The 223,247-nt window shown below is 60.1% G+C and carries 226 protein-coding genes and 1 tRNA gene; 115 read left to right on the top strand and 112 right to left on the bottom strand.

Annotated elements, in window-relative coordinates; genetic code table 11:
* Positions 1–59 precede the first annotated feature (59 nt).
* The 4 genes from JJQ51_RS05035 (at position 60) to JJQ51_RS05020 (ending at position 4,209) form a co-directional block, all read left to right on the top strand.
* Entirely contained in the window at positions 60–374 is a 315-nt protein-coding gene (locus JJQ51_RS05035; protein WP_233788683.1) for a hypothetical protein, read from the top strand.
* Positions 375–485: 111 nt separating this feature from the next.
* A complete protein-coding gene (locus JJQ51_RS05030) occupies positions 486–1,496 on the top strand; it encodes a ligase-associated DNA damage response exonuclease (protein ID WP_269244394.1) in 1,011 nt (336 codons plus the stop codon).
* On the top strand, positions 1,496–3,133 hold the full coding sequence (locus tag JJQ51_RS05025) for a cisplatin damage response ATP-dependent DNA ligase (RefSeq protein WP_113353977.1): 1,638 nt from the start codon (positions 1,496–1,498) through the stop codon (positions 3,131–3,133). The genes JJQ51_RS05030 and JJQ51_RS05025 overlap by 1 nt, the downstream gene beginning before the upstream one ends.
* Before the next feature lie 95 nt (positions 3,134–3,228).
* Entirely contained in the window at positions 3,229–4,209 is a 981-nt protein-coding gene (locus JJQ51_RS05020) for an alpha/beta hydrolase family protein (RefSeq protein ID WP_145632965.1), read from the top strand.
* A gap of 57 nt (positions 4,210–4,266) precedes the next feature.
* Here the strand turns inward: JJQ51_RS05020 and scpA are convergent, their stop codons facing one another.
* Entirely contained in the window at positions 4,267–6,399 is a 2,133-nt protein-coding gene (gene scpA / locus JJQ51_RS05015) for a methylmalonyl-CoA mutase (RefSeq protein ID WP_269244393.1), read from the bottom strand.
* Between the two features lie 253 nt (positions 6,400–6,652).
* Positions 6,653–8,002: a methylmalonyl-CoA mutase family protein gene (locus JJQ51_RS05010; protein ID WP_113353980.1), complete on the bottom strand. Its 1,350-nt coding sequence runs from the start codon at positions 8,000–8,002 to the stop codon at positions 6,653–6,655.
* A gap of 171 nt (positions 8,003–8,173) precedes the next feature.
* Between JJQ51_RS05010 and JJQ51_RS05005 the strand changes: the two genes are divergently transcribed.
* The 5 genes from JJQ51_RS05005 to JJQ51_RS04985 all read left to right on the top strand — a co-directional run bounded on the left by JJQ51_RS05005 (position 8,174) and on the right by JJQ51_RS04985 (position 11,811).
* Positions 8,174–8,977 carry a L,D-transpeptidase gene (locus JJQ51_RS05005; RefSeq protein WP_113353981.1) on the top strand — a complete coding sequence of 268 codons (804 nt, stop codon included), beginning with the start codon at positions 8,174–8,176 and terminating at the stop codon, positions 8,975–8,977.
* A gap of 161 nt (positions 8,978–9,138) precedes the next feature.
* On the top strand, positions 9,139–9,870 hold the full coding sequence (locus tag JJQ51_RS05000) for a L,D-transpeptidase family protein (RefSeq protein ID WP_113331882.1): 732 nt from the start codon (positions 9,139–9,141) through the stop codon (positions 9,868–9,870).
* A gap of 273 nt (positions 9,871–10,143) precedes the next feature.
* Complete coding sequence (locus tag JJQ51_RS04995) at positions 10,144–10,566, top strand: organic hydroperoxide resistance protein (protein ID WP_069613858.1); 423 nt, start codon at positions 10,144–10,146, stop codon at positions 10,564–10,566.
* Positions 10,567–10,697: 131 nt separating this feature from the next.
* Entirely contained in the window at positions 10,698–11,081 is a 384-nt protein-coding gene (locus JJQ51_RS04990; RefSeq protein WP_269244392.1) for an MbcA/ParS/Xre antitoxin family protein, read from the top strand.
* Positions 11,041–11,811: an RES family NAD+ phosphorylase gene (locus JJQ51_RS04985; protein WP_113331880.1), complete on the top strand. Its 771-nt coding sequence runs from the start codon at positions 11,041–11,043 to the stop codon at positions 11,809–11,811. The genes JJQ51_RS04990 and JJQ51_RS04985 overlap by 41 nt, the downstream gene beginning before the upstream one ends.
* On the opposite strand, the gene JJQ51_RS04980 is transcribed toward JJQ51_RS04985, so the two are convergent.
* Positions 11,798–12,244, bottom strand: a complete 447-nt coding sequence (locus JJQ51_RS04980; protein WP_113353983.1) for a MarR family winged helix-turn-helix transcriptional regulator — start codon at positions 12,242–12,244, stop codon at positions 11,798–11,800. The genes JJQ51_RS04985 and JJQ51_RS04980 overlap by 14 nt on opposite strands.
* Positions 12,245–12,315: 71 nt before the next feature.
* On the opposite strand from JJQ51_RS04980, the gene JJQ51_RS04975 reads away from it, so the two are divergent.
* Both JJQ51_RS04975 and JJQ51_RS04970 read left to right on the top strand, forming a co-directional pair.
* Positions 12,316–13,041, top strand: a complete 726-nt coding sequence (locus tag JJQ51_RS04975; RefSeq protein ID WP_113331878.1) for a DUF899 domain-containing protein — start codon at positions 12,316–12,318, stop codon at positions 13,039–13,041.
* Between the two features lie 219 nt (positions 13,042–13,260).
* On the top strand, positions 13,261–14,037 hold the full coding sequence (locus JJQ51_RS04970; RefSeq protein ID WP_113331877.1) for a VOC family protein: 777 nt from the start codon (positions 13,261–13,263) through the stop codon (positions 14,035–14,037).
* A gap of 160 nt (positions 14,038–14,197) precedes the next feature.
* On the opposite strand, the gene JJQ51_RS04965 is transcribed toward JJQ51_RS04970, so the two are convergent.
* Positions 14,198–15,712 carry a helicase HerA-like C-terminal domain-containing protein gene (locus JJQ51_RS04965; RefSeq protein ID WP_113353984.1) on the bottom strand — a complete coding sequence of 505 codons (1,515 nt, stop codon included), beginning with the start codon at positions 15,710–15,712 and terminating at the stop codon, positions 14,198–14,200.
* 430 nt (positions 15,713–16,142) lie between these two features.
* Between JJQ51_RS04965 and JJQ51_RS04960 the strand changes: the two genes are divergently transcribed.
* Positions 16,143–16,538 (top strand): hypothetical protein, encoded by a 396-nt coding sequence (locus JJQ51_RS04960; protein WP_113353985.1) that lies wholly within the window; start codon positions 16,143–16,145, stop codon positions 16,536–16,538.
* Between the two features lie 161 nt (positions 16,539–16,699).
* Positions 16,700–18,055: a metallophosphoesterase family protein gene (locus JJQ51_RS04955; protein WP_113353986.1), complete on the top strand. Its 1,356-nt coding sequence runs from the start codon at positions 16,700–16,702 to the stop codon at positions 18,053–18,055.
* A 31-nt stretch (positions 18,056–18,086) separates the two neighbouring features.
* On the opposite strand, the gene zwf is transcribed toward JJQ51_RS04955, so the two are convergent.
* From zwf to JJQ51_RS04940, 3 genes are all read right to left on the bottom strand, one after another.
* Positions 18,087–19,607 carry a glucose-6-phosphate dehydrogenase gene (gene zwf / locus JJQ51_RS04950; RefSeq protein ID WP_113353987.1) on the bottom strand — a complete coding sequence of 507 codons (1,521 nt, stop codon included), beginning with the start codon at positions 19,605–19,607 and terminating at the stop codon, positions 18,087–18,089.
* Between the two features lie 172 nt (positions 19,608–19,779).
* Entirely contained in the window at positions 19,780–20,550 is a 771-nt protein-coding gene (tam, locus tag JJQ51_RS04945; RefSeq protein WP_113354082.1) for a trans-aconitate 2-methyltransferase, read from the bottom strand.
* A gap of 56 nt (positions 20,551–20,606) precedes the next feature.
* On the bottom strand, positions 20,607–21,647 hold the full coding sequence (locus tag JJQ51_RS04940; protein WP_113353988.1) for a zinc-dependent alcohol dehydrogenase family protein: 1,041 nt from the start codon (positions 21,645–21,647) through the stop codon (positions 20,607–20,609).
* A gap of 309 nt (positions 21,648–21,956) precedes the next feature.
* Between JJQ51_RS04940 and JJQ51_RS04935 the strand changes: the two genes are divergently transcribed.
* Complete coding sequence (locus tag JJQ51_RS04935) at positions 21,957–22,844, top strand: branched-chain amino acid aminotransferase (RefSeq protein ID WP_113330753.1); 888 nt, start codon at positions 21,957–21,959, stop codon at positions 22,842–22,844.
* Between the two features lie 43 nt (positions 22,845–22,887).
* On the opposite strand, the gene JJQ51_RS04930 is transcribed toward JJQ51_RS04935, so the two are convergent.
* Positions 22,888–23,571: a glutathione S-transferase N-terminal domain-containing protein gene (locus tag JJQ51_RS04930; RefSeq protein WP_113353990.1), complete on the bottom strand. Its 684-nt coding sequence runs from the start codon at positions 23,569–23,571 to the stop codon at positions 22,888–22,890.
* A gap of 116 nt (positions 23,572–23,687) precedes the next feature.
* Here JJQ51_RS04930 and JJQ51_RS04925 point away from each other — a divergent pair, with 116 nt between their 5' ends.
* Positions 23,688–24,299 (top strand): TetR/AcrR family transcriptional regulator, encoded by a 612-nt coding sequence (locus tag JJQ51_RS04925; protein WP_113353991.1) that lies wholly within the window; start codon positions 23,688–23,690, stop codon positions 24,297–24,299.
* Between the two features lie 14 nt (positions 24,300–24,313).
* On the opposite strand, the gene JJQ51_RS04920 is transcribed toward JJQ51_RS04925, so the two are convergent.
* From JJQ51_RS04920 to JJQ51_RS04905, 4 genes are all read right to left on the bottom strand, one after another.
* Positions 24,314–24,853 (bottom strand): GNAT family N-acetyltransferase, encoded by a 540-nt coding sequence (locus JJQ51_RS04920; RefSeq protein WP_113353992.1) that lies wholly within the window; start codon positions 24,851–24,853, stop codon positions 24,314–24,316.
* 133 nt (positions 24,854–24,986) lie between these two features.
* A complete protein-coding gene (locus JJQ51_RS04915; protein WP_113353993.1) occupies positions 24,987–26,216 on the bottom strand; it encodes an MFS transporter in 1,230 nt (409 codons plus the stop codon).
* The gene (locus tag JJQ51_RS04910; RefSeq protein ID WP_113330758.1) at positions 26,213–26,899 is read right to left on the bottom strand and encodes a YbhB/YbcL family Raf kinase inhibitor-like protein; all 687 of its coding nucleotides are present in this window, start codon (positions 26,897–26,899) and stop codon (positions 26,213–26,215) included. Before JJQ51_RS04910 ends, JJQ51_RS04915 begins: the two co-directional genes overlap by 4 nt.
* Before the next feature lie 106 nt (positions 26,900–27,005).
* Complete coding sequence (locus JJQ51_RS04905) at positions 27,006–27,821, bottom strand: helix-turn-helix domain-containing protein (RefSeq protein ID WP_113330759.1); 816 nt, start codon at positions 27,819–27,821, stop codon at positions 27,006–27,008.
* Between the two features lie 179 nt (positions 27,822–28,000).
* Between JJQ51_RS04905 and JJQ51_RS04900 the strand changes: the two genes are divergently transcribed.
* Positions 28,001–28,345, top strand: a complete 345-nt coding sequence (locus tag JJQ51_RS04900; RefSeq protein WP_113390341.1) for a nuclear transport factor 2 family protein — start codon at positions 28,001–28,003, stop codon at positions 28,343–28,345.
* 4 nt (positions 28,346–28,349) lie between these two features.
* Here JJQ51_RS04900 and JJQ51_RS04895 read toward each other — a convergent pair whose 3' ends face one another.
* Positions 28,350–29,006: an aspartate/glutamate racemase family protein gene (locus tag JJQ51_RS04895; protein WP_113353994.1), complete on the bottom strand. Its 657-nt coding sequence runs from the start codon at positions 29,004–29,006 to the stop codon at positions 28,350–28,352.
* Positions 29,007–29,271: 265 nt separating this feature from the next.
* Between JJQ51_RS04895 and JJQ51_RS04890 the strand changes: the two genes are divergently transcribed.
* The 3 genes from JJQ51_RS04890 to JJQ51_RS04880 all read left to right on the top strand — a co-directional run bounded on the left by JJQ51_RS04890 (position 29,272) and on the right by JJQ51_RS04880 (position 31,437).
* Positions 29,272–29,874 carry a superoxide dismutase gene (locus tag JJQ51_RS04890; RefSeq protein ID WP_015339177.1) on the top strand — a complete coding sequence of 201 codons (603 nt, stop codon included), beginning with the start codon at positions 29,272–29,274 and terminating at the stop codon, positions 29,872–29,874.
* A gap of 125 nt (positions 29,875–29,999) precedes the next feature.
* Positions 30,000–30,848: a metallophosphoesterase gene (locus JJQ51_RS04885; protein WP_113353995.1), complete on the top strand. Its 849-nt coding sequence runs from the start codon at positions 30,000–30,002 to the stop codon at positions 30,846–30,848.
* A gap of 130 nt (positions 30,849–30,978) precedes the next feature.
* Positions 30,979–31,437 (top strand): anthrone oxygenase family protein, encoded by a 459-nt coding sequence (locus tag JJQ51_RS04880; RefSeq protein ID WP_269244391.1) that lies wholly within the window; start codon positions 30,979–30,981, stop codon positions 31,435–31,437.
* Between the two features lie 30 nt (positions 31,438–31,467).
* Here the strand turns inward: JJQ51_RS04880 and JJQ51_RS04875 are convergent, their stop codons facing one another.
* Positions 31,468–32,364 carry an AraC family transcriptional regulator gene (locus tag JJQ51_RS04875; RefSeq protein ID WP_113353997.1) on the bottom strand — a complete coding sequence of 299 codons (897 nt, stop codon included), beginning with the start codon at positions 32,362–32,364 and terminating at the stop codon, positions 31,468–31,470.
* Between the two features lie 161 nt (positions 32,365–32,525).
* Between JJQ51_RS04875 and JJQ51_RS04870 the strand changes: the two genes are divergently transcribed.
* Positions 32,526–33,308 (top strand): SDR family NAD(P)-dependent oxidoreductase, encoded by a 783-nt coding sequence (locus JJQ51_RS04870; protein ID WP_113353998.1) that lies wholly within the window; start codon positions 32,526–32,528, stop codon positions 33,306–33,308.
* 34 nt (positions 33,309–33,342) lie between these two features.
* On the opposite strand, the gene JJQ51_RS04865 is transcribed toward JJQ51_RS04870, so the two are convergent.
* Entirely contained in the window at positions 33,343–34,044 is a 702-nt protein-coding gene (locus tag JJQ51_RS04865; RefSeq protein WP_113330765.1) for a helix-turn-helix transcriptional regulator, read from the bottom strand.
* A gap of 128 nt (positions 34,045–34,172) precedes the next feature.
* Here JJQ51_RS04865 and JJQ51_RS04860 point away from each other — a divergent pair, with 128 nt between their 5' ends.
* The 3 genes from JJQ51_RS04860 to JJQ51_RS04850 all read left to right on the top strand — a co-directional run bounded on the left by JJQ51_RS04860 (position 34,173) and on the right by JJQ51_RS04850 (position 36,418).
* Positions 34,173–34,808, top strand: a complete 636-nt coding sequence (locus JJQ51_RS04860) for a LysE family translocator (RefSeq protein WP_113353999.1) — start codon at positions 34,173–34,175, stop codon at positions 34,806–34,808.
* Positions 34,809–34,972: 164 nt separating this feature from the next.
* Positions 34,973–35,416 (top strand): c-type cytochrome, encoded by a 444-nt coding sequence (locus JJQ51_RS04855; protein WP_113354000.1) that lies wholly within the window; start codon positions 34,973–34,975, stop codon positions 35,414–35,416.
* 87 nt (positions 35,417–35,503) lie between these two features.
* The gene (locus JJQ51_RS04850; RefSeq protein WP_113354001.1) at positions 35,504–36,418 is read left to right on the top strand and encodes a cytochrome c; all 915 of its coding nucleotides are present in this window, start codon (positions 35,504–35,506) and stop codon (positions 36,416–36,418) included.
* Positions 36,419–36,427: 9 nt separating this feature from the next.
* Here JJQ51_RS04850 and JJQ51_RS04845 read toward each other — a convergent pair whose 3' ends face one another.
* Positions 36,428–37,207, bottom strand: coding sequence for a class I SAM-dependent methyltransferase (locus tag JJQ51_RS04845; RefSeq protein ID WP_113354002.1), 780 nt, complete (start codon positions 37,205–37,207; stop codon positions 36,428–36,430).
* 99 nt (positions 37,208–37,306) lie between these two features.
* Between JJQ51_RS04845 and JJQ51_RS04840 the strand changes: the two genes are divergently transcribed.
* Positions 37,307–37,933, top strand: a complete 627-nt coding sequence (locus JJQ51_RS04840) for a C39 family peptidase (protein WP_267903995.1) — start codon at positions 37,307–37,309, stop codon at positions 37,931–37,933.
* Positions 37,934–38,031: 98 nt separating this feature from the next.
* Here JJQ51_RS04840 and JJQ51_RS04835 read toward each other — a convergent pair whose 3' ends face one another.
* Both JJQ51_RS04835 and JJQ51_RS04830 read right to left on the bottom strand, forming a co-directional pair.
* Positions 38,032–38,520, bottom strand: coding sequence for a GNAT family N-acetyltransferase (locus JJQ51_RS04835; RefSeq protein ID WP_069616046.1), 489 nt, complete (start codon positions 38,518–38,520; stop codon positions 38,032–38,034).
* Positions 38,521–38,718: 198 nt separating this feature from the next.
* Positions 38,719–39,132 (bottom strand): MerR family transcriptional regulator, encoded by a 414-nt coding sequence (locus JJQ51_RS04830; RefSeq protein WP_015339186.1) that lies wholly within the window; start codon positions 39,130–39,132, stop codon positions 38,719–38,721.
* Positions 39,133–39,325: 193 nt separating this feature from the next.
* Between JJQ51_RS04830 and dmeR the strand changes: the two genes are divergently transcribed.
* From dmeR to bla, 3 genes are all read left to right on the top strand, one after another.
* Positions 39,326–39,598: a Ni(II)/Co(II)-sensing transcriptional repressor DmeR gene (gene dmeR, locus JJQ51_RS04825; RefSeq protein WP_113354004.1), complete on the top strand. Its 273-nt coding sequence runs from the start codon at positions 39,326–39,328 to the stop codon at positions 39,596–39,598.
* A 31-nt stretch (positions 39,599–39,629) separates the two neighbouring features.
* Positions 39,630–40,631, top strand: a complete 1,002-nt coding sequence (gene dmeF / locus JJQ51_RS04820; RefSeq protein WP_113354005.1) for a CDF family Co(II)/Ni(II) efflux transporter DmeF — start codon at positions 39,630–39,632, stop codon at positions 40,629–40,631.
* An 85-nt stretch (positions 40,632–40,716) separates the two neighbouring features.
* Entirely contained in the window at positions 40,717–41,718 is a 1,002-nt protein-coding gene (gene bla / locus JJQ51_RS04815; protein ID WP_113354006.1) for a class A beta-lactamase, read from the top strand.
* Positions 41,719–41,799: 81 nt separating this feature from the next.
* Here bla and JJQ51_RS04810 read toward each other — a convergent pair whose 3' ends face one another.
* Together JJQ51_RS04810 and JJQ51_RS04805 are read right to left on the bottom strand one after the other, a co-directional pair.
* Entirely contained in the window at positions 41,800–42,336 is a 537-nt protein-coding gene (locus tag JJQ51_RS04810) for a hypothetical protein (RefSeq protein WP_269244390.1), read from the bottom strand.
* A 67-nt stretch (positions 42,337–42,403) separates the two neighbouring features.
* Positions 42,404–43,909, bottom strand: coding sequence for a protein adenylyltransferase SelO (locus JJQ51_RS04805; RefSeq protein ID WP_113354007.1), 1,506 nt, complete (start codon positions 43,907–43,909; stop codon positions 42,404–42,406).
* A gap of 95 nt (positions 43,910–44,004) precedes the next feature.
* Here JJQ51_RS04805 and JJQ51_RS04800 point away from each other — a divergent pair, with 95 nt between their 5' ends.
* Together JJQ51_RS04800 and JJQ51_RS04795 are read left to right on the top strand one after the other, a co-directional pair.
* Entirely contained in the window at positions 44,005–44,265 is a 261-nt protein-coding gene (locus JJQ51_RS04800) for a ribbon-helix-helix domain-containing protein (protein WP_113354008.1), read from the top strand.
* Between the two features lie 2 nt (positions 44,266–44,267).
* The gene (locus JJQ51_RS04795) at positions 44,268–44,579 is read left to right on the top strand and encodes a type II toxin-antitoxin system RelE/ParE family toxin (protein ID WP_113330778.1); all 312 of its coding nucleotides are present in this window, start codon (positions 44,268–44,270) and stop codon (positions 44,577–44,579) included.
* On the opposite strand, the gene JJQ51_RS04790 is transcribed toward JJQ51_RS04795, so the two are convergent.
* Both JJQ51_RS04790 and JJQ51_RS04785 read right to left on the bottom strand, forming a co-directional pair.
* Complete coding sequence (locus JJQ51_RS04790; RefSeq protein ID WP_113390338.1) at positions 44,576–45,097, bottom strand: DUF1697 domain-containing protein; 522 nt, start codon at positions 45,095–45,097, stop codon at positions 44,576–44,578. The genes JJQ51_RS04795 and JJQ51_RS04790 overlap by 4 nt on opposite strands.
* Positions 45,098–45,118: 21 nt before the next feature.
* Positions 45,119–47,212, bottom strand: coding sequence for a S9 family peptidase (locus JJQ51_RS04785; protein ID WP_113330780.1), 2,094 nt, complete (start codon positions 47,210–47,212; stop codon positions 45,119–45,121).
* 288 nt (positions 47,213–47,500) lie between these two features.
* On the opposite strand from JJQ51_RS04785, the gene JJQ51_RS04780 reads away from it, so the two are divergent.
* Positions 47,501–47,890 (top strand): DUF930 domain-containing protein, encoded by a 390-nt coding sequence (locus JJQ51_RS04780; protein ID WP_069616056.1) that lies wholly within the window; start codon positions 47,501–47,503, stop codon positions 47,888–47,890.
* A gap of 79 nt (positions 47,891–47,969) precedes the next feature.
* Here the strand turns inward: JJQ51_RS04780 and JJQ51_RS04775 are convergent, their stop codons facing one another.
* Positions 47,970–48,302 (bottom strand): chaperone modulator CbpM, encoded by a 333-nt coding sequence (locus JJQ51_RS04775; protein ID WP_113330782.1) that lies wholly within the window; start codon positions 48,300–48,302, stop codon positions 47,970–47,972.
* Between the two features lie 3 nt (positions 48,303–48,305).
* Positions 48,306–49,217: a DnaJ C-terminal domain-containing protein gene (locus JJQ51_RS04770; protein WP_183813292.1), complete on the bottom strand. Its 912-nt coding sequence runs from the start codon at positions 49,215–49,217 to the stop codon at positions 48,306–48,308.
* Between the two features lie 260 nt (positions 49,218–49,477).
* Between JJQ51_RS04770 and JJQ51_RS04765 the strand changes: the two genes are divergently transcribed.
* Positions 49,478–50,269, top strand: a complete 792-nt coding sequence (locus JJQ51_RS04765) for a polysaccharide deacetylase family protein (protein ID WP_269244389.1) — start codon at positions 49,478–49,480, stop codon at positions 50,267–50,269.
* Positions 50,270–50,280: 11 nt separating this feature from the next.
* Here JJQ51_RS04765 and JJQ51_RS04760 read toward each other — a convergent pair whose 3' ends face one another.
* A complete protein-coding gene (locus JJQ51_RS04760) occupies positions 50,281–51,453 on the bottom strand; it encodes an AI-2E family transporter (protein ID WP_269244388.1) in 1,173 nt (390 codons plus the stop codon).
* A gap of 103 nt (positions 51,454–51,556) precedes the next feature.
* Entirely contained in the window at positions 51,557–52,423 is an 867-nt protein-coding gene (locus JJQ51_RS04755) for a VOC family protein (protein WP_145320709.1), read from the bottom strand.
* A 326-nt stretch (positions 52,424–52,749) separates the two neighbouring features.
* On the opposite strand from JJQ51_RS04755, the gene trhA reads away from it, so the two are divergent.
* Positions 52,750–53,418, top strand: a complete 669-nt coding sequence (gene trhA / locus JJQ51_RS04750; RefSeq protein WP_069616062.1) for a PAQR family membrane homeostasis protein TrhA — start codon at positions 52,750–52,752, stop codon at positions 53,416–53,418.
* Here the strand turns inward: trhA and JJQ51_RS04745 are convergent.
* Positions 53,393–53,908 carry a hypothetical protein gene (locus JJQ51_RS04745; protein WP_113330786.1) on the bottom strand — a complete coding sequence of 172 codons (516 nt, stop codon included), beginning with the start codon at positions 53,906–53,908 and terminating at the stop codon, positions 53,393–53,395. The two genes, trhA and JJQ51_RS04745, sit on opposite strands and share 26 nt — an antisense overlap.
* Positions 53,909–54,267: 359 nt before the next feature.
* On the opposite strand from JJQ51_RS04745, the gene JJQ51_RS04740 reads away from it, so the two are divergent.
* The 8 genes from JJQ51_RS04740 (at position 54,268) to JJQ51_RS04705 (ending at position 61,193) form a co-directional block, all read left to right on the top strand.
* A complete protein-coding gene (locus JJQ51_RS04740; RefSeq protein WP_152093538.1) occupies positions 54,268–56,664 on the top strand; it encodes a putative monovalent cation/H+ antiporter subunit A in 2,397 nt (798 codons plus the stop codon).
* Entirely contained in the window at positions 56,661–57,080 is a 420-nt protein-coding gene (locus JJQ51_RS04735; RefSeq protein ID WP_069616065.1) for a Na+/H+ antiporter subunit B, read from the top strand. Before JJQ51_RS04740 ends, JJQ51_RS04735 begins: the two co-directional genes overlap by 4 nt.
* Complete coding sequence (locus JJQ51_RS04730) at positions 57,080–57,457, top strand: Na+/H+ antiporter subunit C (RefSeq protein ID WP_069616066.1); 378 nt, start codon at positions 57,080–57,082, stop codon at positions 57,455–57,457. Before JJQ51_RS04735 ends, JJQ51_RS04730 begins: the two co-directional genes overlap by 1 nt.
* A 4-nt stretch (positions 57,458–57,461) precedes the next feature.
* Positions 57,462–59,024 (top strand): Na+/H+ antiporter subunit D, encoded by a 1,563-nt coding sequence (locus tag JJQ51_RS04725; protein WP_269244387.1) that lies wholly within the window; start codon positions 57,462–57,464, stop codon positions 59,022–59,024.
* The gene (locus JJQ51_RS04720) at positions 59,021–59,494 is read left to right on the top strand and encodes a Na+/H+ antiporter subunit E (protein WP_113354016.1); all 474 of its coding nucleotides are present in this window, start codon (positions 59,021–59,023) and stop codon (positions 59,492–59,494) included. The genes JJQ51_RS04725 and JJQ51_RS04720 overlap by 4 nt, the downstream gene beginning before the upstream one ends.
* Complete coding sequence (locus tag JJQ51_RS04715; RefSeq protein WP_113354017.1) at positions 59,491–59,868, top strand: cation:proton antiporter; 378 nt, start codon at positions 59,491–59,493, stop codon at positions 59,866–59,868. Before JJQ51_RS04720 ends, JJQ51_RS04715 begins: the two co-directional genes overlap by 4 nt.
* Positions 59,868–60,233, top strand: a complete 366-nt coding sequence (gene mnhG / locus JJQ51_RS04710) for a monovalent cation/H(+) antiporter subunit G (RefSeq protein WP_069616070.1) — start codon at positions 59,868–59,870, stop codon at positions 60,231–60,233. The genes JJQ51_RS04715 and mnhG overlap by 1 nt, the downstream gene beginning before the upstream one ends.
* Before the next feature lie 531 nt (positions 60,234–60,764).
* Positions 60,765–61,193 carry a MucR family transcriptional regulator gene (locus JJQ51_RS04705; RefSeq protein ID WP_069616071.1) on the top strand — a complete coding sequence of 143 codons (429 nt, stop codon included), beginning with the start codon at positions 60,765–60,767 and terminating at the stop codon, positions 61,191–61,193.
* A 72-nt stretch (positions 61,194–61,265) separates the two neighbouring features.
* Here the strand turns inward: JJQ51_RS04705 and JJQ51_RS04700 are convergent, their stop codons facing one another.
* Together JJQ51_RS04700 and JJQ51_RS04695 are read right to left on the bottom strand one after the other, a co-directional pair.
* Positions 61,266–61,688 (bottom strand): SufE family protein, encoded by a 423-nt coding sequence (locus JJQ51_RS04700; RefSeq protein WP_092710230.1) that lies wholly within the window; start codon positions 61,686–61,688, stop codon positions 61,266–61,268.
* Positions 61,689–61,817: 129 nt separating this feature from the next.
* Entirely contained in the window at positions 61,818–62,282 is a 465-nt protein-coding gene (locus tag JJQ51_RS04695; protein WP_113330793.1) for a DUF5330 domain-containing protein, read from the bottom strand.
* Between the two features lie 453 nt (positions 62,283–62,735).
* Here JJQ51_RS04695 and JJQ51_RS04690 point away from each other — a divergent pair, with 453 nt between their 5' ends.
* The 3 genes from JJQ51_RS04690 (at position 62,736) to JJQ51_RS04680 (ending at position 65,743) form a co-directional block, all read left to right on the top strand.
* Positions 62,736–64,289: a sensor histidine kinase gene (locus JJQ51_RS04690; protein WP_113354018.1), complete on the top strand. Its 1,554-nt coding sequence runs from the start codon at positions 62,736–62,738 to the stop codon at positions 64,287–64,289.
* Positions 64,261–65,286 carry a peptidoglycan-binding domain-containing protein gene (locus JJQ51_RS04685; protein ID WP_269244386.1) on the top strand — a complete coding sequence of 342 codons (1,026 nt, stop codon included), beginning with the start codon at positions 64,261–64,263 and terminating at the stop codon, positions 65,284–65,286. The genes JJQ51_RS04690 and JJQ51_RS04685 overlap by 29 nt, the downstream gene beginning before the upstream one ends.
* 97 nt (positions 65,287–65,383) lie before the next feature.
* The gene (locus JJQ51_RS04680) at positions 65,384–65,743 is read left to right on the top strand and encodes a DUF1491 family protein (protein WP_113390380.1); all 360 of its coding nucleotides are present in this window, start codon (positions 65,384–65,386) and stop codon (positions 65,741–65,743) included.
* 7 nt (positions 65,744–65,750) lie between these two features.
* On the opposite strand, the gene JJQ51_RS04675 is transcribed toward JJQ51_RS04680, so the two are convergent.
* Positions 65,751–66,767, bottom strand: coding sequence for a DUF2336 domain-containing protein (locus JJQ51_RS04675; protein WP_442967286.1), 1,017 nt, complete (start codon positions 66,765–66,767; stop codon positions 65,751–65,753).
* Positions 66,768–67,197: 430 nt separating this feature from the next.
* Positions 67,198–67,404: a hypothetical protein gene (locus JJQ51_RS04670; protein ID WP_113330796.1), complete on the bottom strand. Its 207-nt coding sequence runs from the start codon at positions 67,402–67,404 to the stop codon at positions 67,198–67,200.
* Between the two features lie 524 nt (positions 67,405–67,928).
* Between JJQ51_RS04670 and JJQ51_RS04665 the strand changes: the two genes are divergently transcribed.
* On the top strand, positions 67,929–68,096 hold the full coding sequence (locus tag JJQ51_RS04665) for a hypothetical protein (protein ID WP_167459816.1): 168 nt from the start codon (positions 67,929–67,931) through the stop codon (positions 68,094–68,096).
* Between the two features lie 180 nt (positions 68,097–68,276).
* On the opposite strand, the gene JJQ51_RS04660 is transcribed toward JJQ51_RS04665, so the two are convergent.
* The 3 genes from JJQ51_RS04660 to JJQ51_RS04650 all read right to left on the bottom strand — a co-directional run bounded on the left by JJQ51_RS04660 (position 68,277) and on the right by JJQ51_RS04650 (position 71,840).
* Positions 68,277–68,825, bottom strand: a complete 549-nt coding sequence (locus JJQ51_RS04660; RefSeq protein WP_113330797.1) for a DUF1254 domain-containing protein — start codon at positions 68,823–68,825, stop codon at positions 68,277–68,279.
* On the bottom strand, positions 68,818–69,405 hold the full coding sequence (locus JJQ51_RS04655; RefSeq protein ID WP_113330798.1) for a DUF1214 domain-containing protein: 588 nt from the start codon (positions 69,403–69,405) through the stop codon (positions 68,818–68,820). Before JJQ51_RS04655 ends, JJQ51_RS04660 begins: the two co-directional genes overlap by 8 nt.
* Positions 69,406–69,620: 215 nt before the next feature.
* On the bottom strand, positions 69,621–71,840 hold the full coding sequence (locus tag JJQ51_RS04650; RefSeq protein ID WP_113330799.1) for a transglycosylase domain-containing protein: 2,220 nt from the start codon (positions 71,838–71,840) through the stop codon (positions 69,621–69,623).
* Positions 71,841–72,006: 166 nt separating this feature from the next.
* On the opposite strand from JJQ51_RS04650, the gene JJQ51_RS04645 reads away from it, so the two are divergent.
* Positions 72,007–72,495 carry a YcgN family cysteine cluster protein gene (locus JJQ51_RS04645; RefSeq protein WP_113330850.1) on the top strand — a complete coding sequence of 163 codons (489 nt, stop codon included), beginning with the start codon at positions 72,007–72,009 and terminating at the stop codon, positions 72,493–72,495.
* On the opposite strand, the gene JJQ51_RS04640 is transcribed toward JJQ51_RS04645, so the two are convergent.
* Complete coding sequence (locus JJQ51_RS04640; protein ID WP_113330800.1) at positions 72,473–72,802, bottom strand: MmcQ/YjbR family DNA-binding protein; 330 nt, start codon at positions 72,800–72,802, stop codon at positions 72,473–72,475. The two genes, JJQ51_RS04645 and JJQ51_RS04640, sit on opposite strands and share 23 nt — an antisense overlap.
* Before the next feature lie 152 nt (positions 72,803–72,954).
* Here JJQ51_RS04640 and JJQ51_RS04635 point away from each other — a divergent pair, with 152 nt between their 5' ends.
* From JJQ51_RS04635 to JJQ51_RS04575, 13 genes are all read left to right on the top strand, one after another.
* Positions 72,955–73,263 (top strand): Dabb family protein, encoded by a 309-nt coding sequence (locus tag JJQ51_RS04635; RefSeq protein ID WP_113330801.1) that lies wholly within the window; start codon positions 72,955–72,957, stop codon positions 73,261–73,263.
* Positions 73,264–73,829: 566 nt separating this feature from the next.
* Positions 73,830–74,084, top strand: coding sequence for a hypothetical protein (locus JJQ51_RS04630; RefSeq protein ID WP_075852053.1), 255 nt, complete (start codon positions 73,830–73,832; stop codon positions 74,082–74,084).
* A gap of 123 nt (positions 74,085–74,207) precedes the next feature.
* Positions 74,208–74,879: a response regulator transcription factor gene (locus tag JJQ51_RS04625; protein WP_113330802.1), complete on the top strand. Its 672-nt coding sequence runs from the start codon at positions 74,208–74,210 to the stop codon at positions 74,877–74,879.
* Complete coding sequence (locus tag JJQ51_RS04620; RefSeq protein WP_113330803.1) at positions 74,869–76,263, top strand: sensor histidine kinase; 1,395 nt, start codon at positions 74,869–74,871, stop codon at positions 76,261–76,263. The genes JJQ51_RS04625 and JJQ51_RS04620 overlap by 11 nt, the downstream gene beginning before the upstream one ends.
* A 91-nt stretch (positions 76,264–76,354) precedes the next feature.
* Positions 76,355–76,786 carry a hypothetical protein gene (locus JJQ51_RS04615; RefSeq protein WP_183813272.1) on the top strand — a complete coding sequence of 144 codons (432 nt, stop codon included), beginning with the start codon at positions 76,355–76,357 and terminating at the stop codon, positions 76,784–76,786.
* Between the two features lie 95 nt (positions 76,787–76,881).
* Complete coding sequence (gene ccmI / locus JJQ51_RS04610; protein WP_183813270.1) at positions 76,882–78,024, top strand: c-type cytochrome biogenesis protein CcmI; 1,143 nt, start codon at positions 76,882–76,884, stop codon at positions 78,022–78,024.
* On the top strand, positions 78,021–78,470 hold the full coding sequence (gene ccmE / locus JJQ51_RS04605; protein WP_183813268.1) for a cytochrome c maturation protein CcmE: 450 nt from the start codon (positions 78,021–78,023) through the stop codon (positions 78,468–78,470). The genes ccmI and ccmE overlap by 4 nt, the downstream gene beginning before the upstream one ends.
* Positions 78,467–80,455, top strand: coding sequence for a heme lyase CcmF/NrfE family subunit (locus tag JJQ51_RS04600; protein WP_269244384.1), 1,989 nt, complete (start codon positions 78,467–78,469; stop codon positions 80,453–80,455). Before ccmE ends, JJQ51_RS04600 begins: the two co-directional genes overlap by 4 nt.
* Entirely contained in the window at positions 80,452–80,958 is a 507-nt protein-coding gene (locus JJQ51_RS04595) for a cytochrome c-type biogenesis protein (protein ID WP_442967285.1), read from the top strand. Before JJQ51_RS04600 ends, JJQ51_RS04595 begins: the two co-directional genes overlap by 4 nt.
* Before the next feature lie 167 nt (positions 80,959–81,125).
* The gene (locus JJQ51_RS04590; protein ID WP_113330810.1) at positions 81,126–82,682 is read left to right on the top strand and encodes a Do family serine endopeptidase; all 1,557 of its coding nucleotides are present in this window, start codon (positions 81,126–81,128) and stop codon (positions 82,680–82,682) included.
* A gap of 103 nt (positions 82,683–82,785) precedes the next feature.
* Positions 82,786–83,544, top strand: a complete 759-nt coding sequence (locus JJQ51_RS04585; protein WP_069616091.1) for a response regulator transcription factor — start codon at positions 82,786–82,788, stop codon at positions 83,542–83,544.
* The gene (locus JJQ51_RS04580; protein ID WP_113354028.1) at positions 83,541–84,956 is read left to right on the top strand and encodes a sensor histidine kinase; all 1,416 of its coding nucleotides are present in this window, start codon (positions 83,541–83,543) and stop codon (positions 84,954–84,956) included. Before JJQ51_RS04585 ends, JJQ51_RS04580 begins: the two co-directional genes overlap by 4 nt.
* Before the next feature lie 153 nt (positions 84,957–85,109).
* The gene (locus JJQ51_RS04575; protein ID WP_152095999.1) at positions 85,110–88,067 is read left to right on the top strand and encodes a bifunctional [glutamine synthetase] adenylyltransferase/[glutamine synthetase]-adenylyl-L-tyrosine phosphorylase; all 2,958 of its coding nucleotides are present in this window, start codon (positions 85,110–85,112) and stop codon (positions 88,065–88,067) included.
* Here JJQ51_RS04575 and JJQ51_RS04570 read toward each other — a convergent pair whose 3' ends face one another.
* The gene (locus JJQ51_RS04570) at positions 88,068–90,383 is read right to left on the bottom strand and encodes a PAS domain-containing sensor histidine kinase (protein WP_269244383.1); all 2,316 of its coding nucleotides are present in this window, start codon (positions 90,381–90,383) and stop codon (positions 88,068–88,070) included.
* 229 nt (positions 90,384–90,612) lie between these two features.
* Entirely contained in the window at positions 90,613–93,261 is a 2,649-nt protein-coding gene (gene pepN / locus JJQ51_RS04565; RefSeq protein ID WP_269244382.1) for an aminopeptidase N, read from the bottom strand.
* A 469-nt stretch (positions 93,262–93,730) separates the two neighbouring features.
* On the opposite strand from pepN, the gene JJQ51_RS04560 reads away from it, so the two are divergent.
* Complete coding sequence (locus tag JJQ51_RS04560) at positions 93,731–94,582, top strand: hypothetical protein (protein WP_113354032.1); 852 nt, start codon at positions 93,731–93,733, stop codon at positions 94,580–94,582.
* 68 nt (positions 94,583–94,650) lie between these two features.
* Here JJQ51_RS04560 and JJQ51_RS04555 read toward each other — a convergent pair whose 3' ends face one another.
* From JJQ51_RS04555 to JJQ51_RS04525, 7 genes are all read right to left on the bottom strand, one after another.
* Entirely contained in the window at positions 94,651–94,815 is a 165-nt protein-coding gene (locus tag JJQ51_RS04555; protein WP_168192546.1) for a hypothetical protein, read from the bottom strand.
* A 59-nt stretch (positions 94,816–94,874) separates the two neighbouring features.
* Complete coding sequence (locus JJQ51_RS04550; protein WP_092710297.1) at positions 94,875–95,066, bottom strand: hypothetical protein; 192 nt, start codon at positions 95,064–95,066, stop codon at positions 94,875–94,877.
* Positions 95,067–95,204: 138 nt separating this feature from the next.
* Positions 95,205–96,098 carry a uracil-DNA glycosylase gene (locus JJQ51_RS04545; protein ID WP_152093528.1) on the bottom strand — a complete coding sequence of 298 codons (894 nt, stop codon included), beginning with the start codon at positions 96,096–96,098 and terminating at the stop codon, positions 95,205–95,207.
* 55 nt (positions 96,099–96,153) lie between these two features.
* The gene (locus JJQ51_RS04540) at positions 96,154–97,443 is read right to left on the bottom strand and encodes an Hsp70 family protein (protein WP_152093527.1); all 1,290 of its coding nucleotides are present in this window, start codon (positions 97,441–97,443) and stop codon (positions 96,154–96,156) included.
* Between the two features lie 228 nt (positions 97,444–97,671).
* Positions 97,672–100,791, bottom strand: a complete 3,120-nt coding sequence (locus JJQ51_RS04535) for an efflux RND transporter permease subunit (RefSeq protein WP_152096002.1) — start codon at positions 100,789–100,791, stop codon at positions 97,672–97,674.
* Positions 100,788–102,020 (bottom strand): efflux RND transporter periplasmic adaptor subunit, encoded by a 1,233-nt coding sequence (locus tag JJQ51_RS04530; RefSeq protein ID WP_113354036.1) that lies wholly within the window; start codon positions 102,018–102,020, stop codon positions 100,788–100,790. The genes JJQ51_RS04535 and JJQ51_RS04530 overlap by 4 nt, the downstream gene beginning before the upstream one ends.
* Positions 102,021–102,447: 427 nt before the next feature.
* Positions 102,448–103,236, bottom strand: a complete 789-nt coding sequence (locus tag JJQ51_RS04525; protein WP_113390329.1) for an SDR family oxidoreductase — start codon at positions 103,234–103,236, stop codon at positions 102,448–102,450.
* 292 nt (positions 103,237–103,528) lie between these two features.
* On the opposite strand from JJQ51_RS04525, the gene JJQ51_RS04520 reads away from it, so the two are divergent.
* The gene (locus tag JJQ51_RS04520) at positions 103,529–105,193 is read left to right on the top strand and encodes an electron transfer flavoprotein-ubiquinone oxidoreductase (RefSeq protein WP_269244381.1); all 1,665 of its coding nucleotides are present in this window, start codon (positions 103,529–103,531) and stop codon (positions 105,191–105,193) included.
* A gap of 6 nt (positions 105,194–105,199) precedes the next feature.
* Positions 105,200–105,727 (top strand): GNAT family N-acetyltransferase, encoded by a 528-nt coding sequence (locus JJQ51_RS04515; RefSeq protein WP_113330821.1) that lies wholly within the window; start codon positions 105,200–105,202, stop codon positions 105,725–105,727.
* A 1-nt stretch (position 105,728) separates the two neighbouring features.
* Here JJQ51_RS04515 and JJQ51_RS04510 read toward each other — a convergent pair whose 3' ends face one another.
* From JJQ51_RS04510 to JJQ51_RS04500, 3 genes are all read right to left on the bottom strand, one after another.
* Positions 105,729–106,094, bottom strand: a complete 366-nt coding sequence (locus JJQ51_RS04510) for a type II toxin-antitoxin system VapC family toxin (RefSeq protein WP_113354039.1) — start codon at positions 106,092–106,094, stop codon at positions 105,729–105,731.
* Entirely contained in the window at positions 106,091–106,288 is a 198-nt protein-coding gene (locus JJQ51_RS04505) for a type II toxin-antitoxin system VapB family antitoxin (protein WP_069616104.1), read from the bottom strand. The genes JJQ51_RS04510 and JJQ51_RS04505 overlap by 4 nt, the downstream gene beginning before the upstream one ends.
* Before the next feature lie 102 nt (positions 106,289–106,390).
* Positions 106,391–107,293 carry a DMT family transporter gene (locus JJQ51_RS04500; RefSeq protein ID WP_113354086.1) on the bottom strand — a complete coding sequence of 301 codons (903 nt, stop codon included), beginning with the start codon at positions 107,291–107,293 and terminating at the stop codon, positions 106,391–106,393.
* Positions 107,294–107,389: 96 nt separating this feature from the next.
* Here JJQ51_RS04500 and JJQ51_RS04495 point away from each other — a divergent pair, with 96 nt between their 5' ends.
* The gene (locus JJQ51_RS04495; protein WP_371864906.1) at positions 107,390–107,911 is read left to right on the top strand and encodes an Lrp/AsnC family transcriptional regulator; all 522 of its coding nucleotides are present in this window, start codon (positions 107,390–107,392) and stop codon (positions 107,909–107,911) included.
* Positions 107,912–107,976: 65 nt separating this feature from the next.
* Here JJQ51_RS04495 and mgtE read toward each other — a convergent pair whose 3' ends face one another.
* The gene (gene mgtE / locus JJQ51_RS04490; protein ID WP_113330823.1) at positions 107,977–109,350 is read right to left on the bottom strand and encodes a magnesium transporter; all 1,374 of its coding nucleotides are present in this window, start codon (positions 109,348–109,350) and stop codon (positions 107,977–107,979) included.
* A 354-nt stretch (positions 109,351–109,704) separates the two neighbouring features.
* Positions 109,705–110,718: a zinc-binding alcohol dehydrogenase family protein gene (locus JJQ51_RS04485; protein ID WP_269244380.1), complete on the bottom strand. Its 1,014-nt coding sequence runs from the start codon at positions 110,716–110,718 to the stop codon at positions 109,705–109,707.
* Positions 110,719–110,823: 105 nt separating this feature from the next.
* Here JJQ51_RS04485 and JJQ51_RS04480 point away from each other — a divergent pair, with 105 nt between their 5' ends.
* Entirely contained in the window at positions 110,824–111,228 is a 405-nt protein-coding gene (locus JJQ51_RS04480) for a winged helix-turn-helix transcriptional regulator (protein ID WP_269244379.1), read from the top strand.
* Here the strand turns inward: JJQ51_RS04480 and JJQ51_RS04475 are convergent.
* The gene (locus JJQ51_RS04475) at positions 111,193–112,410 is read right to left on the bottom strand and encodes an MFS transporter (protein ID WP_269244378.1); all 1,218 of its coding nucleotides are present in this window, start codon (positions 112,408–112,410) and stop codon (positions 111,193–111,195) included. The two genes, JJQ51_RS04480 and JJQ51_RS04475, sit on opposite strands and share 36 nt — an antisense overlap.
* A gap of 321 nt (positions 112,411–112,731) precedes the next feature.
* On the opposite strand from JJQ51_RS04475, the gene JJQ51_RS04470 reads away from it, so the two are divergent.
* Positions 112,732–113,679: a diacylglycerol/lipid kinase family protein gene (locus tag JJQ51_RS04470; protein WP_269244377.1), complete on the top strand. Its 948-nt coding sequence runs from the start codon at positions 112,732–112,734 to the stop codon at positions 113,677–113,679.
* A gap of 5 nt (positions 113,680–113,684) precedes the next feature.
* On the opposite strand, the gene JJQ51_RS04465 is transcribed toward JJQ51_RS04470, so the two are convergent.
* Positions 113,685–115,025, bottom strand: a complete 1,341-nt coding sequence (locus JJQ51_RS04465; protein WP_269244376.1) for a glutamine synthetase family protein — start codon at positions 115,023–115,025, stop codon at positions 113,685–113,687.
* A gap of 285 nt (positions 115,026–115,310) precedes the next feature.
* On the opposite strand from JJQ51_RS04465, the gene JJQ51_RS04460 reads away from it, so the two are divergent.
* The gene (locus JJQ51_RS04460) at positions 115,311–116,678 is read left to right on the top strand and encodes an aspartate aminotransferase family protein (protein ID WP_152093520.1); all 1,368 of its coding nucleotides are present in this window, start codon (positions 115,311–115,313) and stop codon (positions 116,676–116,678) included.
* Here the strand turns inward: JJQ51_RS04460 and JJQ51_RS04455 are convergent, their stop codons facing one another.
* Positions 116,679–117,299: an NUDIX hydrolase gene (locus tag JJQ51_RS04455; protein WP_233789912.1), complete on the bottom strand. Its 621-nt coding sequence runs from the start codon at positions 117,297–117,299 to the stop codon at positions 116,679–116,681.
* Between the two features lie 50 nt (positions 117,300–117,349).
* A complete protein-coding gene (locus tag JJQ51_RS04450) occupies positions 117,350–118,369 on the bottom strand; it encodes a glycosyltransferase family 2 protein (protein WP_173002505.1) in 1,020 nt (339 codons plus the stop codon).
* 96 nt (positions 118,370–118,465) lie between these two features.
* Between JJQ51_RS04450 and JJQ51_RS04445 the strand changes: the two genes are divergently transcribed.
* Positions 118,466–119,434, top strand: a complete 969-nt coding sequence (locus tag JJQ51_RS04445) for a lysylphosphatidylglycerol synthase domain-containing protein (protein WP_113354047.1) — start codon at positions 118,466–118,468, stop codon at positions 119,432–119,434.
* A 16-nt stretch (positions 119,435–119,450) separates the two neighbouring features.
* On the opposite strand, the gene JJQ51_RS04440 is transcribed toward JJQ51_RS04445, so the two are convergent.
* The 4 genes from JJQ51_RS04440 to JJQ51_RS04425 are packed head-to-tail and all read right to left on the bottom strand — an operon-like array spanning position 119,451 to position 121,833.
* Positions 119,451–120,695, bottom strand: a complete 1,245-nt coding sequence (locus JJQ51_RS04440; protein ID WP_162746326.1) for an RNA polymerase sigma factor — start codon at positions 120,693–120,695, stop codon at positions 119,451–119,453.
* Between the two features lie 11 nt (positions 120,696–120,706).
* Positions 120,707–121,084: a YciI family protein gene (locus JJQ51_RS04435; RefSeq protein WP_113330833.1), complete on the bottom strand. Its 378-nt coding sequence runs from the start codon at positions 121,082–121,084 to the stop codon at positions 120,707–120,709.
* Positions 121,085–121,100: 16 nt separating this feature from the next.
* Positions 121,101–121,463 carry a YciI family protein gene (locus JJQ51_RS04430; protein ID WP_113354049.1) on the bottom strand — a complete coding sequence of 121 codons (363 nt, stop codon included), beginning with the start codon at positions 121,461–121,463 and terminating at the stop codon, positions 121,101–121,103.
* A gap of 10 nt (positions 121,464–121,473) precedes the next feature.
* Positions 121,474–121,833, bottom strand: coding sequence for a YciI family protein (locus tag JJQ51_RS04425; protein ID WP_113354050.1), 360 nt, complete (start codon positions 121,831–121,833; stop codon positions 121,474–121,476).
* Positions 121,834–121,988: 155 nt separating this feature from the next.
* On the opposite strand from JJQ51_RS04425, the gene JJQ51_RS04420 reads away from it, so the two are divergent.
* Complete coding sequence (locus JJQ51_RS04420; RefSeq protein ID WP_113354051.1) at positions 121,989–122,219, top strand: hypothetical protein; 231 nt, start codon at positions 121,989–121,991, stop codon at positions 122,217–122,219.
* Positions 122,220–122,236: 17 nt separating this feature from the next.
* Here JJQ51_RS04420 and JJQ51_RS04415 read toward each other — a convergent pair whose 3' ends face one another.
* From JJQ51_RS04415 to JJQ51_RS04405, 3 genes are all read right to left on the bottom strand, one after another.
* On the bottom strand, positions 122,237–123,739 hold the full coding sequence (locus JJQ51_RS04415) for an AMP nucleosidase (RefSeq protein WP_112335670.1): 1,503 nt from the start codon (positions 123,737–123,739) through the stop codon (positions 122,237–122,239).
* Positions 123,740–123,858: 119 nt separating this feature from the next.
* Positions 123,859–124,035, bottom strand: a complete 177-nt coding sequence (locus JJQ51_RS04410; RefSeq protein ID WP_167376563.1) for a hypothetical protein — start codon at positions 124,033–124,035, stop codon at positions 123,859–123,861.
* A 202-nt stretch (positions 124,036–124,237) separates the two neighbouring features.
* Positions 124,238–124,576: a DUF2147 domain-containing protein gene (locus tag JJQ51_RS04405; RefSeq protein ID WP_113354052.1), complete on the bottom strand. Its 339-nt coding sequence runs from the start codon at positions 124,574–124,576 to the stop codon at positions 124,238–124,240.
* A gap of 463 nt (positions 124,577–125,039) precedes the next feature.
* On the opposite strand from JJQ51_RS04405, the gene JJQ51_RS04400 reads away from it, so the two are divergent.
* Positions 125,040–125,303, top strand: coding sequence for a sel1 repeat family protein (locus JJQ51_RS04400; protein ID WP_015339268.1), 264 nt, complete (start codon positions 125,040–125,042; stop codon positions 125,301–125,303).
* Between the two features lie 130 nt (positions 125,304–125,433).
* On the opposite strand, the gene JJQ51_RS04395 is transcribed toward JJQ51_RS04400, so the two are convergent.
* Positions 125,434–126,546 (bottom strand): pyridoxal phosphate-dependent aminotransferase, encoded by a 1,113-nt coding sequence (locus JJQ51_RS04395; protein ID WP_113390377.1) that lies wholly within the window; start codon positions 126,544–126,546, stop codon positions 125,434–125,436.
* A gap of 179 nt (positions 126,547–126,725) precedes the next feature.
* On the opposite strand from JJQ51_RS04395, the gene purN reads away from it, so the two are divergent.
* On the top strand, positions 126,726–127,325 hold the full coding sequence (purN, locus tag JJQ51_RS04390; protein ID WP_152096013.1) for a phosphoribosylglycinamide formyltransferase: 600 nt from the start codon (positions 126,726–126,728) through the stop codon (positions 127,323–127,325).
* A gap of 121 nt (positions 127,326–127,446) precedes the next feature.
* Here the strand turns inward: purN and JJQ51_RS04385 are convergent, their stop codons facing one another.
* Positions 127,447–128,199, bottom strand: a complete 753-nt coding sequence (locus tag JJQ51_RS04385; protein WP_152096014.1) for an SDR family oxidoreductase — start codon at positions 128,197–128,199, stop codon at positions 127,447–127,449.
* 97 nt (positions 128,200–128,296) lie between these two features.
* On the opposite strand from JJQ51_RS04385, the gene JJQ51_RS04380 reads away from it, so the two are divergent.
* The gene (locus JJQ51_RS04380) at positions 128,297–129,205 is read left to right on the top strand and encodes an AraC family transcriptional regulator (RefSeq protein ID WP_113390318.1); all 909 of its coding nucleotides are present in this window, start codon (positions 128,297–128,299) and stop codon (positions 129,203–129,205) included.
* A gap of 16 nt (positions 129,206–129,221) precedes the next feature.
* Here JJQ51_RS04380 and JJQ51_RS04375 read toward each other — a convergent pair whose 3' ends face one another.
* Positions 129,222–129,620: a PilZ domain-containing protein gene (locus tag JJQ51_RS04375; RefSeq protein ID WP_173002491.1), complete on the bottom strand. Its 399-nt coding sequence runs from the start codon at positions 129,618–129,620 to the stop codon at positions 129,222–129,224.
* Positions 129,621–129,930: 310 nt separating this feature from the next.
* Here JJQ51_RS04375 and JJQ51_RS04370 point away from each other — a divergent pair, with 310 nt between their 5' ends.
* The 3 genes from JJQ51_RS04370 to tnpA all read left to right on the top strand — a co-directional run bounded on the left by JJQ51_RS04370 (position 129,931) and on the right by tnpA (position 132,384).
* Positions 129,931–130,365 (top strand): glyoxalase superfamily protein, encoded by a 435-nt coding sequence (locus JJQ51_RS04370; RefSeq protein ID WP_113354057.1) that lies wholly within the window; start codon positions 129,931–129,933, stop codon positions 130,363–130,365.
* Between the two features lie 64 nt (positions 130,366–130,429).
* On the top strand, positions 130,430–131,797 hold the full coding sequence (locus JJQ51_RS04365; RefSeq protein ID WP_113390317.1) for an MATE family efflux transporter: 1,368 nt from the start codon (positions 130,430–130,432) through the stop codon (positions 131,795–131,797).
* A 152-nt stretch (positions 131,798–131,949) separates the two neighbouring features.
* Positions 131,950–132,384, top strand: a complete 435-nt coding sequence (gene tnpA / locus JJQ51_RS04360) for an IS200/IS605 family transposase (RefSeq protein WP_152093868.1) — start codon at positions 131,950–131,952, stop codon at positions 132,382–132,384.
* Positions 132,385–132,659: 275 nt separating this feature from the next.
* Here the strand turns inward: tnpA and iolB are convergent, their stop codons facing one another.
* From iolB to JJQ51_RS04335, 5 genes are all read right to left on the bottom strand, one after another.
* Positions 132,660–133,457: a 5-deoxy-glucuronate isomerase gene (iolB, locus tag JJQ51_RS04355; RefSeq protein ID WP_113390068.1), complete on the bottom strand. Its 798-nt coding sequence runs from the start codon at positions 133,455–133,457 to the stop codon at positions 132,660–132,662.
* Between the two features lie 176 nt (positions 133,458–133,633).
* Complete coding sequence (iolE, locus tag JJQ51_RS04350; protein ID WP_113390069.1) at positions 133,634–134,551, bottom strand: myo-inosose-2 dehydratase; 918 nt, start codon at positions 134,549–134,551, stop codon at positions 133,634–133,636.
* Positions 134,552–134,614: 63 nt separating this feature from the next.
* A complete protein-coding gene (gene iolD / locus JJQ51_RS04345; RefSeq protein ID WP_113390070.1) occupies positions 134,615–136,465 on the bottom strand; it encodes a 3D-(3,5/4)-trihydroxycyclohexane-1,2-dione acylhydrolase (decyclizing) in 1,851 nt (616 codons plus the stop codon).
* Positions 136,466–136,490: 25 nt separating this feature from the next.
* The gene (locus JJQ51_RS04340) at positions 136,491–138,425 is read right to left on the bottom strand and encodes a bifunctional 5-dehydro-2-deoxygluconokinase/5-dehydro-2-deoxyphosphogluconate aldolase (protein WP_113354088.1); all 1,935 of its coding nucleotides are present in this window, start codon (positions 138,423–138,425) and stop codon (positions 136,491–136,493) included.
* 179 nt (positions 138,426–138,604) lie between these two features.
* The gene (locus JJQ51_RS04335) at positions 138,605–139,477 is read right to left on the bottom strand and encodes a MurR/RpiR family transcriptional regulator (RefSeq protein WP_113354062.1); all 873 of its coding nucleotides are present in this window, start codon (positions 139,475–139,477) and stop codon (positions 138,605–138,607) included.
* Between the two features lie 233 nt (positions 139,478–139,710).
* Between JJQ51_RS04335 and JJQ51_RS04330 the strand changes: the two genes are divergently transcribed.
* The 3 genes from JJQ51_RS04330 to JJQ51_RS04320 all read left to right on the top strand — a co-directional run bounded on the left by JJQ51_RS04330 (position 139,711) and on the right by JJQ51_RS04320 (position 142,402).
* Positions 139,711–140,829: a Gfo/Idh/MocA family protein gene (locus JJQ51_RS04330; protein WP_113354063.1), complete on the top strand. Its 1,119-nt coding sequence runs from the start codon at positions 139,711–139,713 to the stop codon at positions 140,827–140,829.
* Positions 140,830–140,965: 136 nt separating this feature from the next.
* On the top strand, positions 140,966–142,183 hold the full coding sequence (locus JJQ51_RS04325; protein WP_113354064.1) for an NAD(P)/FAD-dependent oxidoreductase: 1,218 nt from the start codon (positions 140,966–140,968) through the stop codon (positions 142,181–142,183).
* A 129-nt stretch (positions 142,184–142,312) separates the two neighbouring features.
* Positions 142,313–142,402 (top strand) — tRNA-Ser (locus JJQ51_RS04320).
* 70 nt (positions 142,403–142,472) lie between these two features.
* Here the strand turns inward: JJQ51_RS04320 and JJQ51_RS04315 are convergent.
* A complete protein-coding gene (locus JJQ51_RS04315; protein ID WP_113354065.1) occupies positions 142,473–143,387 on the bottom strand; it encodes a LysR family transcriptional regulator in 915 nt (304 codons plus the stop codon).
* Positions 143,388–143,505: 118 nt separating this feature from the next.
* On the opposite strand from JJQ51_RS04315, the gene JJQ51_RS04310 reads away from it, so the two are divergent.
* The 4 genes from JJQ51_RS04310 to JJQ51_RS04295 all read left to right on the top strand — a co-directional run bounded on the left by JJQ51_RS04310 (position 143,506) and on the right by JJQ51_RS04295 (position 147,672).
* On the top strand, positions 143,506–144,234 hold the full coding sequence (locus tag JJQ51_RS04310) for an SDR family oxidoreductase (protein WP_113354066.1): 729 nt from the start codon (positions 143,506–143,508) through the stop codon (positions 144,232–144,234).
* 35 nt (positions 144,235–144,269) lie between these two features.
* Entirely contained in the window at positions 144,270–144,554 is a 285-nt protein-coding gene (locus JJQ51_RS04305; protein ID WP_269244456.1) for an Atu4866 domain-containing protein, read from the top strand.
* A gap of 541 nt (positions 144,555–145,095) precedes the next feature.
* On the top strand, positions 145,096–146,157 hold the full coding sequence (locus JJQ51_RS04300) for a porin (RefSeq protein WP_113333818.1): 1,062 nt from the start codon (positions 145,096–145,098) through the stop codon (positions 146,155–146,157).
* Positions 146,158–146,604: 447 nt separating this feature from the next.
* Positions 146,605–147,672 (top strand): porin, encoded by a 1,068-nt coding sequence (locus JJQ51_RS04295; RefSeq protein WP_112723018.1) that lies wholly within the window; start codon positions 146,605–146,607, stop codon positions 147,670–147,672.
* A gap of 125 nt (positions 147,673–147,797) precedes the next feature.
* On the opposite strand, the gene JJQ51_RS04290 is transcribed toward JJQ51_RS04295, so the two are convergent.
* Together JJQ51_RS04290 and JJQ51_RS04285 are read right to left on the bottom strand one after the other, a co-directional pair.
* Complete coding sequence (locus tag JJQ51_RS04290; RefSeq protein WP_113333819.1) at positions 147,798–148,691, bottom strand: alpha/beta fold hydrolase; 894 nt, start codon at positions 148,689–148,691, stop codon at positions 147,798–147,800.
* Positions 148,692–148,817: 126 nt separating this feature from the next.
* On the bottom strand, positions 148,818–150,755 hold the full coding sequence (locus JJQ51_RS04285; protein ID WP_442967288.1) for a lytic transglycosylase domain-containing protein: 1,938 nt from the start codon (positions 150,753–150,755) through the stop codon (positions 148,818–148,820).
* Between the two features lie 331 nt (positions 150,756–151,086).
* On the opposite strand from JJQ51_RS04285, the gene dapA reads away from it, so the two are divergent.
* Together dapA and smpB are read left to right on the top strand one after the other, a co-directional pair.
* Entirely contained in the window at positions 151,087–151,971 is an 885-nt protein-coding gene (gene dapA / locus JJQ51_RS04280; RefSeq protein WP_113333821.1) for a 4-hydroxy-tetrahydrodipicolinate synthase, read from the top strand.
* Positions 151,972–152,110: 139 nt separating this feature from the next.
* Entirely contained in the window at positions 152,111–152,590 is a 480-nt protein-coding gene (smpB, locus tag JJQ51_RS04275; protein ID WP_069616140.1) for an SsrA-binding protein SmpB, read from the top strand.
* Between the two features lie 300 nt (positions 152,591–152,890).
* Here smpB and JJQ51_RS04270 read toward each other — a convergent pair whose 3' ends face one another.
* Entirely contained in the window at positions 152,891–153,475 is a 585-nt protein-coding gene (locus JJQ51_RS04270) for a LabA-like NYN domain-containing protein (protein ID WP_069616141.1), read from the bottom strand.
* 311 nt (positions 153,476–153,786) lie between these two features.
* Here JJQ51_RS04270 and rpoZ point away from each other — a divergent pair, with 311 nt between their 5' ends.
* The 11 genes from rpoZ to recO all read left to right on the top strand — a co-directional run bounded on the left by rpoZ (position 153,787) and on the right by recO (position 163,024).
* Entirely contained in the window at positions 153,787–154,185 is a 399-nt protein-coding gene (rpoZ, locus tag JJQ51_RS04265; protein WP_069616142.1) for a DNA-directed RNA polymerase subunit omega, read from the top strand.
* A gap of 100 nt (positions 154,186–154,285) precedes the next feature.
* The gene (locus tag JJQ51_RS04260; protein WP_113329125.1) at positions 154,286–156,508 is read left to right on the top strand and encodes a RelA/SpoT family protein; all 2,223 of its coding nucleotides are present in this window, start codon (positions 154,286–154,288) and stop codon (positions 156,506–156,508) included.
* Positions 156,509–156,700: 192 nt separating this feature from the next.
* A complete protein-coding gene (locus JJQ51_RS04255; RefSeq protein WP_015339295.1) occupies positions 156,701–156,850 on the top strand; it encodes a DUF3563 family protein in 150 nt (49 codons plus the stop codon).
* A gap of 221 nt (positions 156,851–157,071) precedes the next feature.
* A complete protein-coding gene (locus tag JJQ51_RS04250) occupies positions 157,072–157,659 on the top strand; it encodes a DUF2062 domain-containing protein (RefSeq protein WP_069616144.1) in 588 nt (195 codons plus the stop codon).
* Between the two features lie 39 nt (positions 157,660–157,698).
* A complete protein-coding gene (gene acpS / locus JJQ51_RS04245; protein ID WP_015339297.1) occupies positions 157,699–158,103 on the top strand; it encodes a holo-ACP synthase in 405 nt (134 codons plus the stop codon).
* A gap of 114 nt (positions 158,104–158,217) precedes the next feature.
* Positions 158,218–158,964: a signal peptidase I gene (lepB, locus tag JJQ51_RS04240; protein WP_113351661.1), complete on the top strand. Its 747-nt coding sequence runs from the start codon at positions 158,218–158,220 to the stop codon at positions 158,962–158,964.
* The gene (gene rnc, locus JJQ51_RS04235; protein ID WP_113351662.1) at positions 158,961–159,680 is read left to right on the top strand and encodes a ribonuclease III; all 720 of its coding nucleotides are present in this window, start codon (positions 158,961–158,963) and stop codon (positions 159,678–159,680) included. The genes lepB and rnc overlap by 4 nt, the downstream gene beginning before the upstream one ends.
* A 19-nt stretch (positions 159,681–159,699) precedes the next feature.
* Positions 159,700–160,644, top strand: a complete 945-nt coding sequence (era, locus tag JJQ51_RS04230; RefSeq protein WP_113329122.1) for a GTPase Era — start codon at positions 159,700–159,702, stop codon at positions 160,642–160,644.
* Between the two features lie 84 nt (positions 160,645–160,728).
* Complete coding sequence (locus tag JJQ51_RS04225) at positions 160,729–161,484, top strand: Crp/Fnr family transcriptional regulator (RefSeq protein ID WP_113329121.1); 756 nt, start codon at positions 160,729–160,731, stop codon at positions 161,482–161,484.
* Between the two features lie 219 nt (positions 161,485–161,703).
* Positions 161,704–162,186 carry a response regulator gene (locus JJQ51_RS04220; RefSeq protein ID WP_229002074.1) on the top strand — a complete coding sequence of 161 codons (483 nt, stop codon included), beginning with the start codon at positions 161,704–161,706 and terminating at the stop codon, positions 162,184–162,186.
* 58 nt (positions 162,187–162,244) lie between these two features.
* Complete coding sequence (gene recO / locus JJQ51_RS04215; protein WP_152093491.1) at positions 162,245–163,024, top strand: DNA repair protein RecO; 780 nt, start codon at positions 162,245–162,247, stop codon at positions 163,022–163,024.
* Positions 163,025–163,054: 30 nt separating this feature from the next.
* Here the strand turns inward: recO and JJQ51_RS04210 are convergent, their stop codons facing one another.
* The 3 genes from JJQ51_RS04210 to JJQ51_RS04200 form a co-directional block, all read right to left on the bottom strand.
* Positions 163,055–163,903, bottom strand: a complete 849-nt coding sequence (locus JJQ51_RS04210) for an MOSC domain-containing protein (protein WP_152093490.1) — start codon at positions 163,901–163,903, stop codon at positions 163,055–163,057.
* A 9-nt stretch (positions 163,904–163,912) separates the two neighbouring features.
* Positions 163,913–164,566 carry an HD domain-containing protein gene (locus tag JJQ51_RS04205; protein WP_442967284.1) on the bottom strand — a complete coding sequence of 218 codons (654 nt, stop codon included), beginning with the start codon at positions 164,564–164,566 and terminating at the stop codon, positions 163,913–163,915.
* 70 nt (positions 164,567–164,636) lie between these two features.
* Positions 164,637–167,399, bottom strand: a complete 2,763-nt coding sequence (locus JJQ51_RS04200) for a DUF2339 domain-containing protein (protein WP_269244374.1) — start codon at positions 167,397–167,399, stop codon at positions 164,637–164,639.
* A 291-nt stretch (positions 167,400–167,690) separates the two neighbouring features.
* On the opposite strand from JJQ51_RS04200, the gene JJQ51_RS04195 reads away from it, so the two are divergent.
* The 3 genes from JJQ51_RS04195 (at position 167,691) to JJQ51_RS04185 (ending at position 169,593) form a co-directional block, all read left to right on the top strand.
* Positions 167,691–168,029 (top strand): hypothetical protein, encoded by a 339-nt coding sequence (locus JJQ51_RS04195; RefSeq protein WP_113351666.1) that lies wholly within the window; start codon positions 167,691–167,693, stop codon positions 168,027–168,029.
* Positions 168,030–168,176: 147 nt separating this feature from the next.
* On the top strand, positions 168,177–168,689 hold the full coding sequence (locus tag JJQ51_RS04190) for a superoxide dismutase family protein (RefSeq protein WP_113390074.1): 513 nt from the start codon (positions 168,177–168,179) through the stop codon (positions 168,687–168,689).
* A gap of 271 nt (positions 168,690–168,960) precedes the next feature.
* On the top strand, positions 168,961–169,593 hold the full coding sequence (locus JJQ51_RS04185; protein WP_269244373.1) for an EF-hand domain-containing protein: 633 nt from the start codon (positions 168,961–168,963) through the stop codon (positions 169,591–169,593).
* 57 nt (positions 169,594–169,650) lie between these two features.
* Here the strand turns inward: JJQ51_RS04185 and JJQ51_RS04180 are convergent, their stop codons facing one another.
* The 7 genes from JJQ51_RS04180 to JJQ51_RS04150 all read right to left on the bottom strand — a co-directional run bounded on the left by JJQ51_RS04180 (position 169,651) and on the right by JJQ51_RS04150 (position 173,896).
* The gene (locus tag JJQ51_RS04180; protein ID WP_113329115.1) at positions 169,651–170,184 is read right to left on the bottom strand and encodes a tyrosine phosphatase family protein; all 534 of its coding nucleotides are present in this window, start codon (positions 170,182–170,184) and stop codon (positions 169,651–169,653) included.
* Complete coding sequence (locus JJQ51_RS04175) at positions 170,181–170,798, bottom strand: YfbR-like 5'-deoxynucleotidase (RefSeq protein ID WP_113329114.1); 618 nt, start codon at positions 170,796–170,798, stop codon at positions 170,181–170,183. Before JJQ51_RS04175 ends, JJQ51_RS04180 begins: the two co-directional genes overlap by 4 nt.
* Entirely contained in the window at positions 170,795–171,634 is an 840-nt protein-coding gene (ygfZ, locus tag JJQ51_RS04170) for a CAF17-like 4Fe-4S cluster assembly/insertion protein YgfZ (protein WP_113329113.1), read from the bottom strand. Before ygfZ ends, JJQ51_RS04175 begins: the two co-directional genes overlap by 4 nt.
* 176 nt (positions 171,635–171,810) lie before the next feature.
* The gene (locus JJQ51_RS04165) at positions 171,811–172,569 is read right to left on the bottom strand and encodes a hypothetical protein (RefSeq protein ID WP_113329112.1); all 759 of its coding nucleotides are present in this window, start codon (positions 172,567–172,569) and stop codon (positions 171,811–171,813) included.
* A 16-nt stretch (positions 172,570–172,585) separates the two neighbouring features.
* Complete coding sequence (locus tag JJQ51_RS04160) at positions 172,586–172,843, bottom strand: hypothetical protein (protein WP_068385602.1); 258 nt, start codon at positions 172,841–172,843, stop codon at positions 172,586–172,588.
* Positions 172,844–172,947: 104 nt separating this feature from the next.
* Entirely contained in the window at positions 172,948–173,382 is a 435-nt protein-coding gene (locus JJQ51_RS04155) for a TIGR02301 family protein (RefSeq protein ID WP_113329145.1), read from the bottom strand.
* Positions 173,383–173,476: 94 nt separating this feature from the next.
* On the bottom strand, positions 173,477–173,896 hold the full coding sequence (locus JJQ51_RS04150; RefSeq protein ID WP_069616156.1) for an NUDIX hydrolase: 420 nt from the start codon (positions 173,894–173,896) through the stop codon (positions 173,477–173,479).
* A gap of 162 nt (positions 173,897–174,058) precedes the next feature.
* On the opposite strand from JJQ51_RS04150, the gene JJQ51_RS04145 reads away from it, so the two are divergent.
* Positions 174,059–174,379, top strand: coding sequence for a YnfA family protein (locus JJQ51_RS04145; protein ID WP_069616157.1), 321 nt, complete (start codon positions 174,059–174,061; stop codon positions 174,377–174,379).
* A 43-nt stretch (positions 174,380–174,422) separates the two neighbouring features.
* Positions 174,423–175,187, top strand: coding sequence for an SOS response-associated peptidase (locus JJQ51_RS04140; protein ID WP_269244372.1), 765 nt, complete (start codon positions 174,423–174,425; stop codon positions 175,185–175,187).
* Between the two features lie 76 nt (positions 175,188–175,263).
* Here JJQ51_RS04140 and JJQ51_RS04135 read toward each other — a convergent pair whose 3' ends face one another.
* The 6 genes from JJQ51_RS04135 to JJQ51_RS04110 all read right to left on the bottom strand — a co-directional run bounded on the left by JJQ51_RS04135 (position 175,264) and on the right by JJQ51_RS04110 (position 182,592).
* Entirely contained in the window at positions 175,264–175,404 is a 141-nt protein-coding gene (locus JJQ51_RS04135; protein ID WP_015339320.1) for a hypothetical protein, read from the bottom strand.
* 327 nt (positions 175,405–175,731) lie between these two features.
* Complete coding sequence (pssA, locus tag JJQ51_RS04130; RefSeq protein ID WP_015339321.1) at positions 175,732–176,592, bottom strand: CDP-diacylglycerol--serine O-phosphatidyltransferase; 861 nt, start codon at positions 176,590–176,592, stop codon at positions 175,732–175,734.
* A 20-nt stretch (positions 176,593–176,612) separates the two neighbouring features.
* Positions 176,613–177,311 carry a phosphatidylserine decarboxylase gene (locus JJQ51_RS04125; protein WP_269244371.1) on the bottom strand — a complete coding sequence of 233 codons (699 nt, stop codon included), beginning with the start codon at positions 177,309–177,311 and terminating at the stop codon, positions 176,613–176,615.
* Between the two features lie 306 nt (positions 177,312–177,617).
* On the bottom strand, positions 177,618–178,316 hold the full coding sequence (locus tag JJQ51_RS04120) for an acid phosphatase (RefSeq protein WP_183811640.1): 699 nt from the start codon (positions 178,314–178,316) through the stop codon (positions 177,618–177,620).
* Between the two features lie 133 nt (positions 178,317–178,449).
* Positions 178,450–180,336 (bottom strand): ABCB family ABC transporter ATP-binding protein/permease, encoded by a 1,887-nt coding sequence (locus tag JJQ51_RS04115; protein ID WP_113351674.1) that lies wholly within the window; start codon positions 180,334–180,336, stop codon positions 178,450–178,452.
* 204 nt (positions 180,337–180,540) lie between these two features.
* Positions 180,541–182,592, bottom strand: coding sequence for a LysM peptidoglycan-binding domain-containing protein (locus JJQ51_RS04110; protein ID WP_269244454.1), 2,052 nt, complete (start codon positions 182,590–182,592; stop codon positions 180,541–180,543).
* A 155-nt stretch (positions 182,593–182,747) separates the two neighbouring features.
* Between JJQ51_RS04110 and JJQ51_RS04105 the strand changes: the two genes are divergently transcribed.
* Positions 182,748–183,371, top strand: coding sequence for a TIGR00730 family Rossman fold protein (locus JJQ51_RS04105; RefSeq protein ID WP_113329107.1), 624 nt, complete (start codon positions 182,748–182,750; stop codon positions 183,369–183,371).
* Between the two features lie 126 nt (positions 183,372–183,497).
* Here JJQ51_RS04105 and rarD read toward each other — a convergent pair whose 3' ends face one another.
* The 12 genes from rarD to radA all read right to left on the bottom strand — a co-directional run bounded on the left by rarD (position 183,498) and on the right by radA (position 195,297).
* Positions 183,498–184,409 (bottom strand): EamA family transporter RarD, encoded by a 912-nt coding sequence (gene rarD, locus JJQ51_RS04100; RefSeq protein ID WP_113329106.1) that lies wholly within the window; start codon positions 184,407–184,409, stop codon positions 183,498–183,500.
* Between the two features lie 108 nt (positions 184,410–184,517).
* Positions 184,518–186,134, bottom strand: a complete 1,617-nt coding sequence (gene cimA / locus JJQ51_RS04095; protein ID WP_113329105.1) for a citramalate synthase — start codon at positions 186,132–186,134, stop codon at positions 184,518–184,520.
* 45 nt (positions 186,135–186,179) lie between these two features.
* Positions 186,180–187,139 (bottom strand): prolyl aminopeptidase, encoded by a 960-nt coding sequence (gene pip / locus JJQ51_RS04090; RefSeq protein ID WP_113329104.1) that lies wholly within the window; start codon positions 187,137–187,139, stop codon positions 186,180–186,182.
* Positions 187,136–187,612 (bottom strand): GFA family protein, encoded by a 477-nt coding sequence (locus JJQ51_RS04085; RefSeq protein ID WP_069616166.1) that lies wholly within the window; start codon positions 187,610–187,612, stop codon positions 187,136–187,138. The genes pip and JJQ51_RS04085 overlap by 4 nt, the downstream gene beginning before the upstream one ends.
* Positions 187,605–188,096 carry a GFA family protein gene (locus JJQ51_RS04080; RefSeq protein WP_269244370.1) on the bottom strand — a complete coding sequence of 164 codons (492 nt, stop codon included), beginning with the start codon at positions 188,094–188,096 and terminating at the stop codon, positions 187,605–187,607. The genes JJQ51_RS04085 and JJQ51_RS04080 overlap by 8 nt, the downstream gene beginning before the upstream one ends.
* A complete protein-coding gene (locus tag JJQ51_RS04075) occupies positions 188,093–188,575 on the bottom strand; it encodes a GFA family protein (protein ID WP_269244369.1) in 483 nt (160 codons plus the stop codon). The genes JJQ51_RS04080 and JJQ51_RS04075 overlap by 4 nt, the downstream gene beginning before the upstream one ends.
* The gene (locus JJQ51_RS04070; RefSeq protein ID WP_269244368.1) at positions 188,572–188,907 is read right to left on the bottom strand and encodes an endonuclease domain-containing protein; all 336 of its coding nucleotides are present in this window, start codon (positions 188,905–188,907) and stop codon (positions 188,572–188,574) included. Before JJQ51_RS04070 ends, JJQ51_RS04075 begins: the two co-directional genes overlap by 4 nt.
* 200 nt (positions 188,908–189,107) lie before the next feature.
* Positions 189,108–190,499, bottom strand: a complete 1,392-nt coding sequence (gene cysS, locus JJQ51_RS04065; protein WP_269244367.1) for a cysteine--tRNA ligase — start codon at positions 190,497–190,499, stop codon at positions 189,108–189,110.
* A gap of 222 nt (positions 190,500–190,721) precedes the next feature.
* Positions 190,722–191,462, bottom strand: a complete 741-nt coding sequence (locus JJQ51_RS04060; protein WP_113329099.1) for an SDR family NAD(P)-dependent oxidoreductase — start codon at positions 191,460–191,462, stop codon at positions 190,722–190,724.
* 69 nt (positions 191,463–191,531) lie between these two features.
* Positions 191,532–193,016: an amidophosphoribosyltransferase gene (gene purF, locus JJQ51_RS04055; protein WP_113351684.1), complete on the bottom strand. Its 1,485-nt coding sequence runs from the start codon at positions 193,014–193,016 to the stop codon at positions 191,532–191,534.
* A 164-nt stretch (positions 193,017–193,180) separates the two neighbouring features.
* Positions 193,181–193,801, bottom strand: coding sequence for a CvpA family protein (locus tag JJQ51_RS04050; protein ID WP_069616173.1), 621 nt, complete (start codon positions 193,799–193,801; stop codon positions 193,181–193,183).
* Between the two features lie 92 nt (positions 193,802–193,893).
* Positions 193,894–195,297: a DNA repair protein RadA gene (radA, locus tag JJQ51_RS04045; RefSeq protein WP_113351685.1), complete on the bottom strand. Its 1,404-nt coding sequence runs from the start codon at positions 195,295–195,297 to the stop codon at positions 193,894–193,896.
* Between the two features lie 151 nt (positions 195,298–195,448).
* On the opposite strand from radA, the gene JJQ51_RS04040 reads away from it, so the two are divergent.
* Positions 195,449–196,084 carry a LysE family translocator gene (locus JJQ51_RS04040; protein WP_113351686.1) on the top strand — a complete coding sequence of 212 codons (636 nt, stop codon included), beginning with the start codon at positions 195,449–195,451 and terminating at the stop codon, positions 196,082–196,084.
* Between the two features lie 21 nt (positions 196,085–196,105).
* On the opposite strand, the gene alr is transcribed toward JJQ51_RS04040, so the two are convergent.
* Positions 196,106–197,269 (bottom strand): alanine racemase, encoded by a 1,164-nt coding sequence (gene alr / locus JJQ51_RS04035; protein ID WP_113351687.1) that lies wholly within the window; start codon positions 197,267–197,269, stop codon positions 196,106–196,108.
* A gap of 315 nt (positions 197,270–197,584) precedes the next feature.
* Positions 197,585–198,085, bottom strand: coding sequence for a GFA family protein (locus JJQ51_RS04030; RefSeq protein ID WP_113351688.1), 501 nt, complete (start codon positions 198,083–198,085; stop codon positions 197,585–197,587).
* A gap of 226 nt (positions 198,086–198,311) precedes the next feature.
* Here JJQ51_RS04030 and JJQ51_RS04025 point away from each other — a divergent pair, with 226 nt between their 5' ends.
* From JJQ51_RS04025 to JJQ51_RS04015, 3 genes are all read left to right on the top strand, one after another.
* Positions 198,312–199,133: an AraC family transcriptional regulator gene (locus tag JJQ51_RS04025; RefSeq protein WP_113352017.1), complete on the top strand. Its 822-nt coding sequence runs from the start codon at positions 198,312–198,314 to the stop codon at positions 199,131–199,133.
* 115 nt (positions 199,134–199,248) lie between these two features.
* Positions 199,249–199,953 (top strand): AzlC family ABC transporter permease, encoded by a 705-nt coding sequence (locus tag JJQ51_RS04020; RefSeq protein ID WP_113351689.1) that lies wholly within the window; start codon positions 199,249–199,251, stop codon positions 199,951–199,953.
* Entirely contained in the window at positions 199,950–200,252 is a 303-nt protein-coding gene (locus JJQ51_RS04015; RefSeq protein ID WP_113351690.1) for an AzlD family protein, read from the top strand. The genes JJQ51_RS04020 and JJQ51_RS04015 overlap by 4 nt, the downstream gene beginning before the upstream one ends.
* 60 nt (positions 200,253–200,312) lie before the next feature.
* On the opposite strand, the gene JJQ51_RS04010 is transcribed toward JJQ51_RS04015, so the two are convergent.
* Complete coding sequence (locus JJQ51_RS04010) at positions 200,313–201,809, bottom strand: replicative DNA helicase (protein WP_069616180.1); 1,497 nt, start codon at positions 201,807–201,809, stop codon at positions 200,313–200,315.
* 329 nt (positions 201,810–202,138) lie between these two features.
* Between JJQ51_RS04010 and JJQ51_RS04005 the strand changes: the two genes are divergently transcribed.
* From JJQ51_RS04005 to JJQ51_RS03995, 3 genes are read left to right on the top strand one after another with little or no spacing between them, the layout of a single operon-like run.
* Positions 202,139–202,582 (top strand): MarR family winged helix-turn-helix transcriptional regulator, encoded by a 444-nt coding sequence (locus tag JJQ51_RS04005; protein ID WP_069616181.1) that lies wholly within the window; start codon positions 202,139–202,141, stop codon positions 202,580–202,582.
* An 8-nt stretch (positions 202,583–202,590) separates the two neighbouring features.
* The gene (locus tag JJQ51_RS04000; protein WP_113351691.1) at positions 202,591–204,237 is read left to right on the top strand and encodes an MFS transporter; all 1,647 of its coding nucleotides are present in this window, start codon (positions 202,591–202,593) and stop codon (positions 204,235–204,237) included.
* Between the two features lie 17 nt (positions 204,238–204,254).
* Positions 204,255–205,322 carry an HlyD family secretion protein gene (locus JJQ51_RS03995; RefSeq protein WP_113351692.1) on the top strand — a complete coding sequence of 356 codons (1,068 nt, stop codon included), beginning with the start codon at positions 204,255–204,257 and terminating at the stop codon, positions 205,320–205,322.
* 97 nt (positions 205,323–205,419) lie between these two features.
* Here the strand turns inward: JJQ51_RS03995 and rplI are convergent, their stop codons facing one another.
* The 4 genes from rplI to rpsF all read right to left on the bottom strand — a co-directional run bounded on the left by rplI (position 205,420) and on the right by rpsF (position 207,870).
* Positions 205,420–205,998 (bottom strand): 50S ribosomal protein L9, encoded by a 579-nt coding sequence (rplI, locus tag JJQ51_RS03990; protein ID WP_069616184.1) that lies wholly within the window; start codon positions 205,996–205,998, stop codon positions 205,420–205,422.
* Positions 205,999–206,018: 20 nt separating this feature from the next.
* A complete protein-coding gene (locus JJQ51_RS03985) occupies positions 206,019–206,996 on the bottom strand; it encodes a DUF2232 domain-containing protein (protein WP_113351693.1) in 978 nt (325 codons plus the stop codon).
* Positions 206,997–207,161: 165 nt separating this feature from the next.
* Positions 207,162–207,410, bottom strand: a complete 249-nt coding sequence (gene rpsR / locus JJQ51_RS03980) for a 30S ribosomal protein S18 (protein ID WP_004122103.1) — start codon at positions 207,408–207,410, stop codon at positions 207,162–207,164.
* A 13-nt stretch (positions 207,411–207,423) separates the two neighbouring features.
* On the bottom strand, positions 207,424–207,870 hold the full coding sequence (rpsF, locus tag JJQ51_RS03975) for a 30S ribosomal protein S6 (RefSeq protein WP_069616186.1): 447 nt from the start codon (positions 207,868–207,870) through the stop codon (positions 207,424–207,426).
* 390 nt (positions 207,871–208,260) lie between these two features.
* Here rpsF and JJQ51_RS03970 point away from each other — a divergent pair, with 390 nt between their 5' ends.
* Positions 208,261–209,007, top strand: coding sequence for a histidine phosphatase family protein (locus tag JJQ51_RS03970; protein WP_113329142.1), 747 nt, complete (start codon positions 208,261–208,263; stop codon positions 209,005–209,007).
* Positions 209,008–209,163: 156 nt separating this feature from the next.
* On the top strand, positions 209,164–210,345 hold the full coding sequence (locus JJQ51_RS03965) for a hypothetical protein (RefSeq protein WP_269244366.1): 1,182 nt from the start codon (positions 209,164–209,166) through the stop codon (positions 210,343–210,345).
* A gap of 49 nt (positions 210,346–210,394) precedes the next feature.
* On the opposite strand, the gene JJQ51_RS03960 is transcribed toward JJQ51_RS03965, so the two are convergent.
* Positions 210,395–211,438, bottom strand: a complete 1,044-nt coding sequence (locus tag JJQ51_RS03960) for an aldo/keto reductase (protein WP_113351695.1) — start codon at positions 211,436–211,438, stop codon at positions 210,395–210,397.
* Between the two features lie 194 nt (positions 211,439–211,632).
* Here JJQ51_RS03960 and fabD point away from each other — a divergent pair, with 194 nt between their 5' ends.
* The 7 genes from fabD (at position 211,633) to gmk (ending at position 218,332) form a co-directional block, all read left to right on the top strand.
* Positions 211,633–212,577 carry an ACP S-malonyltransferase gene (gene fabD / locus JJQ51_RS03955; RefSeq protein WP_113351696.1) on the top strand — a complete coding sequence of 315 codons (945 nt, stop codon included), beginning with the start codon at positions 211,633–211,635 and terminating at the stop codon, positions 212,575–212,577.
* A gap of 25 nt (positions 212,578–212,602) precedes the next feature.
* A complete protein-coding gene (gene fabG, locus JJQ51_RS03950) occupies positions 212,603–213,340 on the top strand; it encodes a 3-oxoacyl-[acyl-carrier-protein] reductase (RefSeq protein ID WP_092710547.1) in 738 nt (245 codons plus the stop codon).
* A gap of 286 nt (positions 213,341–213,626) precedes the next feature.
* Positions 213,627–213,863, top strand: coding sequence for an acyl carrier protein (locus JJQ51_RS03945; protein ID WP_004122114.1), 237 nt, complete (start codon positions 213,627–213,629; stop codon positions 213,861–213,863).
* Between the two features lie 114 nt (positions 213,864–213,977).
* The gene (fabF, locus tag JJQ51_RS03940) at positions 213,978–215,240 is read left to right on the top strand and encodes a beta-ketoacyl-ACP synthase II (RefSeq protein WP_113351697.1); all 1,263 of its coding nucleotides are present in this window, start codon (positions 213,978–213,980) and stop codon (positions 215,238–215,240) included.
* A 213-nt stretch (positions 215,241–215,453) separates the two neighbouring features.
* Positions 215,454–216,668 (top strand): endolytic transglycosylase MltG, encoded by a 1,215-nt coding sequence (gene mltG / locus JJQ51_RS03935; protein ID WP_113351698.1) that lies wholly within the window; start codon positions 215,454–215,456, stop codon positions 216,666–216,668.
* Between the two features lie 110 nt (positions 216,669–216,778).
* Positions 216,779–217,666 (top strand): YicC/YloC family endoribonuclease, encoded by an 888-nt coding sequence (locus JJQ51_RS03930; protein ID WP_069616192.1) that lies wholly within the window; start codon positions 216,779–216,781, stop codon positions 217,664–217,666.
* A gap of 3 nt (positions 217,667–217,669) precedes the next feature.
* The gene (gene gmk, locus JJQ51_RS03925; RefSeq protein ID WP_069616193.1) at positions 217,670–218,332 is read left to right on the top strand and encodes a guanylate kinase; all 663 of its coding nucleotides are present in this window, start codon (positions 217,670–217,672) and stop codon (positions 218,330–218,332) included.
* A 6-nt stretch (positions 218,333–218,338) separates the two neighbouring features.
* On the opposite strand, the gene rsmA is transcribed toward gmk, so the two are convergent.
* From rsmA to JJQ51_RS03905, 4 genes are all read right to left on the bottom strand, one after another.
* The gene (gene rsmA, locus JJQ51_RS03920; protein WP_269244365.1) at positions 218,339–219,166 is read right to left on the bottom strand and encodes a 16S rRNA (adenine(1518)-N(6)/adenine(1519)-N(6))-dimethyltransferase RsmA; all 828 of its coding nucleotides are present in this window, start codon (positions 219,164–219,166) and stop codon (positions 218,339–218,341) included.
* A complete protein-coding gene (gene pdxA, locus JJQ51_RS03915; RefSeq protein ID WP_152096025.1) occupies positions 219,166–220,191 on the bottom strand; it encodes a 4-hydroxythreonine-4-phosphate dehydrogenase PdxA in 1,026 nt (341 codons plus the stop codon). The genes rsmA and pdxA overlap by 1 nt, the downstream gene beginning before the upstream one ends.
* Before the next feature lie 6 nt (positions 220,192–220,197).
* Positions 220,198–221,142, bottom strand: coding sequence for a peptidylprolyl isomerase (locus JJQ51_RS03910; RefSeq protein ID WP_069616195.1), 945 nt, complete (start codon positions 221,140–221,142; stop codon positions 220,198–220,200).
* Positions 221,143–221,451: 309 nt separating this feature from the next.
* Positions 221,452–223,247, bottom strand: a 1,796-nt coding sequence (locus tag JJQ51_RS03905) for an LPS-assembly protein LptD (protein ID WP_269244364.1), incomplete at its 5' end; no start/stop codon positions are given.

Genomic DNA, 223,247 nt, shown 5'->3' with positions numbered 1-223,247 from the left:
GACCCGCACCTGATCCATTTGTGCTAGGGGCGACTCGCCGCGCATGTTACCTCTGCCGCATGCGGATCGCGGCCTTTCAACGTCTGGCACTTTTCGATGCCGTCGAGCAGGCGGCCCAGGCTTTGGCGCGCGATCTCGCCTGGGCGGAAAGGCAGGGCATCGATCTCGCCCTCTTTCCAGAATGCTATCTGCAGGGACACAGCTACAACGAAGCCATCGCCAGACGCCGCGCGCTTTCCCTCGACGATCCCGGTTTGGACGCGCTTGTCGCTCGCTTCGCCTCGAGCAGGACGACAGCGATTATTGGCCTCTTCGAGAAGAAGCGCAATCGTCGATCCGAACGGCGCCGTCGTGGCAAAGGCCAAGCCGCATAGCGAGGATGTCCTCGTCTTCGATCTGCCGGATCGGCAACCCGAGCGCGGATTCGCGCGAAAAGCAGCTGATATCGCTACCTAATTGTGCAAATCGCGCTATCCTCACAAGTCATGAGACCCGATCAACTGCTTTATCCGGCGCCTGCGGGCTTGTTCTGCCCGATAGGCGGCTTCTATATCGATCCCGTGCAGCCGGTCGAGCGAGCGCTCGTCACGCATGGTCATTCGGACCACTCTCGTTCCGGCCATGCCAATGTGCTCGCCACGCGCCAGACCCTCGATATCATGCGCATCCGCTATGGTGATGGCTTTGCAGGATCGGAGCAGGCGGTTGCCTTCGGCGAGGAAGTGACGATCAATGGCGTCAAGGTGCAGTTCCATCCTGCCGGCCACGTCCTGGGTTCGGCTCAGATCGCAGTGGAGAAGGATGGACTGCGCATCGTGGTCTCAGGCGATTACAAGCGCCGGCCGGACCCGACCTGTGAAGCCTATGTGCCGGTTCCCTGCGACGTCTTCATCACCGAGGCGACCTTCGGCCTGCCGGTCTTCCATCATCCCGATCCGATGGCAGAGACGCGCAAGCTCCTGGCTTCGCTTCGGCAGTTTCCAGAACGAACGCATCTGGTCGGCGCCTATGCGCTCGGCAAGGCACAGCGTGTCATCCGCCTGCTGCGCGATGCCGGCTATGACAAGCCGATCTATATCCATGGCGCGCTCGAAACCCTGTGCGACTACTATGTCAGCCAGGGCATCGCGCTTGGCGAACTCAAGCCAGCCACCTTCGAAAGCCGCGATCAGTCGATCTTTCAGGGCGCCGTCGTCGTCGGTCCGCCCTCCGCGTTTCAGGATCGCTGGGCGAGACGATTTAACGATCCGCTGCCGGCTTTCGCCTCCGGCTGGATGATGGTGCGCCAGCGTGCCAAGCAGCTTGGCGTCGAGCTGCCGCTGGTCATATCGGATCATTGCGACTGGCCCGAACTGACCGAGACGATCTCCGATTTGAAGCCGAGCGAGGTGTGGGTCACCCACGGCCGCGAAGAGGCGCTGGTGCGCTGGTGCGAGCTGCAGGGCATCGCCGCCAAGCCGCTGCATCTCATCGGCTATGAAGATGAGGGCGATTGATGAAAGCCTTTGCCGACCTCCTCGATCGCCTGGTGCTGACGCCGAGCCGCAACGGCAAGCTGAAGCTGCTGACCGATTATTTCCGCGATACGCCCGATCCGGACCGCGGCTATGGTCTGGCCGCCATTGCCGGCACGCTCGAGGTGCGCAACGTCAAGCCCGCCATGCTGCGCGAGCTCGTTCTCGAGCGCATGGACGAGGTGCTGTTTCGCTATTCCTACGATTATGTCGGCGATCTTGCCGAGACGATCTCGCTGGTATGGGACAAGGAAAGCGATATCGAGCGTCCTGCCGGAGAGCAGCCGAAGCTCGGCGAGGTTATCAGGCGCATGAATGCGCTTGGGCGGACCGAAGTGCGCAGCTTCGTCCGCGACCTGTTGGATCGGTTGGATACGTCGGGCCGCTTTGCCTTCCTGAAGCTTGCGACCGGCGCCATGCGCATCGGTGTTTCGGCCCGGCTTGCCAAACAGGCGCTGGCCGAACTCAGCGGCAAGGATGTGACCGAAATCGAAACGCTGTGGCATGGTCTGCAGCCGCCCTATGAAAGCCTGTTTCGATGGCTGGAAGGAAAGGGCGAGCGGCCGATATTGGCGACGCCGGCGATCTTCCATTCCGTTATGCTGGCCAATCCTGTTGAAACAGGCGATCTCGACGGGCTCGACCCCCGCGATTTCGCGGCCGAATGGAAGTGGGATGGCATCCGCGTCCAGCTTTCGCGCTCTGGGGAGACGAGCAAGCTCTATTCGCGCTCCGGCGATGACATATCCGGTGCCTTTCCCGACGTTGTGGACGCCATGAATTTCGAGGGCGTCATGGACGGTGAGCTGCTGGTTGGCGGCACTGTTCGCTCCAACAGCCCGACACGCAGCTTCTCCGATCTGCAGCAGCGCCTCAACCGCAAGACCGTGACGGCAAAGATGCTGGACGAGTTTCCGGCCTTCATCCGCGCCTATGATCTTCTTTTTGACGGCGCGGAGGACGTGCGCGCCCGTGGTTTCCTCGATCGGCGGGAGCGGCTGACGGAGATCATCGATGCCGCGCCCCACGACCGCTTTGATCTGTCGCCGCTCGTCGATTTCTCGTCCTGGGAGGAGCTCGACCGCCTGCGCTCCTCGCCGCCCGATCCGGTGATCGAAGGCGTGATGATCAAGCGCAGGGACAGCGCCTATCTCGCAGGCCGCGCCAAAGGCCCCTGGTTCAAGTGGAAGCGCGATCCCTATAATGTCGATGCCGTGCTGATGTATGCCCAGCGCGGCCACGGCAAGCGCTCCAGCTACTATTCCGATTTCACCTTCGGCGTCTGGGCGACGACGCCGGAGGGTGAGCAGCTCGTGCCTGTCGGCAAGGCCTATTTCGGCTTTACCGATGCGGAGCTTGAGGTGCTCGACAAGTTCGTGCGCAACAATACGGTCGACCGTTTCGGCCCAGTGCGAGCGGTGCGCGCCGATCGCGATTTTGGCTTCGTGCTCGAGGTCGCTTTCGAGGGCATCAACCGCTCGACCCGCCATAAATCGGGTGTCGCCATGCGCTTTCCACGCATTGCCCGACTGCGGCCCGACAAACCGCCCTACGAGGCCGACAGGCTGGAAACTTTGATCGCGATGATTGACGCCAAGGCTCCGGTTGTCGATGAATAGGCGAGGGCGATTCCTCACCACAAAGTGAGTTGGCCTAGCCTTCCAACCCGTGCAGATTTGATCTGCGCCGGGATATTTCGACAGAGCCCACGACCATGTCCGACGACCACGCATTTCGTCCCAATCGCCGCAGCCTTCTAGCCGGTATTGCCTTCACGCTCTTTGCGCCCAACATCGTCAGAGCTGCCGATGACAGTACGACTGCAAACAAGCCTGCCGAGAACAAGAGTGTCGCCACACGGAGCGACGAGAAGGCCGAGGATGCGCCGCCGCTGCTTTCGGGCGACTATGCCAAGGAGCGCCATCTGTTTCGCACTGATCTCGTGAGCAAGGGACCTGCTCCCGATATCTACGAACCGCTGGTGACGCCATCGACCGCCGAACGGCTTTTCTATCGCAGCGGCGTCGGCGAGGAGCTGGAGCTCGTCGCCTGGGTTTCCCGCTACACGCGTTCGGAGAAACCGAAGCCGGCCGTATTGTTCCTGCATGGCGGCAACGCCATCGGCCAGGGACATTGGCAGCTGATGAAGCCCTATGTCGAGGCCGGCTACGTCGTCATGATCCCTTCCATGCGCGGCGAAAACGGCCAGAAGGGCAATTTTTCCGGCTTTTACGACGAAGTTGCCGATGTGCTGGCCGCGTCCAACCGGCTGCGGCATCTGCCGGGTGTCGATCCGCATCGCATGTTCCTGGCTGGCCACAGCATCGGCGGTACCCTCGCTATGCTTGCCGCCATGTCGACGAAGCGCTTCCGTGCGGTCGCGCCGATATCCGGCAACCCCGACGCTTACGCCTTCTTCAGCCGTTACCCGCAGGACATCCGCTTCAACACCAGGAACCCGCGTGAATACCAGATGCGCTCGCCGCTCTGCTACGCGCACAGCTTCAAAAGCCCGATAAAACTGTTCCACGGAACCGAAGAGGCACATTTCGACTCGCGCCTGTCGCTGCTCTCCAAACGGGCAACGGCCGCCGGCGTGAAGATCGAAATGGCGACGGTGCCGGGCAGCCACAATTCGGCTTTGCCGGGCGAAATCGCTCAAAGTATCGAGTTCTTCAAGAGCGTGGCTGTCTGAACCAGCGCCCGCAAGAGCGGCACGGGAGATAATCCGAACCGCTCTGCGAGTCGATGCTTACGCCATCAGCTTCTCGATCAGCGCCGTTGCCGCTTCCGCAATCACCGTGCCGGGCGGGAAGATTGCGTCCGCACCGGCCGCTTCCAGCGCCGCGAAATCCTGTGGCGGGATGACGCCGCCGACGGCGATCAGCACATTGCCGGCATGGCGGCGCGCGAGCGCGGCCTTCAATTCCGGCACCAGCGTCAGATGGCCGGCGGCAAGTGACGATGCGCCGAGGATGTCGACGCCTTCGCGAACGGCGACATCGGCCACTTCTTCCGGAGTCTGGAACATGGCGCCGACGACGACATCGAAGCCCAGATCGGCAAAAGCCGTGGCGATGACCTTCTGGCCGCGATCGTGTCCGTCCTGGCCCATTTTGGCGATGAGGATGCGGGGCTTTTCACCGCGCGCTCTGCGGAAGGCTTCAACCTTGACCACAGCCTTGTTGAAAGCAGGATCGGCATCGCCGACTTCCCGACGATAGACGCCGGAAATGGTCCTGATCTCGGCCACATGCCGGCCATATGCCTTTTCCAGCGCCAGCGAAATTTCGCCGACGGTCGCTCTTGCCCTTGCTGCCTTAACGGCGAAGTCGAGCAGATTGCCGCTGCCGGTGCGCGCCGCATCCGTCAGGGCGTCGAGGGCAGTCTCGACGGCGGCCGTCTCCCGTGTGCCCTTCAATTGCTGCAGCTTGGATAGCTGACGTGCCCGCACTTCGGAATTGTCCACCTTCAACACGTCGACTTCGATATCCTTCTCTGGCCTGGAAAAGTTGATGCCGACGAGTGTCTGATGGCCGCTGTCGATGCGCGCTTGCGTGCGTGCGGCGGCTTCCTCGATGCGAAGCTTCGGAATGCCTTTCTCGATCGCCTTCGCCATGCCGCCGAGCGCCTCGACTTCCTCGATATGGGCAAGGGCGCGGGCCGCAAGATCGTAGGTCAGCCGTTCGACATAGGCCGAGCCGCCCCAGGGGTCGATGATCCCTGTCGTGCCGGATTCCTTCTGCAGCAGGATTTGCGTGTTGCGCGCAATGCGGGCGGAATGGTCGGTCGGCAGCGCCAGCGCTTCGTCGAAGGAATTGGTGTGCAGCGACTGGGTATGTCCCTGCGTTGCCGCCATCGCCTCGACCATGGTGCGGATGATGTTGTTCATCGGATCCTGCGCCGTCAGCGACCAGCCGGAGGTCTGGCTGTGGGTCCTGAGAGCCAGGGATTTCTGGTCTTTCGGTGCGAAATTCTTCTGCATCAGCGCGGCCCAGATCAGCCGTCCCGCGCGCATCTTGGCAACCTCCATGAAAAAGTTCATGCCGACGGCCCAGAAGAAGGAGAGGCGAGGGGCGAAGCTGTCTATATCGAGCCCGGCTGCCACGCCTGCCCGCGCATATTCGATGCCGTCGGCGATCGTGTAGGCGAGCTCCAGATCCGCCGTCGCGCCGGCCTCCTGCATGTGGTAGCCGGAGATCGAGATGGAGTTGAACTTCGGCATCCGCTGGCTGGTATAGCTGAAAATGTCCGAGACGATGCGCATCGAGGGCTGCGGCGGATAAATGTAGGTGTTGCGAACCATGAACTCCTTGAGAATGTCGTTCTGGATCGTGCCCGACAGCTTGTCCTCGGAAACGCCCTGTTCCTCCGCCGCGACGATATAGAGCGCCATGACCGGCAGCACAGCGCCGTTCATGGTCATCGATACGCTCATCTCGTCAAGCGGAATACCGTCGAAGAGCTGGCGCATATCGAGGATGGAATCGATCGCCACCCCCGCCATACCGACATCGCCGGCCACTCGCGGATGATCGCTGTCATAGCCGCGGTGAGTGGCAAGATCGAAGGCGACGGAGAGGCCCTTCTGGCCGGCGGCAAGATTGCGGCGATAGAAGGCATTGGACTCCTCGGCAGTGGAGAAGCCGGCATATTGGCGGATGGTCCAGGGCTGCTGGACATACATTGTGGGGTAGGGGCCACGCACGAACGGCGCAGCACCGGGATAGGTATCCAAAAACTTCAGGCGGGCGAGGTCGCTTTCGCCATAGGCGCACTTGACGCTGATGCCTTCGGGAGTTTCCCAGGCTGGGGCGCCGATTGTTGGCGTCGTTGCCTGCGGCTTGGCCCAGGGGATGGTGGCGAAGTCGGGGATATTGGTCATGGAGCCGATGCCTCCGTGAATGGGGAGGGCGCAAACCCCCCTCTGTCACTTCGTGACATCTCCCCCACAAGGGGGGAGATCGCCCCAAGCCAGAATTTAACCCAGCCGGTCGTGACAACTTTCGCTGCCGCAGATGAGGGGTTTGTTCGAGGTGGAAGGGTTCCGCGAGTTTCCAATCTCCCCCCTTGTGGGGGAGATGTCGCGAAAGCGACAGAGGGGGGTATCGCACTTGTCTCGAACCCGATGTCCATCCTCATGCCTCCACCCCCTCATCCAATCGTATCGGCACCAACCCCATCCCGCCAACAATCGGACCCAAAGGCCCCAAAACCGTCACCGGCCGCTCGGTCTTCATGGCAAACAGCGTCGTCCCCACGATCGGCCTCGCGGCACGGCTCTCCCGCGCCTCTGCGATCATCGCCGCTAACTCGCCGCTGGAAATGACCTTCGCCAATCCTCCCTTGCCTTCGATCCGGGTGAAAATCTCCCAAGCCCGTTCGCAAAGCGCGTCGGTCAGCGCCTCGATGCCGCCGGCCCCGGCAGCTGGATCGGCGACATGATCGAGGTGGCTTTCGGCGATCAGAATCGTCTGCGTGTTGCGCGCTAGGCGCCGCGCCAGCGGATCAGGAATGCCGTGCGTCAGGCTGTGCGGCAGAACACCGATCTCGTCGGCGCCGCCAACGCCGGCTGAAAAGACCGCGATCGTGTTGCGCAGGATGTTCGTCTCCGGATCGAGGCGGGTCAGCATGCGATAGCTGGTCTCAGCAAAGAGATGTGCCGGTCGTGGGTCGGTAACGCCGCAGGCCTCGGCGATCCGGGTGAAGATCAGCCGCGCGGCGCGCATCTTCGCGGTTGTGATGAACTGATTCTGATCGGCCGAAAGGCAGAGGCTGATTGCCGCAAGCGCTGCTTCCGGTGACAGTCCCGCCTCCTCAAGCAGTCGTAAATGGCCTACGAGGCTTGCCGCCATCACCGCCAGTTCCTGCGCCTCGGTCCCGCCGGCGTTATGCACGGCACGGCCGTCCGCATTGACGATCGTACCAACCGACTTCAACTCTTTGAAGTATTTGATGTCGCTGGTAAAATTGGCGAAACGCCCGGCTGTCAAGAAAGCGTCGAGTCCAAGGTGCAATCTTTGGGCGCCACCATCCACAATCGAGGCTGCCGCCATTTTCGCAATGCCGGAAGAAAAGCCATCGAGGCGCAGGGTCGTAGTCTTGGCGGATGCTGCTGCCAGCACTTCGGAAAAGATTGGCGACTGAGCATCCATCCCGATGCCGAAGGCCGAAGCGGAACTGCTGGAAACGAGGCTGATACCGCTTGCGCCATTGGCAAGATCGTCGCCGAGCTGCACCATTGCCCGCTCGGTGTCCGGATCGTCCATGCGCTGCATCACCGTCCATGGCAACTCGGCCCGCTGACGAAATAGCGGCTTGCCGTCGCGCCGTCGCTGGTAAAGCGGCTCTATCGCGATGCCGTCATCGGTTCGCGAGACCAGTGCTTCCTGGAAATTCTTGCCTTTCAGCGCCCGTTCCACCAGCTTCAGCCAAGTCTTTTGGTCGGTCTGGCCGAAGATGCCCGGGTCGAGACTGTCGATATTCATGCGCTCCTCCGTACTGCATTGGTCTAGCCCATGATGTCGCAAGGGAAAACAGGAGTTTGGCCGATCGGTGCAATATCTTCGTTGGAACCGTCTGGCGATCGACGCCAGCCTCGCTCCAGCCGCGGCAGTCATTATGCGGCCGATCCGATGTGTCCCAACTGGTTTCCGATAATGGCCGACCTGCTGCCCGTTTCCCGTCATCTGTTTGCCGCTGCCGCACTGACGACATTGTCCGCCTGCAGCATCATTCCCGATACGGGCGCCACCGATCCGGATCGCTTCGTGCAGGAGACGACGCCCGTCTTCTATCGTCCGGAGGGGATCGAGCCGAACAGGGTAAGGCGCCTGCCGGTGCAGCCCGTGCCGCAATCGCGCGATCTCTTCCGCACCCAATTCCACCAGACCTATGGCCTGCCGACCTTCAATCCAGTGCACCAGGCCATGTATGCGCAGCGCAGTGAAGACGACTTCACGTTGCCGGCCATCCCCTACAAGCGCATCGATCCGCGCTTCCTGCGCCAGGAGGTGGATTACCAGACCAGGGAACGCCCCGGCACCATTGTTGTCGATACGCGCGACCACTTCCTCTATTTCATCGAACCGGGCGGCAAGGCGATGCGCTATGGCGTCGGCCTCGGCGCGGCAGGATATGCCTGGCACGGCAGGGGCCTGATCCAATGGAAGCAGAAATGGCCGCGCTGGACCCCGCCCGCAGAAATGGTCGCGCGCGACCCGCAGATGAGGCCGCTATCGGCCGAGCGCGGCGGCATGAATCCGGGGCCGACCAATCCGCTCGGCGCGCGTGCGCTCTATATCTATCAGAATGGCCGGGATACTCTTTATCGAGTTCACGGCACCCCGGATTGGCAGTCGATCGGCAAGGCTGCATCTTCCGGCTGTGTTCGCATGCTCAACCAGGACGTGATAGATCTTTACAACCGGGTGCCCGATAAGGCGGAAATCGTCGTTCTGTAGCGGTATTTTACCACAAATTTTCGTGATGTTGCATAAGTGCGATAGTCGGGGTGGTTTGCGCTCTTTAGTTTTGCGTCTGTCTCTGCGAACCTCTCGGGGAGCCGAATCAGCCTGTTGGTACGGGTTTTCGCTTCCTCCACAAAAGGAACTATGCTGTCGACATGAGCCTTCCTTCATCCCTATCGCGACGTAACTTCCTCGCTCTGGCGGGTCTCGGCGCCGTTTCGACGCTTGCCAGCTGCGCCTCCACCATCGACAACGGCCCCGTCGTCAGCCCGGTTCAATATACCGGCTCCCCGCGGCCGTTCCGAACCTGGTTCTCCAGCTATGATGGCGAGCAGCCTGATCCGGCCGTAATCTATGCCTCCGTCGAGGATGGCGGCTTCATCATTCCGGCGGTTCCCTACCAGCAAATCGATCCCCGCTTCTATCGTCAACGGGTGATCGACCCAACAGGCGAGGCACCCGGCAGCGTGGTCGTCAATACAACCCAGCGCATGCTTTATGTGACCGAGCAGGGTGGAACGGCGATGCGCTATGGCATCGGCGTCGGCCGCGAAGGATTTGCCTGGCAGGGCCGGGGCGTCATCCAGTGGCGCAAGAAATGGCCGCGCTGGAATCCGCCGGATGAAATGGTCGCCCGCCAGCCGGAACTCGTGAAATATTCCATCGCCAATGGCGGCATGGACCCGGGCCTGAAGAACCCGCTGGGGGCACGTGCTCTCTATATTTTCGAGGACAAGCAGGATTCGCTTTACCGCCTGCACGGTAATCCCGATTGGCGCTCCATCGGCAAGGCCGTTTCCTCCGGCTGCGTCCGTCTGCTGAATCAGGATGTCATCGATCTCTATGACCGCGTTCCCGAGCGCGCGCCGATCCTGGTCACGGCCTGATACCGCATCATTGAAAAAGGGGCGCCGCTGGCGCCCTTTTTGTTTGCGGTCCTGACTGGAAGTACCCGGAAGCCGATCTCAAACGATTGTCAGATTGATTTTCGACTGCCGGCGCTGGTCGCGCTGATTGGCTCTCCGCCATATCGCAGTCGTCACTATCCTCGTATTGACGGCCTTATCGCAATTCACTTTCTCAAAACCATTGCGAAATATATGTTGCGCGCGATTAAATCGTGATATATATAAAATTCATCCAACCGAAGGAGACAGGACATGCCTATTCTTTATACGACCAAAGCTTCCGCCACCGGTGGCCGCGCCGGCCATGCAGTTTCCGAAAATGGCGTCCTCGACGTCACGCTGACCGTACCGAAGGAGCTCGGTGGCGATGGCGCTACCGGCACCAATCCGGAGCAGCTCTTTGCAGCCGGCTATTCCGCCTGCTTCCTGGGCGCTTTGAAATTTGTCGCAGGCCAGCAGAAGGTCAAGATTCCGGAAGACGCCAAGGTCACGGCGACTGTCGGGATTGGTCCTCGCGCGGATGGCACCGGCTTCGGCATCGAAGTTTCGTTGGCTGTCCACATTCCCGGCATGGACAAGGCCGAGGCTGAAAAGCTCGCCGCTGCCGCCCATATCGTATGCCCCTACAGCCATGCCATGCGCACCTCGACCGAAGTGCCGGTTGCTGTTGTCTGACGGGAAACGCGTGGCAGGCCAATTGTAAACCGGAAATACAGAACATATGGGAAAGGAGCAGCAGTTTGATCTGCGGCTCCTTTTCTTTTGCAAGAAAAATGCTATATCTTTTCTTAGGAAAGGAGATAGCCATGATGAAAGCCCAGGCAATAGGCCAGACGGTGCCCGGCGAAGCACTCGTCATCACCAAAGCTGTCGTCAACGCCGCCGAAAGGCTGGGATTGAACGCCCGTATCCTGGCGGCCATCATCGGCGTGTCTGAGGCGACGGTGTCGCGCATGAAGCGGCAGGATCATCTGTTGGAGCGCGATAGCAAGCCTTTCGAACTTGCCGTGCTTTTCGTTCGTCTCTTCCGTTCGCTCGATGCCATCGTCGGCGGCGACGAGGCTGTGGCGCGGCAATGGCTGCGTAACGGCAATATCGCCTTTGGCGCAGCGCCGATCGACAAGATCATCTCGATTTCCGGTTTGACCGATGTCCTTGCCTATCTGGACGCCCGCCGCGCTCTCGTCTGAGGCAAAGGTCATCTCCGGCCAATATTGGCGGCTGGTGGAATCGCAGCATCAGGTCTCGACGCTGAAGCTTGTCGATACGCTGGAGGAGCAAGCGCTTCTCGAAAGCGTGCTCGAGGAAACCAAGCCGGCGCTGCCGCCGGAATGCGCAGGGCTGGATTATCTGCTCGCCACACCCTTCCGTTACGGAGCGATCTATCCCCACGGTTCCCGTTTCAGACGCGCCGGCCGCACGCTCGGCGTTTTCTATGCCTCGGAGCAGGTGGAGACGGCCCTGGCTGAAATGAGCTTCTATCGGCTGCTCTTCTTCCGTGATTCCCCTGACACGCCGTTGCCTGCCAATGCCGCTGAATATACAGCCTTTTCTGCTGCGATTGCGACGAAGGCCGGGATCGATCTGACAGTGCCTCCCTTGGATCGCGATCGGCAACTGTGGACCGATCCGGTCAACTACGAAGCCTGCCAGTCGCTCGCCGAGGCGGCGCGAGCCGGCGGTATCGAGGCAATCCTTTATCGTTCCGTCCGGGATCCCCGCGGAGGCATGAACATCGCGCTGCTCACGGCCAGGGCCTTCTCCGCCCGCGAACCCGTCGAACGCCAGACCTGGCGCATCCGGCTGTCTCGCGTCGGCGTGCAGGCGCTGTGCGAATTCCCACGGCGCCGCATCGGCTTCGAAAGGCAGGATTTCGAGGGCGATCCGCGATTGTCTGAACCGCAATTCAGAGCAGAATAGCGAGATCGCTACGCAGGCGGTCGCCATTGCCGTCGGGCAGCCGCTCTTCGAGGGCGGCATGTGTCGTCTTCCAGATCGGCACGGCGGCGGCGAGCGCCGCCTTTCCCGATGGCGTGAGGCTGAGCAGGCGGGCGCGGCGATCTTTTGGATTGGGCACGATGCTCACCCATCCCCGCCGTTCCAGTGGCTTTAAGGCCGCCGTCAGCGTCGTCTGGTCTATTGCCAGGAGCGCTGTGACCGATCCCATGGATGCCGGCGCCGGCCTGTTCAGAGACATCATCAGGGAGAACTGGCCGTTGGTGAGTCCGAATGGCCGCAGTGCCTCGTCAAAACGGCGGGCAAGCGCGCGCGCCGCGCGTTGGACATGCAGGCACAGGCAGGTATCGCGGACTAACAGCGTGGTTTCAAAGGGGATTTGGACTGCGTTTGACATGATTCATTAATATTGATATCAATATATTTGTCAAGATTTGGAAATGAAAACGCCGGAGGAGGGCGCGGACAATGAACCAGGTCGTTTCCAGGGAAGTGTGGCTCGAGGCCCGCCGTCAACTGCTTGCCAGGGAGAAGGAGGCCACGCATCTTCGCGATCGCGTCAATGCGGAACGCCTAGCCTTGCCCTGGGTAAAGGTCGATAAGGATTATGTTTTCGACACGCCGGCCGGCAAGAGGACGCTTGCCGATCTCTTCGACGGCCGCAGCCAGCTGATCATCTATCATTTCATGCTCGGCCCGGATTGGGATGCCGGATGCACCGGTTGCTCCTTCCTCGCCGATCATTTCGATGGAACGCTTCCGCATCTCAATCATCACGATGTCACGCTGGTCGCAGTGTCGCGCGCGCCGATCGAAAAGATAGAGGCCTATAAGAAGCGCATGGGCTGGAAATTCCCCTGGGTGTCGTCCTTCTCCAACGATTTCAATTTCGACTATCACGTCTCTTTCACCAAAGAGCAGCTCGCCGGTGAAAAGGTGTTCTATAATTTCAATGATATGGACGCCGCCAACGGCAACGACGAGTTGCCTGGACTCAGCGCCTTCTACAAGGATGAAGCCGGCAATATCTTCCACACCTATTCCAGCTATGCCCGCGGCGGCGAGGAAATGATCGGCACGCTGATGATCCTCGACAACGCACCGAAGGGCCGAAATGAAGGCCAGACCATGGATTTCGTGCGCCGCCATGACGAATATCAGGAGGCGGAGAAGGCGGGCTCCTGCTGCCATTGAGGGCGTGGCGAGACCGCCAAATTCATGCCATGCGGCACAAGGGGTCGAATTATTACGCCTTGCGCCTAGTTAAGACCTGGAGCCTGCTCGCCGGGGAACGACGGATCAACCGATTGACCATCGTTCGGCCGTCACTTTCATCGGCCATGATGAGCTTGCGCCGACATCAGGCTCAGGATGAGACGGATGACCGCAACAATCACAATAGGGAGCGATGTTATGGCTGAGAAGGGATATTTTGTCTGGTACGAGCTGATGACGACAGACATGAAAGCGGCGGAAGCCTTCTATACCAAGGTCGTCGGCTGGGATGCGGCGGATGCCGGCATGCCTGATGTCGGCATGGACTATACGCTGTTCAGCGCCGGTGCAGGCCCTGTTGCCGGTTTGATGATCCTGCCTGACGAGGCGAAGGCCATGGGCACGCCGCCCTGCTGGACCGGCTATATCGGCGTTCCCAATGTCGATGAAGCCACCAAGACCGTTGTCGCCAAGGGCGGCAAGACCTATCGCGAGCCCACGGATATTCCAGGCGTCGGCCGGTTCTCCGTCGTCTCCGATCCCTATGGCGCTGCATTCTGCCTGTTCACCCCGCTGCCGGGCCAGGATTGGGAGCCGCCTGCGCCTGCGACACCGGGCTATTTCGGCTGGCACGAACTCTATTCCAACGACGGCCCGAAGGCCTTCGATTTCTATAGCGAGATGTTCGGCTGGGAACTGAGCTCCGATTTCGACATGGGGCCGATGGGTAAATACAAGATCTTCAAGATCGGCGATCGCGACTTCGGCGGCATCATGACCAAGCCGGCGGAAATGCCGATGGCGGCCTGGAATTTCTACATCAACGTTCCGGCGATCGACGCCGCGATCGCCCGCATCACGGAGGGCGGCGGCAGGATCGCCAACGGCCCGATGGAAGTGCCCGGCGGCAGCTGGATCGTCCAGGCAACCGATCCGCAAGGCGCATTCTTCTCGCTGGTCGCACCGGTGCGCTGATCTTCACCTTCTCCCTTGAGGGAAGTAACACCTCCCTTTGATGGGGGAGGTCGCCGCAAAGCGGCGGGTGGGGGTGATAGTCGGAACCGGAAAGGTCTCCGCGGATCACCCCACCCCAGAGCTTCGCTCCGACCCTCCCCCTCAAGGGGAGGGTAATCTTCTATCGCTTCAGGCTGCCAAGAATGCCGCGCACCAGCGCTCGTCCGACCTGCGTTGCCACCGTGCGCGCCATGCTTTTCATCGTCGCCTCCAGAATCGTCTCGCGCTGATAGCCCGAACGGCCGCGGCTTGCCGGCTTGCTGCTGTCGCCGCCAAAGCCGGGCAAGGTCCAGCCATCGCCGGCACTCTCGCTCTGCGGCGCAGCCGCCTTGCGCGCACGCTCCGTCAGGATCTCGTAAGCGGATTCGCGGTCGATCGTCTGGTCATAGACGCCTGCAACCGGACTGCCGTTGATGATGGCTTGACGCTCGCCATCCGTGACGGGGCCGATACGGCCCGATGGCGGGCGGATCAGCGTGCGTTCGACGATGGAGGGCGCACCCTTGCCCTCGAGCATTGATACCAGCGCCTCGCCAGTGCCGAGCGTCGTGATGACGGTGGCGCAATCGAAGGCCGGATTGGGCCGGAAGGTCGAGGCCGCCGTCTGCACGGCCTTCTGTTCGCGTGGTGTATAGGCGCGAAGCGCATGCTGCACGCGATTGCCAAGCTGTGCCAGCACCGTTTCCGGCACGTCGAGCGGGTTCTGCGTCACGAAATAGACGCCCACGCCCTTTGAGCGGATCAGTCGCACCACTTGCTCCACGCGTTCGATCAGCACCTTCGGCGCGTCGTTGAAAAGCAGGTGCGCCTCATCGAAGAAGAAGACCAGCTTCGGCTTGTCCGGATCGCCGACTTCGGGCAGTTCCTCGAATAGCTCGGAGAGCAGCCACAGCAAGAAGGTGGCATAGAGCCGCGGGTTCATCATCAGCTTGTCGGCCGCAAGCACCGAGACCTGCCCGTAGCCGTCATTGCTGACCCGCATGATGTCGGAGATTTTCAGCGCCGGCTCGCCGAAGAAGTTTTCCGCGCCCTGCTGCTCCAGCACGAGCATTGCGCGCTGGATCGAACCGACGGAGGATTTCGAGATCAGGCCGTATTTGCTGGAAAGCTCGCTGGCATTGTCGCCCATATAATTCAGCAGCGCCTGCAGGTCCTTGAGATCGAGCAGCGCCAGGCCATTCTCATCGGCGATCTTGAAGGCAATGTTGAGCACGCCTTCCTGCGCCTCGGACGCATCCATCAAGCGCGCCAGCAGCAGCGGCCCCATCTCGGCGATGGTAGTGCGCACGCTGTGGCCCTTTTCGCCATAGAGGTCCCAGAAGATCACCGGGAACTGGTCGAACTCATAGGGCGACAGGCCGATTTCCTCGGCGCGCTTCAGCAGGAAGTCCTTCGGCTCGCCCTTGGCGGCGATGCCCGAAAGATCGCCCTTGATGTCGGCACAGAAGACGGGCACGCCGGCCTTGGAAAATCCTTCCGCCAGAACCTGCAGCGTCACCGTCTTGCCGGTGCCGGTGGCACCTGTGACGAGGCCATGACGGTTGCCGAATTTCAGCGTCAGGAATTCGTCCTTGTTGATGCTGTCATCCGGATTGCGGCTCGCGCCGACGAAAATCTGTCCATCCTGCTGCGGCATGGTGTCGTCTCCCTTAAAGCACTTCCAGCAAAAGTGCGAAGCGGTTTTGCGTCCGGAACTGCGTAAAAACAAAAAGATAGAACGTTTTCGCGATTCGAAGAAAAGCGGAAATGCTCCAGAGCATGCTGCCGAAAAATGTCACCGGTTTTCAGACGACATCATGCTCTACCTATATGATTCTAGAACCGGATGATTTCGGATCGATTGGATCCGAAATCATCCGGTTCTAGGGCGGCGGCACAGCAGCTTCTGAAAGCTGCAAGGGCCATTCATCGATTTGTCCTGACACTGTTATAAGAACTCGCGTGAAGAGGGACAACCATTCGCGTCGAGGTTCCGCTTCTGGTAGAATGATAGCCGCCGGGGCGTCTTGTGCCGGTTGCCGCATTCAGTTACGTTGACGTTAACGTTATAAAGGCAGGAGGCCACAGTGAACGAAGTTATTGATCAGATCGCGACCAAAGCCGGCATCGCTCCCGACCTCGCGGAAAAGGCCGTCGGCATGATTCTCGGTTTCCTGCAGCGCGAAGCTCCGGATGGTCCCGTCACCAAAATGATCGAATCTATTCCCGGCGCCACCGATCTCGTTGCACAATATAATGGCGAGGAAACGGGCGGCGGCGGCCTGCTCGGCGGCTTGCTTAGCGCAGTCGGCGGTGGCGGCGGCCTGATGGCGCTCGGCCAGCAGCTGATGAGCAGCGGTCTCAGCATGGGTGAAATCGGCTCGCTCGCCAAGGAAACGATTGCAACCGCTCGCCAGCATGCCGGCGACGAGGTGGTCGACCAGGTCGTCAATTCCGTCCCGGGCCTGCACCAGTTCATTTGAGGCTGAAGAAGCGTTCTCCTGATGACGAGAGAGCCGACTGGCCGATAGCCATCGGTTTCATCCGTTGACTTCATGGGTACGTTCCGCAGTTTAAGTATTGATTACTTCGATCTCGGCCTTCGCCCTTGGGCGAGGGCCGTCGTTTTTGAGGAGGCAGATTCGTGCCAGACAGCCCTATCCCGGCCCTTATGCCAAGCAGGTCCGGTCACCAGTTCGTCCTCTATGGTGATGCCTGTTCTGGTATCCCTGGCGCCCTTCATGAAAGCACTTTCGCCAGCGTCAATCAGATCCTGCGCAGGCTCGATCCGCCCCCGGAATTCATTCTGTTTCCGGGTGACGAGATCATCGGGCTAACCGCCGATCCGGATGCATTGCGGGCGCAATGGCGGCATTGGCTTGATCGTGAGATGGCATGGCTCGATCGCAGCAAAACGCCGCTTTGGCATACGACAGGCAACCACACGACCTATGACGAGATGAGCGAGCGGATTTTCCGCGAAGTCCTTCAGCTGCCCGAAAACGGGCCAGCGGGGCAGGAGGGATTATCCTACTGGGTTCGTCGCGATGATCTGCTGCTGGTGTTCGTACATACGTTGTGGACGGGGTTGGGCGGTGAAGGGCACGTCGAGACGGAATGGCTGGAAGCGACGCTGAAGGCGCATTCCGATGCCAGGCATAAGATCGTGCTGGGTCATCACCCTGTTTTCCCCGTCAACGGCTATTCCGGTACATACCAGCGGGAGATCGGTCACGAATATGCGAAGCCGTTCTGGGATATTCTCGTGGACGCCGATGTCCTGGCTTATGTCTGCAGCCATATGCTGGTTTTCGACGTTCAAGTTCATCGCGGCGTCTTGCAGCTTTGCACGGCGGGAGCAGGGACGGCGCACCGTATGCCGGAAGGCGTGGAGTATCTCCACTGCGTTCAGGCCGCATTGGACGCGGACGGATTCCGCTATCAGGTGCTCGACACCTGCGGCATTGTTCGCGAGCGGCTGCAATGGCCTTTTAAATCGGCCAAGACGTTGCGACATCTATCGCTCGGATTGAACGAAGCCGACTTTGGCGGTCTCCAGGGCGACAATTATATCGTTCACCTCCGGATCTCCGGACGCTTGGCGGACGAGGTGCATGCCCCGGCGCAAACGCTATTTTCCGCCTTCGAAAACCAGGAGATCGCCCCCGTGTGGCTGGGCTTGCGTGGTTCCCGGCAGACATTGACTTTGATTCTTGGCCGCGATCCCGGCCGCAGTCCGCATTACTGGTTCGGGCCTGATCTCGCTCCGGGCCGACCATTCGATATAGACATTGCCCTGCACGCAGGCATGGGGCCTGGCGGCATGCTCTTTCGCATGCCGACCGACCACGGGTGGAGCTCGCTCAAGGGCGCGTCGGCAACCGGTCTCGAGCGCACCATATGGCCTGAACGATGGGCTATGGGCCATGGCCAGGGTGGCGCCGCGGACCGTCCCTTCACGGGCGAGGATCTGGCCGTCCAGATTGCGGCGTCGGCATGAGCGCCTTCGCCGCACAGACCAGCCGGCAATACTAAACCTTCCTGCCCTTCGGCGTCCCATCGATCTCATGCCATTTACGGCCGTCGCGTTCGATGAGTTCGTCGGCGCAGGCCGGGCCTGTGCTGCCGGGGGCGTAAGGATCGGGTTTGCCGCCCTCTGCCCAGAGGTCGAGGAAGGGTTTAACGGCCGCCCAGCCGGCTTCGATGCCGTCGGCGCGCTGGAAGAGCGTCTGGTCGCCGACGAAGAGTTCGTAGAACAGGCTTTCGTAGCCGGTTTGCTTGCCGATGTCGAAACTGTCGGCATAGCGGAAATCGAGTGAAACCGGCGCGGTTTTCAGCACCAGCCCCGGCGATTTGATCGAGATTTCCATGTCGAGGCCTTCGTCGGGCTGCACCTGGATGATGAGCCTGTTCGGCGGCAGCTCGGGGCGGGATTCGTGGCGCGGGAACTGGGCGAAAGGCACCGGCCGGAAGGTGATGACCACTTCGGTATCGCGCGCCTTCATCGCCTTGCCCGTGCGCAGGTAGAAGGGCACGCCCGCCCAGCGCCATGTATCAACGAAGAGCTTTAGCGCCACAAAGGTTTCGGTGTTGCTGTCGGGCGCGACATCGGGCGTCTGGGTAAAGGCTGGCAGATCCCTGCCGGCAATAGGGCCGGCCGTATAGGCGCCGCGCACGCCGTTCTTGATTGCCTCCTCCCGCGAGTAGACACGCAGAGCCTTCAGTACCTTGCCCTTTTCATTACGGATGGATTCGGCATCGAAGCTGTTCGGGGGTTCCATCGCCACCATCGCCAGCAGCTGGAAAAGATGGTTCGGCACCATGTCGCGAAGCGCGCCGGTCGAATCGTAGAATTTACCGCGCGTGCCGACATCCACAAGCTCTGCCGCCGTGATCTGCACGTGGTCGATATAGTTGTTGTTCCAAAGCGCCTCGATCATCATGTTGGCGAAGCGCGTCGTCATGATGTTCTGCACCGTTTCCTTGCCGAGGAAATGGTCGATGCGATAGATCTGGCTTTCGGACACATGGTTCAGCAGCCGCGCATTCAAAGCCTGTGCCGAAGCAAGATCGTGGCCGAAGGGCTTTTCGATCGCGATGCGGCGAAAGGCGCCGGTCGCCTCGTTCATCAGCCCGTTTTCGGAGAGTTTCTCGGCGATATCGCCGAAGAAGCGCGGCGGCACGGCGAAATAGAAGGCTGCATTGGCGGTCGGCGCATGCGAGAGATAATCCGAAATCTCCTTGTAGACGCCGTTCTGGGTGAAATCGCCAGAGATGTAGCTGATGCGCTTGCGCAGGCTCTGCCACGCGGCCTGCCGCTCCGGATCGTCCATATCGCCGGAGGTCTTCAGAAATGATTCCAGACGATCCAGCAGCATGTCGACGCCGCCGGTCTCGATGCCGATGCCGAGAATATGCAGGTCTTCGCCGACGAGCCCGCTGCGGGTCATGTTGATCAGCGTCGGGATCAGCAGGCGCCGCGTAAGGTCGCCGGCAGCACCGAAGATCACGAATGTCAGCGGCGGAGCCGGTGCGACGTCGGGGGTGGTCATGCGCGCATCTCCTTCTGGCGGCCATATTCGGGGCTTCTGGACGACATCGACTATCTCCTCGGAGCTATTGCTGTTTCAGCTTTGGCTGTGGGTGTTCTAGCGCGGGCCGATGCCGGTTGTCGATGGGATCGACGCACCGCCGTCAGTCGGCATTTCGCGGCTGATAAATATCCTATTTCTTCACCGCGACCAGGAAGAGCCGCGGAAAGCGCAACAGCACCTTGCCGTCGACAAGCGGCGGATAGGCCTGCTCGATATGCTTCAGATATTCGACGGCAAAGGCATCGCGATGCTCGTCGCCGGCATGGTCGAGATAGGGGCGCAAGCCCGTGCCCTTCACCCATTCGACAATGGCTGCCGCGTTTTCCAGCACGTGATTGTAGTTGGTGTGCCAGATATCGACCCGGGCCGATTTGCCGATTAGCCTGTTGTAATAGACCGAGGGCGCGGGCAGGGGATTGCGGCGTACGCTCTTCTTCGCAAAGGCCTCGCTCCAAGGACCATTCTTGGCCGTTTCCTCCATCATCAGATGGCTCTGTTCGGTGAGATTGTCGGGCATTTGCACGGCAAGAACGCCGCCAGGCTTCAGCCCGTCCATCAGGTGGTCGAGGATGTCGAGATGATTGGGCAACCACTGAAACACGGCATTGGCAAAAAGCAGGTCGACGGGTTCTTCCGGCCGCCATGTGGCGAGATCGGCCTTTTCAAAGTGCGTGCCGGGCATGCGCTTGCGAGCGGCCTCCAGCATATTGTCGTCGCTATCGAGGCCGGAGACACTGGCAATGCCATATCGTTCGGCGATCAGCTCGGTCGAATTGCCAGGGCCGCAACCGAGATCGATCGCTCGCTCGACATGCTGCAGCGGCACCTGCGCCAAGAGGTCGCGCGCCGGACGCGTGCGTTCATCCTCGAATTTCACATATTGGCCAGCAGACCATGCCATGGGCATACCCTCTTCCTGGATTGCCGTTTTCCCGATGCGCATAGCACCGGGATGTATCAGAACCGTGTAATGACGCTGATGCCCTTGCCCTCGGCCTTATCAAGCGTCATCAGCGCCGGAACGGCGTCTTCCAGGCTGATCCTGCGGCCAATGAGCTTCTGCGGCGCGATCTTGCCGGCGGCGAGCATGTCGAGCATGGCATCATAGCGCCAGGCCTGCATGCCGTGGCTGCCGTAGATCTCGAGTTCATGGCCGATGACTTGCGCCATCGGGATCTGCGGAGTCGCATAGTCACCGAGCATGAGGCCGACCTGCACATGCCGGCCGCGCCGTCTCAGGTTCTTGATGGAGTTGAAGCAGGTGGCAGGGTGGCCGAGCGCGTCGATCGAGACATGGGCGCCGCCCTTGGTGATCTCGCGCACCGCCTCCGCCACATCAGCGACCTCAGCCGCATTGATCGTCGCGACCGCGCCGCATTCGCGGGCAAAGGCGAGCTTTTCGTCGGAAATGTCGACGGCGATGGCATTGGCGCCGAGCGCGCTGGCGATCATGATCGCCGACAGCCCGACGCCGCCACAGCCATGGACAGCGATCCATTCGCCGGGGCGCGTCTTGGCCTGATCGGCAACGGCGCGGAAGGAGGTGGCGAAACGGCAGCCGAGGCTTGCCGCCGTCGCGTCATCGACAGATTCTGGCAGGTGCACGAGATTGGTGTCGGCATAGTCGATTGCGACATATTCGGCAAAGGAACCCCAATGGGTGAAGCCTGGCTGGAATTGGCTGGGGCAGACCTGCTGGTTTCCGGAGTGACACTCGGCGCAGTGGCCACAGCCGGAGACAAAAGGAACGGTGACGCGATCGCCGACCTTGAAACGGACGACGCCGCGCCCGGTTGCCACGACCTTGCCGGCGAGCTCGTGGCCCGGCACGTGCGGCAGCTTGATATCTGGATCATGACCCATCCAGCCATGCCAGTCGCTGCGGCAGAGGCCGGTCGCGCCGACGGCGATGACCACGCCATCTTCACCGGGTGTCGGGTCGGGCAGGGTGCGGATTTCGGGTGTTGCCTCGAAGGCCTCGTAATACATCGCTTTCATGGGAGTTCTCCCTCTCTCCTGACGATCCCTATGGTTCATCACTTTTGCTGATGGACCCATTCGTCAAGTTGTTGTTTCGACGCATGAAAATTGCGTTATGAATGCGATATCAAGCGCTTTGTTGCAAATGGATTTTGCCGCGCAGTTTCCGCTTGACCCTTCGGTTGCACGGTTATTTGCTCTCCGCCACCCGGAGCAATTCCAGCAAAAGTACGAAGCCGTTTTGCGCCCGGAATTGCGAGAAAACAAAAAGATAGAGCGGTTCAGAGATCCCGTGAGCTGAACTGTTTTAGGAGAGGAAAACCCCCCATGTCCGTCGATACGTCACCCCGCACCGCCACCTGGACCTATGTCGAAGGAGAATGGCTTTCCGGCAATCCGCCGCTGATCGGGCCGACCTCGCACGCCATGTGGCTCGGCTCGACCGTGTTCGATGGCGCCCGCTGGTTCGATGGCATCGCGCCCGATCTCGATCTCCATTGCCAGCGCATCAATCGCTCGGCCGTCGCCATGGGACTGAAGCCGGTCAAGACCTCGCAGGAGATCGAAGCGCTCGCCTGGGAAGGCATCAAAAGATTCGACGGCAAGACGCCGATCTACATCAAGCCCATGTATTGGGGTGAGCACGGCTCGCCGGGCAGCGTCGTCGCCGTCGATGCGGAATCGACGCGCTTCGCCCTCTGCCTGTTCGAGGCGCCGCTCGGCGGCACCGGCGGCATCACGCTGACTGTCTCGCCCTTCCGCCGTCCGTCGCCGGAAACGGCGATGACCGACGCCAAGGCCGGCTCGCTCTATCCGAATAGCGGCCGCATGATCCTGGAGGCGAGGGGTCGCGGCTTCAACAATGCGCTGGTGCGCGACATGAACGGCAATGTCGTCGAAACGGCATCGTCCAACGTCTTCATGGTCAAGGATGGTATCGTCTATACGCCGGTTGCCAACCGCACCTTCCTTGCTGGCATCACCCGCGCCCGCGTCATCAGCCTGCTACGCCAGGAGGGCTTCGATGTGCGCGAGGAAACTCTGTCCGTCGAACAGTTCATGACGGCCGATGAGATCTTCACGACCGGCAACTATTCCAAGGTCGTCAGCGTCAACCGCCTGGACGACCGCGAATTTCAGGAGGGGCCGGTCGCCCGCAAGGCGCTGGAACTCTATATGGATTGGGCACACGGCCGTAGCGCCAGCGAGGAATAAACCCTTCTGGCAAGGAGAAGGGCATGCAGAAGAGTGCGGCCGTTCATGGCCGCACGGGTGTTCCTACACGACCTGCCGAAGCAAGGTAGGATCGCGGCGCGAAGAAAACGCCATCAGTCTCGAAAGCCTCAAGGTCTTCGGCGTGGAGCGCGTGGCGGACGCTCGGTCTTGCGCTGACGCGAGCCATGAATTCCTGTAACGCTGGCCTCCGTGCGATGTCGATCTTGATCCACGGCGACCAGTTCAAGCAGACGAAGAGATAGGCGTCGGCGACCGTGAAATCGTCACCGGTCAGATAGGGGCCGACGAGCTGGCTGTTTAGCCAATCAAGTCGCTTGCATACCAGTTCATGAATGCCGGCATGAGCACCTTCATAAGCGGCGTTGAAGAGCATCGCCATTGGCTTGTGAAGTTCGGCAGTGATGAAATTCAGATAGGATTGAACCTGGCTTCTGGCATAGGTTCCGGCCTCCGGCAGGAGGCGCGATCCCTCCGGTGAACACTCCGCGAGGAATTGCACAATGGCAGGACCTTCGGTCAGCACTCTCCCATCATCGAGCATCAATGCCGGCACGTAGCCATTCCCGTTGATGGCAAAGTAGTCCTCGCCCGAACTCGTCCGATGAGTCTTTCGATCAACTTCGACCAGTTCAACATCCAGCCCCAACTCCCGACAAACGATGTGCGGCGACAAAGAGCAAGCGGCGGCGTGCATGTAGAGTTTCATGGGTCTCTCTCCTTTTCGATGCAGGCGCGAGGTATGGCGTCGGCATCCATTGAATATTTGTACCATTTCGCATAAAATGCATCCGGTCAAGATTTTTGTGCGAAGTAGTATAAAATATGAAGAGCGAGAAGAAGCAGGGCCGTCCACGCGCTTTTGACGCGAAAGCTGTCATTGGGCAGGCACGGGAGGTTTTCTGGGACAGAGGATTCTCGGCGGCCTCATTGGATAATTTGAGCGCTGCGACGAAACTCAATCGGCCGAGCCTCTACGGAGCATTCGGGGACAAGGAGGACCTCTATCTTGACACCTTGGAAGGTTATCGCGAGGACAGTCTCGATATATTGTCTGAGGCGCTCAACCCGGCCCTCACGCTGCGGGAGAATCTCGCGCGCATCTATGCCGAGGCTCTGAAAATATACCTGCATGGCGAGACCGCGGCGCGTGGCTGCTTCCTGATCAGCACGGCCACGGCAGAGGCTATTCAGCATGATCGAGTACGGGAGGTATTGCGCCGCAGCTTGAATGAATTCGACGATGCGATCAAGGAACGCATGGAGCTTGCGGTTGAGCGGGGCGAGCTTCCGGCTGAAGCGGATGCTGCAACTCTCGCAAAGCTGGCATCCGCTGTCATGCATTCGCTTGCCGTTCGAGCGCGTGCAGGCGATAAGCGCGAAACGCTGGAGGCGATAGCGCGTTCTGGGGTCGATTTTATCTGCGGTCGGCCTTGACGCGAGGCATGGGGTCACTGCCTCGTAAGCTCAGCCTCGAAGGTGGCTCTCGTCACGCTGTACGAAGCAAAGGGCTCATCGTGATAGGTGGTCTGGCGCGGCTGCGACAGACCGAGCTTTTGCGCAACGCGGACGGACGCCGCATTTCCAGGGGCGATATCGGCAATCACGCGATCGAGTTCGAGTGTCTGGAAGGCATGGGCGAGAACCGGCCTTGCCGCCTCCGTCGCATAACCCTTGCCCCAGGCACGCCTGTTCAGCCGCCATCCGATCTCGATATCAGGCCCGACGGCGTCGGCGGGTATCAGCAATATCCAGCCGAGGAATTGCTTAGGCCTTTCTTTGGCGCGGATTGACCAATATCCGAGACCATCACCGAAACTCGCCTCGATCCGACCTTTCACGAAGGTTCGATGTGCCACGGCATCGTGCCACGGGCCGGGAATGAAGCGCGTTACCTCTGGGTCGCGATCCATGGCGATGCAATCGTCAAGATCGGCCATGACGCGAGGCAGAAGGATCAGTCTCTCGGTTTCGAAGCTTGGAAGCGCCATGGCGGATCTCCACAACTGTCAATCACGGGAGAATAGCAAAAGCACATTTGAGCTCAATCTGGCTCGGTCAGAATCGCGACGATCACGCGGCAATTCTGATCTTCAATGCCCGTGTTTGCAGGTAGCGGCTGAGTTATTCCGCTTCCTTCTTCGGGCTGACCCACCAGCAATAGGCAGCGCCGATCGCCAGCAGCACGCAGGTTCCGAGGAACACGGCGCGCATGCCGATATGGCCGCCGACGAAGCCGCCCAGGACTGGGCCTGCCACCTGGCCGACATATTGCGAGGAGATGGAGAGCCCGAGAATGCTGCCCGTCGCCGCATCGGGAACATTATGCCGGATAACGGCGGTGATGCAGGGCAGAAGGCCGCCGAGCGCCACGCCCATCAGGAAACGCAGGCCGATCAACTGCCAGGCCGAGCTCACGAAAGCCTGCGGTATCAGCAGCAGCGCCGCAACAGCAAGCGCCGCCATGATGACGCTCCAGTAGCCGATGCGGTCGGCTAGCTTGCCGAGCCAGGAGGACGACAGGATGCTGCCGAGCGCAGCGGCCGCCATGACGACGCCGGAGACCATCGTCACATTGGCGTCCGTTACGAACTGCGCGACATAGACTGTGATGATCGGCTCGATCGACATATTGGCGAGCATCAGCAAGAGGCCGAGCGACAGCATGGCGACGACGGGGCGTTTGTCCGGAATCGAGGCCCAGCTGCCGCTGGCCTTTGCAGCCTTCTTGCGCGCCGTGGATTTTTCCTCCTTGATCAGGAAGGTCGTCGCCAGGAACGTCAGGAAGATTACGCCGCCGGCCAGCAGGAAGGTGCCGCGGATGCCGATAACGGGCGGCAGCGCGCCGCCGATCAGTGGTCCGACGAGATTGCCGGCCATGATGCCCGCCGACAGCGTGCCCAACGCCCAGGCGGAGCGATGCTTCGGCGTTTGCGCTGCCACCAGCACCATCGAACCCGAGGCATAGCCACCGGCAAGGCCGGTGAAGAGGCGCAGCGCCACCAGCTGCCAGACATTGCCGGCCATGCCCATCAGCGAGATGGCGACCGTCATGCCAAGACTGGCGCGGATCAGCATCAGCTTGCGGCCGTATATATCGCCCAGCCGTCCCCAGAGCGGCGCGACGAAGGCGGCGGCAAAGAAGGTGGCGCCATAGGCGATACCGGACCATTGCACGATCGCGGCTTTGTCGCTGACGCCGAGTTCCTCGACATAAAGCGGCAGGAAGGGGAGCAGCAGCGTCATCGCCACGATCGTCGTGAACGAGCCGACGAGGCAGATGATCAGGTTCCGCATCCAATGGGCGGTTTCCGGCTCGGCCGGTGCTGCTGCATCCCATCTCGTCTCGGTCATTTCTCGGCCTTTGCATTCAATGTGTAAAACAGTTCCTTGCTGCCCGATGCCAGGATATGGCCTTTCGCGGCGGCAAGCAGATCGGCGCGGGTGAAGAGATCCGGCAGGTTCAGTCGGTCGACATCGAGCGCATAGACGGTGACGTGATAGCTGTGAATGCGCGCGTCATTCCAGGGTGGGCAGGCGCCCATATAACCGCCATGCGGCCCATCCTTCAAATTGCCGCCGCCGGCACCATTCTGGCCGCGGCGTCCATAGGCCGTGCGTTCGAGCGGCAGGCCATTGGCTGAAGGACCGTTTCCGTCCGCGCCTTCGGCAAGGCTGGTGCGCGACGCAGGAATATCGGCCAGCACCCAGTGAACGAATTCCATCCGCTTGAAATCCTTCGGGATGGTCTTGTCCGCCTTGTTGAACAGCGAGAAATCGGTGGGCACGTCAGGGTCGACCATCGTCAACGCATAGGATCGCGTGCCCTTCGGCCCTTTCGACCAGGAAACGGCAAGGCTCTTGTTGGGGCCGGGTGCCGACTTGTCTGAAGATGTCGAAATGCAGGAGGCGTTTTCCGGCAGCAGCGTCCGGTCATTGCTCTTTGGAAACGTCACCTTGAGATCGGCCGATAGGGCCGGGGTGGCGACAACTGCTGCGATGACGGTGGCGTTCAGAAGGTTGAGCATGGTTTTCATGATGTTGCCCTTTCGCGGTTCGCTCCTGTGAGCTTCGAGGGCAGGGTCTAACAAATTCGTGCCGAGCGTCGGCGCACGCAAACGCTCAAAATGCTGTCGCAAACGCTCACGCGCTGCGAAGTCGATCGGCAAAGCGTCGGGGCGAGCGATAGCCTGTCGCAAGCGCGGCTTCCCGCAGCGATAGCCCGTCCTCGGCGAGAAGGGTCGTGGCCAGCGCCACGCGCTCGCTTGCCAGCACCTCTCGCAGGGAGGCGCCCTCGCGCGACAGGCGGCGGCGCAGCGTGGCGTTGCTGGTGCCGAGCTCGGCGGCGATGAGATCGGCTGTCCAGGCTCGATCCGGCTGCCAGCGCACCAGCGCCCGCACCGCCTCGGCTGTGGTCTCCGGCGAACCGGGCAGGGCACCGCGCATGCCGAGCACCATAAGGATTTCGAGAAGCCTGTGCTCGATCAGCGGGATCGGCATATTGCCGCCGGCGATGCCTTCGCCGGCATGGTTGATCGCGGCAGCCAGCAGCGGATCGAGCGGCAAGTCTATCTGCGATGCGGGCTGCGCAGGCGGAAAGGCTTTTGCTGCACGGCGTGTCAATTCCTCGGGGAAGGTGATGAAGATTGCCCGATAGAAGCCTGTCTGCGGATCGGGGTCGTTGACGACATCGCCGCTCCAGCCTGCCGGCAGCACGAGCACCGTACCGGCCGCAAAATGTCGCTGTCGTCCCATGCTGACGATTTCCTTGGAACCTTCGAGGATGGCGACGATTGAAACCTGTGAAAAGGCCGAGCCGGCAATGCGCTCGCGTTCGCGCGTGACGAAGGTGAAAAGTGTGGAATAGCTGCCGATGCCGGTCGGTTCGCCCGCCGGACGATTGTCCTTTGCCGCCAAGCGGCGCAGCTTTTCCAACATGGAGTGATGAGCCTCGGGCACTGCGATGGCTTTCTGCTGATTGGGAGTGCGGCAGAGTTTGGACCACACAGGCGGCAATGCCAAGTCTGCAAAGCGCCTTGTCGGTTCGCCCGACTGATATTATAAAACTGATTGCGTTACGCAATCAGTTAATGGTTGGCGGATCAAAAGCTGCGCTGATGCAAAGGAGGAAGCAGATTATGAACTCTCTCGAAAATGCCCGTTGCGATACGGTCAAACGGCTGTTTGCAGCCTATGTCGCTCAGCATCCCGATATCGTCGACCCGATGCTGACCCAGGATTTCACCTTTTCCAGCCCGCGCGACGATCACATCGACCGAAAACGCTATTTCGAGCACTGCTGGCCGAAGGAGAAGGTGTTCCGCGACATTCATATCGAACATCTGGTCGCGGATGGTGACGACGTGATCGTCGGCTATCGCGCCGAGAAGATGGATGGTGCCAGCTTTCGCAATGTGGAGCTCATCCGCTTTGCCGGCGACCGCATTGCTGAGGTCAACGTCTATTTCGGGCGCAACCTGTAACGCTTCAGCTATCCGTGGTCTTCGCCATTGCCGCGGCAAGTGCGGCCGCCGGACCGGTCATAGGTTTCGGGCAGTTTGCCGGAAGAAGATAAACAGCATCGGTCATCGAGGCTTGAGCGAAAGCGATCGTGACAGCGCCTTCGCCGCTGACCGCTTTCACCGCCTCGGCAATCGAGGTGAGATAGGCCCGGAGATCCCCCTCGCGGAAGTGCGCCCATGCACCCGGCACCAGCCGAACCTCGATTTTAGCACCCGTCGCCTTAGCCGCTGTTTCGAAAAGTGCGGTCGTCGGGGCGATGGTCGTTTCGACGGTGCACAACACGATAACCTTGCCGCCTGCCTTGACCGCTTGCTCGGCCAGCATCGCATCAGCCCGGATGATCGGTGCCTCGGCACCGGCAGCGACCTTCAATGCTGCCGGACCGAGTGTCGAGCAATTGAGCACGACGGCATCGGCATCCTCCGCCAGATGCCAGAGGAGGGCCGCCGTTTCCGCAGAGATCTCATCCGTCAGGCGCCCCACTTTTTCGGCGGCAAGTAGAAGATCCGCGCGGACGTGATGACGCAGCATCCCCTCGGGCAATCCAAGTGCCTTCGCTGCCGTTTCATAGACGGCGATGTTGCTTTCGGCTGTGTGCAAACAGGCGATCGTTACCGACATTCCTCATCACCGAATGAGATTCGCAAACCTAGCCTCGGCAACCTGCCTTGTCGACATTTCGGTGCAGCAGTTCGCTCTGTATTCGGGCATCATCATATACAGCAAGGTTCATTTCTAAGTCTATGCTATATCTAATTCAAAAATAGGGCAATTTTTACTCCCGAGTGCAACTTTTTTGGCATGTCGCCGGTTGCCCTTCCAGGCGACCGCTCCTATGTTCCGGTTCACCTGCCGACGCAATTTTTTGCCAAGAGGAGATATGACCATGGCTTTCGAATTGCCTGAACTTCCATATGATTACGACGCCCTTTCGCCCTTCATGTCGCGTGAAACCCTTGAGTATCACCACGACAAGCACCACAAGGCTTATGTCGACAATGGCAACAAGCTCGCCGCGGAAGCAGGTCTTGCCGATCTGTCGCTCGAGGAAATCGTGAAGAAGTCCTTCGGCACCAATGCAGGCCTCTTCAACAATGCAGCCCAGCACTACAACCACATCCATTTCTGGAAGTGGATGAAGAAGGGCGGCGGCGGCAACAAACTGCCGGGCAAGCTCGAAGCGGCTTTTGCCTCCGATCTCGGCGGCTACGACAAGTTCAAGGCCGATTTTGCGGCTGCCGGCGCCACTCAGTTCGGCTCGGGCTGGGCATGGGTTTCCGTCAAGAACGGCAAGCTCGAAATCTCCAAGACCCCGAACGGCGAAAACCCGCTCGTCCACGGCGCCGACCCGATCCTCGGCGTCGACGTTTGGGAGCACTCCTACTACATCGATTACCGCAACCTGCGTCCGAAGTACCTCGAAGCCTTCATCGACAGCCTGATCAACTGGGACTACGTCCTGGAGCGCTACGAAGCCGCTACGAAGTAAGGTTCGCCGCATAGGCTGGCTTTCGCACCCGGCGTCTTCCTGGCGTCGGGTGTTTTCTTATGAGCAGCCTTGTTGATATATCTGTGTGCCGCATGACGGCTCAGGAGATCGCCACAGGAGGCTGAATGCCATCAGCGCCGCTTTTCCGCTTCGGTGTCATCGCCGATCCACAATATGCCGATCTCGCGCCCAATCTCACCCTCAATCGCTATCCGGCGAAGAGCCTCGACAAGCTTCGGGATGCAATTGAGGAGTTCAATCGGCACGATCTCGCCTTCGTCGTCACGCTCGGTGACATCATCGATCGTGAATGGAAGAGCTTCGACGCCATTCTGCCCGTCTACGAAGCCTTGCGTCATCGCAAGCACTTTCTCCTCGGCAATCACGATTTCGCCGTGGCATCGGAACATCTCGGCACGGTGCCGGCACGCGTGGGCATGCCGTCCGCCTATTATGATTTCGGCCATTCCGGCTATCGCTTCATTGCGCTCGACGGCAATGAAATCAGCGTCTTTGCCCCGACGGAAGGCGATCCTCGACGGCAGGAGGCAAAGGAAATGATGCGGGTGCTGGAGAGCACCGGCGCGCTCAATGGCCAGCGATGGAACGGAGCGATAGGCGACACACAATATGACTGGCTTGCTGCAAAGCTCAGGGAAGCAAAGGCGGCGGGCGAGAAGGTCATCGTCATGAACCACTATCCGATCTTCCCGGATAATGCCCATAACGCCCTGAACAGCGACCGCTTGCTGGCGCTTCTGGCGGAGCACGAGCATGTCGTCGCCTACCTCAATGGCCACAATCACGCCGGCAACTTCGGAGTGTCGGGTGGCACATACTTCGTCAACTTTAAGGGCATGGTCGATACCGAAGATACGAGCGCCTGTGCGATCGTCGCCGTCTACAATGATCGGCTGGAGGTCATGGGCTTCGGACGCGAGGATAGCCGGGTGCTGGCGCTGTCGGGCGCTTGATGAATCCCTTGGATGATTTGACAGGGGGAACGATCCGCAACGTTGAAAGTTTAGGAACCGAGGCTGCTGTGAGGCGGAGCCGATGTTTCCGGTATTGCAAATTCTGACAATCATGGTCGTGGCAGTTGCCATGGCACTGGCGCTGGCACATCTGCTGGAGCTGCCGGGTAAAATGCGACTGTCGAAAGAAGACTATATGACGGTTCAGCGAATTTATTATCCCGGATTCACGATCGGCGGCGTTGCCGAGCCGATCGGCACTCTTTTGCTTCTGCTTCTCCTGTTCCTGACGCCAGCCAACATTATCGCGTTCTGGCTGTTTGCCGCGGCTTTTGCTGCCATGGCTGCCATGCATGCAGTCTTTTGGTTGCTGATACAGCCCGTAAACAATTTCTGGCTCAAGGATGCCGATCTGAAAGGGTTGGGCGCAGGCTTCTTTTCCCACGTTCCAGTCGGCGGTCAACGGATCGAGGCTGATGCCGAGGCGGACTGGACCATGCTGCGTGATCTCTGGGAATGGTCGCATGCCGCGCGAGCGGTCTTGGGATTACTGGCTTTTATTCTGTTGGTGACCGCGATTGCTCTTTAGCGGCGCGCAAAACCGAGAGTTGACCTGTTATTATTCCGCCGCCATCCGCATCTCGGTCACGTCCCTTTTCGGCGGCGTGCCGAACATGCGGGTATATTCGCGGCTGAACTGCGAGGCACTTTCGTAGCCGACGCGATAGGCAGCACTCTCCACATTGGCGTGGCCGGCGACCATCAGGCGGCGTGCTTCCAGCAGCCGCATCTGCTTCTGATATTGCAGCGGCGTCATCGAGGTCAGCGTCTTGAAATGCTGGTGGAAGGAGGAGGAGCTCATGCGTGCGACAGCGGCAAGCTGCTCGATGCGTACCGGTTCTGCAAAGTTATCGCGCAACAGGCGGATGGCGTCGGCAATGCGCCGCGTCTGGCCATCGGGCAGCACCAGCTTGCAGACCTCGCCGCCATTCGGGCCGGTGAGCAGCCAGAAGCAGATTTCGCGCATGATCGCCGGATAGAGCACCGGAATGGCACCCGGGTTCGACAGCAATCGGGTCAATCGTACCAGGCAATCGGCAAGCTCATCGCCGAGATTCTCGACGAAGATGCCAAGCTGCGCGCCGCCTGCTGGTTTCGGCGGCTTGTCGAGCTGTCCCATCACCTCACGCATCATGCCCACATCGAATTCCAGGGAGATGGCCATATAGGGTTTTTCGACACTCGCCTGGACCACTCTACCGGCTGCAGGCAGCTCGATGCTGATGATGAGCGCCTGCATCTCGGCATAGTCGATCACTCTGTCATTCAGCATCAATTGCTTCGCACCCTGCAGAATGACGCAGAGCGCCGGTCGGTAGATCATCGCATGCGGCATTTTCGGCTCGGTCGAGCGCATGATCAGCAGGCCATCGATGCCCGTGGGAAAGACGCCATTGTCGCCGCCGTCATTGGCTTCGATAAATTGTGTGATCGCATCTTTAAGGGCTGAGGACATTGGTGGTCTCCGGGGAAAGTGCCACTGCGGCATCATAGCAGCGGGGCAGCAGCGAACAAGGCAGTTGGAGGAATAGGCAAGAAATTCGCGAGTTCCGGCATTCAGGGAAATGGTTCCGCAGGCGTAGATTCCGGTCACCAAACATTCCCTGGAGAACGGCAATGACGACTGAAAATTCCGATAAATCAAAGACAAAGATTGCGATCATTACCGGCGGCAGCCGTGGCCTCGGCCGCAATAGCGCCATTCATCTTGCCCAGCGCGGTGTCGATAGCATCCTGACCTATAACGCAAATAAGGCAGAAGCCGATAACGCCGTTGCCGAGATCGAAGCGCTCGGTCAAAAGGCTGTAGCCTTGCGGCTCGACACTGGCGATGTCGCATCCTTCGACGCTTTTGTTGCCGAAGTTGGCCGTGTGCTGCAGAAGGGCTGGGCGCGCGATCGTTTCGATTTCCTCGTCAACAATGCCGGCACGTCCTATCACGCCTCCATCGCTGAAACGACGGAAGCCGAGTTCGACAAGCTCTACAACATCCATCTCAAGGGCGTCTTCTTCCTGACGCAGAAGCTGCTGCCGCACATCAACGACGGCGGCCGTATCGTCAATATTTCCTCCGGCCTTGCTCGTGTCAGCTATCCGGGCTCGTCGGCCTATGCGGCGATGAAGGGTGCGGTCGAGGTACTGACGCGCTATTTTGCCAAGGAGCTCGGCCCGCGCGGCATCACGGTCAACACGGTGGCGCCGGGCGCGATCCAGACCGATTTCAGCGGCGGCATGGTCCGCGACAATCCCGAGGTCAACAGGATGGTCGCTTCCATGACAGCACTCGGCCGCGCAGGCCTGCCTGACGATATCGGCCCGATGATCGCCTCGCTGCTGTCGGACGACAATCGCTGGGTCAACGGGCAGCGCATCGAAGCCTCGGGTGGCATGGTCCTTTAATTCGCAACGTTAGATCTGTGGGATCTGCAGCACCTCAGCCGGCAGCGGTTGAGGTGTTTATCTGCCAGCCGTTCACCCAGATTTGCCTCAAACCATCACCTTCGCCCTTGAACCACAATCCCGTCGCCTCGCAGCCTTCGATCCGATCGCTACGGAAGTTGCGGATGGCCTGGCGCAATTCGCACCAGGCGACGATGTTGGCGGTCTCCGAATAATAGATGAGGGCGATAGGCCGGATGATGCGTTCCGTGGCGCGGCCCAACTCGTCGCGATAGGCAAGATCCAGCTTTTCCTCGTCGCGAATGGCGCGGCGCACCAGCGAGAGATCGATCGCCGAGGCGGAAGGTGCGGCAAAGCCCCAGGCATGCAGCGCATTGGCGTCGAGCGTCTGGCGCAGCGGCGGCGGTACGGCACCGGCAATTTTCGCGGTGACGCGCTTGGCCGCCTGCTTCAGCTCGGCATCACCGGTGCGCTCCAAAAGCGCCAGCGACAGCACGATCGCTTCCATTTCCTCGATCGAAAACATCAGCGGCGGCAGGTCGAAGCCGGGCCGCAGGATATAGCCGATGCCTCGCTCGCCCTCGATCGGCACCCGCATCGCCTGAAGTGCCGCGATATCGCGATAGACCGAGCGGACCGTCACCTCCAGCCGGGCGGCGATATCGGCCCCTGTCACCGGCCGCTTGGCCAGCCGCAGGATCTGGATGATCTCGAACAGGCGCGATGCCTTGCGCATTTCTTGCCCCAAAGAAGAAGGCTACTGACAACACCCCGTCAGTTGGTTCATTTTATAAGACTGCCTATCGACTTGAAAATCAACCATTTCCTCTCCTGTCTCTCTGGAGAGGGCGATAGGCAACTGACATGGGTTACGCAGAAAATCTCTGGCTCTTCTTCATCCTTCTCTTAGGGATCATCATCGTACCGGGTATGGACATGCTGTTCGTGCTTGCCAATTCGCTGACTGGCGGCAGCAATCGCGGCCTCGCCGCGACGGGCGGCATTATGCTCGGCGGTGCGGTGCATTCGTTGAACGGTGCCGTCGGCATCGGCTTGCTGATGCATTTTGTGCCGATCCTCTTCAATCCGCTGCTGATCGCTGGCGGCGCCTATATGGCTTTCATCGGCTATACGCTGATGCGCAGTTCCATCACCGTGGGAGGCGAGGGGCCTGCCGGCAGCCGTTCCGCCTGGAAAGCCTTCCGGCAGGGAGCGGTGACTTGCCTCATCAATCCCAAGGCCTATCTCTTCATCTTCGCCGTCTATCCGCAATTCCTAAAGCCGGATTACGGGCCGATGTGGATACAGGCCGTCATCATGGGAGCCATGACCATCGCAACGCAATTTGCCGTCTATGGCGGACTTGCCATCACTGCCGGGCGCAGCCGCGAGCTACTGGTCGCCAATCCCAGAGCAACCGCCTTTGCGGGCCGCGCAGCCGGGCTGATGCTTGTCGTGGTTTCCGTGTTTACTGTCTGGGAGGGCCTGAAATTGGGGTAAGGGTTGCCGCCGCGAATGTGTATGTCGATGGCATAACACTGATTTCACTCAGCTCTCACCACTTTGTGACTTCATTGCCGGAAAGGAAACCGGCAAACATGTCGCCGTAATCATGCGCCGGGCCGCATGCGCGGTCTTGAACACCCGAGAGGTAGGAGAACGAAATGAAGTGGAAAGCGATTGTGATGGCGACGGCTTTGGCCGGCGTCGCACTAGGTTCGGTCGTCGCCGCCGACGGCACGCATGACTCCCGCATCGGGATGATGAAGAAGATCGGCGGCGCCACCGGAGCTCTCGGCGCGATCGCCAAGGGGGACAAGCCCTATGACGCCGATATCGTCAAGGCGTCGCTGACGACGATCGCCGAAACTGCCAAGGCCTTCCCGGATCAGTTCAACCCGCAGAGCGACAAGACCGATCCCGAGGTCAATCCGAAGATCTGGGACAATCTCGATGACTTCAAGGCGCATGCCGCCAAGCTTTCGACCGATGCCGAGACAGCGCTCGCCCAGCTTCCTGCCGACAAGGCGGGCGTCGGCGCGACGCTGAAGACCCTCGGCGCCAGCTGTGGCGCCTGTCATCAGGCCTATCGCATCAAGAAGGATTAAGCGGTAGGTCTAGAAATCGATCTTGGCATCTGCACCGGTTCTGCCGGTGCGGAGCCTTTTGGTTTTAGAGCTAAGGCTTGGGGTGGCGTGATGGCGCGGTTTATTCGATGGTTGCTTTGCCTTTTCGGCGTGATCATCCTCGGCGGCGGCGCATTTTACGTCATCACCGCGCCATCGCCGTTGCCAGCGAGCCATTGGGCCAATCTCGGCGATCCTGACGTCAAGAACGGTCAGATGGTTTTCTGGGCAGGCGGCTGCACGAGCTGTCATGCGGCTCCGGGCGCGCAGGGTGATGCCAAGCTGGTGCTTTCAGGCGGTCTCGCGCTGACGAGCCCCTTCGGTATTTTCCATGTGCCGAATATCTCGCCGGATGAGAAAGCCGGGCTCGGCAACTGGACGCTTGCCGATTTCGGCAACGCCATGAAGCGCGGCGTCGGTAAAAACGGCGAGCACCTCTACCCGTCCTTTCCCTACGGCTCCTATACCCGCATGAGCGACAAGGACATCAACGATCTCTGGGCCTTCCTGAAGACGCTGCCGAAGAGCGACAATGTCGCTCCGCCGCATGAGCTGCCCTTTCCCTTCAACATCCGGCTGGCGCTCGGCGGCTGGAAGTTCCTCTATCTCAACGACCAGCCGCGTATCGTGCTCGCCAGTGCCGACGAGAAGGTCAAGCGCGGGCAATATCTCGTCGAAGGGCCAGGCCATTGCGGCGAATGCCACACCCCACGCGACGGTCTCGGCGGCTTCGTAAGCGGCCAATGGCTGGCGGGTGCACCCAATCCGGAAGGCAAGGGACAGATCCCCGATATCACGCCCGGCTCGAAGGCCATCGGCAGCTGGAGCGCCGGCGACATCGCCAACTACCTGGAAACCGGCTTCACCCCGGACTACGACTCCGCCGGCGGCTCGATGGCCGAAGTCCAGCAGAACATCGCCCATCTGCCGGCAAGCGACCGCGAGGCGATCGCGGCCTACCTGAAGGCGCTGCCGGCGAAATAGGCCTGGTGTTCAGGTCGCGCCCGAGCGCTTGGCGAGATAGAGATGGGTTTCATAATGCAATTCGAATACGCCGCCATGCGCGTTGATGGCATCGGCAAGTTCGAAAAGCAGCGCTTCTCTCCGATCCTCGCTCAAAAGCCGGTAGCTTGAAAGCGTCCGCAAAAGATCAGTATAGCTCTGCGCCGTGTGCGACCGGCTCCAGGAATAAGAGTGGTGCACCGCAGCTTCGAAGTGGTCGGACTGCTGCAGCTCCCGAGCAAAAGGACCATCAGGCAGATACCATGCCTCCACGGGCGGGCCGGCAAGCTGCGGAGCATGGCCGGCGTAGATCCCCGCGAACTTGTCGGATAGTGGCGGTTCCGGCTTCATCGGTACATTGCCGAAGACGGCGAGTGTTCCTTCCGGCGCCAGGAGGGCGGCCGTCGCAGCGAAGCGCAGTTCCGGCGAAACCCAATGGAAGGATTGTGCCGCGAATATCAGCCTGAAGCTCTCCGGCTTGCCCGGCCATGCTTCGAAGGTGGTTTGCTCGAATCGCACTCGCGGAAATTCCGCCAATCTTTCCCGTGCAACTGCAATCAGTTCCGCGCCGGGATCAAGCGCGAGAATGGAGAGGCCGCGGCGGGCAAAGCCCTCTGTCGCCTGTCCGGTGCCGCAGCCGATTTCGAGGACCTGATCCTTGGCTTCCAGCCCGGCAAAATCGATGACATCGGCAAAAAGCGCATCGGGATAGAGCGGGCGGGAAGTATTGTAAAGGCTGGCGACGCCATCGAATGTGAACCGCTGTTCCAAGTCGCATCTCCAGTTGCAGATCGAAGTCGACAGCCATTTTTCTAGCGCATTTCCGGTCAAGCTTGTAGCTACGGGATTCGGCAACAGGAGAGGGTGGTCGTGGACGCAAGGGTGGCGCGGAAGGTTCCTTATTTCAGCCAATGGGAAACGCCTGACATGACGTTGGCTGTCGTCGCCGAGGGCGCACAATCGGCCTTGCTGAAGGACCCGCTTTGGGCGTCATCCGGCGCAAGCAGCGTCGAGGATTATGCCCGCTGGGCCGGCAATCTTTGCGGTATGGCATGCTTGAAAATGGTGCTCGCGGCCCGCACCGGCAAAATCATCCCGATCATGGATCTGGCCATGGGTTGCAGGGAGTATGGCGGCTATGTCGAGGAGGTGGATGGCAGGATCAAGGGGCTGATCTACGCGCCGTTCGTTCCCTTCGTGCGGGATCGCTTCAATCTGGCTGCCCGGGTGGTTACCGGGATTTCCGTTGCTGATATCGCCGATATCCTCATGCAGTCGGAGTTTTTCATCGCGTCGGTGCATCATTCGATCCGCTGGCCAGAGACCGAGCCACCGGCCAAGGGCGGCCATCTCGTGCTGGTGACGGCCGTCGACGGAAATAGCATCCGCTTCCACAATCCCTCCGGCCACGTCGATGCGACGCGCGAGAACGCGGAGATGCCGCTGGAGGTGTTCGAGAGGTTCTTTGCAGGCCGCGGGATCGCCATCGATCACTGAAGCATTTCCAAATACGCATCGGTTTTTCGTCCGGAATGCGCAAAACCAGAAACACTCTAAAAATCAATATCGGATGGCGATCCTCTTAAAGGCCGGCATCAGGCGAGAGCCTGCAGGTAACGCATGCCGGTGACCGGCCGCGGCTTGAAATCCATGTTTTCGTAGAAGCGGTGGGCCTGGAAATTGCCTGTTGCGGCGCCGACCGAAAGGTAGCTGCAGCCGGCCTTGCGGGCGATATCGCGGGCGCGGTCGACGAGATGCTGCCCAACGCCATGGCCGCGATGGCCGTCGCGCACGAAGAGATGATGCAGGTCCATGCCGCGCTGGCCTTCCTGCGCCTTGTAGAGCGGCACGAGGATGGCGTAGCCGATCAGCCCTTGCTCGCCTTCGGCGACAAGCGCCGTGATCCAGGGCACGGGGCCGAAGAGATCGCGCTCAAGCTGCTCCGGCGTCGTGCCGGAGGGATCGCCGTGGTGGGCGGCCAGCAGCCGGATCATGTCGTTGAGCTCAGGCAGGTCACGCGGCTGCGCGTTGCGGATGGTGAGAACCGGCGGGCGGAGAAGTGAGATGTCGCTATCGTCTAGCATGGCATTTTGCGTCCTTGTTTTTCAATGAGCCGTCAGGACGCTGCCGATACAACAAAGCCGCCTGACGGCGGCTTGTTGACAATATGATCTGTCTTGGCCGCCCGTTACAGGTACAGCCAAAAATACGAGCAGTTGTGGAGCGCGTGCGTGATCATGGGCGCATCAATGATCTGGTTCAGCGCGTTTGTCAATGGGGCCTCAATGCTCGTGTTCGCACAGGCCGTGGTCGGAGAGTGCACGGATCACATAGCAGTCCTCGATGCTGTGGCCGTCGCAATGCGAGACGATGCGCTCCAATTCGTGCTCCAGCTTCTTCAGCCGTGCGATCTTGGTGCGAACGTCATCCAGATGCTCCTTGGCGATACGGTCGGCGCCGACGCAGGGGCGGTCCGGATGCTGGCTGAGCGAAATCAGCTCCTTGATGGCATCAATCGTCAGTCCGAGGTCGCGGCCATGACGGATAAAGGCGAGGCGTTCGAGATCGGCTTTGGAATAACGCCGCTGATTGCCTTCGCTGCGTTCCGGTTCCGATATCAGGCCCATCTGCTCGTAATAGCGGATTGTCGGCACTTTCACGCCCGTCCGCTTGGATAGATCGCCGATGGTTAGCATTCAGGGCCTCCAATACCTCTAGTCTCTAGAGCAATATATGAGGCCCATTCACGGAAATTGCAAGGCTAGGTAGCTGTACAGGCGGATGGGATACTCTGCTGGTCACCTCATCGTCCGATCGTCGCGACAAAGTGTGGCTTCCCATTCATCGTCACAAATAGTATACCCCCCTATATTATAAATCGAGGTCGCGATGTCCCACACCGTTCGTCAGCAAGCCAAGCTCCTCTCTCGCGTCCGTCGACTCAAAGGGCAAATGGAGGCGGTGGAGCGGGCGCTCGAGGCCGAGCGTCCCTGCGGGGAAATCTTGCAACTGCTTGCTTCCATTCGGGGTGCCCTAACGGGGCTGACCGGGGAGGTTCTTGAAGACCATCTGCAGGAGCACGTGCTGCATGCCGAAAGTGAAGAGGGCCGCCGGCAGGCGGTCGATGAGATTGCCGACGTGCTGAAGACCTATCTGCGGTGACGATTCGAGCGTTCAAAGAGAGACTAATGTCATGAGTATTTCTTCCGAAATGGGCCACAGCCACGTTTTTCTGGGCTCAGATCACCAGCGCAACGAGCGCCGCATCTGGGTCGTCATCGCGCTGACCGCCGTCATGATGGTGGTCGAGATCGGCGCGGGCACGATCTATGGCTCGATGGCGCTGCTTGCCGACGGCTGGCATATGTCGACCCATGTCAGCGCCATGCTGATCTCGGCGCTTGCCTATCTCTACGCCCGTCGGCATGCGCACAATGCGCGCTTCACCTTCGGCACCGGTAAGTTCGGCGATCTCGCGGGCTTTGCCAGCGCCATCGTGCTGGCGCTGATCGCGCTCATCATGGGCTGGGAGAGCATTCTGAGATTGCTCGATCCGGTGGCAATCAATTTCCGCGAAGCGATTGCTATTGCGGTAGTGGGTCTTCTCGTCAATCTCGCCAGCGCCTGGTTGCTGCGCGACGACCATAGCCATCACCACCACAACCACGCCGGCCACGGGCACAGCCATGATCGTAGGCATGGGCATGCCCACGATCATGAGCACGGCGACGATCATCACCACCACGACCATGACCAAAAAGGTGGCAGGGACAACAATCTGCGCTCGGTCTATGTCCATGTCATTGCCGACGCGATGACCTCGGTTCTCGCCATTGTTGCCCTGCTGCTCGGCAGCCGTTTCGGCTGGACCTTCCTCGATCCGGTCATGGGCATCGTCGGCGGCCTGGTCATCCTGCAATGGGCATGGAGCCTGCTGCGCGCTTCCGGCGCCGTTCTCCTCGATTTCATTCCGCAAGGTGAGGATCTGCCTGAGGAGATCCGCGAAGCGATCGAGACGGACGAGGATCGCATCACCGATCTACATGTATGGCAGGTCGGCCCGGGGCATCATGCCGCCATCGTCGCGGTCGCAACGCCCGTCTCGCGCGATCCATCTTTCTACAAGGCGCGACTTGCCGAGATTCACGAGCTCTCACACGTGACGGTCGAAGTTACCGTCGACAAGGCGGCATAGAATCCGTTAGCAATCGGTCAGGTCAGAGGCTTGCCACATTCCTCGCATAGCCCAAGACCTGCCGATTCCGCTGGAGGCCTCTCATATGCCCACATTGCTCACGCGCCGCCGCCTCATGGCTGGCTCGGCGCTGCTTCTTCCCGTCCTGACGCTCCGCCCTGATAGGCTTTTCGCTGAGGATAGCGGCACGCCGGCGCAGACGCCTCCCGCAACGGACAATCCGGCAACGCCCGACGCCGGCGGCCTGAGCCCGCAAGGCGACAGCGGAGCGCAGGACAATTCGCAACTGTCCGACGATGTCGACAAGCAGCTGGCCGATCTGGAAAAGAAGACCGGCGGTCGTCTCGGCGTCTCCGTGCTTGACACCGAAACCAATATTTCGCTCGGCCATCGCGAGGAGGAGTATTTTCCCCTGTGCAGCACCTACAAGGCGCTTGCCGTTGGCTTTGTGCTGGCGCGCGTCGATCAGGGCACGGAAAAGCTCGACCGGCGCGTCACCTATGGCAAGGACAAGGTCGTCACCTATTCGCCGGAAACAGAAAAGCATGCCGACGGCGATGGCATGACCATTGCCGAGCTCTGCGCAGCCGCAATCACGCTGAGCGATAATACGGCCGGCAATCTTCTGCTCGAAAGCTTCGGCGGCCCTGCCGCGTTGACCTCATGGCTGCGCACCACGGGCGATACCGAGACCCGCCTCGACCGCAACGAGCCCGATGTCAATCAGGCCGTCAAAGACGACCCGCGCGATACGACGACGCCGGACGCGATGCTAGATTCGATCGGCCTTCTGACCCTCGGCAATACGCTGTCGGAAACATCGAGGGATCAGCTGGTCAACTGGCTGGTCGCCAACACGACGGGCAACAATCGCCTGCGAGCCGGCCTGCCGAAGGAGTGGAAGGTTGGCGATAAGACCGGTACAGGCAATAACGGTTCCTATGCCGACATCGCGGTCATCTGGCCGCCGGAACGCGGTCCCGTTCTGGTCACAACTTTCGTGGCCGAGGCAACTGCGGCTGCAAAAGACGTGGAAGCCGTTTTTGCCGAGGTCAGCAAGATCATCGTAGACATGGTCGGGCAATAGCGAGATTGATAATAAATAGAAGGCGATACGACCAAGATGTGAATCAGCTTCGTATCGTCTTCATGTAATCCGTCAGCATGTTTAGACCAGCGCCAGTGCTGAGGCTGCGCTGTCCGTTTCCTGATCGCCATCACCATCGGCATTGCCGGCGCCGAGCTTCTGTTTGATCTCATCGGCAATCTGGTCGTTGATCGCCTTCTGTTGGTCGGCCGGCAAGGACTTGAAAGAATCTTCCGTCAGGCCATGCGCTTCCAGATATTGTGCGCGGATCTTTTGGGCCGGCGTCATATTTGCCCATTTGGCAAACTCGTCGAGAATATCCTGATCGGACTGTTCGCTTGACGATGCCGAGCTGCTGGAAGCACTCGCGCCAGACTGATCGTCAGCGGAGGCCGATGTCGAAGACGAGGAATCACCGAACTGGCTGAGCCAGAGGCCGGACGAAATGGAGGAGGGGACGCCGCTGGAGGCAATGGAAGGCCCCTGCGTATCGTCCTGGTCACCGCCACCGTCGCCCGGCAGCGAGAAGGGCGTGCTGTCGTCGCTGTCGCCGCTCTGCTGGCTGCGGATCGGCGCACTGAAATAGTTTTGGGTGCTGCTGTGCACTTTCATCATCATGTCTCCCAACAGGTTGCTGGGACGATGACTCTGCAAGCCTGTCTGGGGCTTGTGCGCTCAAGCTTCCTCAGGTGCCGCAAAAGGTCTGAAGCACCCGTTCTGTCGGCAATGGTGGCTCGGCATAAGGCGCAAAAGCGGGCTGATCCTGGTAAGGAGTTGCAAGCACCCTCAGCAACGCTTCGAACAACGAGAAATCCCCATCCTCGATCGCCGCCTCAATGGCCTGCTCGATTCGGTGATTGCGGGGAATGAAGGCGGGATTGACCTTGCGCATCGCCGCCGCACGCGCTGCCGGCGTCTGCGGATCGCGAGCAAGCCGCTCGCGCCAGCTTTCGAGCCAAGATGCCGCTAATTGCGGCTCGTTGAACGTAGCGGCGAAATCGGCCACATCTCCGTCTGCCGCGAGTGCGGCAAGCCGGCGGAAGGCGAGGGTGAAATCCGCGCCCTGCTGCTGCATCGTCGCCAAAAGCGACTGGATCAGCTCGAGATCGCCGTCCTCCTCGTTTGCAAGACCGATCTTGGCGCGCATGCCGGCAAGCCAATAGGCCTGAAAGCGTTCGCCATAGGCTTTGATGACCGTGTTCGCCAAATCGATCGCCGCATCGACGGAGGGGGCGATCAGCGGAATAAGCGTCTCGCCGAGGCGTGCGAGATTCCATTGGCCGATCGCCGGCTGGTTGGCATAGGCATAGCGGCCATTGCGGTCGATGGACGAGAAGACAGTCGCCGGATCATAGGCATCCATGAAGGCGCAGGGACCGAAATCGATCGTTTCGCCCGATACGGTCATATTGTCGGTGTTCATTACGCCGTGGATGAAACCGACATGCAGCCAGCGCGCAATCAGCGCCGCCTGCCGATCGGCCACGGCTTCGAGCAGTGCAAGATAGGGGTTCTTACGGTCTCGGATCTCCGGGTAGTGCCGGGCAATGACGTAATCCGCCAGGGTCCGCACACTCTCCGTATCGCCCCGCGCCGCAAAGAATTGGAAGGTGCCGACGCGAATATGACTTGCCGCGACACGCGTAAACACTGCACCCGGCAGCACCTCCTCGCGATAGACAGGTTCTCCGGTGATCACGGCCGCAAGTGCCCGCGTCGTCGGAATGCCGAGCGCGTGCATGGCCTCGCTGACGATATACTCGCGCAGAACCGGGCCGAGCGCGGCGCGCCCATCGCCGCGGCGGGAAAACGGCGTAGGCCCCGACCCCTTGAGCTGGATGTCCCGGCGCCTGCCATTCCGATCCTTCACCTCGCCGAGCAGGATCGCGCGTCCGTCGCCGAGCTGCGGAACGAAATTACCGAACTGGTGGCCGGCATAGGCCATGGCGATCGGCTGCGATCCCGGCAGCAGCTCGTTGCCCGAAAAGATTGCCGCCGCATTTTGTTTCAACGCTTCGACATCCAGCCCGAGTTCTCGCGCCAGCACCTCGTTGAACTTGATCAGCTGTGGCGCGGCAACCGGGGTCGGCGCCTGATCCGTGAAAAACTGCGGCGGCAGGTGCGCGTAACTGTTGTCGAAGGCGACCGTCGGCGCCCGAAGGGCGGTATCATCGTGAAGAGGAGAGCTCATGTTCCTAAGGTAGGACCGACAGTTAGTCAGCGCAAGGCGCTTGCTCCAGGTAGGAAATTATCCTACTTTATCCTACCGGATAAGAGGATTTTGCGATGAACGAGAAACTGAGCATTTCACTCCCCAGTGAAATGGTAGCTGCGATCAAGGCGCGCGTCGATGCGGGGAGCTATGCCTCTACGAGCGAGGTGTTGCGGGCGGCAGTCCGGGTCTGGTTGCGGGAAGAAGAGGAATATCAGCAGCGGATCGTAGCGATCAGACAAAAGGTTGCCGCATCTTTGGATGACCCTCGGCCAAACTTGAGCGGACACGACGTAAAACAGCGCCTTGATGCTTTTTTTGACAAGCGTCGGTAGACATGGAGCGATATGCGGTCGAGTACCGCCCGGAGGCCGTGGAAAATCTGCTTGACGTCGCAGCTTACGTGTTCGAGCTAAGTCAGAATATCAGAACAGCGGAGGGATATATTGGTCGTATCTACGCGCGCTGTGAAAAGATCGGTGATGCACCGTTCGGAGGCGTTGCTCGAGACGACCTAGGTACCGGCATTCGCATGGCGGTTTTCGAAAAGAGCGTCGTCATCCTTTACACCATTGTCGAAAATACAGTCTGGATCACCAATGTCTTCTTTGGAAGCAGAGACTATGAGACCCTGTTGGCGCGTCCCTAGTCTTCCTCCAGCTCCCGCGCCATCTCCGCAAGCTTGCGCACCGTATTGAGATTTCTCGATGTTCCCGCCTTCAGCGCCGGCAGCTTCAGCTTCGAGCGTCCCGAGCCATCGGGATAATGCACGTAGATCTCCCTGCCGGCGATATGCACTTCCTCGCCGCCGGGTGCGACGAGTTTCTCCAGCGCATCCTCCGGTGCCGCTTCCTGCAGGAAGGTGACCAGCAGATAGTTCGGCTTGGCGTGCGGAAAGGGCGAATGTTCCGCGACCCTTTCGAGAGCTTCGCGGCTGCGCAGGATTACGCCGGGAGACTTGCCCATCTTCGTAGCCAGCGCCTTTTCAAGTTGAGCCAGCACCGTTGCCTCATCCGCTTCGGCGCGGAAAACCACATTGCCGCTCTGGATGTAAGTGCGCACATCCTGGAAGCCGATCTCTTCGCACAGTGCCTTGAGATCGGCCATGGACAGCATGCCGGTGCCACCGACATTGACGGCACGCAGCAGGGCAACGAAAACGGTCATGGCTTCCTCCCGCCGTCCGGCTTACATCTTCTCGGCGACTTTGACGGCGAAGGCGTATTCGAACGCGACTTCCTCCAGGCGCTGGAAGCGGCCGGAAGCGCCGCCATGGCCGGCATCCATGTTGGTCTTCAGCAGGATGGGCGCGTCGCTCGTCGTCTTGTCGCGCAGCTTGGCGACCCACTTGGCCGGTTCCCAATAGGTGACGCGCGGGTCGGTGAGGCCGCCGAGTGCGAGGATCGGCGGATAGGGCTTCTCGCCGACATTGTCATAGGGGCTATAGGCGGCGATCTGCTCGTACTCTTCCTTGCTTTCGATCGGGTTACCCCATTCCGGCCATTCCGGCGGCGTCAGCGGCAGAGTGTCGTCAAGCATAGTGTTGAGCACGTCGACGAAGGGCACGGCGGCGATGATGCCGGCGAATTTTTCCGGCGCCATGTTGGCGACGGCCCCCATCAGCATGCCGCCGGCCGATCCGCCCTCGGCAATGATCTTCGGGTAAGAGGTGAACTTCTGCTGATTCAAATAGTCGGCGGCTGCGATGAAGTCCTTGAAGGTATTGGTCTTCTTTTCCATCTTGCCGTCTTCGTACCAGGCGAAGCCCTTATCCTTGCCGCCGCGGATATGGGCGATAGCATAGACGAAGCCGCGATCGGCGAGCGACAGGCAATTGGTGTTGAAGCCGGCCGGGATGGTGACGCCATAGGCGCCGTAGCCATAGAGCAGGCAGGGGGCGGAGCCGTCCAGCGGCGTGTCCTTGCGATAAAGCAACGTCACCGGTACCGTCTCGCCGTCCCAGGCCGGCGCGAAGACGCGGCGCGTCACATAGTCTTCCGGATTGTGGCCGGAGGGCACTTCCTGTGTCTTCAGCAGCGTGCGCTCGCGCGTCACCATGTTGTAGTCGTAAAGCTGGCTTGGCGTCGTCATCGAGGAATAGGAGAAGCGGATGACATCCGTGTCGTATTCCGCCGCACCTTGCAGGCCGAGCGCATAGGCCTCTTCTTCGAAGGCGATCGCATGCTCCTCGCCTGTACGACGATCGCGGATGATGATGCGCGGCAGGCCGTCCTTGCGCTCCAGCCAGAGGAGATGGCGGGCATAGGCGAGATGGCTGAGGATCAAGGTGCCTGGCTTGTGGGGCACGACCTCGCGCCAGTTTTCCTTGCCTGGGTTCTCCGCCGGCGCTTCCATGATCTTGAAATCCTTGGCGCCGCCGTCATTGGTGAGAATGTAGAAGACGTCGCCGCCTTCGCTGATCTCATATTCGATCTCGGTTTCGCGCTCGGCCACGATCTTGGGCTCGGCGGTGAGATCCGAGGTCGGGATGATGCGATATTCGCTGGTCTCGTGATCGTGAATGTCGATGAAGATGTAGTCGTCCAACAGCGAGCCGCCGACGCCCATGAAGAAGCCCGGATCCTCCTCCTCATAGACGAGCCGGTCGTCGGACTGCGGCGTGCCGATGATGTGATGGAAGATCTTCGAAGGGCGATGGTTCTCGTCCTGCAGTGTGTAGAAGAAGCTCTTGCCGTCAGGCGCCCAGACGGCGTCGCCGCCGGTGTTCTCGATCACGTCGGCAAGATCCTCGCCGGTCTCGAAATTGCGGATCTTCAGCGTGAAATATTCTGAGCCTTTGTCGTCATAGCCCCAGATGCCATGGCTGTGATCGGAGGAGTGATCGAGGCCAGAAAGACGGAAATAGGATTTCCCCTCATTCTCCTTGTCGCCATTCAGCAGCAGCTTGCGTTCCCCGCCGTTGCGCGGCTCGCGGAAGAAATGGGGCTGTTCGCCGCCGGTAACGAAAAGTGTGCCGTAAGCGTAGGGGCCATCCTTCATCGGTATCGAGCTGTCGTCTTCCTTGATACGGCCCTTCATCTCGCCGAAGAGGACCTTCTGCAGCTCCTTCGTGTCCGCCATCGCGGCGTTCATGTAAGTGTTCTCGGCTTCCAGATGCGACCGGATTTCCGGCGCCAGGATCGACGGGTCCTTGAACATGGCCTGCCAGTTGTCGGCCCGCAGCCACGCATAATCGTCGGTGCGGGTAATGCCGTGGCGTGTATCCGTAAACGGTTTTTTCGCAGCGGCGGGCGGGGTGGGAAGATTCTTGAAAACTGACACGAGGGGCGCTTTCTCTGGAGTGAAAGTCGGATGTGAAGTGAAGAGAGAAATAGAGGGCAGCGAGGTGAGGTTCAAGCGGCAAGTCCGCTCCTCCAGCTTCATGCAAGCAGCCGATATTAGTTTTGCTCGAACAGGCAGCCTGCGGGAGACCGCATCGCGGCGCTGCCTTGATGAGACCACATTCTTTATCGAAGTCGGCATACAGTGCGTCGACATGAAGGGCGGTCAAAGCCTTCTCTGATGGAGCGAACGCACTCAAATCCAAAACAATGCAAGGGACCGGTCTTCATGCTGAAACTCTTCGCCATCCTGATTCCATTGGTTAGCGTCGCCACCTCCGCTTTTGCCGTCGATGCGGCTATCAAGAAGCAGTTGGAGAAGCTCGATCCGTCGGAGCGAATGGAGCAGGCGTGCGATGCAGAGGCCATGAAGCGGATCGGTACGGACAAGACGGGGTTCAAGCCGGACAAGGTGATCGCCTACACATTCGGCGATCCGGATATGAAGCCGGATGCCATGAATGCCCCCGGTGCGGTCTTTCGCAGCAAGGGTGATTGGTATCACCTCTCCTATACTTGTGTGACCGGGCCGCAGCATATTCATGTCCGCGATCTGAGCTATCAGATTGGCGATAAGGTGCCGCGCGACGCCTGGCAGGAGCATTATCTTTACGATTGAGCGCCCGGATGAAGCACGAGGGGCCGCCCCGGAGATCGCTTCATGGCGGCCACGCTCCATTCTGAGGTAGTTTCCAACCTTATCGCCGTCTCAGCGATTCCACTCGTGTCAGCTCCGACAGGATGTGATCCTGCACATCGGGCGGCTGCCGGCACACGGCATCCGTCAGGTCCCGCAGTGTCGCTCTGAGGCTGTGAAGCTGATCCACCAGATCCATGACGACATCGACGCCGGGCTCGTTGACGCCCATCGATTTGCTGAGATCGAGAATGAGCCGGCCGCGCGCAATGTCGGCTTCGTGGAAATTGCGGCCCTGATCGGTGACTTCGGGCACGACCCAGCCCTGAGATATCCAGACTTCCAGCACGGTGGTTTCGATCCGGAGGTGAAGTCGAAACTCGTTCTCGTTCATCGCTTATCCTCCCATGATCTTTCTGGGATCTTGCGCCTTGCCTGCCTCCCAATCTGAAACGAAGCGCGTCAGCTCGGGGTCCGGCGTATCCGGCAGGACGATCTTCAGCGAGACATAGGCATCGCCATTGTCCTTGCCGCGCACGGGTGCGCCCTTGCCCTTCAAGCGCAACACCTTGCCCGTATTGGAGTTCGGCGGCAGCGTCACGGTGACGGCTCCCGACGGTGTCGGGACACGAATCTTGCCGCCGAGCACAGCTTCGGCCAGCGAGATCGGCACTTCCAATCGGATATCGTCGCCATCGCGCGTGTAGAAGCGGTGCGGCCGAACATGCACAGCGATCAGCGCGTCCCCGGGTTTCCCGCCGTTGAAGCCGGGATCGCCCTTGCCCTTCAGGCGCAGCGTCTGCCCATCGCGTGTCCCCGGTGGAATTTGGACGTCGAGCGCCGGCCCCTCGGGCAGGCTGATCTGCTTCTTGGCGCCATTGATGGCGTCCAGAAAGTCGACCTCCATCGTATAGTGACGGTCTTGACCCTGCATTTGCGATTGGCCTCGGCTGCGCCGCGAGAAGAAGCTGGAAAATATATCGTCGGCATCGCCGAAATCGGCAAAGCCGCCCGCATTCTGATAGCGGCCGCGCTGGCCTTCCTGCGCTGCATAATCGCGATAGTAGTTGCGCGGCGCCTGCTCGGCACCGCTGCTGTCGATCTCGCCACGGTCGAACCGCCCGCGTTTCTCCTCATCGCCGAGAATGCCATAGGCCGCCGAGACTTCCTTGAATTTGTCCTCGGCCTGCTTGTCACCCGGGTTGAGATCTGGGTGAAGCTTCTTGGCAAGCTTGCGATAGGCGCTTTGAATGTCTTTTTGCGGGGCGTCCCGCTTTACGCCCAAAATTTCATAGGGATCGCGACTCATACATGTCTCTCTTCGGGAGCACGGAAAGATACGCAGATAGTGCTAGGGTAGGCTCATATCAATCGTATCATAGACGCGGTCAGGTTGAAGCCCGGACTTGGCAGCTTTCATGTCCGTCGCCATTGTGATGTGAAATGGGCGCTGCCGCCGCCGCTTTGCCATATTTCCGGCGTCTTGCCGGATAATGGCGAGCGGTGTGGCTGGGCTGGTAATCAAGCGCCCGCCGAATTTTGTTTGCCTGATCCACCGGTGGCCGTCCGATGAAACGCCTATTGCTCGCTTCCTCACTCCTTCTTGCCGCGGCGGCCGCCTTTGCCGCGCAGCCCGAGCAGCCGCCTGCCGGTTGGCCGCAGCTGCCGCCGAAGGCGCCGGTTTCGAAGATCAAGCTTGTGGAGCCGCATCTGCATGTCGATCGTGCCGGCAAGGGGGTTCCCCGCATCGCGCTCACCTTTGATGCCTGCATGGGCAAGACCGACCCACGCATTTTGAGCACCCTCGTCGATCAGCGCATTCCGGCGACGATCTTCGTCACCGCGCGCTGGCTGCGTACCAATCCGGATGCATTGAAGGTCTTCCTTGCGCATCCGGATCTCTTCGAGCTGGAAAATCACGGTCAAAACCATATCCCCGCCGTCGATGTTCCGACCAAGGTTTATGGTATCGCCGCCGCTGGCTCGCCGCAGGCGGTCGCCCAGGAGGTGAAGGGTGGTGCGGACGCCATGATCGCAGCCGGCATTCCGCAACCGCGCTGGTTCCGCGGCGCGACCGCGAAATACACGCCTGCCGCCATCATGCAGATCCGTGGCATGGGCTATCGGATCGCCGGTTACTCGGTGAATGGCGACAGCGGTTCGCTTCTGCCGGCCAAGATGGTGGAAAAGCAATATGCCTCCGCCAAGGACGGCGATGTCATCATCTCCCACATCAATCAGCCGACGCATACGGCAGGCGAGGGGGTCGCGGCCAGCATCCTCGCGCTGAAGGCCAAGGGCGTCGATTTCGTTCGTCTGCAGGATATCGCCGAAAAGGGTGACGACGACACGACCAACTGAGCGGTCGAGTGCTAGCCCGGCAATTGCGGCTGCGTTTTTTCCTCGATGAAAAGCTCGTCAATGACGGTCATGACGATCAGCGACAGCGGCAGCGCCAGCATGGCGCCGACCGCGCCCCACATCCATGTCCAGAAGATGATGGCCAGAAAGACGACGAAGGGATTGAGCTCCCATTGGCGGCCCATGATCGCCGGGAAGACTAGGTTTTCCACGGTCAGATGCACGGCGAAGAAGGCGACGGCCGGCGCGAGACCGAAAATGATGTCCGAATGCGTGATGATGCCGGCGATCGCGAGCGCGATCGTCATGGCGGTGACGCCGAGGAACGGGATGAAGCTGGATAAGAAGGCGAAAACGCCCCACAGCACCGGCACGCTCATTCCGCCGACATAGGCGATCAAGGTCATCACGAGGCCGATCCCGGCATAAATCAGCGAAGCCGTCGCAAAATAGAAGCCGAGCACCCGCTCCACGGCATTGATGATGCGGATGGCATTCAGTCGAGATGCCCTGCTGGAAAAGGTCATGATGATCGTCTTGCGCAGGCTTACCCTGCCGGCAAGGAATAGCAGCAGGGCTGCAAAGAAGATCAGGATCTGCACGATGGCGGGTGTCAGGCTGGTGGACACGACATGCAGCACGTTGCCGCTGTTCTCCAGCAGGGTGTTGATCGACATCGGGCTGCCTTGAAAGGTTTCGGAAGAAATGTGCAGCCATTGAAACCGGTCGAGATAGGGCATCAGCCGGTCGGATGTGCGCTGGAAGAAGTCGGGCGCCTGCTGTGCGAGCTTGGCGATCGGTTCGGCGAGCGCATTGATGATGAGGAAGATCACCAGGGCAACGCTGGAGGAAAGAATGACGGCATTTAGAACGCGGGGAATGCCGAGCTTGCTGAGCCTTTCGGCCGCCAAGCCGAGAATCATTCCCACGACGACGGCAAGCGTCACCGGAATGAGGATCAGTGACATCGTGTAGACGGCGGCGAAGGCCAACATGAGGAAGATGCCGATCGTTGCCCAGGAGGCGGCAATGTCGAGCTTGTCGCGTCCTCGCTGGTCGGAGAGACCGAAAATCTCCGTTTCGTCGTCTTTCGCACGGGATGCGTTGCGATCGATACCCGGGCCGACATCCTGCGACGCGGTTGCTGCATCCGATCGGCCGGCGGCGATTTTGTCGAATTCCATCCCGAGAAAGTTCCCCGAAGGCAGGATCGCCTCGCTACTTCAACGCGAAAAGCCCGCCGCGGTTCCGCAACGGGCTTGTCGAATGGCGGTCGGATCGGAAAAGTCAGGCGATGAGATTAAGTCCGATACCCCACGGATCGCGCAGCGATATGCCGCCGTCGCGCTTCTCCGTCTTGATTTCGTGCTGCTCCAGGGCGGCTACGGCCTTGTCCAGGGCTGCCTTGTCGTTGAAGCGCAACGTATAGTCGGAAAGACCGGTCATATGTTCGCTGCGTATGCCGGCGCCGCGGCTGTTCCAGGTATTGGCGCCGAGATGATGGTGATAGCCGCCGGTCGCAAGGAAGGTCGCGCCGGGATAGCGCGCCGCCATGACCTTCATGCCGAGGACGTCGCGATAGAAGGCGTTGGCTTCGGCAACATCGCCGACCTGCAGATGGATATGGCCGATTGCCGATCCTTCGGCCATACCGTCCCAGCGATCCTGCGGGGCGCTTTCGTAGAGCTTCTGCAGATCAAGCCGGAGCGTCGCCATTTCGACCGTGCCGTCATCGTGGAAGGTCCATTCCTCATGCGGGCGGTCGGCGTAGATTTCGATGCCGTTGCCTTCGGGGTCGGACAGGTAGATGGCTTCGCTGACGATATGGTCCGAAGCGCCTTCCAGCACCACATTCTTATGGGCGGCATGACGAAGCCAGCGCGCAAGCTCGACACGGCTCGGCAGCAGGAACGCGGTATGGAACAGGCCGGCCGCCGTCTTCGGTGCGCGCACCGCAGCCCGATCGGTTGTCAGCGTCAGAAGGGGAAGACCGGCGACACCGAGGACCTCGCCGCTCGCTGTCTTCTCGATGACCTTCAAACCCAGCATGTCCTGATAGAAGCGGGATACCAGCGCCACGTCGGTAACGACGAGGTGCGACTGGCCAACATAGGCAGGACGGGTCAGGGCGTAGGAGGGGGCAGTTTCGGTCATGGTATCAGTTCCAACCTTGGGATGGGGTCTCGAAAAGGCAACCGGCGTCGGCGGCAAGGGCCGCCGGTAGCGGACAGGAGGGTTTCGCCGGTTGATATGCCTTTTTGATCCTCTGGTCCGCTGTACTTGCGTATTTATATGGCGGATTTCGATTGTTCACAGAAGGCCATAAATTGCGGATTGAGCGTTCGCTTTCCATTGACAAGCGATCAGTAGGCCTATGGCAAGCCGTTCACGAAGATTGATCGATGTGCGCGTTTGGCGCAGTTGTCTCCTCTTGTTTCTAGTGCAAGGATCGGTCTCCAACGAAAACGGAACCGGATGAAATGACCGAATACAGAGGCATCCGCTGGGCCTATGATCGCTATGAGATCATCGCAGACGGCATCGTCAACGGTGTCGGCGTGGTCCTCGCGCTGATCGGCGCCACCGTGCTGATCTTCTATGCGACGGTTTGGAGCTCCTACGGCGAAATCGCCGCCGCCTGGATCTATGGCGTCGGCCTGGTGCTGACGCTCGGAATGTCCTTCACCTATAATCTATGGCCCGTATCCAGGACGAAATGGTTTCTGCGCCGCTTCGACCACTCTTTCATCTATGTCCTGATCGCCGCTACTTACACCCCCTTTCTGGAGCGCGGATCCGAGGACCCGCTGCTGCTTGGCGTGCTGATCGCCGTCTGGGTGTTTGCGGCGTTCGGTATCGTCCTGAAAGTCCTTTTTCCAGGACGCTTCGATCGGCTGGCGATCCTGCTTTACCTTGCAATGGGCTGGAGCGGCATCCTCGTCGCCAAGCCGGTTTCCATGCATATCCCATTCGCCTCGATGCTGCTCATTATCATCGGCGGCGTCATCTATTCGCTCGGCGTGATCTTTCACGTCTGGGAAAAGCTGCGCTTCCAGAATGCGATCTGGCATGGCTTCGTGGTTGCCGCCGCCGCCGTGCATTATTCGGCGGTACTGACCTGCTTCAGCCTGTCGCCGGAAAACTTTTGACGATCTCCGCCGTCGGCGTGCATTTCTTCGTCGAGCGCAGGCTGCGCACGAGGCGCATGACGATGGCGTCGTAGCGCTGCATGTCCGCCTTCGAGTAATCCATCTGGAAGAAGGCCGCGGCACCGTTGCAGAGCGCGACCCCACGCACGTAGACGATCCGCCCCTGCCTGGTGCCGGAAAAGCTGATGCCGCGCGAATTCGATTTCGAATAGGAAATCTTCCAGCCTTGGTCTCTGGCAAGCGCCACGCGCCCATTCGCTTCCGATGCAAAATCGCCATTGGCAACCATCGTGCCGAAGACCTGCAGCGAAGCGGAGCGATCTGCCGGCGACAGCGACAGCCGATCGGTATCCTCGGAAGAGGCGGCAAGATGGAATTCCGACGGCAGCTCGATCGCGTAGCCAAAGCCTGCGTTGTCATAGGACCACCAGTCCGCGGCAAAGGCCGGGGCGGGGAAAAGAAGCAGGAGGGCAATCAGGCGGGCGAGCATTGCGGTTTCCGGGAGGCGGGATCTGCAAACCGATCAAGATTAGCGCTTTTTTGAGCGCAATTTCCATAGCGGTTCGGAAAATACCGATAAATTAGCGCAAATTCATTACAACTTCATTGCGAGCCATGCAGGAATAGCAAGGAATTCTGCAATGCTGCGACGTTCAAACCGGCATCGCAGGCTTCCGGACGATCATTGAATCCTGCAACCTCCACGGTTGCTGGCAGCAAAAATCGATTTCGGTGGTTTACGTCCGGTTTTCCCTTGTCAGGGCTTGAGGCGATGTGTCCTTTCGCCTATCCCTTCAAGACCGCTCCGGCTTTGCCGGATTCTGCATGAACGTTCAGTAAGGGGGGAGCATGGCCGCCGCCACCGCGGGCCTGACATTCCTGGCTCTATGCCTGCCCTTTCTCGGTGCGCTGACCGCGCCGGTTGTCTTTCGGCGTTTGGGCCACAATGCGGCGTGGCTCCTGGCGCTGCTTCCCGCTCTTGCCTTTCTGCATTTTTCGAGCTTCCTTCCCGTCGTTGCAGCCGGCGGCATCCAAACTGGCGGTTTCGATTGGGTGCCGAGCCTTGATCTCCGGTTCTCCTGGCTGATTGACGGCCTGTCGCTGACCTTTGCGCTGCTCATCACCGGCATCGGCACGCTGATCGTCGTCTATGCCGGCGGCTATCTGAAGGGGCATGTCGATCTCGGCCGCTTCTTCTCCTTCATCTTCCTCTTCATGGGCTCGATGCTCGGCCTCGTCGTCTCGGACAGCTTCCTCACGCTGTTCGTCTTCTGGGAACTGACCTCGATCACTTCCTTCCTGCTGATCGGCTTCGATCATCATCGGGAAGCGTCGCGACGGGCGGCGCTGCAGGCGCTGGTCGTGACCGGCGGCGGCGGGCTGCTGTTCCTGGCGGGCCTGTTGCTGATCTGGCAGATCACAGGCATCGGCGCGATGTCCGATCTCCTGAAGGCTGGCGATGTCCTGCGCGCAAGCCCGCTCTATCTGGCGGCCCTGATCCTGGTGCTTGGTGGGGCCTTCACCAAATCGGCGCAGTTTCCCTTTCATTTCTGGCTGCCGAATGCCATGGAGGCGCCGACTCCGGTCTCGGCCTATCTGCATTCGGCGACCATGGTGAAGGCAGGCGTCTATCTGCTGATGCGGCTCAATCCGATCATGGGCGGGACGATGGCGTGGCAGACGATCCTGCCGGTCTTCGGCGCGGCGACCTTGCTCGTCGGAACTTTGCTTGCCATCCGCCAGACCGACTTGAAGCTGAAGCTCGCCTATACGACGGTCTCCTCGCTCGGCCTGCTGGTGATGCTCACCGGTTTCGGCACCGATTATGCCGTCGAAGCCGCCGTCCTCTATCTGGTGGCGCATTCCCTGTTCAAGGGCGCCCTATTCATGGTCGCCGGCATCGTCGATCATGAAACGGGAACACGCGACATCACCCGGCTGGGCGGCTTGCGCTCGGCCATGCCGTTGACCTTTGTCGCTGCCTTGGTCGCTGCCATATCGATGGGAGGGCTGCCTCCGGCTTTCGGGTTCCTCGCGAAGGAGGAAATCTATGCCGCGCTGGCACAGGCATCGCCGGCTGCCATCATCCTCACCCTCATCGCCGTGGCGGGCAATGCGCTGATGTTTGCCATCGCCTTTGCCGTGGCGCTGAAGCCCTTCGTCGGCCCGCTGACCGAGACGCCTCGCCCGCCGCATGAGGCGCCCCCATTGCTCTGGCTCGGACCGGTCACGCTTGCTTTACTCGGCATCGCTTCGGCTTTGTTCTCGGGCCTTTGGCACGAGTATGTCTCTTCGCCGATGGCAAGCGCGGTCGGCGGCAAGGGATTGGAGATTTCGGTCTCCTTGATCCCGCATATTGGTCTACCTCTGGCGCTTTCTCTGCTGACCGTGCTGATCGGCGTCATCGTCTACTGGCAGCTCGATCGCGCCCGTTTCCTGATGTCCGTCGTTCTGCGCGCCCTCGGGCCGGGGCCGGATCGCGGTTTCGATGGATTCATCTCCGGTCTGGTGCGGCTGTCGCATGTCGTCTCGCGGCTGCTGCAGCCTGGCCGACTGGAAATCTACGTCACCGTCACTTTCCTTTGCCTGGCGGCAATGTTGCTGATCCCTCTCGCCGCTCATGGCGAGCTGCCCGCGATGCCGGCATTGCCGAACCTGCAGTGGCATGAGGCAACGATCTTTTTGATTGCCGTCATCGGCGTTGTTGCGGTCGTCTTTGCGCGGGACCGGCTGACGGCGATCGTTTCGCTTGGCATCCAGGGCTTTGCCGTCGCCGTCATTTTCCTGCTGTTCGGCGCACCGGATCTTTCCTTCACGCAGTTTATGGTCGAGACGCTTGCGGTGGTGATTCTGGCGCTTGTCATGACGCGGCTGCGGCTTTCGCCGTCCGATCGCCGGCCGCCGCTCGCCAGGATCGCCCATGCCGTGCTCGCCATTGCCTGCGGCAGCGGTTTTACGCTCCTGCTGCTGAAGGCGACCGAAGCGCCGTTCGATCTGACGCTGACCGCCTTCTTCAATCAATATTCGAAGCTGATCGCGCATGGCGACAATGTGGTCAACGTTATCATCGTCGACTTCCGCGGCACGGATACGCTCGGCGAAATCGCAGTCGTCGCCATGACCGGGCTTGCCATCCTGGCGCTGATCCGCATCCGCGCCGGCGGCGAGCGCAAGCTAGCAACCAACGATCCCGATCTTGAGGAGAAGCCCGGTTTCGAGGAAGGGATGGAGGCCGAGCGCTCATGAACACGCTGATCTTCCGCACCGCCGCGCCGTTTTTGACGGCCCTGATGTTGCTCTTCTCCATCTTCGTGCTGCTGCGCGGTCATAACGAGCCCGGCGGCGGCTTTATCGGCGGCCTGATCGCGGCTTCGGCGCTCGCGATCTATGGCATTGCCTGCGGCGTGACGGCCGTCCGCCGCGCGATCATCTTTCATCCGCTGGCGATTGCCGGTTTCGGCCTGCTTGCCTCGACCCTTGCCGGCTTGGTGTCCGTCTTTGCCGGCGTGCCGTTCATGACGGGGCTGTGGATCTATCCGCATCTCTTCGGTGTCGAGGTGCCGCTTTCCACCGTCATGCTCTTCGACACCGGCGTCTATCTGGTCGTCGTCGGCGCCATCACCTCGATCGCGCTCGCGCTCGAAGAGCGGGAGGTGGATTGATGGAAGCCGTCTTCGCCGTCGTCGTCGGCATCTTCTTCACCGCTGCGATCTATCTGATGCTTTCGCGATACTCGATCCGCATCATGCTCGGCATCGCGATCCTCGGCAACGCCGTCAACCTTCTGCTGTTCACGGCCGGCCGGGTCACGCCCGAAGTGCCGCCGATCATTCAGAAAGGCGCGGCCACGCTCGATCTTGCCGCCGCCAATCCGCTGCCGCAGGCCTTAATCCTGACAGCGATTGTCATCTCCTTCTCGTTCCTCGCTTTTCTGCTTGTCCTGACCTATCGGGCCTATCAGGCCTTGAAGACCGACAATACGGGCGAGATGCGGCTCGCTGAACCGGAGGAGCGGCCGCTGCCGCCCCTGGGGTACTGACGCCATGGCTGGACCCACGGATACCGCAGTTGATCTTTCCCAGGCGCTGGTCGCAGCGCCGATACCGATGGGACATTGGCTCGTCATTTTGCCGGTCGTCTTGTGTATCGGGCTCGGCGCGCTTCTTCTGATGCTGCGCAATCGTACCGAATGGCATGCCGCGATCGCCATTCCCGGCCTTGTGCTATTGGTGCTGATCGATGCCGCCTTGCTTTATCGGGTCGTCGGCGACGGCGCCGTGACCATGGTCATGGGGCGATGGCTGCCGCCCTTCGGCATCGCCTTCACCGTCGATATTTTTGGCGCGCTCATGGCTTTGACGGCGGCGGTGGTTGCGCTCGCAGCGGGTTTCTATTCTCTTGGCGAAATCACGGTGAGTGGTCGGCGATATGGCTTCTTTCCATTCCTGATGCTGCTGCTCGCCGGCGTTAGCGGCGCCTTCCTGACGGGCGATGTCTTCAACCTCTACGTCTGGTTCGAGGTGCTGCTGATCTCGTCTTTTGGCCTGCTGATACTTGGCTCGGAGCCTGAGCAGATCGACGGTGCGCTGAAATATGCTGTCCTCAACCTGATCGCCACCACGCTCTTTCTCGTCTCCGTGGGCTATCTCTACGCCGTCTTCGGCACGCTCAACATGGCCGATATCGCGCTGAAGGCGAGGGCGGGTGACAGCAACGCACCGCTGATGACGCTGGCCGGCCTATTCCTGCTGGCCTTCGGCATGAAGGCTGCCGCCTTTCCGGTCAATTTCTGGCTCCCGGCCTCCTATCACACGCCACGCATCACCGTTTCGGCGATTTTTGCCGGCTTGCTGACCAAGGTCGGCGTCTATGCGCTGATCCGGGTTCTGGTCATGCTACTGCCTGTCGAGCGGGTGGAGCTTGGTCCGCTCGTCGCGGTCGTTGCTATTGCCACCATGCTTGTCGGCGTCGTCGGAGCGCTGGGGGCAAACGATGTCAGGCGCATGCTCGGCTATATCGTCATCTCCGGTATCGGAACCATGCTTGCGGGTGTCGCTCTCGGCAGTGCCGACGGCCTCAGCGGCGCGATCTTCTATGCACTGCATTCGATGGTGCTGATGACGGCACTTTACTTGCTTGCAGGGCAGGCGGCTCGGCTCGGCGGCAGCTTTTCCTTGAGCGCCCTCGGTGGCCTCTATCGTCGCAACGGCTGGTTTGCCGGCATCTCGCTGGTGCTGTTCTTCGCCATCAGCGGCTTGCCGCCCTTTTCCGGCTTCTGGCCTAAAGTCGTGCTCGTGAAGGCGGCGCTCGCGACGGGCGCATGGTGGCTTGCCGCAACAATCCTTTTGGCCGGTTTCCTGACGACAATCGTGTTCGGGCGGGTATTTCTCCTGGCCTATTGGCGCCCGGCGGCGGCAGATGGGATTGAAGCGGAGCCGATTGCATGGCAGGCGGCGCTGCCGCTCCTTGCTCTTTCTCTGCTTGTCGTCGGCTTCGGCCTGTTTCCGGAATGGCTCCTGCACCTGACGCAGGCCGCCGCTGCCGGCCTTGAGCAACCGTCGGCCTATCTGCGCTCGGTCTTCCCCACAGCAGGAGGCGCGCAATGATCCTATTCGTCTTCAACCTGCTGCTCGCCATCGTCTGGGTCGCCATCACCGGCAGCGCTTCCTTCATCAATCTGATCTTCGGATTCGTCCTTGCGGCAATTGCGCTGGCGATCGTCCGCTCGTCCTATGGCGGCGTGCTTTATCTCGGCCGTGTCCGCCGCATTTTGGCATTGCTGTTGCTGTTCATCCGGGAGCTCGCCAAGTCGGTCTGGGCGGTCGCCGTCGCCGTCATGAGCCCCAGGATGGACGTGAAGCCCGGTATCTTCGCCTTTTCCTTGACGGTCGATCGCGATTTCGAAATCACGCTGCTTGCCAATCTTATCACGCTGACGCCGGGAACTCTGTCCGTCGACGTCTCCGATGATCGCAAGACGCTTTACGTCCATGCGCTCGATTGCTCCGATCCGGAGGCCATCAGGCGCAGCATCGCCGATGGCTTCGAGCGCCGGATCATGGAGGCCTTCCGATGATGGCCGCATCCGTCGTCTCAGCCGCCGCGATGGTGGCGCTCGGCATTCTGAGCATTGCCTTCCTGTTGACCGTCTATCGTGTGGTGGCCGGCCCGACCTTGCCGGACCGGGTTCTCGCGCTCGACATGCTGGTGGCGATCGCCATCGGCTTCATCGCCATCATCGCCATCAAGACGGGTTTCACGCTCTATATCGATATTGCCATCTCGCTCGGTCTCGTCGGCTTTCTGGCGACCGTCGCCTTCGCACGGTTCATCCTGACACAGGGGCAATCGGATGCCGTGCAACAGGCTGGCGCAGGACCGGATGAGAATACCGCAGCCGAAGGCAAAAAGAGGCGTAAGCACCGCGGGCTGAAGAAGGAAGGGCGATAGTGGATTTGCTTTGGGCTATAATAGTAACCGTGCTTCTACTTTCGGGTGCGCTGTTCTCGCTCATTGCAGCGATTGGCATCGTGCGTCTTCCCGATCTCTACAGCCGTATGCATGCGGCGTCGAAGGCGGGTACGGTTGGCTCCGGCCTGCTGCTACTTGCAGTCGGTATCCACTCGCAGGACATATCTGTCCTGGCAAGAGCATTGGCGGGTTTCGTCTTTTTCGTGCTGACGGCACCGATCGCAGCGCATCTTCTCGCGAGGGCGGCACACAGGGCTGGACATCGGCTGACGCCGCCTTCCGTGCGGGATGAACTGCTGGCGAGGGAGCAGATCACCAAGAGCGCGTATAGAAAGAAGGGCTAACAAACGTGGAAATTGTTCAGAAAGGAATAGCTGTTCGCGTTATTAGTTATCTGTTTTTTAGTAGATGAATTTTTTGCGAAGAAATGTAGGGATTAAAAACTGGACATTTGGATAAAGAGTGCTAATTCAGATTCAAGTAGAGTTCTGATGTTGAGTTAGTCTCGACCGGGTTTAAGCTCTCGATGCTTTTATCTTTCTTTGATGAAAAGCTGAGCAAAACTTTCTTCCGGTAAGTGATTAAAGATCGCTATCGCGGTCGCTAATTCTGATGTCAGGCGGCAAGGGGCGGTTTTCTCTCACGTGAGGTCTAGGGGTGGATTTCATGCGGAAAGAAATTTGGTTTTATCCACCGTTTTCTTGCTGGTGACTGCTACGAATACGAGCAATGCGTTTGTGCGGATTGTTCGGCGCTGGGACATAGCGAAATCGACAGATTTCCGTAGCCGAGCGCAAAATATATAGCAACGTTGTGCCCTGCGTGCTCTCCGGAGGCGCGGACGCAGCAGGCAAGCCGATGAACAGGAGAACACAATGACAGATGCGGCCCTTGGCAACGGGCAGGAGTTACTGGTTGAACTGACTGCCGACATTGTTGCGGCCTATGTCAGCAACCATGTCGTACCGGTCAGCGACCTTCCGAATTTGATTTCCGACGTACATTCCGCCTTGAGCAGCACCTCGGCTCCGGCACCTGCCGTAACCGTGGTCGAAAAGCAGAAGCCGGCCGTATCCGTTCGCAAATCCGTGCAGGATGACCAGATCACCTGCCTCGAATGTGGCGGCAGCTTCAAGTCTTTGAAGCGCCATCTCATGACCCATCATGGTCTTTCGCCGGAAGAATATCGCGAAAAGTGGGACCTCGCTGCCGATTATCCGATGGTGGCACCAGCCTATGCGGAAGCCCGTTCGCGCCTGGCAAAGGAAATGGGCCTCGGCCAACGTCGCAAGCGCGGCCGCTGAGAGTTCCATAACGACCTTAAAGATAACCCGGCTTTTGGGCCGGGTTATCCCCATGTTGGCTGCAGGAGCGGCCTATGCCGCGGCCCTGACACGAGCCTCTTCGCGAATGCGTTTGATCATCGAGCGCAATCCGTTGGCGCGCTGCGAGGACAGATGCTCCACCAGCCCGATCTTCCCGAAGACATCGAGTGCGTCGAGAGCCGCGATTTCCGAAGCTGGCTTGCCGGAATAGGTGGCTAGCACGATCGCCACCAGCCCGCGCACGATATGCGCGTCCGAATCGCCTTCAAAGGTCAATATCGGATTGTCCGGATCGCCAGATGCATGCGTGACGAGCCAGACCTGGCTCGCACAGCCCTGTACCTTGTTTTCCAGAGTCCGCTTTTCCTCCGGCAGGTCGGGCAGCGCCTTGCCGAGCTCGATCACAAAGCGGTAGCGATCCTCCCATTCGTCCAGGAAGGAAAAGTCTTCGATGATCTTCTCAAGCGGTGTCATTGCAGCAGTCCAGATTGTCCATTGTCTTGGATATAGGCGAAACGGTGCCCGATTTGAACCCGGGACGACAAAGAACGCCACCGACCATAGGGGGCGGCGGCGCTGAAGTTGGGGCCAATGGAAAAAATGTCAGATATGTGGGCGCGGCATCGGCAGCGGAATGGAGGACGGCAGCTTGACCGTGCCGGTAACGACGGCGTCGGCCGTTTCTGTACCCGTGATGCGCTTGGCCGGCATCGGCTGCGCCATGGCGGCAACCTGATCGGTGCCCGTGTGAGCCGTTGCGGCAGCTGCCTGCGGATTTGCGGCTTGATCCTTGAAGTGACGGCCGAGCATGTCGTAGGCGACGCGAGCGCCGTCGCCGACCTGATAGCCGAGCGCCGTCAGCGTTTCGCCGCCCTTGGCACAGACATCCGGCTTCTCGTTGCACATGGCGCCGACATATTGAACGACGCCCGATGCAGCCGAAATCGCATCGGAAACCTGCAGCGTCGCTTCACCTGCCGGCCGCGGCGCACCCTCGGGCTTTGCAAAGATCGGCAGGAACATGAGAACCAGCGAAAACCAGAACCCTGCTCTAATCAGAAACCACATCGCCTAGCCCCATCCTCTCTGTCGCTCGGCTCGATCGCCGATTCGGACTTGCCCGTCCGATCTGGTTCGAACCCTATCTGGCAGAGGACAACAGCGCTTTTCAAAACTCGGCAGCATTTTCTGCAATTTTGATTCAAATTTTAGCTTTCCGGCTTTGACCAGCATTTGGTTCAAATTGTAGCGATTGCTGTTAAGCATGTCTCGCCCTATCCGCCTGATATGCAGGGGTTTGCGGATGCAAGCCTTGCCGCAAAAGTTAACGCGCGGCGGAAATACGAATAAAATCCGTTGCTTACCCGCTGTTAACCACAAAAAACAAAGGTCCTTCATTCTGCGTCAAAACGGGATTTTGAGCCCTTTTCGGCCGTCCTGAGCGTTCCTTCTTTATTCTTTCCTTAAGTCGGCGGGGCCTATTGTGCAGTCCGATAAGTGACCGTTTTGACGGGTTGTAGTGTGCGCGTATTGAGTGACATTTCTGTCGGGGCTGTAGCCCTCGTGGACCGGGTAGGCCGAAGCTGGCTTTCCCGGACGAGCGGGGATGGCGAAGTCCGTGGGCAGGAATTGGCGATCCTGCGCCGGCTTGCGCTTGCTTCTTCCGTCGCGCTCTTTGCCGTTCCGGCCGGTCTTTCCCTCGTTACAAGCCCGGCCGTGGCGCTGCCTGCCGGTGTGGCCACGGTATGCGCCGCCTTCCTCTTTTCGGCCGTGGGCAGCATCGCGCTGTCGCGTCAGCGGCCTGCCCTCCACCCGGCAGAGGCCGTCGTCGTCGAGCACCACGATCTGATGCTGGAGTCGGCCTTCGGCCTCGTCCTGCTGCTCGACCCCCAGGGCAATGTGACCACAGTCGGTGGTCGCGATCGTGCGGAATTTCTGAGCTGGATGCGCGACCCCGTCGGGCGTGGCTTCGTCGAGCAGATCCACGTCTCAGACAGAATCGTCTTCCTGCAGGCGATCGATGTACTGCGCCAGGGAAGGGATGCCCATAGCGCCGATTTGCGCCTGGAACGCTCGGCGGTTGTCGGCGGTGATGACCAGTTCGTCCATGTGCGCATGGAGCTGACCGCGCGCCGCGATGGCGAGGGGCGCCTGACGGCAATCGTCAGCCAGCTGCGCGATATTTCTCAGGACCAGCAGCTCCGCGAGGATGCGGCGCGCAAGGCGGCCGAGGCGGAATCGGCCAATGATGCCAAGTCGCGCTTCCTCGCTGCCGTCAGCCATGAGCTGCGTACCCCGCTTAACGCCATCCTCGGCTTTTCCGATATTCTGAGCGGCGAGTATTTCGGCAAGCTGGAAAATGACCGCCAGCGCGAATATGTCGGCCTGATCCGCCAGTCGGGTGCCCATCTTCTGTCGGTCGTCAATACCATGCTCGACATGAGCAAGATCGAGGCTGGCCGCTATGAATTGCTGCTCGAATCCTTCGCGATCGAGGACACCATTGCGACATGCGAAGCAATGCTCGGGCTGCAGGCGAAGGAAAAGGGACTGACGCTGACAAGCCGCATCCAGCGCGGCCTCGGCGAGATCGTCGCCGACCAGCGGGCGATCCAGCAGATTCTCATCAACCTCGTCGGCAATGCCATCAAATTTACCGATGCGGGCGGCGCGATCACCATCGATGCGGCCTTGGCCGATGGCATGTTGAAGCTGTCGGTCGGCGATACGGGCATCGGCATTGCCAGCGAACGGCTGGCATCGCTCGGCCAGCCCTTCGTGCAGATCCAGAACGACTACACCCGCCGTTACGCCGGCACCGGCCTCGGTCTGTCGCTCGTCAAGGGCCTCGTCGGCCTTCATGGCGGAAACTTCTCGATTGCCAGCGCGCCGGGCGAGGGTACGGTCATCACCATCCTCATTCCATTCGACGGCTCCGGTGCCGTAACGATGCAGCAGCCTGTGGATGTTAATCGCCCTGTCGATTTTCCGCCGCGCCTGAAACATACTATGGAGATAGATGAAGGGCGAAACAAGGAACTGATGAATGGCCCCGCAAAAGCGAAAATCGCCTAAGGGAAGAGGAAGGGGTAAGCGCAAGCAGCCCGGCCTGGCCTCCCGTGGTGCGGTTGCCCTTGGCAGCCTGAGCCTGCGCGGCAGCACCGCGCTGGGCGGCCTTGGCCTTCGCGGTGCGGGCGCGCTCGCCGCTCTGATCGGCAGTGCAGTCGGCCGTCATCCAGCCATTGCAGGCGGCATGGCGCTTTTCTTCGGGGTTTTTGGCTTCGTCACCGCCAACGCGCTCTGGTATCAGACGGGCGCGCATCCATCGCCCATATTGCGCACCCGCGATCCCGCGTCTCCCTACCAGATCCCCGGCCGCAAATCCTTCCTGCACGCGCAGCAGGCCGATGCCGGCAATGTAACGACCTTTCGGATAGAAAGGCAGGATTCGGCCGCCGATCTTGCCCCGCCGTCGTCAACCGGCCAGGTCGCGGCACAATCGTCCAGCGCGCCGTCGAAACTGATTGCCGATGTACAGGCTGAACTCATCCGTCACGGCCTCTATGATGGCGCAGCCGATGGGAAGCCGGGATCGCGCACGACATCGGCCATCCTCTTCTTTCAGGAGGCGTCTGGTCTTCCGCAGACCGGTACGCCGACACCGGAGCTTCTTGCCGCCCTCAAGGCCAGCAATGCCGCTGCTGCACAGCCGGCTAGCGGCAGAGCGAATGCGACGGCTGCCGTCCCCGCCGAGCGCCCCGTCAACGTTTCCGCCATGGCGGATGCGATCGACCCGGTTGCTGCCGCCATACAGAATGCCGAAAAGAACTTGAAGACCGGCGCGGTAGCGGCCAAAGCAACGCCAAGCGATGCGGTCAACAAGGTCAATATGGTCATGCAGATCCAGAAGGGTCTGAGCAATATCGCCTATAGCAATGTCAGCATCGATGGCGTAGCCGGAGAGCAGACGAAGGCAGCGATCCGCCGCTTCCAGAAGCACTATCGCCTGCCGGAAACCGGCGAGCCGAATATGGCGGTCCTCAAGAAGCTGCAGGATATCGGCGCGCTCTGAAGCCCGCGGTACAAGCCTCTGCCGCAAACCTGGTGACGACTACGCGCTGCAGACGGCTTCAATTGCCTTGGCGAGCATGCATCGCTATAGCTCGGGCATGAGATTGCGCAGCGACATCTTTGTTTCCGCCCTTGTCCGCCGCTTGTTTGCGCGTGGGGATTTTGCCGCTGTCGAGCACAAGGGCGAGGAGCAGGCTGGCGCGATCTTCATCCGCCAACGCTTCCGCGATGGATCGGAAACCCTTTATGCGCCGGCACCGCAGAGCCTGTTCGATGAGGAGGAGAGCGGGACGCGGCTCTTCGAGATCCGCATCGAGCGGAAGGAACCGCAGGAAATCCGCGAAACCCTTGATCGCGAGCTGAAATTCGATCCTGATTTATGGATCGTCGAACTGGAAACGGACGATATCACCGATATCGTCCCATTGGCCGGTTTCCGCGCCAATCCGCTGGATTGAGCCGTCCTTATCGACGGTTTGCCACACGCAATTCGCGGAGAGGACCTGATTTTGCCCCGAACAACGGCGCTGCAGGACGCTGCGCCGGCTTTTCCTGCGGCAGATAGGTATAGCTGTCAGCGCGACGCCATGCCTCGACGCGCGCCTGGCTCTCTTCCGAGTCGATATCATCGAGCACCAGCCATGCCCGGCTGACGCTGCCATGTCGTTCGGCCAGATGCGGATAGAAGCGCTCCAGCGAGTAGACGGCATCGGCGATGCCCATGCCGAGGCTGACGAGCGTGACGGCGAGCTGTTGCCCCGAAGTGTCGAGCAGGATGCGTTCAGCAAGCCAGTAGCTGGAGGAGAGGGCATCGGCGAGCGTCGTTGCGAATTGCACCGCATCGCGCTCGCGCGCAAAGCGGACGAGCAGCGCTTCCTGCGTCTCGCTAAGGCTGCGCAGACCGAGCCGGTCGCTGTCATCGCGGTTGAGATGGCGCGCAGCCTGTTTGATCTGCTGGCGCAGGATTTCTTCGCGTGACTGCCGTTCGGTTTCCGCCTCGGCCTGCGATGAAATTACATCAGCTGGCTGCTCCTGCATTGTCATGCCGCGTTCCGGCTCGGCCTGATGCAGACCGACAAGTGCGTCTATGACTTTGGGGGAAAGGGATGAGCGGCGGACGATTGCTCGGGCATGAGCGGCCCCTTGCGTGCGAGCGATGGTGATGAGTGTATCGTCGTCGATCGCCTGCGAACTCGTGAGGAACGGAGCGGCAATGGCGATCGGCTGACAGCCGATGAACAGGGCAACTGCCTGGGGCACGGTTTCACATTGGGAGAGGGCGGCAACCGCCTGCCGCTTTGCCTCGTCCGAAGATGCCTGGAAAACGGGGGTGAAAAGCTCGGCAAATTGGCGAAGTTCCGATTTGGACGGATGGCCCATGCCTTCGAAGCTGGTGATCGTCGCCATCAGAACCACGTCCTTCTTGCGGACAGTCGCAGGCTCTTCAAGGTCTCTAAACCGATCACGCACGCCAACACCCATACTGATACGCCGAACAAAAAAGCAGGGAGCCCGAAGGTCGACCATGGCTTGCGCTTTGCTTCACTCCAGTCGAACGGGACGACTCTTTCGATAAAGAGAGCGACCTCGATGATGACTGTCGAAACGGGTATGGACACGGTCGTCCTTATCTGGCTTTCGCCAAAGACTAAGGCCGGCAGGGTTAATGGTTCGTGAAAACTTTATTAAAATCCGAATAAAAATTGCGCGTTAAGCTTGCGCGAGGAGTGCAGCCGCATTTTGTCCGCATGGACGGCAGTTTGGGGCGAAAGCGGACCTGTGGAAAACCTTTCTGGGCATGGGTGCTTACAGGCAAATTCAACCTATGGGTGCTTCTGTTGTGGAGATAGTCAAAAGCGATGTCACTCGCTGCAAAAGCGGAGATCCGGCTTCTTGATGCAGGTGGGATTCTTCAGATGCCCTTATGCTCGCGCAAGGCTGCGAGCAGCTTTTCCGAGGTGTTGTAGCCGGATTGAAAAAGGCCGATTGCCGCCGTGGCCGCGAACTGGGCTTCCGTGCTTCTAATATCGATCCGCTTTTCCAGGCACCACCCATCCAGCGCATCGCGCAAGACGGTGACGTCCTCCGGTGAAAAGACGGAACTGCCCGCCGCAAACATTGATTGCCCTCGAATTACGACCTTACATTACGTTAATTTTTCGTGAGCGCAAATAATATTTGTGTGACGCTTTTCTGCAACGTGGTATTCGCGCTTTCCATGTGCCCTCCGGATCGTCTGTTGAGTTAAGAGCATGATATTGCTCGTTTTCATGGCAAAAGCGCGTTCCGCAATTTTTCAACAGCCGATGAAACCAAAGCCGCCGTCACGGCGTTAATAGAGCATGACGAGTGATGCCGAGAATGACGATCGACGAGAATTAGCATTCTGTTAACTGCGATATGTCTGAATTCCGATTGAAAGCAGCCATTGGCAGAATGTGATCGAGTGTAAAGACAGCATGGAAGCCGAAAAATCGGTGCTCATGCCACGGTGTAAGGGAAATGCCGTGAGAAGGCGCGGATGCCTCCATTGAAGCCCAAAACAAAGGCTGGAATGGAGGGGAGCGTTAGCCCGCTTCAGTGGCGGGCAGGGTGAAATCAAGTCGCAGGTTCATCCGTCTCGAGACGTTAATGGAGACGAGAATGGCAAAGATCATATCTCTTTCGGATTGGCGATTGCGCCTGCCGCCGCGCGCCCAGAAGGAACCGGTGGAGGCAAAGATACTATTGTTCACCGGCGTACGTTACGAGCATCTTGATACGCCAACGCATCGCCCCGGGGCAGGCCCGAAGCGGGCAAAGGGAAAGTAAGCGCTTCAACATATGCAAGCGCGTGGCGAGTTCTCGCGCCTGCCAGTTGTCGTCGCAATCCGGCCGAATAGCGCTTGCTGGCGCCACTCGCCATGAGCCGCCAGCTTCCCGCAGTACAATTCTGGAGCCGGAGTTTTCAGCCAAAGATTTTAGCTCCTAAGATCTCAGCTCCAAAAGATCTCAGCCATTGTCGAATTCGTCACAGCCGGCCTCGGAGAGAAATTCTTGCGCGGCATCGTCGAAACTTGCTTGCGGCGCCATGGTGCGTAGCACCGCATAGCCTTGAGCCCGCGGCACTTCCACCAGGATCGATTGGGCAAGCGCGGGTGGCAGTGCCTTGCGTATGCCAGTCAGCTGGACAGGCGATGCAAGCAGCAAATCGAGCGTTCCGCCGACCGACGTACGGTCGCTCATGCTGAACACTTCATTGGATGCCGCGTCATAGATGGCAAGCGACCAGAACGGCACCTTGCCCTTCGCGGTCAGATGAACGGGCGTATCCTCGATGTCGAAGGCGCAGACGGCCGTGCGGATGTAGGGATCGGTATTGGAAAGCCCCGCATCGTCATCTTTGTTGTCGAGCATATAGAAATGATTTTCGTCACCCTCGTCCGATACACGCGTATAGGCGTCCCGATCGGAGAAATGCGGCAGCGACAGAATGATGATGATATGCAGCAGCACCGCGCCGAATAGGCCGGTGAGGATCGCGAAGACGAATCTAAACATTGCCGCATCCGATCTTCTCGAGTTTCGGCATGCCGAGATCGATCAGGCCGGAATTGCTGGCCGCCGGCGAATCCAGGAGCGTCCATACCAGGCGGAAATTGCCAGATGGCGGCAGGGCGAGCCAGTTGCCCGCCTGGGGACTGGATGAAACCGTGATGTTGAAGGTCGAATCCGGCTTGCGCAGCACCACCCAGGAATTGATGGTGGAAGGGCGACCGGCAGCATCTTCGATCGGCCGGCCGTCATTGCCGGCGATAAAGAGGGTCCAAAGCCTTGCCGGTGGCGTCTGGCCGCTGATGCGGTAGGTGCAATTTGCGGTCAGCCGCGCTTTGCTGTCATCGTCGGAGGCGGTAAACACCAGCCCCTCGGCTGTGCCGTACAGCAAACGCCCCGCGCGTGCTCGATGCGATTTCGCATAAGGGTCCGCATCCGCCGTCTGCGTTTCGGGGAACGCCTGCCAGGCGCCAAGCTTGATCGCGCCGAAGCCGGAGGTGGCATCCAACGCCAGAAGCGTGAACACGATACCGCCGCCAAAGGCGATGACAAGCGAAAGCGCAACAAGAAGGGGAACTCGGAACACCCTAGGATCGTCCTCGTGACAAATCAGTGTCGATTTATTCCTGATTCTGGCGGTAGGGGGAAGGGCAAGCCACTATTTACGGCTGTCTTGGGAACAATAGGCAAGATCGGGAACGGCAGTGGGCATCCAAAACGCCGGCTTCCATCCTTCAATTCGACGGCAGGTTTGCCGCCGTCACCTGCCTCGCGTTGCAGTACAGTTTCCGGGAGGGTTGGTCACTCAGGCGCAGTCATGCTGCGATGCTCCGCCGTCGCCACCTTCTGCGCGCCGAGCGGTGTCGCCGCCTTCAGCCTTTCGCCGATATCGCGCAGGATATTCGTGGAGTCTACCGAAAGCGAGCGCGGGCGCACCAGCGGCGGCAGGGCGCTACTGGCGGGGTCGGCGGGCTTCTTGGCCGCAACTGTTTGCGGCTTCTGCACGGGGAAGGGGTTGGTGATGCCCGGGATCGGCTTCAGCACGATGCCCTGATTGGCGTAATCCATGATCTTCTTGAAGGTCATGGCCGGCAGCGTGCCGCCCGTCATGTTGTTCGTGGAGGTATAGTCGTCATTCCCGAACCAGACAGCGCAGGTGTAGTTGCCGGTAAAGCCGATGAACCAGGCGTCACGATAGGCCTGCGTGGTGCCGGTCTTGCCGCCGACCACGATGCCGTTGTCGAGGGCTGCTTTGCGGCCGGTGCCGATCACGGGAACCTGCGTCAGCATCTGGTTCATGTATGACGTGGCTTTTTCGCTCAAAACCCGCTTGGCTGGCGCCTCGTCCCGGCCGAAATCGTAGAGCACCTTGCCGTCATAGCCGGTGATCTGCTCGATGCCGTGGCGGCGCGACTGCATGCCGTTGGCCGGAAACACCGCATAGGCTGTCGCCTGATCGAGGACGGTTACTTCCGATGTGCCGATCGGAATGGTCTTGTCGTTGCGGATCGGCGTTTCCACGCCCATGGCCTTGGCCATGTTACGGATCGGCTGAATGCCGAATTTCTCCTTGGCGAGCCGCACGGGGATAGTGTTGATCGATTGCGTCAGCGCCTGGGTGAGCGTCACCTTGCCTTCGTAGCGGTTTTCGTAATTATGCGGGCTCCAGTTGCCCCAGCTGATCGGCGCATCGACGATGGTGGAGGTGGGCGTCATGCCGTTTTCCATCGCGACCGAATAGGTATAGATCTTGAAGGACGAACCGGGCTGGCGCAGCGCCTTGGTCGCGCGGTTGAACTGGCTTTCGCCATAGTCGCTGCCGCCGACCATGGCGCGCACAGCGCCGCCATTTTCGATGACGACGGAGGCGCCCTGTTTGGCCTTATAGCGCTCGCCGAACTCCATCAGGCTGGATTGAACCGAATCCTCCGCCGCCTTCTGCAGCCCCATATCGATGGTGGTGCGCACGATCAGCGAGCGCTCGGGGAACCGCGTAGCAAGCCTCTGCACTTCATCGAAGGCCCAATCGAGGAAATAATCCGGGGATTCGATCTGAGCTCGGTCGACCACCGAAGCCGGGTTGCGTCGCGCGGCGATCACTTGTCCCTCGGTCATCAGCCCGCTTTGCACGAGATTGGACAGCACGTCGTTGGCGCGGGCGCGCGCCGCCGGCAGGTTGACGTGCGGCGCATATTTTGCCGGCGCCTTGAAGAGGCCGGCGAGCATCGCGGCTTCCGCCAGATTGACGTCAGTGATGCTCTTGCCGAAATAGAATTGCGCCGCCGCCGCTGCGCCGAAGGTGCCGCCGCCCATATAGGTGCGGTCGAGATAGAGGCTCAGGATCTCCTTCTTGGAGAGATTGGCCTCGAGCCAGATCGCCAGGAAGGCTTCCTTGACCTTGCGTTCGATGGAGCGCTCATTGCTGAGGAAGATGTTCTTGGCAAGCTGCTGCGTCAGTGTCGAGCCGCCCTGAACGACGCCGCCGGCCTGCGCATTGACGGTGACCGCGCGGAACAGGCCGATGACGTCGATGCCGAAATGGTCGAAGAAGCGCCGGTCCTCGGTCGCCAGCACCGCCTTGACGAAATAGTCCGGCAGCTGGTCTACCGGCACGGAATTCTCGTGAATGATGCCGCGATGGCCGATGACGTTGCCGTAGCGGTCGAGAAAGGTGACGGCGAAATTGCCGCGGTTGCGCCAGTCGCCCTGCGTCGCCTCGAAGGCCGGCATGGCGAGCATCAGCATGACGACGGAGCTGGCCGTCCCCAGCGTCAGGCCTTCACCGAGCAGTTCGAAAAAGACGCGTTTCCAGCCGCGAACGCGGAAGCGGCGGAAGAAGATGGTGATCTCCTCCCATGCCTCGGCGAGACCGAAGCCTGCATTCCACAACGTGGAGTCGATCCATGAATCAAGGCGCAAAAAGAAATAGCGCTTGCGACGCCGCGGCTTCTCGGCCCCGTTATCCTTAGGCGTCTCGGGCTCCATCTTCGGCCCGTTTTCTGGATTGGATGGGTCTTCCACGCTCTACTTCCCGACCACATTACTGCCGCGTGTCTCCTTGTGGCACACGCAAAGCCCATTATCTCATAGAACGGCTAATTGAATAATTGGTTGATTTAGAGAAAAGAACAAGAGACATGCATGCCGCAGCCCGAATTCCCTTTGCCGGGTGGCGAGGACGACGATGATGACAGACGAGATACCCTTCTGGAAAAGCAAGACCCTGGCGGAAATGAGCCCGTCGGAATGGGAAAGCCTTTGCGACGGCTGTGGCCTCTGTTGTCTCAACAAGCTCGAGGAGTGGGATAGCGGCGACGTCTATTTCACCTCGATCCGCTGCAAGCTGATGGACGGCGAAAGCTGTCGTTGCACCAGCTACCCGAACCGCTGGGATTTCGTGCCCGACTGCGTACAGTTGACGCCGGAGAAGGTTCCGGAACTGGAATGGCTCCCGCCCACCTGCGCCTATCGCCTCGTCAATGAGGGCCGGGATCTCTACTGGTGGCATCCGCTGATCTCGGGTGATCCGGAAACAGTGCATATCGCCGGTGTTTCCGCCCAAGGGCGCACCGTCAGCGAGAACGATGTCGATCTTGACGATTTCGAGGATTATGTCGTCGACTGGCCACTGACCATCGAGGATGACATGATGCCTAATCCTCCGGCAAAGCCATAGATTTCGACGCCACATTTCGCCAAGCCTGGCGCAAGAGCCTTTTAATCTCCTCGTTTCCGGCATCGCGATGGAAAAGTCGCGTCCATCCTTTCTGGCCCCAGCTGCCGGGCACAGCGGCGACATGCCTTGGCATGATGGCCGAAGCCATCTGCTGCTGGTCGGGCGTCAGCTTGACGACGCAGAAATCCGGTTCGCGAAGTGTCATGAAGATTTTGCCCCGCACGCGAAAGTCACGGGTGCCGAAATGCGAGCCCTCTGCCGTTTCAGGCAAGCCGAGGGCGAGGGATGCAAGCTCCTCGTCGGTCATGGCCGCGACAGTATCATCTCCTTCCATGCAGTAAATGGAGGCTTGAAAAGGGTGCGACCAAACGGTTCTACGACGAGATGGTGAGTTTATTGAATTGAGCCTGTCCACATGGTATCGCGCGGTGCCCTCGCATATGCACAAGGAGCCGCCGCGTGATCCGTCATATCGTCTTCTTTACCGTTCCCGATCGCGCCAAGCTTGAGGAGGTCCGTTCCGGCCTCTCGATCCTCACGGCCATTCCGCATGCGCGGCTTTTGGAGATCGGCACGAACGTCAAGACCGATCAGCTCGGAACCGAAGTCGATCTTGTGGTCTACGGCGAATTCGACAACGAGGCGGCATTGGCGGCTTACAAGGCCCATCCGAATTACCAGCGCTCCATCGAGCGCGTTCGGCCGCTGCGCGAAATGCGCATTGCCGCAGATTACGAGACGGCGACGGCCGTCCGTGAACCTTTCTGAATGTCGGGCGCGGGGGCAGAACTATTTCCCGCCAGTCCTTTCAATGGATTGAGCATGCAAGCGGAATCGGATTGTCCGCGACCGGATTCTCGGCTTGAGGTTCTTGAATCAACTTTTGAAGCTCCGGACTCAATTTGAGAGGAAATCGCGGCAAGCGATTCAAAGGACTCAAGGAAATCATCACGCCTTATGCCGATAAGGCGTCTCCAGGCCAGTTGCATTGGTCACGGGAGGGCGCGGTTCATCTCGCCGACATGAACCGATGATAAGCAAGAATGATTAAAAATGGCTGAGCTGGCGGCTCCGCGCGTAGTGCTCGCGAAGCCGGGCATGCATCGGTCCACTCATATCGCCGATAGATTGTATCGATGCCGCGTTCTGAAGCGACAGACGGTTGCTGTCCTCACGCTGCAGCGGATCCACATTCAACAATTTCAAATGCTTAGAAAATCCTCTGGACGACCCCTGCGCCCGGCTGGCCGAAAATTACAGCCCATTCATTTGCCATTCAGACGTGTTTGGGTAAATAATCGGCCAAGTTCATATCCCTGTGGGAAGTCCGAAGCATGGCCTCATTTTCAAGCATAGCAGCAGCGGCCCTCGTCCTGGCCGGCTCGTCTGTTCTGCCGGCGCCAGCGCCGACGTCGACCCTGGTCGCGCGCGCCAACAGCGATTGCAGCGAGGCAGCCGAGGAAGTCGTCGCCAAGACCGGTGGCCAGCTTCTTTCCGCACAGCCGTCCGGCGACAGCTGCATCATCACCGTTCTCGTTCAGGGCAACGGGCAGCGCCCGCGCAAGGTGACGATGAAGGTGCCGATGTGATGCCAGGGCATGTGGGTACCAACCTAAAGCCTTGAATCTCACACAAAATCTTATTGTTTCCGTGATTCCACTGCAGCGTGATTTACAGTACTGTTTCTCGAACCGGGGAAATTGGATTCAGAGATGCGCATTCTCATAGTCGAAGACGATATCAACTTGAACCGCCAGCTTGCCGAGGCCTTGAAGGAGGCGGGCTATGTGGTCGATACGGCCTTTGATGGCGAAGAGGGGCATTTCCTCGGCGACACCGAACCTTATGACGCGATCATCCTCGATATCGGCTTGCCTGAAATGGATGGCATCACCGTGCTTGAAAAATGGCGCGGCGCCGGACGCACCGTGCCCGTTCTGATTCTGACCGCCCGCGACCGCTGGAGCGACAAGGTGGCAGGCATAGACGCGGGCGCGGACGATTATGTCGCCAAGCCTTTCCACGTCGAGGAAGTGCTTGCCCGCATCCGCGCGCTCATCCGCCGCGCCGCAGGCCACGCCTCTTCGGAAATCGTTTGCGGCCCGGTGCGGCTCGACACCAAGAGCTCGAAGGCGACCGTGGACGGCAAGCCGCTCAAGCTTACGTCTCATGAATATCGGCTGCTTGCCTATCTCATGCATCACAAGGGCGAGGTCGTCTCACGCACCGAACTGGTCGAGCATATGTACGATCAGGATTTCGACCGTGATTCCAATACGATTGAAGTTTTTGTCGGACGCCTTCGCAAGAAGATGGGCGTCGATTTGATCGAAACGGTCCGTGGCCTTGGTTACCGCATCCAAGCAGCGACCAATGCGAATTAAGTCGCTCACCGCTCGCGTCCTGCTGCTGACCACGCTTTGGTCGGCGGTGGCGCTGGTGGTGATCGGGCTTGTCATCTCCGATATCTACCGCAAGAACGCCGAGCGCGGCTTTCAGGATCTGTTGCGGGCGCAGCTCTATAACGTCATCAACTCCGTGACGATCGGTGATCAGGGTGCGCTGTCAGGCAGTCCGCAGCTTGGAGACCTCCGTTTCTCACAGCCGAAGACCGGCTGGTATTGGATAGTCGAGCCGCTCGGCACATATACGTCAAACCCCTTGGTTTCGTCGTCGCTCGGCGCGTCAAACCTGCCGGTTCTATCCGTGCTGGAAGCGCCTTTCGATAAGAATTACGAGCGCTATTATATCGTCACCGACGCCTTCGGAAATCGCGTTCAGGTGGCGGAAACCGAAATCCAGTTCGATACGGACCATGCGGCTCGGTTTCGCGTGACCGGCAATGTCGCCGTGGTTGAAGATGACGTGCGCAATTTCTCCCACAGCCTCTATTTCGCGCTCGTCGGCTTCGGCGTCGGAAGCTTGATCGTCAATGCGCTTGCCATTCTCTACGGTCTGAAGCCGCTCGATAAGGCGCGGGCCGCGCTGGAACGCATCCGCGCCGGTGAAAGCGAACGCCTGCAAGGCGATTTTCCGCGTGAGATCCTGCCGCTTGCCAATGAGATCAATGCGCTGATCGACAGCAACCGGCGTATCGTCGAGCGCGCCCGCATGCAGGTGGGTAATCTCGCGCACTCACTGAAAACGCCGATTGCGGTTCTTCTGAATGAATCCCGTGTCCTTGAGCGATCGCATGGCGATCTGGTGAAGAACCAGGCCGAGGTCATGCAGGGGCAAGTGCAATCCTATCTCAATCGTGCCCGCATCGCCGCCCAGCGCGAATCCGTGCTGGCGCGCACCGAAGCCGAGCCGGCGCTGGAGCGGCTGGTCCGCGTCATGCGGCGGCTGAACGCCGACAAGGAGTTCGAACTCTCCGTCTCGCCCAATCTGGCGCTCGCCATGGAGCAGCAGGATCTCGAGGAGACGGTCGGCAATCTCCTCGAAAATGCCGCTCGCTTTGCCGAACACAAGGTGCGTCTGGTTGCAAACGAAGCGCCCGCTGAAGTCAAGGGTATCGATCCGGCGCGGCGCCATTGGGTGGAACTGGTGGTTGAAGACGACGGCCCAGGGCTGGAGCCGGATCAGATCCGCGAAGCCATGAAACGCGGGCGCAGACTGGACGAGAGCAAGCCCGGCACCGGTCTCGGCCTGTCGATCGTCAGCGAGATCACGAATGAATATCAAGGCCGTTTCGAGCTCTCCCGGGGCAGCTGGGGCGGGCTTCGCGCGAGCCTAATTTTGCCGGGCCTGACGAAGGATGTTGCGTGAGGAACGGCATGATGCCAAAAAGGCGTTGTGGGTCATGATGATGCCGCAGCGCAGTACCTATGGTTTTGCTTTTTGATACTGGTTCGGTTGTATGAAGCTTCGTACCTTTTTTCTGGTCATTCCCTCTCTTTTTGCCGCGCTTGCGCTTTCTGGTTGCTCGACGACAAGCGGCCTGGGGGGCAGCAAGAGCCTGTTTTCGTCCGCGAAGCCTCCGGCCTCAGCGACCTTCATCGATGCTCTTGATGGTGGTATCGTCGAGCGCACCGGCATCAAGCTGAGCGACAACGACAAACAGCGTGCGCTGGAAGCGGAATATCGTGCCCTCGAAACCTCGCCTCTCGGCCAACCTGTGGCATGGAAGGGCAGGAATGCAAGCGGCGAGGTTGTTCCCGCTGCGCCCTACCAGGTTGGCTCGCAGAATTGCCGGCAATATACGCATACGGTCACGGTCGACGGCAAGCCGGCGACTGCGAGGGGCGCGGCCTGCCGCAATGACGACGGCACCTGGACGCCGCTTGAATAGGCGTCTGCACTGAAAGGCGCGGCCAAACGCCTCAAATCTTCGTCAGATAGCCTTTCCCGGTTGGAATAAGCGCCCCGTTAAAGTATTGGGCGTCTATGCTGTTCTGGATTCTCGTGGCCGTTCTTACGGCGGTTGTCGGCGCTGTGCTCCTCTATCCCCTTCTGCGTGGTGCGAAGGAGGCGGAGGACCGTCGTTCCGGAGAGGCCGAGGTCTATCGCGATCAGCTCAGCGAACTGGACCGGGACCTTGCCAGCGGCCTCATCTCCGCGCAGGAGGCCGACTATGCCCGCGCCGAAATCGGACGGCGTCTCATCGCTGCCGCCAAGGACGAAAAGACGGCAGCGAAATCGCCTGCACATGGCAGTTACCGTCTTGCTCAGGCCTTCATCATCGTCCTTCTTCCGGCCGTTGGTCTCTGTCTCTATCTCGTCAATGGCGATCCCGGCCTGCCGGCGCAGCCGCTGGAAGCGCGGCTGGAGAAGCCGGGAAACGATCTCGCCATCTCGATCGTCAAGATCGAGCAGCATCTGGCCAAGAACCCGGATGATGCCAAGGGCTGGGAGGTCCTGGCACCGATCTATTTCAAGACCAACCGTATCGGCGACGCCGAGCTTGCCTATCGCAATGTCATCCGCCTGCTGGGACCGAACGCAGCTCGGCTTGGCGATCTGGGCGAGGTGCTGGTCGTGAAGGCCAATGGCATTGTGACTGCGGAGGCGCGCGAGGTGCTGCAGCAATCGCTGGCGCTCGATGCCACCAATCCGCGCACGCTTTTCTACCTGGCGCTGGCACTGGAGCAGGAGGGCAAGGCGGCCGATGCGAAAACGGCCTTTGAGGCCCTGGCAAAACAATCGCCGCCCGACGCACCCTGGCTTGCCGCGGTCAATGAGCATATCATCAAGAATGGCGGTCAGGCGATGGCATCCGCCAATGACAATGCACCCGGCAATCCGACCCCGGAGGATGTCGCTGCGGCCAATGCGCTGAGCAGCGGCGATCGCCAGCAGATGATCCGCGGCATGGTCGACAGCCTCGATGCCAAGCTCAAGCAAGATCCGAAGAATTTCGAGGGCTGGATGCGGTTGATCCGCTCCTACGCCGTGCTGAATGATCGGGAGCGCGCGGCGGATGCATTGAAGCGCGGTCTTGCGGCCTTTCCGGCCGATGGAGGAGAGGGCCAGCAGCTTCTGGCGCTGGCGAAGGAATTGGGACTGCCGACGGAGGTGACGCAGCAATGACCCGCAAGCAGAAGCGTCTGGCCGTGATCGCCGGCGGCATGGGTTTCATCGCCGCCGCCGTGCTGCTCGTGCTGTTCGCCTTCAGTCAGTCGGTCGCCTATTTCTATATGCCGGCGGATCTTGCCAAGACACCGGTCAGTGCCGGGACGCTGATCCGCCTCGGCGGCCTCGTCGGTGAAGGCTCGATCGTGCGCGGTCAGGGAACGCAGGTTCAATTCTCGGTCACCGACGGCACCGATACGATCAAGGTCAAGTATGATGGCATCCTGCCGGACCTGTTCCGCGAAGGGCAGGGCGTCGTCACCGAAGGCAAGTTCGAGCAGGGCAGTGACGTTTTCGTTGCCGACAGCGTGCTCGCCAAGCATGATGAGCGTTACATGCCGAAGCAGGTCGCCGACAAGCTGAAGGCTGATGGCGTCTGGAAAGGCGAGGAGGCCAGCCAATGATCATCGAGCTCGGACACTATGCCCTGGTGCTGGCGCTCGCGACCGCGCTGATCGTCTCCATCCTGCCTGTTGTCGGTGCCCGGCGCGGGGACGTGTCGATGATGGATATCGCCCCGGTCGGCTCCATCGTCATGTTCCTGCTCGTCGCCTTCTCCTTCGGCGTGCTGACCTACGCCTATGTCGCCTCCGATTTCTCCGTCCTCAATGTCTGGGCCAATTCCCATTCGCTGATGCCGCTGATCTTCAAGATCTCCGGCGTCTGGGGCAATCACGAGGGATCGATGATGCTCTGGCTGCTGATCCTGGCCCTGTTCAGCGCGTTTGTCGCGCTCTTCGGGCGCAATCTGCCGGATGTACTGCGCGCCAATGTACTGGCTGTACAGTCGTGGATCTCCTCGGCCTTCCTTGTCTTCATTCTGCTCACCTCCAATCCCTTCATTCGGCTCAACCCGGCGCCGGCCGAGGGCAAGGATCTCAATCCCGTTCTCCAGGATATCGGTTTGGCGATCCATCCGCCCTTGCTCTATCTCGGCTATGTCGGCTTCTCCGTCTGCTTCTCCTTTGCTGTCGCCGCGCTTCTGGAAGGTCGCATCGATGCCGCTTGGGCACGCTGGGTCCGGCCTTGGACGCTCGCCGCCTGGAGCTTCCTGACGCTCGGCATCGCCATGGGCTCCTACTGGGCCTATTACGAGCTCGGCTGGGGCGGCTGGTGGTTCTGGGATCCGGTGGAAAATGCCTCCTTCATGCCCTGGCTCGCCGGCACGGCCCTGCTGCATTCGGCGCTGGTCATGGAAAAGCGCGATGCCCTGAAGATCTGGACGGTGCTTCTGGCGATCCTGACGTTTTCGCTGTCACTGCTCGGCACCTTCCTCGTGCGTTCCGGCGTGCTGACCTCCGTCCATTCCTTCGCCAGCGATCCGACGCGCGGTATCTTCATTCTCTGCATTCTCCTGATCTTCATCGGCGGGGCTTTATCGCTTTTTGCGCTGCGTGCGCCGAAGCTTGCTTCCGGTGGATTGTTCGCGCCGATCTCGCGCGAGGGCGCGCTTGTGCTGAACAACCTGATCCTCACGGTCGCCTGTGGCACGGTTTTGACCGGCACGCTCTATCCGCTGGCGCTTGAAACACTGACCGGCGACAAGATTTCTGTCGGCCCGCCCTTCTTCAACATGACGTTCGGGCTGTTGATGACCCCGATCCTCATCGCTGTGCCATTCGGGCCGCTGCTCGCCTGGAAGCGCGGTGACCTGCTCGGCGCACTGCAGAGGCTCTATCTCGTGGCAGGCCTAGCCTTCCTGGCCGGCCTTGCTCTGTTTTACATCGAGCATGGCGGCCCCGTACTGGCCGCTCTCGGCCTTGCCGCCGGCTTCTTCCTGGCCTTCGGCGCCTTGGCCGATCTCTGGTATCGCGCCGGCGTCGGCAAGGTGGCGGCTGGTGTCGCCTGGCGCCGCCTGAGCGGGCTGCCGCGCTCTGCCTTCGGCACCGCGCTTGCCCATGCCGGCCTCGGTATCACCGTACTCGGCATCGTCGCTGTGACGACCTTCGAGGGGGAACACATCACCAGCATGAAGCCGGGCGAGGTCGCAGAGCTTGGTGGCTACAGCTTGCGCTTCGATGGAGTGCAGCCGGGCGTCGGCCCCAATTTTACCGAGGATCGCGCCCACTTCACCGTTAGCCGTGGCGGGGTTGCCTTTGCGGAGATGTCGTCCGCCAAACGCGTCTTTACCGCAAGCCGCACGGCGACCACCGAATCCGGCATTCTCACGCTCGGCCTCAACCAGCTCTATGTGTCGGTCGGCGACGCCAGCAAGGATGGCGGCATGGTCGTGCGCATCTGGTGGAAGCCGTTTATTCTTTGCATCTGGCTTGGCGCGCTCATCATGGCGGCCGGCGGCTTCGTGTCGCTCAGCGACCGCCGCCTGCGCGTCGGCGCACCGAGCCGTAAGGCGAGGCCCGTTCGCCCAGCGATGGAGCCGGCAGAATGAACAGCGATCGGCCGATACTGTGCTTTGCCGGCATCCGCAGTCTTGGTGGCGCCATGCGGCTGCTTCTTTGCCTTGTTGCGATTCTGGCGCCGATGAGTGCCTTCGCCGTCAATCCCGATGAAGTCCTGTCCGATCCGGCCTTGGAGGCACGGGCGCGGGCGATCTCGGCGGAGCTGCGCTGCATGGTCTGCCAGAATCAATCCATCGATGATTCCAATGCCGATCTTGCGCGGGACCTGCGCTTGCTGGTGCGCAAGCGCCTGACCGATGGCGACAGCGATCAGCAGGTGCTGGATTACATCGTCTCGCGCTACGGCGAGTTTGTGCTGCTCAAGCCGCGCTTGAGCGAGAAGACATACATCCTCTGGGGAGCACCGATCGTGCTCTTCGTAGCAGGCGGATTGGCCCTTGCCTTTTACGCGCGCCGCCGCGTCGGCGAGCCCACCGGCAGCGCTTTGAGCGCCGATGAAGAGGCGCAGCTTAAAGATATCCTCGGAAAGTGACCCGACTGTCGTCTTTCGTCATAATGTTGCACCGATACCTTACATTACGAATTTTTCATGGGGCGGACAGTTCGTTGTAAGGTGCCGTGCCCTATATCTTCATTATGGCGCAACACAGCCGGTTTGGCCGGCGCAAATCTGACGAGAAAAGAGAAGGTAATTCGCATATGTTCAGGAATATCAAGGACACTTTGTCCCGCAGCACCGCTATGAAGGCTTCCGTCGTCGCCGGCCTCGCTGTTGCTGCCCTGGCAACGGGTGTTCCGGCCGTCGTTACCGGTGCCTATGCCGATGCCGTCAACGTTCAGGCGCCGCAGGTTCCGAGCTTTGCCAATGTGGTCGACGCCGTATCGCCGGCCGTCGTTTCGGTCCGCGTCGAATCCCGTGTCAATCCGGTTGCCGATGACGACGATTCCTTCGGTCTCGGCCGCGGCTTCGATGATCTTCCGGACGATCACCCGTTGAAGAAGTTCTTCCGCCAGTTCGAGCAGCAGCAGGGTCGCGGCCAGCAGCATGGTCAGAACCAGCAGAAGAATTCCGATGACAAGGGTCGCCTGCGTCCGGTCGCTCAAGGATCCGGCTTCTTCGTCTCCGAAGACGGATACATCGTCACCAACAATCACGTCGTTTCCGACGGTGCCGCTTTCGTCGTCGTCCTCAATGACGGCACCGAGCTTGACGCCAAGCTCGTCGGCAAGGATAGCCGCACCGACCTCGCAGTCCTCAAGGTCGATCCTAAGGGCAAGAAGTTCACCTATGTCGGCTGGGCCGATGATTCCAAGGTCCGCGTCGGCGATTGGGTCGTTGCCGTTGGCAACCCCTTCGGCCTCGGTGGCACGGTCACCGCCGGTATCGTCTCGGCTCGTGGCCGCGACATTCATTCCGGCCCCTATGACGACTACATCCAGATCGATGCGCCGGTGAACAAGGGCAACTCGGGTGGCCCGACCTTCAACCTCAACGGCCAGGTGGTTGGCATCAATACCGCGATCTTCTCGCAGTCAGGCGGCAGCGTCGGCATCGCCTTCGCAATCCCGGCGACCACCGCCAAGGACGTCGTGACCGACCTGATCAAGACCGGCACGGTTTCACGCGGCTGGCTCGGCGTTCAGATCCAGCCCGTCACGAAGGACATCGCCGAATCGCTCGGCCTTGCCGAAGCAAGCGGTGCTCTGGTCGTCTCCCCGCAGGATGGTTCGCCTGGCCAGAAGGCCGGCATCAAGAATGGTGACGTCGTCACGGCGGTCAATGGCGATCCGGTCAAGGACCCGCGCGATCTCGCTCGTCGCATCGGCGCCATGCAGCCAGGCTCCAAGGTTGAGGTTTCGCTGTGGCGCGGCGGCAAGTCCCAGTCGGTCACGGTCGAACTCGGCACATTGCCTGCCGATCAGAACCAGGCTTCCAATGACGACTCGCAGCCGGATCAGCAGCCGCAGCAGCCGTCCTCCGAGAAGGCGCTGGCTGACCTCGGTCTCACCGTCGGCCCTTCCGACGATGGCAAGGGTGTTGCGATCACCGCGGTCGATCCCGACTCCGATGCCGCCGACAAGGGCGTGAAGGAGGGCGAGAAGATCACCTCGGTCAACAACCAGCAGGTCTCGAACGCCGGCGATATCGCCAAGGTCATCGAGCAGGCGAAGAAGGATGGCCGCACGCGCGCCCTGTTCCAGATTCAGTCCGGCAATGGCAGCCGCTTCGTCGCTCTGCCGATTAATGCCGGTTGATCCTTTAAACGAATGAAATGAATCAGGAAGCCGCGCAGGCCACGGCTTGCGCGGCTTCCTTTTTAGAACATGTCAAGATGACTGGCTCCAAGGCAGGTGAAAGATGACAACCGCTGGCCAACATGCCGTGAATTCCTCCGATTCTGGTTGTGCCGAGGCAGCCTCGGCAGGTAATGTCGCCCATATGAAGATTCTGATCATCGAAGACGATCTCGAAGCGGCGGCTTATCTCACCAAGGCGTTTCGCGAGGCCGGCATCATTGCCGATCACGCGAGCGATGGCGAGAGCGGTCTCTTCATGGCCACTGAGAACACCTACGATGTCGCCATCATCGACCGCATGCTGCCGCGCCGCGATGGCCTCTCCGTCATAAGCGAATTGCGTCGCAAGGGCGTGCACACGCCGGTTCTGATCCTTTCTGCGCTCGGTCAGGTCGATGACCGCGTCACCGGCCTGCGCGCCGGCGGCGACGATTACCTGCCCAAGCCCTATGCCTTCAGCGAGCTTCTGGCCCGCGTCGAAGTGCTCGGCCGCCGCAAGGGGACGCCGGAACAGGATGTTCTTTATCGCGTCGGCGATCTGGAACTGGACCGCCTCTCGCATGAGGTGCGCCGCGGCGGCAAGGAAATCCTGCTGCAGCCGCGCGAATTCCGCCTGCTGGAATATCTGATGAAGAATGCCGGCCAGGTCGTGACCCGCACCATGCTGCTGGAAAATGTCTGGGATTATCATTTTGATCCGCAGACAAACGTCATCGACGTCCATGTCTCGCGTCTGCGCTCCAAGATCGAGAAGGATTTCAGCCAGCCGCTGCTGAAGACGATTCGCGGCGCCGGCTACATGATCAAGGACGAGGGATGAGCCGCTTCCGCGTCCTCTTCAAGTCCACCGCAGTCCGCCTTTCCGCCCTCTACATCCTTCTTTTCTCGCTTTGCGCCGCGACGCTCGTCTTCTACGTCACGGCCATGTCCGAACGGCTGCTGACGGGGCAGATCCGCGATGCAGTCCAGCAGGAGGTCAGTCAGGTCAAGCGCGCCTACGACATCGGCGGTCTGAACCTGCTTCTGCGCACCATGGAGCGCCGCGCCCGTCAGCCGGGTGCCAATCTCTATGTCATTGCCGGGCCATCGGGCGATATCCTGGCCGGCAACGTCGCCTCCGTGCAGCCCGGTGTGCTCGGCCAAGCCGGCTGGACGGAGTTGCCCTTCTCCTACGAGCGCTACACCGACGCCTCCAACGATCCGGAGCGCCGGCATCTGGCAATTGCCAATATTTTCATTCTCGACAACGGCTTGCGCATCCTGATCGGCCGCGACCTCGGCGAGCCCGAGCGCTTCCGCGTGCTGGTGCGCCAGGCGCTGATGCTGGCGCTGGCTATCATGGGGCTCGGCGCACTGGTCATCTGGTTCGGCATCGGCCGCAACGCATTGAAGCGCATCGACCGGATGACGGATGCCAGCCGCAAGATCATGGCGGGCGATCTTTCGCAGCGGCTGCCGGTCGGTGGTTCCGGCGATGAGTTCGACCGCATGTCCGCCTCGCTTAATGCGATGCTCGAGCGCATCGAGAAGCTGAACGAAGGGCTGCGGCAGGTCTCCGACAATATCGCTCATGACCTCAAGACGCCGCTGACGCGCCTGCGCAACAAGGCCGCCGATGCGCTCGACAGTGCCGACAGCGAGGGGCGTCGTGTCGCCCTTGAGGGCATTATCGGCGAATCCGATCAGCTGATTCGCACCTTCAATGCCCTTCTGATGATTTCCCGCGTCGAGGCGGGGTCGGTAGCGGCGGAAATGACTGAAGTCGATCTCTCTTCCATCGTCGCCGATACGGCCGAACTCTATGAGCCGGTCGCAGAAGAGGCGGGTCTGACGCTGACGGCCGATATCGAGCCGAATGTCGAAATTCAGGGCAATCGCGAGCTGATCGGTCAGGCACTCTTCAATCTCATCGACAATGCCCTCAAATATGCGACGGGCTGCAACGGCGAGCAGACGATCACCTTCAAGCTGGCGCGCACCAACGACGCCGTGACGCTCGCGGTCGCCGATCATGGGCCAGGCATTCCCGCCCATCAACGTGCCGATGTGGTCAAGCGTTTCTTCCGTCTGGACGAAAGCCGCTCGAAGCCGGGAACAGGCCTCGGCCTTGCACTGGTGGAGGCTGTCATGGAGCTGCATGGCGGTCGGCTTGAGCTTTCCGATACGGTCCCCGACAGTCCCGACGCGAAGGGATTAACGGTCACCATGATCTTCCCCATGCAGAAACAATAGGTTAATCCTGCACTAGAGCCGGATGATTTTAGGTCGAAACGACCTGAAATCTGAATCCGCTCTAGCGTCAAAGAAGTAGAGCATGATGTTATCCGAAAACCGCTCATACTTTTCGGCATCATGCTGTATCCGCTTGCTGTTGGGGAGAACTGCATGACGACGCAAAGCGATTTGCTGCGGGATGTTCCGGCCGGGCGGTTGCGGCCGTTGAACCAGACGGAGACGAAGTCTGCGCTTGCCGATCTCAAGCAGATCGCCGGAACGGAGCCGGTCGTTGCCGATCTCCTTGCGGGCGAAAGTGCGTTGCGGGATTTCATCGTCGCGGCTCTGACCCTGTCCCCTCATTTGCGCGAAATCGCCAATCTCGAACCGTCGCTCCTCGTCGCCGCGATCGAGAAGCCGCTGTCGCCGCAGATCGAAGGGCTGGTGGAAGAGGCTCGCCGCGCCTGGCTGCCCGCGGATGGGGAAGGTGCCTCTCCTGCTGAATCTGAGGTAATGAGCCGTCTGCGCATTGCCAAACGCCGTGCGGCCTTCCTCGTTGCCCTTGCCGATCTCGCGCGCATCTATGATGGCAGGGTGACCACACGCTGGCTGAGCAGGCTTGCAGAGGCCTCCATCTCAGCGGCGATCGATCACCTGTTGCTGTCGTCGCACGAGGCCGGCAAGATCGCGGTTCCCGATCCCGCCGCCCCGAGTTGGAAATCCGGGTTGATCGTCCTCGGGATGGGCAAGCTCGGCGCCGAAGAGCTGAACTATTCCTCCGACATCGATCTGGTTGTCTTTTTCGATGAGACGGCAGGCATCGTGCCCGATCCCGATGATGCCATCGACATCTTCCCGCGGCTGATGCGCCGGCTGGTGCGCATCCTGCAGGAGCGCACGGCAGATGGCTATGTCTTCCGCACCGATCTCCGTCTGCGTCCCGATCCCGGCTCCACGCCGCTCGCGATCCCTGTGGACGCTGCGATGATCTATTACGAGGGCAGGGGGCAGAACTGGGAGCGCGCCGCCTTCATCAAGGCGCGTCCCATCGGCGGTGATATCGCTGCCGGTCAGGCTTTCATCCGCGATCTCGTGCCCTTCGTCTTCCGCAAATATCTGGATTACGCCGCGATATCAGACATCCACTCCATCAAGCGGCAGATCCACGCGCATAAAGGGCACGGTGCCATCGCGGTTAAAGGCCATAACGTCAAGCTTGGCCGCGGCGGCATTCGCGAGATTGAGTTCTTCGTGCAGACGCAGCAGCTGATTGCTGGCGGTCGCATGCCGTCTCTGCGCAGCCGATCAACGGAGGAGACGCTTTTCGAGCTGACCGAGGCGAAGTGGATCGATGCGGAAACGCGCGACGAACTGGTGACGGCCTATTGGTTCCTGCGCGACGTCGAGCATCGCATCCAGATGGTGCGCGACGAGCAGACGCATCTGTTGCCGGAAACCGATGCCGAACTCCGCCGCATCGCCTACATGATGGGTTTTGCCGACGTGTCGGCTTTTTCCGAAGCGCTGGTGACGACGTTGAAAACCGTCGAGCGCCGCTATGCGCGCCTGTTCGAACAGGAAACCAAACTATCGAGCGAAACCGGCAATCTGGTCTTTACCGGCCAGGGCGACGATCCCGATACCCTGGAGACGCTACGCCGTCTTGGCTTCGATCGCCCCTCTGACATCGCCAACGTCATCCGCACCTGGCATTACGGTCGATATCGCGCGACGCAATCGGTAGAGGCACGAGAACGGTTGACGGAACTGACGCCGGAGCTGCTGCGAGTCTTTGGCGAAAGCAAGCGTGCCGACAAGGCTTTGTTGCGCTTCGACAGCTTCATTTCCGGCCTGCCGGCAGGCATACAGCTCTTCTCGCTGCTCGGGAACAATCCGGCGCTTCTCTCGCTCATCGTCAACATTATGTCGTCGGCGCCGCGACTTGCCGAGATCATCGCGGCCAAGCCGCATGTCTTTGACGGCATGCTGGATCCAACGCTGATGGCGGAATTGCCGACGCGCGACTATCTGGCAGAGCGCCTCCAGAGCTTTCTTGCCCCGGCACGGCATTATGAAGAGACGCTCGATCTCTTGCGCATCTTTGCCTCCGAACAGCGTTTCCTGATCGGCATTCGCCTGTTGACGGGTGCAATCGGCGGGGTCATGGCGGCACGCGCCTTTACTTATCTTGCCGATCTCATCGTCGAGGCGGCACTGGACGCCGTCATGAAGGAAATTCGGGCGGCGCATGGGGACTATCCCGGCGGGCGAGTTGCCATAGTCGGAATGGGCAAACTTGGCAGTTTCGAGCTCTCGGCTGGTTCCGATATCGATATCATCCTGCTTTACGATTACGACGACGCAGCCAGCGAATCCGATGGTCCGAAGTCGCTCGATGCCACGCGATATTTCACGCGTATCACGCAGCGCCTGATCGCGGCCCTCTCTGCACCGACGGCCGAGGGCGTGCTCTATGAGGTGGACATGCGCTTGCGTCCCTCCGGCAACAAGGGGCCGGTCGCCACGCGCATCAATTCCTTCGAGAAGTACCAGCGCGAGGAAGCCTGGACGTGGGAACATATGGCGCTATCGCGGTCGCGCCTGATCTGCGGCGACGAGAAGCTGGTGAACGATGCGGAGCGCGTCATAGGCGAGGTTCTTTCGACAAAGAGAGATGTCGTCAGGATCGCTAAGGATGTTCGCGAGATGCGTGCCCTGATCGAACAGGAAAAGCCGCCGGAAAGCATCTGGGATCTGAAACTGATCCCCGGCGGCCTGATCGATATCGAATTCATCGCGCAATATCTGCGGCTGATCGCGTCGGTTCGCGGCGTTGGCATCGATGCAAACGGCCTCAGCACCGCCGAAGCGTTGAAACTGCTCGGCGGCAGCCTGATGGATCGCAACGATCTGGACGTCTGCCTGGAAGCTCTGCAGCTCTATACGGAAGTGTCGCAGCTTATCCGCCTTTGCATCGATGGCACGTTCGATCCGAAAAACACGCCTTCCGGCCTGATCGAGCTGGTTTGCCGCGCCGGCGATTGCCCGGATATCCGCACGCTGGAAGCGGAGCTGAAGCGCCTGTCGAAGGCCGTTCGGAAAGTATTCCAGACAACAGTCGGAAGCTGATCAGCTCTGATCCGGGATGCGGATTGCGATCACCGTGCCGATACCTTCGCGCGAGCGGATGCGCATGCGGCCTTGATGCAGCGCGGTCAGTGATCTGGAAATGGCAAGCCCCAGGCCGGAGCCTCCCTTGCTCTTGGCATATTGGCTCTGCACCTGTTCGAAGGGCTGGCCGATCTTGCCGAGCGCCGATTTCGGAATGCCGATACCGGTGTCGGCGATGACGAGCATGACGGCATCGTCGACCCTGCGTGTGCGAACCGCGATGCGGCCGCCGTCATTGGTGAATTTCACGGCATTGGAGAGCAGGTTTAGCACGATCTGCTTCATCGCCCGCCGGTCGGCATTGAGCTTGATCTCGGAGGAGATATCCTGCTCGACGAGAATATTCTTCTGTGCGGCCGGAATGCGGGTGAAGCGCAGGCATTCCTCGATGAGCGGTGCGAGATTGATCCGCTCGCAGGAGAGCTTCATATGCCCGGCTTCGATCTTCGACATGTCGAGAATGTCGTTGATGACGTTGAGCAGATGTTTGCCGCTGTCGTGAATGTCCTTGGCATATTCGTTGTAGCGGGCCGAGCCGAGCGGACCGAACATCTGGTCCTGCAGGATTTCCGAGAAGCCGAGAATGGCGTTGAGCGGCGTGCGCAGTTCATGCGACATGTTGGCGAGGAATTCCGATTTGGCCCTGTTGGCGGCTTCGGCGCGCTCCTTCTCGGCGAGGTAATTGGCGTTGGCGGTCGAAAGCTCCGCCTTCTGCTTCTCCAGGATCTGCCGCGATGCGGAGAGATCATTGATCGTCGCCATCAGCCGGCGCTCGGAGTCGCGAAGGCGCTCCTGATTGCGCTTGAGCTGTGTGATGTCGGTACCGACGGAGACAAGGCCACCGTCGCGGGTGCGACGCTCATTGATCTGCAGCCAGCGCTCGTCGGCGAGCTGCACCTCCGTCGTCTGCGAATGATTGGAGCGGCCGGGATCGACGATGCGGCGCTCGATGACCGGTCGTGCCGCAGCGGCATTGACGACGGCGCGCTCGGTGCCGGGAACGAGCACATTGTCGGGCAGACCATAAGCCTGCTGGAAATGCGCGTTGCACATGACCAAGCGATCGTTCTTGTCCCACAGCACGAAGGCTTCGGAGGTGCATTCGATAGCATCGGCCAGGCGCTGGTCGGCCTCCGCATAGCGTTGCGCCAGGCGGTGCTGTTCAGTCACGTCCATCGCGATGCCGATCATGTGGACGCGGCCGGAATTGGTGCGGATTACCTGGGCGCGGGCGCGCATCCAGACATAATGCCCTTTGGCGTGGCGAATGCGCAGGATCTGGTCCACCTGGCCGGCATTGCCGCGGGTGACTGTGCGGGCAAGCATATGTAGGCTGTTGTCGTCCGGATGCATCAGCCGCGCCGCGTCCGTGAAAGCGAGTGGCTTGTCGGCGACCGGCAGCCCGAGCATGTCGTACATCGACCGCGACCAGAAGAATTGTCGGCTGGTGAAATCGAAATCCCAAAGACCACAGCGCCCGCGCGACAGCGCCGTCTCGACCCGCAGGTTGGATTCGAGGAAGATTTCGTCGGCGTCCCGGGCGCGTTTCACCTGCGTATAATAGGCGTAGAGGATGACGAGCAGGATGGAGGATATGCCGGCAAACAGCGTGACGTTCAATGTCAGCTCGTCGCGCCAGAGCTTGTCGATCTGATCCATCGATGCGGCCGACAGAATGAAATCACCCTTGTCGCCGATTAGAGAAATGGCTGCGTAGTAGGGCTCGCCGCCGATCATGGTCTCGATTACGCCGGCATGGTCGCCAAAACTGCGGATGGCCGTCACTTCGGGAAAGAAGTCGGAGACGAGCATTCCGATATAGCCTGAGCCGGCGGCCGATGAGCCGAACACCCGGCCGCTTGCCTGCACCAACAGGACGAAAGCGCCGGTGTCCAGTCGATCTTGCGGCAGATAGGAGGCCAGTTTCCGTTCTGCGCCGCTACGGTCTCCCGCCTGGAACAGGCTGGCGTCATTCGAAAAGGCGGCGGATGCGGCGGCGATGGAAAGAGAGGTCGTTCGGCGGGCCGCCGCCGCCATGCGGCCATGTTCCGTGATCATGCCGAAGAAATGCGAGGCGGCAACGACCATTAGGAAGGAAACGATGAGGACGGGAATGATGCGCTTGAGAATATGCTCCGTCTGCGGAAAACGACGTGAAATCGTCTTCACCCGCACTCCGGTTCGATCGGTAACGCCGCTATGCCAGGATTTCAGACCGTCGAAATTAACACGCAGCCGTCCATCGGCCGCGGTTGCCCGCCGCACGTCCACCATCGCTTTAGCCTTGTCCCTCGTGTGATTCGCTGCGCCGCTCGCCCGAATCTGCCCTAATGAATCATTCGTGATTCGGCTTGTCCAGAGGGTGCGGTAAAACTTTCTTAACCATCTGCGATTTCAGCATATTTTGCACACGCAGCGGTAAGTTGCACGCTTTCGGGACTCGTTGAAGCTGAAAAGGCGGATGCAAATCAGCCCTCGAAATCGGCGCACCGGGCGATCGAAATCACTCCTTGAGGATACGTTCGACGATGTCGCGCACGTCGGTCGAAAGACCGCCTGCGCGCTCGATCCGCATCAGCGCCGCGCGGGCATGGTCGGCCCGCACCGGCTCCAGCAGGCGCCAGGAGCGCATCGAAGTCAGGATGCGTGCCGCAAGCTGCGGGTTGCGCTGATCGATCTCGAGGATCTCGTCGGCTAGGAAATTGTATCCGGCACCATCTACGCGGCCAAAGCCGGTGGGGTTCGCGAAGGCGAAGGTGCCGATCAGCGCCCGCACGCGGTTCGGATTGGTGTGCTTGAACAGCGGTGTCCCCATGAGCAGCCGAATGCGCTCCAGCGCGCCGGCGCCAGGAATCGCGGCCTGAATGGCGAGCCACTTGTCGATGACGAGCGCATTGTCTGCGAAGCGGTCGCGGAAATGCGCAAGCGCTGCCGCCGTCTCGGCAGCATCCGGGAAGCGCTGCGCCAGAATGGTCAGTGCCGCACTGAGATCGGTCATGTTGTTCGCCGCGTCATAGGCGGCCTTTGCTCTCGCTGGCGTCTCGTCCAACTGCGAGAGATAGCTCAGTGCCGTATTGCGCAAGGCGCGGCGACCGGCGCTTGCCGAATCCGGGGTAAAGGGGCGGGACGTCTGCATGCTGTCATAGAGGGCGGTGAAGACATGCTTTCCAGCTTCCGCGACCCGCTTGATGATCGTCTGGCGCGCGGCGTGAATGGCATCGGGGTCGTTGTTGCCGCCGAGTTCGCGGGCGATATCGGCCTCGCTGGGCAGGGCGAGTGCCTGAGCGCGGAATGCCGGCTCCAGGCTTTCGTCGGCTGCGGCTGCGAGCAGCGCCTCGGTGAAGGCAGGATCGCAAGTGATATCGGTGCCTTGGCGTATATCGCGCGCCGCCTGCAAGAGGTTCGGCAGGCCAAGATCGATCAGCGCCTGCCAGCGGGCGAAATGATCGGTCTCGTAGCGAGCAATCAGTGCAAGGTCCTGGGTGCTCTGGCTGAATTGCAGGTTGATCGGCGTCGAGAAGCTGCGATTGAGCGAAAGAACCGGCCGCGAGGGAATGCCGTGGAATGTCACGGTCTGCGCCTGCTTCGTCAGATGCAGGACATCGTCGGTGAGCTCTGCCCCGGTAACGGACGCGGGCGTGATGATCGTGCCGTCTTCGGCGAGCAAGCCCATGCGTAGCGGAATGTGCATCGGCTTCTTCGCAGTCTGGCCCGGCGTCGCCGGCACCATCTGCTCGAGCGACAGGGTGAACGTCTTGGCATCGGCATCATAGGCGCCGGATGCCGTGACGAGCGGCGTGCCGGCTTGGTGATACCACAGCGAAAACTGTGTGAGATCGCGACCGCTGACATCCTCGAAACATCTGACGAAATCTTCGATCGTGACAGCCTGTCCGTCATGCCGATCGAAATAGAGGTCCATGCCCTTCTTGAAGAGATCGCGGCCGAGCAGCGTCGCGATCATGCGTGTGACTTCGCTGCCCTTCTCATAGACGGTCGTCGTATAGAAGTTATTGATTTCACGGTATGTCGTCGGCCGCACCGGATGGGCAAGCGGCCCGCTGTCCTCTGGAAACTGTTCCGACTTCAGGTGACGGACTTCGGCAATCCGCTTGACGGGACGCGAACGTTGATCGGCGGAAAATTCGTGATCGCGATAGACGGTCAGGCCCTCCTTGAGGCAGAGCTGGAACCAGTCTCGGCAGGTGATGCGGTTGCCCGTCCAGTTGTGGAAATATTCGTGGGCGATGATGGCTTCGATATTGGCGTAATCGGCATCGGTTGCCGTCTCGGGATCGGCCAGAACGTATTTGTCGTTGAAGACGTTGAGGCCCTTATTCTCCATCGCCCCCATGTTGAAGTCCGATACGGCGACGATCATGAAGATGTCGAGATCGTATTCGCGGCCGAACCGCTCTTCGTCCCACTTCATCGAGCGCTTCAGCGCATCCATGGCGTAGGTCGCACGCGGCTCCTTGCAGTGCTCGACATAGATCTTCAGTGCGACCTCGCGGCCGGACATTGTGGTGAACGTGTCTTCGACGACACCAAGATCGCCAGCGACGAGCGCGAAGAGATAGCTCGGCTTCGGGTGCGGATCGAACCACGCGGCGAAATGCTTGCCTTCACCATAGCCGGCGCCGCCGAGGAAATTGCCGTTCGACAGCAGCAGCGGATTGGCGGCCTTGTCGGCGATGATGTTGACCGTATAGGGGGCGAGAACATCCGGCCGGTCGGGGAAATAGGTGATACGGCGGAAGCCTTCGGCCTCGCACTGCGTGCAATAAATGCCGCCGGTGCGATAGAGACCCATCAGCTGCGTGTTGGCTTCCGGGTTGATCACGGTCGTGATCGTCAGCTCGAAGGGCGTGCTTTCCGGCAGATCGCGAACCGTGAGGCTTTCAGGCGTGGCGTCATATTGCGCGACAGGCAGCTCCGCCTGATCGAGCAGCAGGCCGGAGAGCAACAGCTCGTCGCCATCGAGCACCAGGGGTGCCTTGGGATCGATACCTTCGCGCCGATGGAAGATCAGCCGTGCCTCCACTTTGGTCTCGGTCGGATGCAGATCGAAGGTGAGGTCCACGCGTTCCAGAACGAAGTCGGTGGGACGATAGTCTGCCAGATTGACGATCTGGCCGGTGTCTGTGCGCATGGTCTATCCTGATCAGGCTATGCTGTGGCGGGCACAGTCCGAAGCCCTCCTCCGGACTGAAAGTGCCGCATCATTACACCGAAATCTGAACCAAAGTTAAAGTCATATCGCAATGCCGATATGTTTTGTTATGGCACAATAAGTATTCGCTCGCCGAGCGGCTCTCGATTCAGCTATTCGAATAAAAAGTGGTAGCTCTACGCCTGCATTTGCAGACCGACAGTGCAATTGCTACCATAACGTTCCGGTGGATCATCATGACTGCATTGCTGTTGGATGCAGGCCGTTACGGTCGGGAAACAATAATTTAAAGTAAATTATTTGTTTAACCCCTTGCGATATAAAAGCGCTTGCATAACTATAGCATGCTATTAGATGTCGGAATTATGATCGATTCCGATAGTTTTGTTCACAAAAATGAAACATCCACTTTCTGTTGCTTTTAAGAAGGGCACCCCAGGAGGCCCGATTGAGTTTTCCCATCGAGCAACTTGCTCGTCATCCCAAGTTCGTAGCATCCTTGAGCTTTCTCTCTGAGACATTGCGTAACCGTTATGATAGCGGCCCGAGGGTTGCGCGCATGCTCGCCTCACATCAGCGCTGGCTTCTGACCCAGGCCGCCTATGCGCTTCATCTTGAATATGATCCGGGGATTCCGGGCTCGGGGCTGACCGTTGTTGCCCTGCGCAACCTCATCACGCATTACCGCATCGCCAGCCGCAACACGGTCCTGAGCTTCATCGAGGAACTGCTGACCTATCGCTTCCTGGAGTTGGCTCCAGGTCCTGCCCGCCGTCCGCGCCGCTACGTGCCGACCGAAATCAGCTATACGGCGATGTTCGGCTGGTATCTCGCCAATCTGGCCGCGCTCGATCTCCTTGACAATGGCAGCCGCGCAGCCGCGCTAGTGGCTTCGCCGATGCTGATGGATCTGGCACAGCCGCGCATGACCCGCAATTGTCTGGCCGCCGACATCTGGCGCGAACCGCCGGAAAGCGTAGGCCTATTTCTCTGGACGGAATCCGGCGGTCTTGTTGTCGATCATATCGTGTCAAGGCTGGATCTCAGTGGAGAAGTCGGCGATCGAATCGATATCGGCCATGTCGATGCCCGCGCTCTCGCCGCGCATTTTATGATATCGCGTACCCATTTGCAGCGTATCCTGCGTAAATCTGCCGACCGCGGAGACATCGGCTGGCATGATGAACCCAAGAAGACGCGTATGTGGATATCGCGCAATTTTCTCGATCAGTATTGCGGATGGCAGGCCGTAAAATTGGCGGCGGTCGATGAGGCCTTCGCCTGGGCGCGGTCCGCATAGAGGGCAGGGCTCTCTCGGAACTGCCCGTTCAGCCCGAGCCGTTGATCAGGCAGAGTAATTCTGCCTGATCAAAGCGGAATGCTGGTCGCGACGATCCGGGCAGCGCTTGTGCTGCGGCACTCGTCCTTGTGAAAATTGCGTGCGCGCTCGAATTCCTCGGCGGCCCGCACCGCAGAGCCGATATGGCCGACGGAATCGAGCAGAGCGATGAATGAACGCAAACCTGAAGACATGATGGAAATCCCGATACTTGAACGTTACGCTGGATCGCCCGGCAATTCGCGCCCGCAAGTCAGCAGGCGCGGAAATCGGCGAAAATTGCCGTCGGGCGGCTGATGCGAGCCGAGATGCCGGTGCCTCGTGCGGTCATCTGCTCATTGGCAGCAATGCCGAGATTGCGATGGCCGTTTATGGCGCGCACGGGCTCGATGGCGCGGCGCAGGGTATCAAACCCGCAGTGAATAGGGCGAAAACGTGCAGTCATTGCCTTGGTTCCTTTCGAATTCCTCCCAAGACAACCTTTATATTGCAGTGCAGCATAGATTCTGCAACGCACAGCAAAAGAAGACTGCCATGCAATAAATGCATAACTTGTGTCATTCTCCATTAATAGCTGTTGAAATTAGCCTAATATTTCAGCGGCGACATAATTCTTGAAGGCCAAAAGATCGCTCCAGGCCAGACGTTTATTGATGGGCGCGGTCAGCAGTTCCTGGGGATGCAGGCTGGCGATAGCGGGGATGGTTCGGCCGAGAATGCCGATTTCCCGCCATTGTCCACGCAATCCATGGATGGTTTCGCCACCGCCGAAGAAGTGGCGGGCGGTGAAATTACCGAGCAGCAGCACAGCCTTCGGCTCGGCAAGCGCAATCTGCCGTTCTATGAACGGACGACATATCTCGATTTCTGCGGGAGAAGGGGAGCGGTTGCCCGGCGGTCGCCACGGAATGACGTTGGTGAGCAGGATCGAATCGCGCTGCAGGCCGATGGCGGCGAGCATCCTGTCGAGCAACTGTCCCGCGCGGCCGGCAAACGGTGCCCCCTCGCGATCATCGTCGGCGCTCGGCATCGGTCCGATCACCATGAGCCGGCCCTCCGGCGTGCCACTCGCAAAGATCGTCGAGCGGGCGCTGTTCTTGAGGTTGCAGCTATTGAAGGCTTCGAGTGCCGTCTTCAACTCACTAAGAGAACGCGCACTTTCGGCCGCGAATCGGGCCTGTTCCACGGCTTGCTCGTCGGGAATGGCCGGCGTTGCGCGCGGTGGTGATGCTGCGGCAGGCGTCGCCGGCTTTGCGGCGGGGCGACGCTCGGGCTGTGACCGTGTGGCGGGTGCGGGTGCTGGCGCTTCGGCCCTTGGCTGCGTTGCGCGCGAGCCCTGCCGCGCGGCGCGCATCGCCTCGAATTCCGCAAACCGATCCACCGGCTCATCTTCCAGCAGCCAATCAACGCCGGCATCCGCATGGAAGTGCAGAAGGGCGGCAAGCTCGGCCGGTGTGAGGTCGCTGGCGGAAATCATGGGCGAACTCTAACCAAAGCGGCGCGGGAACGAAAGGGCAGGATGGTCGGCTATCTCACGCCGTCCACTGGGCGATATCGTCGCGCTCGCCAATCAGGGCCAAACCATGGGCGATGGACAGCAGTTCGCCGCCCGTTTCGATGCGCTCCTGGCCGAAGCGTTCCGTGAAGATGCGCCGAACGGCCGGCACGAAGGAGGTGCCGCCGGTCAGGAACACCTTGTCGATCGCATTCGGTGATGTGTTGGTGGTTGTCAGCACATCGTCCAATGCCCCTTCGATACGGGCAAGATCTTCGGCGATCCAGCTTTCGAAGTCAGCGCGGCGAACATGCTTGCGGCCGGCCTTGCCGAGCGGCGGGAAGTTGAATTCGGCCTCTTCCTCGCTCGAAAGCGCCATCTTCGTCGCAGATACGGCCTGATAGAGCGGATAGCCTTCGTCATGCTCGACCAGCTCGATGAAGGTTTCCAGCTTCTCCGGCTCCAGGCTGCTGCGCACCAGCGTCTTCAGGTCGGCATATTCGCGCGAGGTCTTGAATATCGAGAGCTGGTTCCAGCGGCCGAAATTGGCGTAGTAGGAGGTCGGCACTTCCAGCAGCTTGTCGAAGCTCTTGAAGTAGCTTCCCTTGCCGATGGCCGGCGAGACGATGTTGTCGATCATCCGGAAATCGAAATGATCGCCGGCGATGCCGACACCGGAATGGCCGATCGGCGTCGCCGTCAGCTTTCCGGCATGGGTCTCGAAGCGGATGAGCGAATAGTCGGTTGTGCCGCCGCCGAAGTCGGCCACCAGCACGGTCGCATCCTTCTTCAGGTGTTGGGCGAAGTAGAAGGCCGCCGCCACCGGCTCGTAGACGTAGTGAATTTCCGGAAAGCCGAATCGTGCCAGAGCGGCATTGTAGCGCTCGGTGGCAAGGGCAGGGTTCGGGTTGGCGCCGGCAAAATGCACCGGTCGGCCGGTGACGATGCGCGAAACATTCTCCGGCCATCCCTCTCCGGCGTAGGCGCGCAGGCGACGCACGAAGATCTCCATCAGATCCTCGAAGCTGTGGCGCTTGGCGAAGATCAGCGTACCCTGGAAGAGTGCGCTCGCCGCAAAAGTCTTGATCGACTGCAGGAAGCGGCAGTCGCCGGGATTGTCGATAAACTGCCGGATGGCCGCATGTCCTGCCTCGACCTTGAGCGCGGCCGCACCCAGCCCCGGATCCTTCATGAAGGAGAGCGCGGTGCGCATGCTGTCGGCGGTGCCGGCCGTGCTGTTGAAGGCGACCGATTGCGTCGCGGGTCCTTCGGCCATCGCCAGAACCGTGTTCGTGGTGCCGAAGTCGAAACCAAGCGCCCGAGCCATGCCCGCACTCCTTTCCGTCGAAATTGTCTGGATTGGGGCCAAGCCCCTGATGGGACGCATGACGCGCCCTGTCGCAAAGAGGGCGCGTCATGACATGGCTGGACGTCAAGTTCAAGACGGAGAGGTGCTTTTATTTTTGCCCGCCGTGGTATCCGCCGACAGTATTTCACCGGCGATGCGTTTCGCTTTGCTGGAAAAGGAATGGGCGCCTTTCGGCGCCCGTTTTTGTCATTCCGCGGCAATCGCCGACGGCGGTTCCTTCTGGTGCGGGTCGTCGTCCTTGCGCCGGCCGAAACGACCGAGGAAGTCGCTCAGGCGGTTCATCTCCAGGAAGATGACAGGCGTGATGAACAGGGTCAGAAGCTGCGACACCACCAAGCCGCCGACCACAGCGATACCGAGCGGCTGGCGCAGCTCGGAGCTTGCGCCGCTGCCGACCGCGATCGGCAGGGCGCCGAGCAGGGCGCAGAAGGTGGTCATCATGATCGGGCGGAAACGGCGTACGCAGGCTTCGTGGATCGCTTCCGCCGGCGACATGCCAGTACTCGAGCGTAGCGTTTCCAGCGCCACGTCGATCATCATGATCGCGTTTTTCTTCACGATACCGATCAGCATCAGCAAGCCAATGAGCGCGATGACCGACAGGTCGAAGCCGAAGATCTTCAGCGCAAGCAGTGCGCCGAGAGCGGCGGCCGGCAGACCGGACAGAATGGTCAGGGGATGGATGAAGCTCTCATAGAGAACGCCGAGAACCACATAGATCGTCAGCACCGCAGCGAGGATCAAATAGGGCGTGCTGCCCTGCGACTGCTGGAAGATCTGCGCCGTGCCGCCGTAGGACGTGAAGATGTCCGCCGGCATGTTGATGTCCTTCTTGATCTGTTCGATCTGTGCCGTGGCGTCGCCAAGCGCTTCGCCGGCCGGCAGGTTGAAGGATACGGTGGTCGAGACGAGCTGACCGGTCTGGTTGATGGTCACCGGACCGGTATTGCGCTCGATGCGCGCGAAGGCCGACAATGGAACCTGCTGGCCGCTCGAAGATGTCACATGGATACGCGACAGCTTCTGGTCGTCCCAAGGCTGGTTCGCATCATATTCGATGATCACGTCATAGCTGTCGCCGGTCGATTGGATCTGTGCGGCGGCGTAGTCGCTGAAGGCCTCCTCAAGCGTGGTGCGCAGCAGGTTGTTGTTGATGCCGTAGGCGGCGGCTTTCTCCGTATCGACCACAATATTGGCCTGCAGTGCATTGTATTGCGCGTCGGTGGTCACGTCGGTGAAACGTGGATCCTTTCGCATCTCCTGCAGCATCTTGTTGGCCCACTCGTTGGTCAGATCGGCGTTAAGCGCCTGGATGACGAGCTGATATTGGCTGGCGGTCTGGCGTCCGCCGAAGCGAAGGCTTTGCTGAGGGTTGATGAAGACCTGAATGCCTGGGATTTTGGCGACGGCGGCGCGTATTTCGCGCAAAGTCTGGTCGAGAGGCGGACGATCCTTCTTATCCTTTAACTGGGCATAGATCGTACCGTTGTTGAGTGTCTGACGCGCGCTAGCGCCGACAACCGACATCACGTGCTCGACGGCAGGATTCGCCTTGATCGCCGCAGCGGCCTGGTTCTGAAGGTCACGCATTGCCGGATAGGAAATATCCTGGCGGGCGCGGGTTGAAATCTGCAGCCGGCCGATGTCTTCCTGGGGGAAGAAGCTGGCCGGCAGCGTCAGGAAAAGGTAGGCCGACAGCGCGACCGAAGCAAGGAAGCTTCCGAGCACGATGTAACGATGGCGAATACACCATTCCACGCCCTTGCCGTAATTGACCTCGGTCCAGTTGAAGCCCTTATTGAAGATGCGCACCGGCAAGGGAGGATGGCTGTGGGCGTTGGAGAGACGCGAGCCGAGCATCGGCGTGACGGTCAGCGAAACCACCGCGGACGATATGATGGCGATTGCCACGACCATTCCGAATTCGTTGAAGATACGGCCAACGACGCCGCCCATCAGCAGGATAGGGATGAACACGGCGATCAGCGAGACCGACATGGAGATAATCGTATAGCTGACTTCGGCCGCGCCCTGGATGGCTGCCTGCCGCACAGGCATGCCTTCTTCCATGTGCCGCAGAATGTTCTCCAGCATGACGATGGCGTCATCCACCACGAGGCCCACCGCGATCGTCAATCCGAGCAGCGAGATATTGTCGACGCTATAGCCGAGCACATACATCATGCCGAAAGTTGATATCAGCGAAAGGGGCACGGCGAGGCCGGGGATAATCGTTGCCGTCACGTGGCCCGTGAACAGGTAGATGACGAGAACGACCAGGCCGATGGTCAGCAGCAAGGTAAACTTGACGTCCGAGATGGCCTCGCGGATTGGCTGGGCCGAGTCGTTCATAACGGTCATTTTGACGGAAGCCGGCATTTCGGCCTGCAGCTTCGGCAGCGTCTTGTTCACGGCATCGACAACGTCGACGGTGTTGGCATCGGGCTGGCGTTGAATAGCCAGAATGATCGCTCGCTGGCCATCATACCAGCTACCGATATTCTGGTTTTCCACGCTGTCCTGCACGTCGGCGACGTCGCCGAGGTGAATTGGCTTGCCGTTGGGATTGGCAATCACCAGCGTGCGAAACTCGTCGGCGTTGACGCGCTGCGTATTCGCATTGATCGTCATGCTCTGCGCCGAGTCTTGCAACGTGCCGACCGGGACCTGGTTGTTGGCGTTGACGACGGCTGTATTGACCGTGTCGATACCGATGCCGCGATCCAGAAGCTTGTTCGGATCGACGTCGATGCGCACCGCGTAGGTCTGCGCGCCGTTTACGGTCACTTCAGCGACGCCAGGCAGTGTCGAGATCGATGGAGAGATGATGTTCTCGGCGATATCGTCGAGCTTGCTGCGCTGCAAGGTGTCGCTTTGTACGGCGATCAGCATGACAGGCGCGTCGGCCGGATTGGTCTTCCGGTAGCTTGGCGGGGTGGTCAGGTTGTTGGGAAGTTTTCTTTGCGCGGTCGAAATCGCCGCCTGCACGTCACCGGCGGCGGCGTCGATGTTGCGGTCGAGATTGAACTGCAGCACGATGCTGGTATTGCCAAGCGAGTTTGTCGAAGAAATCTCGCTGATGCCGGGGATCGTCTCGAATTGCTTGATCAGCGGCGTAGCGACCGATGTCGCCATCGTCTGTGGTGAGGCGCCCGTCAGCTGGGCCGAGACGTTGATCGTCGGGAAATCCACCTGCGGCACTGCCGCGACGGGGATGAGCTGATAGCCGGCGAGACCGGCAAGCACCACGCCGATAGCGAGGAGCGTGGTCGCGACCGGACGCTGGATACAGAAGGTCGGGATCATTGTTGCGCTCCAACTGCGATGGTTTCTGTTTTTCCATCATCGGCCGAAGCGACCTTCTCGTTTGGATTGTCGCTGAACTGTTCCTTGACTTCGGTGCCGTTGTTCAGTTGCGACTGGCCTTCGACAACGACATGATCGCCGACCGAAAGGCCCGTGGCGACGGCTGTGCGGCCGCCATTGGCGCGAGCAATCGTCACCGGCGTAATCTTGACCTTGTTGTCTTTCACCACAAAGGCGATATAGCCGTCCGGCCCCGGGCTGACGGCAACGGTCGGCACGACGATCAGCTGCTCGTTGTCGGCGAAGTGAACCATGACATTCGCGGAGCGTCCCGGCCACAAGGCACCGTTGGCATTTTCGAACGTTGCCTTCACGGCGATCGTTCCGGAAGCCTGGTCGACCGTGTTGTCGTAAAAGGTGATCGTTCCGGTGCGGGGCTTGCCCTGTGCGGAACGGGGAACGGTGGTGACGTGAACAGGACCCGCGGCCAGCTGTTCCTGCAGTTCGCGCAGATTGTTTTCCTGCATGGTAAACTTGATATATGCCGGATCATATTTGCTGATCGTCACGATCGGCGTGCCGGCGCTGACATAAGCACCCAGGCTCAGTTGGACATCGCCAAGCCTGCCATCATAGGGTGCCCGTATGTCGGTATTTCCGAGCAGGACTTGATCCGAGGCAAGCTGTGCCTGGTCCGCGCTGAGCGTGGCAATGGCGCCGTCGCGGGTCGCACGCGCTTCATCGGCAGTCGCCTGAGTGCCGGCGCTGCTCGTGAGCAAGCTATTGGCACGGGTCAGCGCCGTCTCCGCTTGGGCAAGGTTTGCCTGGTCTTTCGTAATGTTCGCCTTGTCCTTGTCGACGGCAGCCTGTGCCGTACGCGGATCGAGTTTTGCGATCAGGTCGCCGGCTTTGACCGTCGCGCCATCTTTTACGGCGATCTGCGTGATCAACCCGGCCTCCTGTGCGGCGATCGTCGTTGAATCGATCGGCACGACCCAGCCGGTCGCGGGAACGTCCATTGGGAGCGTAGTTTTGACTGCGGCAACGGTCTTTACCGCAATTGGGCCGGCCTGACGCTTGCCGCCGGCCTGCGCCGCCTTGCCGGCGTCTTTGGTTTCTGCGGACGCTTGATCGACAAAGGCGGAAAGGAAAGGAATACGGTCGCGATAGCTCCATGCCGCAAGGGCTGCGACGACGAGAAGGCCGAGGGGAAGCCAAAGTTTTTTCATATTTAAAGAACCGGTCGGGGCTTGTTGCAGGAAGCGCGAGGACGGTGAAGTGTATTTATTGCGTCGCACAACAAAGACGAGCTTCGCCGCAATCCATACATCGCCGTTACCGCTAACGTTCGGTAATTCTGTCCCTTTAACGCGAATTCATGAACGCTGATGCTGTGGAATCTACCACAGTTCCGGACGACGAAAAATTAAAGCTTGGAAAGCTTTGGAATTGTTTCTGTTTGTGCAGTGCAGCAAACAGTCAAATGGCTATTTTTTGATTGCCGTTATGTAATAATCGGTCGGCAAAACAGCTTTAGGCGGTATTTATAGTGTAAAGATGTGCTGCAGCGTGCATAGAAGCGTTGCTGCAGCTCACGGAATTGTGTTGTCAGGCCCTGTTGCAAGGGCCTGCACTCTGTTCGCCGCGGTGGCGATCTCAAAGGGAGCGAGCAGCTCCCCCATCGCAGCGGACCATGGTGCCCGTCACGTAGCTCGCCGGTTCGCTGCAAAGGAAGGCGGCGGTGGCGGCGAATTCCTCGACGCGGCCGTAGCGGCCGGCGGGGATGCGCTGTTGGCGCTCGGCGCTGACCTCGTCGAGGCTTCTGCCGCCGCGTTTCGCCGTGGCCGAATCGAGCTCCGCCAGCCGGTCGGTCGCGATGCTGCCTGGCAGAAGCATGTTCACGGTGATGCCGTATGCCGCCACTTCGCCGGCCAGCGTCTTGCTCCAACCCGCAAGCGCCGGGCGCAGCGTGTTGGAGAGCGCAAGATTAGGAATGGGCTCGATGACGCCGGAGGAGGCGACGGTGAGGATGCGTCCCCATCCCTGTGCCTTCATCTCAGGCAAGAGCGCATTGGTGAGGGTAATGATCCGCGACACCATGGAGATGAAATAGGTCTCCAGCCGGTCGGCGGTCATATCTTCCGTCGTGCCGGGAGTCGGGCCACCGCTATTGTTGACGAGGATGTCGATGCCGCCGAGCTTCTCGGTCGCAGCCTTGGTGACGACCTCAACGAAGTTCTCGTCGTTGAGGTCGGCCCAGATCCAGTCGGCCCGGCCCTTGCCCTCGGCATTGATGGCCTTGCAATTGCTGTCCAGCCGGTCTCCGCTGCGGCCGCAGAGCAGGACATTCACGCCCTCGCGGGCAAGCGCCACGGCGATGCCATGGCCCAGCCCCTTCGATGAGGCGAGCACCAGTGCGCGCTTCCCGCCAATACGAAGATCCATCTTGATCACCCTTCATACTATTTGGATTGTCTGATTGGCATTTATAGAGGGCCATCGGGCGACTATGGAAGGTGCACTTCACAACTGATGGCAAATACCATCAGAATATTGACGTTAACGTAAGGGTCATTTAACTTGTTTTACGTGTTGGGCAAATTGGGGGATTGCCTGTCGCTTCCCGGCTCGACAATCCCCTCCCATTTTGACAAGAGATAACCGAAACGGGGAAGACGCCCAAGGGGACAAGGCTGCGATCCGGGATGATCGGACGCCGGCCAAGCGGAGAAGATGAATGACTGACGCGAACGAGCTGCCGGAACGCGAGAGCATGGAATTCGACGTTGTGATTGTCGGCGCAGGTCCAGCGGGCCTGTCGGCGGCGATCCGGCTGAAGCAGATCAATCCCGATCTGACCGTCGTCGTGCTCGAGAAGGGGGCCGAGGTTGGCGCGCATATCCTGTCGGGCGCCGTCGTCGATCCGATCGGCATCGACCGGCTGCTGCCGGGCTGGCGCGAGGAGGAGGGGCATCCTTTCAAGACCGAGGTCAAGGACGACCACTTCCTGTTTCTGGGGCCTGCCGGCTCCGTCCGCCTGCCGAATTTCCTGATGCCGCCGCTGATGAACAATCACGGCAACTATATCGTCTCGCTCGGCAATGTCTGTCGCTGGCTTGCCGAGAAGGCCGAAGCTCTCGGCGTCGAGATCTATCCCGGCTTTGCCGCGACCGAAGTGCTCTATAATGAAGAGGGAGCCGTCATCGGCGTCGCGACCGGCGACATGGGCATCGAGAAGAACGGCGAACCCGGCCCGAACTATACCCGCGGCATGGCGTTGCTCGGCAAATACGTGCTGATCGGCGAGGGCGTGCGCGGCTCGCTCGCAAAGCAGCTGATTGCCAAGTTTGATCTCGCGCGGAACAGCGACGTGCCGAAGTTCGGCATCGGCATCAAGGAGCTCTGGGAGGTCAAGCGCGAGAACCATAAGAAGGGCCTGGTGCAGCACTCCTTCGGCTGGCCTCTTGGCATGAAGACGGGCGGCGGCTCGTTCCTCTACCATCTGGAAGACAATTTGGTCGCGGTCGGCTTCGTCGTGCACCTGAACTACAAGAACCCCTATCTCTATCCCTTCGAGGAATTCCAGCGCTTCAAGACCCATCCGGCCATCCGCGGCACCTTCGAGGGCGGCAAGCGCATTTCCTACGGCGCACGCGCCATCACCGAGGGTGGCTATCAGTCGGTGCCGAAGCTCACCTTCCCGGGGGGCGCGCTGATTGGCTGTTCGGCCGGCTTCGTCAACGTTCCCCGCATCAAGGGCAGCCACAATGCGGTGCTGTCGGGTATGCTGGCAGCAGACAGGATCGCCGCGGCAATCGCGGCTGGTCGCGGCAATGACGAGGTGGTCGAGATCGAGAACGAGTGGCGCTCTTCGGATATCGGCAAGGACCTGAAGCGCGTCCGGAACGTCAAGCCGCTGTGGTCGAAGTTCGGCACGGCGATCGGCGTGGCGCTCGGCGGCCTCGACATGTGGACGAACCAGCTGTTCGGCTTCTCTTTCTTCGGTACGCTGAAGCACGGCAAGACGGACGCGCAGAGCCTAGAGCCCGCAGCCCAGCACCAGAAGATCGACTATCCGAAGCCGGATGGCGTGCTCACCTTCGACCGCCTCTCCTCGGTGTTCCTGTCGAACACCAATCATGAGGAAGATCAGCCGGTGCATCTGCAGGTCAAGGACATGGCACTGCAGAAGAATTCGGAGCATGACGTTTATGCCGGTCCGTCAACGCGCTACTGTCCGGCCGGCGTCTACGAATGGGTGGAGAAGGACGGCAAGGATACCTTCGTCATCAACGCCCAGAACTGCGTCCACTGCAAGACCTGCGATATCAAGGACCCGAACCAGAACATCAACTGGGTGCCGCCGCAGGGCGGCGAAGGGCCGGTCTATCCGAATATGTGAGATGCGATGACGGAGATCGAACAGGGCGTCTGGACGATCCGTTCGGCCAGGGCCGACGAACTGCATCTGCTCGCTGCCATCGAGATCGATGCTTTCTGGGCTCTGCATGAGGCCGGCGCGGTTGCTTGCGAGCCGACGTCCCTGCCTCTCGACGTGTTGGAGCAATCCCTTGCGGAAGGCTTGCTGTTCGTTGCCGTCGACGATGAAGATCGGCCGTTCGGCTTTTTGGCCGGCGTTATGAAAGATAGCTCGGTTTACATCGCCGAAATCGATGTCGTTAGACGTTGGCAGAAGCGAGGTGTTGGGCGTCGGCTGATGGAAGCTGCGATTGCGGCGGCGAGAGCGCAAGGGGCCACTGGCGTCACTTTGACGACGGACCGGCATGTGGCCTTCAACGCGCCATTCTACGCCTCCTTAGGATTTCAAATCCTCGATGATGGAGAAAGGTCGGCCGCTCTCACGCAGATCCTGGAGAATGAATTTGACCACGGCGCTGATCCGGCCAGACGCGTGGCCATGGCGCTGCGCTTCTGATTTATAGCAGCGCGGCAATGCCGAGGTTTTCGGCCACACGTTGCAGCCGTTTGTCGCGCGTCCAGAGATAGGTTCCAGGCGCCAGTATCGTCGCGGCCGCGAGATGAGCATCGATATAGCCGATTCCGGTACCCTGCAGTTTGTTGCTTCGGATGAAATAAAGAACGTCCTCATCCGAGGCTCTCGCAATTGCAGGCAGTCTACGGAGGCTTCCTATCACGAGATCATATTGCCGCAGATTGCCAAGGCTGATCTCACCGACGACAAAGGGATGAACGACGACTTGTTTTTGCTCCAGCAGAGATTGAAGCCGCGCCTCCAGCGTATGAAAGTGATCGATCCAGATCGACGTATCGACCAGGATCATTCGACGCCAAACTGACGACGAGGGGGAGCCGTGATATTCGGTTCGGTGCCGCCGAGACGTATCAGCGTTTTGGCGGCTTCCCGTTCCACAAGGGCTTTCAATGCTTCACGCAGGATTGCCGAGGTCTCGGCGAGACCGGTAACCTCGCGTGCATCCGCAAGCAACTTATCGTCGATGGCTACGGTGGTGCGCATTGATATCTCCGTTGTCATCAAAATTAGCATCAGATGATGCTGCTTTCAATGCCGAGGGTTGCACATGGCAGCCTTCGATCCATTGTCTTGCAGTTGAAAGACTTATTTCCGGGCCAGCACCCCGGTCGAAAGTGCCACCCCAAGCCCCGTGACGATCGCTGCGGCAATCCCGGCCATTCCGATTTCCTCGCCCAGCAGAAAGCCGCCGCCGATCGTGGCAAGGACGGGGGTGATGGCGGTGAAGGCTGCGGCTTGGGTGCCACCGAGAGCCTGGACGGCGAGGCCATAGGCGAGGGTGGCGGCAAGGCCAGACAGCAGGCCCTGGCTGACGATCTGCAGGCCGATTTCCGGCAGCGGCACCGAGGCAAGTGAGCTGCCGAAGACGGCGGCCAGGCCGACATGGATCAGGAACGACCAGACGGCGATGATGGCGCTCGACTGCAGGGCGCTCAGGCCGGAGCGGCGGAAGGCATGCGTGTAGCTTGCCCAGAGCACGGCAGACAGCGGCAGCAGGATAAAGCCCTCCCAGGAGATCTGCACGCCATAGAGGCTGCGTGCCAGGAGGATCACGACGCCGGCGACGATGCCGCCAAGGCCGAGCCAGCGGGTGATATCAAGCCGCTCGCGGAACAACAGCACACCAATCAGGGCAGTTGCGAGCGGCATGGAGCCGCCGAGCAGGATGCCGGCAGACGAGGCAGGCGTGAACTGGATGGCAAGCGTGGTCAGCTGGAAGAAGAGGGCGCCGGAGCCGCAGACCATCAGCGCGAGCAGTTTCAGTGGCACGCCCTTCGGCAGCAGGCCCGTCTTCCACCAGACGGGAGCGAGCACGAGGGCCGGCACGCCGTAGCGGATGAGGCCGAGATCGATGGTGCCCATCTGTGTTTCGGCCGTGTGGCGGGTGGCAAGAATCCAGTTTGCCCAGATCAAGACGGTAACGATGGCGCCGGCATAGCCGACTATGGTGGGGGTTGCCTTGCGGGTGGAGAGAGACAAAGCGGTCATCGACATATCCTTTCCAACGATCCGGTTATCTTTCGAATGAGGAAAAGATAGCCCCGAAGGCCGAGGCATGTCCTTGCTAGTTATGGCTCAAAAATCGTGCTATCAGCAATAATCTGCCAATTTGTAAATAAGAGTTTCTCGAATATGCCAAAACTGGATAAATTCGATATTGCGATCCTCAACTGCCTTCAGGAGGATGCGCGCGCCACCAATGTCGAGATCGCCGAGCGGGTAAATCTCTCGCCGTCTCCTTGCCTCAGGCGCATTCGCAATCTGGAAAAATCCGGGCTTTTGCGCGGCTATCGCGCGGATATTGACCGCAAGGAGGCCGGCCTCGGTCTCACGGTCTTCGTGGAACTCAAGGTCGGCCATCATTCGAAGGAGAATTCCGAGACGCAGCAGGCAGCATTGCTCGCCATTCCGGAAGTCGTCGCCTGCCATCTGATTTCGGGCACGGCCGATTTCCTGGCTGAGGTCGTGGTGGAGGATTTGGCCGCCTATGAGAAGGTGATGTCGGAAAAGCTGCTTGTCCTTCCAGGCGTGGTCGATCTGCGCTCGAACTTCGCGATTCGCACGATCAAGACCAATGGTGCTCTGAAATTGCCGCAGCCTGAATGAAATAGCCGGAGTAAAAATGAAAAAGGGCCGTTGCCGGCCCCTTTGCGATGAGAGTTTGATTATCCTCAGAGCATCGTTCCGCTGAGGATCAGCAGGGCAACCGAGAAGTAGATCACCAGGCCGGTGACATCGACCAGCGTTGCAACGAAAGGCGCCGATGCGCTGGCTGGATCGAGGCGCAGCTTCTGCAGAACGAAGGGCAGCATAGAGCCGGCAAGCGAGCCGAAGGTGACGATGCCGATCAGGGCCGCGAAGACGGTGAAAGCGACCAGCTGCCAATGCGGGCCGTAATCGAAGAGGCCGATATTCTGCCAGAGCACGATGCGGGCAAAGCCGACGAGGCCGAGGATCGCGCCGAGCACGATGCCTGTCGGCAGTTCGCGGAACGCCACGCGCCACCAGTCTGAAAGCTTGAGCTCGCCGAGCGCCAACGCCCGGATGATCAGCGAGGTCGCCTGCGAGCCGGAATTGCCGCCCGAGCTCATGATGAGCGGGATAAAGAGCGTCAGCACGACGGCCTTTTCCAGCTCGCCTTCGAAGTGCTGCATAGCGCTTGCGGTCAACATCTCGCCGAGGAAGAGGGCGGCAAGCCAGCCGGCGCGCTTGCGGATCATGCCCGCAAAGCTGATCTTCATATAGGGCTGGCCGAGGGCCTCCATACCACCGAACTTTTGGGCGTCCTCGGTCGTATCGGCGATCATCGTATCGATGACGTCATCGACAGTGACGATGCCGAGCATATGGCCCTTGTCGTCGACGACAGGCAGCGCCAGAAGATCGTGACGGCGGATCAGGCGCGCGACATCCTCCTGCTTCATTAGCGGCGGTGCCGTAACCGGCACGCCTTTCTGGGCCACCGTCAGGATACAGGCATCGGGCTCGCCGGTGATGAGGCGGCGCAGCGTCACGACGTGCAGCAGCACATGCGTCTCGTCATCGAGCACATAGATGGCATAGACCGTTTCGCGGGAGCGCTCGACCTGGCGAACGTGATCGAGCGTCTGGGCGACCGTCCAGCTCGCGAAAACGCTGACGAATTCCGTCGTCATGATGCCGCCGGCCGTGCGCGGCGGATAGCCCATCAGGCCCTGGATCGCCTGCCTTGCATGCTCGTCAAAGGTCGCGAACAGCCGGGCGCGCGCGTCGACATCCATTTCGAGCAGCACGTCGGCGACGCGGTCGTTGGACATGCCATGCAGCAGGCGCGCGGCATCTGCGTTGCCCATGACTTCGAGAATGGCGGGTGCGTTGCGCAGCTCCGGCCGGTCGAGAATGCGCACGGCGCGCTCTTCCGGCATTTTGGCGAGAATGCGGGCAGCCTCCGCTACGTCCGTTGCGTTCAGAGCCTCGACGCGTTCCGCAATGGTGACGGCGCGATTATTATTGATGAATGCACGAGCGGCATTGCCGGCCCGCGCGGGAAAGCTGTTGATGTTCATTATAGCTCGCCTTTCCGGTCGATCCGCCGTCGTAGCGGATCGTGGCGAGCCGACAGGAGTCGGTTAGTGCACGAATGCTACTGACGGCAAAGGCAATCGACTACTACTGTCGCTAGGCATCGAAAGATGGCTCCGGTTAATCGGTATGGAAAACGCTGTTCCCCACGTGCGGAGAAGTCGCGCCGAAGGCATGAAAAGTCAAGAGGCGGACACGCCTAAATGCTCGATCCTGCGATAAAAATTTGTTTAGGCGGCTGCAAATTTTTGCGATGCAACAAAACCTAGTGCAAATGCGTTAAAACAAAGCGGCCGGACGACATTCGCCCGGCCTGATCTGTCGCGGATATTGGCCGCTCAGAAGCCGGCCAGAACGACCTTGCCCTTCATCTTGCCGGTCTCGACGAGGGCATGCGCCTTCTTGAGATTGGCGGCGTTGATCGCGCCTGCGGTCTCCGTCAGGGTCGAGCGAATCTTGCCGGAATCCACCAGCTCTGCGATCTTGGCCAGCAGCTTGTGCTGCTCGATCATGTCGGCGGTGTTGAAGAGCGGACGAGTGAACATCAGCTCCCAATGGGTTGATACCGCCTTGCGCTTGAAGGGCACGACATCAAGGGTTTTCGGGTCGTCGATCAGGGCGAAGCGGCCTTGCGGCGCAATGGCTTCGACGATCGAGCCGACATGATCAGACGTGTTGGTCGTAGAGAAGACGAAGGCCGGAGCACCGATGCCGAGCGCTTCGATCTGCGGCGCAAGTGGTTTCGAGTGGTCGATGACATGGTGCGCGCCCAATTCCTTCACCCAAGCCTGTGTTTCCGGCCGGGATGCCGTAGCGATGATGGTGAGATCGGTCAGCGCGCGTGCAATCTGGATGGCGATCGATCCAACCCCGCCGGCTCCGCCGATGATAAGGATGGCATTGGCGGCGCCGGGAACCGGATCCTGCACCTTCAGCCGATCGAAGAGTGTCTCGTAGGCCGTGATCGAGGTCAGCGGCAGCGCGGCGGCCGCCGGAAAATCGAGACTCTTTGGCTTGGCGCCGACGATGCGCTCGTCGACCAGATGGAATTCGGCATTGGAGCCGCCGCGATTGATGGCGCCCGCATAGAAGACTTCGTCTCCCGGCTTGAACATGGTGACATCGGGGCCAACCGCCTTGACGATGCCGGCAGCATCCCAGCCGACGACCTTGTATTCACCCTCGGGCGGGGCGACGCTGGCGCGGACCTTGACATCGACCGGATTGACGGAAACGGCCTTCACTTCGACGAGCAGATCATGACCCTCTGCCTCGGGCATCGGCAGTTCGATGTCGATCAGGGATGTTTCTGCGGAGATAGGTTGTGGCTGCTTGTAGGCGACTGCGCGCATGGGAGAAGCTCCTGGGTTGGTTGCACAGAGGCTAGATGCGCATTATCCTCAAAAGGCGCAAGAATGCACATTTTCTGTACGTAGATACAAAAAGGATACTGTCAAATGTCGGTTCCCCGCTCCAAGCTTGTCGGCAATTTCCCCGGATGCCCGGTCGAGGCGACGCTGAGCGTGCTCGACGGCAAATGGAAGGGCGTGATACTGTTTCACCTGATGGAGGGAACGCTGCGCTTCAACGAAATCCGCCGCAAGCTGCCGTCGGTAACGCAGCGCATGTTGACCAAGCAATTACGGGAATTGGAAGAATCCGGGCTGCTATCACGCACTGTCTTTCCGGTCGTGCCGCCGCGCGTCGATTATGCGCTGACGCCGCTTGGCGCCAGCCTTGGGCCGATCATCAAGGCAATGGCCGTTTGGGGCGAGGAGAATGTATTTTGCCGCGACGGGCGCCAGCAGCTGGGCGCCCCTGGCATGTCATGCACGCCCGGTGCGGCGCTCCAGGCTAACTGAAACGGCGAAGACGGCGAGGCCTGCAACGGAAAGTACCGCGCCGACATAGCCAGTTGCAGCCGCCGTAAAGCCCCAGGAGATCACCAGCCCGCCAAGCCAGGCGCCGAGCGCATTGGCGATATTGAAGGCGGAATGATTGGAGGCGGCGGCCAGCGTCTGTGCGTCGGCAGCCACATCCATCAGCCGGGTCTGTACGGCGGGGCAGGCAGCAAAGCCGCAGCCGATCAGGAAAACGCAAATGCAGAGCATGATGGGGTTAACCGCCGTCAGCGAAAAGAGCGTCATGATGACGATGTTGAAGATCATCATGCCGCCGATCGTTCCTTTGATCGATATATCGCCAAGGCGAGAGCCGACGATGTTGCCGACATTCATGCCGATGCCGAAGAGAGCCAGCACGACCGGCACCATGGCGGAGCCGAGGCCGGCGACATCGATCGTGGTCGTCGCGACGTAGCTGAAGATCGAAAACATGCCGCCGAAGCCGACGGCGGCGACTCCAAGCGAAAGCCAGACCTGGATGCGCTTCAGTGCGCCGAGCTCGCGCGTAATGCTCGCGCCTTCCTCAACCTTGTCCTTGGGGAGGAAGAGGGCGATCAGCAGCATGGTGGCTAGGCCGATAGCGCCAACCATCATGAAGGCTGCGCGCCAATTCAGAAGCTGTCCGAGGAAAGTCGCGATCGGCGTACCGATCAGCGTCGCGATCGTGAGGCCGAGCATCACCTGCCCGACGGCGCGCACGCGGCGATGGACCGGCACCATCGAGGCAGCTACGAGCGCGGCAACGCCGAAATAGGCGCCATGCGGCAGGCCGGTGATGAAGCGCAGTGCCGTGAAGCTTTCGAAAGTGGGTGCGAAGGCGCTGGAAATATTGCCGGCGGCAAAGATCGCCATCATCAGGAGGAGCAGCGTGCGGCGCGCCATCTTTGCGGCGAGCACGGCGATGATGGGTGCACCGACGACGACGCCGAGCGCATAGGCGCTGATCACATGACCTGCTTCCGGAGTGGTAACGCCGAAGGTGTCGGCTACATTCGGTAAGAGTCCCATGATGACGAATTCGCCCGTGCCGATACCGAAGCTGCCGACGGCCAGCGCCAAAGTCACCAGCGCGATCGCGGTGCGCGACGGTGCTTCGAGGGTGGTTTGGGTATCGAGGACCTCGGCGGTAATATCGCTCACGAAAACTCCTTGGGCGGCACACGAAGGTCAAGCGCCGCGAATCAGGCGGCAAATCCCGGCATTCGGCGCTCAGTGCATCAAAATGGAATAAGGGACAGGCGGGTATGGACACACCCTCGTTGATACTATCAATGAGAGCAATGTTCCTGTCGCGTGCATTTTTCGCAGTGCAGCATGTCCGATCGTGCATAAGTGCGCTGCGGCGACCGAGCGAAACGGCCGCAATGCTTGAAATCATTCCATCCAAAACCATCTGAGAAGAAGCGCACGGGGCCTTAGCCCCTCAGAAATATAGTTTGCGGGAAGACCGAGAGCCCCCCGATGAAGTTGATCGGCTTTTTCAATCGCGATGGCGGAACGTTCCGCACGACCGACATGGCTGCCTATGAAAGGAAAGCGGAACAGGTCTTCCGCGACGCCGGTCATGATTTCGAAGCCGTGGTCGTGGAGGGACGCAACATCGTGGCGGCGATGGAACGCGCGGCGCGCCGTGACGATATTGACGGCATTGTCGCCGGCGGCGGCGATGGCACGATTTCGACCGCTGCCGCCATCGCCTGGAAGAATGGCGTCGCGCTCGGCGTGATTCCGGCCGGCACCATGAACCTCTTTGCCCGTTCGTTACGGCTGCCGCTGGACATCTGGCAGACGTTGAGCGTGCTGGCGACAGGGGAGGTCGACAATGTCGATATCGGCAGCGCTAACGGACGCGCCTTCGTGCATCAGTTCTCGGCAGGCCTGCATGCGCGCATGGTACGCTATCGCAATGGCTACACCTATCGCTCGCGCATCGGAAAGATGTCGGCCAGCACGCGGGCTGCTTTCGGCGTCATCGCCAATCCCCCGGAATTCGACGTCGACTTCGAGGCCGGCGGTATCCGCGAGCGCCGGCATGTCTCGGCGATCTCGGTCTCGAACAATCCCTTCGGCGCCAATGCGCTGCTTTACGCCGACAGCCTGCGCAGCGGCGAACTAGGCTTTTACACGGCAAAGCCCCTGCGGCCGCTCGGTGTCGCCCGTCTTGCCATCGACATGCTGCGCGGCCGGGTTCGCGAGAACGCCGATGTCATGGTCATGCATGCGCCGGAAGTGCATCTGCACTTTCCGAAGCTGCGCCAGCTTGCCAACTGCGTCATGGATGGCGAGTTGCTGCCCCTCGAGCGTGATGTGACGCTCAAGGTGCATCCGGGCGAGCTCAAGGTGATGGTCCGTGAAGGGACCGCCGCGCGCGTCCAGAGCGAGGGTGCTATCGATAGCCTCGCCGTCTGACGTCGTCAGAGACGCGGCAGATAGGTGCGATAATCGAAATCGGAAACGGTGCGCAGATAGCGGATCGCCTCCTTGTGCTTGGTATCGCCATAGAGCCTTTGATATTGCTCGCCGAACACATCGGCAATGAAGGCTGACGTTCGGAAGCGCTCCACCGCAGTCAGAAAATCATGCGTCAGCTTGGGCGCGTCGGCCGGCACATAAGCCGGCGTCGTCTCCTCACCGGGATCGAGGTCGTTCTGCACGCCGAGCAGCATGCCGCCTAGGATTGCCGCCAGCATGAGATAGGGATTGGCATCCGCACCGGCGACACGGTGCTCGACGCGTGCACCCGGCCCGTCCTTTTCGGGAATGCGCACGGCCGTACCGCGATGGCCGAAGCCCCAGGTCAGATCGACGGGGGCAAAGGAGCCTGGTTGGAAGCGGCGGTAGGAATTGGCATAGGGCGCAAAGACCAGCTGCGCGTCCTGCAGCGTCTGCAGCAGCCCTGCGCAGATCGACTTCAGTCTCTTCGGCTCGCCGCCAGCTGTATCGAGGACATTGCGTCCTTGAGCGTCGATTATACTCGCATGTACGTGCAGTCCCGAGCCGGCATGGTCTGTATAGGGCTTGGCCATGCAGGTCGATTTCAGGCCGTGCTTGCGCGCCGCCTGCTCGGCCACGCGCTTCAGCATGACGCAATCATCTGCAGCGGCCAGCGCATCCGGGCGATGCAGAAGGTTCACTTCGAACTGGCCGGGGCCGAATTCCGCCGTCGTTGCGTCCGCCGGCAACTCTTGAGCCCGCGCATAGGCACGCAAGGTTTCAAGATAGCCATCAAGGAGATCGACGGCATCCATGTCGTAAAGCTGAAAGCCGTTCGGTTCGCCGCGGTAGATCAGGGCCGGCGGCGGCGATGGGATGCCTTTGTCGCGCCAGTCTCCGGCGAGCAGATAGAATTCCAGTTCGGTCGCGATGACGGGCGTCAGGCCGAGCGCCTTATAGCGATCAACGACGGCGGCAAGAATAGCGCGTGGATCCTGAAAGCTCGGGCGGCCGTCGAGTTCATGCATGGTGGCGAGCACCTGCTTCGATCCCGCTGGCGCCCAAGGCATGTCGGCGAGCGTACGCTGGTCGGCAACGCAGGTCCCGTCGGGATCTCCGATTGTCAGCGACAGACCGGTAATATCGTCATTGTCGTCGCCCCAGATATCGAGCGATTGCGTCGAGGTCGGCAGGCGTACGGCACCGGACCAGACCTTCTTTTCGGCTGAAATCGGGATCTGCTTGCCGCGCAGCCGGCCGTTCATGTCCGAAATCAGCACTTCGATGCGCGCGTTACCTTCGGTTGCGTTGTCGGCCGCCATGCTCTTGTAAATCCCCCATGCTCACGGCATGGTCGTAAACCAAGATAGCTTTCAGTCAAGTCCGGCTGCGTTGCCGCTTTGTGCCCGGCCCCTCACCCTAGCCCTCTCCCCGCATGTGCGGGGAGAGGGGACTCTCTGATGCTCAGCCTCGCACGTAGCGGCATGGGCGGATAACCCCCTCTCCCCGTTTGACGGGGAGAGGGTTGGGTGAGGGGCCATGCACATAATCTCAGCGTCCGCAGATTTGCCTGACCAGCCGAAATTAGAACGGGGTTCCATTCAACCATGTCCGACACGCCAAGCCGCTCCAATCTCGCCGCCCTCGATGCCGCCCATCACCTCCATCCCTTCGCGGATATGCGCAAGCTCAATGCCGAAGGTGCGCGCGTCATCCAGCGCGGTGATGGCGTCTATATTTTCGATGCGGAAGGACGGAAGTACCTGGATGGCTTTGCCGGTCTCTGGTGCGTGAACATCGGCTACGGCCGCACCGAAATCGCCGATGCCGTCGCCAGGCAGATGAACGAGCTGCCCTATTACAATACCTTCTTCGGCACCACCACGACACCCGCGACGCTGCTTGCCGAAAAGGTCTGCGCCCATGCCGGGCCGCAGTTCAACCATGTCTTCTTCACCAATTCCGGCTCCGAGGCTAACGATACCTGGTTCCGCATGGCGAGGGTCTATTGGGGGGCTGTAGGCAAGCCGACGAAGAAGACCATCATTGCCCGTAAGAACGGCTATCACGGCTCCACGGTCGCCGGCGCCAGCATGGGCGGCATGAAATACATGCACGAGCAGGGCGATTTGCCGATCCCAGGCGTCGTTCATATCGGCCAGCCCTATTGGTATGCCGAGGGCGGCGATCTCTCGCCGGAGGAATTCGGCCTGAAGATGGCTCGCGAGCTTGAAGCCAAGATCGATGAGTTGGGTGAGGATAATGTCGCGGCTTTCGTCGCCGAGCCGGTTCAGGGTGCCGGCGGCGTTATCATTCCGCCTTTGACCTATTGGCCCGAGATTGCCCGCATCTGCAAGGTAAGGAACATCCTGCTCGTCTGCGATGAAGTGATCTGCGGCTTCGGTCGTCTCGGCGCATGGTTCGGCCATCAGCATTTCGGCGTCGAGCCGGATCTCGTGCCCATCGCCAAGGGGCTGTCGTCAGGCTACCTGCCGATCGGCGGTGTGCTGGTCAGCGACCGTATCGCCGATGTGCTGATCAACGAAGTCGGCGAATTCAATCATGGCTTCACCTATTCCGGCCACCCGGTTTGCGCGGCCGCCGCCCTCGAAAATCTGCGGATCATCGAAGAAGAAAAGCTGATCGAGCGTGTGCGCGACGATATCGGCCCTTACTTCGCCAAGGCTTGGGGCAGCCTCGCCGATCACGACATGGTGGGCGAAGCCGTCAGCATTGGCCTCATGGGCGGCCTGCAGCTTGCGGCGGAGAAATCGACACGCCGCCGCTTTGAAAAGCCGGATGCAATCGGCTCCGCTGTTCGCAACCATGCTTTGGCGAACGGCCTGGTGCTGCGCGCCACGGGCGACCGCATGCTGGCCTCGCCGCCGCTCGTCATCAGCCACGAGGAAGTGGATGCCATGGTGCGCATCACGCGCGGCGCGCTCGATGCCGTCTGGGCAGAAGTGAAGTCGTAACTAGAGCTTGCTTGATGGCGCAGGCACGTCCCATTTGCCTGCCTTGTGAAGGGCAAGGGTCAGTGCCGCAACATGGATGACTTGGATCATCTTGCCGTCCAGTGCCAGTTCGATCGCCTGCCGGATCGGCATGCGGATCAGGCGAATGCGCTCGGTCGGGTCGTCCGCCGGCCTGGTGGTAAGCTCGACATTGCGGGCGATGACGATATGCGCGAGGTTGGTATGCGTCGCCGGATTGGGCGCGAGCTTGCCGACATAATCCCAGTCAGTCGACGAGAGTCCTGTTTCCTCCCGCAATTCGCGCGCGGCCGCCTCTACCGGGCCTGCATCGGTCGCATCCACCGCTCCGCCGGGGAGCTCGAGCGCCGCGACGCCGAGCCCGTGACGATACTGCTGGACGAGGTAGATGTGATCCTCGGCATCGAGCGCGATGATCTCGACCCAATCGGGATATTCCAATACGTAGTAGGGCGCAATTTCCACGCCCTCCGCCGTCACGCAGTTGTCGGCGCGAACCTTCAGCCAGCGATCATGAAACAGATGCGTCGAGCTCGTCGTCTGCCAGGGCGGAAGATCCACCGTGTCCGACACCAAGCTTACGATATCGTCTTTCTGGCTCACGCGTGGTTCAGTCCCTGTTTCAGATAGGCCCATACTCAGGCAAAGGATGCCTAGGCATCTTGATGATCTCGATCGAAGATCTTGCGCACGATATAGTTCGGCGAGAGATCGTCGCGATAATAGATGCGGGCGATCATTTCGGCGAGGATGCCTGTCGTGATCATCTGCACCGACGACAGGAGCAGCACGACACCGACCATCAGCAGCGGGCGGCTGCCGATATCATCGCCGAAGATGAACTTGTCGATGAAGAGCCAGAGCAGGATCAAGCCGGCAAGCGCACCGAGGCCGAGGCCGAGCGAGCCGAAGAAATGCCCTGGCCGCGCCTTGTAGCGCATGAAAAACATTACGGACAGCAGATCGAGGATGACGCGGAAGGTGCGGGAGATCCCGTATTTCGACGTGCCGTGCTGGCGGGCATGGTGAGTGACCGGGACTTCGCCGATCCGTGAGCTCGGCACGACGCCGGCGACCCAGGCGGGGATGAAGCGATGCATTTCGCCCATCAGCTTCACCTGCTTGATGATGGAGGAGCGATAGATCTTCAGGCTGCAGCCATAATCGTGCAGCTTGACGCCGGTGATGCGGCCGATCAGGTAGTTGGCGCACCAGGAGGGGATCTTGCGCAGCAGCAGGCCGTCCTGACGATTCTTGCGCCAGCCGACGAGCAGGTCGAGTTGCCGCCGCTCCAGTTCCTCGACCATCGAAGGAATGTCCTTCGGATCGTTCTGCAGGTCGCCGTCCATGGTGGCGATCAGGCGGCCGTTCGCTGCATCGATGCCGGCCTGCATGGCCGCCGTCTGGCCGAAATTGCGCTGAAGCTCAACGATGCGCAGCGTCAGCCCTTCCTGCGAAAGCGACCGGCGGGCATTGACGAGCGTCGCGTCCGTGCTGCCGTCATCGACCAGGATCAGTTCCCAGGATTTGGCAAATCCCGCCATGGCGGAACAGATGCGCTCGATCAGCGGTCCGACGCTTTCTTCCTCGTTGAAGACGGGCACGACCAGCGAAAGCTCGAGAGGGCTTGCCGGATCGGCCTGGGGGAGGGTCGACTCTGCCGTTGTCTGCAACACTTCTTTCTCCTAAAAGACCGGCAGTACCTGCCGGACGGAACGAGCGAAAAGTCCGGTTTCAGCCTTCCGCTCGCATTTGGGTGCCCTAACTACATGAAGACTCCGACGGTTGCCAGCCGACAGAATTGGTTTATTCGCAACCGAATGACGCTCTTGACGCTCGCGGTCGTCCTGGCCTACGCCGCCTTCATCGAATGGTTCTGGGGCTGGAGCTCGATCCTGGCACAATGGAGCAAGGTAGGCGCGCTGCCGATCCTTCTGGCGCTCGCGCTTCTGACAAGCACCTATTTCCTGCGCACATGGCGCATCTACGATTACTTCCCGAAGGAAACCTCGGGCCATTTTGCGGCGCTGTTTCGCGTGACGCAGGTTCATAATCTGCTGAATATCATGATGCCGTTCCGAACGGGGGAAACTAGCTTCCCGGTGCTGATGCGCTCCGAATTCGGTATCCCGCTGGCCCGCGGCACCTCGGCGCTGTTCGTCATGCGGCTGCTCGACCTGCATGCGCTGCTGGCCGCGGCCGGCGTCGGCCTTGCACTTGCTTCGCCCTATCATGTCCTGGCCTGGATCGTATGGGCAGCCTTCCTGCTGCTGCCGGTCGCGGGTTTCGCTTCCCGGCGACCGCTAATCCGCCTTGCCGCCCGCATCGTGCCGAAGAAGGCGCAAGGGCTTGTGCATGAGCTGGAACGCGGTCTGCCGGTTGATGCCAGCGCCTTTGCGCGCGCCTGGCTGACGACCATCGTCAACTGGCTCGTCAAGGTCGTGGTGCTCGCTTGGGCGCTCGGCCTCATGAACGTCACGCCACTTTCGGCAAGCTTCGGTGGCGCACTCGGCGGCGAACTATCCTCAGTCCTGCCCGTGCATGCACCCGGAGGCGTGGGCACCTATCCGGCCGGCATTACCGCCGGTGCCATGGCCTTCGGTGCTTCGAGTGCAAAAGAGGCAATCGAAAATCTCGCGCAGGCCAGCATCAATGCTCACCTTCTGATCGTGGTATCGGCGCTAACAGGAACCGCGATCGGATTGCTGGTCTCACGCAAGCGCGCAACTGCGCCCTGAAAGATCACGACGCGCCTTAATGCCGGGTCGTCGTATCGTCAAGCTCGGCCAATCGCCTGCGCAAGAAGGCCTGCTCCGGCGCCTGCTGACAGAGCGATAGCGCCGTTTGGTAGGATTGCCGCGCCTGGTCCGTCCGGCCAAGCTGGCGCAGGAAATCCGCCTTCGCCGCATGGGTGAGATGATACCGTGCCATACGCTCCTCCCGCAACAGCCCGTCGACGATGGACAATGCCGTCGCAGGCCCGTCGCGCATGGAGATGGCCACCGCCCGATTGAGCTCGATCACAGGGGATGGGCTTGCGATCAGCAGCAGGTCGTAAAGTGTCACCAACTGTCGCCAGTCGGTGTCGTCGGCGGTTACGGCGCGTGCATGTTCCGCCGCGATCGCGGCCTGCAGGGCATAGCTGCCGACGCTCTCCGCTGACATGGCCCGCGCCGACAGCTGCAGGCCCTCGCGTATCTGGCCATGATCCCACAGCGCACGATCCTGATCGACGAGCAGAACGAGATCGCCGGAGGTATCGGTACGCGCATGCCGCCGCGAATCCTGCAGCAGCATGATTGCCAGTAGCCCCTCGACTTCCGAATCCGGCAATAGCTGCAGCAAAAGCCTGCCGAGCCGTATGGCCTCCGCGGCCAGATCGGCGCGCACGATCGCAGAGCCGGAGGAGGCCGAGTAGCCCTCGTTGAAAACGAGGTAGATGACATGCAGCACCTGCGCCAGCCGCTCCGGCAGTTCGGTCTTATCAGGCACCTCGTAGGGAATGTTGGCGGTGCGTATGCGGTTCTTGGCGCGGACGATGCGCTGGGCGACTGTCGGGGCCGGAATCAGAAAGGCATGGGCGATCTCTTCCGTGGTCAGCCCGCATACCTCCCGCAACGCCATCGCCATCCGCGCCTCGGCAGGAATAAGCGGGTGGCAGCAGGTGAAGATCAGCCGCAGCATGTCGTCCTCGATCTCTTCATGTTCGGCGATCTCCATCGCCTCTCCCTCCGGATAAAGGCTCTCGGCAATATCGGAGCGGGCGGTGTCAAAACGCGCCCGCCGCCTGATATGGTCGATGGCGCGAAAGCGTCCGGCGGAAACGAGCCAAGCATAGGGATTGGCCGGGATCGTCTCGTCAGTCCACTGCTGCGCCGCCGCCGCGAAAGCATCGTGGAGCGCTTCCTCGGCGCGGTCGAAATCACCGAGCAGACGGATCAGCGTTGCCAGCACGCGGCGCGAGTGGCTGCGGTAGATGCTTTCGATGGTTCGGTTCAGCGACATGGATGTCAGGATGTCTCCGCCAAGTCCCCCCGCAGGGTCAAGATGCGCACAGGGCGGATTTCGACGGCGCCGTAACGCGCCGAGGGAATGCGCTTGGCGATCCCGACTGCTTCCTCAAGATCGGGAGCTTCGATCAGGTAGAAGCCGGCCAGATGCTCCTTCGTCTCCGCGAACGGCCCGTCCGTTACCGAAAATGTGTCACCGTCCGGACGGATGACGATCGATTTGTCTCGAAGCGCCAGCGCATCGGAAACGATCATGGTGCCGTCCCGCCGCAGGCCCTCATCAAAGATGAAGTGCTCGGCGATCAGATGGTTCATCTCGTTCGGCGTCAATCGTCCGTCGACATCGACTGTTGTGTAGATCAGGCATAGAAACCGCATATATTTTCCCTCACTGCTATTCGTTCGGAAAGCGGATGTCGAAGGCGGCGCGAACCTCGATCATGCCATAACGGGCGACGGGGAAGGTGGCGGCGATCGCGATCGCTTCCTCCATGTCCCGGGCCTCGATGAGAACGAAGCCGCCGAGATGTTCTTTCATTTCAGCGAAAGGGCCGTCCGTCACGGCGGTTTCGCCCCTGCGCACGCGAACTGTTTTCGCAGTTTCCGGTTCGCGCAGGGCATTGGCGACGATGAGGTGCCCGCTCTCGCGCAGCCGGTTGTCGCTATCGATCGAATCCTGGGTCAGCTTGCGCCCTTCCTCCTCGGAAAGCTTGGCGATTTCCGCGCTCTCGAACCATACCTGGCAAAGAAATTTCATCTGAACCTCCTCAAGCATCCGGGCCGAAGTTATGGATCGGCCGCACCTCGATCGCGCCGAGCTTGGCGAGCGGAATGCCCGCCGCAATCCGGATCGCATCGTTCAGATCCTTCGCCTCAATCAGGATGAAGCCGCCAAGATGTTCCTTGGTTTCGATGAAGGGGCCGTCCGTCACCGCCGTCTCCCCATTGCGGACCCGCACCGTTACCGCAGACTTTGGCGATTGTAGCGCTTCAGCCTGGATCATATTGCCGCTCGCCATCAGATCGCGATCATAGCCCAGCGAATCGGCATCGAGCTTTTGCTTTTCCTCCTTGGTCATGAGGTCGAGCCTCGTGCCATCGAACCAGACCTGGCAGAGATATTTCATCGCAGCGTCTCCTCTTCAATTTGCTGACAGCCATAGACGAGCGGCTGCCAAGCAAATCGACATCCTCTTCCACAGCATGACAAAATTTTTTGAGGTTGTCGAAAAAGCCCGAGCCCGGTCGACCAGTTCCGTCAACACCATAAGGAGAGACGGAAATGTACAGTCTGGAAGCCGCAATCGTGCATTATTGGCAAAAGAAGACGCTATCGGAAGAGGAGTTGCTCGACGCAGCCGATGTCGGCAGGGTCGTGTTCCGTACCTGGATCGGCCTAGCGGGCTTTGCCCTGGTGATCCTGTGCCTGAGCTGGGGTGCACACTCGAACGACGAACGGCCGCAAGTCGCGGCCGCTGCCAATGTATATTCGTTGCCCGCGGATGGGCGATAGGAGGGAAACCCTATTGCTTATTGGAACGCCGTTTCGAAGAAGCTGCGCAGCTTGCGTGAATGCAGCGCCTCCGGCGGCATGGCGGCCAGCTTCTGGATGGCGCGGATGCCGATCTGCAAATGCTGATTGACCTGCGTGCGGTAGAAGGCGGTTGCCATGCCCGGCAGCTTCAATTCGCCATGCAACGGCTTGTCGGAAACGCAGAGCAGCGTGCCGTAGGGAACACGGAAGCGGAAGCCGTTGGCGGCGATCGTGGCCGATTCCATATCGAGCGCGACAGCGCGGGCCTGCGAGAGCCGCTTCACCGGGCCTGCCTGATCGCGCAGTTCCCAGTTGCGGTTGTCGATGGTGCCGACCGTGCCAGTGCGCATGATGCGCTTCAGTTCGAAGCCTTCATAGCCGGTGATTTCGGCAACGGCCGCTTCAAGCGCCACCTGCACTTCGGCGAGCGCCGGGATCGGCACCCAGACCGGTAGGTCGTCGTCGAGAACGTGGTCCTCGCGCATATAGGCATGAGCGAGCACATAGTCGCCGAGCCGCTGGCTGTTGCGCAGGCCGGCGCAATGGCCGAGCATCAGCCAGGCGTGCGGGCGCAGCACGGCCACGTGGTCGGTGATTGTCTTGGCGTTGGAAGGACCGACGCCGATATTGATCATGGTGATCCCGGCATGGCCCTTCTTCTTCAGATGGTAGGCCGGCATCTGCGGCAGCCGCGGCGCTGTCACATCGCCTTCGGGCTGGCTGGAGCCAGCCTTGGTGATGATGTTGCCCGGTTCGACGAACTCGGTATAGCCGTCGCCGCCGCTCGCCATCAGGTCGCGCGCCCATTTGCAGAACTCGTCGATATAGAACTGGTAGTTCGTGAACAGCACGAAATTCTGGAAATGCGCGGCGCTGGTCGCCGTGTAGTGGACGAGGCGGGCCAGCGAATAATCGATGCGCTGCGCGGTAAATGGCGCAAGCGGCGAGGGCTCACCCGGCGGCGGGATATATTCGCCGTTGGCGATTTCGTCGTCCGTGGTGTTCAAGTCCGGTGTGTCGAAGAGGTCGCGCAGCGGAATGTCTTCGAAAATGCTCGCGGTTGCTTCCACATGAGCGCCTTCACCGAAGGCGAAATGAATCGGGATGGGCGTCGTCGATTCCGATACAACGACCGGAACATTGTGGCTGCGCATCAGCAGCGTCAGCTGTTCCTTGAGATAATGCTTGAAGAGCTGCGGGCGGGTGATCGTCGTCGTATAAACGCCGGGCGCCGTCACGTGGCCGTAGGAGAGACGCGAGTCGACATGGCCGAAGCTCGTCGTTTCGATGCTGACCTGCGGATAGAAAGCGCGATAGCGAGCCGTGATCGGCGCGCCCTTGGCAAGCTTGGTGAAATTGTCGATCAGGAACGCGGTGTTGCGATCGTAAAGCTCCGTCAGCGCTTCGACGGCCTTACCCGGATCATCGAAGGTCCGCGGCTGGAACGGGCTTGGGGAGGAGATGTCGAGGGGTGAAAAGGGAGAGATTCTGTTGCTCATGCGTCATTATAGAGTGTCGTTGGTTACAAGCAAACGACGTTGCAGCAAGCGGCTCGGATTCTCGCAGCTATTTTTGGAGCCGGTCAAGGGCCTGTGCGAGGATCGCGCGCAGGCGTTCTTTATTGCACTGTCGTGCAGTAAGGCGCACCAGTTTGCACGCAGGTGAAGCTTGCGCCGAAGTGCGATTGTGCGCCGCTGCGGCCGCCATGCTCGACCGCAACCGAGAAGCTGAATGCAAAGATGGCGGCAAACAGCATGATAACAACGAAGCGCCGCGCGATGATGATCGAGTCCATGTCTTTGGCCTACCCGTGCCCTATACTGGACACCGTTTTGCCATGGTCATGCTGAACAGGTGCTGAGATACCGGTTCATCCAGCGTTCATAAATATTACCGGATTCGAATGGTCGAATGAATCTTCCGCAGGCAAATAAAAGCCGCCTGCCAACCGGGGCGGGCAGGCGCAATAGCGCTTTCTGAAATAAGCAGGAGCCGTCTTAAAGCTTTGTCCAGGTCTGCGACTTGCAGAATACTTTCAGCACGCAGCCTTGCATCTTGATCTTGTTGCCGTTGACCGTGCCGGAGCCGCTATAGGTCTTGTCTTCGGAGGGGTCGGTCAGTTCGCCCGTATAGCTGTCGCCCTTGCCCTGCATCTTGCCGATCTGCTTGCCGGCATATTTGCCGGTCTTCAGCGTCACGCAGTAGCTGTCGCCGCAGGGAGCAATGACGGCAGTATCGCCAGCGACGGTCTTCCAGTTGCCGACGATCGGCTCTTCGGCAAAGGCCGCGCTCGCGCTCAACAGCATCGCGGCAGCAAGAATGGTGGCACGGATCATGTTCTTATTCCTCCCCGGGCGCCATCCGGCTCCATGGCCGGAAACGTGGCGAGATTATCTAACGCGAACGTAAAGGTAAATATGATTTTCGGAACCCAAATACCCGTTTGTGCGGGTATCCGTGCGCCCTCGAAACACGACATCGAATTCAACTGCGCTCTTTTTGTGGTGAACGAAGGGTTTAAATCAAAATCCTAACGAAAGGTTAAGGCTGCGCGAAAATCCTTAATTTGCAAGGGAAGCGATGTTTAACAAAATCCCAAGTTTACCAAGCATTTGCACTTTGTTTGCATCGAATTAATCATGCATTTTAGGCGTTTTTTGAAGGCCGTCTGCGATAGTGAAGCCATCAAACGAGCGGGGCGAACCCGCCGGCCGGAAGAACCGGAAAGCCGCGGATGACGGCAAGGTTCGGACGGAAAACAGGGCAGATACGAACAGAAGTCAAACAGGGATAATAGCAATGGCACGCTTCGAAACGCCGATGTCTGGAAATGCCATGATGGGTGGTAACAGCGCCGATGCCCTTTGCGAACTGGGCGTGAACTACGCGACCGGCAGGGGCTGCAATGCAGACCTCGTTGCCGCCCACAAATGGTTGAATATCGCCGCCATCCGTGGCAGCGAGCGCGCGGCCGAGCTTCGCGCCGATGTCGCGGCGACCTTGACCAAGATGCAGCTCGCAGCCGCGCTGCGCGCCGCCCGCGAATGGATGACGACACACTGAAGCGTGCCGCATGCAGTAAGACTTCCTGACCTCTCAAGAGGGGATGTCGGCGGCTGACGGAGAGGCCAGCCGAAATGATGAAAACCGCGACCGGCCGGGACAAGGCAGGCGCGGTTTCGTCGTTTTGAGCTTAACCGATCGCCTTCAGGGCCTTCGGCAACGCCTCGGCCAGGAGATCGAGATCCTGCTTCGGGCCGACGCTGACGCGGATGCAGCGGTTGAGGGGCGCGACACCTGGCATGCGGATAAAGACGCCGTGCTGGATCAGCCCGTCGACGATCGCGCGGGCATGGGTGCCGTCGCGGCCGCAATCGATGGCGACGAAGTTGGTGGCGGAGGCGAGCGGCAGCAAGCCATTGTCGCGGGCGATCGTACCGATCTCTTCGCGTGCGGCTCGGATCTTGCCGACCACTTCGGCAAGATAGGTCTGATCCTTCAGCGCGGCGAGCGCGGCCACGGTCGCAAGCCTGTTCATGCCGAAATGGTTGCGGATCTTGTCGAAGGTCAGCACCGTCTCGGGCGCGCCGATGACATAGCCGACGCGGGCACCGGCAAGCCCATAGGCCTTGGAAAAGGTGCGGGTGCGCAAGACATTCGGCAGATCAATCAGAGTTGAGATAGCCGGGAGCGAGCTGGCAGGCCCGGTTTCGCTATAGGCTTCGTCGAGGATCAGCAGGCAATTGTCAGGCAATTCACGGGCAAAGGCGACGATCTTGTCGGCATCCCACCAACTGCCCATCGGATTGTCGGGATTGGCGAAATAGACGAGCGGCGCGTTTTCGCGCTTCACTGCTTCGAGCAGCCCATCGAGGTCTTCGCGATCATCGACATAGGGCACGGTGACGAGGCGGCCGCCGAACCCCGCGACGTGGAAATTGAAGGTGGGATAGCCCCCGAGCGAGGTGACGACGGGTGTACCGGGCTCGATGACCATGCGCGCGATCAGGCCGAGCAGACTGTCGATGCCTTCGCCGACAGCGATATTGGCCGGCTGGACGCCGAGATGGGCCGCCAGCGCCTGCTTCAGCTCGAAATTTTCCGGATCGTTATACATCCAGATATCGCCGGCGTTTTCGCGCATGGCGGCGATGACAGAGGGCGCAGGCCCGAAGCCGTTTTCATTGGCGCCGATACGGGCTTTGACCGTCAGTCCGCGCTGACGCTCCAGCGCCTCGGGGCCGACGAAAGGAACGGTGGAGGGCAGGGCGCTGATCAGCGGCGTGAAGCGCGAGAAGGCGGACATGCTGGCTTTGTTTCCTGAATTCGGTTGCTGGGTGCGGCAGAATAGGCGCTTGGCGGGTGGTTGCAAGGGCGGAAAGACGTGGCTTTCGGATTGCGCCGTCGCAATCATTGAAAATCCTCGTCAGTTGTCATGAAAGGGAGTCTCGGTCGTCGCGATAGCATCGATTAACGAGGCCCCTGATGGATAAGCTCGCAATAGCGTTCCTTGCATCAAACAATGGAACCTCATTTCGGACGATCAACGAAGCCATTCGAGCGAACACAATGAACGCCACCGCTGTCGTACTGGTTAGCAATAGGGCTTCGTCCCCAGCGCTCGCCTATGCTGAGGCTAACGGCATTCCCTCGTGCCATATTCCGACGAAGGATAGGGAAGCTGATGCGGACAAACAGCTTCGCGACACGCTAATCGCCTATGGCGCTGAACTCGTTGTCTTATCTGGCTATCTCAAGAGACTTGGCCCGCTTACGCTAGCCGCTTTTGAGGGGCGAATATTGAATGTTCATCCGGGGCTGCTGCCCAAATACGGCGGATTGGGAATGTATGGGCGAAGAGTCCACCAAGCCGTGCTCGACAATCGGGAGACAGAAACAGGTGCAACGATCCACCTCGTAGACGGAGAGTACGATCACGGAAGAACTGTGGCCACAACGATTGTTCAAATCCATCCCGACGATAGCGTAGTTTCGCTGGAACAACGGGTCATGGCTGCGGAATGCGATCTTTTCACCGATCTCATACGCCGCATATCAAAGGGCGAACTACGCCTGCCGTTATAGAACGGCGCAAAGAGCCGAACGCAGCTGCCGGTCCGCGCTCCCGGGGCCGATGGCTGCGTGTTCCCTCTAATGCACGGCCGAGTCGGGACGGCAGCAGCTTTTTGGCTGCCACCGATTCCGGTTACAAACCTGCCTCAGCCATCCAGAGTTCAGCATCCGCACCGCCCGGAATTCGCAGCGGGGCGGATGGATCGGTGGCTGCCCGCCACACTGCCTTCGCTACGTCGGGAGCATAGGTCACAGGGCCGGTGTCGTCCTGTACATTCTTTATGAATTGCTGGATCAAGGGCGCATAATCCGGATCGTCCAGACCACGCAAATGTGGACGCGCATTCTCCCCAAAGCGAGTTTCCGGCGACCGGCCTGGCAGGACAATATGCACCCGCACGCCAAATGGCTCCATCTCCACCGATAAGGACTCGGTGAACGCGTTCACCGCTGCCTTGCTCGCCCGGTAGATCCCAATCACAGGCAGAGTCTTGACCGTCACCGTGGAGGTGACGTTGACGATGACTCCGGCCCGACGTTGACGCATCTGGGGTAATACGGCCTGAATCATCGCCAATGTGCCGATCGTATTTGTCTGGAACAGCGACTGCACCGTCTCCGGCGCAGTCAGCTCGATTGGTGAGGGCGCTCCGAAACCGGCATTGTTGACCAATACGTCTATCGGACCGGCAGCCTTCACGGCGTCTGCGATGCTTGCCAGATTGGTGACGTCGAGCGCGAGAATACGCAAGCGTTCGGAAACCGGTAGCAGCTCGGGTATGGGCGTGCGCATCGTTGCGATGACATCCCACCCTCGTTCAAAAAACAGTTTCGCAGTCTCCAGGCCGAAGCCAGACGAGCAACCAGTAATCAATATCGTGGACATGAGCCTCTCCAAACAAAAGGAATGATACCATGGTAGTGACCGCACGAGAGACTTTATATACGCTATAGTCTCCCTTTCTTTAGCGTTAGTCCTGATTATGACCGTCGATCCCCTTGCCGAAATCGTCACACTGCTGCAGCCGGCCGCACGCTTTTCGAAGCTGGTGGAATGCGCCGGCGCCTGGCGAATTCATCGCGAGGCCACAGGCGAGCCATTCTACTGCGCAATCCTTGAGGGGCGTTGCCGTGTAACGTTTGGAGGACATCAGCCTTTCATCCTCCGAGCCGGCGATTTCGTGCTCGTGCCGGCCATGCGCGACCTCATCAACGAGAGTGTCGACGCACCGGCCGGTCTGTCCGCCATGGTTCCAACGCAGCCGAGTGGCGGCCATTTCCGTGTCGGACGCCTCGAAGGGCCGGCGGATATGCGCATGCGCATAGGGCATTGCAGCTTCGGTGCGCCGGATGCGGCCTTGCTCGTTTCCCTCTTGCCTGATGTAGTTATCGTTCGTGACGAGCCTCGGCTCGCGACGCTGATGCAATTGGTCGGTGAGGAAACGCGCGAGCGCCGGCCGGCACGCGAACTCGTGCTGGAACGGCTGCTGGAGGTGTTGTTGATCGAGGCATTGCGATCCGGCACGGAACCAACCGTCACGTCGAGCTTGAGTCGCGGCCTTGCCGATGAACGCCTATCCGCAGCACTTCACGCGATGCATGCGCGTCCTGCCCATCCTTGGACTGTCGCGGATCTTGCGACCGAAGCGGCCCTGTCCCGATCGGCTTTCTTTGCGCGTTTCAGCCGCGTCGTCGGCCTGCCGCCAATGGAATATCTGTTGGCTTGGCGCATGGCTCTTGCAAAGCAGCTATTGCGCAGCCGCGAATTGGGGATGGATCAGGTAGCTGAACGCGTTGGCTACGGATCGGCAAGCACTTTCAGCGTCGCCTTTGCTCGATACACAGGTATGCCGCCTGCACGATATGCCCGCGGGGACGTGCGAAGCGATTGAGGATGTGAAGCCGAATTTATACCGGCCGCCTCTTGCCGCGCGCAGCCAGCGCTTCGACATTGCCGATCATGAAATCGGCGCGCACGACGCGACGCAGCGTTTCCGGTTCGATCAGGTTGATGAAGCGCACATGGACGCGGTTGCCGTTGCGGCTCGTTTCAGCGCAGGCGATGCGGTAGGCAAGACCGAGGATGTTCAGATAGTAATGGGTCGGCAGGCCGACGGTCGTGGCGACGGTGAAGCTGGCGCCGCCGCGCGAAATGTCGGTAATTTCGGCGCTGCGTACGGAAATACCCGTCAGACAGGGACGAACCGCTACGAGGCGCGCCGGCCTCTGGACGTAGAACCGTTCCCAGCTGCGTTCGTAGACTTCGGATTTGACTTTCGCCAGATGGGTTGCGCGAAGCATTGTCATTCCCTGTTGAAGAACAGACCGAATTCATCTCGGTTACACTACGAACCTTGCACGGAGATTTTGCGGAAGCGTCAATTGCATTGGTAGAATTTTAACGGGTTCGTCTTTTGTGCCGATTTGGGCGCATCTTGACAGCGGGAGCGGCTTCGATCATACGAAAGCTCGGTTCGAGGCGCCTGCCGCTCGCGGATGAAAATCCAAGGTGAAGTCCTCGCTGTTTTAGGTCACGGCCATTCAGGGCATGCTGACTGACGGTAATGCGAGCCCCGTTTCACGGTCGTAATTGCGTGCCTTAGCAAAGGCTGATCCTATGACGACGTATCCGTCCATAGATGAATTGAAGGCTCAGGCCCGGCGTCTGCGTCAGGCGATGGCCGAACGCGGCGACGACATGAGCCACTCGACGGCACTGGAACTCATCGCCAAGCAACACGGGCTGCGCGACTGGAACACGCTGTCGGCGCTTGCCGCAAAACCCAACGATGGGCCGGACGCGCCTTTCGATGTCGGTTCCGCCGTGCGTGGGCGCTATCTGAACAAGCCCTTCACGGGCAAGGTTCTGGCGATGTCGGCGAAGTCAGGCGGGCTCTACAGGATAACGATCCATTTCGACGAACCGGTCGATGTGGTGGAGTTCGAGAGCTTCTCGGCGTTCCGTCAGCGCATCAACGCCCAGGTCGATGCCGACGGCATTTCGCCGCGCAGGACATCGAACGGCCTGCCGCACCTCGTTCTCGACATCTGATTTCATCCTTCATCACTAGACCATTATCCTCGCCGCCTGCGAGCGATTCCGTCCGGACACCACCATGGCGCACACGAACGAAAACAACATGTTCCTCACCGGCTGGCTGCCTGGCGTCTTTGCCAGGACGGCCGCGCCGATCATCGTCATCACCACGGTCAGCGGCCTTTTCGCCGTCGTCGACGCCTATTTTCTTGGCGTCTATGTCGGCGGCGACGCGCTGTCCGCCGTCAGCCTCATCTTTCCCGCGCTCATGCTGCTGATCGCGCTGCAGACGCTGGTTTCGAACGGCATGGCGAGCATTCTCGCCCGCCGCCTCGGCGCCGGTGATCGCAAGGGCGCGAAGTCGGTATTCACCGGCGCCCACACGCTGGCACTTGCCATCGTGGTCGTAATCAACCTCGTCTACTGGCTCGCTGGTCGGCAGTTCATTGCCGTGGCTGCGGCGGGAAATGTCGATGTCGCCCGCAACGCCGAGGCCTTCATGGGCACCATGATCGCCTTCGCGCCGATCAGCTTCTTCCTGTCGGTGCATCTCGATGGGCTGCGCTGCGAAGGAAAGCTCGGTTTCATGACGCTGGTGACGCTTGCCTCGACGCTGCTGAATATCGTGGCAAACTGGCTGCTGATGGCCGTCCTTCATTGGGGCGTGGTCGGCTCCGCCGGCGGCTCGATCCTGGCGCAATTCATCTGCCTGGCGCTCGTCGTCATCTATCGCCTGCGTCGGCCGAACGGGCTCTGGGTCGATATGGCGCTGCATGTTCGCGAGTGGCGCGGCATCTTTGCCTTCGGCGCGCCGATGAGCCTCGGCTTCATCGGCATTTCGCTAAGCTCGGCCGCCATCCTCTTCAATGTGTCGATCTGGCATCAGGGCGATTATGTCGCAACCGTCGGCGCCTATGGCATCGTGACCCGTGTCATGACCTTCGCCTATCTGCCGCTACTGGGCTTGAGCATCGCTCTCCAGACCATATCGGGCCACAACCATGGCGCAGCGCTTCCGGCGCGCGTCGGTCATAGCGTTGTCATCGCCCTGATTTCGGCTCTGGTCTATTGCGCCGCCGTCGAATTCGTCGTCGAGCTGCTGGCGGGGCATCTGGGCTCGGTCTTCGTCGCCGATCCCCTGATCGTCGCGGAGGTCGGCCGCATCCTGCCCTGGACGATCGGCGCCTATTTCCTCTTCGGCCAGGCGATCATCCTGTCGTCCTATTTCCAGTCGATCGGCGATGCGAAACGCGGCGCGATCTTTGGCCTGTCACGGTCTTACCTCTTCACCCTGCCGCTGACATTCCTCCTGCCGCTTGTCTTCGGCGAACGCGGGATATGGATGACGCCGATCTTTGCAGAAATGGGGATGATTCTGCTGACCTGGCTGGTGCTGTCGCGCAATGCCAGGGATCGGAAATGGCGCTACGGCTTGTTGCCCGCATGACATGAAAAAGGCCGCGCTTTCGGGCGCGGCCCTTTGTTATATCGATAATAAGCCTCCACCTACGGTGGAGGACTGGACGAGTTCTACACGGTAGTTGAGAGACCTCCTGCTTGAACCGCTGGGGTGGCCCAGACTTCGAACAAGGAGGTTTTATGGATGAGCAGACGCTCTCGCACGCGACGTGGGACTGCAAGTATCACATTGTTTTTGGCAGCAAATACCGAACGAAAAGGCTGTACGGGGACGTACGGCGTGAGTTGGGAGACCTCTTACGTCGGCTGGCACAGCAGAAAGGCTGCCAGATCGAAGAGGGTCATTTGATGCCCGATCATGTGCATATGTTGATCTCGATCCCGCCGAAATATTCGGTTGCGCATATTGTCGGCTTTTTGAAGGGCAAGACAGCCCTTTATGTTGCCAACAAGTATGCGCGCAAGCGCCGCTACAAGGGTTATCACTTTTGGGCGCGCGGCTATTTCGTATCGACGACGGGCTACAATGAGCAGGTCGTCAGACAATATATCCGTCATCAGGAAAAGGCCGACAAAGCTTCCGACTTTGCCGACCTCTTCAATCGTAGCTACTAAGCGCTAACAATACCGCTTCTAGCGGTTCAAGCGCAGCGTTTCAAACCTCCACCTCTGGTAGAGGTCATGACTTTCCGGGAGCTTGTGGCCATCCTCGCCCTTCGAGGCTTCGCTCCTCAGGGTGAGGATGGAGCAGGCTCGTCGCTATCGCAATGCAGAGGCAATGAAGAAATGAGCCCGTAGCGGCTGGGTGCAAAGGTCAGCCCTCATGCTGAGGAGGCCCGAAGGGCCGTCTCGAAGCACGAGGGCGGATGGTTGAGAACAGCGCCACCAGCTCAGGACTTCAGCAGCCATTCGTGTTCCACAGCATTATGGAATTTCCAGATGCGCTTCGGCCCGGCCATAACGTTCAGGTAATAGAGATCGTAGCCATGGCAGGCAGCGCAAGGGTGATATCCCTTTGGCACCAGCGTCACATCGCCATCCTCCAGCACCATCACCTCATCGAGCGACCGGTCGTCGGTATAGACCCGCTGGAAGCCAAAACCCTGCGGCGGGTTGAGGCGGTGGTAATAGGTCTCCTCAAGGAAGCTTTCGTTCGGGAGATCGTCCTGATCGTGCTTGTGCGGGGGGTAGGAGGAGGTATGTCCGCCGGGCGTAATCACTTCCACGACCAGCAGCGAATGTGCCGCTCCATCATCTTCAGGCATGATGTTGTTGACGTAGCGGATATTGGTGCCCTTGCCACGCGTGAGCGCCGGATGCGTGCCCGGCGGGATGGCGCGGGCTTCATAGGAGCCGCCGCCTGGTGCCGAGCAGACGGCGAGCTCCAGATCGGTCTCGGCGGTCACCGACCAGCTCGATCCGGCTGGAATATAGAGCGCGTGGGGCGCCCCCTCGAAGGGACTCATGCGCCCGCCGAGCGAGCCGAAATCCTTCACACCCGCCTTGGCGCTTCCTTTGCCGCTGACCCAGACAAGGCAGACCTCGCGATCGCCGGTCTCGGCCGAAACGGTTTCGCCAGGCTTCAAGCGGTGGAGATCGAAGCCGACATAGGTCCAGCCGGCGCTTTCGGGCGTGACATGGGTGACGCGGCCATGGGAACCGTCAGGTTTGACCTTGAGATTGGGCATGGGTCTGTTCCTCCATTGCTTGGGAAAACGCTCCTCGCTGCCTTCTATGTGGGCGAGGAGGCGCTCATCTCTCGAGCAATTCCAGGAAAAGTGCGCAGCGGTTTTCCGTCCGGAATTGCATGAAAACAAAGAGCTAGAGCGTTTTCGCGATTCGAAGAAAAGCGGAAGCGCTCTAGCTATCCCTTGGGAAAGCCTTCGGTTTCCACCGTGTAGCCTGCGGCCGTCATGACACGCATCAGTTCGGCATGACCGATCTCTGCCATCTTCTGCGGTGGCGCCTTGCGCGGATCCTGTTCGGCCTCGACCACGAACCATCCTTCATAGCCGTAATCGGCGAAGCGCTGGACGATGGCGCCGAAATCGAGCGAGCCGTCTCCCGGCACCGTGAACGCGCCGAGCGCGACGGCATCGAGGAAGGACTGCCGGCTGCGATCCAGCCCGTCGACGATGGACTTGCGGATATCCTTGACGTGAACGTGGTTGATGCGGGCGTGGTGGTTGTCGATGGCGCGCAGCACGTCGCCGCCGGCAAAGGCCAGGTGACCGGCATCGAGCAGCAGCGGAATGCCTTCGCCGGAATTGCGCATGAAGGCGTCGAGTTCCGGCTCGGTTTCGACCACGGCTGCCATATGATGATGATAGGAAAGCGGCATGCCTTGCTCGGCGCACCATTCGCCGAATTCGGTGACGCGGCGGGCATAGGCCTTCATCTCGTCATCCGAAAGGCGCGGCTTGGTGGCGAGCGGCTTGGAACGATCGCCCTGGATCGAGCGGCCGACTTCGCCGTAGACGATGCAGGGCGCATTGACGGCCTTGAACAGCTCGATCATCGGCGCGATACGATCCTTGTTGGCGGCAAGCTCCTCATTGACGAGCGTGCCCGAGAACCAGCCGCCGCAGAGCGTCACGTCGGCGGCGCGCAGGATCGGCAGCATCTCATCGGGGTTGCTCGGGAAGCGCCGGCCCTGTTCCATGCCGGTAAAGCCGGCGCCGCGCGACTGGCGTAGGCATTCTTCCAAAGATACGTCGTCGCTGAGCTCCGGAAGATCGTCGTTCCACCAGGCGATGGGCGACATGCCGAGTTTGGCCTTCATCAATGGTCTCCTTGAAAAGCTATTGGAGGAGCCGAAGCTCCTCCAGAAAAATGACGGAAATAATCAGCCGATGCGCTGGGCGGCGCGGGCTTGTTCGTAGGCGGCGCGAGCCTTGTTGACTTCGGCACGCGGGCTGACTTCGGGAACGGCGACATCCCACCAGTGGCCGCCTTCATTCGTGGTGATCAGCGGGTCGGTGTCGATGACGATGACCGAGCTGCGGTCGTTCTTCTTCGATGCCTCGATGGCCTGTTCCAGCTCGGTGATGGACGAGACCTTCACGGCTATCGCGCCCATGCTGGCCGCATGCGCCCGGAAGTCGATCTCCGGCATCACCTCGAAGCGCGCATCCTTCAAGAGATTGTTGAAGTTCGCGCCGCCGGTCGCCATCTGCAGGCGATTGATGCAGCCATAGCCACGGTTGTCGAGCAACACGACGGTAATCTTCAGCCCGAGCATGACGGAGGTCGCCAGTTCGGAATTCAGCATCATATAGGAGCCGTCGCCGACCATGACGACGACATCCTTTTCGGGCCGCGCCATCTTGACGCCAAGGCCACCGGCAATCTCATAGCCCATGCAGGAGAAGCCATATTCCATATGATAGCTGCCGGGAGCCGTTGCCGGCCAGAGCTTGTGCAGCTCGCCGGGCAGGCCGCCAGCTGCGCAGACCAGAATGCTGTTTTCGCCACCGAGCGTGCGGGTGACGGCGCCGATGACCTGGGCGTCGGAGGGCAGGGCGGCATTGGTGGTCGCCATGGCCTTTGCGGCGGCTTCCATCCAGATCTGCTTTTCTTTCGTCGCCTTTTCGGCAAGCGATGCCGGCGCGCGCCAGCCTGTCAGGCCGGCGGAAAGCGCCTTCAGCCCTTCGCGCGCATCCGTCACCAGCGGGTGACTGTTGTGCTTGAGAGCGTCGTAGGCGGCAATGTTGAGGCCGATCATGGCCAGCTTCTCGTTCTTGAACAGCGCCCAGGAGCCGGTGGTGAAGTCCTGGCAGCGAGTGCCGACGGCGATCACCAGATCGGTCTCCTCGGCGATGGCATTGGCCGCCGATGTGCCCGTCACGCCGACGGAGCCGAGTGCGAGGGGATGCGTCTCGTCGATCGCCGATTTGCCGGCCTGTGTGAGAACGACGGGGATGTCATGCGCTTCGGCGAAAGCGACGAGTTCCCTCGTCGCCTGCGAATAGAGCACGCCGCCGCCGGCCAGGATGACCGGCTTTTCCGAACGGCGGATCAGCGAGATGGCATTGGCAAGTTCGTCGGCATCCGGCTGCGGTCGGCGCTGCGTCCAGACATGCTCTTCGAAGAAGCTTTCGGGATAATCATAGGCTTCGGCCTGCACGTCCTGGCAGAGCGAAAGCGTCACCGGGCCGCAATCAAGGGGATCGGTCAGCACCTGCATGGCGCGCTTCAGCGCCGATATGATTTGTTCCGGACGGGTGATGCGGTCGAAATAGCGCGATACCGGGCGGAAGGCGTCGTTGGCCGAAACGGTGCCGTCACCAAAATCCTCGATCTGCTGCAGCACTGGATCGGGCGCGCGATTGGCAAAGACGTCGCCCGGCAGGAAGAGAACCGGAATACGATTGACATGGGCAACGCCGGCGGCCGTCACCATGTTCAGCGCGCCGGGGCCGATGGAGGTGGTGCAGGCCATGAAGCGCTGACGAAAGCTCGCCTTGGCATAGGCGATGGCGGCATGGGCCATGCCCTGCTCATTGTGGGCGCGGAAGGTCGGCAGTTCCTCGCGCACCTGATAGAGCGCCTCGCCGATGCCCGCGACATTGCCGTGACCGAAGATTGCCCAGACGCCGCCGAAGATCGGCTGCTTCTGTCCGTCGATGATGGTCATCTGCTTCTTGAGGAAATGTGCGACGGCCTGTGCCATCGTCAATCGGATCGTCTTGCCCATCGGGCGCCTCCCAAATGCTAGATTCTCACAGGCCGCGAGTCTTGAGCCACGCGTCCGTCAGTTGCCGGAAACGGCCGGCCATGTCGGCAATCGCTTCCTCGTCGTTCATGCCACCCGAGAGCCACGCACGGGCCGCATCGGAGAAGATGGTCCGCCCAACGGCGAAGCCCTTGACCGAGGGAGCCGCCAGCGTCGCCTCGAAGCTGCGGATCAGTTCTTCCGCCGGCGCCTCCAGGCCGAGCAGGACGATACCACGGCACCATGGATCATTTTTGGCGATCACGGCATCGATTTTTTTCCAGGCAGCCGTCGATTCCTGCGGCTCCAGCTTCCACCAGTCCGGCTTGATGCCGAGTGCATAGAGCTCTTCCATTGCCCTCGGAATCGTATCGTCGGTCAGTGGTCCGTTCTTGCTGGCGATGATTTCCACCAGCAGTTCGCGTCCTACCTTGCGCGCGGCCTCGAACAGGGTCCGCAGCTTCTCCTGCTGCTCCGCCTTCAATTCTTGCGGATCGTCCGGATGGTAGAAGCATAGGCATTTGATGCAATGATTGAGCGGCCATTCGACGAGCTGGGAGCCGATGTCCTGGCTGAATTCGAATTTGAGCGGCTTCGATCCCGGCAGTTCGACAGGGCGGCCGATCCAGGAGAAATTCTTTGTTGCCGCATCGAAGAAGGCGTCGCGCCCGAAGCGCTCATCGATCAGCATGCCATAGCCGGGGCGGCCGCCGGCCACCCGAGCCGCCGCCTCGACGGCCAGCCGCTTGAAGGCGACGATCTTGTCATGGCCGATGCCCAGTTCATCGCAGACGCTGACGAGCTGCGAGCGATGGTCGATCGCAAGCGCCATCAGCAGCGGGATTTCATCGGCGCGGCGGGTCGTCGCCCAATGAATGTGGTTGATTGCCTCGTCCTTGCGCAGCGCCCTATGCTTGCTGCCCGTTTTCAGGAAGAAATCGAGCTCCGTCCAGGTCGGATATTCTGGCGAGCAGAGCAGGCGCGAGACGGCGAAGGCGCCGCAGGCATTCGCCCAGGTGGCACAGGTCTTCAAGGGCTCGCCGCGCAGATAGCCGCGCAGGAAGCCGGACATGAAGGCATCGCCCGCGCCGAGAACGTTGAAGACCTCGATCGGGAAACCCTGGCCGACGATACCGGCTTCGAGATCGTCCGAAATCGGGCCTTCATAGACGATGCAGCCCATAGCGCCGCGTTTCAGCACGATGACGGCGGACGAGAGACGGCGAATTTCCTTCAAGGCGCCGAGCACGTCGTCGGCACCGGAGGCGATCATGATCTCTTCTTCCGTGCCGACGATCAGGTCGCAATCCGGCAATGTCTCCTTCATTTTGGAGGACACGCGATCCGACTTCACATAGCGCTCGAAGCCTTCGGCATGACCGGCGAGGCCCCAGAGGTTCGGCCGGTAATCGATATCGAAGATCACCTTGCGGCCGTTCGCCTTGGCGATACGGATCGCCTTGCGCTGGGCCGCTTCGGTATTGGGCTTGGAGAAATGCGTGCCGGAGACCAGAACGGCGCCCGAGGACTTGATGAAGCCTTCGTCGATATCGTCTTCGTTCAGCGCCATGTCGGCGCAATCTGACCGATAGAAGATCATCGGCGAGACGCCTTCGGCCTCGACCGCCAGCAGCACCAGCGCCGTCAGCCGTTCCTTGTCTGTTGCGATCCCGTCGACGGCCACACCTTCGCGGGCTGTCTGCTCGCGAATGAAGCGGCCCATCTGCTCGTCGCCGACACGGGTGATAAGGCCGGATTTCAGGCCAAGCCGCGCCGTGCCGATGGCGATATTGGCCGGGCAGCCGCCGACCGATTTGGCGAAAGAGGCGATGTCTTCGAGCTTCGAGCCGATCTGCTGACCATAAAGGTCGACGGAGGAGCGGCCGATGGTGATCACATCGAGTTTTGCGTCCGGCCCAGCGCCAGAATTGTCGTGTGCCATGATGTCCTCCCGTCGGAGCATGACCTCTTTTGCTTTTCAGCCTGCGCCGAGATCATGCGTTATTGAAAGTGCCGGTGTTCGTTTCGTCCCGGTTGCTATGGATCTGGCAGCCATCTCCCGCGGCCGTGATCTTGGTTGTAGTGAAACATTGGTTCCGAGATTTTGTCAATTCGGAATGTTTATTCCATTTTCGTTTTATCGGCTTTTGTCGCAGCTTTTCGACGGCGCTCGGCGATGGCGACAGGAAAGGCCATGATCAGCGCCATCGATGCCGACAGCGAGCGGAAACCCGCAAAATCGGCTTCCGCCACTTCAAACCAGTAGTCGGCGCAAGCGGTAAGCGGCGAAAAGGCCGAATCGGTAATGGCGATGACCGGGACGTTGCGTGAGGAGAGATCCTGTGCCTGCGCTAGGCTATCGGCGGCATAGGGCGAAAAGCTCGCGGCGATGGCGGCGTCCTTCTCCGTTGCGAAGCGGGTGATCTCGCCGTCGATGCCGTTCGGCGAGGCGACGATCTGGTGACGAATGTTCAGCTTGGAGAAGGCATAGGTCATATGTGCCGTCAGCGGATAGGAGCGGCGCTTGGCGATGAGATAGATCGTCTCGGCCGCTGCGAGCACGTCGACGGCCTTGGCGAAGGTGTCGGTCTCGATGGTTGCGGCGAGCTTGTTGACGGATTGGCTCGCCGCAGAGAGGAAGCCCGAGAGAATGCTGGCCTCTTCGTTCTCGATGCCGGAGCGTTCGAGCGTTACCAGCCGCTCCTCATAGCTCAGCGTCCGGTCGCGCAGCCGTTCACGAAAGATGCTCTGAAGATCGGAAAAGCCCTCATAGCCGAGGTGATGGGCAAGGCGCACCAATGTGGAAGGCTGAACTTCGGCGGCAGCGGCGATGCTGGCCGTCGTGCCGAAGGCGATCTCATCGGGATTGCCGAGCGCAAAGGCGGCAACCTGGGCCAACCGCTTCGGCATGGCATTCTTGCGCTCTATAATGGTGCTGCGCAGGCTTTCGAAGTCGCGTGGTATCTTGGTCTGCGTCTCGATATTGTTGTCCATGCACCGTCCTTCAGCTCCCCCAATGCCCGTAATGAAACAAACGTTCCATATTTCCAACGATACCGGATTTTGAATCGTTCGGCACGAATAATTTTAAGTTCATGATTTTAAACGTGTAAATATGAATTCTTGCCTGCAGAAGAGATGCCGATGCCATGAGTGTGCTTGTCAAAACGGTCTAAATATTCCAAAAATCGCGCAACTTCGGGAGCGGATTTGAGGAGGAAGGGCAAATGAAGCCGTTGGGCGTTGGATTGATCGGCACCGGTTATATGGGCAAATGCCATGCACTGGCATGGAATGCGGTCAAAACCGTATTCGGCGATGTCGCGCGGCCGCGCCTGGTGCATCTTGCCGAAGCCAATGCCGATCTGGCAAAGGTGCGCGGCGACGAATTCGGCTTCGAAAAGGCAACGGCCGACTGGCGAGATCTGATTGCAGACCCGGATGTCGACGTTGTCTCGGTCACGACCCCCAACCAGTTCCACCCGGAAATGGCAATCGCAGCCCTTGAAGCCGGCAAGCATGTCTGGTGCGAAAAGCCGATGGCGCCATCCTATGGCGATGCCGAACGCATGCTGGCTGCGGCCAAGGCCTCGGGCAAAGTCGCCATCCTCGGTTACAATTATATCCAGAACCCGGTGATGCGGCACATCAAGGCGCTGATTGCGGAAGGCGCGATCGGAGCGGTCAATCACGTCCGCGTGGAGATGGACGAGGACTTCATGGCCGATCCGAACGGCCTATTCTATTGGAAGAGCGAGCTTGCCTCCGGTTATGGCGCTCTCGATGATTTCGCCGTGCATCCGCTTTCGCTGCTCTGGTTCCTGTTCGGCCATGTGGAAGCTGTCATTACCGACATGGTGAAGCCCTATGCCGAACGGCCGTTGAAGGATGGTGGCAGCCGCGCGGTCGAAAATCACGATCTTGCCAATGTGCTGATGCGGCTTGGCGGCGGCATTTCCGTGGTTCTCATGGCCAACCGCTCCGCCTGGGGCCGCAAGGGACGGATCGCGTTGCAGATCTTCGGCTCCAAAGGCTCGATCTCCTATGACCAGGAGCGCATGAACGAATTCAAGCTCTACCAAGCCGAGGGCAGGGACAGCGAACAGGGCTTCCGCAAGGTGCTGGCCGCACCCGCGCACAAACCCTATGACCGCTTCATCCCGGCGCCCGGCCACGGCCTTGGCTTCAATGATCTGAAGATCATCGAATGCCGCGAGCTGATCCGAGCCATAGGGGGCGAAGCTGCGTCAGTCGTGGCTTTCAAGGATGGGCTGCGAATCGAGAAATCGGTGCACGCCATGGCGCAATCCTTCCACGAGCGCCGCTGGGTCGAAATATCAGGCTGAGCCTGTCGGCCTAACTTTCTCCCGATCCGGGGCGCAGGGTCAGTCGTGATTGACGCTTGCGGATGCAGGCGTTACCCCTGAATCCTACGAGCGCGTCCATACTGGGGCTCGCCATAATAACAATGGAGTACGGATCGTGACGGGCAGATTGGTCATTATCGGGGCCGGGCAGGCGGGTTTCGCGCTCGCTGCCAAATTGCGCGGGTTGGGTGATTCGCGGCCGATCACCATCGTCGGTGCTGAAGAGAATCTTCCCTATCAGCGACCGCCACTGACCAAGAAGTATCTGCTCGGCGAAATGACTTTTGATCGCCTGCTGTTCCGGCCTGAACATTGGTATGCCGACAATAATGTCGAGATTCGTGTGTCCACCTGGGTCGAGCAGATCGATCGTGCCGCAAAGCAGATCGTCATGCAGGACGGCTCCAGGCTGGATTATGAGACGCTGGCGCTTGCGACGGGCTCGACGCCCCGCCGCCTGCCGCCCTCCGTCGGCGGCGCGCTCGAAGGCGTCTATCTCGCCCGCGACAAGCGCGATGCCGATCTTCTTGCCGGCGAGATGCGCCCCGGACGCCGGGTGCTTATCATCGGCGGCGGCTATATCGGGCTTGAGGCAGCCGCTGTCGCGCGCCATCGCGGCCTTGAGGTCACGCTCATCGAGATGGGCGACCGGATATTGCAGCGGGTGGCGGCCAAGGAAACGGCCGATATTTTCCGGGCCATCCATCAAAAGCACGATGTGGTCATTCGCGAGAAGACCGGCCTGAAGCAGCTCATCGGCCGCAACGGCCATGTTGCCGCCGCCGAATTGTCCGACGGGTCTACCATCGATGTCGATTTCGTCGTCGTCGGCATCGGCGTAGCTCCCAATGATAGGCTTGCCAAGGAGGCCGGCCTTGAGGTTGGCAACGGCATCGTCGTCGATTCGTTTGCCCGCACCTCCGATCCCGCAATTTTCGCCATGGGTGATTGCGTGGAGTTGCCATGGGAGGGTGGCCGTATCAGGCTCGAATCCGTGCAGAATGCCGTCGACCAGGCGGAAGCCGCGGCGGGAATCATAGCCGGCAACGAAAAGGCCTATGACCCGAAGCCGTGGTTCTGGTCGGATCAATATGACGTCAAACTGCAGATCGCCGGTTTCAATCTGGGTTACGACGAGACGCTTCTGCGTCCCGGCGCGCGCGAGGGTGCTGCTTCCGTCTGGTATTTCAAGCAGGGTCGTTTCATAGCCGTCGACGCGATAAACGACGCAAAGGCCTATGTGACCGGCAAAAAGCTGCTGGAAACCGGCGCCAATCCATCCCGGGAGATCCTTGCCGACCCGGCCGCGGATTTGAAGCAGCTGCTGGCTTGATGTGAATTTTCGAGCCGGCCGGAGCATGGTTCGGCCGGCAATCGCCTGTTGCTGAATCATGGAAAGAACGTACACAAGCGCGAAAAAGCGCTTGCGTCGATAAATGAATGGCCCTATCAGGGCCGCACCGGAGAGGTGGCCGAGTGGTCGAAGGCGCTCCCCTGCTAAGGGAGTATACCAGAAATGGTATCGTGGGTTCGAATCCCATCTTCTCCGCCATTTTCCCGTTTATCTTACCCTACAGACGACGGCCCACGATCTTGGCGCTGCCAAATCCTAAAGCAAGTTTCTATCGGGAATTTCGGCCCGCAAAGCCCTCATAGCGCTTCAGATACGCTATCAGCGCTCGAAGCTTCGGAGCCATGTTTCGTCGATTGGGATAGTAGAGATAGAAACCAGGGAAATAGGGGCAATATTCCTCCAGGATCGGCACCAGTTCGTTTCTGCCGATGAAGTCATGAAAGCTTTCCTCCATCCCGAATGTGATTCCCGCTCCGGCGACAGCCAGCTTGATCATCACGCCCATGTCATTCGTCGTCACCTCGGGTGCGACCTCCACCCGGAATTCCTTGCCCTCTTCCGCAAACTCCCAGCGGTAAGGGACAGCCTTTGGCGCAGGGCGCCAGCCTATGCATCGATGCAGGGAGAGTTCTTTCGGATGCAAGGGGATGCCGAATCGATCGCGATAAGCGGGCGAACAGACGGCCAGTTGCCGCTCGTTGCCGGCGACGGGTATGGCAATCATATCCTGATCGATGACTTCACCAAGCCGGACGCCGGCGTCATAGCCTTCCGAGACGATGTCGAATTCCTCGTCCGTGACGGTGATGTCGAGCTGGATCTCGGGATTGGCGGCCGCAAAGCCCGCTAGAAAATCGCCGGAGAGAAATCGCTCCGCGATCGATGAAACGGCGAGCCGTAATTGACCGCGGGGCCGCGTCCGCAATGCGTCCGTCTTTTCCATCGCGGTGCGCATGTCCGATACCGCCGGCTCTATGTCCGCATAAAGCCGTTCGCCAGCCTCTGTCAGGCTGACACTGCGGGTTGTGCGCTGCAGCAGCGCGATGCCCATGCTCTCCTCCAATCGCCGGATCGTCTGGCTGACCGCCGACCGGGTGACGCCGAGCCTATCGGCAGCGGCGCGAAAATTGCGCTCTTGAGCGACGAGAATGAAGACGGAGAGAGCATTGAGATCAGGCCACATTGGTAATTATTACTTTCCAAGCTGTCACTGAATGGATGGCTTATCACGACAATGAGGCTCTGTATCCTCCCTGTAGCGATTCCAGGAGAGAACCGTTCACATAGCAAGGAGTGATCGTATGCCTATCGATAAAGTTATTCTTATCACCGGTGCCTCCAGCGGCATCGGCGCGGGCATCGCCCGCGAACTCGCTTCCGCCGGCGCAAGGGTCATGTTGGGCGCCAGGCGCATCGATAGATTGGAAGCATTGGCGGCCGAGATTCGGGAAATGGGCGGCACGGTCATGACCCGCCGGCTCGACGTCACCGATAGGGCTGACGTAGCCGCCTTTGCAGAGGCGGCACGCCTGGTCTGGGGACGCGTCGATGTGATCGTCAACAATGCCGGCATCATGCCGCTTTCCTTGATGGCTTCGATGAAAGTCGAGGAATGGGACAGAATGGTCGACGTCAATATCAAGGGCGTGCTTCACGGCATTGCGGCGGTGCTGCCGGAAATGGCGGCACGCGGCACCGGTCACATCATCAATATCGCTTCGATCGGCGCGCTGGCGGTCTCTCCGACCGCCGCCGTCTATTGCGCGACCAAATATGCCGTTCGGGCAATCTCCGACGGGCTGCGCCAGGAATGCCGCGATATCCGGGTCACCTGCATCCATCCGGGCGTCGTCGAGAGCGAGCTGGCCGAGACGATCACCGACCCGGTGGCCGCCGAAGCGATGAAGTCCTATCGGGCCGTCGCGCTAACGCCCGACGCCATCGGTCGCGCGGTACGCTTCGCCGTCGAGCAGCCCGATGATGTCGATGTCAATGAGATCGTCGTTCGCCCGACGTGGGCGGCACATTGATTCGCACTCTCTTTGCTCTCACCCTGTCCGGCGTCGTGTTCCCGCTGCCTGCCTTTTCCGAGGATCGAATCGAAATGAAGACACCGATACATGCTTACGTCGGCATGTGGACGACGGCCGACAATCATATCCGTCATGAACTCCTGCCAAATGGCCGATACATTGAAGCGCGGGGAAGCCGTGAGCGTGCCTATCAGGGGCGCTACGTGGTGACGGGCGATCATATCGACTATTGGGACGATACCGGTTTCACCGCCGATGGCGATTTCATCGATGGTGTGCTTCATCACGCCGGAATGATCCTCTATCGAAGGAAATGACGATGTAGGGCGATATCTGGTCATTGGCGGCTTGGCCTTGCTCAATGCCTACACGTCGCAGTCGAATCGGCCATTTCAAGGAATCACTCTGTCCTTGCGTCGTTTTGGGACGAGGGCCAGACCCGCCAGTGGCTGTCGATCCCGGGTGGGTCGGCGAGGCAAGCGTCATATAGAGCTTACCAAACCTAGCAAAATCCGCCGGTTAGCCATGGAAAGGCCATTCGAATGCCTTTTTCCAATCAGCGGGGACCATTTTCACTGCGCGCGTAAGTGCCGGTAGATTAAGGAGTTTCTTAATGAAGTATAAATAATTGCGGCCGCCGTGTTGCTGACTTGTGTCCTTTCGGCAACAGGACTTGCGGAAGGCTTACGCAAATCCCCTGTTCCGCGAAAATGTCGATTGCGTGACAGTGCACGTCTTGTATTTTCACTCTCGGAAGCGAGGGCGATTGATCGTCCACTTCTTGAAACACGAGGATGGGACAGGGAATACCTTCGGGTAGTTTTCATTCTCGAGATAAAACTTTGACTGGAGGTCAATATGAACATCAAGAGCCTTCTTCTCGGCTCCGCTGCTGCACTCGTAGCAGTTTCCGGTGCTCATGCGGCTGACGCTATCGTCGCTGCTGAGCCGGAGCCGCTCGAATACGTCCGTATCTGCGATGCATTCGGTGCTGGTTACTTCTTCATCCCGGGCACGGAAACCTGCCTCAAGATCGGCGGTAAGGTTCGTACCGAAGGTCAGTGGTACGACGCCTACAACCCGAACTCTCGTCTGGGTACTCTCTGGCATACCCGCGCTGAGTTGAACGTCAACACCGCGACCGACACCGAATACGGTCCGCTGAAGACGGAAACCATCATCCGTTGGGACTGGAACGACGGCAACGCCACCAAGACCAACCTGCTGTGGGCTTACATCAGCCTCGGCGGCTTCACGGTTGGTAAGACGGACTCGCAGTTCAACGTCTTCACCGGTTATGCCGGCGACGTCATCAACGACGACGTGGTCTATGACGGCCCGTACGAACTGAACCAGATCACCTACAACTACGACGCCGGCAACGGCTTCACGGCTGTGATCTCGCTGGAAGATTCCAATTCCGGCACGGGCGCGACCGGTTCCAACGGCGAAGACAGCTCCGACCACTACGCTCCTGACGTTGTCGCAGGTGTTGGCTACAAGGCTGGCGCATGGGGCTTCAAGGTTGTCGGCGGTTACGACTCGATCGTCGAAGAAGGCGCCGTTAAGGCTCGTGTTGACGCCGACTTCGGCGCATTCTCGGCCTTCTTGATGGGCGGCTGGAACACCGATGGCGACAAGCTCAACAAGTATGCTGGTTCGAACGGCGCTGGCGATGCTGCCGGTATCGGCTGGGGTGACTGGGCTGTTTGGGGCGGCGTTGGCGTTCCGATCAACGAAAAGCTGAAGTGGAACCTCCAGCTCGCCTACACCGACTCGAAGATCTTTGCCGCTACCACGAACGTCAAGTGGAACCCGGTCAAGAACCTGCTCATCGAGCCGGAAGTCTCCTACACCAACTGGGACTCCATCAATCAGGACCAGTGGGCTGGTATCCTCCGCTTCGAGCGCACCTTCTAATCTGATCTGACCTCGGTCATTTAAGATTGTTCACTACGATGATGGAAAGCCCGGCGAATAGCTGGGCTTTCTTTATTTGAGAATATCGACAATTAGAATTCAGTCTTGAGAGCGCTCTATGCTCTTTTTCGGCGTGATCGACCCGTGGTTGCGCATCTCTTTCAAGTAATCTGAAGTAGTTTTCGGCTGCTAACGTGCCGGCAGTATGACAGTTTTGCGACGTGATTTTTGTGCAACGCACGCGTTTGAAACCGCCGTCACAATTGTTCATAGTTTATCTCTGATATTGCTCTGAAAAAAACGATCTGTAGGTTCCAAATCGGAAGCGAGACTTAGCGTCTTGGTTCTCCCAGATCAGGGGTCAACTTTAAAACCAGGTGGGGTAGGGCGCGTCGATTTTCTCGGCGTGAATTGTCATACCTAATCGATATTGGAACTGGAGTTACTATGAACATCAAGAGCCTTCTTCTCGGCTCCGCTGCTGCGCTGGCAGCAGTATCCGGTGCTCATGCTGCTGACGCGATCGTCGCTGCTGAGCCGGAGCCGCTGGAATACGTCCGCATCTGCGATGCCTATGGCGCTGGCTACTTCTTCATCCCGGGCACGGAAACCTGCCTCAAGATCGGCGGCCGCGTCCGTACCGAAGGCGGCTGGTACAACGCCTACAAGGCTGGCCAGGACGCAGGTGCCCGTGGTACCTACTGGCATACCCGCGCCGAACTCTCTCTCGACACTGCCACCGACACCGAATACGGCCCGCTGAAGACCAATACCGTTGTTCGTTGGGACTGGAATGACGGCAACGCCACCACGACCAAGCTGCTTTGGGCTAATATCAGCCTGGGTGGTTTCCTCGTCGGTAAGGCCGATTCGGTCTACTCGACCTTCCTCGGCTATGCCGGCGACGTCATCAACGACGACGTGATCGAATACGGCATCAATAACACCGACGAACTGAACCAGATCACCTACAAATATGACGCCGGCAACGGCTTCACGGCTGTGATCTCGCTCGAAGATTCCAATTCCGGCACGGGCGCGACCGGTGCAAACGGCGAAGACAGCTCCGACCACTACGCTCCGGACGTCGTTGCCGGTGTTGGCTACAAGGCCGGCGCCTGGCAGTTCCGCGTCGTTGGTGGCTATGACTCCATCGTTGAAGAAGGCGCGGTTAAGGCTCGCGTCGATGCCGACTTCGGCGTTCTCACCGCTTTCGTTATGGGCGGCTGGAACACTGATGGCGACAAGCTCAACAAGTATGCCGGCGCCGGCGGTGCTGGTCTCGGTTGGGGTGACTGGGCTGTCTGGGGCGGCGTTGGCGTTCCGATCAACGACAAGCTGAAGTGGAACCTGCAGCTCGCCTACGACGATCTGAAGACTTTCGCTGCGACGACGAACGTCAAGTTCAACCCCGTCAAGGACCTGCTGATCGAGCCGGAAGTGACCTACGTCAACTACGACGCCGTCAACAAGGATACCTGGGCTGGTATCCTCCGCTTCCAGCGCACCTTCTAATTCGGTTCGCCGAACAAGTTTGATAAATCTTCTGGTCAGACCTCCGATCGGAAGAGGAAAGGCCCGGTCTCCCAACCGGGCCTTTTGCTTTGGCCAGACGTCGAATAGTGCGCGGGTGCCTGTTGTTAAAACCCCGAGATGAAATGCCGGATCGCATCCGGAACATCGCCCAAATGTAAAATCGGAGCATGTCCTTGTCCTCTCGCGATCTTGATGGCCATTCCCGGATGGCGGCTTGCCATCTCGTCTGTTGTGGTCTGTGTCAGAAGCTTCGAATTCTCCCCGCGAATCACCATCAGTGGAATATCTTGAAACGCTTGGAATTGCGGCCAGAGGTCTGGAATCGGCGCCTCCAGGTCGAGTGCCTGCATCTGCGCTGCGATGGCGGGATCGTAATCGGCAATCGGCTTGCCGTCACGAAAGGCATAGATTGCCCGTGCCATGTCCTGCCAATCCTCCTCGTCAAGCGCGCCAAAGGCGCTGCCATGGTTCTCCCGAAGGATCTCGATCACCTCGTCCCAATTGGCGGGTTTCTTGTCCCGGTTGAGATAATCGCGGATATCCGCCAATCCGATCTTCTCAAGGACTGGACCGATATCGTTGAGAATCACCGCCTTGAGGATATCGGGCCGACTGGCCGCTAGCATATGAAGGACCAGGCCGCCGCGCGAGGTGCCGATGAAGATGGCCTGATGAATCCCGAGCGCAGCGCAAACCGCGAGGACATCTTGCCCTTCCACGATGAGATTGTAGTGAGATTTGTCCTCATCCCATTCGGATGCTCCGCGCCCGCGGGCATCGAGCGTGATCACTCTGCGCGGGGCTACCGGGTCCTGTGACAGAAGCAGCGCCAGTTGATGAAAGTCCCGCGAGTTTCGCGTCAAGCCGGGCAGACAGAAGACGGGTGTTCTGGCCTTCGTGGTCGTCTCGTCACCGGCATAGTCCCGCACATGGAGCTTCAGGCCATCTTCCGCTGCGATCGTTCTGACAAGAAAACCGCTTTCGTCGTCGCTGCTCATGCGTCATCCCTCGTGCTCTGGCTATCACGAGTGATGTAACGTCATTTTCTCAACCTTCACAACTGCGGTTGTTGGCTGAAGCATATCGCGTAAGGCCGGGCGGCGGCTTTGCGATAGTACTGGGGCTTAGCCGCGGCCGTCAACCAGATCGTGTACGATGTCGGTCTTCTGTCCCAGCCGCGCCTTGTAGACCTGATAGTTTTCCATCACGCGCTGCACGTAGTTGCGGGTCTCGGGGAAGGGGATGCGCTCGATCCAGTCGATCACATCGTCGAGCGATTTGCCGCGCGGGTCGCCATAGCGGCTGATCCATTCCGGCACCTTGTTCGGCCCTGCATTGTAAGCGATGAAGGTCAGAATGTAGGAGCCGCCGAAGGTGTCGATCTGCTCGCCGAGGTAATGAGCGCCAAGCGTGGCATTGTAGCCCGCATCCTGCGTCAGCTTGTCGGCTGAAAAGGCCATTCCGTGCCGGCCGGCAACCGCCTTTGCCGTCTTCGGCAGCAGCTGCAGCAGGCCTCGGGCATTGGCAGAGGAAACGGCGGCCGGATTGAAGGCGCTCTCCTGCCGGGCAATGGCATAGGCTAGCGCTTTGCCGGAGCCGGAAATATTCGCATTGTCCGGAATGACGCCGATCGGGAAGGCGAGTGCAGCGACGTCGATGCCGCGCCCATAGGCGATCTTGCCGATCTGGAGCGAAAGCTGGTGATTGCCGGAACGCTCCGCGCGGGCAGCCAGCATGGCGACTTCGCCGGGACTATCCAGCTGTTTCGCGAGCGCACGATAGAGCGCATCGGCACGCCATCCGTGCCCTGCGGCCTCAAGCCGCGAAATCGCCTGTACCGCCTCACGCCCCTGGAAGCGCTGGCGATCCGTAGCCGAGGGCGAGGGATAGGTGACGTTGAGGGTGCGGCGGCCAAGCTTCTCGGCGGCAAGCTGGCCGTAGAAGGTGCTCGGATAAGAGGCGGCCTTCGCGTAGAAATCGGCAGCCTTGCCCGGTCCGCCCGCTTCGGCGGCACGGCCGAGCCAATACCAGCCGCGCGATTGCGAGATCGGGCCGTTCGAGACCTGCAGGATCTTGCGGAAATGGGCTGACGCGTTTGCGCCGTCCTGCAGGCCGCGCAGAGCGTACCAGCCGGCATGGAACTCGGCCTCGCCGACATCCTGCGGGCTTTCTGCGACGCTGGCATCGACGACGCGGTAGGCGGCCTTGAACTCACCCTGATCCACCAGGCCGCGGCTGACGATGCGCTGCTCGGCCCACCATGCGCCGGGGCTGACAAGCACGCTGCGGTCTTTGGGCATTTGCGCCAGAAGATTGGCGGCATCGTCATATTTGTTCTGACGACGCAGGTTTTCGATCCGCATGAAGAGATAGGCGGGGTCCTTGCGCCATTGCGCGTCGATGGCTGCGATCAGCGCATCGGCCTTCGGCGAGCGATCATTGACCGCCGCCCACGCCTTATAGAGCGATTGCGCTTTGCCGAGGTCGCCGAAGCGTTTGGCCTGCGCGGTCCGGTCGCGGTAAAGCAGATAATCCATGCGCGCCTTGTGATCGGCAGGCGAAAGCAGACTGGGGAATTCCGCAAGGATCTTGTCTTCGAGAGGCTTGTCCAATGGCTCATCGCGCCAGATCTTGCGGATCAGCTTTCCGGCCTGTGCCGACGCGCCGCGTGCCATAAGAGCACGCGAGAGGATGATGCTGCCCTCCACGGTCTCCGGCTGCGAGCTGCCGAAGGCGGCAAGGACTTGATCCGTTGCCGGATTTTCTATGTAGAGCGCCCGCTCGGAATTGGCGCGCAGGCTGCCGAGGCCCGGCCAGCCTTGAAGCTCGCGGGCGGCGGCGGCAATCTCGCCGGAGGGAATGCCTGGTTGGCCCGAAGTCGCAATCGCCCAGGTCAGGATATGGCGATCGAGCGTGCCTTCACCCATGCCGTTGCGGATGGCAAGCGCCTGCATCGGGTTCTTGTTGGAAAGGGCGTCGAGGCCTGCCTTCAGGTCTCCGCTCACCGGCGCGATGGTGCCGCCACGCGGGATCGCGGCCGTGCTCATGGGGTCCGGCGCCATGGCGACATAGGCGTTGGCGCTCGTCGGTATCTGCTGGCCGGGAAGTTGCGAGGCAACCGCGCCCCAGGCGACCGCCAAGCCCACGGCGGTCCAGATCATGGCAGGTCTCTTCATCCGGCTACTCACAAAACAAACAGGCCCCTTCCATTTGCCAAATGCAATATTAACGAAACCTTACCGGTGGTCCGAATTTCAATCAATTATGATATCGGAAACTGCCCTTAACCATTCAAAGCGTGCTTGTCGCCGTCAAGCCGGCGCTTTATGGTGCGCGGATTCATAACCATGGATTGCGGCTGAAGCATGAATGCCGCGCCGCTAGGAGACTTGCATGTTCCAGGGATCCATTCCCGCTCTCGTTACGCCCTTTACTGACGCCGGCAAGGTGGACGAGGCATCCTTCGCCTCGCATGTGGATTGGCAGATAAAAGAGGGCAGCAAGGGACTGGTGCCCGTTGGAACGACGGGTGAATCGCCCACCCTCTCGCATGATGAACACAAGCGCGTCGTCGAGCTCTGCATCGAGATCGCCAACAAGCGCGTCCCGGTGATGGCGGGCGCTGGCTCGAACAACACGCGCGAGGCGATCGAGCTGGCGCAACATGCCGAAAAGGTCGGCGCCGATGCGGTGCTGGTCGTGACACCCTATTACAACAAACCGACGCAGAAGGGCCTCTACGCGCATTTCGCTGCGATCGCGGAAGCGGTGAAGTTGCCGATCTATATCTACAACATTCCCGGCCGCTCGGTGGTCGATATGACGCCGGAGACGATGGGCGCGCTCGCCAAGGCCTACGCCAATATCGTCGGTGTAAAGGATGCGACCGGCAAGATCGAACGCGTCTCCGAACAGCGCATCAGCTGCGGCCGCGATTTCCGCCAGCTTTCCGGTGAGGATGCGACGGCGCTCGGCTTCAATGCCCATGGCGGCGTCGGCTGCATCTCGGTCACCGCCAATGTCGCGCCGCGCCTTTGCGCCGAATTCCAGGCGGCCACACTTGGCGGTGACTATGCCAAGGCGCTCGAATATCAGGATCGCCTGATGCCTCTGCACAAGGCGATCTTCCTTGAACCCGGTCTCTGCGGCGCCAAGTACGGTCTTTCGCGTCTTGGCCGCATGAGCCGCAACGTGCGCTCGCCGCTCCTGTCGACCCTGGAGCCGGGCACTGAGGCAGCGATCGACGCGGCCATGCGCCATGCCGGCCTCCTGAACTAACGGCGTCACAGGCGCGCTGCCGAAACTCTGCGGGCCGCTCTCTTCACAAGGAGAGCGGTCTCGCTTATTTAGGGGACAGTTTAGGGGACAGGCGCGCGTTCGGCCGCTGCCGGAATGACGCAAGAAAAGAAGAAGAATCATGGCACCCAAAGGCAGCCAGCGTGTGGTGAAGAAGATTGTGGCAGAGAACCGCAAGGCACGCTTCAACTACGAGATCATCGATACCTATGAAGCAGGGCTCGTGCTGAAGGGCACCGAGGTCAAGTCGCTGCGCGAAGGCAAGGCGAATATTGCAGAGTCCTACGCTTCGGACGAGGATGGCGAGATCTGGCTGATCAACTCCTATCTGCCGGAATACCTGCAGGCGAACCGCTTCAATCACGAGCCGCGCCGCCGCCGCAAGCTGCTGCTTTCCAGCCGCGAAATCGGCCGGCTGCGCTCGGCCATCAATCGCGAAGGCATGACGCTCGTGCCGCTGAAAATCTACTTCAACGACAGCGGCCGCGCCAAGCTGGAACTGGCCCTCGCCAAGGGCAAGAAGCTGCATGACAAGCGCGAATCCGAGAAGGAGCGCGATTGGAACAGGCAGAAGAGCCGCCTGCTCAAGGACAATGGGTGAGGGTGAGGAGCGGTCGGGCAAAGCCCGAGCAATCGATCCAGCGAATCGTTTGCAGCGACGAACGCCCTGAGCCCTAGCGAAGGGCCGGCTGTCGCGGCAAATACGAAACGCTTCCCGGCGTCCACAACCATCCCTGCGCAACCACAGCTGCGCGTCAGTCGATTGCAGCGACGAACGCCCCTTCGGCAGGCATCATGATGCCCTAGCGAAGGGCCAACTGCCGCGGCAACAACAAACGCTTCCGCTGCGCGCAACTACTCTCCAGCGGCCAGCGAACCTGTCAGATGCAGCCAGTCCCAATTATTCTTCGTCATCCGAAGCGGCCGGTGTCGGTTCGGCGGGACGTTGTGGACGCTCGGAAGCCTCGCGGCCGATTTCGGCCTTCAGCGATACGAGATCGATGAAATGATCGGCCTGGCGGCGCAGATCGTCGGCGATCATCGGCGGCTGGGTCGCCATGGTCGAGATGACCGATACCTTGCGTCCGCGACGCTGGAGAGCTTCAACGAGGGTCGTGAAATCGCCGTCGCCGGAAAAGATCACCAGATGATCGACGGTTTCGGACTGCTCCATGGCGTCAATCGCCAGCTCGATGTCCATATTGCCCTTGATCTTTCGGCGTCCCATGGAATCGGTGAATTCCTTGGCCGGCTTGGTAATCACCTTGTAGCCGTTGTAATCGAGCCAATCGATCAGCGGCCGGATGGAGGAATATTCCTGGTCTTCGATGAGGGCGGTGTAATAATAGGCGCGCAGCAGATAGCCGCGTTTCTGAAATGCTTTCAGGAGCTTCCGGTAGTCGATATCGAAGCCGAGGCTCTTGGATGCAGCGTAGAGATTGGCGCCGTCTATAAAGAGTGCAATTTTTTCGCGTGGGTCAAACATCTCTTACATATCCACTGTTATAAAAACGTAATCACTTCATTCAAACACAAGCTAAAACAATGCCTTGTAGGGCGTTGCAGAATAATTCGTATTACTTTATGAATTATTCATATAACCCAGATTTAGGGCACGCAATGCGATATTCCAAGCAATCCAAGGTAGAAATCGTTGTTTGTCTGGGGGAATTTTAGCACTTTCCGGAAGGGTGCAAAGGCGCTGAAACAGGAAAAACTTGAATTTGCCATCGTTTGCTTGTATCGGCGTGCTACTCCGAGACATGATGACGACATCACGACCGCAAAGGACAGGCAATGGCCCGTGTCACAGTAGAAGATTGCATTGATAAAGTAGAGAACCGGTTCGAGCTCGTGCTGCTCGCCAGCCATCGCGCCCGCCTGATTTCGCAGGGCTCGTCGATCACCATCGATCGCGACAACGACAAGAACCCGGTTGTTGCTCTGCGCGAAATCGCCGACGAGACGCTGTCGCCGGACGATCTCAAGGAAGATCTCATCCATTCGCTGCAGAAGCATGTCGAAGTGGATGAGCCTGAGCCCGATCCCGCAAGCCTGCTCGCCGCCGGCGCTTCCGCCTCCAGCGACGAGGAGGAAGATCTGCCGGAAACTGTTACGTTCGATCAGATGTCGGAAGAAGAGCTTCTGGCCGGTATCGAAGGTCTGGTTCCGCCGGAAAAAAGCGACGATTACTGATCGTCGATCTTGATGCTCCGGGCAGGAGCGATATGATGGGAAAATGCGTGCGCCGGTCATATGACTGGCGCGCTTTTGTTTTTGCTGGAGTAGCTTTGGAATGATGCGGCAATACGAGCTTGTTGAGCGCGTGCAGAAATACAAGCCCGATGCCAACGAAGCTCTCCTCAACAAAGCCTATGTTTATGCGATGCAGAAGCATGGCCAGCAGAAACGTGCCAGCGGCGACCCCTATATTTCCCATCCTCTCGAAGTTGCTGCGATCCTGACGGATATGCGCCTGGATGAATCGACCATCGCAGTCGCTCTTCTCCACGACACGATCGAGGATACGACGGCGACGCGCGCCGAAATCGACGAGATGTTCGGCGAAGACATCGGTCGCCTGGTCGAGGGCCTGACGAAGATCAAGAAGCTGGATCTCGTCACCAAGAAGGCCAAGCAGGCTGAAAACCTGCGCAAACTGCTGCTTGCCATTTCCGACGATGTGCGCGTGCTTCTGGTGAAGCTTGCCGACCGCCTGCACAATATGCGCACGCTCGATCACATGTCGCCGGAAAAGCGCGCGCGCATTTCCGAGGAGACGATGGAAATCTATGCGCCGCTTGCCGGCCGCATGGGTATGCAGGACATGCGCGAGGAGCTGGAGGAGCTTTCCTTCCGCCATATCAATCCCGAAGCGCATGATACCGTCACCAAGCGCCTTGAGGAACTGTCGCGCCGTAACGAGGGCCTGGTCAAGAAGATCGAGACCGAGCTGCGCGATCTGCTTGTCGCCAATGGCCTTGCCAACGCCATGGTCAAGGGCCGGCTGAAAAAGCCCTATTCGGTCTTTCGCAAGATGCAGTCGAAGTCGCTCTCCTTCGAGCAGCTCTCCGATGTCTACGGCTTCCGCCTTCTGGTCGACGATATTCCCTCCTGCTATCGGGCGCTCGGCATCGTCCATACCCGCTGGCGCGTCGTTCCCGGCCGCTTCAAGGATTATATCTCGACGCCTAAGCAGAATGATTACCGCTCGCTGCACACGACGATCGTCGGCCCTTCGAGCCAGCGCATCGAACTGCAGATCCGCACCAAGCGCATGCATGAGATCGCCGAATTCGGCATTGCCGCCCACACGCTTTATAAGGATGGCGCCAACACCAATGGCGATAGCGAGCTCCTGTCGAGGGAAAGCAACGCCTATTCCTGGCTGCGCCATACGATCGAGGCGTTGGCCGAGGGCGACAGCCCTGAAGAATTTCTAGAGCACACGAAGCTCGAACTGTTCCAGGACCAGGTCTTCTGTTTCACGCCCAAGGGCAAGCTGATCGCCCTGCCGCGCGGCGCGACGCCGATCGACTTTGCCTATGCCGTCCATACCAATATCGGTGACACCACGGTCGGCGCCAAGATCAACGGCCGCATCATGCCGCTCGTCACGCGGCTGAACAATGGCGATGAGGTCGAGATCATCCGCTCGGGCGTGCAGGTGCCGCCGGCCGCCTGGGAAGAGATCGTGGTCACCGGCAAGGCGCGCGCCGCTATTCGCCGCGCCACCCGCCTTGCCATCCGCAAGCAATATGCCGGCCTAGGCCATCGCATTCTGGAGCGCACCTTCGAGCGCGCCGGCAAGGTCTTCTCGCGCGATGCCCTGAAGCCGGCCCTGCATCGCCTCGGCCAGAAGGACGTCGAGGACGCGATCGCCGCCGTCGGGCGAGGGGAGATGTCGTCGCTTGATGTCTTGCGCGCCGTCTATCCCGATCATCAGGACGAACGCGTGACCGTGAAGCCCGCCGGCGACGAGGGCTGGTTCAACGTTCGCAGCGCCTCCGGCATGATCTTCAAGATCCCCGGCAAGAACAAGGCCGAGGTTTCCGACGGCGCCGATCTCGATGCGCCGCCGATCCGCGGCATCTCTTCGAATGTCGAGGTGCATTTCGCGCCGACCGGTGCCGTCCCCGGCGACCGCATCGTCGGCATCATGGAAAAAGGCAAGGGCATCACCATATATCCGATCCAGTCGCCTGTCCTGCAGCGGTTCGATGACGAGCCGGAGCGCTGGATCGATGTGCGCTGGGATCTGGACGAGGCCAACAAGTCCCGCTTTGCCGCCCGCATCCTGATCAATGCCCTCAATGAGCCGGGAACCCTGGCGAAGGTGGCGCAAACCGTGGCGGATGTGGACGTCAATATTCGCGTGCTCAACACCGTTCGGGTTGCAGCCGATTTCACCGAAATGGCCCTCGACGTCGAAGTTTGGGATCTGCGCCAGCTCAATCAGCTTCTGGTGCAGCTCAAGGAACTCGACTGTATCGCCACCGTAAAGCGCCTCTACGAATGAGATCTACCGGGATTGCTGCCGATCCGAGGCAGGCTGCATATTTTGTGATCATTTTATGACCAAATTCGAGCGCCCTTTTGGATAGATATGCATTGAGCGCATGGCTGTGTATATTTTAGAGCGGTGGTAATTAACCTTTGTCGGGCCTATCTTCTGATCATCGAAGAAACGAAACTGAGATGAGAGAAGACAATGTTTAGCCCGATCAAGAAAATCGCCCGTGCTCTGCGTGTTCCGAGTGTTGAAGAACGCGAAATGGCTTACCTGAATGGTTCGCATGACCGTTTTGACCTTGAGTATCGTCAGCGTCAGGTCGACCGCGGTCTGTTCCGCACGCGTTAATCGCTGTTAATACTTGAAAGACCAGAAGGGGCGCGTCGTTGTTGCGCCCTTGGAGCATCCCGATCTTGCGGGATTGCTTCCTGCAAATGAAGAGAACGTCCATTTTCTGCGCGCCGCGCAGAGGATGTTCCCAAAAAGAGCCGCACTTTCGGTTCTTAATCAGTGCATGATACGTTCGGCCGCTCTTGTCACGACGGCCTCCATTGCACTAGATAAGCCGCATGCTGTTTCGTCGCCGAAAACCACTGACATTCAAGGAAAAACTGCGGGAACACCTTTGGCCCCGCAAGGGTTTCGTCCGTTCGTTCCAATATTTCGGTAAGCGCCTCGTTCGCCTCGCCGCCTCGCCGCATTCGGTCGCGGCCGGCTTTGCGGCGGGCATTGTCGTGTCCTGGACGCCGTTCATCGGTGTACATTTCGTCATGGCGATCATCATAGCCTATCTCGTCGGCGGCAATGTCATTGCCTCCGCGCTCGGCTGTCTGGCTGCCGGCAATCCGATTACCTACCCCTTCATCTGGGCTTTGACCTGGGAAATCGGTCATCTGATCCTGGCGCGTGACAGTGGTGGCCAGGGCGGCAGCATCGATCTGCCGGCGCTGTGGCACAAGGGTGATCTCACGCAAATCTGGGACCCGGTTTTGAAGCCGATGCTGATCGGCGGCATTCCGCCCGCCATCGTGACGGGTGTGATCGTCTATGCGCTTACCTATTATGGTGTGAAGACCTTCAAGACGCGCCGCAAGGAGCGTTTGATGGAACGTGCGCGCGAGCGGCTCGCGCTCGCCGAAAACGCATCGAGCGTCTGACGTGCCTGACCTTGTCCGGGCCGCCAGGAGGGCCTTCCCATGATTATCGGCATAGGCAGCGACCTTATCGACATCCGCCGGGTCGAGAAGACGATCGAACGTTTCGGCGCCCGGTTCACCGAGCGCTGCTTTACCGATATTGAGCGCGCCAAGTCCGAGCGCCGCAAGAACAAGGCGGCCTCCTATGCCAAGCGTTTTGCTGCCAAGGAAGCTTGCTCCAAGGCTTTGGGCACGGGGTTGGCGCAGGGTGTTTTCTGGCGCGACATGGGGGTCGTCAATCTGCCAAGCGGTAAGCCGACGATGCAATTGACCGGCGGTGCCGCCGAAAGAGTGGCGGCCATGCTGCCACCAAATCATCGCGCCGCCATTCATTTGACTATAACGGATGATTTTCCTCTTGCTCAGGCTTTTGTGATCATCGAAGCGCTGCCGATGGATGCCTGAATCACGACTGTATGTCGCTTTTGGCAACCGCGCCATTGCCGCGATGATGTGAAGCGAGTAGACAGTGCCTGAATGCAAGTGCGCCGGTGGGGTGCGAAAAAGGAATAAGACTGCGTGTCCGAGAAAGCCGTAAAACAGCAGAACGCCCTGTGGGAGAACATCAAGGTCATCGTACAGGCGCTCGTCCTGGCCATGATCATCCGCACGTTTCTCTTTCAGCCATTCACCATCCCGTCAGGCTCAATGATGCCGACGCTTCTTGTCGGCGATTACATCTTCGTCAACAAGTTCGCCTACGGCTATTCCAAGTATTCAATGCCGTTCTCGCCGGATCTGTTCAGCGGCCGCATCCTGGGCAGCGAACCGAAGCGTGGCGACGTCGTGGTTTTCCGCTTCCCGCCCAATCCGGATGTCGACTACATCAAGCGCGTGATCGGTCTGCCGGGCGACCGCATCCAGGTGAAGAGTGATATCCTCTACATCAACGGTCAGGCCGTTCCGCGCGAGCCGCATGGCACCTTCTCCTCGGACTACAGTCAGGAGCCGGGCGACAACATCGCCGTCTACAGCGAGCGCCTGCCTGATACCGGCAAGGTCTATGACACGCTGGATCTTTCGCCGAATTCGCGTGGCGACAATACCCAGGAATATGTCGTTCCGCCGGGCCATTACTTCATGATGGGCGACAATCGCGACAATTCCGACGATAGCCGTTTCGATGTCGGCTATGTCCCTGCCGAGAACCTGATCGGCCGCGCCAGCATCATCTTCTTCTCGCTGGGCCACGACACCTCGTTTCGCGAAGTCTGGAAATGGCCGACCAACATGCGTTGGGACCGTATTTTCAAGGTTGTCGAATGACGAAGGCGCAGACGCTCTCCCAGGCGGATCGTGCCAAGCTTGAGGTCGTTATAGGCCATGAATTCGCCGAAAAGGAGCGTCTCGACCGCGCGCTGACCCATGCCAGCGCGCGGACGCACAAGACGGGCAACTATGAACGGCTGGAATTTCTCGGCGACCGTGTTCTCGGCTTGTGCATTGCAGAATTGCTTTTCAAGACCTTCGGCGCGGCGACGGAAGGCGAGCTTTCGGTACGTCTCAACCAGCTGGTGAGTGCAGAGACCTGCGCTGAAGTTGCCGATGAGATGGAGTTGCATCTTTACATCCGCACTGGCGCCGACGTGAAGAAGCTCACGGGCAAGCGCATGCTCAACGTGCGCGCCGATGTCGTCGAAAGCCTGATTGCCGCGCTTTATCTGGATGGCGGCCTTGAAGTCGCCCGCGCGTTCATCCTGCGTTTCTGGGAGCGCCGGGCTATTCGGCCGGAAGGCGCAAGGCGCGATGCAAAGACGGAATTGCAGGAATGGGCGCATGCGAAATTTGGCGTCACTCCGGTCTATAGGGTTGATGATCGCAGCGGACCGGATCATGATCCGCGCTTCACGGTGACCGTGGAAGTCAAGGGTACAGCGCCCGAAACGGGAATAGAGCGCTCCAAACGTGCGGCCGAACAGATGGCGGCGACACGGATCCTGGAGCGCGAAGGTGTATGGCAGCCTCAGTTGACTGAGAAGTGACTGCCGGGGAATAGTGAAAATGAGCAATCAGCAGGACACCTCAGCCGAAGACGGCGCGGCTGAACATATCGGTCCGACGCATTCGGGCTTCGTCGCCCTTATCGGCCCCACCAATGCCGGCAAGTCTACGCTGGTCAACCGGCTTGTGGGCGCCAAGGTTTCGATCGTCAGCCACAAGGTGCAGACGACACGCGCCATCGTCCGCGGCATTGCCATTCACAACAATGCGCAGATCGTCTTCATGGACACGCCCGGCATCTTCAAGCCGCGCCGCCGGCTGGATCGCGCCATGGTGACGTCTGCCTGGGGCGGAGCCAAGGATGCCGACCTCATCATGCTGTTGATCGACAGCGAGCGCGGCTTGCGCGGCGATGCCGAGGCCATTCTGGAAGGCTTGAAGGACGTTTCCCAGCCGAAGATCCTGGTTTTGAACAAGATCGACCGCGTCCGCCGCGAGGATCTGCTGGCACTTGCCGCCGCCGCCAACGAGAAGATCGCCTTCGAGCAGACCTTCATGATCTCGGCGGAGAACGGCTCCGGCTGCGACGACGTGATGGATTATCTAGCAAAGACCTTGCCGGAAGGCCCCTGGTACTATCCCGAGGATCAGATTTCGGACCTGCCGATGCGCCAGCTCGCCGCCGAAATTACCCGGGAAAAGCTGTTCCTGCGCCTGCACCAGGAGCTTCCCTATTCCTCGCATGTCGAGACCGAGAAATGGGAGGAGCGCAAGGATGGCTCGGTGCGCATCGAACAGGTGATCTATGTCGAGCGGGAGAGCCAGAAGAAGATCGCGCTCGGCAAGGGCGGCGAGACGATCAAGGCGATCTCGACCGCGTCGCGCAAGGAACTCTCCGAAATTCTGGAACAGCCCGTGCACCTCTTCCTCTTCATCAAGGTCCGCGAAAACTGGGGAGACGATCCCGAGCGTTTCCGGGAGATGGGGCTCGATTTCCCGCATTGATGGAACTTTGCTTCCCTGAGCGCTTTATATTGCAGCGGTTTATCGGGCATGTCGCTTTGCCGCTGCAACTGAGGGGAGCATTTCATGACGAAGGCAGCTGCGACTGTGCATGGACAACGCACGCCCTGCCAGCAATGTCCACTAAGATCCCTGCCGCATTTCCGAGAATTCGAGCGCGACGAGCTGAATTTCATCAGCGGTTTCAAGAAGGGCGAACTTCTCGTCGACGCCGGTGCCACGATCTTTCTTGAAGGCGCGCATAGCGCCCACCTTTTCACCATCCTCTCCGGCTGGGGCTTCCGCTACAAGACGCTGGAGGATGGGCGCCGCCAGATTCTGAACTATGTGATGCCCGGCGACCTCATCGGATTGCAAGGTTCGATCATGGGCGAGATGCAGCACTCGACGGAGGCGCTTTCGCCGATATCGCTTTGCGTCTTCGAGCGCACGGAATTGATGGCGCTCTACAATTCCCATCCTTCGCTGGCCTATGATCTGACCTGGATCGCATCGCGAGAGGAGCGGATACTGGATGAACATCTTCTAAGCATAGGTCGCCGCTCCGCGCTGGAGCGTGCAGCCTATCTGATCGCGTATCTGCATCAGCGTGCCCGCGCACTCCGCTTGTTCAATGGCAGCAAGACCATCCCCATCCGGCAGCAGCACGTCGCCGACACGCTTGGTCTTTCGGTGGTTCATACCAACAAGACATTGAAAAAGTTGGCGGCGCGGAAGCTGCTGCTCTGGAACGAGCGAGGCTGTGAGGTTTTGGACAGCGAAGGCCTTGCTGAGCTCGCTGGTTGGGACGGCCTTGATTCGGTCAGGCGCCCCTTCATTTGAGGGCAGCCTTTTGCACAAACGACATGTCTTTTTTAAATGCTGACGACAACTGTATCAGCATAGATTATTGTTATCGTCACTTTTCGACCAGTTTCACCTTTTACTAACCGCGGCGGCAAAAGCGATTGGAGCATGGTGACGAGCCCATAGTCCCGCAGTGCAAAAAGTGCGAAGCGGATTGGAGGCGAAGTCATGTCACAAGAGACTGAGCCAAAACGGATGGGCAAAGCCATCCATTCAAGACGGGCCGATGATTGGCGCCGGAGGGATAGATGCGGGACTTTTTACGGGGTGCGCCAATTGGCGCGTACGTGCAAGGATGGCGCTGATATGACGTTTCAGCGCGTCCTTATACTAGAAGATAATCTTATCATTGCCATGGAGGCGGAGGAAATTCTTCACCTCGTCGGAATTCAACAAATTGAGATTGCTTCGAATCTGGAGCAGGCGGTCAACGCCATTCATTCGGAACATTATGATTTTGCAATGCTCGACGTGAATCTTGGGGAGTCGACCAGTTTCGGCTTTGCCCGATTGCTGATGGAGCGCGGCATTTCCTTCGGCTTCGTCAGCGGCTATTCCGATACGCTCGATTTTCCGGCAGATCTGCGGCATGTGCCGCTTTTGAACAAGCCTTTCGACGAGCAATCCATGCGCCTCTTCGTCGAGACGCTGGCCGGCAGTTCCCCGCTCGCCATGTGACAGCGGCAGTCATTTGTCCTAAACTCGAATCGCAGAAATCTTTCGGGGCAACCGGCCGATGCAATGGCAGGACCATGCGATCATTCTGGGCGTCAAACGTCTCGGCGAGACCAGCGTCGTCGCCGAGGTGATGACGCGTACCCGCGGTCGCCATATGGGATTGGTACGATCCGGCCGCTCGCGCGCCATGCAGCCGGTGCTGCAGGCCGGCAATCTCGTCGAAGTCACCTGGCGGGCAAGACTGCATGAGCATCTCGGCGAATTTCGCATGGAGCCGGTGACACTGAGGGCTGCGCGGCTGATGGAGACAGCGACCGCTGTCTATGGCGTGCAGGCGATGGCCGCTTTGCTGCGGCTGCTGCCGGAGCGCGATCCGCACCCGCACCTCTACGATGCCCTCGATGTCATCCTTGAAAACCTGCAGAATCCCGCCGACGCCGGCGAACTCTTCGTGCGCTTCGAGCTTGCCGTCTTGAATGATCTTGGTTTCGGCCTCGATTTGACGGAATGCGCGGCAACTGGCGTGCGTGAGGATCTGGCTTTCGTTTCGCCGAAGTCCGGGCGTGCCGTCTGCCGGGCAGCCGGCATGCCCTGGGCGGACAAGATGTTGGCATTGCCGCCGTTTCTGGCGACAGGGGCCATGATCGCCGCAGATAGGGAAAGCCTTTCCGCCGCTTTCCGTCTCACTGGCTTCTTTCTGCATCGACACGTCTACGAACCGCGCGGCATAGAGATCGCCGCGGCGCGCGACGGCTTTATGCAAGCCGCACTGAAGGCGGTTGCCGTCGCTTCGCTGAACGAGGGCATGGTATCCCCGGGCCTTGTCGTCAAAGGCTGAGCAGTAAAAGGCCTGCACAGAGGGTCAGTTTTAGCGCCGCTTGAGTGCCCAGCCTTCGGGCCGTTCCTCGAGCACCGTCACCGTATCGCCGATCTTCACAGCGCCTTCGCCACGCGGCACGGCATTCCAGCCGAAGAGCGGGCCGGGCACGCGCCGGTCGGCGGACATGCGGATACGGCCCATGGCGGGCATCGGATTCGGCACGTCGCGCGAACCGGTCTGCTGATCCTGCGTCGTCATGATGCAGCGCGAGCAGGGCTTGACGAGATCGAGACGGATGCCGCCGATTTCGATGGCGGCCCAGCGATCCTCCGGCCATTCCTCGTCGATATCGATGACGATGTTGGGGCGGAAGCGCTCCATGCCGACTGCGCCTTCGCCGTGCGCGGCAAGATTGGCGTTGAGCGCCTTCAGCGAGCCGGTGGTGGTGACCAGAATCTGGTAGCCATCGGAAAACGTAACAGGCGTATCCTCGCCGGCCCATTCCGGGTTGGCGATGCGCTTCGCGAGCCTGTCGAAGAACACCATCCTGACCTCGCGATCCAGCCAGGCCGACAGGGCCTTGTTGGTTTCTTCATCCGCGACGGAGGCGTTGACGGCTGATTTCCAGACGATGATATCCATGCGGTTGTCGGGGTGTGGCGGCGGCACGATGATGTCAGCCTTGCCCTCCATCTTCAGACGCAGATAGGAAGGCGCAGGCTGGATATCGATCCGGGCCAGTGCCTGCAATTCGCGCTGGGTGATGAAGTTGCCCGAGGGATCGACCAGCATGGCGCGGCGGTCGTCCGCGAGACCGAAGGCATCGATGGCTGCCGACGGAATGGCGATGCCGCGGGCGCTCTTGAGGGGATAGATGAAAAGATCGCTGACGCGCATGGGTGGCCCTCAGATTTCGTCGATGAACATTGCCAGCACGGTCTTCAGCCGGTCATGCCGCGCTTCGGCAAACCTGGCCCCCGTCTCGGTCTGGAATCCATCCGCAAGTTTGAACAGCTTTGTCTCGAAATGGTCAATGGCGAAGCGCTTGTCGTCAAGCGGCCGCTCTGTCGCAAGCGGATCGAACGGGTCGTAAAGGCCGGAACCGAGACGGCCTGCAATGTAGAAGCAACGTGCCGCACCGATCATGCCGATGGCATCCAGCCGGTCGGCATCCTGCAGGATCTTCGCTTCGAGCGTTTCCGGCTGCAGGTTGGCGGAGAAACTATGCGTGGTGATCGCATGCGCGGCAGCCGCAATATCCTCTTTCGCCCAACCGAGCTGTCGCAGAATGCCCGAAGCTTTCTCGGCTGCGAGCCGCGAGGCCTGCGCGCGATGCGGCGAATTTTTTTCGACTGCAACGCAATCGTGCAGCAGCACGGCCGCGGCGAGAATACGGGCATTGCCGCCTTCTTCGGCCTGGATGGCCATGGCATTGCGGAAGACGCGCAGGATATGGGCAATATCGTGCGAACCGTCATCGCCATCCGCGGCGTGGGGGATGAGATCCGCAGCCAGTGCTTCGAAGGGGGCGAAAGCCCGCGCCATCTTGTCGGTATTCATGGTCGCACTTGCTCCGGGATGATCAGTCGGCAGGTTCTTTCCTCCTACCGGGCGAATGGATTCGCCGCAATCACTCCGTCGCTTTCTTGCGCGTCAGGATTCTCTGGTAGAACAGGCCGATACCGATCAAGACAGCGCCGAGGCCGATGAAGGATAGCGCCCGGAGAAAGCCTTCAAGGTTCGCCATGTCGATCAGGAAGGCCTTGACGACGGCGATGAAGACCAGCACCGCCGAGGCGATGCGCAGGCTCCGGGCCTTGAGGCGGGTCCCGAGCCCGAGAAGCGCGATGCCGATCAGCAGCCAGACGACGGAATAGGAATAGAGTTCGCCCTGGATGAAACCGTTCCAGAAGGGAATGTACTCGCCCTGCCAGAAGCGTCGCACCGACAGGGTCGCCCATGCGAAGGCCATGACGGCCGCCGCGACCGCCAGCATGCCAACATAGGGTAGGGGACGACGATTGCGGGCAAAGAGCGCCAGGCCGGCATAAGCGATGGCTGGGAGGAGATAGGCGAGCAGCAGCAGGTTGAAGAGCGGGATGCCACCTGTGCTCTCACCCGTCATGAACGGGTTCAGCCCCAGCAGATGCAGGGTCAGGATCATGAAGACCGAAATGACGCCGAGCGCCATGCCGCCATAGCGGAAGACAGGGCTTGCGGCGCTGAGGTCGAGCGCCATCAGCGTCGCCGAAGCACCGATCGCCAGCAGCGTGTAGATCGACTGTTCGCCGAGCGTCGGAACCGCATCGTTCAGGACGCCGCCATTCATGGCATGACGCACGAGGATAGCGATCGTCAGCAGCACGAGGAAGCAGGCGAGCGCCTGTAAGGCGTTGCGCAGGCGCTGGCTCGGCGAAAGACGTGTGATAAAGGCAGCTAGGACGGCAAGGGCGGCCGGAATGCCGTAGCCGGCAAGCAGCATATTGAAGACCGGCGTCGTGCTGAGTTCCGAGGGATCGACGATCGTCGGCTGCCAGGCGATGCGCCCCATGGCGATGACCAGCGCAGCAACCATGGTCCATGGCAGAACGGGCCAGTTGCGCAGCCGTTCCGCCAGCAGGTAGACGATGCCGAGAATCGGCAGCAGGATCGTCGCGGTGGCATGATGCGCAAGCGTGTGCAGGGCGAAGACTGCGGCGGCAAAAGAGCCGGCCGCCAGGATATTCGTCGGCAGCTTCAACGCTTCTCCGTCTCGGCGATCCTGCCATTCCGCAAGCCCGACGAGAACTAGGGCCAGTCCGATGCCGTAAAGCCCATGCAGCCAGTCGAGCGTCCAGTTGCCGAAGTTGGCGAAGCTGATCGTCGCGATCGCCAGCGGCGTAACGACCATGACGAGGCTCCAAAGTGCGGCATAGGATTTCTCCGCCTGGGCGAAGCGCCTGAGGAAAAAGGCGCCGATCAGTACGAAGAGGGCGCCGAGGCCGAGCACTTCATAGAGCACCGTGCTCTGCAGACCGGCAGTTCCGTCCGTACCCGTGGATTCGATCCCGGCGATCCAGTTGGCCAGAATGCCGGACGCGCCGATGACGGCGACAAGTGCCGACAGGACCGTTGCCCAGGCTGCATGCAGGCGGCCGGCACCGAAGGCCGCTACCGCCGCAACGATCGCCGCAAACATGAATGTGGCGTCGACAATGGGATATCCATATCGAAGGCTGTAGCTGACGATGCAGAGCGATACCGTAAGCGCGCCAATCGCCGCCGTCAGCGTCATGCCGAGCGGCGGACGGGCGAGAAACGCCGCCCATCCCATGCCGGCACTCAATTGCTGAGGCACATCATCGGCGGGCGCCGTTGCGCTGTCTTCCTTTGCTGCCTCGGAGATCGGATAGCGCCCCGGCCAGAGGAAGATGGTGCCGCCGATCATCGCAAGCATAGCAAGCGTAACCGGCGTCAGATCGACGGTGGGGCTGAAGGTGATGTAGAGCAGAGGCCAGAGGCTCAGCAGCCCATTTGCTAGGGATGGCGCGATCAGCCAGCGGCGCAGGCGGGATGCCAATAGGGTCGCAAGCCAGGTCAGAACGAGATAGCTGAAGAGTGTCCAAGGGCGTGGCGCAGTCGATGCGATCAGGGCAGGGGTTGCCATTGATGCCAGCAGACCAAGGCCGGCAAGCGCCTGCCCATGCAACAGCGATAGTCCGAGCGTCGCGAGCGAGATCAGTGCGAGAAGAATGAAGGCGGTCGTGGGGCCGATGAATTCGTAAATGGCATGCGCGGCATAGGTCGCGCCGAACAGGGCAACGACGCCAGCCGCCGTCAAGACGCCAGGGATCATCGCATTCTGGAAGGCATTGTTCAGAACCGGTGCGGCGCGGCGGCGGATCACTTCACCCGCGGTAATCAGGACGAGACCGAAGAGCGCCGCAAGAACAAGCCGGACGCCGGGGCTGAGAAGACCGCTCTCGATCGAATATTTGACCATGAAGACGCCGCCGAGCGCCAGCGCGATGCCGCCGACCCAGACGGCCCAGCGTGCACCGATCGTGCTCTCCAGGCTTTCCTTCGTCTGCACGGATGTCTGGCCGGCAAGAAGCATGGTCTCTTCCTCGACCACATCCGCGACATTGTTTGCGGCGAGGGCCGCTTGCTCGGTATCGGGCGCGGAGGTGTCTTCGATCACCGCTTTCGGCTCTTCTTCGACAGGCTGTCCAGCAGCAAGAGCCATCGAATCCGTCGCAGGAATCGATTCGCCCGTTTCCGCTGTCTGCACCTTGCCCGCGAGAGCATTTTGCAGCTCCTGAACGCGCGCTTCCAGCTGTCTTATCCTTAGGTTGTGGCCTCGCAGTACCAGGATACCGACGACCAGGATGACGAGCGGTAACAATTCCATCATGTCTTCTCCATGGGCGATCCGCCGTAGCATATACGAAACCGCTCGCCGGGTAAGATTAGATAGTCAGATTCCCCTATGATTCCAGTGGATTATGCCGGACTACCTTATAACGGATCGCGAAGGGAACATTAGGAAATTCAGATTTACCGCTTGGGAACTATGGTTAATACTCATTAACAATTTGTCTTTACCGGCAGCGCGAAGCAGCTTAATAACGGCTCATAGTCCAACTCTGAATGTATTGCGTACAAACGACGTCGCATGAGGCGGCTCCTACCTTAGGAGGTTTGTATGTCCCATGTTTCTTCCGTATCCAACAGCTCCTACCCGTATCGTGGCACGCTTTCGCGCCTCGATTCGAACGGCGATGGTCTTTTGAGCCAAGAGGAGCGCGCGGTGGACGAGCGCCCCGGCATTCTCGAGGCCAGTAATACCGACGCTGCTGCCAATGGTTCGAATGGTGCACTGAGCGGCTTCATTGCCAAGCTCATGCAATTGCCGGGCGCCGATATCGCTTCCACGGCCAAGTCACCGGAATCCAATGTCAATTTCGACCTGGATCTGCTGTCGCCGATGGATGCCTATAACAGCACATACGGCCAATATGACGTCGACAGTATAGCGGCCTGACAAGCACTTTCGTCTGATGCAAGGCGACCTGCCGTAATGCCGGCAAGTCGCCTTATCATTTTGATTAGGGTCATTTTTTCCATTCACCGGAACCCTCATGCCTGCCACGCGTTGGGCAATTGCCACGCAGAACAGGGAGGGTGTTCCATGAAGCGGATGACGATCGTTGCAATTCTTGCCCTTGCCGCAGCCGCGCCCGCGGCAGCGCAAACCCAAAGTCAAAACACCGCCACTGCTGATTTCGTCGGTCTCGACGGTAAACAAGCCGGCCGGGCGACCTTGACTGAGGGCAAAAAGGGCGTGCTGATCGAGATGGAAGTGTCCGGCATGCCGGCCAATCGCTGGGTCGCCTTCCACATCCATGAAAATAGCCGTTGCGACCATGCGCACGGCTTCGAGTCCGCTGGTGGTCATTTCAACCCAACCAAGGCGGAACACGGCTTTCTGGCCGCCAACGGTCCGCATGCCGGCGATATGCCCAACCAGTATGTCGATCAGGATGGCAAACTGCGTGCCCAGGTCTTCAATGGCATGGTATCGCTGAACGGGAAAAACGGCATCCGCGGCCGCACGCTGATGATCCATGCCGACTCGGATGATTACCGCAGTCAGCCCGTCGGCGGCGCCGGCAAGCGCCTGGCATGTGCCGTCATCCAATAGGAAGCGGGTCCTTAAGCAAGCGAAGATGATTCGTGCCACTGAAGCGGCGGATGCCAAGCAGCGGTTGTTTCTGCTGCGTAGGCGCCCACCGGCGATATGATTCGGTGTCTGTCAATTATGGTTAATGGTGAATTAACACCAATCTTCAACCGGCAGGGCAAACAGACCTATCCTATCTGCAGATGATTAAGCGTGCCGGGGTCTATCAAACACGCGATGGCATTTGCCGTAGGAGATTTGGATGAGCGGGGTTTCTTCAATTGGAAGCAGCATGACAGCTGCCTCGTACAGTCCCTTGGATAAGAATCAGGACGGCGTCGTGGATGCTCAGGAGCTGGAGGAGGCGGCGCAGTCCGGCCTTCTGTCGGCGAGCATGCTCAACGATGAGGATAGCAACAGCAGCAGCGATCCCAGCGCGACGGATGTCTTTTCCGGCAATCTGGCCTCGATGCTGTTGCAGATGCAGCAGAACAGCCAGTCAAGCGGTTCCACGTCGGCCGACGGCTCTTCCGGCGAATCGCCCATGGACCAGCTGTTTGCCAGCCTGGACACCGATAAGGACGGCAAAGTCTCGCAGGACGAGTTCGTCGCTGGCCGTCCGAAGGATATGAGCGAGAGCGATGCTGAAAACCTGTTCAAGAGCCTGGATACGCAAAACGCCGGCTCCCTGACTAAGGATCAATTCGCCGAGGGTCTCGATGCCCTGAAATCGTCGGATGTCGCAGCCGCCGATATGCTGTCGCTGGAGCCCGATACGAGCGACAGCAGTCCAACGGATGCCGCGACACTTGCCAAGGATCAGGCGCTGGACGTCTTGTTGAACGACATGCAGGATCCGTCGTCGCTTTACCAGAATACTTATGGTCAGTATGACCCGGATCAAACGGATGTCGTCGCCGCGTGATCGCGGTTGTTCATTGCTGTGAAGCGAGCGGAGATTGCGAAACGCGGTCTCCGCTTTTTAAGCGCCGGTGCTCGAGTCGGCCAAGGGCAGCATGAAAGGTGCATTTCCGTCAGCATCTGCGCCACGGCCGATCTCTTTGACTGCAGCAACCAGCCGCCCCCGGCGTCCAAGCATGTCGTCGCCGATGGCAACGAGCCGGGCATTCGGCGTGACGAATGGCGAGCTCGCGCGCAGGCGGCGGACCAGCACAAGGTCGTTCTCCTCCGGGTGAACGGCCAAAGCTGCAATCAGTGCCGCCGCCGGCGAGCGTGAAATACCCATCCAGCAATGGATGAGCAAAGGTGCGCCTCGATCCCAACCGGTAGCGAAATCGATGATGGCGCGAACATGCGTCTCCTGCGGGGCGACGAGATCGCCGGTTCCGGCAAAGCTGATGTCGTTCATATTGAGCAGCAGATGCCGATCCGCCTTGATGACGGCGGGACGGTGAAAATTCTGCTCCTTGGCCATCAGGCTGATCATTTCGCGCGCGCCATGGCGAACGGCCATTTCGGCGATGCGCGCAAGCGGCGATACGATGATTGCTGTCACGCGCCGACCCTCATGGCGGCACGCTCTGCCTCGATCGCCTCGAAGCGCTTGAGGAACAGCCGTTGTGCCTCAATTGCCGGCATGGGGTCGATCGGCAGCATCTCGCGCGTGATGTCGCGCGGCTGGCCGAAGAATTTGCGGGCTTCATCGGGCGTGAAGCCGGCAAGCAGCGTCGCCTCGAAATAGGCCGAGATCGTATCGGCCTTCTTGATCTTTTCCTTGAGCTTTGGCGCGCAATGCGGGGGCAGGGCGAAGCGCCGGTAGATTGCCGCCTCGAGCCGCTTCTCCACGACCTTGTAATCGCCGCCGACGACGGACTTGAACGGCGATATCATGTCGCCGATCACATATTCCGGTGCGTCATGCAGCAAGGCGGCAAGCAATTCGTCGGGCGTTGCCGGATTGAGATGGCGAAAGATCGCCTCGACGACAAGGCTGTGTTGCGCCACCGAAAAGGCATGGTCGCCGGAGGTCTGTCCATTCCAACGCGCGACACGGGCAAGCCCATGCGCAATATCGCTGATCTCGACGTCGAGCGGCGAGGGATCGAGAAGGTCGAGCCTGCGCCCGGATAACATGCGCTGCCAGGCGCGCGCGGTCGTCGCCGATGTCATGCCGACGCCTCGTCGGCGCGGGTGGGGAAGGAGAGGCCGGACCAGGTTGGAAGAGACACGGTGACGTCGACCTCACCAGCCTTTATCGGAACCTCTTCGGCGATGGCTTCGCCGGCCCGGTCTATGCGGACGATGGCTAGGCCCATATTGCCGGCGGTCGAGCCGAGCGTTCCGATCGGCTTGCTGCCGACGGTCAGTTCCGTGCCGGAGGGCGGCAATTCGGCGCTGCCGTTGACGATGACGACACGCCTGCGCGCCGTGCCGCGATGATGCATACGGGAAACCACTTCCTGGCCGATATAGCAGCCCTTGCGGAAGCCCAGTCCGCCATTCAGATCCATCAGCACGTCATGCGGGAACGCGTCCTGCAATGCGAAATCGCGGCCGGAAATGGCGATGCCGTTGTCGATACGCAGGGCGTCATAAAGTGTCTCTGGATCGCTGCCGTGCTCGCCGGGCGTCCGGGTCAGCACAATTCCCGCCCTCGCGAAGCGGCTATCCTTGGGACCGCCGGCTGTGGCATCCCCCCATGCGGCCGTGACGCCCTGCATCTTCTCCACGACGAAATCGACCTTGGCTCGCAGGCGATACATGGTGAGCCGCTTGAGCAGGCTCTCCCGCTGCGCCGTGTCCGTTTCGAGCAGAAAGCCAGGGCCGTCCCGCCAGATCATGAAGTCGAACAGGATTTTGCCCTGCGGCGTCAGCAGCCCGCCTGGGCGCGCCTCGTCGGTGCCGAGCGAGACGAGATCGGTGGTGATGAGATTGTGCAGGAACGTCTCCGCCTCCGCGCCGGCAATGCGGATGAAGGAGCGCTCTCTGAGGAATACGGCTGGCATGACGGTTCCGCTGATTTGGCCTAAAGCACGTCACGATCTTTCAGGTCGCTTCCTGCGCTTCAGGTCTTTGTTCTTGCGCATGTCGTTGTCGCAAAACCGCTGCGCACTTTTGCGCGACATGCTTCATCACGCAGAGGTAGGGCCTTCGACGGGGAACCGCAAGTTCCCCGGCCGCATCATTCGCCCGAGGTGAAGAATTTCCAGCGGCCGTCCGGCGTGATGCCGACGCGATAAAAATTATAGCCGCCGAATTCCTGCATGTCGGCATAGTCGCCGGCCGTCACGATACGCATCAGATCGACCTTCTCCGGCGTGGAGAGTGTCTTGATGTCCTTCTCGGCGAAATAGGGCCAGACATAGACCTCATCAGGGGTTCCCTGGCCGACATGGGCAAAGCCGGTCGACATGATGTCGAGGAGAATGGACAGGATCTCAATGCCGTCGGGATCGCCTGAAAGATCATGCAGGGTCTTGATCGGATCTTCGCCGGGGTCGTCGGCGGTGACCTGCGTCTGCTTGAGCCCGCCGCCGACATTCATCAGCGGGCGCAGGCGCTCGAGATCACCGGAAGCGGCAGCCTCGACGATCGCCGCACGCAGCTTCTTTACCGGCTCCGGCGCCCTGTCGATATCGTAGAGGAATTCGACTGACTTGTTTGTGCTCGAAGCATCGCCGCTGCTCTGGCTTGCCTGCTTGTTGATCAGCGGATCGGGCATTGGCAGCGCGTTATTGGCAGGCGCTTCCAGCGCCTGCTCGATCGGCTTCTCGTTCTCTTTGGGAGTGGACTGTGCTGCGTCTTTCGCCTGGGAAGCCGGCGGGTTGAGCTGGGAAAAGGCATTGGCCGGTAGCGGCAAGGCGGTGCTGCCCAAAAGCAGGGTTACGGCAGCGAACGAGGCAATGGAACAGGTGACCGCATTGCCTGGAAAGATACGCATTAGCAATCTCTGAGTGTTATTGCAGGGTACGGTTCGGAGAGAACTCGCCAGCGAGCATGCGTTCACGCAGCGATTCGAGCAAGGCTTCGGCGCCCTGTTCCCCTTGATTCCGGATCGTCTCGCGAATCGCGTGGGCGATGGCGGCGTCGGCGATGATTTCGGGCTCGATGCCATCTGCCATGCCGTCGGCCCAAGCTTCATTCTGGTATTCCAGCGCTGCCTGCATCTTTTCATGAACGATCATGTCGTCGATTTCGTTCAGGCTGGTTTCCATTGTTTCTTTCCTCGAGACGTTCATGTCCTTACCACTTGCTTAATAACTCTATCAGCCTTTTCCCAAAACGACACGGCTCGCTATGAAAAGAGGTTAATAAATCGTCAATTTCCAAAGCGTGCGGTGATTTCTGTCGCCAGTGTTGCACCTTCGTTACGGTATCGCTCTTCCGCGACGCGGGCTTGCGGCGTGCAATTCGTGTAAACCGATGCAAAGGACCGATATCCACGGTTGAAAGCGGCAGTGAGCCTTTCCTTTCGTTTCGGCTCGCTCTTGGTCTCCGTGTCGAGCAAGTGCTGCATGTCGCCGCGCCATCCGTCTTCCTGCGTCGGGCTACATAGATTGCGCAGATAGTCGATCGAACCGAGAATTTCGGAGAGCCGGGAAAGCTGCTCGTCATATGGCGCAGGCTGCTCGGCATTCGCATTATCGGCAGCCTGTGCCGGTGGCGCGCTTGCTGCTGGCTGTGCGGCAGCGGGAAGGGCTGCGGCAAGCGCGATGCAGATCAGAAGCGGTCGGCCAAGGCTGTTATGAATCATGTAACCATGTTGACCGGACAAGCATGACGGGAACAAGGCGCGAGGGGCGGTTTCCACGCCGATATTGCTCAGCATCGTTAATTTCGGCGCCGAGCTATGCGTTTTCTGCAGCAAGTCGTTCCACGCATTCGAGCACACTGGCGGGAACGGGCAGGGTGCGCACCTCCTCCAGCGTGTACCAGCCAATGGCGGCCGCATCGTCGGCTGCTTCGGCGACCGCATCCTCATCGGCATCCACAAGAAAGACCGAGAGCAGGAAGTGGCTCGTCAGCGTTCCGTCCGCCGCGTGGGAGCGCAGGTCGTAAGTCTCGAACAGGCGGGGATTGCGCGCAGATATGCCTGTCTCCTCCTTGAACTCGCGCAGCGCCGCGTCGGCCGGTGTCTCTCCGTCTTCGGCCCGCCCTCCCGGAAAGGCATACATATCGGCGGACGGCGGATTGCTGCGCAAGACAAGCAGGAAGCGACCGTTGCGTTCGAGAATGGCGGAGGAGGCAGGGCGAGGGTTGGAAGTCATGGATCACTTTGCATTCGGATGAAGATCGATGCGCGATGGCAAGGAGCCATCTGCGGCCCATTTCTACAGGAAACGGCGCTTGCTGTCCCATGGGAAAGCCCCTTAACTCGCTGCCGGCGGAAGCCGCGATTCTGAATGCGCCGAATACGGGGACGATCGGGAATGATTTACGGGCTATATGCTTTGGCGGCTCTTGCCGAAATTGCGGGCTGCTTTGCCTTCTGGGCGTGGCTGCGTCTGTCGAAGCCCGTCTGGTGGCTTGCACCCGGCCTTGTCTCGCTAGTGCTCTTTGCATGGCTGCTGGCGCTGGTGCCGAGCGAGGCGGCCGGCCGCACTTTTGCTGCCTATGGCGGCGTCTATATTGTTGCCTCCATTCTCTGGCTCTGGTTCGCCGAAGGGCGGCTACCGGACCGATGGGATATTTCGGGCGCCGTCATCTGCCTCGTCGGGGCGGCGGTCATTCTGCTCGGTCCGCGCGGCTGACGTTAGGCTTGACCAGCCGCTTTTCGGGTGCAACACAGGCCTGATGTGCGGACGTTTCGCTTTGACATCGACGGCAGATCACGTGGGGGAAGCGCTCGGCGTCCTGCTGAACGAGGCTTTTCCCGCGCGCTACAATATCGCGCCGACGCAGCCGATCCTTGTCGTGATATCGGGCGATCGGCAGCGACCGGGAAGCAATCTGCCGGATCGTCGCGCCTTGCTCGTGCGCTGGGGCTTTATGCCCGACTGGGTGAAGGACCCCAAGGATTTCCCGCTTCTGATCAATGCGCGGGCGGAAACGGCAATAGCCAAGGCCTCCTTCCGCGCGGCCATGCGCCATCGCCGCATCCTCATCCCGGCATCCGGCTTCTACGAATGGCATCGGCCGCCGAAGGAAAGCGGCGAGAAGCCGCAAGCCTACTGGATCCGCCCCCGTAGCGGCGGCGTCATCGCTTTTGCCGGGCTGATGGAAACCTGGTCGTCGGCCGACGGTTCGGAAGTTGATACGGGTGCGATCCTGACGACGGCGGCAAACAGCGCCATTCGATCCATCCATGACCGCATGCCCGTCGTCATCAAGCCGGAGGATTTCGCCCGCTGGCTCGATTGCAAGACGCAGGAGCCTCGCGAGGTGCTTGGTCTGATGAAGCCGGTCCAGGAAGATTTTTTCGAGGCGATCCCGGTTTCGGATCGCGTCAACAAAGTTGCCAATATGGGGCCGGATGTGCAGACACCTGTGGTGCTCGATCCGGTCAGGAAACCGCCGAAGAAAACGGATCCGGACGATGGCCAACTAAGCCTTCTCTGAGCGGCCGCCATTTTAGCGGCCAGTGAGCGGAAATGCTGCCTGCCGGCATTGGTCGGCGGTGGGCAGAACTATATTCTCAGGCGATCTTCTTCTTGAGAGGCTTTGTCTTCAGCATCAGATGGGCTGCAAGAACGGCTTTCAGCCCCAGCGGACGATAATGCTTGCTGGGATCGATCTTTGCCTGCGGTTGTGCCGGCTGGTCCTTTTTCTGCGTCATGTTTCACTCCTCACCATGCTCCCACGGAGCATTTTTCGATTCACAGTCGAGTAGTGCTTTTTGTCGTAAATCATGACAAATCGAAGGCGTTTTCCAATCAGCTTTTGTAAACAACGACCATATTTCGAGAGATTAGCGCCGAAACCTCGTGTAGAATCCGCACTGCCGCAATGTTTGAATCTGCGGAAATGTCGCGCCGAGCTGGCCTTCCGTTGCGCCGATGAGCGACCGTCATGTCTCTGATTGATAAGGGAGACTTACAGACTAGCGGTTGCAGCCCGGCGATGCCGCCAGAGGACTGTTGTGCAGCGGTTTGATATGCCGGCGCTAGATATGTCGGCCGATGTCGTCGTTGGAATCGTCGACATTGGGATCGGCGGGGCCATTGATGGTGTAGGTGCCGTATTTCTTTGCCCAGGAGCGTGCGCCGAAGGGTAGGGACAGCAAATAGATGACGACGGTCACGACCATGACATGCCACGTATAGCTCATCAGCAGCGCGACATAGACGACGAGGCCGAGCATGATCGGCAGCACCAGATCGCGCCTTACGCCGTTGCCTTCCGATTTGCCGGACCATACGGGCAGACGGCTGACCAGCAGGAAGCCGATGAGAACCGTGTAGGCTGCGCCCCATAAGGCGAAGGTGCGGTCCGGCGTAAGGCCGAGAAAGCCGAGATAAACAGGCAGCAGCACCAGCATGGCGCCGGCAGGCGCCGGTACGCCGACAAAATATTCGGATTGCCACGAGGCTTTATGCTCGCGTTCAGCCATGACATTGAAGCGGGCGAGCCGCAGTCCGGCGGCGATCGTATAGATCAGCGCCGCGATCCAGCCGAGCGAGCGGGCCTGATCCAGCAGAAAGACGTAGACGACGAGCGCCGGCGCAACGCCGAAATTGACGATGTCGGCGAGCGAATCCATCTGCGCGCCGAATTTCGAGGTGGCCTTCATCAGCCGCGCGACGCGCCCGTCGATGCCGTCGAGGAAGGCGGCGACCAGCACCGCCACGACGGCGAGCTCGTAACGGTTTTCGAAAGCGAGGCGAATGCCTGTCAGGCCCGAGCAGATCGCCAGCACGGTGATCATGTTCGGCACGATCAGTCGCAACGGAATTTCCCGGAGACGCGGTCCACGCGCTTCGTCATTGGGCCCGTGCGGCTCGAAAGGCGGAAAAGGCGTCTTCATCTCGCTCGTGTTCCTACACTTCAGCTGCGGCGGCTAAGGGTTGCGCCCTTGACCGAGCCGAATTCGGCAATGACGGTTTCGCCGGCGATCGCCCGCTGGCCGACGGCAACGCGCGACGAAGCGCCTTCCGGCAGGAAGACATCGAGGCGCGAGCCGAAGCGGATGAGGCCGATGCGTTCGCCGGCATCCAGCGGCTCGTTCGGATGGACGAAGCAAAGAATGCGGCGGGCAACGAGGCCGGCAATCTGCACGACGCCGATTTCGCCATGCTTCGTTTCGATCACCAGGCCGTTGCGTTCATTCTGTTCGCTGGCCTTGTCGAGTTCGGCATTGAGGAAGCTGCCCTGGCGATAGGCGACGTTGGTGATGCGACCGCGCATCGGCGAACGGTTCACATGGCAATCGAAGACATTCATGAAGATCGAGATACGCAGCATCGGCTGGCTGCCGAGATTGAGCTCGGCCGGCGGCGTCACCATCTGCACGCTCGAAACCTTGCCGTCAGCAGGCGATATCGCCAGATCATCGTCCTGAGGCGTCATGCGTTCGGGATCGCGGAAGAAATAGGCACACCACAGCGTCAGGATCAGGCCGATCCAGAAGAGCGGCTTGAAGATCCAACCGAGCACCAGCGACGCGACGAAGAAGCCTGCAACGAAGGGATAGCCCTCCTTGTGTATGGGAACGATGACGTTGCGTACGCTGTTCATCAAGCTCATCTATGGCCTACTCCGTTAGGGCATGCTCACCAGGAACCAGGCTCCGGTTCTTCGGCAAGATCATGCCAGTCAAAAGAATGAGAACAAGATAAGCGGTCTTGCTCTGAATACCAGTCGAGCGTGACTACAGGCAAACTCTGTCATGGGCAATGCTTTCGCGCGCTCGTCCTCAACGCAATCCGCGTCGAGCAAGATGCCAACGTTCCCCTGACTTGAAAAGTGCAGCCTGTGGAAACCCGTGCGGGACGCAATGAAAAGGCCGCCGATGGCGGCGGCCTCCTGTGTCCCGCGTCGGCCGATCGGAAATCAGAGGCCGAGAGCGGCGCGCAGTTCAGCCTTGGCGCCCTCATACTCGGTCTTGTAGTCCTCGTGGGTCATGATGGTTTCGGCGATGACGGTGCCTGCAATGCGGCCGGCTTCGATATCGGAAGCATAGTGGATGCCGCCGACGATACGGTTGTGGCCGTATTCCCAGGCGCGAGCCATGATGGCGGCGCGCTTTTCCGGCACCATGTTGGCAAGCACAATGCCCATCAGCGTGCCGACCGTGGTGTGGCCGGACGGATAGGAGCCGGACTTGGAGAGCGGCACGATCGGCTTGACGAGGTCGCTGTAGAGATGCGGGCGCGGACGCTTCCAGACATCCTTGGCGGGATCGACGACGGCGCCTTCGGTCTCGACGACGCGGTCGAAGAAGGCCGAAAACTTCGGCAGGTTTTCCTTGGTGAATTTCGGATTGTCGATGACGTCGGAGAAGCGCCAGACGTTCTCTTCGGCATCGGCCACGGCGCGAGCCGCCATTTCCGGCGTGCGGGTCACCTGGATCGTCAGGATTTCGCCGAGCTCAGCCTTCATCTGTGCGGAATCATTGGCGGGCGGAGGCGGCAGCAGATCGAGGAGGTTGATCTCCTTGGCATCGGTGAAAGGCTTGGCATCTTCGGCGAAAACCGGCGAGGCCAGGCCGACGACGAGCAACAAGCTGAAAGCTTTGGCAAAACTACGCATTTGAGGGGCTCCGTTGAAAAGACCCTCGTACCTAGCAAGCTGTCATCTCAGTCTCGTGACAACAATCGGTGCATAACCATTGCGCACCCGATGCTGTCATGGGCGGCGGAGTTCCATGCTTCCACGGTTTTTCTCAGCTTGCCGGCGCCAGTCGGTCGACAACGCCGAGATCGTCGTTTTCGCGTACCTGTTTCAGATGCTCCTCCGCCTGCGTTGCCTCGCGCTGGCGGCTCCACATGGACGCATAAAGCCCGTTCCGCGCCAGAAGCTCGGCATGCGTGCCGCGCTCGGCGATCACGCCGCTTTTCAGCACGATGATCTCATCTGCTCCGATGACGGTCGACAGGCGATGCGCGATGACCAAAGTTGTACGGTTCTTCGAAACGACATCGAGGGCAGCCTGTATTTCGCGCTCGGTCGTCGTGTCGAGTGCCGAGGTCGCCTCGTCGAGGATCAGGACCGGCGGCGCCTTGAGAATGGTACGCGCGATCGCGACGCGCTGCTTCTCGCCGCCAGACAATTTGAGGCCACGCTCGCCGACCTTGGTCTCGAAGCCTTCCGGCAGATTGCGGATGAACTCGCCGATCTGCGCGATCTCCGCGGCCGCGGTAACTTCCCCTTCGCTGGCGCTCGGACGGCCATAGCGGATGTTGTAGGCGATGGTATCGTTGAAGAGCACGGTATCCTGCGGCACCATGCCGATGACCTTGCGCAGGCTCTTCTGCGTGACGGTTCGCAGATCCTGGCCGTCGATGGTGATCGTGCCGTCCTGCACGTCGTAGAAACGATAGAGCAAGCGCGACAGCGTCGATTTACCGGCGCCCGAAGGCCCGACCACGGCAACCGTCTTGCCAGCCGGCACCTCAAAGGAGATGCCCTTCAGGATCGGCCGCGCCGGATCATAGGCGAAATGCACGTCCTTGAATGCGATTGCGCCATTACCGATGACGAGCTCCTTGGCGTCAGGCGCATCGACCACCTCGGGCTTGACCTCGAGCAGGTCGAACATCTCCTCGATATCGGTCAGGCCCTGACGTATTTCGCGATAGACGAAGCCGATGAAGTTGAGCGGTACGGAGAGCTGCAGCAGCATGGCGTTGATGAACACGAAGTCACCAACCGTGTGATGGCCGTTCAAGACGGACCAGCCCGACATGACCATCATCACCGTCGTGCCAAGGCCGAAGATCAAGCCTTGGCCGAAGTTAAGCCAGCCGAGCGACGTCCAGACGCTGGTGGCTGCCTTTTCATATCGCTCCATCGATTGATCGAAGCGTTTGGCTTCCATCTCCTCGTTGCCGAAATATTTGACCGTCTCGAAGTTCAGCAACGAATCGATCGCCTTGGTGTTGGCGTCGGTGTCGCTGTTGTTCATTGTCCGGCGGATGGAGATGCGCCAGTCGCTCGCCTTAACCGTGAACCAGATGTAGAGCCAGACCGTGACGGCCGTGACCGCGAGATAGGAAAAGCCATAGCCGCGCCAGAAGATGATGGCGGTTAGCAGGAATTCGATGAAGGTCGGAAACGTGTTGAGGATCGTGAAGCGGACGATCGTCTCGATGCCCTTGGTGCCGCGCTCGATGATGCGCGAGAGGCCTCCGGTCTTGCGCTCCAGATGGAAACGCAGCGAGAGCTCGTGCATGTGCACGAAGGTTCTGTAGGCGAGCTGGCGCACCGCATATTGGCCGACGCTCGCAAACAGGGCATCGCGCAGCTGGTTTAGGCCGAGCTGGATCAGACGCGTCGCGTTCGTGGCGATGATCAAAGCGATGGCGCCGACCAGGAAAGCAGGCAGAATGCCTTGCATGTCGAGCTTGCCGTTCAGCGCATCGACGGACCATTTGAAGAAGTAGGGGACCAGCAGCAGGAAAAATTTCGAGACTAGCAGGAAGACGGTCGCCCAGACCACCCGCATTTTCAGATCCATGCGCCCGCTCGGCCACATATAGGGCCAGAGATTGACGATCGTGTTCAATGGATTGCTGGAATCCGCCGATATGGTTTTCTTCTGGCCTGCCATGTCCGTCTCCGGCGAATGATTGGGCAGCCGGGTGTGGCAGCATTTGCACAGCCGACTGGCAAGCCTTCATAGCCAAGACATGGCCGTTGTGGGAAGGCTATGGGGTCGGGCGACGCTTATACTATTTTCATGCGGTATAAAAGCAGCGGCCAGGCGTTGCTGAGCCTGGCCGCTGCCAATGTTCACGATGGGCGGTCGTTGCCGCTAGAGATGCTCGCCCGAAAGCCGCTTGCGGTGAAGCTCCTCGGCATTCGGCAATGCATCCTTCGGCAGACCGAAGACCTGACCCGGCAGGATACGGTCCGGATTGTTGATCTTGTCCTCGTTGGCCAGATAGATCGTCGTGTAGCGCACGCCCGCACCGTAGATGCGGCGCGATATCTGCCACAGCGTATCGCCGCGACGGATGATGACGGCATTGGTGTCCTGCGACAGCGGTGCCTGTTCGAGCGTCTTCGGGCCACTGTCGTTGGATGAGACCTCTGTGTTCGGCTGCGCCGGTGCCGTCTGAGCAGGCTGCGTGATAACAGCGATCATCTGTTCGAGCCCAGGCAGCGCCGCGCCGACCGATTTCGGATCTTTCGGCAAAGCCAGCAAGGTGGCAAGCGCCTTGGAGGCTGTGCTCGAAGCGTCGGCAGCAGCCTTCTTCAACGCAGCACTGGCGTTGATGGTCGGCCGGAATTCAGACAGCGACTTGAGCGCGATTTCCGTGCCGGAGCGGGCGGCTGCGAGCTGCTCCGTATTAGGCTGCTTGCCGTCGGTAAAGAGGCCCTTGAGCAGCGCAAAAGCCTTGCCCGCGCCTTCCTTGAGCTTGGCAAGCTCGCCCTCGTCGAGCGGCACCATGTTTGCCGTGGCCGTCTGCCCTTGACCATTTGCGGCGGCGGGTGTCTGCGCCGCGACCGTCACCTGATTGCCCTCGGGGCGCGTGAAGTTGACGCTGGTCCGCACGACGACTTTGCCGGCGCCATCGAGTACGTCGACGCGGATCTTGTGATCACCGACGGCAAGAGGCATGGGTCCGTCCACGACAAAGTGACCGTCCGCACCCGCGACGTTCTCGCCGATGAGCTTGTCGTCGGCATAGGCGCGGACCTTGGCATTCGGCTTCGTGGTGCCGGCAACGAAGATATGATCGTTTTCGATCTCCACCGCATTGACCATGACGTCTGGATTCGCCTCTACCTTCGCTGCTGGCGGTGTTGCCGTGCCTGCCGCGGGATTGGCGGATGCGACCGCCGTACCATCCTGTTGCGGCTTGGCATCTGTCGTGGTCGTTTTGGCCTGAGTGTCGGCCGCGGACGCGTCCTGTTCGCCGGCGGTCACGCGGCCCTGCTTGGCGGAAGGCGCGGTGATGATGCGACTTGCAGCGCCTGGCTTCGACACCATCGCGAGAACCTGGGTGGAATTGTCCTTCGGTACGGAGACGGTTGCGATTTCCTCGGAACTGACGGCCTTACCGTCCTTGCCGGTCGCGCGCAGCACCAATTCGTGGTCTCCAGGCGGCAGCGGATTGTCGAGTACGGCGGCAAAGTCGCCGCTCGGGCCGACATTGGTCGTCGTGACAACCTTTTCGCCGTCGACGATCTCTAGCTTGGCATTCGGCTCGGCTGAGCCTGCGATAACAGTGGAGCCATCCGGCTCGACGCGCAATACGTCGAATGATGGTACGCGAGGATTGGCAGCCGAGTTGGTCCCGGGCGCCTGTTGCCCTGTCAGCGTTGCAAGAGCCTTGTCGATCGCCGCACTGGCTTCGGCAGCATTCTCGGGGAGAGATTGGATGATGGCGAGAGCCTTGCCTGCACCGTCCTGCGCTTTCTTAACGAGTCCCGTTGTCGTTGCGTCGATCCCTTCGGGAAGCGCGAAGCCGACGATCGATTGCAGGGCAGTAATCGCCTTTGTCTTCGCAGCCGTGAAGACATCCTGGGCCGGTGCATTGCCATCCTTGAAGAGCGCCTTCAAATCGGCCAGCGAAGCGGTTGCCGCGTCGGTCAGGCCGGTCAGCTTTTTCGCAAGATCTGCGGTGTTGACGGCGGTCGACACGGCATTCTGCGTGGCCTTGGTCGCGCTCTCGGCGGTCTCGCCAGCCTTCTGCGCATTTTGGTCGATCGTATTTTTCACCGCATTGCTGGCTTGATTGACCACGTTGCCGATCGGGGTCTTGTCACCGTTGATGCGCGGCATCACGAAGAAGACCATCAACAGGGTCGCAATTGCCAACACCAACAGAGCCAGCCAACCGGCACGGTTCTTCATCATCATTCATCTCCACGCGGCGAAGTCATCGCAACTCCTGAAATTGCTAGCGATTTCGCCTGCTTTTACAAGCTTTCTCAGCCATTTTCGCATGTCCCGACACAAGTTTTCCTTTGAAAAATCTTGACTGCGCACCTGCAGCATAGTTCTTTGCATCCATGACCGACGATTCCGCGCCAATTCGAACCATTTGCGTCTATTGTGGCTCACAGCCGGGACGCGATCCTTCCTACATGGCCGCTGGCCGCGAACTCGGCAAAAGCATTGCCGAAAACGGCCTGCGCCTGATCTATGGCGGCGGAACGAAGGGCATCATGGGCGCTGTCGCAAGCGGCGTGCTATCGCACGGCGGTCAGGTCACCGGCATCATTCCGGAATTTCTGGTCGATATGGAAGCGACGCGCCACTCGCTCGGTCAGCTCGACGAACTCATCATAACGCCGGACATGCATACGCGCAAACATGGCATGTTCGAGCGCGCCGACGCTTTCGTGGCCTTGCCGGGCGGTATAGGCACCCTGGAGGAGATCGTCGAGATCATGACCTGGGGCCAGCTGGGCCGTCACGAAAAGCCGATGGTTTTTGCCAATATCAACGGCTTTTGGGATTCGATGATGGAAATCGTCCGTCATATGCGGGACGAGGGCTTCATCCATACCGCCCATCGTGTCCAGCCGCTTGTGATCGACAAGGTGGCCGATATCATTCCGGCTATCCGCAAGCATGCGGCAGAGACGCGCGGCGACCGCGGCGGAGAAGAGGCCGTGATTTCCAAGCTCTAAAAGCTGTTCCGGCAAACGAGCAGCGGTTTTCGCTTAGGGCTGCGTGATGACAAGGGACGAGGCGGTTCACGGCTTTCTTGAAAGCCAAACCGCCACAAATAGCGATTTGCTAACCATATCGCCAGGTTATGCTCCTCTGCTCTGACGCAGCATCGACCAGCTATAGAGCACGAGACCGGCCCATATCAGCGAGAATGCAACGAGCTGCGTCGTGCCGAAGGGTTCCTTGAACAGGAAAACGGCGATCAGGAAGACCATTGTGGGAACAATGTATTGCATGATGCCGATGGTTGACATCCTCAAAAGCTTCGCACCATTGGCGAAGATCATCAACGGCAGCGCCGTCACGAGCCCGCAGCCGAGCAGGAGCCCGGTATCCGAAAGGCCGGTCTGGTAAAAGTGGCCTTCGCCGCGCGCTTCCAGATAGAGGATGTAAAATGCTGCCGGGATGCAGAGCAGTAGCACCTCGATGAAAAAGCCCTGGTTGGCTCCAACAGGCAGGGTTTTGCGGAAAAAGGCATAGAAGCCCCAGGAGAAGGTCAGCGACAACGCGACCCAGGGCAGGGTGCCGGCTTTCACCGTCAAAATGATGACGGCGGCGGCTGCAAGGCAGATCGCGACGATCTGCGTCGGCGTCAGCTTTTCCTTGAGTAGGATGGCGCCGAGCGCGATGCTGAACAGCGGATTGATGAAGTAACCGAGGGCCGCATCGAGCGAATGGCCGGCGCCGATGGCCCAGACATAGGTTCCCCAGTTGATGGTGACGAGCGCTGCCGTCAGCGACGCCATGGCGATTGTCCGCGGGTTGCGAAACGCCGCCTTCACGTCACCCAGCCGGCCGAGCGCCAGCAGCACGATCCCGGCGACGGGAACCGACCAGACGATGCGATGGGCGATGACCTCGAAAGCCGGGATATGCGCCAGCGCCTTCATATAGAGTGGCAGAACGCCCCAGAAGAGATAGGCCGTCATCGCAAAGCCGAAGCCGCGGATAGCGTCGTTGTTCTTGATTTCAGGTTTGACCGCGTCAGTGGCCATGAATTTTCCCGTCATTCTCTGTTATTTGAGACGGGATTACTCCAATGCATGCGGCATGGCTAATTCATTTCATTGACGGCATCGTCAAGCTTTTTGATGGGCGGCGGATTACTCCGCCGCAATCTTGCCTGCCATATGCCGGTTTTTCATCAGCTTGTAGATGACGGAATCCATCAGAGCCTGGAACGACGCATCGATGATGTTTTCGGAGACGCCGACCGTCCACCAGCGTACGCCATCGCTATCGGTGGATTCGATCAGGACTCGGGTGATGGCCTCCGTGCCGCCATTGAGGATACGCACCTTGAAGTCGGCCAGTTCCAGATCGTCTATCTCGTGCTGGTATTTGCCGAAATTCTTGCGCAGCGCCAGGTCGAGCGCATTGACCGGGCCGTCGCCCTCTGCAACCGACATGATGGTTTCGCCATCGATGATGATCTTGACGACGGCTTCCGAGACGATTTTCACCCGGCCGTGGGAATCGAAGCGGCGTTCCACCATGACGCGGAAACCATCGATCGCAAAGAATTCCGGGATGGTACCGAGCGTGCGGCGCGCCAAAAGTTCGAAGCTCGCATCCGCGCCTTCGTAAGCATAGCCTGTCGCTTCACGCTCCTTGACGATCTGGATCAGCTGGTCGAGCTTCGGGTCGTCCTTGCCCACTTCGATGCCGCGCCGCTTCAGCGCATTGATGAAGTTCGACTTGCCGCCCTGGTCGGAGACCATGACCTTGCGGAAGTTGCCGACGCTTTCCGGCGGCACATGCTCGTAGGTGCGCGGGTCCTTCAGCAGCGCCGAGGCGTGAATACCAGCCTTGGTGGCAAAGGCGGAGGCACCGACATAGGGCGCCTGATAGTCGGGTGAGCGGTTCAGAAGCTCGTCGAAGGCATGCGAAAGGCCGGTCAAGCCCACCAGCCGCTCGGCGTCGATCGTCGTTTCGAAGCGTTCGCTATAGGCTCTTTTCAGCGCCAGGGTCGGGATCAGTGTGATCAGGTTGGCATTGCCGCAGCGCTCGCCGATGCCGTTCAGCGTGCCCTGGATCTGCCGCACGCCGGCCTCGACCGCCGCGAGCGAATTGGCGACCGCCTGGCCGGTATCGTTATGGGCATGGATGCCGAGACAGTGCCCAGGAACGCCGCAGGCGATGACGGCCTCGACGATGGCGCGAATCTCCGGCGGCTGTGTGCCGCCGTTGGTGTCACAGAGCACGACCCAGCGCGCTCCGGCATCATAGGCCGTCTTGGCGCAAGCAAGCGCATAGGTCGGATTGGCCTTGTAGCCGTCGAAGAAGTGCTCGCAATCGACCAAGGCTTCCTTGCCGGCGCCAATGGCCGCCTTGACACTTTCGGCGATGCTTTCCAGGTTTTCCTCGTTGGTGCAGCCGAGCGCCACCTGGACGTGATAGTCCCAGCTCTTCGCAACGAAACAGATCGCGTCTGATTTCGCCTGCAGCAGGCTCGCAAGGCCGGGATCGTTGGAGGCGGAGATGCCGGCGCGCTTCGTCATGCCGAAGGCGACGAAGGAGGCCGATGTCGTGCGCTTCTCGTTGAAGAAGGCCGTATCGGTTGGGTTGGCGCCGGGGTACCCGCCTTCGACATAATCCAGGCCGAATTCATCCAGCATGGTCGCAATGGCAATCTTGTCCTCGACCGAAAAATCGATGCCGGGCGTTTGCTGGCCATCGCGGAGCGTCGTGTCGAAGAGATAGATTTTTTCGCGTGTCATACTGTTTCCTCCGGCGAACCGGTTATTGATATTGAGATGCCCGGCCTATGCTTTGCCTGCAAACTTGTCGGTGGCGCGGATGAGCCGATCCAGAATGCCAGGCTCGGACGAAGCATGGCCGGCGCCCTCGATCAGGTGAAATTCAGCTTTCGGCCAAGCCTTGTGCAGCGCCCAGGCATATTTGGCGGGGCAGGGCATGTCGTAGCGGCCATGGACGATGACGCCGGGAATGTCTTTCAGCTTGTAGGCGTCGCGCAGGAGTTGGCCCTCTTCGAGCCAGCCGGCGTTGACGAAGAAATGGTTCTCGATACGGGCGAAGGCATGCGCATATTCCGCATCTTCGAACTGGGCGCTGACGGCAGGTTCCGGCAGAAGCGTGATCGTCTCGCCTTCCCATATCGACCATGCCTTTGCGGCTTCCAGGCGGGCAGCCTTGTCCGGATGCGTCAGCAGCCGATGATAGGCGGCCATCATCTCATGACGCTCTTCCGGCGGAATGGGTGCCACGAAACGCTCCCATTTGTCGGGGAACATCTCCGAGACGCCGAACTGATAGTACCAGTCCAGTTCGGCTTTCGTCAGCGTATAGATGCCGCGCACGACCAGTTCGGAAACGCGATCCGGATGCGTTTCGGAATAGGCGAGCGCCAGCGTCGAGCCCCAGGAGCCGCCGAAAACAAGCCATTTCTCAACGCCGGCCATTTTGCGCAGCCGCTCGATATCGTCGACTAGATGCCAGGTGGTATTGGCTTCCAAGCCGGCATGCGGCGTCGAGCGCCCACAGCCGCGCTGATCGAATAGGGTCACGTCGTAAAGCGCCGGATCGAACACGCGGCGATGGCTGGGCGAAATGCCGCCGCCGGGTCCGCCATGCAGGAAGACGGCGGGCTTGGCGCCGGGCGTTCCCACCCGTTCCCAATAGATCACATGACCGTCGCCGACATCGAGATGGCCGGAGGCGTAAGGTTCGATCTCCGGATAGAATGTGCGCAGGACTTCGGTCATATTTTCAGCCCCTCGGCCGGCCAGACATCGGTGTCATGATCGGGATGCTGGAAGGAAATGATCTGCTCCTGCCGCGAATAGAAATCTGGATCCTGATGAATGGGCTTTTCGAAAATCGTCTCTACCCAAGGCAGTCGATAGGCGTGGTTGACCTGGATCTGCGGGGCGAGATCGTCGCGCTCGTCGAAGGCGCCGATGGCGATTTCAAGGCCGCCCGGATGACGGTAGGTCAACGGCGTGCCGCAGTTCTTGCAGAAGCCGCGGTCGATATTGACGGAAGACTGGAAATAGCTCGGTTCGCCGCGCGTCCATTCCACGCCGTCTTCAGGGGCGGTAACAAGCGCGGAGAAGAAATTGCCGAACTGCTTCTGGCACATGCGGCAATGGCAGATTGAGGGGCGGCCGAGCTGGCCGCGGATGCGAAACCGTACCGCGCCGCATTGGCATCCTCCGCTTCTGGTAGCTTCACTCATGGCTCTTCTCCTCTGGCCAGCTTGAGGTATCGTGATCAGGATGCTGATGATTGGACAGCTTGATCGATATCGCACGGTCCGAGCTATCCTCGTCCGGTTCCATCGGCAGCGCATCGAGTGCATGGAACCAGGGCATCTTTGCCGCGCAGTTCGATTGCGCGACGGGTTGGACCAGCGTTGGCTCATCCAGTGAACCAAGCGTCACATTGATGGAATCCGTGCCGGGCACATCATAGAACAGGGGCGTGCCGCAGGTGCCGCAAAAGCCGCGGGGCACGAGATCGGACGAATGAAACCATGAGGGTTCGCCGCGTGTCAGCTCGAAATCGGCCCGTTTGGCGTTTCCCAGCGGCAGGGCATAATTGCCGGATGCTTTCTGGCACATGCGGCAATGACAAAGATGCGGATAGCCGAGCGCGCCGGCGGTGCGATAACGAACCGCGCCACATTGGCATCCGCCGCTATATCCCGCTGCCATTGTCATTTGCTGCTCTCCGGTGGCCACGTTGCCGTATCGTGATCGGGATGCTGGTTGGATATTATGTTCAATACGAAGGGTGCCTGCGCGGCATCCTCCTCCGTCGAGTGTCCGGGCAGCAGATGCAGCCGATCGACGAAGCCGATCTTGGCTTCAGTGCCATATTGGACGACAGGCGGCAGCTGCGAGGGGTTATCGAAAGCACCAGCCGCGATTGCAATGCCATCGGGCGCTTCATAGGTCAGCGGCGTTCCGCAATCCTCGCAGAAGCCGCGCTTCACATAATTGGACGATTGGAACAGCTTCCGCTCGCCACGTGTCCATGCGAGCTCGGCACCACGCGTCGAGACCAGCGGCGCGTAGTAGGCGCCGAAAGCCTTCTGGCACATGCGGCAATGACAGATCGACGCATCCTTCAGCTCGCCCCGCACCCGGAAGCGAACCGCGCCGCACTGACAGCCGCCGGTGTAGGTCGAGACGGTCATAACTTATCCTTTCCGCTGACGATCAGGATATGCATGCAGACGTTATCGATATCCTTCAGGACATCGTCATTCCAGAAGCGCAGGATAGTCCAGCCATCGGCTTCGAGGCGGCGGGTGCGAATCTGGTCATAGGTCTGATCACGATCATTCCTTTCGGCAGGGCATGCGAAATCGACAATATATCCAGCGATGGGCAACTGGCGGCGGAAGCCGAGGCCCATGAGGCGATGGGCACGCAATTCGTTCCATAGACGCAGTTCCGCATCCGTCATGACCTTGCGCATGCGGCGTGCATTGCTTCGGGCTTTCGGCGGGACTGGAGTATGCGGCAAGTTACCCCCCTCTGTCCCTGTCGGGACATCTCCCCCACAAGGGGGGAGATCGTTAACCCGTGGCACTTGCGCGCCCCAAACGGAGATCGAATCTGCGGAAATTAAGCTCTGCGGTTTTGCGGACAGATGCCGCAAACTCCCCCCAATCTCCCCCCTTGTGGGGGAGATGTCCCGACAGGGACAGAGGGGGGTAACAAGGCTCATCGCTTGATCTCCCAGCTCGTGGTTCGCTCACCCGTCACCGCGTCCTTGCCGTCTTTGAGCTGAATGCCTCCCGCTGCAAGTTCATCGCGAAGCTTGTCGGCTTCAGCAAAGTTCTTTGCCTTCAGCAGCTCCAGGCGCTGGCGCACCTTGGCATCGATCTCCGCGACCACAGCTTCGTCCATCTCCGCCTTCTTCGGCAGCAGGCCGAGAAGATCGGCGCTGGCCGTGAAGACAGGCAGGAGATTGGCATCGGCATTGGTTGCTTGCGCCAGGGCATGCAGCGCCTGGATGGCGGCGACGGTGTTCAGATCGTCGCCGAGAGCGGCAAGGACTGTCTGATCCGGCGCGGCACCGCTGGCATCCCCCGCCGGCCATTTGGCGATTAGCCGTTCGGCCTCTTCCAGACGCTTCACAGAGAAATCGATCGGCTCGCGATAATGTGTCATCAGCATGGCAAGCCTCAGCACCTCGCCCGGCCAGGTCCGGCCGCCGAGCTTGTCTGTCTGCAGCAGCTCGTAGATGGTGACGAAGTTGCCTTCCGACTTCGACATCTTGCGGCCTTCGACCTGCACGAAGCCGTTATGCATCCAGACATTGGCCATGGCATGCGTGCCATGCGCGCAACGCGATTGGGCAATTTCGTTTTCATGGTGCGGGAAGATCAGGTCCAGGCCGCCGCCGTGAATGTCAAAGACATCACCGAGATAGCGTCCGCTCATGGCCGAGCATTCGATATGCCAGCCCGGACGACCGCGGCCCCAGGGGCTTTCCCAGCCGGGTTCGTTCTCGTCCGAAAGTTTCCACAGAACGAAATCGCCGGGGCTCTTCTTGTGCTCGTCGACGGCGACGCGGGCGCCGGCCTGCTGCTCGTCGAGATTGCGCTTCGAAAGCTGGCCGTAATCGGCCATCGACTTGGTATCGAACAGCACTTCGCCGGCGGCCCGATAGGCATGGCCCTTGGTGATCAGCGTTTCGATGATCGCGATCATCTGTGCGATATTGTCGGTCGCACGCGGTTGCACCGATGGCTCCAGGCAGCCGAGCGCCGTCGTGTCTTCACGGTACTGCCGCTCGGTCTTTTCCGTCACCAGGCGGATCGCGTCGTTCAGCGGCAGGCCGGGATGGTCGCGCAGCGCACGCGCATTGATCTTGTCGTCGACGTCGGTGATGTTGCGGACGTAGGTGACACGGCTCTCACCGTAGACGTGCCGCAGCAGCCGGAACAGCACGTCGAAGACGATCGCCGGGCGGGCATTGCCGATATGGGCGAAGTCATAGACCGTGGGGCCGCAGACATACATGCGGACGTTATTGCGGTCGATCGGCTGAAAATCGACCTTTTCGCGCGTCAGCGTGTTGTAGAACTTCAATTGCGGCTCGGCGGCCATGTCACTCTCCCAAGGCATAAATCCGAAAAAATACCGTCACCGGCAGGCCGGACGTTTGTCATCTTGGATTTTGGGAGACGAAAACGGCCAGGCCAGCGAAACGCTAGCGAATAATCTTCCGGCAGATAATGCAGATAACCGTTTTCATGGGCGGCTTTATCGCGCGCCGGATGAATTTGGTCAAGTAGGGATAAGGTGTCTCACGTAAAGGCTGAGACGTTTTTATTCCGGCATTCGATAGTCGACGAGCCTGTTCTCGCGCACGACGAAAAGCTTGCCGGTTTCGGTGACGTCGGGGCCGACCAGAGGCAGGATCGCCTGAGCGACCTCTCGCGGATGCGGCAGCGTATCCGGATCTTCGCCGGGCATGGCCTGGGCGCGCATGGCGGTGCGGGTAGCGCCCGGATCGACGCTGGTGATGCGCAGCGGCGTGCTTTGCGTTTCCCCGGCCCAGGTCCGCGCCAGCGCCTCGACGGCAGCCTTGGAGGCGGAGTAGGGACCCCAGAATGGCCGGCAGCGATGGGCGGCGGCCGAAGAGAGGACAACGGCGCGGCCCGCCTCGGCGCGCATCAGCAGCGGCTCCACGGAACGGATCAGCCGCCAGGTGGCGGTGACATTGATCGTCATCACCTTTTCGAACACCTTGGCTTCGACATGGCCGATCGGCGAGATCACGCCAAGCACGCCGGCATTGGCGATGAGGATGTCGAGTTTGCCCCAGCGCTCGTAGATGGAGGCGCCGAGCGCATCGATGGCATTCATGTCGGCAAGATCGAAGGGCACAAGGGTCGCCGAGCCGCCGGCAGCCTTGATGGCATCGTCAAGCTCCTCAAGGCCCCCGACCGTGCGGGCGCAGGCGATCACATGCGCGCCGGCCTTGGCCAGCTCCAGTGCCGTGAAATAGCCGATACCGCGCGATGCGCCGGTGACGAGGGCGATCTTGTCCTTGAGATTGACGCTCATGCTGCCTTGATCCGAATGCGTGGAAAGAGAAAGGGGCAGGGCGCCCCTGTCAGCCGTTACTTGGGCTTGTCAGCCGTTGCTCGCGAGGACGGAGAGCTTGCGCACGTTGCTGGTGCTTTCCTTGTCGAGCAGACGCGTCGGATAGTCACCGGTAAAGTAATGGTCGGTGAACTGCGGCTGCGCATTGTTGCGCGGCTCGCCGCCGACAGCCTGGTAAAGGCCATCGATGGACAGGAACTCCAGCGAATCCGCGCCGATATACTCGCACATGGCCTTCAGGCTCGTGTACTGGTTTGCCAACAGCTTGTCGGCGTCCGGTGTGTCGATGCCGTAGAAATCCGGATGGAAGATCATCGGGCTGGCGACGCGGATATGCACCTCGCTGGCGCCGGCATCGCGGATCATCTGCACGATCTTCACCGATGTCGTGCCGCGCACGATGGAATCGTCGACGAGCACCACGCGCTTGCCAGCGATGATTTCGCGATTGGCGGAATGCTTGAGCTTAACGCCGAAGGCGCGAATCTGCTGCGTGGGTTCAATGAAGGTGCGGCCGACATAATGGTTGCGGATGATGCCGAGCTCGAAGGGAATACCGCTTGCCTGCGCATAGCCGATAGCGGCCGGCGTGCCGCCATCCGGCACGGGGACGACAACATCGGCGGCGACAGGCGCTTCCTTGGCAAGGTTGATGCCCATGTTCTTGCGGGCAACATAAACGTTGCGGCCGCCGACGACGGAATCGGGACGGGCGAAATAGACATATTCGAACAGGCAGAGACGCTCGGGTTGTGAAACTTCCGGCTTGCGGGCGTCGATGGTGATCGAACCATCAGGCTGGATCTCGCAGATGATGACCTCGCCGTTTTCAACGTCGCGGACATATTTTGCGCCGATGATGTCGAGAGCACAGGTCTCCGAGCAGAAGATGGGCTTGCCGTCGAGTTCGCCCATGACCAGCGGCCGGATGCCGATCGGATCGCGGGCGGCGATCAGCTTGGTGCGCGTCATGGCGAGCATCGAATAGCCGCCTTCCATCTGCCTGATAGCATCGATGAAACGATCTGAGGAGGAGGGATGCTTGGAGCGGGCGATGAGATGCAGCACGACTTCGGTATCCGAGGTCGACTGACAGATGGCACCATCGGCAATCAGCTGACGGCGCATGGTCAGGCCATTGGTGAAATTACCGTTATGGGCAATGGCGATGCCGCCGACTTCCAGCTCGGCAAACAGCGGCTGGACATTGCGAAGGATGGTCTCGCCGGTGGTGGAGTAGCGTACATGACCGATCGAGCGGTCACCGGGGAGGCGGGCGAGGGTGGCCGGGTCAGTGTAGTGGTCTCCGACCAGACCCATCCGCCGCTCCGAGTGGAAGCGCTGACCATCGAAGGAGACGATGCCGGCCGCTTCCTGGCCGCGATGCTGCAAGGCGTGCAGGCCGAGCGCCGTCAGTGTTGCCGCATCCGGGTGCCCCAGGATGCCGAAGACGCCGCATTCTTCATGCAGCGTGTCGCCGTCGATATCGTCCTCGAAGGAAACGGAATGGTTCATGGCTGCGGGCCTTTGCTCTCAACGTGGGCGGATCGGGGCGGCGTCACGAGTGACCATTAAAATAACTTAAAATCCGGCCGGAAAAAATATCGGGCCGGATCTTCTATTGTCACGCCGCTCAAATGGCGATTCTCGGGCGGCAGGTCAAGCCTGTAAACGCACCGTCAATTGTTTGTCTGCGGCGCCGGTGCGTCATCCGACGGCGCGGTATCGTTCGGCGTGGCGTTGTCGCCGCTTCCCTGCTGCTGCTGTTGCTGCTGGTTTGGCGCGATCTTGTTGAGGATTTCGGCCGGCAGCCTTGCCTGAATGTCTTGGGGCAGCGCCGCAGTCAGCTTCTCCACCATCGAATCGAGGAAAGGCTTCGACTTGGCGTTATTGACCCAGTCCGGACGTGCGGCCGGTGCCACCAGCCAGTTCCAGAAGGCAACGACGACGACCATGAGCAGCAGGCCGCGTGCCGCGCCGAAGAGGAAGCCGAGAGTGCGGTCGAGCGCGCCGATGCGGCTGTCGATGATGAAATCGGCAATCCGGATGGTGATGAAGGAAATGATGATGAGCGCCAGCAGGAAGATGACGGCGGCTGACGCAATCGTGGCGATCTTGGTGTCGGCCTTGTATTGCAACGCATAGGGAACGAGCAGCGGATAGAGATAGTATGCGGCGACTGCGGAGCCGCCCCAGCTGACGATCGAGAGAATTTCGCGTGAGAAGCCGCGAACCATGGCCAGAATGGCGGAGAAGAGAAGAACGCCGATAACAATACCGTCGAAAATCGTAATGGGCATCTATAATCCACTTCAAGACTTGCCGGACCTCATGGTCGGCATCGGCCTCAATTCATGAGCCTCTTCTTCGCCAAGAACGGCTGAAGTAAGGCTCAGTCTTCGTCTTCCGCTCGCTTGAGCGCACCTTTCGATCCGGCAATGCGCGCCACCAGATCCGGCAGGCTGTCGATCTCGCTCCAGCGTCCGCCATTGCCCTTTGGCAGATCGGCGGAAGCGGCAGGCAGAACGGCCGCGGAAAATCCCAGCTTCTCGGCTTCCTTGAGGCGCTGGGCGGTGTGCGCAACCGGCCGGACGGCGCCCGACAGGCTGACTTCGCCGAAATAGACGCAATCGGCGGGCAGAGCAAGACCAGCCAGGGAGGAAACCAGTGCAGAAGCGACCGCAAGGTCCGCAGCCGGCTCGGAAATGCGGTAGCCGCCGGCAATATTGAGGTAAACATCGTGCTGACCGAGCCGCACGCCGCAATGCGCTTCCAGAACGGCCAGAATCATCGACAACCGCGCCGAATCCCAGCCGACGATGGCGCGGCGCGGCGTGCCGAGCGATGTCGGCGCGACCAGCGCCTGCACCTCCACCAGCACCGGACGCGTGCCTTCGATGCCGGCGAAGACCGCCGCGCCTGGCGACTTTTCGTTGCGTTCACCAAGGAAAAGTTCGGACGGATTAGGCACGTCGCGAAGCCCGGCGTCGGACATTTCGAAGACGCCGATCTCGTCGGTCGGACCGAAGCGGTTCTTCACCGTGCGCAGGATACGGTAATGATGGCCCCGATCGCCTTCGAAGTAGAGAACGGCATCGACCATATGCTCGACGACGCGCGGCCCGGCGATCTGGCCATCCTTGGTGACATGGCCGACCAGCACCATGGCAGTTCCCGTCTGCTTGGCGAAGCGGATCATCGCCTGCACGCCGGTACGCACCTGCGTTACCGTGCCGGGTGCGGATTCGGCAAGCTCGCTCCACAGCGTCTGGATGGAATCAATGATGACAAGATCCGGCCGCTTGCCTTCTGCCAGCGTTGCCAGGATATCCTCGACATTGGTTTCGGCGGCGAGCAGCACTTCGGTATCGGCCGCCTTCAGCCGTTGGGCGCGCAGGCGCACCTGCGCCACGGCCTCTTCGCCGGAGACGTAGACGATCTTGTGCCCCTGCCGGGCGAGGGCTGCTGCCGCCTGCATCAGCAGCGTCGACTTGCCGATGCCAGGATCGCCGCCGACGAGAACGGCCGAGCCACGCACAAAACCGCCGCCCGTGGCGCGGTCGAGCTCGGATATGCCGGTATGGATGCGCGGCGCTTCCTCGATTTCACCCGAAAGCGTGGTCAGCGTGACGGGCTTGCCCTTTCGCGGCGTCTTCGTTGGTCCGCCGCCGATCCCGCCCATCGGATCTTCCTCGACGATGGTGTTCCACGCGCCGCAACTGTCGCACTTGCCGGCCCAGCGATTGTGGACCGTGCCGCAGTTCTGGCAGATGAATTGTGTGCGGGCCTTAGCCATAGGATGCTATTCTCAAGTTCAAATGCTTCGCTTTTCGCGACGAATCGCTTGGGCAGTCAGATAATGTCTTTCCCGGCCTATCAAAACTAATGATTTCCGTATCAACGGCGATCGTGTCAGCCTTTATGCCGGGTTTTATGGATGATGATCGATGTTTGACTATTCGCTTGCGCACTGGATGGGCTTTCTGACTGCTGCGATTCTCCTTAATCTGTCGCCGGGGCCGGATATCGCCTTCATTCTCGGTCACACGATCAGAAGCGGCATGCGCTCCGGCTTTGCAGCGCTGTTCGGCATCTGGAGCGGCGCGTGCCTGCATGTACTGATGGCGGCCGCCGGCCTGTCGGCGATCCTTGCCGCCTCTGCACTGGCCTTCTCGACCGTCAAATGGGTCGGTGCGGCCTATCTGATCTGGCTTGGCATCCAGGCGCTGCGCTCGAAGGGCGAGAGCGCATGGATCAAGGAAGCCGGCAAGTCCTTGCCCTTTAGCCGTATCTATCGCCAAGGTATTCTGGTCTCGCTGCTCAATCCGAAGGTCGCCATCTTCTTCCTGGCCTTCCTGCCGCAATTCGTCGTCGAGGGTGCCGGCCCGGTTTGGGCGCAGCTTTTGCTGCACGGAAGCCTGATTATCGTCGTGGCAGCCTTCATCGAGCCGCCGCTTATCCTGCTGGGCGGTCGCCTGAGTGACGCGCTTCGGCGCAATCGCAGCCTCGGTCTGTGGCTCGATCGCGGGCTCGGCACGCTCTTCGTCGCCCTTGGTGTCCGGCTGGCGATCAGCGCCCGCTAAATATTTTGAGGAGTAGCCGGGCTATTCCTCGTTCTCCTCCGAGATATACCGACGCTCGTGCCGCAGCCCCATGCTGGTCAGCATCTCGTAGCCGATGGTGCCTGCCGCCCTTGCGGCCTCATCGACCGAGATGTTGCTGCCGAAAAGTTCAACGTAGTCACCAGCTCTGACCAGGTTTTCCGGCAGGTCGGTGACATCGAAGATGGTGAGGTCCATGGTGATGCGGCCGGCAACGGGCACCTTATGGCCGGCTATAAAGCCGTGACCGCCCGCAATACCGGTCTGGCGCAATGGCACGCCGGCACTCGACTGGCTGCGCATATAGCCGTCGGCGTACCCTGCCGAGACGATCGCCAGTCGGCTGTCGCGGGTCAATTGAAGCGCGCGGCCATATCCCACCGTTTCGCCCGCCTTGACCGAGCGGGTCTGGATAATCCGAGCCTCCGCCGTCGCCACCGGGCGCATCGGATTGGCCATGCCCGGCACTGCCTCGCCGCCATAGGTGGCGATGCCGGGGCGGGTGAGATCGAAATGATAGTCGGCCCCAAGAAAGATGCCGGCCGAATTGGCAAGGCTCGCCTCGATGCCTTCGAAGGCGGCACTGACTTTGCGGAAAGCCTCGAGCTGCTGCCCGTTCATCGCGTTGGAAGGATCGTCGCCGCAGGCGAGGTGGCTCATGACGAGAACCGGCGCAAAGCTTGCCGGACGCGAGACGTCATCGGCAAGCGCGATCGCATCATCCATCGGCAGGCCGAGCCTGTTGAAGCCGGTATCGACCTGCAGTGCGCAGGGATAATCGCCATAATCAGACAGAACCGACATCCAGAAGGTCAGCTGTTCTTCCGAAGCAATGACGGGTACGAGGTCGTTTTCGAAGAACCGGCGCTCCATGCCCGGCCAGATGCCGCTGAGCACGAAGATGCGCGCCTCGGGCGCGTAGAGCCGCAAGGTCGCGCCTTCATCGGCGGTGGCGACAAAGAAATCGCGCGCCCCGGCAGCGTAAAGCGTTTCGCCGACATCCTCGATCCCGAGCCCGTAGGCATCGGCCTTGACAACGGCTGACGTGCGCGCCTTCCCCGAGCGGTGCGCGAGGTCGCGCCAGTTTTCGACGAGCGCGCCGAGATCCACCGTCAGCCGCAGGCCGGCGGAAGCGAAAGCATCGTCGTCATTGAAATTATCTGTCATGGGGCGCCCTAAACAAGGAAGTGGCCGGAAGTGATTTGGCTTGGGTCAGGATACTGGCCGTCGATGAAAAGAAAAAGTGCTGCGATGCATGTATGCGGAATTAGGCAGAAACTGCCGCCACATTTCTGACGACAGCTTCCGGCTAAAGGTCGGAAACCAACAGGCTGCTTTGCGGCACGAATGAGCTGAAGGGCAGGCCTTCAGGCACGCTGTGCGCATCATCTTGAAGGCAGGCTGTCGTAGGCTTTAGTTTCCGGGATGATGGCTATTTCGGAACAGCGGCATCGTTCCCCGCTGGCGATCGCCGGAATAGGCTCAGTCGTCACGCCATCTCACCGCCCATGAGGCGGTATCGCAATCAGGGTGCTGGTTGTTGCTCGTCTTGATCGCCGCAGCCCATTCGGCGCCGTTATTTTCGGTCGCACCGGTATTTTCTATGCCCGTGATCGTATCGAACCATGTCACCATATTCTCGGTGCAGGTATTGGCATGCGGCGGGAAGGCGTGCGGATTATCAAGCGAACCGATCATCAGGTTGGTGCGGCCGTTTTTGAGGTGATGGAAGAACAATGGCGTGCCGCAATTGGCGCAGAAGCCGCGCTCGACAAGCTCAGAACTCTTCCAGATGCTCGGCTTGCCGCGCGTCCAGGTGAGCGCATCATCAGGCGCGGCGACAAGCGCGGCAAAGATGTTGCCGGAGGCTTTCTGGCACATGCGGCAATGGCAGAGATGCGAATTATCATGCATGGCAGTTGCGTGATAGCGCACGGCACCGCACTGGCAGCCGCCGCTTACCGTCATCTCAATGCGTTTCAATTTTCCTTCTCCTCCAAAAGGCGAGTTTGGGCCTAAATGCTTTTTAGGTTTTCATCTTGGGATCGTCCAGCGGAACGACGGATCCGACCACACCTTCTCAAAAAAAGCGCGGACGGGTGGATGCCAGCCTTTCCCACATGCGATCACTTTTGTTCAAGACGCGCGGGAGCCGGCGCGCTAATCTTCGGGGATGCAGAACGTTTCGCAGAAAGAGGCGGCTGACGCCATGCCGCTTGCCAAGGTGGAATCGACCCGCTTCTGGCGAGACGGTCGCTTTCGTGACATGGAATGCCTGAGCGCAAGCTTCGTGACGCATGAATATGCGCCGCATGCGCACGACACCTTCAGCATCGGGACGATTGAAAGAGGCAGCCAGATCACCACGCTGCTCGGCAGTCGGGAGGAAGCCGGACCGGGCGATCTCTATATGATCAATCCTGGAGTAGTGCATGACGGCGCTCCGGGCGGCGAAGGCTATCGCTACCGCATGATCTACCCGGACACGAAGCTCTTCGTCGATATTCTGGAAGACGTCACGGGCAAAGCCTTCAATGCGACGCCATCTTTCGCCAGTTCGTTGTTGCGCGATCCGCAGCTTGCAAGCGCCTTCCACAAGGCGCATCGCACACTCGAGAGCGGCGCCGGTGCGCTGGAATCCGATGAAGGCATGTTCTCGGTGCTGGCGGCCCTCTTTGCGCGCTATGGTAGCACGATCGTCCTTCCCGTCGACACCAAGGAGCGTAGCGCCGTCGTGCGCGCCCGCGATTATCTCACTGAGAATTTCGACAGCGATATCGGATTGGAGGAGTTGGCCAAGATCGCAGGCCTGAGCCGCGCGCACCTGATTCGCGCCTTCCGCAGGGAGTATCATATTACGCCCCATGCCTTTCTGACCGACCGGCGTGTCATCGTTGCCCGCCGATTGCTTAGGGAGGGCCGCATGCCCGCCGATGTTGCCATGGAATGTGGTTTTGCCGATCAGGCGCATTTCACGCGCCACTTCAAATCGCGCACCGGCGTCACCCCGGGCCAGTTCCGCGTCGGCTAGCGCATTTCCAATTGCGAAACGGCTTTCTGTCCGGAATGCGTCTGATCACTTTCGTTCAATACAGCGCCGGCTGCCGTCGGCTACCCCTCCGTCATTGTTGAAGTGGAGGTTGCCAATGTTGCAGCAAAGCCGGCCGGCCGGCGAATTCAAAGCCGGGATGCGTGCCATTCTTCCGCTGATCGTTGCCGTCCTGCCGATCGGCCTCGTGTTCGGCGCGGTTTCGGCGACCAAGGGGCTTTCGCCGCTGGAGACCACACTGATGAGCGCGCTCGTCTTTGCTGGCGGCTCGCAATTCGTGGCGATGGATATCTGGACACATCCCGCAAGCTGGATCGGCGCCGGCTTCGCGGCCCTGCTCGTCAATGTCAGGCACTTGCTGATGAGCGCTTCGATCGGCACGAAGATGCAGTCTTTCTCCGGCATCAAACGCTATCTCGCCATGCTGTTTCTCGCCGATGAGATTTGGGCCATGGCGGAGTTCCGCGCCGGCACGATGCGGCTCACGCCCGCTTGGTATGCGGGCATCGTCACGCCATTTTACTTGGCCTGGGTCGGCTCGTCGCTTGCGGGTGCTCTGCTTGGCGCTTTTCTCGGCGATCCCGCCGTCATCGGTCTCGACTTCGCCTTTCCGGCCGTCTTCATCGTGCTGGTCATGGGCTTCTGGAAAGGACCGGAAACCGGCGCGGTGCTTGCCGCAAGCGGAATTGCAGCCGTTGCTGTCCACCAGTTCGTGCCCGGTGTCTGGCATATTGCAGCCGGCGCGCTGGCGGGACTGGCAATGGCTTTCTGGAAGGGCAGAGCGCGGGAGCAAGCGGCATGACGCTCGATTTCAACACTCTGCTCGCCATCCTCGCCATGGCTGCCGCAACGATCTTCACCCGTGTTGGCGGTCTCGTCTTGATTCGCTACGTGAAGCTTGACGAGCGTCGGCAAACCGCAATCAAAGCCATTCCACCGGCCGTGCTGATGGCTGTCATTGCCCCCACAGCTTTTGCCACCGGCTGGGCGGAGACGCTGGCCTGCATGGTCACCGCAATCGTCTCTCGCCGCTTGCCGTTGCTGGCAAGCGTTATCGTCGGCGTTGCGACGGTGGCTTTGCTGAGGGCTGCGGGACTCTGAAGCCTTTCCGGCAAAGTGCGAAGCGGTTCTCATCCCAGCGGAACATTGACGCGGCAAGCGTCAATGTTCTTCGTACTGCGTGAAAGACGGGTCGGCGAGGTCGGCAAATCGGGTGAATTCCGATTGGAAGGCGAGCTTCACCGTGCCCGTCGGTCCGTGACGCTGCTTGGCGATGATGACATCGGCCGTGCCCTTCACGCGGTCGAACAGCGCTTCCCATTCCGCATATTTCGGGTCGTTCGGGTCGCGGGGCTCTTGGTTCTTCACATAATATTCCTCGCGGAACACGAAGAGCACCACGTCGGCGTCCTGCTCGATCGAGCCGGATTCGCGAAGGTCCGAAAGCTGGGGGCGCTTATCGTCGCGGCTTTCGACCGCGCGCGAGAGCTGGGAGAGTGCGACGATCGGAACGTTGAGCTCCTTGCCGAGCGCCTTCAGGCCAGTGGTGATCTCGGTGATTTCCTGAACGCGGTTTTCGCCCGACTTCTTCGAACCGGTCATGAGCTGCACGTAGTCGACGACCAGAACGTCGAGGCCGCGCTGGCGTTTGAGGCGGCGGGCGCGGGCGGCGAGTTGGGCGATGGAAATACCACCGGTCTGGTCGATATAAAGCGGCACCTTCTGCATCATCATCGAGCAGGCCACCAGCTTTTCGAAATCGGCATCGTTGATGTCGCCGCGGCGGATCTTCGAGGAGGAGACTTCCGTCTGCTCGGAGATGATACGGGTGGCGAGCTGCTCCGATGACATTTCCAGCGAGTAGAAGCCGACAACGCCGCCGTTCTTTGCCTTCATCGAGCCGTCGGGCTGGACTTCGCCCTCGTAGGCGGCGGCGATATTATAGGCGATGTTGGTGGCAAGCGAGGTTTTGCCCATGCCGGGACGGCCGGCAAGGATGATCAAGTCGGAGCGCTGCAGGCCGCCCATCTTGCTATCAAGCGAGTGGATGCCCGTGGAGATGCCGGAGAGGCCGCCGTCACGCTCCTTGGCAACGGCCGCCATGTCGATCGCCAGTGCCACGGCGTCGTTGAACGACTGGAAGCCGCCGTCGTAGCGGCCATTCTCGGCAAGCTCGAACAGCCGGCGCTCCGTATCCTCGATCTGCGTCTGCGGCGGCATGTCGAGCGGCGCGTCATAGGCGATGTTGACCATGTCCTCGCCGATGGTGATCAGCGCACGGCGCAGCGCCAGGTCATAGATGGCGCGGCCGTAATCTTCAGCGTTGATGATCGACACGGCCTCGACGGCGAGGCGCGCGAGATATTGCGCGACCGTCATGTCGCCGACCTTCTCGTCAGCCGGCACGAAGCTCTTGATGGTCACAGGATTGGCGGTCTTGCCCATGCGGATGATATCACCGGCGACTTCGAAGATCTTCCGGTGCAGCGGCTCGTAGAGATGGATCGGCTTCAGGAAATCGGAGACGCGATAATAGGCATCGTTGTTGACGAGGATGGCACCGAGCAGAGCCTGTTCCGCCTCAATGTTATTGGGCGCTTCGCGATAATGCTGGTCGGCGGGAGCAATGGCGGCAAGCTTGCGCGCAGCTTCGTTCATTTTCCATCTCTTCATGCTTTAGGGTGTCGTCTGGTTTGCGATGTTCCGATGTCATGGTCAACCGTGCAAACGGATGGCCATACCGACCTATCAACGTTGTTCCACTCGTCCACAGGGACAAGTTTCCGCCACGTAAAAAATCCCTTGTGGCCACTTTGCAACGCAAAGATCGACACACGAATCACTTATGCAAACTATCTGTGGGGAACATTTTAGCCGGTCTTTCGCTGCGCGCATCAACTGTTGCGGCTATCCTGCTTGAAAAACTGGGAAAATCCGGGTATTCCCCTTAAATTAGGGTAGGATGCTAATAGTATAAAGTTGCAATAATGCCAGGTGCGCCATCAAGACAAGAACTCTTCGACGACCTCTCCGCGTTCAATCGCAAGCTGAGGGCGGCTTTCGACGCTCTCGTTCGAGAGCACGGCATGACCCTTTCCCGCGCGAGGGTTTTTCGCAAGCTCTCCCGCCGGGACGGAATAAACCAGAGGGAGCTTGCCGACGAGCTGGAGCTGGAAACGCCGACGCTCGTGCGCATCCTCGATGCCATGGAGGCGCAGAATTTCATTGAGCGCCGCGCCGCCGTATCCGATCGCCGCGCCAAGCAGATCTTCATGACGGAATCAGGAAAAGTCGTTGCCGCCGAGGTTGAGGCTCTTGCCACCAGTGTGCGTGCGGATATCTTGGAGGGGATTTCGGACGAGGATGTCGGCATGGCGCTGAAAGTTATCCGTGCCATGACTGCCAATCTTCAGAATATCGGCAAATCATGAGGTAGTGCATGAGCGGGGATCCGGGCCCGGTCGCCAATGCGGAAGCCAACGCCGTCCCATCCGCTCCACCGCCTATGCCGGGCTGGAAAGTGCCGCTCTATATTGCGGCGTCCGTCATGTTCTTCCTGACGCAGGGCCTCGGTCTCAATCTCGCCTTCGCCAACCTTACGCAAATTCAGGGAACCATCGCGGCGACCACCACAGAGTCGGCATGGCTTTCTGCTGCCTATATGGCGCCCAATGTCAGCCTCGCCATCGCGCTGGTGAAGATCCGCCTTCAATATGGCGTGCGCAATTTCGCCGAGGTCAGCATTCTCGGCTTCGTGCTCGCCTCGCTGCTCAATCTTTTCGTTTCCGACCTGCATTCTGCGATCGTCGTCCGCTTCCTGAGCGGGATTGCCGGTGCGCCACTCTCGACGCTCGGCTTTCTTTATATGCTGGAGGCCTTCGAGCCGGCGAAGAAGATGACGATCGGCGTCAGTCTGGCGATGATGAACACGCTGCTTGCCGCTCCCATCACCCGTCTCGTATCGCCCTCGCTACTCGATTATGGCGAATGGCGCGGCCTCTATACGCTTGAAATGGCATTGGCGCTCCTCGTCATGCCGATCATCTATCTGCTGCCGCTGACGCCGCCGCCGCGCGTCAAGGTTATCGTGCTGGGCGATATCTTCAGCTATCTTCTTGTCGCGGTCGGTTTCGGCTGTCTTGCCGTCGCCTTGTCGGTCGGGCGCCTCTACTGGTGGCTGGAGGTGCCATGGCTCGGCGTCGTTCTGGCTATTGCCGTCGCATCCCTGACCGTTGCCATCGTCGTCGAACTGAGACGGTCGACGCCTTTGATCGACGTTCGCTGGCTGCTTCGGCCGGAAATTCTGCATCTGACGGCGATCCTCCTGGTCTTCCGCATCATTGCCGCCGAGCAGACCTCCGTCATCATGACCTTCTATCAGAATGCGGTCGGCCTGCTCTATGACCAGCTTGCCTTGCTCTATTGGATCATCCTCGCCTTCTCGATCATCGGCGGCCTCATCTGCACCGTGTTCATGAGCTATGGCTACACGTGGCAGATCCAGTTCGTCGCGCTTATTCTGATGGGGGTGGGTTCGCTGATGGATTCTCAGGTGACGAACCTGACCCGTCCCGAGCAGATGTATCTCAGCCAGGCCCTGGTGGCGGCCGGTGCGGCGCTCTTCTTGCCGCCATCCATGTCGGCAGGCTTCAAGGAGGCTATATCCAAGGGGCCGCCCTATCTGGTGACCTTCTTCGTCGTCTTCACCTTCACGCAAAGCATCGGCGGCCTCGTCGGCTCGGCCTTCTACGGCACGCTGATCACCATTCGCGAGAAGTTCCATTCGGCCGTCCTGACCGAGCGCGTGCTGCTGACGGATCCGCATGTGGCCACACGCGTCAGCCAGCTTTCATCCTCCTATGGCAAGGTGATTGGGGATAGCGCGCTGCTGAAGGGGGAGGGGCTGGCGCTGCTCGGCGCGCAGGTCAGCCGCGAAGCCAATATGCTTGCCTATGGAGATGCCTTCTTCACTGCCGCCGTAATCGCCTTCCTGTCACTTGCCGGCCTCTCAATCCATGTTCTCTTCCGCGTCGTCAGGGCTCGCTTCGCTGGCGATCGGGTAGAGGTCGCGACATCCAACCCATGAGGATATGAAATAGCTCCATGTCGAGGCTCGTTCGCTCCCCAATTGAAGTCATCGCCGTTCTTGCCGGTGTCGGCGGCGTCATGCTGGTGCTCTACGCCTGGCATCTGCCGCCGTTCAAGACCGCGGTCGAAACCACGGACGACGCCTATGTCAAAGGCTATGTCACGACCATCAGCCCGCAGGTCAGCGGCTATATCACCGACGTGCCGATCAAGGACTACAAGCTCGTCAAGGAAGGCGATGTGCTCGCCCAGATCGATAACCGCATCTACAAGCAGAAGGTGGCGCAGGCCCACGCGACGCTGGACGGACAGAAGGCCGCACTCGCCAATTCGCAGCAGCAGGAGCAGGCCGCCAAGGCCGGCATCGTCTCCAGCCAGGCGCAGATCGACAGCGCCAATGCAGCGCTGAAGCGTGCCCAGCTTGCCTTCGATCGCGTCACGACACTCGTCTCCAGAGGCGTCTCGACCACCAGTGATTCCGAACAGGCGCAGGCGACGCTGCAGCAGGCGCAGGCATCGGTCAATCAGGCAAAGGCCGCTCTCGATGTCTCCCAGCAGAACCTGACGACGATCATCGTCAACCGCGCTTCGCTGGAAGCCGGTGTCAGCGGCGCGGAAGCGGCCGTGCAGCTTGCCGATATCGATCTCGACAATACGACGATCAGGGCGCCGCAGGACGGCCGCGTCGGCGAGATCGGCGTGCGTCTTGGCCAATATGTGACGCCCGGCACGCAGCTGATGAACCTCGTTCCGAAGGACGTCTGGGTCATCGCCAATTTCAAGGAAACGCAGCTTGATGGCATGAAGCTCGATCAGCCTGCCACCATCTCCGTGGATGCGCTCGGACATCGCGAGATCAAGGGCCGCATCCAGCGCTTCTCCCCGGCCGCTGGCTCGGAATTTGCGGTCATCAAACCCGATAATGCCACGGGCAATTTCACCAAGGTCGCCCAGCGTCTCGGCGTCAGGATCAAGATCGAGGATGGGCAGCCTCTGGCGGACCAGTTGGCGCCCGGTATGTCCGTCGTCGTTTCGATCGACAAGGATTCGGCTCCGTTGCCGGAAATCAAGGATAACGACTGACCTGGGCGTTCGCTCCATCTTCTGTCAGAAAACAGGAAAGCCTGGGTCGGAGGACCCAGGCTTTCTTGCATTAGAAATTACGAAAAAGGCTTGAAGATCAAGCTTCTTCGTCGCCGTCGCGGTCAGCTTCCGGATCGAAGAAGTCTTCCGGACGCAGGGCGTCTTCGTCAACGCCGTAGATGGCGTCGGCGGAGGTGAGGGTTTCGCCCTTGGCCTGACGCTCGGCTTCTTCAGCGGAGCGTGCAACGTTGAGTTCGATCGTGATTTCGACTTCGGCGTGAAGACCGATCGTGACGTTGTGCAGGCCGATGGCCTTGATCGGCGTGTTCATGTGAACCTGGCTGCGGCCGACGTTGAAGCCTTCGGCGGCGAGGATTTCGACGACATCACGAGCAGCGACCGAACCGTAGAGCTGGCCGGTTTCGCCAGCCGAGCGAACGACGATGAAGGACTTGCCGGCGAGAACGTCGGCAACCTTCTGGGCTTCGCTCTTGCGCTCGAGGTTGCGGGCTTCGAGCGTTGCGCGCTCGGCTTCGAAACGAGCCTTGTTGGCGGCGTTGGCGCGCAGTGCCTTGCCGAGCGGCAGCAGGTAGTTACGGGCAAAGCCGTCGCGAACCTTGACGGTTTCGCCCATCTGGCCGAGCTTGGAGATGCGTTCGAGGAGAATGACTTCCATTTTCGTTGTTCCTTTCGATGTCAGATTTTTGTGTCTTGTTTGGATGTGTCGGCATTCTTGTTCGGGGTCAGCGATATCGCCTTGCGGGTATCGTAAAGACCGAGAACGAGAACGATGAAGAGCGGCAGCGTCACAAAGAAGCATACCAGGTAGCAGAGGATCAGAACCGGCAGACGCCAGTCCTTGCCCCGCGTCCGGTAATGCAGCGAAGCAAAGCCGGAAACGATGAAGCCAGCACCGAAGGCGCCGAGCACGGCGGCGGCGATGAGAGCCAGAACTCCGCCAAAGAAGATAGCGACGATCGCCACGAGAAAGACGAAGATCGCATTGCGGTTCATGCGCAACGACGAGGGGATATCGTCGCGCGGGCGCAGATTATGGCTCGAAGCCGCAACGATGCGTGTCGCCACGTAATAGGCGGCCAACAGCATCATGACCCAGATCATGCCCCAGGCGATCGGGATCATGTAGAGCATCAGTGACTTCATCTTCGCGATCGCAGCCGGATTGAGCTGAAGATCGGGAGACTGCTGGTTCACCGCGGCCATGTAGGCGTCGACGACCTGACCCACCAGATCGGCACCGTAGCCCATGACCGCTCCGGCGACGATGATGACGATGGCGGCGAGACCGCACAGGTGCAGCATGATGTCGGAGAGCGGATACCAGGCCATCAGATTATCCGGGCCTCCGAGTTCGGAGGCGGGACGCGCCAGATTGGCGAGATGGCTGAGCCAAGCGGGGATCAGCGTCAGGAGAACGACGAAGAGCCCGAAATAGACCGACTGCGTAACGGTTCCGACGATGCCGGCGACCACGACGGCAACGATGACGGCCATATTGCCCCAGCCGAGGCCGACGATCAGGATCGGGAGAGCGGAAAGTGCGCCGAACAGGATGAACAGCAATGGCTGCACCGTCGCGCCATACACGAGTAGGGCGGCGGTCAGACCGGCGAGCGCGCCGATGCCAAGCTCTTTTGCGTTCAACTTTTTCACGTCGCTGTCCTGCTTCGTATCGAGCAGTTAGAGGATGCCTTCGCCACACGGGCCTGAAAGCTTATCCCCAACATGGGGTTTCAAGGTTCCGATCCGCGCCCATCGCGAAAGGGAGAAGGGAAGGCATCGCTGCCTTCCCTCTAATTCATTCTCCGTCAGGCGCTATTAAGCGACGACGTAGGGCAGCAGGCCGAGGAAACGGGCGCGCTTGATCGCCTGGGCGAGTTCGCGCTGCTTCTTCTGAGAAACGGCCGTGATGCGGGACGGAACGATCTTGCCGCGCTCGGAAATGTAGCGCTGCAGGAGACGAACGTCCTTGTAGTCGATGCGCGGCGCATTGGCGCCCGAGAACGGGCAGGTCTTGCGGCGGCGATGGAACGGACGGCGGACCGGTGCGGAAGAAACTTCAGACATCTCTCAAATCTCCTTATACGCGGTCTTCGCGCGGACGGCGCGGACGGTCTTCGCGGTCACCACGATCCGGGCGCGGACCACGATCGCCGAAGCTGCGCTCCGGACGGTCGCCATCGCGGCGCGGACGGTCGTCACGGTCGCGCTTCTGCATCATGGCCGACGGGCCGTCTTCGTGCTGCTCGACAGCGATCGTCATGTAACGCAGGACATCTTCGCTGATGCGCATCTGGCGTTCCATTTCCTGGATCGCAGCGGCCGGAGCATCGATGTCCATCAGGGCGTAATGAGCCTTGCGGTTCTTCTTGATGCGGTAGGTGAGGGACTTGAGGCCCCAGTTCTCGATACGCCCGACTTTACCGCCGTGAGCTTCGATGACACCCTTGTACTGTTCTACGAGGGCGTCGACCTGCTGAGCGGAAATATCCTGCCGGGCAAGGAATACATGTTCGTAAAGAGCCATGGATAGCTTTGCCTTTCTTGCGTTGGTCTGAACCCGATATTCGGCGGCTAAGCCTCAACGACTGCTCCTGATAGGGTAAACCCAAGCAAGAAAAGCGTTTCCGAGACGGTCGAGAGCGGAGACACGGGAGGCTGGAACGCTTCCGTTCCGAACGATTCCCTTATCGGAAACCGGCCCTCCGTTCAGCCACCAGCCAGAAGACCGGGTTGCGAACAGGGCGGCTTATACGGATTTTTCTTCGAAAGGCAAGGGTAGGGGCGAAATTATGCCGTTTTGCCCGCGAGCGGCGTCGATGCTTGGGCCAAATCGCGAGCTCCCATCCGCCGCAGCGTTGCACCCGCCGCGCTCTCCCATATGATGGGATGCGAATTGCAGCAACAGGGACGATTCATGCGCATCTTTCTCGTTCGGCACGGCGAATCCCTTGGCAATATCGATGACCAGGCCTATCGGCAATTCGGCGACCATAATGTGCCCCTGACGGAATGGGGCTATCGGCAGGTGCTGGAAGCAGGGCAGGCGATATCAGCCTATCTCAAGGGATTGCCATCAGCCGAACTGCGCAAGCTGAGCGTCTGGTATTCGCCCTTCCTGAGGACGCGGCAGAGCAAGGATGCCCTGCTGGAGGTTCTGCCCGCCGAACTCATCGGAGATATCAGAGAGGATTATCTCCTGCGTGAGCAGGACTTCGGCCTCTTCACCGAAATCTACGATCATGCCGAACAGAAGCGGAAATTCCCCGATGAGTTCGAGAAATGGGCAAGGCTGCGCAACAATAACGGCAAGTTCTACGCCCGGCCGCCGGACGGCGAGAGCCGCGCCGATGTCGCCCAGCGTGTCCGTCTATTTCTGCAGACGGTCATGCACGATGCCGAAAACGGAAAGAACAATGTCATCATCGTCGGCCATGGCGTCACCAACCGGGCCTTCGAGATGAATTTCCTGCATCACCCCGTCGATTGGTTCGAGCGCTCGGACAATCCAGGAAACGCCGATGTCACCTTGATCGAGGAGCGGAGTTCGGAAGGCTATCGCTCGATCCTGCTTCATAAGTCCGTGGACCGTGTGAAGGGGCAGGAGGAATTGAAGGCGGCTTATGGTTCCGAATTGGCAATTGCGCCGAAGACAAAGCAATAGGCAGCTTGCCGTAAGCATGGCTTTTTCCCGCTGCCATATGAGCCTGCTTTCATTTCATCGGTAAGGCCGAATCTTTCGAATGTGGGCTGCAATCATGGCTTGTGAAGCGCCTGGAGCTATGGAATTCATGGCTTGGTTGCAATTTGGGGGTGGGCTGTGAAGAAAAGCTTTGCTTTGCTGGGTTTTGCTCTGGGCTTCGCGCTTCTTGCGCAAAATGCCGCGGCGCGGCTGAGCTACGACGTTCGAACTGCGGATGATGGAATTACCTACATTACGGTAATTGGCAGTTTCGAAGCCGACGATGATTTGAGCTTATTCCGCGATAAGGCTGTTTCCAGCCACGCTATCTACGTCGGCTTCGACAGCGGCGGCGGCAATGTATCCAAGGCATTGGAACTTGGCCGGCTGATAAGATCTCTGGGGCTCAGCACTCTCGCTGTAAGAAGCGCCGAATGCTCCTCGGCTTGTTCCTTGTCCTTTCTTGGCGGAGTGGGCCGGTTTGCCGAACCGGGCTCGATCGGCGTTCACAAGTCTTCGGTCAGCGATGCAAAAGGAATGGATGTCGAGACTGCCGTAGCAGCCGTCCAACGGCAGACTGCGGACGTGATTGCCTATATGAACGAAATGGGCATTGACCCGGGCTTGCTGCAGCTCACGCTCAAATATGACAGCAACGATATTCGTTATCTGTCATCGAGCGAAATGACACAGTTTCGAGTGACGACCGTGTCATACCAGGAGATTCAGGAGTTCGCAGCAAAGTCGTCGTCTAATAATGCTCCGGCAGCGAGTGCTGAAGCGCGTAAGGCAACTCAGCCACTGAACGAGGAGTCGCCGCTTCTGCAAGTTCCAATCCCGAGAAACGGCATTGTTCAAGACGACGCAGGAGCGGCCCTGCTCAAGACCAGCCGGAACATGAGCGCCAAGACGATTGCGACTTTCCCGAATGGGAGCGAATTGACGATCAAAAAGAGCATCGGCGATTGGTATCGTGTGTCGATCGGCAAGAAATCCGGCTATATGCTTCAGACGTCAGTGTGGGTGCGCGAGTTCGAAGAAAATCGCTTTGGCAAACAATACATCCAAATATTCGTCGATCCCTCGTTGACGACAGCCATACAGTTGGCCAAGGGGGCAAACCCTCCTATGGCGGTCCATTTGACCGCGCAGGGGCGGTATGCCCTTACCATTAAGGACGCCTACGACAAAAATATCGCTCCGCTGGTATATCAACACCTGATAGGGAGTAAAAAAATCCCTCTCAACGCCATCATCACTCATGGCAACGACTACGTTCGCGAAATCTGCTGCAGTGCTTCCGCTGCCACGGCCGAATAAACGGGCAAACTTGCCCGCTTATCCGTTTTCGATCCTACCGGCAGGCTTCTCACATAGGCATCGGATATTTCCGATGCACTTGCTCGATCTCGGCCAGTGCCTCCTCGGGTAGCGTCACATAAGCGGCGGCCACGTCGGTCTCGAGCTGCGCCATCGTCGTCGCGCCGATGATGACGGACGTCATGAAGGGCTTGGTGAGGCAGTAGGCCAGCGCCAGTTTCGACGGGTCAATACCGTATTTGGCGGCGATCTCGAGATAGGCCTTAACCGGCGGCTCCTGCAGCGGTTGCAGGCGGCCGCCGATGTCGAGATTGATCGAGCCGCGCGAGCCGGCCGGACGGGCACCACCGACATATTTGCCGGTGAGGATGCCGCCAGCGAGCGGCGAATAGGCGAGCAGGCCGACATCTTCGTGATGCGACAGTTCAGCCAGATCGAGGTCGAAATGGCGGTAGAGGAGATTGTATTCGTTCTGCGTGGTGGCGACGCGCGGCAGGCCCTTCTGCTCTGCAATCGTCAGATATTTCTGGATACCCCAGGTCGTCTCGTTCGAGAGGCCGACGGCGCGGATTTTGCCGGCCTTCACCAGCTCGCCCATCGTCTCCAGGATCTCGGTGATCTCGGCGATGACTTTCTCGCGATCCTGGTTGAAGGGGTTATAGCGCCAGTTCTGGCGGAAATGGAAATGGCCGCGGTTCGGCCAGTGAACCTGATAGAGGTCGATATAATCGGTCTTCAGCCGCTTCAGGCTGGCGTCGACAGCCGCATTGATATTGGCGGCGTCCGGACCTTGCCCGCCGCGCAGATATTCGCGGCCCGGCCCGGCGACTTTGGTAGCGAGCACGACATCTCTACGCTTGCCGGTCTTCTCGAACCAGGTGCCGATATATTCTTCAGTGCGCCCCTGAGTCTCCGGCCCCACAGGCGTCGTCGGATACATTTCGGCGGTATCGAAGAAATTAATGCCCTTCTGGACAGCATAGTCCATCTGTTCATGGGCTTCGGCTTCGCTGTTCTGCGTGCCCCAGGTCATCGTGCCCAGGCAAATCTGCGAAACGGAAATATCGGTACGGCCTAATCTCTTATATTTCATGGGAAAACCTTGGGGATGGGAGAAGGTCAAAATGAATGAGGTCGCGCAAATTTAGGCCCGATCTGAGCGAGCGCAAGAAAAAAATCATTGCGCTTCGCGGGTGCAAAAGCCTGTGGCTGCGGGGCTTGCACTATTGACTCCGCTGCAAACAATGTCATTGGGAAGCAAAACGACCCCCAAAAGGACGCTTTATAATGACTGTTGCTTTCACATTTCCCGGCCAGGGCAGCCAAGCCGTCGGCATGGGCAAGGATCTTGCCGACAATTTCTCCGAGGCGCGCGCCGTCTTCGAGGAAGTCGATGAAGCGCTCGGTGAAAAGCTTTCCGACGTCATCTTCAACGGCCCGGAAGACAAGCTGACGCTGACGGCCAATGCGCAGCCTGCGCTGATGGCCGTCTCGCTCGCAGTCATCCGCGTGCTGCAGGCTCGCGGCCTCGATCTGAAGAGCAAGGTCTCTTATGTTGCCGGTCACTCGCTCGGCGAATACTCCGCGCTCTGTGCCGCCGGCACCTTCTCGCTTGCCGATACGGCGCGGCTGCTGCGCATCCGCGGCAATGCCATGCAGGCGGCAGTCCCCGTCGGCGTCGGTGCCATGGCCGCAATCATCGGCCTTGAACATGCCGATGTCGTCGCCATTTGCGAGGAGGCTTCTGCACTCGGCGCCTGCCAGATCGCCAATGACAATGGTGGCGGCCAGATCGTTATCTCCGGCGAGAAAGCCCCGGTCGAAAAGGCAGCGGAACTTGCGACCGCCAAGGGCGCTAAGCGCGCCATCCTCTTGCCCGTCTCCGCACCGTTCCATTCTGCGTTGATGGCTCCGGCTGCCGACGCCATGCGCGAGGCGCTCGCCGGCGTCGCCAAGGCCAACCCGGTCGTGCCTGTTATCGCTAATGTGAAGGCGGCTCCGGTTACCGATGCTGATGAGATTGCGCGGTTGCTGGTCGAGCAGGTTACCGGCCAGGTGCGCTGGCGTGAGACGGTGGAATGGTTTGCCGCCAACAATGTGACAACATTGTATGAAATTGGCGCCGGCAAGGTGCTGACGGGTCTTGCCCGCCGCATCGACAAGTCGGTCAACGGCATCGCCGTCAACAATGCTGCAGATATAGATACGGCGCTTGCCGCATTGCTCGGCTGATATATTCAAGGAACGAGGGACACATATGCTTGATTTGACCGGCCGCAAGGCCCTGGTAACCGGCGCATCCGGCGGCATCGGTGAAGAAATTGCCCGGCTCCTGCACAAGCAGGGCGCCATCGTCGGCCTGCACGGCACGCGCGTCGAAAAGCTGGAGGCGCTGGCCTCCGAGCTCGGCGATCGCGTCAAGATCTTCCCGGCCAACCTGTCGGACCGCGACGAAGTCAAGGCACTCGGCGCCAAGGCGGAAGAGGAGCTCGGCGGCGTCGATATCCTGGTCAACAATGCCGGCATCACCAAGGACGGCCTCTTCGTGCGCATGAGCGACGAGGACTGGGACGCCGTGCTGGAAGTCAATCTGACCGCCGTCTTCCGCCTGACGCGGGAGTTGACCCATCCGATGATGCGCCGCCGCTACGGCCGCATCATCAACATCACCTCCGTCGTCGGCGTGACGGGTAATCCGGGCCAGGCCAACTACTGCGCCTCCAAGGCGGGCATGATCGGCTTCACCAAGTCGCTGGCGCAGGAAATCGCAACGCGAAACGTCACGGTCAACTGCGTTGCCCCCGGCTTCATCGAAAGCGCGATGACGGGCAAGCTGAACGACAAGCAGAAAGAAGCCATCATGGGGGCGATCCCCATGAAGCGTATGGGCACGGGTCAGGAAGTCGCTTCTGCCGTTGCTTATCTCGCTTCCTCGGAGGCGAGCTATGTCACGGGGCAGACGATCCATGTCAACGGTGGCATGGCAATGATCTAAAGGAATTGCTGTTGGGGGGAACTTTCCCGCCAATAGCATGTTGAGCAACCCGGAGCCGGCTATTTTCTGGCTTTGCGACGGACTTAAACCGTGTTAAGCGGGCCATGACTGTGAACAGTCGTCCGGAAAATTCAGGCGGACTGGGCCACATTCAAGGCGCTGGACCGGATCTCAATGCCGGGTTGAACGGGTTTGCCAGCGGCGTCGGAACAGATGCTGCAGGTTTGAATTAGGGTAGGGATGTCACAAGGCATTCTCATCAGGATATAAGGTCGAGGAAACCGACATGAGCGATATCGCAGAACGCGTAAAGAAAATTGTTGTTGATCATCTTGGCGTTGACGCCGACAAGGTTGTTGAAAGCGCAAGCTTCATCGACGATCTGGGTGCGGACTCGCTCGACACCGTCGAACTGGTCATGGCCTTCGAAGAAGAATTCGGCGTTGAAATTCCGGACGACGCTGCTGACTCGATCCTGACGGTCGGCGACGCGGTAAAGTTCATTGAGAAGGCTCAGGCCTAATCTTTCGCGCTTTTTGACGGGGCGGGCTGAAGAGTCCGCCCTATTTCGTCCGGCGACGTCGGACGAAGCAAGCTTATACGCATATCATCATAAAAAGACGGGGGTCTGCGGGCGATGAGACGTGTCGTTATCACGGGTACCGGCATGGTATCACCTTTGGGCTGTGGCACGGAGGTGTCCTGGACGCGTTTGCTCGCTGGGCACAACGGCGCCCGCCTCGTGACCGAATTTGAGGTCGATGATCTCGCGGCAAAGATTGCCTGCCGCATCCCTGTCGGCGACGGCACCGACGGCACGTTCAACGCAGACGATTGGATGGAGCCGAAGGAGCAGCGCAAGGTCGATCCCTTCATCATCTACGGCATGGCGGCCGCCGACATGGCGCTGGCCGATGCGAATTGGCACCCGGCCACGGATGAGGATCAGATCGCGACGGGCGTCATGATCGGTTCCGGCATCGGCGGCCTCGAAGGCATCGTCGAGGCTGGCTACACGCTGCGCGACAAGGGTCCGCGCCGCATTTCGCCTTTCTTCATCCCAGGCCGCCTCATCAATCTCGTTTCCGGCCAGGTTTCGATCCGCCACAAGCTGCGCGGCCCGAACCATGCGGTCGTTACCGCATGTTCGACCGGTGCGCACGCGATCGGCGATGCCGCCCGTCTTATCATGCTCGGCGATGCCGACGTCATGGTAGCAGGCGGTGCCGAAGCTCCCGTCTGCCGCATTTCGCTTGCAGGCTTTGCTGCCTGCAAGGCGCTGTCGACAGACTTCAACGATACGCCGCAAAAGGCCTCGCGCCCCTATGACCGCGACCGTGACGGCTTCGTCATGGGCGAGGGCGCCGGCATCGTCGTTCTCGAAGAACTAGAACACGCCAAGGCGCGCGGCGCCAAGATCTACGCAGAAGTCGTCGGCTACGGCCTCTCGGGCGACGCCCATCATATCACTGCTCCGTCCGAGGACGGCGAAGGCGCTTTCCGCTGCATGACATCTGCGCTGAAGCGCGCCGGCCTGACGCCTGCCGATATCGACTACATCAATGCCCATGGCACATCGACGATGGCCGATACGATCGAACTCGGCGCTGTCGAACGGCTGGTCGGCAATGCCGCGTCGAAGATTTCCATGTCGTCCACCAAGTCGGCAACCGGTCATCTTCTTGGCGCTGCCGGTGCCATCGAAGCGATCTTTGCCACGCTCGCCATTCGCGACAATATCGCCCCGCCGACGCTCAATCTGGACAATCCGGAGCGCGAGACCGCCATCGACCTCGTTCCGCACAAGGCCCGCAAGCGCGAAATCAACGTCGCGCTGTCAAACTCCTTCGGCTTCGGCGGCACGAATGCGTCGCTTGTCCTGCGCCGTTATGAGGCTTAATAACAACGCGTAACTGTTGGGGTGAGGGTGCCTTGTGGCAATCTCGCCCGCATCCTTGATTGTTGCTGCGCCTTCGTCTTTCTCGGGAATGTGGTGCGGGAACGCCTGATCGGTCGAAGTCGGAGCCTCGAGCTCCGCCTTATCTTCTGAACCTGCTTTTTGCCGCATTGCTTGGCCAAAGAGCAGGCAATCACAAAAAGGAAGGGATTGCCGGTGAGCGATACGAACCAGAGCAACGGAACTCCGAACGGGCAGAAGGGACCGATTATCCCGAAATCGGCCAATGAAGCCCTGCGTCCGGAGCGTGTTCCGGATCCGCCGAAGCGTTCGCGCAAGGCCCGCAGCCAGATGGTCATCTTCCTGAACTTCCTGATGACACTTGCGGTTTTCGTCGCCGTTGCCGCCATCGGCGGCGCCTATTACGCGTTTTCGATCTATCAGGGTCCCGGTCCTCTGACGACCAACACCAATTTCATCGTGCGCAATGGTGCTGGCCTCAGCGAGATCGCCAACCGCCTGGAATCCAATAACATCATCACCGATCAGCGCATCTTCCGCTGGTTGACGGCCACCTATCTGCGTGATGGTGAAACGCTTCGCGCCGGCGAATACGAGATCAAGGCCGGCGCTTCCATGAAGGACATCATGGAGCTGCTGAAGTCCGGCAAGTCTATCCTCTATTCGGTTACTTTGCCGGAAGGGCTTACGGTGCGGCAGATGTTCAACAAGCTGCAGGCCGATGTTGTGCTGGAGGGCGATCTGCCGTCGGCCCTGCCGCCGGAAGGCAGCCTGAGACCGGACACCTATAAGTTCACGCGCGGCACCAAGCGCACCGAAATCGTTCAGCAGATGGCGGCAGCACAGGCCAAACTGGTCGATCAGATCTGGGAGAAGCGCGATTCCAGCGTCCAGCTGGCGAGCAAGCAGGATTTCATCACGCTGGCTTCCATGGTGGAGAAGGAAACCGGTGTGGCGGACGAACGCGCCCATGTCGCTTCCGTCTTCCTGAACCGGTTGGGCAAGGGTATGCGTCTGCAGTCCGACCCGACGGTCATCTATGGCCTCTTCGGTGGTGAAGGAAAGCCGTCCGATCGCCCCATCTACCAGTCCGACCTGAAGAAGGACACGCCTTATAATACCTACCTCATCAAGGGCTTGCCGCCGACGCCGATCGCAAATCCGGGCAAGGATGCTCTGGAGGCCGTCGCCAACCCCTGGAAGACGCAGGACCTCTATTTCGTGGCGGATGGCACCGGTGGACATGTCTTCGCCGCAACGCTGGACGAGCACAATGCCAATGTCAGGCGCTGGCGCAAGCTGGTTGCCGAGAAGGGCGAAGATCCCAGCGCCATTGCCGTTGATGGTCAGCCCGACGATGCTGCCGTAGCCCCCGGTTCGGGCACGCAGCAGAAGAAGAAGACCAACTAATCCTCGCCACGCCGTGGTCTGCATAGAGTGCCCGGCGTGGATTCACTTTACATTGGCCCGTAATCCGAAGATTTTCGATGGATTGGGGATAGGAACTATCGGAGGCTTGCATGGCGTTGCAGTCCATGACCGGCTTTGCCCGGCGTGAGGGAACGAGTGGTCGTGGCCGCTGGGCATGGGAACTGCGCTCGGTGAACGGCAAGGGGTTGGATATCCGCCTGCGCTTGCCGCCAGGCCTGGAGCGCCTCGAAACTGATGTCCGCAAGTCGATCGCGGATCGGCTCTCCCGCGGCAATCTTCAGGTCAGCCTGTCGCTCTCGGTGGAAGAAAGCCGTATCGAGGTCGTCGTGAACCAGGATGCGCTGACGGCGGTCCTGGCGCTACGCGATCAGCTGGCCGGCATCGTGGATCCCGCTCCGCTGCGCCTGGAAAGCCTGATGGCTGTGCGCGGCCTGGTGGAATTCAAGGAAGCCGAGGAAGACGAGGACGCCGTCGCCGCGCGCGACGCAGATATCATGGCCGGCCTCGAGGCGGCACTCGCCGATCTCCGCGACATGCGCCGGCAGGAAGGCGATGCACTCGGCAAGGTTCTGCTCGGTCATGTCGCGACGATCGAGGCGCTGACATCAACGGTCGAGCGCGATCCGTCCCGTTCCCCGCAGGAAATTGCCGCGAGACTGGCGACGCAGGTTTCGATGCTTCTGGACGGCTCGTCGGGCCTTGACCGTGACCGGCTCCATGCCGAAGCTGCCCTTCTCGCCACCAAGGCCGATTTGCGGGAGGAGATCGATCGCCTGAAGGCCCACGTGGCCGCGGCGCGCGATCTGATCTCCAAGGGCGGCCCTGTCGGCCGCAAGCTCGATTTTCTTGCACAGGAATTTAACCGGGAATCGAATACCATCTGTTCGAAATCGAATGCAGCGGCCGTGACTGCCGCCGGCATCGAGCTGAAGGTAGTCATCGACCAGTTCCGCGAACAGGTCCAGAATTTGGAGTAGGCCATGAAGCCGGCGACATCCACATCCATTCCGATCGCCCGCCGGGGGTTGATGCTAGCCATCTCCTCGCCGTCAGGAGCCGGCAAGTCGACGATCGCGCGCACACTGCTCGACAAGGACAAGCAGGTGAGCCTCTCGGTCAGCGTCACGACGCGGCAGCGCAGGCCGAGCGAAATCGAAGGCGTGCACTATCATTTTGTCTCGCAGCGCGAATTCGAGCGTCTGCGCGATTCCGACTCCTTGCTCGAATGGGCGGAGGTACACGGCAATTTCTACGGCACGCCACGCGAGCCCGTGGAGACGGCGATGTCGGAAGGCCGCGACATGCTCTTCGACATCGACTGGCAGGGCGCCCAGCAGTTGCAGGAGAAGATGCCGGCAGATGTCGTCTCCATCTTCGTGCTGCCGCCGACTATGACGGAGCTGCAATCGCGGCTGCATCGCCGCGCAGAGGATTCCGAAGAGGTCATCGCCATGCGTCTTGCCAATTCCCGGGCCGAGATCGCTCACTGGCGCGAATACGACTATGTCATCGTCAATGACGATCTGAACATTGCTTTCGACGCGGTTCAGTCGATCGTCAAGGCCGAGCGCCTGCGCCGCGACCGTCGGCATGGCATGTTCGATTTCGTCCGCGATCTGCTGGAAGAGACGCCGAAGCTATAAAGCTGGTTACAGGCAATTCGCCAGCCGACAGAATTCTTCTACCGAAAGCGTTTCGGCGCGGCGCTGCGGGTCGATATCGGCCTTTAGCAGCAGGGCTTCGCCGCCAAGCGGCTTCAGGCTCTGGCGCAGCATCTTGCGGCGCTGGCCGAAGGCGGCCTGTGTCACCTTCTCCAGCTTGTCGACCGCGCAAGGAATAGGGTTTTCCCTCGGCGTCAGGTGCACCACGGTCGAGGTCACCTTGGGCGGCGGCGTGAAGGCCTGTGGCGGCACGTCGAAAGCCATGCGGGTCTCTGTCCGCCAGCCGCAGAGCACGCCGAGCCGGCCATAATGATCGTCATCTTCCTGCGCCACGATCCGTTGGCCGACTTCCTTCTGGAACATCAGGGTCAGGGATTGCCAGAAGGGTGGCCATTGCGCCGGCAGAAGCCAGTTCACCAAAAGCTGCGTCCCGACATTATAGGGCAGGTTGGCGATGATCTTCACCGGCCCTTGCGGGGCAAGGGAGGCAAAATCCGTCTTCAGCGCATCGCCTTCGATCACCTCTAGTCGGCCCGGATAGTGATCGGCAATTTCGGCCAACGCCGGCAGACAGCGTGCATCGCGCTCGACGGCGATGACCTTGGCCGCACCGAGCGCCAGGATGGCGCGCGTCAGTCCGCCCGGCCCAGGCCCGACCTCGAAAACGGTGACGCCCTCAAGTGATCCGGCTGCGCGCGCGACCTTCTGGGTCAGATTGAGGTCGAGAAGGAAGTTCTGGCCAAGCGCCTTGCGCGCATCGAGGCCGTGGCGTTGGATTACATCGCGAAGGGGCGGCAAGCCATCGAGAGCGGCCATCAGGGGTTGTTTCCGGTCGTGCTGCTGATTTCGCTGGCCAGCTTCAGCGCAGCGACAAGGCTGTCTTCCTTGGCAATACCTTTACCGGCGATGCCGAAAGCCGTGCCGTGATCCGGAGACGTGCGGACAAAAGGTAAGCCGAGCGTGACATTGACGGAATCGTCGAAGCCGAGCGCTTTGGCCGGGATCAATGCCTGATCGTGATACATGCAGATGGCTACATCGTAACGTCGACGGGCGTCGTCATGGAACATGGTGTCGGCGGGCAGGGGCCCGAATGCGTCGATGCCCTCGGAGCGGAGCCTGTCGATCGCAGGCCGTACGATTTCGTCGTCTTCCTTGCCGAGCGCGCCATTCTCTCCCGCATGCGGATTGAGACCGGCAACGGCAAGACGCGGCTTGGAGATGCCGAAACGGACGCGGAGGTCGTGATCGGTAATCCGGCAGGTTTCGGCGATCAGATCGGAGGTCAACGTTTCAGGCACCTCCTTCAGCGGAATATGGATGGTGACTGGGATCGCGCGAAGCTTGGGACCGGCAAGCAACATGACCGGCATGACCGGCTTTCCAGTGGCGCGCGTTGCAAGATCCGCCAGGAATTCCGTATGGCCGGGAAAGCCGAAACCGGCGTCATAGAGCACCGATTTGGCGATCGGATTGGTGACGACTGCGGATGTCCGGCCGCTCATGCTGAGGGAAACGGCCGTTTCGATGGCGGCAATCGTACCTTTTGCGGTCGCCACATGCGGCTCGCCGGCGATGATATCCATGCCAGCGTCGATCGGCAGGATCGGCAGCGCATCGGGAAAGATATTGCAGGCATTCGCCGGATCGGCAGTCGCAAGCGGTACGGTCAGGCCGAGCTGAGAAGCTCGCGCCTCAAGCACGGCGGCATCGCCAAGAAACAGGAAGGGCGGCAGATCCAGCTCGCCGCGGCGAAGCCAGACGGCGAGGGTGATGTCGGGACCTATGCCAGCCGGATCCCCCTGCGTGAGCGCGAGGGGGAGGGAAGAGCGCGGTGGCATCGTCAATCAGCGATAGACGATCTGCGCCTTGGAGCGCAGCTCATCCATATACTTCTTGTCATTGGCGCTCACACCCGTTGCCTTGTCCTTACCGATATCCTCGGCACGGAACACGGCAGCGGCGGCGACGTCATCATTCACCTGACGTTGCGAGCAAATGGCGACATATTCGACGCCGCGATCGGTTACGATCGGCGTGGTCGTGTTGCCGGATGCCTTCTCCAGGAGCGGCTTCCACATTTCCGGAACTTCTGGTGCAAGGACGCGGCCAAGGTCCTGGACGGAGACGTCACGCATGGTCGCGGCGAAGACCTTTGCCTGGTCGCAGCCCGGGAACTTCGACCGCGATGCTTCGGCTTCCGCCTTGCGCTGATTCAAAATGGCGTTCCGCTTCGCAGCCGGAACGACGAAGACGATCTGCTTCAGGAAATATTCCGTCGTGACCGGCTTCGTCTTGTTTTCCGTCATGCGCGTCACGAGATCATCGTTCGACATGCGGCTTCTTGCGCCGAAGCGTGCATTGACGACCCGCGGCCAGCTCATGGAAACGGCGATATAGGATTTGAAGTGATCGACGCCCACGCCGGCCTTTTCGAGAATCTGGCTAAGCTGTGCCGGTGTCATCTTGTTGCTGGAGGCGAAACGGCCGAAGGCGGCATCGACGTCCGTCGTCGAAACGGACATGCGCAGGCGGGAGATCTCCGCGCGCTTCAGCGTTTCGTCAACAAGCTGCTCTTTGGCAAGCTTGTTCAGATCGCCTTTCTGGCGCTGCAATTTGAGGAAGGCGACGCGCCTGGCTATGTCGCCGGATGTGATTACCTGGCTATTGACGAGGACCTTCACTTCGCTTGCTGCGAAAGCAACATCGCTGCTCGGCACGGCGAAGCTCGCCATAACCAAGGCCGCGGCTCCGAACAACAGAGCGCGCATCGGTGTCTTTCCAGAAAACATCAATTACCCCTTCCCAAAGGTATTTCCTGCCAGCATGGCGCCGTTTTGCTATGCCTGTTGCGCAGTACGGCAACTTCGCGCCACATGTCTACATCAAGCGCGATGAATTGCAAAATCCTTGCGGCGAAACAATGACACGACAGCGCCGCGCGTCATATGTGACGCGCAAAGGTCGCTGTAGTATTTTAAATCTGCCGCGCAATTCCTTAAATCGATCCAGATTTAAGGAATTGCGCGGTAGGCAGCGGTCAACCGCATCCATGCAAAAGAGCCGGCGATGAAGCCGGCTCTCTGCAGTTTCGATTCAGATCAGAATGTTGCGTCCTGAACGCTGCCGAGGTTGACGTCGCCAAGCGTACGGAAGGTCAGGCGAGCGCCGATCGACCAATTGGTGGCCGAGCTGGCTGTCGAATCCTTCTTGTCGAGGAATGACACGGTGAAGATCGTGCATTCGTCCTCATAGGAAAGACCGACGCCCTGGCGAGTGATCTCATTGCTGTTGAGATCATAGCTGACCGTGCCGAAGACAGACCAGTATTCCTTGAACTTGATCTGCGCGCGCGACTGGATTTCGTCCTGATTGCTGGTGAAACCATATTGCGGCTGGGCCGCAATATGCGTGTAGATCAAGGATGTCTGGAACACATCGTTCGAGAAGCCGACTGCCGTATCCCCGCGACGGAAGGCGAAATCCTTCTCGTCGAAGCGGTAGGACTGCGACAGCGAAATGCCCTGCGGCGTCGTCAAGCCGAACATGGTGACATAGTCAGAACGGGTGGTTTCAAGTCCCGAATCCGAACCTGCACCGACCAGATCGTCGGTCGCAAAGGAGTTGCGTCCCGCGAGCTGATAGGACTGTCCGAAAATATGCTGCAGTTTGTAACCGCTGTCGAAGCTGGCGGTGTAGCGCCACCCGACATTGGCACGCGTGCCGCCTTCAATGCGGTCGAAGCCCGAGAACTTGTCACGATCAAACAGGTTGGTCGCATCGAAGACAAAGCTCTGCGCGTCTTCATTCGGCAGCCGTCCGGCAAGTTGCTCGTCCGGGCGCACATAGATCTGTGCGATCGGTTCGAACACGTGGGTGCTATTGCTTGTCGTAATGAGGAACGGATACTTGGCTTCGAGACCCAGGGTCGCCATGCCGCGCGCGGCATAGTCGCTGTTGTCATAATTGCCGGAGTAGGTGTTGGCCGCCGGCCCGTTCATGTCCAGGCCGTAGACGTCGCCGCGAAGTGCTGCCAGCGGCGTCAAAACCAGACCCTGATCCGTGGTGAAGGTACGCTGCCACTGCAGCTCGGTGCTCAGACGCGTATAATCTCCGGAAAGACCGAGGTAGCGGTCATTCAGACTGGCGTCGCCGAGATTTGCGACATTATCGAGCACAGACGTCTTATCACGCGACAGATGCGTGAAATTCATCGTTGCCGACAGCTCGCCTCCGTAAACCGAGTTCGGATCGACATAGTGATAATCGACGCTCGGATAGACATATGCCTGCTGCTTCTGCGCCGTGGCGTTATCGTCTGTGTCCTGCACGTTATAGTAGAAGGCGCGCATATCGAAGAAATTGCGCTTTCCGATGCCGGTCAGATAGGCTTGGTTCGTATGGGTGCTCTGGTTGAGACCATCCAGGCCATAGGTGCGCGAGAAGTTATTATCGCTCTGCGCCATGACATCCCAGCCGAAAGTCCAGCGAGGATTGATCCTGAAATCTGCCTTGGAGCTGATCATGCCGCGTGTTTTGTGCTCGGCATCGGTCGTACCGGCCGTGAAGGCGTCCGGATTCATCTGGCTGATGCCGGCAACACGCAGGGTGTGAGTACCGTTCTCGAAGCGCTGGCGGAATTCACCCTGGAGCAGCAGACCCTGATTGCTGTAGCCCGTTGCGGTGACCGTCGCATCCATGCTCGGCGAGATGACGTAATAATAAGGAACCGTTACACCGACGCCGAGACGCTGGGAGACAGTCACCGACGGAAACAGGAAGCCGGACTTGCGCTTGACCGTATTGTCGGGAACCGTGACCCACGGAACATAGGCGATCGGCTGTCCGAACAACTCGAAACGGGCGTGCTCGAGACGAATCGTGTGTGTCACGCCGT

This window comes from Rhizobium sp. AG207R, from assembly GCF_027109195.1.
Classification (GTDB): Bacteria; Pseudomonadota; Alphaproteobacteria; order Rhizobiales; family Rhizobiaceae; genus Rhizobium; species Rhizobium dioscoreae.
This window is presented reverse-complemented; position numbering and strand designations above follow the sequence as displayed.

Excerpts from the sequence above, each read along its gene's own strand:
- JJQ51_RS05035 (WP_233788683.1), top strand. The coding sequence starts at position 60 with ATGCGGATCGCGGCCTTTCAACGTCTGGCACTTTTCGATGCCGTCGAG.
- JJQ51_RS05030 (WP_269244394.1), top strand. The coding sequence starts at position 486 with ATGAGACCCGATCAACTGCTTTATCCGGCGCCTGCGGGCTTGTTCTGC.
- JJQ51_RS05025 (WP_113353977.1), top strand. The coding sequence starts at position 1,496 with ATGAAAGCCTTTGCCGACCTCCTCGATCGCCTGGTGCTGACGCCGAGC.
- JJQ51_RS05020 (WP_145632965.1), top strand. The coding sequence starts at position 3,229 with ATGTCCGACGACCACGCATTTCGTCCCAATCGCCGCAGCCTTCTAGCC.
- scpA (WP_269244393.1), bottom strand. The coding sequence starts at position 6,399 with ATGACCAATATCCCCGACTTCGCCACCATCCCCTGGGCCAAGCCGCAG.
- JJQ51_RS05010 (WP_113353980.1), bottom strand. The coding sequence starts at position 8,002 with ATGAATATCGACAGTCTCGACCCGGGCATCTTCGGCCAGACCGACCAA.
- JJQ51_RS05005 (WP_113353981.1), top strand. The coding sequence starts at position 8,174 with ATGGCCGACCTGCTGCCCGTTTCCCGTCATCTGTTTGCCGCTGCCGCA.
- JJQ51_RS05000 (WP_113331882.1), top strand. The coding sequence starts at position 9,139 with ATGAGCCTTCCTTCATCCCTATCGCGACGTAACTTCCTCGCTCTGGCG.
- JJQ51_RS04995 (WP_069613858.1), top strand. The coding sequence starts at position 10,144 with ATGCCTATTCTTTATACGACCAAAGCTTCCGCCACCGGTGGCCGCGCC.
- JJQ51_RS04990 (WP_269244392.1), top strand. The coding sequence starts at position 10,698 with ATGATGAAAGCCCAGGCAATAGGCCAGACGGTGCCCGGCGAAGCACTC.
- JJQ51_RS04985 (WP_113331880.1), top strand. The coding sequence starts at position 11,041 with ATGTCCTTGCCTATCTGGACGCCCGCCGCGCTCTCGTCTGAGGCAAAG.
- JJQ51_RS04980 (WP_113353983.1), bottom strand. The coding sequence starts at position 12,244 with ATGTCAAACGCAGTCCAAATCCCCTTTGAAACCACGCTGTTAGTCCGC.
- JJQ51_RS04975 (WP_113331878.1), top strand. The coding sequence starts at position 12,316 with ATGAACCAGGTCGTTTCCAGGGAAGTGTGGCTCGAGGCCCGCCGTCAA.
- JJQ51_RS04970 (WP_113331877.1), top strand. The coding sequence starts at position 13,261 with ATGGCTGAGAAGGGATATTTTGTCTGGTACGAGCTGATGACGACAGAC.
- JJQ51_RS04965 (WP_113353984.1), bottom strand. The coding sequence starts at position 15,712 with ATGCCGCAGCAGGATGGACAGATTTTCGTCGGCGCGAGCCGCAATCCG.
- zwf (WP_113353987.1), bottom strand. The coding sequence starts at position 19,607 with ATGACCACCCCCGACGTCGCACCGGCTCCGCCGCTGACATTCGTGATC.
- tam (WP_113354082.1), bottom strand. The coding sequence starts at position 20,550 with ATGGCATGGTCTGCTGGCCAATATGTGAAATTCGAGGATGAACGCACG.
- JJQ51_RS04940 (WP_113353988.1), bottom strand. The coding sequence starts at position 21,647 with ATGAAAGCGATGTATTACGAGGCCTTCGAGGCAACACCCGAAATCCGC.
- JJQ51_RS04935 (WP_113330753.1), top strand. The coding sequence starts at position 21,957 with ATGTCCGTCGATACGTCACCCCGCACCGCCACCTGGACCTATGTCGAA.
- JJQ51_RS04930 (WP_113353990.1), bottom strand. The coding sequence starts at position 23,571 with ATGAAACTCTACATGCACGCCGCCGCTTGCTCTTTGTCGCCGCACATC.
- JJQ51_RS04925 (WP_113353991.1), top strand. The coding sequence starts at position 23,688 with ATGAAGAGCGAGAAGAAGCAGGGCCGTCCACGCGCTTTTGACGCGAAA.
- JJQ51_RS04920 (WP_113353992.1), bottom strand. The coding sequence starts at position 24,853 with ATGGCGCTTCCAAGCTTCGAAACCGAGAGACTGATCCTTCTGCCTCGC.
- JJQ51_RS04915 (WP_113353993.1), bottom strand. The coding sequence starts at position 26,216 with ATGACCGAGACGAGATGGGATGCAGCAGCACCGGCCGAGCCGGAAACC.
- JJQ51_RS04910 (WP_113330758.1), bottom strand. The coding sequence starts at position 26,899 with ATGAAAACCATGCTCAACCTTCTGAACGCCACCGTCATCGCAGCAGTT.
- JJQ51_RS04900 (WP_113390341.1), top strand. The coding sequence starts at position 28,001 with ATGAACTCTCTCGAAAATGCCCGTTGCGATACGGTCAAACGGCTGTTT.
- JJQ51_RS04895 (WP_113353994.1), bottom strand. The coding sequence starts at position 29,006 with ATGTCGGTAACGATCGCCTGTTTGCACACAGCCGAAAGCAACATCGCC.
- JJQ51_RS04890 (WP_015339177.1), top strand. The coding sequence starts at position 29,272 with ATGGCTTTCGAATTGCCTGAACTTCCATATGATTACGACGCCCTTTCG.
- JJQ51_RS04885 (WP_113353995.1), top strand. The coding sequence starts at position 30,000 with ATGCCATCAGCGCCGCTTTTCCGCTTCGGTGTCATCGCCGATCCACAA.
- JJQ51_RS04880 (WP_269244391.1), top strand. The coding sequence starts at position 30,979 with ATGGCACTGGCGCTGGCACATCTGCTGGAGCTGCCGGGTAAAATGCGA.
- JJQ51_RS04875 (WP_113353997.1), bottom strand. The coding sequence starts at position 32,364 with ATGTCCTCAGCCCTTAAAGATGCGATCACACAATTTATCGAAGCCAAT.
- JJQ51_RS04870 (WP_113353998.1), top strand. The coding sequence starts at position 32,526 with ATGACGACTGAAAATTCCGATAAATCAAAGACAAAGATTGCGATCATT.
- JJQ51_RS04865 (WP_113330765.1), bottom strand. The coding sequence starts at position 34,044 with ATGCGCAAGGCATCGCGCCTGTTCGAGATCATCCAGATCCTGCGGCTG.
- JJQ51_RS04860 (WP_113353999.1), top strand. The coding sequence starts at position 34,173 with ATGGGTTACGCAGAAAATCTCTGGCTCTTCTTCATCCTTCTCTTAGGG.
- JJQ51_RS04855 (WP_113354000.1), top strand. The coding sequence starts at position 34,973 with ATGAAGTGGAAAGCGATTGTGATGGCGACGGCTTTGGCCGGCGTCGCA.
- JJQ51_RS04835 (WP_069616046.1), bottom strand. The coding sequence starts at position 38,520 with ATGCTAGACGATAGCGACATCTCACTTCTCCGCCCGCCGGTTCTCACC.
- JJQ51_RS04830 (WP_015339186.1), bottom strand. The coding sequence starts at position 39,132 with ATGCTAACCATCGGCGATCTATCCAAGCGGACGGGCGTGAAAGTGCCG.
- dmeR (WP_113354004.1), top strand. The coding sequence starts at position 39,326 with ATGTCCCACACCGTTCGTCAGCAAGCCAAGCTCCTCTCTCGCGTCCGT.
- dmeF (WP_113354005.1), top strand. The coding sequence starts at position 39,630 with ATGAGTATTTCTTCCGAAATGGGCCACAGCCACGTTTTTCTGGGCTCA.
- bla (WP_113354006.1), top strand. The coding sequence starts at position 40,717 with ATGCCCACATTGCTCACGCGCCGCCGCCTCATGGCTGGCTCGGCGCTG.
- JJQ51_RS04810 (WP_269244390.1), bottom strand. The coding sequence starts at position 42,336 with ATGATGATGAAAGTGCACAGCAGCACCCAAAACTATTTCAGTGCGCCG.
- JJQ51_RS04805 (WP_113354007.1), bottom strand. The coding sequence starts at position 43,909 with ATGAGCTCTCCTCTTCACGATGATACCGCCCTTCGGGCGCCGACGGTC.
- JJQ51_RS04800 (WP_113354008.1), top strand. The coding sequence starts at position 44,005 with ATGAACGAGAAACTGAGCATTTCACTCCCCAGTGAAATGGTAGCTGCG.
- JJQ51_RS04795 (WP_113330778.1), top strand. The coding sequence starts at position 44,268 with ATGGAGCGATATGCGGTCGAGTACCGCCCGGAGGCCGTGGAAAATCTG.
- JJQ51_RS04790 (WP_113390338.1), bottom strand. The coding sequence starts at position 45,097 with ATGACCGTTTTCGTTGCCCTGCTGCGTGCCGTCAATGTCGGTGGCACC.
- JJQ51_RS04780 (WP_069616056.1), top strand. The coding sequence starts at position 47,501 with ATGCTGAAACTCTTCGCCATCCTGATTCCATTGGTTAGCGTCGCCACC.
- JJQ51_RS04775 (WP_113330782.1), bottom strand. The coding sequence starts at position 48,302 with ATGAACGAGAACGAGTTTCGACTTCACCTCCGGATCGAAACCACCGTG.
- JJQ51_RS04770 (WP_183813292.1), bottom strand. The coding sequence starts at position 49,217 with ATGAGTCGCGATCCCTATGAAATTTTGGGCGTAAAGCGGGACGCCCCG.
- JJQ51_RS04765 (WP_269244389.1), top strand. The coding sequence starts at position 49,478 with ATGAAACGCCTATTGCTCGCTTCCTCACTCCTTCTTGCCGCGGCGGCC.
- JJQ51_RS04760 (WP_269244388.1), bottom strand. The coding sequence starts at position 51,453 with ATGGAATTCGACAAAATCGCCGCCGGCCGATCGGATGCAGCAACCGCG.
- JJQ51_RS04755 (WP_145320709.1), bottom strand. The coding sequence starts at position 52,423 with ATGACCGAAACTGCCCCCTCCTACGCCCTGACCCGTCCTGCCTATGTT.
- trhA (WP_069616062.1), top strand. The coding sequence starts at position 52,750 with ATGACCGAATACAGAGGCATCCGCTGGGCCTATGATCGCTATGAGATC.
- JJQ51_RS04745 (WP_113330786.1), bottom strand. The coding sequence starts at position 53,908 with ATGCTCGCCCGCCTGATTGCCCTCCTGCTTCTTTTCCCCGCCCCGGCC.
- JJQ51_RS04740 (WP_152093538.1), top strand. The coding sequence starts at position 54,268 with ATGGCCGCCGCCACCGCGGGCCTGACATTCCTGGCTCTATGCCTGCCC.
- JJQ51_RS04735 (WP_069616065.1), top strand. The coding sequence starts at position 56,661 with ATGAACACGCTGATCTTCCGCACCGCCGCGCCGTTTTTGACGGCCCTG.
- JJQ51_RS04730 (WP_069616066.1), top strand. The coding sequence starts at position 57,080 with ATGGAAGCCGTCTTCGCCGTCGTCGTCGGCATCTTCTTCACCGCTGCG.
- JJQ51_RS04725 (WP_269244387.1), top strand. The coding sequence starts at position 57,462 with ATGGCTGGACCCACGGATACCGCAGTTGATCTTTCCCAGGCGCTGGTC.
- JJQ51_RS04720 (WP_113354016.1), top strand. The coding sequence starts at position 59,021 with ATGATCCTATTCGTCTTCAACCTGCTGCTCGCCATCGTCTGGGTCGCC.
- JJQ51_RS04715 (WP_113354017.1), top strand. The coding sequence starts at position 59,491 with ATGATGGCCGCATCCGTCGTCTCAGCCGCCGCGATGGTGGCGCTCGGC.
- JJQ51_RS04705 (WP_069616071.1), top strand. The coding sequence starts at position 60,765 with ATGACAGATGCGGCCCTTGGCAACGGGCAGGAGTTACTGGTTGAACTG.
- JJQ51_RS04700 (WP_092710230.1), bottom strand. The coding sequence starts at position 61,688 with ATGACACCGCTTGAGAAGATCATCGAAGACTTTTCCTTCCTGGACGAA.
- JJQ51_RS04695 (WP_113330793.1), bottom strand. The coding sequence starts at position 62,282 with ATGTGGTTTCTGATTAGAGCAGGGTTCTGGTTTTCGCTGGTTCTCATG.
- JJQ51_RS04685 (WP_269244386.1), top strand. The coding sequence starts at position 64,261 with ATGGCCCCGCAAAAGCGAAAATCGCCTAAGGGAAGAGGAAGGGGTAAG.
- JJQ51_RS04680 (WP_113390380.1), top strand. The coding sequence starts at position 65,384 with ATGAGATTGCGCAGCGACATCTTTGTTTCCGCCCTTGTCCGCCGCTTG.
- JJQ51_RS04675 (WP_442967286.1), bottom strand. The coding sequence starts at position 66,767 with ATGGGTGTTGGCGTGCGTGATCGGTTTAGAGACCTTGAAGAGCCTGCG.
- JJQ51_RS04670 (WP_113330796.1), bottom strand. The coding sequence starts at position 67,404 with ATGTTTGCGGCGGGCAGTTCCGTCTTTTCACCGGAGGACGTCACCGTC.
- JJQ51_RS04665 (WP_167459816.1), top strand. The coding sequence starts at position 67,929 with ATGGCAAAGATCATATCTCTTTCGGATTGGCGATTGCGCCTGCCGCCG.
- JJQ51_RS04660 (WP_113330797.1), bottom strand. The coding sequence starts at position 68,825 with ATGTTTAGATTCGTCTTCGCGATCCTCACCGGCCTATTCGGCGCGGTG.
- JJQ51_RS04645 (WP_113330850.1), top strand. The coding sequence starts at position 72,007 with ATGACAGACGAGATACCCTTCTGGAAAAGCAAGACCCTGGCGGAAATG.
- JJQ51_RS04640 (WP_113330800.1), bottom strand. The coding sequence starts at position 72,802 with ATGACCGACGAGGAGCTTGCATCCCTCGCCCTCGGCTTGCCTGAAACG.
- JJQ51_RS04630 (WP_075852053.1), top strand. The coding sequence starts at position 73,830 with ATGGCCTCATTTTCAAGCATAGCAGCAGCGGCCCTCGTCCTGGCCGGC.
- JJQ51_RS04625 (WP_113330802.1), top strand. The coding sequence starts at position 74,208 with ATGCGCATTCTCATAGTCGAAGACGATATCAACTTGAACCGCCAGCTT.
- JJQ51_RS04620 (WP_113330803.1), top strand. The coding sequence starts at position 74,869 with ATGCGAATTAAGTCGCTCACCGCTCGCGTCCTGCTGCTGACCACGCTT.
- JJQ51_RS04615 (WP_183813272.1), top strand. The coding sequence starts at position 76,355 with ATGAAGCTTCGTACCTTTTTTCTGGTCATTCCCTCTCTTTTTGCCGCG.
- ccmI (WP_183813270.1), top strand. The coding sequence starts at position 76,882 with ATGCTGTTCTGGATTCTCGTGGCCGTTCTTACGGCGGTTGTCGGCGCT.
- ccmE (WP_183813268.1), top strand. The coding sequence starts at position 78,021 with ATGACCCGCAAGCAGAAGCGTCTGGCCGTGATCGCCGGCGGCATGGGT.
- JJQ51_RS04600 (WP_269244384.1), top strand. The coding sequence starts at position 78,467 with ATGATCATCGAGCTCGGACACTATGCCCTGGTGCTGGCGCTCGCGACC.
- JJQ51_RS04595 (WP_442967285.1), top strand. The coding sequence starts at position 80,452 with ATGAACAGCGATCGGCCGATACTGTGCTTTGCCGGCATCCGCAGTCTT.
- JJQ51_RS04590 (WP_113330810.1), top strand. The coding sequence starts at position 81,126 with ATGTTCAGGAATATCAAGGACACTTTGTCCCGCAGCACCGCTATGAAG.
- JJQ51_RS04585 (WP_069616091.1), top strand. The coding sequence starts at position 82,786 with ATGACAACCGCTGGCCAACATGCCGTGAATTCCTCCGATTCTGGTTGT.
- JJQ51_RS04580 (WP_113354028.1), top strand. The coding sequence starts at position 83,541 with ATGAGCCGCTTCCGCGTCCTCTTCAAGTCCACCGCAGTCCGCCTTTCC.
- JJQ51_RS04575 (WP_152095999.1), top strand. The coding sequence starts at position 85,110 with ATGACGACGCAAAGCGATTTGCTGCGGGATGTTCCGGCCGGGCGGTTG.
- JJQ51_RS04570 (WP_269244383.1), bottom strand. The coding sequence starts at position 90,383 with ATGGTGGACGTGCGGCGGGCAACCGCGGCCGATGGACGGCTGCGTGTT.
- pepN (WP_269244382.1), bottom strand. The coding sequence starts at position 93,261 with ATGCGCACAGACACCGGCCAGATCGTCAATCTGGCAGACTATCGTCCC.
- JJQ51_RS04555 (WP_168192546.1), bottom strand. The coding sequence starts at position 94,815 with ATGTCTTCAGGTTTGCGTTCATTCATCGCTCTGCTCGATTCCGTCGGC.
- JJQ51_RS04550 (WP_092710297.1), bottom strand. The coding sequence starts at position 95,066 with ATGACTGCACGTTTTCGCCCTATTCACTGCGGGTTTGATACCCTGCGC.
- JJQ51_RS04545 (WP_152093528.1), bottom strand. The coding sequence starts at position 96,098 with ATGATTTCCGCCAGCGACCTCACACCGGCCGAGCTTGCCGCCCTTCTG.
- JJQ51_RS04540 (WP_152093527.1), bottom strand. The coding sequence starts at position 97,443 with ATGGCTCGGGCGCTTGGTTTCGACTTCGGCACCACGAACACGGTTCTG.
- JJQ51_RS04535 (WP_152096002.1), bottom strand. The coding sequence starts at position 100,791 with ATGATCCCGACCTTCTGTATCCAGCGTCCGGTCGCGACCACGCTCCTC.
- JJQ51_RS04530 (WP_113354036.1), bottom strand. The coding sequence starts at position 102,020 with ATGAAAAAACTTTGGCTTCCCCTCGGCCTTCTCGTCGTCGCAGCCCTT.
- JJQ51_RS04525 (WP_113390329.1), bottom strand. The coding sequence starts at position 103,236 with ATGGATCTTCGTATTGGCGGGAAGCGCGCACTGGTGCTCGCCTCATCG.
- JJQ51_RS04520 (WP_269244381.1), top strand. The coding sequence starts at position 103,529 with ATGACTGACGCGAACGAGCTGCCGGAACGCGAGAGCATGGAATTCGAC.
- JJQ51_RS04515 (WP_113330821.1), top strand. The coding sequence starts at position 105,200 with ATGACGGAGATCGAACAGGGCGTCTGGACGATCCGTTCGGCCAGGGCC.
- JJQ51_RS04510 (WP_113354039.1), bottom strand. The coding sequence starts at position 106,094 with ATGATCCTGGTCGATACGTCGATCTGGATCGATCACTTTCATACGCTG.
- JJQ51_RS04505 (WP_069616104.1), bottom strand. The coding sequence starts at position 106,288 with ATGCGCACCACCGTAGCCATCGACGATAAGTTGCTTGCGGATGCACGC.
- JJQ51_RS04500 (WP_113354086.1), bottom strand. The coding sequence starts at position 107,293 with ATGACCGCTTTGTCTCTCTCCACCCGCAAGGCAACCCCCACCATAGTC.
- mgtE (WP_113330823.1), bottom strand. The coding sequence starts at position 109,350 with ATGAACATCAACAGCTTTCCCGCGCGGGCCGGCAATGCCGCTCGTGCA.
- JJQ51_RS04485 (WP_269244380.1), bottom strand. The coding sequence starts at position 110,718 with ATGCGCGCAGTCGCCTACAAGCAGCCACAACCTATCTCCGCAGAAACA.
- JJQ51_RS04480 (WP_269244379.1), top strand. The coding sequence starts at position 110,824 with ATGTCGGTTCCCCGCTCCAAGCTTGTCGGCAATTTCCCCGGATGCCCG.
- JJQ51_RS04470 (WP_269244377.1), top strand. The coding sequence starts at position 112,732 with ATGAAGTTGATCGGCTTTTTCAATCGCGATGGCGGAACGTTCCGCACG.
- JJQ51_RS04465 (WP_269244376.1), bottom strand. The coding sequence starts at position 115,025 with ATGGCGGCCGACAACGCAACCGAAGGTAACGCGCGCATCGAAGTGCTG.
- JJQ51_RS04460 (WP_152093520.1), top strand. The coding sequence starts at position 115,311 with ATGTCCGACACGCCAAGCCGCTCCAATCTCGCCGCCCTCGATGCCGCC.
- JJQ51_RS04445 (WP_113354047.1), top strand. The coding sequence starts at position 118,466 with ATGAAGACTCCGACGGTTGCCAGCCGACAGAATTGGTTTATTCGCAAC.
- JJQ51_RS04435 (WP_113330833.1), bottom strand. The coding sequence starts at position 121,084 with ATGCGGTTTCTATGCCTGATCTACACAACAGTCGATGTCGACGGACGA.
- JJQ51_RS04430 (WP_113354049.1), bottom strand. The coding sequence starts at position 121,463 with ATGAAATTTCTTTGCCAGGTATGGTTCGAGAGCGCGGAAATCGCCAAG.
- JJQ51_RS04425 (WP_113354050.1), bottom strand. The coding sequence starts at position 121,833 with ATGAAATATCTCTGCCAGGTCTGGTTCGATGGCACGAGGCTCGACCTC.
- JJQ51_RS04420 (WP_113354051.1), top strand. The coding sequence starts at position 121,989 with ATGTACAGTCTGGAAGCCGCAATCGTGCATTATTGGCAAAAGAAGACG.
- JJQ51_RS04415 (WP_112335670.1), bottom strand. The coding sequence starts at position 123,739 with ATGAGCAACAGAATCTCTCCCTTTTCACCCCTCGACATCTCCTCCCCA.
- JJQ51_RS04410 (WP_167376563.1), bottom strand. The coding sequence starts at position 124,035 with ATGGACTCGATCATCATCGCGCGGCGCTTCGTTGTTATCATGCTGTTT.
- JJQ51_RS04405 (WP_113354052.1), bottom strand. The coding sequence starts at position 124,576 with ATGATCCGTGCCACCATTCTTGCTGCCGCGATGCTGTTGAGCGCGAGC.
- JJQ51_RS04400 (WP_015339268.1), top strand. The coding sequence starts at position 125,040 with ATGGCACGCTTCGAAACGCCGATGTCTGGAAATGCCATGATGGGTGGT.
- JJQ51_RS04395 (WP_113390377.1), bottom strand. The coding sequence starts at position 126,546 with ATGTCCGCCTTCTCGCGCTTCACGCCGCTGATCAGCGCCCTGCCCTCC.
- purN (WP_152096013.1), top strand. The coding sequence starts at position 126,726 with ATGGATAAGCTCGCAATAGCGTTCCTTGCATCAAACAATGGAACCTCA.
- JJQ51_RS04385 (WP_152096014.1), bottom strand. The coding sequence starts at position 128,199 with ATGTCCACGATATTGATTACTGGTTGCTCGTCTGGCTTCGGCCTGGAG.
- JJQ51_RS04380 (WP_113390318.1), top strand. The coding sequence starts at position 128,297 with ATGACCGTCGATCCCCTTGCCGAAATCGTCACACTGCTGCAGCCGGCC.
- JJQ51_RS04375 (WP_173002491.1), bottom strand. The coding sequence starts at position 129,620 with ATGACAATGCTTCGCGCAACCCATCTGGCGAAAGTCAAATCCGAAGTC.
- JJQ51_RS04370 (WP_113354057.1), top strand. The coding sequence starts at position 129,931 with ATGACGACGTATCCGTCCATAGATGAATTGAAGGCTCAGGCCCGGCGT.
- JJQ51_RS04365 (WP_113390317.1), top strand. The coding sequence starts at position 130,430 with ATGGCGCACACGAACGAAAACAACATGTTCCTCACCGGCTGGCTGCCT.
- tnpA (WP_152093868.1), top strand. The coding sequence starts at position 131,950 with ATGGATGAGCAGACGCTCTCGCACGCGACGTGGGACTGCAAGTATCAC.
- iolB (WP_113390068.1), bottom strand. The coding sequence starts at position 133,457 with ATGCCCAATCTCAAGGTCAAACCTGACGGTTCCCATGGCCGCGTCACC.
- iolE (WP_113390069.1), bottom strand. The coding sequence starts at position 134,551 with ATGAAGGCCAAACTCGGCATGTCGCCCATCGCCTGGTGGAACGACGAT.
- iolD (WP_113390070.1), bottom strand. The coding sequence starts at position 136,465 with ATGGGCAAGACGATCCGATTGACGATGGCACAGGCCGTCGCACATTTC.
- JJQ51_RS04340 (WP_113354088.1), bottom strand. The coding sequence starts at position 138,425 with ATGGCACACGACAATTCTGGCGCTGGGCCGGACGCAAAACTCGATGTG.
- JJQ51_RS04335 (WP_113354062.1), bottom strand. The coding sequence starts at position 139,477 with ATGGACAACAATATCGAGACGCAGACCAAGATACCACGCGACTTCGAA.
- JJQ51_RS04330 (WP_113354063.1), top strand. The coding sequence starts at position 139,711 with ATGAAGCCGTTGGGCGTTGGATTGATCGGCACCGGTTATATGGGCAAA.
- JJQ51_RS04315 (WP_113354065.1), bottom strand. The coding sequence starts at position 143,387 with ATGTGGCCTGATCTCAATGCTCTCTCCGTCTTCATTCTCGTCGCTCAA.
- JJQ51_RS04310 (WP_113354066.1), top strand. The coding sequence starts at position 143,506 with ATGCCTATCGATAAAGTTATTCTTATCACCGGTGCCTCCAGCGGCATC.
- JJQ51_RS04300 (WP_113333818.1), top strand. The coding sequence starts at position 145,096 with ATGAACATCAAGAGCCTTCTTCTCGGCTCCGCTGCTGCACTCGTAGCA.
- JJQ51_RS04295 (WP_112723018.1), top strand. The coding sequence starts at position 146,605 with ATGAACATCAAGAGCCTTCTTCTCGGCTCCGCTGCTGCGCTGGCAGCA.
- JJQ51_RS04290 (WP_113333819.1), bottom strand. The coding sequence starts at position 148,691 with ATGAGCAGCGACGACGAAAGCGGTTTTCTTGTCAGAACGATCGCAGCG.
- JJQ51_RS04285 (WP_442967288.1), bottom strand. The coding sequence starts at position 150,755 with ATGGCGCCGGACCCCATGAGCACGGCCGCGATCCCGCGTGGCGGCACC.
- dapA (WP_113333821.1), top strand. The coding sequence starts at position 151,087 with ATGTTCCAGGGATCCATTCCCGCTCTCGTTACGCCCTTTACTGACGCC.
- smpB (WP_069616140.1), top strand. The coding sequence starts at position 152,111 with ATGGCACCCAAAGGCAGCCAGCGTGTGGTGAAGAAGATTGTGGCAGAG.
- JJQ51_RS04270 (WP_069616141.1), bottom strand. The coding sequence starts at position 153,475 with ATGTTTGACCCACGCGAAAAAATTGCACTCTTTATAGACGGCGCCAAT.
- rpoZ (WP_069616142.1), top strand. The coding sequence starts at position 153,787 with ATGGCCCGTGTCACAGTAGAAGATTGCATTGATAAAGTAGAGAACCGG.
- JJQ51_RS04260 (WP_113329125.1), top strand. The coding sequence starts at position 154,286 with ATGATGCGGCAATACGAGCTTGTTGAGCGCGTGCAGAAATACAAGCCC.
- JJQ51_RS04255 (WP_015339295.1), top strand. The coding sequence starts at position 156,701 with ATGTTTAGCCCGATCAAGAAAATCGCCCGTGCTCTGCGTGTTCCGAGT.
- JJQ51_RS04250 (WP_069616144.1), top strand. The coding sequence starts at position 157,072 with ATGCTGTTTCGTCGCCGAAAACCACTGACATTCAAGGAAAAACTGCGG.
- acpS (WP_015339297.1), top strand. The coding sequence starts at position 157,699 with ATGATTATCGGCATAGGCAGCGACCTTATCGACATCCGCCGGGTCGAG.
- rnc (WP_113351662.1), top strand. The coding sequence starts at position 158,961 with ATGACGAAGGCGCAGACGCTCTCCCAGGCGGATCGTGCCAAGCTTGAG.
- era (WP_113329122.1), top strand. The coding sequence starts at position 159,700 with ATGAGCAATCAGCAGGACACCTCAGCCGAAGACGGCGCGGCTGAACAT.
- JJQ51_RS04225 (WP_113329121.1), top strand. The coding sequence starts at position 160,729 with ATGACGAAGGCAGCTGCGACTGTGCATGGACAACGCACGCCCTGCCAG.
- JJQ51_RS04220 (WP_229002074.1), top strand. The coding sequence starts at position 161,704 with ATGGGCAAAGCCATCCATTCAAGACGGGCCGATGATTGGCGCCGGAGG.
- recO (WP_152093491.1), top strand. The coding sequence starts at position 162,245 with ATGCAATGGCAGGACCATGCGATCATTCTGGGCGTCAAACGTCTCGGC.
- JJQ51_RS04210 (WP_152093490.1), bottom strand. The coding sequence starts at position 163,903 with ATGCGCGTCAGCGATCTTTTCATCTATCCCCTCAAGAGCGCCCGCGGC.
- JJQ51_RS04205 (WP_442967284.1), bottom strand. The coding sequence starts at position 164,566 with ATGAATACCGACAAGATGGCGCGGGCTTTCGCCCCCTTCGAAGCACTG.
- JJQ51_RS04200 (WP_269244374.1), bottom strand. The coding sequence starts at position 167,399 with ATGATGGAATTGTTACCGCTCGTCATCCTGGTCGTCGGTATCCTGGTA.
- JJQ51_RS04195 (WP_113351666.1), top strand. The coding sequence starts at position 167,691 with ATGTCCCATGTTTCTTCCGTATCCAACAGCTCCTACCCGTATCGTGGC.
- JJQ51_RS04190 (WP_113390074.1), top strand. The coding sequence starts at position 168,177 with ATGAAGCGGATGACGATCGTTGCAATTCTTGCCCTTGCCGCAGCCGCG.
- JJQ51_RS04185 (WP_269244373.1), top strand. The coding sequence starts at position 168,961 with ATGACAGCTGCCTCGTACAGTCCCTTGGATAAGAATCAGGACGGCGTC.
- JJQ51_RS04175 (WP_113329114.1), bottom strand. The coding sequence starts at position 170,798 with ATGACATCGGCGACGACCGCGCGCGCCTGGCAGCGCATGTTATCCGGG.
- ygfZ (WP_113329113.1), bottom strand. The coding sequence starts at position 171,634 with ATGCCAGCCGTATTCCTCAGAGAGCGCTCCTTCATCCGCATTGCCGGC.
- JJQ51_RS04165 (WP_113329112.1), bottom strand. The coding sequence starts at position 172,569 with ATGCGTATCTTTCCAGGCAATGCGGTCACCTGTTCCATTGCCTCGTTC.
- JJQ51_RS04160 (WP_068385602.1), bottom strand. The coding sequence starts at position 172,843 with ATGGAAACCAGCCTGAACGAAATCGACGACATGATCGTTCATGAAAAG.
- JJQ51_RS04155 (WP_113329145.1), bottom strand. The coding sequence starts at position 173,382 with ATGATTCATAACAGCCTTGGCCGACCGCTTCTGATCTGCATCGCGCTT.
- JJQ51_RS04150 (WP_069616156.1), bottom strand. The coding sequence starts at position 173,896 with ATGACTTCCAACCCTCGCCCTGCCTCCTCCGCCATTCTCGAACGCAAC.
- JJQ51_RS04145 (WP_069616157.1), top strand. The coding sequence starts at position 174,059 with ATGATTTACGGGCTATATGCTTTGGCGGCTCTTGCCGAAATTGCGGGC.
- JJQ51_RS04140 (WP_269244372.1), top strand. The coding sequence starts at position 174,423 with ATGTGCGGACGTTTCGCTTTGACATCGACGGCAGATCACGTGGGGGAA.
- JJQ51_RS04135 (WP_015339320.1), bottom strand. The coding sequence starts at position 175,404 with ATGACGCAGAAAAAGGACCAGCCGGCACAACCGCAGGCAAAGATCGAT.
- pssA (WP_015339321.1), bottom strand. The coding sequence starts at position 176,592 with ATGAAGACGCCTTTTCCGCCTTTCGAGCCGCACGGGCCCAATGACGAA.
- JJQ51_RS04125 (WP_269244371.1), bottom strand. The coding sequence starts at position 177,311 with ATGAGCTTGATGAACAGCGTACGCAACGTCATCGTTCCCATACACAAG.
- JJQ51_RS04120 (WP_183811640.1), bottom strand. The coding sequence starts at position 178,316 with ATGCGTAGTTTTGCCAAAGCTTTCAGCTTGTTGCTCGTCGTCGGCCTG.
- JJQ51_RS04115 (WP_113351674.1), bottom strand. The coding sequence starts at position 180,336 with ATGGCAGGCCAGAAGAAAACCATATCGGCGGATTCCAGCAATCCATTG.
- JJQ51_RS04110 (WP_269244454.1), bottom strand. The coding sequence starts at position 182,592 with ATGATGAAGAACCGTGCCGGTTGGCTGGCTCTGTTGGTGTTGGCAATT.
- JJQ51_RS04105 (WP_113329107.1), top strand. The coding sequence starts at position 182,748 with ATGACCGACGATTCCGCGCCAATTCGAACCATTTGCGTCTATTGTGGC.
- rarD (WP_113329106.1), bottom strand. The coding sequence starts at position 184,409 with ATGGCCACTGACGCGGTCAAACCTGAAATCAAGAACAACGACGCTATC.
- cimA (WP_113329105.1), bottom strand. The coding sequence starts at position 186,134 with ATGACACGCGAAAAAATCTATCTCTTCGACACGACGCTCCGCGATGGC.
- pip (WP_113329104.1), bottom strand. The coding sequence starts at position 187,139 with ATGACCGAAGTCCTGCGCACATTCTATCCGGAGATCGAACCTTACGCC.
- JJQ51_RS04085 (WP_069616166.1), bottom strand. The coding sequence starts at position 187,612 with ATGAGTGAAGCTACCAGAAGCGGAGGATGCCAATGCGGCGCGGTACGG.
- JJQ51_RS04080 (WP_269244370.1), bottom strand. The coding sequence starts at position 188,096 with ATGACAATGGCAGCGGGATATAGCGGCGGATGCCAATGTGGCGCGGTT.
- JJQ51_RS04075 (WP_269244369.1), bottom strand. The coding sequence starts at position 188,575 with ATGACCGTCTCGACCTACACCGGCGGCTGTCAGTGCGGCGCGGTTCGC.
- cysS (WP_269244367.1), bottom strand. The coding sequence starts at position 190,499 with ATGGCCGCCGAGCCGCAATTGAAGTTCTACAACACGCTGACGCGCGAA.
- JJQ51_RS04060 (WP_113329099.1), bottom strand. The coding sequence starts at position 191,462 with ATGAGCGTCAATCTCAAGGACAAGATCGCCCTCGTCACCGGCGCATCG.
- purF (WP_113351684.1), bottom strand. The coding sequence starts at position 193,016 with ATGAACCATTCCGTTTCCTTCGAGGACGATATCGACGGCGACACGCTG.
- JJQ51_RS04050 (WP_069616173.1), bottom strand. The coding sequence starts at position 193,801 with ATGCCCATTACGATTTTCGACGGTATTGTTATCGGCGTTCTTCTCTTC.
- radA (WP_113351685.1), bottom strand. The coding sequence starts at position 195,297 with ATGGCTAAGGCCCGCACACAATTCATCTGCCAGAACTGCGGCACGGTC.
- JJQ51_RS04040 (WP_113351686.1), top strand. The coding sequence starts at position 195,449 with ATGTTTGACTATTCGCTTGCGCACTGGATGGGCTTTCTGACTGCTGCG.
- alr (WP_113351687.1), bottom strand. The coding sequence starts at position 197,269 with ATGACAGATAATTTCAATGACGACGATGCTTTCGCTTCCGCCGGCCTG.
- JJQ51_RS04025 (WP_113352017.1), top strand. The coding sequence starts at position 198,312 with ATGCCGCTTGCCAAGGTGGAATCGACCCGCTTCTGGCGAGACGGTCGC.
- JJQ51_RS04020 (WP_113351689.1), top strand. The coding sequence starts at position 199,249 with ATGTTGCAGCAAAGCCGGCCGGCCGGCGAATTCAAAGCCGGGATGCGT.
- JJQ51_RS04015 (WP_113351690.1), top strand. The coding sequence starts at position 199,950 with ATGACGCTCGATTTCAACACTCTGCTCGCCATCCTCGCCATGGCTGCC.
- JJQ51_RS04010 (WP_069616180.1), bottom strand. The coding sequence starts at position 201,809 with ATGAACGAAGCTGCGCGCAAGCTTGCCGCCATTGCTCCCGCCGACCAG.
- JJQ51_RS04005 (WP_069616181.1), top strand. The coding sequence starts at position 202,139 with ATGCCAGGTGCGCCATCAAGACAAGAACTCTTCGACGACCTCTCCGCG.
- JJQ51_RS04000 (WP_113351691.1), top strand. The coding sequence starts at position 202,591 with ATGAGCGGGGATCCGGGCCCGGTCGCCAATGCGGAAGCCAACGCCGTC.
- JJQ51_RS03995 (WP_113351692.1), top strand. The coding sequence starts at position 204,255 with ATGTCGAGGCTCGTTCGCTCCCCAATTGAAGTCATCGCCGTTCTTGCC.
- rplI (WP_069616184.1), bottom strand. The coding sequence starts at position 205,998 with ATGGAAGTCATTCTCCTCGAACGCATCTCCAAGCTCGGCCAGATGGGC.
- rpsR (WP_004122103.1), bottom strand. The coding sequence starts at position 207,410 with ATGTCTGAAGTTTCTTCCGCACCGGTCCGCCGTCCGTTCCATCGCCGC.
- rpsF (WP_069616186.1), bottom strand. The coding sequence starts at position 207,870 with ATGGCTCTTTACGAACATGTATTCCTTGCCCGGCAGGATATTTCCGCT.
- JJQ51_RS03970 (WP_113329142.1), top strand. The coding sequence starts at position 208,261 with ATGCGCATCTTTCTCGTTCGGCACGGCGAATCCCTTGGCAATATCGAT.
- JJQ51_RS03960 (WP_113351695.1), bottom strand. The coding sequence starts at position 211,438 with ATGAAATATAAGAGATTAGGCCGTACCGATATTTCCGTTTCGCAGATT.
- fabD (WP_113351696.1), top strand. The coding sequence starts at position 211,633 with ATGACTGTTGCTTTCACATTTCCCGGCCAGGGCAGCCAAGCCGTCGGC.
- fabG (WP_092710547.1), top strand. The coding sequence starts at position 212,603 with ATGCTTGATTTGACCGGCCGCAAGGCCCTGGTAACCGGCGCATCCGGC.
- JJQ51_RS03945 (WP_004122114.1), top strand. The coding sequence starts at position 213,627 with ATGAGCGATATCGCAGAACGCGTAAAGAAAATTGTTGTTGATCATCTT.
- fabF (WP_113351697.1), top strand. The coding sequence starts at position 213,978 with ATGAGACGTGTCGTTATCACGGGTACCGGCATGGTATCACCTTTGGGC.
- JJQ51_RS03930 (WP_069616192.1), top strand. The coding sequence starts at position 216,779 with ATGGCGTTGCAGTCCATGACCGGCTTTGCCCGGCGTGAGGGAACGAGT.
- gmk (WP_069616193.1), top strand. The coding sequence starts at position 217,670 with ATGAAGCCGGCGACATCCACATCCATTCCGATCGCCCGCCGGGGGTTG.
- rsmA (WP_269244365.1), bottom strand. The coding sequence starts at position 219,166 with ATGGCCGCTCTCGATGGCTTGCCGCCCCTTCGCGATGTAATCCAACGC.
- pdxA (WP_152096025.1), bottom strand. The coding sequence starts at position 220,191 with ATGCCACCGCGCTCTTCCCTCCCCCTCGCGCTCACGCAGGGGGATCCG.
- JJQ51_RS03910 (WP_069616195.1), bottom strand. The coding sequence starts at position 221,142 with ATGTTTTCTGGAAAGACACCGATGCGCGCTCTGTTGTTCGGAGCCGCG.